Annotated in this window: 193 protein-coding genes, 4 tRNA genes and 2 pseudogenes (1 of these 199 running past the window's edge); 102 read left to right on the top strand and 97 right to left on the bottom strand. The window is 59.2% G+C overall.

The window, feature by feature from the left end; translation table 11 throughout:
* From ICA15_RS24140 to ICA15_RS24160, 5 genes are all read left to right on the top strand, one after another.
* Positions 1-254: the 3' portion of a CidA/LrgA family protein gene (locus tag ICA15_RS24140; RefSeq protein ID WP_150602106.1), read on the top strand. The gene continues 109 nt to the left of window position 1, outside the view; the window shows 254 of its 363 coding nt (coding positions 110-363); its start codon lies beyond the left edge, outside the window; it ends in the stop codon at positions 252-254.
* Positions 254-970, top strand: coding sequence for an LrgB family protein (locus tag ICA15_RS24145; protein ID WP_210554848.1), 717 nt, complete (start codon positions 254-256; stop codon positions 968-970). The genes ICA15_RS24140 and ICA15_RS24145 overlap by 1 nt, the downstream gene beginning before the upstream one ends.
* 10 nt (positions 971-980) lie before the next feature.
* On the top strand, positions 981-1,571 hold the full coding sequence (locus tag ICA15_RS24150; RefSeq protein ID WP_150617296.1) for an LON peptidase substrate-binding domain-containing protein: 591 nt from the start codon (positions 981-983) through the stop codon (positions 1,569-1,571).
* A 114-nt stretch (positions 1,572-1,685) separates the two neighbouring features.
* Entirely contained in the window at positions 1,686-1,916 is a 231-nt protein-coding gene (locus tag ICA15_RS24155) for a hypothetical protein (protein ID WP_150602109.1), read from the top strand.
* Between the two features lie 74 nt (positions 1,917-1,990).
* Complete coding sequence (locus ICA15_RS24160) at positions 1,991-2,569, top strand: hypothetical protein (protein ID WP_210554849.1); 579 nt, start codon at positions 1,991-1,993, stop codon at positions 2,567-2,569.
* 55 nt (positions 2,570-2,624) lie between these two features.
* Here the strand turns inward: ICA15_RS24160 and ICA15_RS24165 are convergent, their stop codons facing one another.
* From ICA15_RS24165 to ICA15_RS24185, 5 genes are all read right to left on the bottom strand, one after another.
* Positions 2,625-4,598, bottom strand: a complete 1,974-nt coding sequence (locus tag ICA15_RS24165; protein ID WP_210554850.1) for a hypothetical protein — start codon at positions 4,596-4,598, stop codon at positions 2,625-2,627.
* A 118-nt stretch (positions 4,599-4,716) separates the two neighbouring features.
* On the bottom strand, positions 4,717-8,199 hold the full coding sequence (locus ICA15_RS24170; RefSeq protein WP_210554851.1) for a calcium-binding protein: 3,483 nt from the start codon (positions 8,197-8,199) through the stop codon (positions 4,717-4,719).
* A 110-nt stretch (positions 8,200-8,309) separates the two neighbouring features.
* Positions 8,310-10,322: a hypothetical protein gene (locus ICA15_RS24175; RefSeq protein ID WP_210554852.1), complete on the bottom strand. Its 2,013-nt coding sequence runs from the start codon at positions 10,320-10,322 to the stop codon at positions 8,310-8,312.
* A 358-nt stretch (positions 10,323-10,680) separates the two neighbouring features.
* Positions 10,681-11,997 carry a bifunctional DedA family/phosphatase PAP2 family protein gene (locus ICA15_RS24180; protein WP_210554853.1) on the bottom strand — a complete coding sequence of 439 codons (1,317 nt, stop codon included), beginning with the start codon at positions 11,995-11,997 and terminating at the stop codon, positions 10,681-10,683.
* A gap of 113 nt (positions 11,998-12,110) precedes the next feature.
* Positions 12,111-12,806, bottom strand: coding sequence for a DNA-3-methyladenine glycosylase (locus ICA15_RS24185; RefSeq protein ID WP_150617301.1), 696 nt, complete (start codon positions 12,804-12,806; stop codon positions 12,111-12,113).
* A gap of 177 nt (positions 12,807-12,983) precedes the next feature.
* Between ICA15_RS24185 and ICA15_RS24190 the strand changes: the two genes are divergently transcribed.
* From ICA15_RS24190 to ICA15_RS24250, 13 genes are all read left to right on the top strand, one after another.
* Positions 12,984-14,255 (top strand): glutamate-5-semialdehyde dehydrogenase, encoded by a 1,272-nt coding sequence (locus ICA15_RS24190; RefSeq protein ID WP_210554854.1) that lies wholly within the window; start codon positions 12,984-12,986, stop codon positions 14,253-14,255.
* Positions 14,224-14,946: a nicotinate-nucleotide adenylyltransferase gene (gene nadD, locus ICA15_RS24195; RefSeq protein ID WP_224450915.1), complete on the top strand. Its 723-nt coding sequence runs from the start codon at positions 14,224-14,226 to the stop codon at positions 14,944-14,946. The genes ICA15_RS24190 and nadD overlap by 32 nt, the downstream gene beginning before the upstream one ends.
* Positions 14,947-15,018: 72 nt before the next feature.
* Entirely contained in the window at positions 15,019-15,513 is a 495-nt protein-coding gene (gene rsfS / locus ICA15_RS24200) for a ribosome silencing factor (RefSeq protein WP_042561254.1), read from the top strand.
* Positions 15,514-15,522: 9 nt separating this feature from the next.
* Positions 15,523-15,990: a 23S rRNA (pseudouridine(1915)-N(3))-methyltransferase RlmH gene (rlmH, locus tag ICA15_RS24205; RefSeq protein WP_007937439.1), complete on the top strand. Its 468-nt coding sequence runs from the start codon at positions 15,523-15,525 to the stop codon at positions 15,988-15,990.
* Positions 15,991-16,000: 10 nt separating this feature from the next.
* A complete protein-coding gene (mrdA, locus tag ICA15_RS24210) occupies positions 16,001-17,896 on the top strand; it encodes a penicillin-binding protein 2 (protein WP_150602118.1) in 1,896 nt (631 codons plus the stop codon).
* 31 nt (positions 17,897-17,927) lie between these two features.
* Complete coding sequence (gene rodA / locus ICA15_RS24215; protein WP_191627703.1) at positions 17,928-19,031, top strand: rod shape-determining protein RodA; 1,104 nt, start codon at positions 17,928-17,930, stop codon at positions 19,029-19,031.
* 17 nt (positions 19,032-19,048) lie between these two features.
* A complete protein-coding gene (mltB, locus tag ICA15_RS24220) occupies positions 19,049-20,059 on the top strand; it encodes a lytic murein transglycosylase B (protein WP_150602119.1) in 1,011 nt (336 codons plus the stop codon).
* Entirely contained in the window at positions 20,059-21,069 is a 1,011-nt protein-coding gene (locus tag ICA15_RS24225; protein WP_150602120.1) for a septal ring lytic transglycosylase RlpA family protein, read from the top strand. The genes mltB and ICA15_RS24225 overlap by 1 nt, the downstream gene beginning before the upstream one ends.
* 170 nt (positions 21,070-21,239) lie before the next feature.
* Positions 21,240-22,397: a D-alanyl-D-alanine carboxypeptidase family protein gene (locus ICA15_RS24230; RefSeq protein WP_042561250.1), complete on the top strand. Its 1,158-nt coding sequence runs from the start codon at positions 21,240-21,242 to the stop codon at positions 22,395-22,397.
* A gap of 85 nt (positions 22,398-22,482) precedes the next feature.
* Positions 22,483-22,758, top strand: coding sequence for a DUF493 domain-containing protein (locus ICA15_RS24235; protein WP_042561249.1), 276 nt, complete (start codon positions 22,483-22,485; stop codon positions 22,756-22,758).
* A complete protein-coding gene (gene lipB / locus ICA15_RS24240) occupies positions 22,758-23,405 on the top strand; it encodes a lipoyl(octanoyl) transferase LipB (RefSeq protein ID WP_150602122.1) in 648 nt (215 codons plus the stop codon). The genes ICA15_RS24235 and lipB overlap by 1 nt, the downstream gene beginning before the upstream one ends.
* A 25-nt stretch (positions 23,406-23,430) precedes the next feature.
* Positions 23,431-24,429 carry a lipoyl synthase gene (lipA, locus tag ICA15_RS24245; RefSeq protein WP_161806657.1) on the top strand — a complete coding sequence of 333 codons (999 nt, stop codon included), beginning with the start codon at positions 23,431-23,433 and terminating at the stop codon, positions 24,427-24,429.
* 172 nt (positions 24,430-24,601) lie between these two features.
* The gene (locus tag ICA15_RS24250) at positions 24,602-25,552 is read left to right on the top strand and encodes an LD-carboxypeptidase (RefSeq protein ID WP_210554855.1); all 951 of its coding nucleotides are present in this window, start codon (positions 24,602-24,604) and stop codon (positions 25,550-25,552) included.
* Positions 25,553-25,652: 100 nt separating this feature from the next.
* On the opposite strand, the gene ICA15_RS24255 is transcribed toward ICA15_RS24250, so the two are convergent.
* From ICA15_RS24255 to leuS, 5 genes are all read right to left on the bottom strand, one after another.
* The gene (locus ICA15_RS24255) at positions 25,653-26,975 is read right to left on the bottom strand and encodes a lytic murein transglycosylase (RefSeq protein ID WP_210554856.1); all 1,323 of its coding nucleotides are present in this window, start codon (positions 26,973-26,975) and stop codon (positions 25,653-25,655) included.
* Between the two features lie 61 nt (positions 26,976-27,036).
* Positions 27,037-27,201 carry an alternative ribosome rescue factor ArfA gene (gene arfA, locus ICA15_RS24260; RefSeq protein WP_007960579.1) on the bottom strand — a complete coding sequence of 55 codons (165 nt, stop codon included), beginning with the start codon at positions 27,199-27,201 and terminating at the stop codon, positions 27,037-27,039.
* A gap of 175 nt (positions 27,202-27,376) precedes the next feature.
* Positions 27,377-28,414, bottom strand: coding sequence for a DNA polymerase III subunit delta (gene holA / locus ICA15_RS24265; protein ID WP_150602125.1), 1,038 nt, complete (start codon positions 28,412-28,414; stop codon positions 27,377-27,379).
* Between the two features lie 39 nt (positions 28,415-28,453).
* Entirely contained in the window at positions 28,454-29,059 is a 606-nt protein-coding gene (gene lptE, locus ICA15_RS24270; protein WP_210554857.1) for an LPS assembly lipoprotein LptE, read from the bottom strand.
* Between the two features lie 88 nt (positions 29,060-29,147).
* Positions 29,148-31,754 (bottom strand): leucine--tRNA ligase, encoded by a 2,607-nt coding sequence (gene leuS / locus ICA15_RS24275; protein ID WP_210554858.1) that lies wholly within the window; start codon positions 31,752-31,754, stop codon positions 29,148-29,150.
* A gap of 254 nt (positions 31,755-32,008) precedes the next feature.
* Between leuS and ICA15_RS24280 the strand changes: the two genes are divergently transcribed.
* A complete protein-coding gene (locus ICA15_RS24280; protein WP_150602128.1) occupies positions 32,009-32,332 on the top strand; it encodes a hypothetical protein in 324 nt (107 codons plus the stop codon).
* A gap of 105 nt (positions 32,333-32,437) precedes the next feature.
* Positions 32,438-33,199: a YdcF family protein gene (locus tag ICA15_RS24285; RefSeq protein ID WP_150617309.1), complete on the top strand. Its 762-nt coding sequence runs from the start codon at positions 32,438-32,440 to the stop codon at positions 33,197-33,199.
* A gap of 86 nt (positions 33,200-33,285) precedes the next feature.
* Here ICA15_RS24285 and lnt read toward each other — a convergent pair whose 3' ends face one another.
* The 5 genes from lnt to miaB form a co-directional block, all read right to left on the bottom strand.
* Positions 33,286-34,809, bottom strand: coding sequence for an apolipoprotein N-acyltransferase (lnt, locus tag ICA15_RS24290; RefSeq protein WP_042561238.1), 1,524 nt, complete (start codon positions 34,807-34,809; stop codon positions 33,286-33,288).
* A 14-nt stretch (positions 34,810-34,823) separates the two neighbouring features.
* Positions 34,824-35,663 carry an HlyC/CorC family transporter gene (locus tag ICA15_RS24295; RefSeq protein ID WP_150602131.1) on the bottom strand — a complete coding sequence of 280 codons (840 nt, stop codon included), beginning with the start codon at positions 35,661-35,663 and terminating at the stop codon, positions 34,824-34,826.
* A 5-nt stretch (positions 35,664-35,668) separates the two neighbouring features.
* Entirely contained in the window at positions 35,669-36,163 is a 495-nt protein-coding gene (gene ybeY, locus ICA15_RS24300) for an rRNA maturation RNase YbeY (protein ID WP_210554859.1), read from the bottom strand.
* Positions 36,156-37,154 (bottom strand): PhoH family protein, encoded by a 999-nt coding sequence (locus ICA15_RS24305; protein ID WP_150617312.1) that lies wholly within the window; start codon positions 37,152-37,154, stop codon positions 36,156-36,158. Before ICA15_RS24305 ends, ybeY begins: the two co-directional genes overlap by 8 nt.
* 289 nt (positions 37,155-37,443) lie before the next feature.
* Positions 37,444-38,772: a tRNA (N6-isopentenyl adenosine(37)-C2)-methylthiotransferase MiaB gene (gene miaB / locus ICA15_RS24310; RefSeq protein ID WP_150602134.1), complete on the bottom strand. Its 1,329-nt coding sequence runs from the start codon at positions 38,770-38,772 to the stop codon at positions 37,444-37,446.
* A gap of 133 nt (positions 38,773-38,905) precedes the next feature.
* On the opposite strand from miaB, the gene ICA15_RS24315 reads away from it, so the two are divergent.
* Positions 38,906-39,235 carry a DUF1820 family protein gene (locus ICA15_RS24315; RefSeq protein WP_042561234.1) on the top strand — a complete coding sequence of 110 codons (330 nt, stop codon included), beginning with the start codon at positions 38,906-38,908 and terminating at the stop codon, positions 39,233-39,235.
* A gap of 262 nt (positions 39,236-39,497) precedes the next feature.
* Here the strand turns inward: ICA15_RS24315 and ICA15_RS24320 are convergent, their stop codons facing one another.
* The 4 genes from ICA15_RS24320 to ICA15_RS24335 form a co-directional block, all read right to left on the bottom strand.
* Positions 39,498-40,052: a tetratricopeptide repeat protein gene (locus tag ICA15_RS24320; protein ID WP_042561233.1), complete on the bottom strand. Its 555-nt coding sequence runs from the start codon at positions 40,050-40,052 to the stop codon at positions 39,498-39,500.
* A gap of 224 nt (positions 40,053-40,276) precedes the next feature.
* Entirely contained in the window at positions 40,277-41,560 is a 1,284-nt protein-coding gene (hemL, locus tag ICA15_RS24325; protein ID WP_210554860.1) for a glutamate-1-semialdehyde 2,1-aminomutase, read from the bottom strand.
* A gap of 17 nt (positions 41,561-41,577) precedes the next feature.
* Positions 41,578-42,201: a thiamine phosphate synthase gene (gene thiE / locus ICA15_RS24330; RefSeq protein WP_150617314.1), complete on the bottom strand. Its 624-nt coding sequence runs from the start codon at positions 42,199-42,201 to the stop codon at positions 41,578-41,580.
* 18 nt (positions 42,202-42,219) lie between these two features.
* Entirely contained in the window at positions 42,220-43,017 is a 798-nt protein-coding gene (locus ICA15_RS24335; protein ID WP_047303578.1) for a hydroxymethylpyrimidine/phosphomethylpyrimidine kinase, read from the bottom strand.
* 361 nt (positions 43,018-43,378) lie between these two features.
* On the opposite strand from ICA15_RS24335, the gene ICA15_RS24340 reads away from it, so the two are divergent.
* The 4 genes from ICA15_RS24340 (at position 43,379) to ICA15_RS24355 (ending at position 49,850) form a co-directional block, all read left to right on the top strand.
* On the top strand, positions 43,379-45,733 hold the full coding sequence (locus ICA15_RS24340; RefSeq protein WP_210554861.1) for a hybrid sensor histidine kinase/response regulator: 2,355 nt from the start codon (positions 43,379-43,381) through the stop codon (positions 45,731-45,733).
* 94 nt (positions 45,734-45,827) lie between these two features.
* Positions 45,828-47,477, top strand: a complete 1,650-nt coding sequence (locus ICA15_RS24345) for an acyl-CoA dehydrogenase family protein (RefSeq protein WP_210554862.1) — start codon at positions 45,828-45,830, stop codon at positions 47,475-47,477.
* 167 nt (positions 47,478-47,644) lie between these two features.
* On the top strand, positions 47,645-49,144 hold the full coding sequence (gene amn, locus ICA15_RS24350; protein ID WP_191626408.1) for an AMP nucleosidase: 1,500 nt from the start codon (positions 47,645-47,647) through the stop codon (positions 49,142-49,144).
* A gap of 70 nt (positions 49,145-49,214) precedes the next feature.
* Positions 49,215-49,850 (top strand): pseudouridine synthase, encoded by a 636-nt coding sequence (locus ICA15_RS24355; RefSeq protein WP_224450916.1) that lies wholly within the window; start codon positions 49,215-49,217, stop codon positions 49,848-49,850.
* Here the strand turns inward: ICA15_RS24355 and ICA15_RS24360 are convergent.
* A complete protein-coding gene (locus ICA15_RS24360) occupies positions 49,845-50,054 on the bottom strand; it encodes a DUF2788 domain-containing protein (RefSeq protein ID WP_042561226.1) in 210 nt (69 codons plus the stop codon). The genes ICA15_RS24355 and ICA15_RS24360 overlap by 6 nt on opposite strands.
* 224 nt (positions 50,055-50,278) lie before the next feature.
* Entirely contained in the window at positions 50,279-50,758 is a 480-nt protein-coding gene (locus tag ICA15_RS24365) for an Lrp/AsnC family transcriptional regulator (protein ID WP_042561225.1), read from the bottom strand.
* A gap of 454 nt (positions 50,759-51,212) precedes the next feature.
* Between ICA15_RS24365 and ICA15_RS24370 the strand changes: the two genes are divergently transcribed.
* The gene (locus tag ICA15_RS24370; protein ID WP_210554863.1) at positions 51,213-52,247 is read left to right on the top strand and encodes a DUF6515 family protein; all 1,035 of its coding nucleotides are present in this window, start codon (positions 51,213-51,215) and stop codon (positions 52,245-52,247) included.
* Here ICA15_RS24370 and ICA15_RS24375 read toward each other — a convergent pair.
* Entirely contained in the window at positions 52,241-53,137 is an 897-nt protein-coding gene (locus ICA15_RS24375) for a cation diffusion facilitator family transporter (RefSeq protein ID WP_150617321.1), read from the bottom strand. The genes ICA15_RS24370 and ICA15_RS24375 overlap by 7 nt on opposite strands.
* A gap of 15 nt (positions 53,138-53,152) precedes the next feature.
* Complete coding sequence (locus tag ICA15_RS24380) at positions 53,153-53,572, bottom strand: polyribonucleotide nucleotidyltransferase (protein WP_150602142.1); 420 nt, start codon at positions 53,570-53,572, stop codon at positions 53,153-53,155.
* A gap of 365 nt (positions 53,573-53,937) precedes the next feature.
* Between ICA15_RS24380 and hrpB the strand changes: the two genes are divergently transcribed.
* Positions 53,938-56,457: an ATP-dependent helicase HrpB gene (hrpB, locus tag ICA15_RS24385; protein ID WP_210554864.1), complete on the top strand. Its 2,520-nt coding sequence runs from the start codon at positions 53,938-53,940 to the stop codon at positions 56,455-56,457.
* 156 nt (positions 56,458-56,613) lie between these two features.
* Here hrpB and ICA15_RS24390 read toward each other — a convergent pair whose 3' ends face one another.
* From ICA15_RS24390 to ICA15_RS24400, 3 genes are all read right to left on the bottom strand, one after another.
* The gene (locus ICA15_RS24390) at positions 56,614-57,534 is read right to left on the bottom strand and encodes a hypothetical protein (RefSeq protein WP_210554865.1); all 921 of its coding nucleotides are present in this window, start codon (positions 57,532-57,534) and stop codon (positions 56,614-56,616) included.
* A 47-nt stretch (positions 57,535-57,581) separates the two neighbouring features.
* Positions 57,582-58,661 (bottom strand): endonuclease/exonuclease/phosphatase family protein, encoded by a 1,080-nt coding sequence (locus ICA15_RS24395; RefSeq protein ID WP_210554866.1) that lies wholly within the window; start codon positions 58,659-58,661, stop codon positions 57,582-57,584.
* Between the two features lie 75 nt (positions 58,662-58,736).
* Positions 58,737-59,411: a YciC family protein gene (locus ICA15_RS24400; RefSeq protein ID WP_150617325.1), complete on the bottom strand. Its 675-nt coding sequence runs from the start codon at positions 59,409-59,411 to the stop codon at positions 58,737-58,739.
* A gap of 178 nt (positions 59,412-59,589) precedes the next feature.
* Between ICA15_RS24400 and ICA15_RS24405 the strand changes: the two genes are divergently transcribed.
* From ICA15_RS24405 to ICA15_RS24415, 3 genes are all read left to right on the top strand, one after another.
* Entirely contained in the window at positions 59,590-60,333 is a 744-nt protein-coding gene (locus tag ICA15_RS24405) for a DUF2076 domain-containing protein (RefSeq protein WP_150602250.1), read from the top strand.
* 262 nt (positions 60,334-60,595) lie between these two features.
* Positions 60,596-61,075 carry an NYN domain-containing protein gene (locus ICA15_RS24410; protein ID WP_042561201.1) on the top strand — a complete coding sequence of 160 codons (480 nt, stop codon included), beginning with the start codon at positions 60,596-60,598 and terminating at the stop codon, positions 61,073-61,075.
* A gap of 41 nt (positions 61,076-61,116) precedes the next feature.
* The gene (locus ICA15_RS24415; RefSeq protein ID WP_210554867.1) at positions 61,117-61,722 is read left to right on the top strand and encodes a PolC-type DNA polymerase III; all 606 of its coding nucleotides are present in this window, start codon (positions 61,117-61,119) and stop codon (positions 61,720-61,722) included.
* A gap of 123 nt (positions 61,723-61,845) precedes the next feature.
* On the opposite strand, the pseudogene ICA15_RS24420 reads toward ICA15_RS24415, so the two are convergent.
* Positions 61,846-61,941, bottom strand: a pseudogene (locus ICA15_RS24420) (Lrp/AsnC family transcriptional regulator); the annotation flags it as partial.
* 128 nt (positions 61,942-62,069) lie between these two features.
* Here ICA15_RS24420 and yedA point away from each other — a divergent pair.
* Positions 62,070-63,005, top strand: coding sequence for a drug/metabolite exporter YedA (gene yedA, locus ICA15_RS24425; protein ID WP_150602148.1), 936 nt, complete (start codon positions 62,070-62,072; stop codon positions 63,003-63,005).
* Between the two features lie 65 nt (positions 63,006-63,070).
* On the top strand, positions 63,071-64,408 hold the full coding sequence (locus ICA15_RS24430; protein ID WP_150602149.1) for a DEAD/DEAH box helicase: 1,338 nt from the start codon (positions 63,071-63,073) through the stop codon (positions 64,406-64,408).
* Positions 64,409-64,566: 158 nt separating this feature from the next.
* Here the strand turns inward: ICA15_RS24430 and ICA15_RS24435 are convergent, their stop codons facing one another.
* Positions 64,567-65,808, bottom strand: coding sequence for a TIGR03862 family flavoprotein (locus ICA15_RS24435; protein ID WP_210554868.1), 1,242 nt, complete (start codon positions 65,806-65,808; stop codon positions 64,567-64,569).
* 257 nt (positions 65,809-66,065) lie between these two features.
* Positions 66,066-66,986, bottom strand: coding sequence for a histone deacetylase (locus ICA15_RS24440; RefSeq protein ID WP_210554869.1), 921 nt, complete (start codon positions 66,984-66,986; stop codon positions 66,066-66,068).
* Between the two features lie 82 nt (positions 66,987-67,068).
* On the opposite strand from ICA15_RS24440, the gene ICA15_RS24445 reads away from it, so the two are divergent.
* The 3 genes from ICA15_RS24445 (at position 67,069) to ICA15_RS24455 (ending at position 69,207) form a co-directional block, all read left to right on the top strand.
* Positions 67,069-67,638: a GNAT family N-acetyltransferase gene (locus ICA15_RS24445; protein ID WP_210554870.1), complete on the top strand. Its 570-nt coding sequence runs from the start codon at positions 67,069-67,071 to the stop codon at positions 67,636-67,638.
* A gap of 109 nt (positions 67,639-67,747) precedes the next feature.
* Entirely contained in the window at positions 67,748-68,617 is an 870-nt protein-coding gene (gene tesB, locus ICA15_RS24450; RefSeq protein ID WP_150602153.1) for an acyl-CoA thioesterase II, read from the top strand.
* Positions 68,614-69,207 (top strand): HAD family hydrolase, encoded by a 594-nt coding sequence (locus ICA15_RS24455; RefSeq protein WP_210554871.1) that lies wholly within the window; start codon positions 68,614-68,616, stop codon positions 69,205-69,207. Before tesB ends, ICA15_RS24455 begins: the two co-directional genes overlap by 4 nt.
* Positions 69,208-69,348: 141 nt before the next feature.
* Here ICA15_RS24455 and ICA15_RS24460 read toward each other — a convergent pair whose 3' ends face one another.
* The 3 genes from ICA15_RS24460 to ICA15_RS24470 all read right to left on the bottom strand — a co-directional run bounded on the left by ICA15_RS24460 (position 69,349) and on the right by ICA15_RS24470 (position 72,164).
* On the bottom strand, positions 69,349-70,299 hold the full coding sequence (locus ICA15_RS24460) for an alpha/beta fold hydrolase (RefSeq protein WP_210554872.1): 951 nt from the start codon (positions 70,297-70,299) through the stop codon (positions 69,349-69,351).
* A complete protein-coding gene (locus ICA15_RS24465; protein WP_210554873.1) occupies positions 70,300-71,187 on the bottom strand; it encodes a neutral zinc metallopeptidase in 888 nt (295 codons plus the stop codon).
* Between the two features lie 134 nt (positions 71,188-71,321).
* Positions 71,322-72,164: a neutral zinc metallopeptidase gene (locus ICA15_RS24470; protein WP_210554874.1), complete on the bottom strand. Its 843-nt coding sequence runs from the start codon at positions 72,162-72,164 to the stop codon at positions 71,322-71,324.
* Between the two features lie 320 nt (positions 72,165-72,484).
* Here ICA15_RS24470 and ICA15_RS24475 point away from each other — a divergent pair, with 320 nt between their 5' ends.
* On the top strand, positions 72,485-73,363 hold the full coding sequence (locus ICA15_RS24475) for a DMT family transporter (protein ID WP_150617335.1): 879 nt from the start codon (positions 72,485-72,487) through the stop codon (positions 73,361-73,363).
* Between the two features lie 108 nt (positions 73,364-73,471).
* Here ICA15_RS24475 and ICA15_RS24480 read toward each other — a convergent pair whose 3' ends face one another.
* Positions 73,472-74,809 carry an MFS transporter gene (locus tag ICA15_RS24480; RefSeq protein WP_210554875.1) on the bottom strand — a complete coding sequence of 446 codons (1,338 nt, stop codon included), beginning with the start codon at positions 74,807-74,809 and terminating at the stop codon, positions 73,472-73,474.
* Positions 74,810-75,169: 360 nt separating this feature from the next.
* Here ICA15_RS24480 and quiC point away from each other — a divergent pair, with 360 nt between their 5' ends.
* Entirely contained in the window at positions 75,170-77,071 is a 1,902-nt protein-coding gene (gene quiC / locus ICA15_RS24485) for a 3-dehydroshikimate dehydratase QuiC (protein WP_210554876.1), read from the top strand.
* A gap of 102 nt (positions 77,072-77,173) precedes the next feature.
* The gene (locus ICA15_RS24490) at positions 77,174-77,851 is read left to right on the top strand and encodes a TetR family transcriptional regulator (RefSeq protein ID WP_150602161.1); all 678 of its coding nucleotides are present in this window, start codon (positions 77,174-77,176) and stop codon (positions 77,849-77,851) included.
* A 79-nt stretch (positions 77,852-77,930) separates the two neighbouring features.
* On the opposite strand, the gene ICA15_RS24495 is transcribed toward ICA15_RS24490, so the two are convergent.
* The 4 genes from ICA15_RS24495 to ICA15_RS24510 form a co-directional block, all read right to left on the bottom strand.
* A complete protein-coding gene (locus ICA15_RS24495; protein ID WP_210554877.1) occupies positions 77,931-78,785 on the bottom strand; it encodes a shikimate dehydrogenase in 855 nt (284 codons plus the stop codon).
* Positions 78,782-79,231 (bottom strand): type II 3-dehydroquinate dehydratase, encoded by a 450-nt coding sequence (gene aroQ, locus ICA15_RS24500; protein ID WP_042561186.1) that lies wholly within the window; start codon positions 79,229-79,231, stop codon positions 78,782-78,784. The genes ICA15_RS24495 and aroQ overlap by 4 nt, the downstream gene beginning before the upstream one ends.
* A gap of 270 nt (positions 79,232-79,501) precedes the next feature.
* The gene (gene trmA, locus ICA15_RS24505; protein WP_210554878.1) at positions 79,502-80,581 is read right to left on the bottom strand and encodes a tRNA (uridine(54)-C5)-methyltransferase TrmA; all 1,080 of its coding nucleotides are present in this window, start codon (positions 80,579-80,581) and stop codon (positions 79,502-79,504) included.
* Positions 80,578-81,873, bottom strand: a complete 1,296-nt coding sequence (locus ICA15_RS24510; RefSeq protein WP_150602166.1) for an NCS2 family permease — start codon at positions 81,871-81,873, stop codon at positions 80,578-80,580. The genes trmA and ICA15_RS24510 overlap by 4 nt, the downstream gene beginning before the upstream one ends.
* 266 nt (positions 81,874-82,139) lie before the next feature.
* On the opposite strand from ICA15_RS24510, the gene ICA15_RS24515 reads away from it, so the two are divergent.
* The gene (locus ICA15_RS24515; RefSeq protein WP_224450917.1) at positions 82,140-82,544 is read left to right on the top strand and encodes a DUF4879 domain-containing protein; all 405 of its coding nucleotides are present in this window, start codon (positions 82,140-82,142) and stop codon (positions 82,542-82,544) included.
* Positions 82,545-82,610: 66 nt separating this feature from the next.
* Positions 82,611-83,162 (top strand): DJ-1 family glyoxalase III, encoded by a 552-nt coding sequence (locus ICA15_RS24520; protein WP_210554880.1) that lies wholly within the window; start codon positions 82,611-82,613, stop codon positions 83,160-83,162.
* Positions 83,163-83,168: 6 nt separating this feature from the next.
* Here the strand turns inward: ICA15_RS24520 and ICA15_RS24525 are convergent, their stop codons facing one another.
* Positions 83,169-84,407 (bottom strand): MFS transporter, encoded by a 1,239-nt coding sequence (locus ICA15_RS24525; protein WP_150617344.1) that lies wholly within the window; start codon positions 84,405-84,407, stop codon positions 83,169-83,171.
* Between the two features lie 560 nt (positions 84,408-84,967).
* On the opposite strand from ICA15_RS24525, the gene ICA15_RS24530 reads away from it, so the two are divergent.
* The 3 genes from ICA15_RS24530 (at position 84,968) to ICA15_RS24540 (ending at position 87,676) form a co-directional block, all read left to right on the top strand.
* Positions 84,968-86,413: a cytochrome ubiquinol oxidase subunit I gene (locus ICA15_RS24530; protein WP_150617345.1), complete on the top strand. Its 1,446-nt coding sequence runs from the start codon at positions 84,968-84,970 to the stop codon at positions 86,411-86,413.
* A 3-nt stretch (positions 86,414-86,416) separates the two neighbouring features.
* Entirely contained in the window at positions 86,417-87,424 is a 1,008-nt protein-coding gene (gene cydB, locus ICA15_RS24535; RefSeq protein WP_150602171.1) for a cytochrome d ubiquinol oxidase subunit II, read from the top strand.
* Between the two features lie 84 nt (positions 87,425-87,508).
* Entirely contained in the window at positions 87,509-87,676 is a 168-nt protein-coding gene (locus tag ICA15_RS24540) for a DUF2474 domain-containing protein (protein ID WP_150595284.1), read from the top strand.
* A gap of 68 nt (positions 87,677-87,744) precedes the next feature.
* Here ICA15_RS24540 and ICA15_RS24545 read toward each other — a convergent pair whose 3' ends face one another.
* A complete protein-coding gene (locus tag ICA15_RS24545) occupies positions 87,745-88,869 on the bottom strand; it encodes a methyltransferase (RefSeq protein ID WP_210554881.1) in 1,125 nt (374 codons plus the stop codon).
* A gap of 174 nt (positions 88,870-89,043) precedes the next feature.
* Entirely contained in the window at positions 89,044-89,757 is a 714-nt protein-coding gene (locus tag ICA15_RS24550; protein ID WP_210554882.1) for an autoinducer binding domain-containing protein, read from the bottom strand.
* A gap of 319 nt (positions 89,758-90,076) precedes the next feature.
* Between ICA15_RS24550 and ICA15_RS24555 the strand changes: the two genes are divergently transcribed.
* Positions 90,077-90,853, top strand: a complete 777-nt coding sequence (locus tag ICA15_RS24555; RefSeq protein ID WP_210554883.1) for a ferredoxin--NADP reductase — start codon at positions 90,077-90,079, stop codon at positions 90,851-90,853.
* Positions 90,854-90,898: 45 nt separating this feature from the next.
* Here the strand turns inward: ICA15_RS24555 and mscL are convergent, their stop codons facing one another.
* Positions 90,899-91,312, bottom strand: coding sequence for a large-conductance mechanosensitive channel protein MscL (gene mscL, locus ICA15_RS24560; RefSeq protein ID WP_150602175.1), 414 nt, complete (start codon positions 91,310-91,312; stop codon positions 90,899-90,901).
* Between the two features lie 287 nt (positions 91,313-91,599).
* Here mscL and ICA15_RS24565 point away from each other — a divergent pair, with 287 nt between their 5' ends.
* Genes ICA15_RS24565 through radA form a run of 3 tightly spaced genes read left to right on the top strand, consistent with a single transcriptional unit; the run spans position 91,600 to position 95,159 of the window.
* A complete protein-coding gene (locus ICA15_RS24565) occupies positions 91,600-93,141 on the top strand; it encodes a catalase (RefSeq protein ID WP_150617347.1) in 1,542 nt (513 codons plus the stop codon).
* Positions 93,142-93,200: 59 nt separating this feature from the next.
* Positions 93,201-93,746, top strand: a complete 546-nt coding sequence (locus ICA15_RS24570) for an ankyrin repeat domain-containing protein (protein ID WP_210554884.1) — start codon at positions 93,201-93,203, stop codon at positions 93,744-93,746.
* Positions 93,747-93,791: 45 nt separating this feature from the next.
* Entirely contained in the window at positions 93,792-95,159 is a 1,368-nt protein-coding gene (radA, locus tag ICA15_RS24575) for a DNA repair protein RadA (protein WP_008084632.1), read from the top strand.
* A gap of 113 nt (positions 95,160-95,272) precedes the next feature.
* Here radA and ICA15_RS24580 read toward each other — a convergent pair whose 3' ends face one another.
* Complete coding sequence (locus ICA15_RS24580; RefSeq protein ID WP_210554885.1) at positions 95,273-95,641, bottom strand: PilZ domain-containing protein; 369 nt, start codon at positions 95,639-95,641, stop codon at positions 95,273-95,275.
* Between the two features lie 159 nt (positions 95,642-95,800).
* Here ICA15_RS24580 and ICA15_RS24585 point away from each other — a divergent pair, with 159 nt between their 5' ends.
* From ICA15_RS24585 to yjiA, 3 genes are all read left to right on the top strand, one after another.
* Positions 95,801-97,867 (top strand): carbon starvation CstA family protein, encoded by a 2,067-nt coding sequence (locus tag ICA15_RS24585; protein ID WP_150617350.1) that lies wholly within the window; start codon positions 95,801-95,803, stop codon positions 97,865-97,867.
* Positions 97,868-97,882: 15 nt separating this feature from the next.
* Positions 97,883-98,080 carry a YbdD/YjiX family protein gene (locus ICA15_RS24590; protein ID WP_042561171.1) on the top strand — a complete coding sequence of 66 codons (198 nt, stop codon included), beginning with the start codon at positions 97,883-97,885 and terminating at the stop codon, positions 98,078-98,080.
* A gap of 162 nt (positions 98,081-98,242) precedes the next feature.
* The gene (yjiA, locus tag ICA15_RS24595; RefSeq protein ID WP_210554886.1) at positions 98,243-99,214 is read left to right on the top strand and encodes a GTPase; all 972 of its coding nucleotides are present in this window, start codon (positions 98,243-98,245) and stop codon (positions 99,212-99,214) included.
* A 98-nt stretch (positions 99,215-99,312) separates the two neighbouring features.
* On the opposite strand, the gene ICA15_RS24600 is transcribed toward yjiA, so the two are convergent.
* The 5 genes from ICA15_RS24600 to morA form a co-directional block, all read right to left on the bottom strand.
* On the bottom strand, positions 99,313-100,023 hold the full coding sequence (locus tag ICA15_RS24600; RefSeq protein ID WP_210554887.1) for a GntR family transcriptional regulator: 711 nt from the start codon (positions 100,021-100,023) through the stop codon (positions 99,313-99,315).
* A gap of 24 nt (positions 100,024-100,047) precedes the next feature.
* Complete coding sequence (locus ICA15_RS24605; RefSeq protein ID WP_150602182.1) at positions 100,048-100,752, bottom strand: FadR/GntR family transcriptional regulator; 705 nt, start codon at positions 100,750-100,752, stop codon at positions 100,048-100,050.
* Positions 100,753-100,836: 84 nt separating this feature from the next.
* Positions 100,837-102,150, bottom strand: coding sequence for a C4-dicarboxylate transporter DctA (locus ICA15_RS24610; RefSeq protein ID WP_210554888.1), 1,314 nt, complete (start codon positions 102,148-102,150; stop codon positions 100,837-100,839).
* A gap of 329 nt (positions 102,151-102,479) precedes the next feature.
* Positions 102,480-103,733, bottom strand: a complete 1,254-nt coding sequence (gene glyA, locus ICA15_RS24615) for a serine hydroxymethyltransferase (protein ID WP_150597084.1) — start codon at positions 103,731-103,733, stop codon at positions 102,480-102,482.
* 253 nt (positions 103,734-103,986) lie between these two features.
* Complete coding sequence (morA, locus tag ICA15_RS24620) at positions 103,987-107,835, bottom strand: bifunctional diguanylate cyclase/phosphodiesterase (protein WP_210554889.1); 3,849 nt, start codon at positions 107,833-107,835, stop codon at positions 103,987-103,989.
* A gap of 286 nt (positions 107,836-108,121) precedes the next feature.
* Between morA and ettA the strand changes: the two genes are divergently transcribed.
* Positions 108,122-109,786: an energy-dependent translational throttle protein EttA gene (ettA, locus tag ICA15_RS24625; RefSeq protein ID WP_042561164.1), complete on the top strand. Its 1,665-nt coding sequence runs from the start codon at positions 108,122-108,124 to the stop codon at positions 109,784-109,786.
* A gap of 372 nt (positions 109,787-110,158) precedes the next feature.
* A complete protein-coding gene (gene gdhA / locus ICA15_RS24630; protein WP_210554890.1) occupies positions 110,159-111,496 on the top strand; it encodes an NADP-specific glutamate dehydrogenase in 1,338 nt (445 codons plus the stop codon).
* Here the strand turns inward: gdhA and ICA15_RS24635 are convergent.
* The 4 genes from ICA15_RS24635 to ICA15_RS24650 form a co-directional block, all read right to left on the bottom strand.
* Positions 111,481-111,987, bottom strand: coding sequence for a GreA/GreB family elongation factor (locus tag ICA15_RS24635; protein ID WP_047303327.1), 507 nt, complete (start codon positions 111,985-111,987; stop codon positions 111,481-111,483). The genes gdhA and ICA15_RS24635 overlap by 16 nt on opposite strands.
* A gap of 70 nt (positions 111,988-112,057) precedes the next feature.
* Positions 112,058-112,414 (bottom strand): hypothetical protein, encoded by a 357-nt coding sequence (locus ICA15_RS24640; protein ID WP_210554891.1) that lies wholly within the window; start codon positions 112,412-112,414, stop codon positions 112,058-112,060.
* A gap of 155 nt (positions 112,415-112,569) precedes the next feature.
* Positions 112,570-114,423 (bottom strand): DUF4105 domain-containing protein, encoded by a 1,854-nt coding sequence (locus ICA15_RS24645; RefSeq protein ID WP_210554892.1) that lies wholly within the window; start codon positions 114,421-114,423, stop codon positions 112,570-112,572.
* A gap of 264 nt (positions 114,424-114,687) precedes the next feature.
* Positions 114,688-115,176 carry a DUF3015 domain-containing protein gene (locus ICA15_RS24650; RefSeq protein WP_150595302.1) on the bottom strand — a complete coding sequence of 163 codons (489 nt, stop codon included), beginning with the start codon at positions 115,174-115,176 and terminating at the stop codon, positions 114,688-114,690.
* A gap of 277 nt (positions 115,177-115,453) precedes the next feature.
* Here ICA15_RS24650 and ICA15_RS24655 point away from each other — a divergent pair, with 277 nt between their 5' ends.
* Together ICA15_RS24655 and ICA15_RS24660 are read left to right on the top strand one after the other, a co-directional pair.
* Positions 115,454-117,892, top strand: a complete 2,439-nt coding sequence (locus ICA15_RS24655) for a Lon protease family protein (protein ID WP_210554893.1) — start codon at positions 115,454-115,456, stop codon at positions 117,890-117,892.
* A gap of 310 nt (positions 117,893-118,202) precedes the next feature.
* A complete protein-coding gene (locus ICA15_RS24660; protein ID WP_150602189.1) occupies positions 118,203-118,520 on the top strand; it encodes a hypothetical protein in 318 nt (105 codons plus the stop codon).
* A gap of 51 nt (positions 118,521-118,571) precedes the next feature.
* Here the strand turns inward: ICA15_RS24660 and ICA15_RS24665 are convergent, their stop codons facing one another.
* The gene (locus ICA15_RS24665) at positions 118,572-120,401 is read right to left on the bottom strand and encodes a hypothetical protein (protein ID WP_210554894.1); all 1,830 of its coding nucleotides are present in this window, start codon (positions 120,399-120,401) and stop codon (positions 118,572-118,574) included.
* Between the two features lie 163 nt (positions 120,402-120,564).
* Between ICA15_RS24665 and ICA15_RS24670 the strand changes: the two genes are divergently transcribed.
* From ICA15_RS24670 to ICA15_RS24680, 3 genes are all read left to right on the top strand, one after another.
* A complete protein-coding gene (locus tag ICA15_RS24670) occupies positions 120,565-121,053 on the top strand; it encodes a TIGR00645 family protein (RefSeq protein WP_042561155.1) in 489 nt (162 codons plus the stop codon).
* Between the two features lie 132 nt (positions 121,054-121,185).
* Positions 121,186-121,491, top strand: a complete 306-nt coding sequence (locus tag ICA15_RS24675) for a DUF6482 family protein (RefSeq protein WP_150602191.1) — start codon at positions 121,186-121,188, stop codon at positions 121,489-121,491.
* A 123-nt stretch (positions 121,492-121,614) separates the two neighbouring features.
* Positions 121,615-122,232: an FKBP-type peptidyl-prolyl cis-trans isomerase gene (locus tag ICA15_RS24680; protein WP_042561153.1), complete on the top strand. Its 618-nt coding sequence runs from the start codon at positions 121,615-121,617 to the stop codon at positions 122,230-122,232.
* A 132-nt stretch (positions 122,233-122,364) separates the two neighbouring features.
* On the opposite strand, the gene ICA15_RS24685 is transcribed toward ICA15_RS24680, so the two are convergent.
* The 3 genes from ICA15_RS24685 to ICA15_RS24695 form a co-directional block, all read right to left on the bottom strand.
* Positions 122,365-122,622 carry a hypothetical protein gene (locus ICA15_RS24685; protein WP_003228365.1) on the bottom strand — a complete coding sequence of 86 codons (258 nt, stop codon included), beginning with the start codon at positions 122,620-122,622 and terminating at the stop codon, positions 122,365-122,367.
* A 207-nt stretch (positions 122,623-122,829) separates the two neighbouring features.
* Positions 122,830-123,171 carry a zinc ribbon domain-containing protein YjdM gene (locus tag ICA15_RS24690; RefSeq protein ID WP_042561151.1) on the bottom strand — a complete coding sequence of 114 codons (342 nt, stop codon included), beginning with the start codon at positions 123,169-123,171 and terminating at the stop codon, positions 122,830-122,832.
* Positions 123,172-123,315: 144 nt separating this feature from the next.
* Positions 123,316-124,284 carry a polyprenyl synthetase family protein gene (locus ICA15_RS24695; RefSeq protein ID WP_007909817.1) on the bottom strand — a complete coding sequence of 323 codons (969 nt, stop codon included), beginning with the start codon at positions 124,282-124,284 and terminating at the stop codon, positions 123,316-123,318.
* Between the two features lie 240 nt (positions 124,285-124,524).
* Between ICA15_RS24695 and rplU the strand changes: the two genes are divergently transcribed.
* From rplU to ICA15_RS24725, 6 genes are all read left to right on the top strand, one after another.
* Positions 124,525-124,839: a 50S ribosomal protein L21 gene (gene rplU, locus ICA15_RS24700; RefSeq protein WP_003230856.1), complete on the top strand. Its 315-nt coding sequence runs from the start codon at positions 124,525-124,527 to the stop codon at positions 124,837-124,839.
* Between the two features lie 35 nt (positions 124,840-124,874).
* The gene (gene rpmA / locus ICA15_RS24705) at positions 124,875-125,132 is read left to right on the top strand and encodes a 50S ribosomal protein L27 (protein ID WP_003176049.1); all 258 of its coding nucleotides are present in this window, start codon (positions 124,875-124,877) and stop codon (positions 125,130-125,132) included.
* A 193-nt stretch (positions 125,133-125,325) separates the two neighbouring features.
* Positions 125,326-126,549, top strand: coding sequence for an Obg family GTPase CgtA (cgtA, locus tag ICA15_RS24710; RefSeq protein WP_150602194.1), 1,224 nt, complete (start codon positions 125,326-125,328; stop codon positions 126,547-126,549).
* 123 nt (positions 126,550-126,672) lie between these two features.
* Positions 126,673-127,791, top strand: coding sequence for a glutamate 5-kinase (gene proB, locus ICA15_RS24715; RefSeq protein WP_042561149.1), 1,119 nt, complete (start codon positions 126,673-126,675; stop codon positions 127,789-127,791).
* Between the two features lie 10 nt (positions 127,792-127,801).
* Positions 127,802-128,269, top strand: a complete 468-nt coding sequence (locus ICA15_RS24720) for a CreA family protein (RefSeq protein ID WP_210554895.1) — start codon at positions 127,802-127,804, stop codon at positions 128,267-128,269.
* 144 nt (positions 128,270-128,413) lie between these two features.
* Positions 128,414-130,438 (top strand): toxin-antitoxin system YwqK family antitoxin, encoded by a 2,025-nt coding sequence (locus tag ICA15_RS24725; protein ID WP_210554896.1) that lies wholly within the window; start codon positions 128,414-128,416, stop codon positions 130,436-130,438.
* Positions 130,439-130,563: 125 nt separating this feature from the next.
* On the opposite strand, the gene rpsT is transcribed toward ICA15_RS24725, so the two are convergent.
* Entirely contained in the window at positions 130,564-130,836 is a 273-nt protein-coding gene (gene rpsT / locus ICA15_RS24730; protein WP_003228351.1) for a 30S ribosomal protein S20, read from the bottom strand.
* A 252-nt stretch (positions 130,837-131,088) separates the two neighbouring features.
* On the opposite strand from rpsT, the gene murJ reads away from it, so the two are divergent.
* The 6 genes from murJ to ispH all read left to right on the top strand — a co-directional run bounded on the left by murJ (position 131,089) and on the right by ispH (position 138,639).
* Complete coding sequence (gene murJ, locus ICA15_RS24735) at positions 131,089-132,627, top strand: murein biosynthesis integral membrane protein MurJ (protein WP_150602196.1); 1,539 nt, start codon at positions 131,089-131,091, stop codon at positions 132,625-132,627.
* A gap of 129 nt (positions 132,628-132,756) precedes the next feature.
* A complete protein-coding gene (gene ribF, locus ICA15_RS24740) occupies positions 132,757-133,695 on the top strand; it encodes a bifunctional riboflavin kinase/FAD synthetase (RefSeq protein WP_210554897.1) in 939 nt (312 codons plus the stop codon).
* 13 nt (positions 133,696-133,708) lie between these two features.
* Positions 133,709-136,540 (top strand): isoleucine--tRNA ligase, encoded by a 2,832-nt coding sequence (gene ileS, locus ICA15_RS24745; RefSeq protein ID WP_210554898.1) that lies wholly within the window; start codon positions 133,709-133,711, stop codon positions 136,538-136,540.
* Positions 136,533-137,045 carry a signal peptidase II gene (gene lspA, locus ICA15_RS24750; protein ID WP_150617359.1) on the top strand — a complete coding sequence of 171 codons (513 nt, stop codon included), beginning with the start codon at positions 136,533-136,535 and terminating at the stop codon, positions 137,043-137,045. Before ileS ends, lspA begins: the two co-directional genes overlap by 8 nt.
* Before the next feature lie 7 nt (positions 137,046-137,052).
* Positions 137,053-137,490: an FKBP-type peptidyl-prolyl cis-trans isomerase gene (gene fkpB / locus ICA15_RS24755; RefSeq protein ID WP_191624081.1), complete on the top strand. Its 438-nt coding sequence runs from the start codon at positions 137,053-137,055 to the stop codon at positions 137,488-137,490.
* 204 nt (positions 137,491-137,694) lie between these two features.
* Positions 137,695-138,639 (top strand): 4-hydroxy-3-methylbut-2-enyl diphosphate reductase, encoded by a 945-nt coding sequence (gene ispH / locus ICA15_RS24760; protein ID WP_210554899.1) that lies wholly within the window; start codon positions 137,695-137,697, stop codon positions 138,637-138,639.
* Here ispH and ICA15_RS24765 read toward each other — a convergent pair.
* Complete coding sequence (locus ICA15_RS24765) at positions 138,596-139,165, bottom strand: GspH/FimT family pseudopilin (protein WP_210554900.1); 570 nt, start codon at positions 139,163-139,165, stop codon at positions 138,596-138,598. The genes ispH and ICA15_RS24765 overlap by 44 nt on opposite strands.
* A gap of 130 nt (positions 139,166-139,295) precedes the next feature.
* On the opposite strand from ICA15_RS24765, the gene ICA15_RS24770 reads away from it, so the two are divergent.
* Genes ICA15_RS24770 through thiO form a run of 7 tightly spaced genes read left to right on the top strand, consistent with a single transcriptional unit; the run spans position 139,296 to position 146,067 of the window.
* Positions 139,296-139,769 (top strand): GspH/FimT family pseudopilin, encoded by a 474-nt coding sequence (locus tag ICA15_RS24770; RefSeq protein ID WP_150617362.1) that lies wholly within the window; start codon positions 139,296-139,298, stop codon positions 139,767-139,769.
* A complete protein-coding gene (gene pilV / locus ICA15_RS24775; RefSeq protein WP_210554901.1) occupies positions 139,766-140,215 on the top strand; it encodes a type IV pilus modification protein PilV in 450 nt (149 codons plus the stop codon). Before ICA15_RS24770 ends, pilV begins: the two co-directional genes overlap by 4 nt.
* Positions 140,212-140,925, top strand: coding sequence for a PilW family protein (locus tag ICA15_RS24780; protein WP_150602203.1), 714 nt, complete (start codon positions 140,212-140,214; stop codon positions 140,923-140,925). The genes pilV and ICA15_RS24780 overlap by 4 nt, the downstream gene beginning before the upstream one ends.
* An 11-nt stretch (positions 140,926-140,936) precedes the next feature.
* On the top strand, positions 140,937-141,416 hold the full coding sequence (locus tag ICA15_RS24785; RefSeq protein WP_150617365.1) for a PilX N-terminal domain-containing pilus assembly protein: 480 nt from the start codon (positions 140,937-140,939) through the stop codon (positions 141,414-141,416).
* Positions 141,403-144,492, top strand: a complete 3,090-nt coding sequence (locus ICA15_RS24790; RefSeq protein ID WP_210554902.1) for a pilus assembly protein — start codon at positions 141,403-141,405, stop codon at positions 144,490-144,492. The genes ICA15_RS24785 and ICA15_RS24790 overlap by 14 nt, the downstream gene beginning before the upstream one ends.
* Positions 144,493-144,507: 15 nt before the next feature.
* A complete protein-coding gene (locus ICA15_RS24795) occupies positions 144,508-144,909 on the top strand; it encodes a type IV pilin protein (protein WP_047303296.1) in 402 nt (133 codons plus the stop codon).
* A 57-nt stretch (positions 144,910-144,966) separates the two neighbouring features.
* Positions 144,967-146,067 (top strand): glycine oxidase ThiO, encoded by a 1,101-nt coding sequence (gene thiO, locus ICA15_RS24800; protein ID WP_210554903.1) that lies wholly within the window; start codon positions 144,967-144,969, stop codon positions 146,065-146,067.
* Positions 146,068-146,158: 91 nt separating this feature from the next.
* On the opposite strand, the gene ICA15_RS24805 is transcribed toward thiO, so the two are convergent.
* The 4 genes from ICA15_RS24805 to ICA15_RS24820 all read right to left on the bottom strand — a co-directional run bounded on the left by ICA15_RS24805 (position 146,159) and on the right by ICA15_RS24820 (position 150,458).
* Entirely contained in the window at positions 146,159-147,505 is a 1,347-nt protein-coding gene (locus tag ICA15_RS24805) for a sigma-54-dependent transcriptional regulator (protein WP_210554904.1), read from the bottom strand.
* A complete protein-coding gene (locus ICA15_RS24810; protein ID WP_210554905.1) occupies positions 147,502-149,091 on the bottom strand; it encodes a two-component system sensor histidine kinase NtrB in 1,590 nt (529 codons plus the stop codon). Before ICA15_RS24810 ends, ICA15_RS24805 begins: the two co-directional genes overlap by 4 nt.
* Positions 149,081-149,314: a PP0621 family protein gene (locus ICA15_RS24815; protein ID WP_042561130.1), complete on the bottom strand. Its 234-nt coding sequence runs from the start codon at positions 149,312-149,314 to the stop codon at positions 149,081-149,083. The genes ICA15_RS24810 and ICA15_RS24815 overlap by 11 nt, the downstream gene beginning before the upstream one ends.
* A 127-nt stretch (positions 149,315-149,441) precedes the next feature.
* Positions 149,442-150,458, bottom strand: coding sequence for an outer membrane protein assembly factor BamD (locus tag ICA15_RS24820; RefSeq protein ID WP_150617369.1), 1,017 nt, complete (start codon positions 150,456-150,458; stop codon positions 149,442-149,444).
* A gap of 151 nt (positions 150,459-150,609) precedes the next feature.
* Between ICA15_RS24820 and rluD the strand changes: the two genes are divergently transcribed.
* The 7 genes from rluD (at position 150,610) to ICA15_RS24855 (ending at position 155,696) form a co-directional block, all read left to right on the top strand.
* The gene (rluD, locus tag ICA15_RS24825; protein ID WP_042561128.1) at positions 150,610-151,572 is read left to right on the top strand and encodes a 23S rRNA pseudouridine(1911/1915/1917) synthase RluD; all 963 of its coding nucleotides are present in this window, start codon (positions 150,610-150,612) and stop codon (positions 151,570-151,572) included.
* Entirely contained in the window at positions 151,569-152,291 is a 723-nt protein-coding gene (gene pgeF, locus ICA15_RS24830) for a peptidoglycan editing factor PgeF (RefSeq protein WP_210554906.1), read from the top strand. Before rluD ends, pgeF begins: the two co-directional genes overlap by 4 nt.
* A gap of 130 nt (positions 152,292-152,421) precedes the next feature.
* Positions 152,422-154,986 (top strand): ATP-dependent chaperone ClpB, encoded by a 2,565-nt coding sequence (clpB, locus tag ICA15_RS24835; RefSeq protein ID WP_150602211.1) that lies wholly within the window; start codon positions 152,422-152,424, stop codon positions 154,984-154,986.
* 296 nt (positions 154,987-155,282) lie between these two features.
* Positions 155,283-155,358: transfer RNA gene (locus ICA15_RS24840), tRNA-Asn, on the top strand.
* A gap of 9 nt (positions 155,359-155,367) precedes the next feature.
* Positions 155,368-155,444: transfer RNA gene (locus ICA15_RS24845), tRNA-Pro, on the top strand.
* Positions 155,445-155,449: 5 nt separating this feature from the next.
* Positions 155,450-155,525: transfer RNA gene (locus ICA15_RS24850), tRNA-Lys, on the top strand.
* 94 nt (positions 155,526-155,619) lie between these two features.
* Positions 155,620-155,696, top strand: a tRNA-Pro gene (locus ICA15_RS24855).
* 135 nt (positions 155,697-155,831) lie between these two features.
* On the opposite strand, the gene ICA15_RS24860 is transcribed toward ICA15_RS24855, so the two are convergent.
* The 9 genes from ICA15_RS24860 to ICA15_RS24900 form a co-directional block, all read right to left on the bottom strand.
* Positions 155,832-156,239: an EF-hand domain-containing protein gene (locus ICA15_RS24860; protein WP_150595326.1), complete on the bottom strand. Its 408-nt coding sequence runs from the start codon at positions 156,237-156,239 to the stop codon at positions 155,832-155,834.
* A gap of 294 nt (positions 156,240-156,533) precedes the next feature.
* Positions 156,534-157,832: an NAD(P)/FAD-dependent oxidoreductase gene (locus tag ICA15_RS24865; RefSeq protein WP_150617371.1), complete on the bottom strand. Its 1,299-nt coding sequence runs from the start codon at positions 157,830-157,832 to the stop codon at positions 156,534-156,536.
* A 63-nt stretch (positions 157,833-157,895) separates the two neighbouring features.
* Positions 157,896-158,069 (bottom strand): DUF3094 family protein, encoded by a 174-nt coding sequence (locus tag ICA15_RS24870; RefSeq protein WP_042561123.1) that lies wholly within the window; start codon positions 158,067-158,069, stop codon positions 157,896-157,898.
* Between the two features lie 51 nt (positions 158,070-158,120).
* Positions 158,121-158,648, bottom strand: a complete 528-nt coding sequence (locus ICA15_RS24875) for an MOSC domain-containing protein (protein ID WP_210554907.1) — start codon at positions 158,646-158,648, stop codon at positions 158,121-158,123.
* Positions 158,645-159,271 (bottom strand): DUF1780 domain-containing protein, encoded by a 627-nt coding sequence (locus tag ICA15_RS24880; RefSeq protein WP_007909887.1) that lies wholly within the window; start codon positions 159,269-159,271, stop codon positions 158,645-158,647. The genes ICA15_RS24875 and ICA15_RS24880 overlap by 4 nt, the downstream gene beginning before the upstream one ends.
* A 58-nt stretch (positions 159,272-159,329) precedes the next feature.
* A complete protein-coding gene (dctM, locus tag ICA15_RS24885; protein WP_210554908.1) occupies positions 159,330-160,613 on the bottom strand; it encodes a TRAP transporter large permease in 1,284 nt (427 codons plus the stop codon).
* The gene (locus ICA15_RS24890) at positions 160,610-161,242 is read right to left on the bottom strand and encodes a TRAP transporter small permease (protein ID WP_210554909.1); all 633 of its coding nucleotides are present in this window, start codon (positions 161,240-161,242) and stop codon (positions 160,610-160,612) included. Before ICA15_RS24890 ends, dctM begins: the two co-directional genes overlap by 4 nt.
* A 73-nt stretch (positions 161,243-161,315) precedes the next feature.
* Positions 161,316-162,311 carry a TRAP transporter substrate-binding protein gene (locus ICA15_RS24895; protein WP_150597108.1) on the bottom strand — a complete coding sequence of 332 codons (996 nt, stop codon included), beginning with the start codon at positions 162,309-162,311 and terminating at the stop codon, positions 161,316-161,318.
* A gap of 104 nt (positions 162,312-162,415) precedes the next feature.
* Entirely contained in the window at positions 162,416-163,870 is a 1,455-nt protein-coding gene (locus ICA15_RS24900; RefSeq protein WP_210554910.1) for a TrkH family potassium uptake protein, read from the bottom strand.
* 246 nt (positions 163,871-164,116) lie between these two features.
* On the opposite strand from ICA15_RS24900, the gene ICA15_RS24905 reads away from it, so the two are divergent.
* Entirely contained in the window at positions 164,117-164,806 is a 690-nt protein-coding gene (locus tag ICA15_RS24905) for an energy-coupling factor ABC transporter permease (protein ID WP_210554911.1), read from the top strand.
* A 65-nt stretch (positions 164,807-164,871) separates the two neighbouring features.
* Positions 164,872-165,087 carry a hypothetical protein gene (locus ICA15_RS24910; protein ID WP_150602218.1) on the top strand — a complete coding sequence of 72 codons (216 nt, stop codon included), beginning with the start codon at positions 164,872-164,874 and terminating at the stop codon, positions 165,085-165,087.
* A gap of 5 nt (positions 165,088-165,092) precedes the next feature.
* Here ICA15_RS24910 and yacG read toward each other — a convergent pair whose 3' ends face one another.
* From yacG to pilB, 5 genes are read right to left on the bottom strand one after another with little or no spacing between them, the layout of a single operon-like run.
* A complete protein-coding gene (gene yacG, locus ICA15_RS24915) occupies positions 165,093-165,293 on the bottom strand; it encodes a DNA gyrase inhibitor YacG (RefSeq protein WP_042561115.1) in 201 nt (66 codons plus the stop codon).
* Positions 165,290-165,913 carry a dephospho-CoA kinase gene (coaE, locus tag ICA15_RS24920; RefSeq protein WP_150617376.1) on the bottom strand — a complete coding sequence of 208 codons (624 nt, stop codon included), beginning with the start codon at positions 165,911-165,913 and terminating at the stop codon, positions 165,290-165,292. Before coaE ends, yacG begins: the two co-directional genes overlap by 4 nt.
* Positions 165,910-166,782, bottom strand: a complete 873-nt coding sequence (locus ICA15_RS24925) for a prepilin peptidase (RefSeq protein WP_210554912.1) — start codon at positions 166,780-166,782, stop codon at positions 165,910-165,912. Before ICA15_RS24925 ends, coaE begins: the two co-directional genes overlap by 4 nt.
* Before the next feature lies 1 nt (position 166,783).
* Positions 166,784-168,001 carry a type II secretion system F family protein gene (locus ICA15_RS24930; RefSeq protein WP_210554913.1) on the bottom strand — a complete coding sequence of 406 codons (1,218 nt, stop codon included), beginning with the start codon at positions 167,999-168,001 and terminating at the stop codon, positions 166,784-166,786.
* A gap of 2 nt (positions 168,002-168,003) precedes the next feature.
* Entirely contained in the window at positions 168,004-169,704 is a 1,701-nt protein-coding gene (gene pilB, locus ICA15_RS24935) for a type IV-A pilus assembly ATPase PilB (protein ID WP_150602222.1), read from the bottom strand.
* A gap of 224 nt (positions 169,705-169,928) precedes the next feature.
* On the opposite strand from pilB, the gene ICA15_RS24940 reads away from it, so the two are divergent.
* Both ICA15_RS24940 and ICA15_RS24945 read left to right on the top strand, forming a co-directional pair.
* Positions 169,929-170,369 (top strand): pilin, encoded by a 441-nt coding sequence (locus tag ICA15_RS24940; protein WP_210554914.1) that lies wholly within the window; start codon positions 169,929-169,931, stop codon positions 170,367-170,369.
* A gap of 298 nt (positions 170,370-170,667) precedes the next feature.
* A complete protein-coding gene (locus ICA15_RS24945) occupies positions 170,668-171,024 on the top strand; it encodes a BON domain-containing protein (protein WP_150617380.1) in 357 nt (118 codons plus the stop codon).
* Between the two features lie 238 nt (positions 171,025-171,262).
* Here the strand turns inward: ICA15_RS24945 and ICA15_RS24950 are convergent, their stop codons facing one another.
* The 15 genes from ICA15_RS24950 to dksA all read right to left on the bottom strand — a co-directional run bounded on the left by ICA15_RS24950 (position 171,263) and on the right by dksA (position 191,848).
* Positions 171,263-171,562: a DUF2845 domain-containing protein gene (locus tag ICA15_RS24950; protein WP_150602225.1), complete on the bottom strand. Its 300-nt coding sequence runs from the start codon at positions 171,560-171,562 to the stop codon at positions 171,263-171,265.
* Positions 171,559-174,510, bottom strand: a complete 2,952-nt coding sequence (locus ICA15_RS24955) for a DUF748 domain-containing protein (protein WP_210554915.1) — start codon at positions 174,508-174,510, stop codon at positions 171,559-171,561. Before ICA15_RS24955 ends, ICA15_RS24950 begins: the two co-directional genes overlap by 4 nt.
* Before the next feature lie 216 nt (positions 174,511-174,726).
* Complete coding sequence (locus ICA15_RS24960; RefSeq protein ID WP_150602227.1) at positions 174,727-175,743, bottom strand: class I SAM-dependent rRNA methyltransferase; 1,017 nt, start codon at positions 175,741-175,743, stop codon at positions 174,727-174,729.
* Between the two features lie 94 nt (positions 175,744-175,837).
* Positions 175,838-176,710, bottom strand: coding sequence for an oxygenase MpaB family protein (locus ICA15_RS24965; RefSeq protein WP_210554916.1), 873 nt, complete (start codon positions 176,708-176,710; stop codon positions 175,838-175,840).
* A gap of 52 nt (positions 176,711-176,762) precedes the next feature.
* Entirely contained in the window at positions 176,763-178,700 is a 1,938-nt protein-coding gene (gene acs / locus ICA15_RS24970; RefSeq protein ID WP_210554917.1) for an acetate--CoA ligase, read from the bottom strand.
* A gap of 228 nt (positions 178,701-178,928) precedes the next feature.
* A complete protein-coding gene (gene pgi, locus ICA15_RS24975; RefSeq protein ID WP_150617385.1) occupies positions 178,929-180,593 on the bottom strand; it encodes a glucose-6-phosphate isomerase in 1,665 nt (554 codons plus the stop codon).
* A 388-nt stretch (positions 180,594-180,981) separates the two neighbouring features.
* The gene (panC, locus tag ICA15_RS24980) at positions 180,982-181,842 is read right to left on the bottom strand and encodes a pantoate--beta-alanine ligase (RefSeq protein ID WP_210554918.1); all 861 of its coding nucleotides are present in this window, start codon (positions 181,840-181,842) and stop codon (positions 180,982-180,984) included.
* Positions 181,839-182,639 (bottom strand): 3-methyl-2-oxobutanoate hydroxymethyltransferase, encoded by an 801-nt coding sequence (panB, locus tag ICA15_RS24985; RefSeq protein ID WP_150602232.1) that lies wholly within the window; start codon positions 182,637-182,639, stop codon positions 181,839-181,841. Before panB ends, panC begins: the two co-directional genes overlap by 4 nt.
* A gap of 402 nt (positions 182,640-183,041) precedes the next feature.
* Positions 183,042-183,527: a 2-amino-4-hydroxy-6-hydroxymethyldihydropteridine diphosphokinase gene (gene folK, locus ICA15_RS24990; RefSeq protein ID WP_210554919.1), complete on the bottom strand. Its 486-nt coding sequence runs from the start codon at positions 183,525-183,527 to the stop codon at positions 183,042-183,044.
* A 3-nt stretch (positions 183,528-183,530) separates the two neighbouring features.
* Positions 183,531-184,931 carry a polynucleotide adenylyltransferase PcnB gene (locus tag ICA15_RS24995; RefSeq protein WP_042561099.1) on the bottom strand — a complete coding sequence of 467 codons (1,401 nt, stop codon included), beginning with the start codon at positions 184,929-184,931 and terminating at the stop codon, positions 183,531-183,533.
* A gap of 734 nt (positions 184,932-185,665) precedes the next feature.
* Positions 185,666-187,102 carry a sigma-54-dependent transcriptional regulator gene (locus ICA15_RS25000; RefSeq protein WP_150688187.1) on the bottom strand — a complete coding sequence of 479 codons (1,437 nt, stop codon included), beginning with the start codon at positions 187,100-187,102 and terminating at the stop codon, positions 185,666-185,668.
* A gap of 22 nt (positions 187,103-187,124) precedes the next feature.
* A complete protein-coding gene (locus tag ICA15_RS25005) occupies positions 187,125-190,079 on the bottom strand; it encodes a sensor histidine kinase (RefSeq protein ID WP_162184591.1) in 2,955 nt (984 codons plus the stop codon).
* Entirely contained in the window at positions 190,063-190,239 is a 177-nt protein-coding gene (locus ICA15_RS25010; protein ID WP_003176118.1) for a hypothetical protein, read from the bottom strand. The genes ICA15_RS25005 and ICA15_RS25010 overlap by 17 nt, the downstream gene beginning before the upstream one ends.
* Positions 190,240-190,316: 77 nt before the next feature.
* Positions 190,317-191,213, bottom strand: a complete 897-nt coding sequence (gene gluQRS, locus ICA15_RS25015) for a tRNA glutamyl-Q(34) synthetase GluQRS (RefSeq protein WP_210554933.1) — start codon at positions 191,211-191,213, stop codon at positions 190,317-190,319.
* A gap of 191 nt (positions 191,214-191,404) precedes the next feature.
* Complete coding sequence (gene dksA, locus ICA15_RS25020; RefSeq protein WP_042561095.1) at positions 191,405-191,848, bottom strand: RNA polymerase-binding protein DksA; 444 nt, start codon at positions 191,846-191,848, stop codon at positions 191,405-191,407.
* Positions 191,849-192,182: 334 nt separating this feature from the next.
* Here dksA and ICA15_RS25025 point away from each other — a divergent pair, with 334 nt between their 5' ends.
* Both ICA15_RS25025 and sfsA read left to right on the top strand, forming a co-directional pair.
* A complete protein-coding gene (locus ICA15_RS25025; RefSeq protein ID WP_210554920.1) occupies positions 192,183-193,355 on the top strand; it encodes a pyridoxal phosphate-dependent aminotransferase in 1,173 nt (390 codons plus the stop codon).
* On the top strand, positions 193,355-194,068 hold the full coding sequence (gene sfsA, locus ICA15_RS25030) for a DNA/RNA nuclease SfsA (RefSeq protein WP_210554921.1): 714 nt from the start codon (positions 193,355-193,357) through the stop codon (positions 194,066-194,068). The genes ICA15_RS25025 and sfsA overlap by 1 nt, the downstream gene beginning before the upstream one ends.
* On the opposite strand, the gene ICA15_RS25035 is transcribed toward sfsA, so the two are convergent.
* On the bottom strand, positions 194,065-194,382 hold the full coding sequence (locus tag ICA15_RS25035) for a Rieske (2Fe-2S) protein (protein WP_150602237.1): 318 nt from the start codon (positions 194,380-194,382) through the stop codon (positions 194,065-194,067). The genes sfsA and ICA15_RS25035 overlap by 4 nt on opposite strands.
* Positions 194,383-194,541: 159 nt before the next feature.
* On the opposite strand from ICA15_RS25035, the gene ICA15_RS25040 reads away from it, so the two are divergent.
* From ICA15_RS25040 to ICA15_RS25055, 4 genes are read left to right on the top strand one after another with little or no spacing between them, the layout of a single operon-like run.
* Positions 194,542-195,414 (top strand): hemin ABC transporter substrate-binding protein, encoded by an 873-nt coding sequence (locus tag ICA15_RS25040; RefSeq protein ID WP_210554922.1) that lies wholly within the window; start codon positions 194,542-194,544, stop codon positions 195,412-195,414.
* Positions 195,415-195,464: 50 nt separating this feature from the next.
* Positions 195,465-196,448, top strand: a complete 984-nt coding sequence (locus ICA15_RS25045; protein ID WP_191627705.1) for a FecCD family ABC transporter permease — start codon at positions 195,465-195,467, stop codon at positions 196,446-196,448.
* On the top strand, positions 196,448-197,215 hold the full coding sequence (locus ICA15_RS25050; RefSeq protein WP_210554923.1) for a heme ABC transporter ATP-binding protein: 768 nt from the start codon (positions 196,448-196,450) through the stop codon (positions 197,213-197,215). The genes ICA15_RS25045 and ICA15_RS25050 overlap by 1 nt, the downstream gene beginning before the upstream one ends.
* Before the next feature lie 21 nt (positions 197,216-197,236).
* A complete protein-coding gene (locus ICA15_RS25055) occupies positions 197,237-198,088 on the top strand; it encodes a ChaN family lipoprotein (protein ID WP_210554924.1) in 852 nt (283 codons plus the stop codon).
* A 231-nt stretch (positions 198,089-198,319) separates the two neighbouring features.
* On the opposite strand, the gene ICA15_RS25060 is transcribed toward ICA15_RS25055, so the two are convergent.
* The 4 genes from ICA15_RS25060 to ICA15_RS25075 all read right to left on the bottom strand — a co-directional run bounded on the left by ICA15_RS25060 (position 198,320) and on the right by ICA15_RS25075 (position 201,682).
* On the bottom strand, positions 198,320-199,114 hold the full coding sequence (locus ICA15_RS25060; protein ID WP_210554925.1) for a Crp/Fnr family transcriptional regulator: 795 nt from the start codon (positions 199,112-199,114) through the stop codon (positions 198,320-198,322).
* 16 nt (positions 199,115-199,130) lie between these two features.
* The gene (locus tag ICA15_RS25065) at positions 199,131-199,403 is read right to left on the bottom strand and encodes a TfoX/Sxy family protein (RefSeq protein WP_042561087.1); all 273 of its coding nucleotides are present in this window, start codon (positions 199,401-199,403) and stop codon (positions 199,131-199,133) included.
* 286 nt (positions 199,404-199,689) lie between these two features.
* Entirely contained in the window at positions 199,690-200,034 is a 345-nt protein-coding gene (locus ICA15_RS25070; RefSeq protein WP_077574553.1) for a pentapeptide repeat-containing protein, read from the bottom strand.
* A 91-nt stretch (positions 200,035-200,125) separates the two neighbouring features.
* The gene (locus ICA15_RS25075) at positions 200,126-201,682 is read right to left on the bottom strand and encodes an AAA family ATPase (RefSeq protein WP_210554926.1); all 1,557 of its coding nucleotides are present in this window, start codon (positions 201,680-201,682) and stop codon (positions 200,126-200,128) included.
* Positions 201,683-201,800: 118 nt separating this feature from the next.
* On the opposite strand from ICA15_RS25075, the gene mrcB reads away from it, so the two are divergent.
* The 3 genes from mrcB to ICA15_RS25090 are packed head-to-tail and all read left to right on the top strand — an operon-like array spanning position 201,801 to position 205,226.
* Positions 201,801-204,125, top strand: coding sequence for a penicillin-binding protein 1B (gene mrcB, locus ICA15_RS25080; protein ID WP_150602244.1), 2,325 nt, complete (start codon positions 201,801-201,803; stop codon positions 204,123-204,125).
* Between the two features lie 16 nt (positions 204,126-204,141).
* Positions 204,142-204,891: a hypothetical protein gene (locus tag ICA15_RS25085; protein ID WP_210554927.1), complete on the top strand. Its 750-nt coding sequence runs from the start codon at positions 204,142-204,144 to the stop codon at positions 204,889-204,891.
* Positions 204,891-205,226, top strand: a complete 336-nt coding sequence (locus ICA15_RS25090; RefSeq protein ID WP_150595353.1) for a YqcC family protein — start codon at positions 204,891-204,893, stop codon at positions 205,224-205,226. Before ICA15_RS25085 ends, ICA15_RS25090 begins: the two co-directional genes overlap by 1 nt.
* A gap of 150 nt (positions 205,227-205,376) precedes the next feature.
* Here the strand turns inward: ICA15_RS25090 and ICA15_RS25095 are convergent, their stop codons facing one another.
* Entirely contained in the window at positions 205,377-205,793 is a 417-nt protein-coding gene (locus tag ICA15_RS25095) for a DUF4124 domain-containing protein (protein WP_150617399.1), read from the bottom strand.
* Positions 205,794-206,193: 400 nt separating this feature from the next.
* Between ICA15_RS25095 and ICA15_RS25100 the strand changes: the two genes are divergently transcribed.
* From ICA15_RS25100 to msrQ, 6 genes are all read left to right on the top strand, one after another.
* Positions 206,194-207,918 (top strand): acetolactate synthase 3 large subunit, encoded by a 1,725-nt coding sequence (locus ICA15_RS25100; protein WP_210554928.1) that lies wholly within the window; start codon positions 206,194-206,196, stop codon positions 207,916-207,918.
* Positions 207,919-207,920: 2 nt separating this feature from the next.
* On the top strand, positions 207,921-208,412 hold the full coding sequence (ilvN, locus tag ICA15_RS25105; protein WP_003176102.1) for an acetolactate synthase small subunit: 492 nt from the start codon (positions 207,921-207,923) through the stop codon (positions 208,410-208,412).
* A 48-nt stretch (positions 208,413-208,460) separates the two neighbouring features.
* Positions 208,461-209,477, top strand: coding sequence for a ketol-acid reductoisomerase (gene ilvC, locus ICA15_RS25110; protein ID WP_007948647.1), 1,017 nt, complete (start codon positions 208,461-208,463; stop codon positions 209,475-209,477).
* Between the two features lie 147 nt (positions 209,478-209,624).
* Positions 209,625-210,482 carry a CDP-diacylglycerol--serine O-phosphatidyltransferase gene (gene pssA, locus ICA15_RS25115; protein ID WP_042561080.1) on the top strand — a complete coding sequence of 286 codons (858 nt, stop codon included), beginning with the start codon at positions 209,625-209,627 and terminating at the stop codon, positions 210,480-210,482.
* 63 nt (positions 210,483-210,545) lie between these two features.
* Complete coding sequence (gene msrP, locus ICA15_RS25120; RefSeq protein ID WP_210554929.1) at positions 210,546-211,559, top strand: protein-methionine-sulfoxide reductase catalytic subunit MsrP; 1,014 nt, start codon at positions 210,546-210,548, stop codon at positions 211,557-211,559.
* On the top strand, positions 211,559-212,176 hold the full coding sequence (gene msrQ, locus ICA15_RS25125) for a protein-methionine-sulfoxide reductase heme-binding subunit MsrQ (protein ID WP_210554930.1): 618 nt from the start codon (positions 211,559-211,561) through the stop codon (positions 212,174-212,176). The genes msrP and msrQ overlap by 1 nt, the downstream gene beginning before the upstream one ends.
* Positions 212,177-212,292: 116 nt before the next feature.
* Here msrQ and ICA15_RS25130 read toward each other — a convergent pair.
* A pseudogene (locus ICA15_RS25130) lies at positions 212,293-212,523 on the bottom strand (hypothetical protein); the annotation flags it as partial.

The raw sequence follows: 212,523 nt of genomic DNA on the forward strand, positions 1-212,523 counted from the left end.
TGCTGGTGTTCCTGATTATTCGCGGTGAAGTCGGCGAGCCGCTGAATCTGGCGGCCGGCAGCCTGCTGCGTTATCTGCCGTTATTGCTGGTGCCGCCGGCAGTGGGCGTAATGGTTTACGCCTCGGCGATTGCTGCAGATTTCTGGGCGATTGTGGGCGCGTTGGTGGTGTCGCTGATTCTGTCGATGGCCTTTGCCGGTGTGCTGATGCAGCGCTTGGTCAAGCGTCACGCGCCGCCGTCGGAGGAGTCCTGATGTTCTTCGATTGGCACGGCGCCTGGACGTCGGTGATTCACCATCCACTGTTCGGCATCGGTATCACCCTCGGTGCCTATCAACTGGTGCTGGCGGCGTTCGAGAAAACCAAGTGGATCTTTCTGCAACCGGTGCTGGTCTCCATGCTGTTGGTGATCGGCGTGTTGGTCGGCTGCGGCCTGACGTACGCCGAGTATCGCAAGAGCACCGAGATCCTCAGCATTCTGCTCGGGCCGGCGACGGTGGCGCTGGCGGTGCCGCTGTATCTGAATCTGCGGCGCATTCGCCAATTGTTCTGGCCGATTTTTACTACGCTGGTGATAGGCGGGGTGGTCGCCACGGGCATGGGCGTCTTGCTGGGATGGTGGTTCGGCGCTGATCACATGATCCTGATGACCATGGCGCCGAAATCGGTGACCTCGCCGATTGCCATGCTGGTGGCCGAGCAGATCGGTGGCGTCGCGGCGCTGGCGGCGGTGTTCGTGCTGATCACCGGGGTCATCGGCGCGATCTTCGGCCCGACACTGTTGACCCGCCTCGGGGTGCACAGCCCCGAAGCACGCGGTATGGCGCTGGGCATGACCGCGCATGCCGTCGGCACGGCGGTGGCGATGCAGGAAAGTGATGAGACCGGTGCCTTCGCGGCGTTGGCGATGAGTCTGATGGGCGTGGCCACGGCGGTGTTCCTGCCGTTGGCGGTGTCGATGGTGGTGTAAGGAAATGTCTATGAGTCTGGCGCTTTTTCCGTTGAACACAGTGCTGTTTCCCGGCTGCAACCTCGACTTGCAGATCTTCGAGGCGCGCTACCTGGACATGATTGGCCGCTGCATGAAGCAGGGCGGTGGCTTTGGCGTGGTGTGCATTCTTGAAGGCCATGAAGTCGGCGTCGCCCCCGCAGGTTATGCGCTGGTGGGCTGTGAAGCGCGGATCACCGATTTCCAGCAGCAGGACAACGGCCTGCTGGGCATTCGCGTGCAAGGCGGGCGGCGCTTCCATGTATTGCGCACCGAAGTGCAGCGCGACCAGCTGATCCTCGCCGACGTCGAGTGGCTGGACGACGAACCCGAGCAACCGTTGCAGGACGAAGACGCCGATCTGGTGGCGCTGCTCAAGGCGCTGGCCGAGCACCCGATGGTCGAAGCGTTGAACATGGGCACCGAAGCCGCTGGTCAGCAGTCATTGGCCAATCAGTTGGCCTACCTGTTGCCGTTCGCCGAAGAGGACAAGATCGACTTGCTGCAACTCGACGATCCCCAGCAGCGCCTCGATGCCATTCAGGCCTTGCTCGATGAGTTGCAGGGTGAGTTATTTGCGTAGTTGTTATTTGAATTAAATACTGGCACTTGCCAGCATTGTCGTGAAGCGTTCTTTGACTTAACTTCAAGTTGCCCGCAGGACGCGGGTGACTTGAATGATAATAAGGAATAAATCATGACTGTTTACGAAGATGAATGGGGCTTCTGGGACGACATTGCCGGTAAATATATTCTCAAGAATGCCGGGATGGATCATAACGCCAAATATATTGTTGATGCCGCTGCGACTTACTCCGACATGATGGTGCTCGCACGGCGCAAACGTAAAGCCGCCAAAATTCCTGCTGGCGATATCCCCCGAGTGACCGCGACCGCCGAATCTGTGGTTGCAGCCCCAATGGCCTGAATTATTTTGTGATGTGCGCCACGGTCTGCCGTGCAAAGTTTATTGACGGCGGGCGCCCGCACAGAGGTGGTTACATGTCTACGAATAAAAAAGAAAACAAGTCCTTTACCGCAAATCTATATGTCGATGGTCTGCCGGTGGTGCTCAATCTGCAACGTTTGCGCCTGCGCCTGCGCGATCCGCGCATCACCCGGCGTGAAAAGCTGGACGTGGAGGCGGCACTGGCGGACAACCGCGAGACCAGCTTTCTCACTCTCGCCGATCACGAAGACGACAAGCCATTGTTGCTGACCTTTACGCCCCACGGTGACAGCTTCGCGATCACTATTGCATTGCGCGGTGTTCACGACGGTGCGCGGCTGGTCATTGAAAGTTCCACGCGCAATGTGCTGGCGGGTCAGGAAGAGCGCGGCGAGTTGTTTTCGATCAGCAAGGCGGGTTTGCTACGTGCAGTGTCCAGCGATCTTGAGCCTGGGCCGCTTTATATCGGAATTGAAAGCGAATCAAACAAGAAGCCGTTGTATCGAAGTACAGCCGATAGAATGAATATCTTTAAAAGCGTTGATCCCAATATCACGGGGCATAATGCTTTTAATAATAAACCGGTGACCTTTGTACTCAAGATCATTGATCAACTTCCCCTCGTCGCATGATAAGACGCGCTATTCATCGCGGTGATGAATAGCGCGTTTTCAAGGGTTTACTGCATCAAGGGCGGTAGTGCTCGGGAACAGGCCAAATGATGTCGTTGGCGAAAGTTTCCGTACCCTTCGGCAAGTCCAGAATAACTCCGCCTGAGCTGGCGACTTTCTCTATCAGATCGTCGTAGGGAGAAGGGTGACGAGAGACAGTTCCATCCCACGTTGCTTGCTCGATAGCCTCAGCATTCTCTCCGGCTGCTCGAAAGATATCCTCAACCCGCGCAGCCCGGCGTTTGTCCGAGTGCACCAGCCAGATTCTCTCGGCGCTGATTCCTCGTGAGGGCATTGATATCTGGCCTTCCATTGGGTCTGCCCAAAAAGTCAAGTTGCTCAGATGCGCGTTTTCCGCTTGGGGGACCACCTCGATGCCACGGGTGTCGATGACATAAAGAAAGCTCAGGTCCTGGTTGCGCCGGCGCAATGGATAGTCACGCGAATAATCCATTTCAAACGAATTATCAGATTCGTTCCCTGTACCGTAGCGCCCTCCATCCGACGAATCGCTGTCGGAGCTGGCATGTCCCGGATACCGATTGGCCTGGCTGTTGTACCGCCGAGGTTGGGAATAGTATTCGAAGTCCGTGTAATTGGAGGCGTCGTCGAGACCGAATGTCGTGCTAAAAGGTAGTTTGGTCGTCGACTCGGGGCCGTTGCCCTTCAGTCTGAACAGGCGTTTGTCGCGCGCCAGTTCAAAGGGCGTGCGCAGATCGGCGCGGAACATGCCGGGGATGTCGGTTCGGTATAACAGTCCGCGCATATTTCGCTTATAGCCGGCGTGCATCAGATAGCTTTCCAGAAACTCGCTTTCGTAACGCAGCTCAGCATCGGGTAGCTTGTTCTCCAGATACTGGCCTTCATTTCGCAACCTGAGAATATACGGGTCCAGCTCTGCGGCAATCTGGCTGAGACGCTGATCGTCATTACTCTGCGTCAGTTGCTTGTGTTGCTCGGCCCATTCCGGAAACACACCGTGTTCCATGTCCTTTCGCAGTCTGCTCTGTTGGGCGATGGTCAAATTGTAGGAGCGCAGGATATCTGCGTGTTCGTCCGGGGATTTGTGCGGATGAGACCAGCGCAAGGAATGGATCAGGTACTGGTAGGTGTCCGGGTCTTCGAAGCGGGTTGCCCAAGTGGGCGGGCGTCCCTGAGCTTCTGCCTCGCTGCGGAAAACCAAAGCCTCTGACTCCCGCAAGCGGTACGCACTCCAGATATCGCCATCGGTCCAATGCGCAAGCTTCAATGGCACTGACGGATCTCCCCGGGCCTCAAGTGGGTCGACCCGGACCAGTTTGGAGTGGGCATCCTTGAGGGCGAAACCGATGTCTCTGTTTGTCACCTGGTATTCGATATGGTCGAAGGGTGCACTGTGCTTACGAGTGAGTTGTTCGTGGACGGCATAGTAGCCTTGGGCATCGACAGTATTAGACGTGGTATACACGCGATCCATGCTGTTTTCGTAGTACGCGATCGGCTTTTGCGAACTCCAGGTGTTGGTGTCGGCAATGCGATATAGCGGGGGGGCGGAAGGGGCCCGCTCTGTGGGCAATTTCGCCCGATAGGCTTTCATTGCATCGTGGAACACTACCATCACCGTTTCGATGCCGGTTTGGGCATCATCGCTGGCAACGTCGGCGAAGAATCTGCCTTTGTACGAACGCAGTCCGTCGGCATCGTGCAAGGACAACTTGCTCGAGGGCGTCTGAACGTAGGGCCGCAGCGGTGATTGGCCTACTACCGGGCGCGTCGTGGCGGAAGCGTCCATGGGCGTGACTGACACACTGGCTTTGCCGTGCGAGGTGCCTGGTGTGAGGTTGTCGCTCGTCACGCCTGATGAAATTTCAGCAGCGTCGGCCCGGACGCGGCCGGGCAGGGTGAAGTCCAGATCGCTTCGTCCATCGTCGGGCGAATGTGGTCGAGAGGTCGAAGGGCCGGGGGTAGCGGGCTCCGGTGAGAGCCGAGGGTTTTTAGGCTTGTTACGCATAAGTTGTGTCCTTTCGGTTTTGTGTGAATCAGCCGGTCCGTTGGCTGAATGAAACAGGTTCGGGATGCAGGTAAACGTCATCCCGAACTGTTCTGGTGCTCGTTCTGCTCAATTGCGGTCAGGTGGCCTTACTGGGCTTTATGGTCAGGTTTTCAGTTGCGATGCGTAGGGTCGGGTTCGTGTCGACACCCCAATAATCCTGCGCTGAGTGGTAATGCACGGTGCCATTGATCGCAGGTGTGACGTCCAGGTGTTTGACCACGACGGTGGTGGACAACTCGTTACGATCGCGGTGGGCGCGGATATCTGCCAGCAGTTCAGCCAGGTTCGCGTAACCCCGGGCATCGATGACGGTCAGCTGCAGCAGGTCGAACAACAGTTCGACGGCGTAGATGTTACCGGCAGACGTCGCCACGCTGATGGATTCCACCGGGCCTTCGTGTTCCATATTCGGCAGTAGCATCGTGACGCTGCCGATGTACAGATTTTTCGCGTCCAGGCGGATGTCGTTGCGGGTGACCTTTTCGTGCATTTTTGTCGTGAATATCGTCCATGTCGAGGCATTGGACGTTTGCGCAATAGCGCCCGGCGTTACAAGGCTGAACGTGCTGTTGCTGATGGGATAGACATCGTAAGTCGAGGCCTGGCCATGAAGGACGTAAGTGCCATTGTGCGGCAGAGCAGGGAAATTGATTTCATGGGGAGTGGCCTTCAACAAGAACGGCTTGAGCAGCCCCGGTCTTACGAACTTGTACTTGCCGTGCCTGAGTTTCAGGCACTCGCGAGCGGTAAGGGTTTTGGCGCCTGGGGTGTCGGCGTCCTCGCGGTAAGGCACGCGAGGTGCCGCGACGTTGTATGAGGTTCCATCGCGCATGATCAGGACAACCGGGTGCCTGACTTGCACGATGGTGGTCTTGATGCCGTTGATACCGGTTGAGCCGCGTGGATCGCTTGTGGCTTTTATGACGCCGGTGAAGTTAAGCGTTTTCGATGGCAGAAAAATCCAGAGGTTGATCTGTTCGTAGCGCAGATAGCGCACGCCGGCGTCATTGCGCGTGACCGTCACGTCGTAGCTGACCCTGACGTCATGGATCTCCCATGCGTCGTAATCCAGATAAAGGGTTTTCGCGGCGGCAGGGCTGTTGGCGGGGGCGAAAAAGTTGATCCGCTGGCCGGAGCGGGGAGCGAAATGGTGCACGGCCGGGTGCGTGAAAATGGCCGCGGAATCACTGTTGGCTATGTATGGCGCGGGAGGTGCATCACCGATGACGATCACTCTGCACTCGAAGTCGTGATCAGCGGGGTCATTGAGTTCCAGCGGCAAGAGGGCTTCCAGCTCATAACGATCCTGGGTTTTGAACAGCAACCGGCTATTTTTCAGCACGCGCTTGCTGTCGACTTGCTGATACACCGCTTCAATCGTCAGCTCATGATCGAGATCTTCGCCGTCTGGTCCATGCAATGAAGTGATCACCATCGAGGTGCCGATGATCTGCCAGCGCTGAATCCGCTCCAGCGCCCAGGTGAACTCGATGACACTGACTTCCTCACCGTCGTCGATTATCACCGGTCGGGTAGACGTAGCCGGGATGATGTAGCGATCCATTCCGGATCCACCGTCAACCCGGCAATCCGCGCCGCGAATGGCGATCACATCGTTTCCGCTGCCCGCCATGACCTGGTCGCTGCCATTGGCCGAGATTTGATTGTCGCCGTCGCTGCCAGTGATTCGGTTCGAGCCATTGCGCAGGGTCAAAACGTTTTCCACGGATTTGACCTGTGCGACGTCAACCGGATCGACCGTGGCATCGTGGCTGCGCAGGGCAACTTTGCCGGTCTGCAGATTCACGTCGTAACCCACGTAGCGGGTATCGCCGGGAGGGCGGGCGCCTTCGAAGGTCAGTGTGTCACTTCCTTCACCGCCGTCGATCATGCTCAGCGTCGCCGGTGGCGTACCTCGGTCGAGCTCACTGGCGGCCGATTCAAAGTAGAAGGTATCGTCCTTGTCGCCACCGGTCAGAAGCTTGGTACCTTTCTTGTAAGTGAAGAGGTTGGGTCTGGCCTTGACGCCTGTGACCTGATCATCACCCGCGCCCAGGTTCCACAACACGGCCTTGTCCGCGTCGGCGGTGCCGGTGACCACGCCCTGAAGGTCAGCGGGCAGCCCGTCGCGAGCGTCGATGATGTCGTTGCCCTCGACAACGATGGTTTCCTTGTCCATTTTGTATGGCTTCTCGCCTTTCGCCGCGTCCCATTGGTAGCGCCAGACTTTCACCGGTTCTAGCTCGACGTTGAAGCTGCCGTTGACCACATGTGCCACGTAATGCTTGTAGGCGCCATCGAGCAATGCCTGGGCCGAGGTCTGCAGCAGCCTGTTGTAGTCGGCGGTGTATTTGGAGATTTTGAAGCGATCCATGACGTCTTCGTCGAGCTCCTGCCGGGTAAAGGCAAACCAGCCGGAGCGCAGACGCTCAAGGGCGGTCAGCTCGATGTAGTCATCGATGTCGTCGACGACCCTTGCCGCCCGATAGATTTCGGAGCCAAGGATCAGCACGGCAGCAGCCACGAGCCCGGCCGGGCCGGCGACGCTGCCAAAACCTGCCAGAGCGGCGATGCCCAAGGTAATGCTGACGGTCGCACCGGCCACGGCCGTAGCGCCGGCGACGTAATGGTCCTGCTGTTCCTTGCCGGTGGTGGTGGCCGCTGCGTTGAACGATTTGACGGCGCTGATGATGTCGAACGGCAAGGTGATTGCGCTGGCGAACAGGCCGGCGCCGCGGGACAGGAATTTACCGGCAGAGGTGGCGGGAAAGCGGTTGAATACCATGCCACCGCTTCTGAGCATCTTTTCACCCGTAATGCTCAAGCCGCGCTCGATAATCAACGATTCGACTTCAGCCACAACGGAACCACCGTTGAATGCTGCCTCGCCCCAGTCGCGAACCTTGACGGCGTCCACTATCCCCATGAGCCCGCTGTAGATTCCGTAAGCTTGCAGGCCAACGCCGGCGCCGCTGGTGAGGTAGCTTTTGCTCCTGTTGATCCAGCCCGGCAAGTGGTCGAGTGAATCGACGCGGTGGATATCGATCTGCTGCGCCGCACGGGTCAGTTTGTCCAGGCGTTCCATCGAACTGCCGGGAGTGATCGGATCCGCGCTGACCATCAGCGGCGGTGCCTCTACCGAACGCAAGGTGGCGATCTCGAACATCAGGGTGCCGACGAGGCTGGCGTCGGCTATCTCGGCTGAGGCCATGCGGGCCAGGACTTTGGCCGGGTGGAAGCTCATGGAATCGAGAAACGCCTGGTCAGCCACCTTGATATTGACGTTCTGCGGGCTGACATTTTGCCCGCCGATCCTGGCGCCCATGGCTTCCAGCTCAACCCGGGAAATCGTGAATTTGCCAAGGGTTAGCGGGCCATGGCGCTTGTCGAGGGATTCGAGCGTGGGCGGGTTGGATTTATCGACTTTGCCCGGCGTTACCACTGCAGCGCTGGGGGGCTCGATTCGGGGTGCATGGCTGTTGGCCGAACTGGTAATAGGCGTTACTTGAAGGTGGCGGTAAGCGAGTAGTTCAATAGCGGGCTGGATAAGTTTTGACACGGTTTCAATCCTTGAAAAATACGCCGGTTTCCGTACCGGTGGATGAACAAAAAAGTAATCAATCGTATTGCGTGGCGCGTATCAACTAGTGTGTCAGTTGACGTTTTGATTCAAGGCCAATGGATGTCATCGCCCCACTCGGTTTTGTTGCCGGACAGTGAAAGTATCGGCCGTCCCGCTGCCTCGGCTTCATCGATCAGTCGATCGTATTCAAGCTGGGTGGCATGCCCCGCATGCGTTTTTCGCTCGATGTATCCGGCGCTATCGCCGGCCATATCTGCAATGTCCTGAACTGCTGCGCCTTTTGTCAGTGACGAGTTCAGCAACCAGATCCGGTCGCTGTCCAGACCCGAGCGGGTTACTGAAATCAAACCTTCAAAGTCATCGTCGGGAAACCTGGCACCGGTGTCCTGTGCCGACCAGTTGAACAAGCGGTTTTCCTGGTTTGGCACGACTTCAAGGGTTCGCGTATCCAGCGCGTAGATGAACATTTCAGACTGTCGTTCGCGAACCGTTTCATAGTTGCGCTCTTTATCGAGGGAGACCGGATTATCTGCATCCGACCAGTCGGAAGATGCGCTACTGTCACTGTCGCTTGAGTGGTTGTCCGAGTCTGTTACAGCGGCGCTTTTGCCGGGATATTTGTTCTTTTGAGTGTTGTACAGCAGGTATTCCGGATCCGGAGCGCTGCCATACATCAGGGCCTCATTGAGGCTGAAGGTTGCGCTCAGCGGTTTGTGGGTGGTGCCTCCTCGCTGGTGGTGATAACGAGGGAGCATCGCATCGTCGTTCGCGAGTTCGAACGGAGTGCGATCATCACCTCTGAACAACGCGGGCACGTCAGTGCGGTACAGGCAGTTGTTGAGGTTGCGCCGATAACCCATTTTCATTAGAAGCGCTTCGCGAAACGCGCGGGTCATGCATGTTTCCGGGTCGTACCAGTGATACCCGTTGCCACGTTTGAGACTCAATTCATTGATCAAAGCCTCACTCCATTTCGTCAGGCTCTGGGGATCGCTCAGGTCTTCGCTTCGCTGTTTGTGCGCGAGCACCCATTGCGGAATGCTCAGATCTGTTTTCAAGTGCAACTGCAATTGAAGCAACTGGCTCGGCAACAAGTTGTAGGATTGCAACTGTGCCGCGCGTGCCTTCGCGTCGAGGGTTGGACTCAGCCAGCGAAAGGCATTGCGCAGCAGGTCGGTCGTGGCGTTGCGCGCTACATCGGCTTCGACCCATTGCGGCGGCTTGCCGAGTGTCTGCGCTTCGCTGCGAAAGTGTCTGATTTCCTCGCCGTGAATGCCGTACAGCTCCCAGATTTCCATGTCGGTCCAGCGTTGCAGATGAGTGGGCTGTGCGCCGAATCCGCCCTGCGGTGCATCCACCAGAATCCAGTCGCCACCGCTTGCCTTGAATGCAAATGTTGTCGGGTGTTGATCCCATGTATTCCTGGGCGAGAGTTCGAAATAACCTTGAGCGTCGGGAGATCGTCTGGAGGCGTCGTAAAGAAATTGCCGAACCCTGGTCCCGCTCCCGGAACCGCGTGGTCGTTTGGGCGCAAGGCCAGGCTGAACGTCATCCGTCGCGGCCGGGCGCTTGGGTGGCGAAACCTGTGCCAGCGCTTCGGCGGCCGGTGTGGCGAGGCGCCAGGTTGGGCGTTCGGCATTTTTCAGCAGATGCGGCCCGGAAGCTACTCGTTCAGTCAGCAGTTTCGCCTGACAGGTGCCCAGGGTTTCATCGAACTGGACATGTGCAGTCAACACTGCGCCGTCATGTTCGATGTCGACGAATCGGCGCCCGACAATGAAGCGGAAACCGTCCGCATTGGCGGCTTGCAGGCCCCGCAGGAATTCAGTGGACAGGCCGTACCGGCTGATCGAGTTGTCTGTCCTTGCATTGGCAATTCTGCTGCCAGGTATTTCTCTGACGACTATGTCGGGTTGGCGTAATGCATGGCTGTGGACGTGCGCCGCCGTGAAGTGATCTGGCTCATTGGAGATGTTCGCTGTAAATGGCCATCTTGAGGTGGATGGCGAGAGCAACTGGGCATCTATGGACGGTCGAGCGGCGGGGTTGGCAATGTCCGTTGTGGATGCTGACGGCTTTCTGGGTATTTTCGGGCTCATTGAATATTCCGTGGGGACTAAACTTGTTTAAAGTTTTTATAGTGTCCGAGGCGGGGGTGATGTTTTTGTATTAACTATGGGTGTAATACAAGTTTGTATTGGTTGAATGCACTGAAGTTAAAGTTTCAGGCGGATTTGCTCGCCCAATCTAAATGAAATCGTCGGGGTTGGAAGGTGTGTGAGGGGATATATTCAGTTGGATATGTAACTTGAAATTGATTGTGGGTGATGCGAGGCGGTGTGGGTTAAGTTGTGCAGGAAAACAGGTAAGTTTAAATAAGAAGTTGGCTGCACTCTCGTCGGAAGAATCCTCGGAGAGTGAGTGGGGGGAGAGGGTATGTCGAATTAAGCAGCGAGCTTAATAGGCGTAACGCAACAGCGTATGCGGCAAATGGCGCAGGACGAAAAAGCCAAACAGCGCCACCATCGCCGGCAGTATCAGCCACCAGACCTTGAACGGCATCGCCTGGAGCGGTGACTGGCGTTGGTTCAGCCACAGGCTCGCCGCGCATACGCCGGCGGCCAGCATCGCGCCCGCGATAATGTCCGTTGGCCAATGTGCGCCGAGGTAAACCCGCGACAGCGCAATCGACAGGGCCGGAATGCAGCCGATCAACAGCCATGTCAGACGCATGCGTGGCGGCTGCCCGCGTCCGGCGAGGACGGCCAGGGTCAGGAACAGCGCGAACGCGCCCGAGGCGTGGCCGCTGGGCATGCTGTAACTGGTGATCGGATCGGTCAGCACTTCCGGGCGTACCCGGGCAAAAAACATTTTGGTTCCGGTATTGGCCAGTGCCGTGACGAGGAGGGTGCTGCCGGCGAAGATCGCCTGACGCCACTGCCGGCACAGCAGCAGCAAAACGGTGAGCAGGATGCTGAACAGCAACATGTTGCGGAATTCACCGATCAGCGTGAGGGTGACCGCGATTTCATCCAGCAGCGGTTGGCGATGTTCCTGCACCAGAGTCATCACGCCTTGATCAAGCGCGCTCAGATACGGATAACCAATAAACAGACCAATAAGAATCAACAGGCTCATGCTGCTGATCCACACCGTTGCCCGGCGGTGGCGGCGCAAACTGCTGTTTACGCTGAGGCCGACCATGGCCGCGATGGCGCCAGCAACGATCCCGGCCTCAAGCCAGAAACCTTCGGGCAGCGGCAGACGGAATGCCGCACCAGTGGCCCAGCCCGGCAGCAGGTAGGCCAGGCTCCAGCCAGCGGCGGCCAACAGGCTGACGGCGGCGAAACGCGGAAAGGGCATGTCGCACATCCCGGCGACCATGGGCAGCATTGGCCGCAATGGGCCGATGAAGCGTCCGACCAACAGACTGGCGATGCCGTAGCGCTGGAAATAACTTTCGGCGCCGCTCATCCATTCAGGATGATGGCGCAGCCCCGGCAGTCTGCGGATGTTCTGGTGGAAATGTCGACCGACGAAGTACGAAATCACATCGCCGAGAATGCCGCCAAGAAAACCCAGCAGCAGGGTTTCGCTCAACGACAGTGCGCCGCTGCCGGCCAGTGCAGCGACGGCAAACAGCAACACCGTGCCGGGCACAATCAAACCGGCAATCGCCAGGCATTCGACAAACGCCACAATGAATACCGCAACGGCCAGCCACTCTGGATTGGCCGCCAGCCACCCGGTCACGCTATCGAGCCATGGGCCCATACCAAAAACTCCATTTCAATGATTGCCACCTGTAGGCGCTGCCGCAGCCTGCGATCTTTTGATCTTCAAAGCGAAAGATCGCAGCCTTCGGCAGCTCCTACAGGGGTTTTTAGTTACAGCAGGAAATAGTCGCGACCTTCGACCTGACCCCGACGCAGCGGGTTCCGCGTACACCACTGCGCATACGCGGCGTCGACGAAGCGGTACATCAGGTGTTCGTCACGGCCATGGGGAATACCCAGACGCGTCGTTTGAATAATGTGCGTGGGCGCCGGCCCGGTATCTTCCACCAACAGCAGTTCATGATCAAAACGCTTGGCGTCCCACATCGGCACCTTCAAACCCAGCGCCTTGCACAACAAAGTCTGCCCGGCGCAGAGCTTCTGCGATGGCCGCGGCCGACCTTGCGCATCAGGATTGTTCAACAGCATCTGCGCCAGACTCGCCGGGCCGCTGATTTCATCGACCCACGGATAAGCCGATTTGATCAGTACGGCATTGCCCGGCCCCTGCGCGCTGAAGTTCAGCGAATCGCCGCCACGTGCGTAATACATATAGATGTGGCCGCCATCCAGAAACAAAGCCTTACGCTTTTCTGTGTAGCCGAGGGAGGCGTGGCTGCCTTTTTCTTCGAAGTAATAGGCTTCGGTTTCGATGATTCGCGCACTCAGCCACAGATCGCCGACCCGATGGCGGATGACTTTGCCGAGCAGATCCCGCGCCAGTGTTTGCGCGTCACGGTCGAAAAAACTGTCCGCAAGTCCCTGTGGCAGGCGTTCGGCTTGGGTGGGAGTGGTCAGGTTGGACATGGCAGGCAACGTTTATCCAGGCTGAAGAGGTCGCGATGATAACAATTTGAGTCTTAATCACCGCTGAACGTTGGCAATTTGTAGTCCATTTCGACCATCCGCCCGTCACCGCTGTTAGTCCCGGGACGCGACAGCTATAATCTGCCGCTTTCCTCTTTGCCAAGACCCCAGCAGACCATGACTGAGTCCGTTCTTGACTACATGACCCGATTGGGTCGCGCCGCCCGCGAAGCTTCCCGGCTCATCGGCCGTGCCAGCACCGCGCAGAAAAACCGCGCCTTGCAGGCTGCTGCCAATGCTCTGGATGCGGCTCGCGCCGAGCTTGCGGCAGCCAATGAACAGGATCTGGCTGCCGGTCGCGCCAGTGGTCTGGAGCCTGCATTGCTGGAGCGTCTGGAACTGACCCCGGCGCGCATCGACGGCATGATCGTCGGTTTGCGTCAGGTGGCTGCGCTGCCGGATCCGGTCGGCGCGATCCGTGACATGAGCTTCCGACCGTCGGGGATTCAGGTCGGCAAGATGCGCGTGCCGCTGGGTGTGATCGGGATCATCTACGAATCCCGGCCCAACGTGACCATCGATGCCGCCAGCCTGTGCCTGAAGTCCGGCAATGCGACCATCCTGCGTGGCGGCTCCGAGGCGATTCATTCCAATCGTGCGATTGCTGCGTGCATCCAGCGCGGTCTGGCCGAAGCCGAACTGCCTGCCGCCGTGGTGCAAGTGGTTGAAACTACCGACCGTGCCGCCGTTGGCGCCATGATCACCATGCCCGAGTACGTCGATGTGATCGTGCCGCGCGGTGGTCGTGGCCTGATCGAGCGCATCAGTCGCGATGCCCGCGTGCCGGTGATCAAACATCTGGACGGCATCTGCCACGTTTACGTCAGTGCCCACGCCGATCTGCCGAAAGCCCAGAGCATCGCGTTCAATGCCAAGACTTATCGTTATGGCATCTGCGGTGCGATGGAGACCCTGCTGGTCGATCAAGCGGTCGCCCAGGATTTCCTGCCGTCGATGGCGGCGCAGTTCCGCGATAAAGGCGTCGAACTGCGTGGCTGCGAGCGCACCCGGGCGATCATCGATGCCGTGGCTGCCAGCGAAGAAGACTGGAGCACCGAGTATCTGGCGCCGATTCTATCGATTCGCGTCGTTGATGGTCTGGACCAGGCGATCGAACACATCAACCATTACGGCTCGCACCATACCGACTCGATCGTCAGCGAAAGCCTCGCTGACACCCGGCGGTTTGTGGCTGAAGTCGACTCGGCGTCGGTGATGATCAACACCCCGACCTGCTTCGCCGATGGATTTGAATACGGATTGGGTGCCGAGATCGGCATTTCTACTGATAAGCTGCACGCCCGCGGCCCGGTGGGTCTCGAAGGACTGACCTGCGAGAAGTACATCGTGGTCGGTGATGGCCAGTTGCGCGGCCAGGCGACGGTCTGACTTGACCAACCTCGACCTGACAACGCCGGCGCCCGGCAGCGAACCCCGTCCTCGGCGCATTGGCGTACTGGGCGGCACGTTCGATCCGGTGCACATCGGCCATTTGCGCGGTGGGCTGGAAGTCGCCGAAGCGCTGGGGCTGGATGAGTTGCGTTTGACGCCGAGCGCGCGCCCGCCGCATCGCGGTACGCCGCAGGTGTCGGCGCAGGACCGGTTGGCGATGGTCGAGTGTGCGGTGGCCGGAGTGCCGCCGCTGGTGGTGGACGCCCGCGAATTGCAGCGGGACAAACCGTCCTACACCATTGATACCCTGGAGTTGATGCGTGCCGAAATGGCCGCCGAGACCCAGGTTTTTCTGCTTTTGGGCTGGGACGCATTTTGCGGCCTGCCCACTTGGCATCGCTGGGAAGAGTTGCTCCAGCATTGCCACATCCTGGTGCTACAGCGCCCGGACGCCGACAGCGAACCGCCGGATGCCTTGCGCAACCTGCTGGCAGCGCGTTCGGTGAGCGACCCGCTGGCCCTGAAAGGGCCGAGCGGACAGATTGCATTCGTCTGGCAGACACCGCTCGCGGTCTCTGCCACCCAGATCCGTCAACTGCTGGCCAGCGGTAAGTCGGTACGTTTCCTGGTGCCCGACGCGGTCCTGGCCTACATCGATGCGCACGGTCTGTATCGTGCGTCGAACTGAACAAGGCGTGCTTAACTGATACGAATCCACGTGTCGCCAAGCCGCCGAATATATGAGCAAAACGAGTTTTATATGACTGACAAAGACCTACCTAAAGTAAAACGTAAAGGCACATTCAAAAGCGCGCCGTTGCCGGAAGTGGCCAACACCAACGAGCCGCTCAAAGGCGACGAACTGGTCAAGCTTGCTGTTGCCGCTCTTGAAGACGTCAAGGCGCAAGACATCCAGATCATTGATGTTCGCGACAAGCAGAGCATCACTGACTACATGATCATCGCCACCGGTACTTCCAATCGCCAGATCAACGCGATGCTGGACAAGGTTCGCGAAGAAGTCAAAAAGCAGGGCGCCAAGCCGCTGGGCGAAGAAGGCAAGGGCGACAGCGACTGGGTGCTGCTCGACCTCGACCTGGTGATCGTGCACATGATGACCGCCTCGGCGCGTCAGTTCTACGACCTGGAGCGCCTGTGGGCCGGTGCCGAGCAAAGCCGTGCGGCAGACGCCAAGCACCACAGCCCGGAAAACACCCACGAGCATTTCACCAAGCTCAACAAAGACCAGCTGTAAGGGATTGCTGTGCGACTGCGACTGATCGCCGTCGGTTCACGCATGCCCAAGTGGGTGGAAGAAGGCTGGCATGAATATGCCAAGCGTCTTCCGTCCGAGCTGGCGCTGGAACTGGTGGAAATACCGCTCAATACCCGTGGCAAGAATGCCGACGTGGCCCGTTTCATCCGCCAGGAAGGCGAAGCCATGCTGGCCAAGGTCGGGCCGAACGAGCGGGTGGTCACGCTGGAAGTCCACGGCAAACCCTGGAGCACCGAGCAGCTTGCGGTCGAACTCGACCGTTGGCGGCTGGATTCGCGCACGGTCAACTTCATGGTTGGCGGCCCAGAGGGGCTGGCGCCGGAAGTCTGTGCCCGCGCTGATCAGCGCTGGTCGTTGTCGCCGCTGACCTTGCCGCATCCGCTGGTGCGGATCCTCATCGGCGAACAGCTGTACCGTGCCTGGACCGTGCTGTCCGGTCACCCTTACCACAAGTAATCCTGCCCTCATGTCTCAGCCGATCCGCATCAAGGACCACGAAAAGGACGCACGCCTGGTGCGTAGCCGCGTCGTGTTCGGGGCCATTGCAGTCGTGCTGTTGATCTGCGTGTTGATTGCGCGGCTGTATTACTTGCAGGTGATCCAGTACGAGTACCACTCGACGCTTTCGGAAAACAACCGTGTTCACGTGCAGCCGATTCCGCCGACCCGTGGGTTGATTTTCGACCGCAACGGCGTGGTGGTGGCGGACAACCGGCCGAGCTTCAGCCTGAGCATGACCCGCGAGCGTTCCGGCGACTGGCAGCAAGTGCTCGACGTGATCGTCGAGGTGCTGGAGCTGACGCCAGAAGACCGGGTGATCTTCGAGAAGCGCATGCGCCAGGGGCGCCGGCCGTTCGAGCCGGTGCCGATCCTGTTCGAACTCAGCGAAGAACAGATCGCCCGGATTGCGGTGAACCAGTTCCGTCTGCCGGGCGTGGAAGTCGTTGCGCAACTGGTCCGTCACTATCCGCAGGGTGCGCATTTTGCGCACTCGGTGGGTTACATGGGGCGGATCAACGAGAAAGAGCTGAAAACCCTCGACCCAGTCAACTACAGCGGCACCCACCACATCGGCAAGACCGGCATCGAGCGTTTCTACGAGCCGGAACTGCACGGGCAGGTGGGTTACGAAGAAGTCGAGACCAACGCTCGGGGCCGCGTTCTGCGTGTACTCAAGCGTACCGATCCGATTCCCGGCAAGGACATCGTCCTGAGCCTGGACATCAAATTGCAGGAAGCCGCCGAACTTGCGCTGGGCGGTCGTCGTGGCGCGGTGGTTGCCCTCGATCCGAAGACCGGCGAAGTGCTGGCGATGGTCAGCCAGCCGAGCTTCGACCCCAACCTGTTCGTCACCGGCATCGGCTTCAAGGCGTACGCCGAGTTGCGCGATTCCATCGACCGGCCACTGTTCAACCGCGTGCTGCGCGGCCTGTATCCGCCGGGTTCGACGATCAAGCCAGCCGTGGCAATCGCCGGCCTCGACTCGGGTGTGGTGACAGCGTCGAGCCGGGTGTTCGACCCGGGTTATTACATGCTGCCCAACTACGATCACAAATACCGTAACTGGAACCGTACGGGCGACGGCTTTGTCGACCTCGACACGGCGATCATGCGGTCCAACGACACCTACTTCTATGACCTGGCCCACAAGCTCGGCATTGACCGGTTGTCGGCCTACATGAACAAGTTTGGCATCGGCCAGAAGGTCTCGCTGGACATGTTCGAAGAATCTCCCGGCCTGATGCCGTCCCGCGAGTGGAAGCGCGCGACTCGCAAACAGGCGTGGTACCCGGGCGAAACGCTGATTCTCGGGATCGGCCAGGGCTACATGCAATCGACCCCGCTGCAGTTGGCTCAGGCCACGGCGCTGGTGGCGAACAAAGGCGTGTGGAACCGGCCGCACCTGGCTAAATCCCTCGAAGGGGTGAAGCCGGTGGACGAAAATCCGATACCGGACATTATCCTGCGCGATCCGTCTGACTGGGCCAAGGTCAACCACGGCATGCAGCAAGTGATGCACGGCGCCCGGGGTACCGCGCGTAAAGCGGCCATTGGCGCGCAATATCGTATTGCTGGCAAGTCGGGTACGGCCCAGGTCGTGGCAATCAAGCAGGGCGAAAAGTACGACCGCTCCAAGGTTCAGGAACGCCATCGTGACCACGCCTTGTTCGTCGGTTTCGCTCCGGCCGATGACCCGAAAATTGTTGTTTCGGTGATGGTCGAGAACGGTGAGTCCGGTTCCGGCGTCGCCGCTCCCGTGGTGCGCCAGATCATGGACGCCTGGCTTCTGGGTCAGGACGGACGTTTGAAGGCCGAATACGCCAGCCCAACCAGTGCGGAGGCTACGGCCCGTGATGAATAACTTTGATCGCATGCTCTCCAGTGAGGATGTGATGCGCCGCCGCGCGACGCTGCTGCAAAGACTGCATATCGATGGGCCGCTGCTGATCCTGTTGTTGATCCTGGCTGCCGGCAGCCTGTTCGTGCTGTATTCGGCCAGTGGCAAGAGCTGGGATCTGCTCGGCAAACAGGCCACTTCGTTCGGTATCGGTCTGGTGTCGATGATCATCATCGCCCAGTTCGAACCGCGTTTCATGGCGCGCTGGGTGCCGCTCGGCTACGTGATCGGCGTGCTGCTGCTTTTGGTGGTGGACATCATGGGTCACAACGCCATGGGCGCCACACGCTGGATCAACATTCCCGGTGTGATCCGTTTCCAGCCCTCGGAATTCATGAAAATCCTGATGCCAGCGACCATTGCCTGGTATCTGTCCAAGCGGACATTGCCCCCACAGCTCAAGCATGTTGGCATCAGCCTGATGTTAATCGGCGTGCCATTTGCGCTGATCGTCCGTCAACCGGATCTCGGCACTTCGCTGCTGATTCTGGCCGGCGGGGCGTTCGTGCTGTTCATGGGCGGTTTGCGCTGGCGCTGGATCGTCAGCGTGCTGGCCGCGGCCATTCCGGTGTCGGTTGCGATGTGGTTCTTCGTGATGCACGACTACCAGAAGCAGCGCGTATTGACGTTCCTCGACCCGGAAAGCGACCCGCTCGGCACTGGCTGGAACATCATTCAGTCGAAAGCAGCGATCGGTTCCGGCGGCGTATTCGGCAAGGGCTGGTTGCTCGGTACCCAGTCGCACCTGGACTTCCTCCCGGAAAGCCACACCGACTTCATCATTGCCGTGCTCGGCGAAGAGTTCGGCCTGGTGGGCATCTGCGCGTTGTTGCTGATTTATTTGCTGTTGATTGGTCGGGGTCTGGTCATCACCGCTCAGGCGCAGACGTTGTTCGGCAAATTGCTCGCCGGCGCGTTGACCATGACGTTTTTTGTTTATGTTTTCGTCAACATCGGTATGGTCAGTGGCCTGTTGCCGGTTGTAGGGGTTCCATTGCCGTTCATTAGCTACGGAGGAACTTCGCTGGTGACACTGCTGTCAGCGTTTGGGGTTTTGATGTCGATCCATACCCATCGCAAGTGGATCGCACAGGTTTGAATAAGGTGAAGAGTTCAATGCAAGTAATGCGTGGCTGGGCGACTCGATGCGCGCCATGGGTTGGCCTGGTTGGCCTCCTTGGCAGCGTGCAGGAAGCGCTGGCCGGCGAATACGAAGGCTCACCCCAGGTGGCCGAATTCGTCGGTGAAATGACCCGCGACTATGGTTTCGCCGGTGAGCAACTGATGGGGGTGTTTCGCGAGGCTCAGCGTAAACAGGCGATTCTCGACGCCATCTCCCGACCTGCCGAGCGGGTCAAGCAATGGAAAGAATACCGCCCGATGTTCATCACTGACGCGCGCATTGCGCGAGGTGTGGATTTCTGGCGTCAGCACGAGGCCACGCTGGCCCGTGCCGAGCAGGAATACGGCGTGCCGGCACAAGTCATCGTGTCGATCATCGGCGTTGAGACCTTTTTCGGACGTAATACCGGCAATTATCGGGTGATCGATGCCTTGTCGACGCTCGGTTTCGACTATCCTCCCCGTGCCGAATTTTTCCGCAAGGAGCTGCGTGAGTTTCTCCTGTTGGCGCGCGAAGAACAGGTCGATCCATTGACGCTCAAGGGTTCATACGCCGGGGCGATGGGTCTGCCGCAGTTCATGCCGAGCAGCTTTCGCGCTTATGCAGTGGATTTCGACGGTGACGGCCACATCAATATCTGGAACAACCCGGATGATGCGATTGGCAGCGTCGCCAGTTATTTCAAGCGTCACGGCTGGGTCGCCGGCGAACCGGTGGTCAGCCGCGCCGATGTCCGTGGCGAGCAGGCCGATGAAGGCCTGACCACTGGTATCGAGCCGACAAAGACTGTCGCGCAGTTGCGGGCGCTGGGCTGGTCAAGTCATGATGCGCTGCGCGATGATATGCCGGTTACGGCATTTCGCCTTGAAGGCGAGAACGGCCCCGAATACTGGATGGGCCTGAAGAATTTCTACGCGATCACGCGTTATAACCGCAGCGTGATGTACGCCATGGCCGTACATCAACTGTCTGAACAGCTTGTACAAGCACGGGGCGTCAAGTAATGCGGGCATTGCCTAACAATAAACCCCTGAAGTTGGTGGCATTTGCTGCGTTGGCGGTACTGGTTGCCAGTTGTTCGACCAGCCGTACCCCGACTCAGAAGGCGCCCACAACCGCTGTGCGCAAGCAGCCGGTTCTTGATATCAACCGCGCGCACAAAGATGGAGCACCGTGGTGGGATGTCGATGTTTCGCGTATCCCCGATGCCACCCCAACCCTGCATACCGGTGCGTACAAGGCCAACCCGTACACTGTGCTGGGCAAGACCTATTTCCCGATTCAGGAATCCAAAACCTACGTCGCTTCCGGCACGGCGTCCTGGTACGGCACCAAGTTTCACGGGCAGAACACCGCCAATGGCGAGGTTTATGACCTGTACGGCATGAGCGCCGCCCACAAGACTTTGCCACTGCCAAGTTATGTTCGGGTGACCAACCTGGACAACAACCGCACAGTGATTCTGCGGGTCAACGACCGCGGGCCGTTCTATTCCGACCGGATCATCGACTTGTCCTACGCAGCGGCAAAAAAACTCGGTTATGCCGAAACCGGCACTGCGCGGGTCAAGGTCGAGGGCATCGATCCGCAGCAATGGTGGGCCGCCAAGGGCCGTCCGGCGCCGTTGATGCTCAATGAGCCGCAAGTTGCGCAGAACAGCGCCCCGGTGATCACAGCGTCGGCCGGCACCGTCGAGCAATGGACCCCACCGCCGCAACAACACGCCGCGGCCGTTGTGCCAGTGCAGATCGATGCAAAAAAAAACGCTTCTGCAACAGCGTCTGGCCAGTATCTGCAGGTGGGCGCCTTCGCCAACCCGGACGCTGCAGAGCTGCTGAGGTCGAAGCTCAGCGGGATGGTGAGCGCTCCGGTGTTCATCAGCTCGATCGTGCGCAATCAGCAGACTCTGCACCGGGTACGCCTGGGGCCGATCGGCTCGCCGGGTGAAATCACCCAGGTGCAGAACAGCGTGCGCCTGGCCAACCTTGGTTCGCCAAGTGTGGTCACCGAGTAAAACGTAGAACTTGATTGACGGTTCACCTGCGGTATTGGGGGGTGCACCAGGTTGTTGGCTCGTCGAAGAACAAAAGCCCGGCAAGGGTGACTGGAGTGAGCAGCTGAACACGCGATGACTCGTCAGAAAGTCATCTGATTAAATTTTGCATTAGCGATTTCGAGAGACGGATGAACATCACCACCTTTGCCAAACGCCTTTTCCTGCTAGTCCCGCTGCTCCTCTCGCCAGCCGCGTTCGCGGTCGAGATGATGCCTTCGCCACCACAACTGGCCGCCAAGTCCTATGTGCTCATGGATGCCAGCAGCGGCAACGTGCTGGTTGAAAACAATGGCGATCAGCGTCTGCCACCGGCCAGCCTGACCAAGCTGATGACCGCGTATATCGCGACCCTGGAAATCCGTCGTGGCCAGATCGGTGAAAACGATCCGGTGACCGTCAGCGAAAACGCCTGGCGTACCGGCGGTTCGCGGATGTTCATCAAAGTCGGTTCGCAAGTCACTGTCAGCGACCTGCTGCACGGCATCATCATCCAGTCCGGTAACGACGCCAGCGTGGCACTGTCCGAGCACATCGCCGGTAGCGAAGACGCTTTCGCCGACGTGATGAACAAGACGGCCACCGAACTGGGCCTGACCAACTCCCACTTCATGAACCCGACCGGTCTGCCAAACCCTGACCATTACTCGTCGGCTCATGACATGGCGATCCTGGCTCGCGCGATCATCCACGAAGACCCGGCTCACTACGCGATCTACTCGCAGAAAGAGTTTTTCTGGAATGGCATCAAACAACCTAACCGCAACCTGTTGCTGTGGCGCGACAAGACCGTTGACGGTCTGAAAACCGGCCACACTGACGAAGCCGGTTATTGCATGGTGTCCTCGGCTGTCCGTGATGGCCAGCGTCTGATCGCCGTCGTGTTCGGCACCAACAGCGATGTGGCTCGCGCCGCTGAAACCCAGAAGCTCCTGACCTACGGCTTCCGCTTCTTCGAAACCCAGACCTTCTATCAGAAGGGCACCGAACTGGCTCAGGCCCCGGTGTGGAAAGGCACCACCAGTCAAGTCAAGGCCGGCCTCGCGCAAGACCTGACCATGACCCTGCCAAAAGGCCAGTTGAAGAAGCTCGCTGCCAGCATGACCATGAACCCGCAACTGACCGCGCCAATCGCCAAGGGCGACGTAATCGGTAAAGTCGAAGTCAAACTGGAAGACAAGGTTGTGCACAGCGCTGACCTGATCGCTCTGGACGGCGTCGAGGAGGGTGGTATCTTCCGCCGCATGTGGGATAGCATCCGTCTATTCTTCTACGGCTTGTTCAACTGATTTGTGTTGACCTGCATGGCCCCGCCCCGATCCGGTGCGGGGCCATGTGCGTTACCACGGCTTGCGCTATAGAGGCCGTTACGCCATGACCGATACCGAAGTAAAGGCGCCAAAGATCGAATTCCCTGCCAACGATTACCCGGTTAAGGTGATCAGCGACACGGGCGTCGGCAACAAAGACAAGATCATCGAAATCGTCAAGAAGCACGCGACCATCAACGATGATCGTATTGACGAGCGTTCGAGCAGCAACGGTAAATACACCACGATCCAGTTGCACATCGTCGCCACCGGTCAAGACCAGCTGTACGACATCAACAGCGAACTGCGGGCGACCGGTTTCGTGCACATGGTGCTGTGATGCCAGGCACGCTGGGCTTTCGCGAACTCGGCCAGATGGCTTACGAGCCGGTCTGGCATGCCATGCAACGTTTTACCAACGAACGCGGCAGCGATGCCGCCGACGAAATCTGGCTCGTCGAGCACCCACCGGTGTTCACGCAGGGTCAAGCCGGCAAGGCCGAACACTTGCTCCTGCCGGGTGAAATTCCGGTGGTGCAGGTCGATCGCGGCGGGCAGGTGACTTACCATGGCCCCGGCCAACTGGTGGCTTATCTGTTGCTGGATGTACGCAAGCTGGGTTTTGGCGTGCGTGATCTGGTCAGTCGCATGGAGCTATGCCTGATCGAACTTCTGGCCAGCTACGGTGTGACCGCAGCGGCCAAGCCAGACGCTCCCGGCGTGTACGTCGATGGCGCGAAAATCGCTTCTCTGGGTTTACGGATTCGCCACGGTTGCTCCTTTCATGGGCTGGCCCTGAATGTGGATATGAACCTGGAACCGTTTCGACGGATTAATCCCTGCGGCTACGCCGGGCTGGCGATGACCCAGCTGAGTGATCACGCAGGATCGATTGAATTTGCCGAGGTAAGTGCCCGGCTGCGCGCGCAGCTCGTCAAACACCTCGACTATGCTGAGCAGACGACCCTGACGGGCGGAATCGACTGATATGACTACTGATGCAGTGCAAACCATGATCCCGACGCTCGACGTGACCGAGCGCCCGGCCCCGCGTCCCAAGGTTGAAGCCGGCGTCAAGCTGCGCGGTGCCGAGAAGGTTGCACGCATCCCGGTAAAGATCATTCCGACCACCGAACTGCCGAAGAAACCCGACTGGATTCGTGTGCGTATCCCGGTTTCCCCGGAAGTCGACCGTATCAAGAGCCTGCTGCGCAAACACAAGCTGCACAGCGTTTGCGAAGAAGCGTCCTGCCCGAACCTGGGTGAGTGCTTCTCCGGCGGCACCGCGACCTTCATGATCATGGGCGACATCTGCACCCGTCGCTGCCCGTTCTGCGACGTGGGCCACGGTCGTCCGAAGCCGCTGGACGTCAACGAGCCGGAGAGCCTGGCCATCGCCATCGCCGACCTCAAGCTCAAGTACGTGGTGATCACCTCGGTTGACCGCGACGACCTGCGTGACGGTGGTGCCCAGCACTTCGCCGACTGCATCCGCGAAATCCGCAAGTTGTCGCCGAACGTGCAGCTGGAGACCCTGGTTCCGGACTACCGTGGCCGCATGGACGTCGCCCTGGAAATCACCGCCGCCGAGCCGCCAGATGTCTTCAACCACAACCTGGAAACCGTGCCGCGTCTGTACAAGGCTGCGCGTCCGGGTTCGGATTACCAGTGGTCGCTGACTCTGCTGCAACGTTTCAAGCAGATGATGCCGCACATTCCGACCAAATCCGGCCTGATGCTGGGTCTGGGCGAGACTGACGAAGAAGTCATCGAAGTCATGAAGCGCATGCGCGAACACGACATCGACATGCTGACTCTTGGCCAGTACCTGCAACCGTCGCGCAGCCACTTGCCGGTGCAGCGTTTCGTGCACCCGGACACCTTCGCCTGGTTCGCCGAGGAAGGTTACAAGATGGGCTTCAAGAACGTTGCGTCCGGGCCGTTGGTGCGTTCCTCGTACCATGCCGATGAGCAGGCGAAGCTGGTCAAGGCTGAGCTGATGGGTTCCTGATTCAGCGCTGATATAAAAAATGCCCGCCGAGGCTTTAACGCCCGGCGGGCATTTTTTTGCCTGTCTTACATTCAATGCTGATTTTTCCTGCAACCTGCGGCGTGGCCGAGCCTCTTCTGTTTACCGCCGTTCCTGACTACTGTGTGTGCATGACTCACAGGGAGATCCAAGGATGACCGTTCGACCAACCCACACACTTTGCCCGCACAAAGCCGTGCCCGCGTTGCCCTCAGAAGGGCTGATCGGCGTCATTGCACCAGCCGGCCCGGGTGTATTGGACACCGATAAGGCGGTGCAATGGATTCGCGCGCGGGGTTATGGGCTTAAGGTGTTCCCCGGCGTTTATGAAAAGGATGGCTATCTGGCCGGCAGCGACGACGTGCGCTTGCGCGATCTTCATGCGGCGTTCGCTGATCCCGAAGTCGATGCAATTATTTGCCTGCGTGGCGGCTACGGCACGCCACGGCTGCTTGACCGGATCGATTACGACCTGCTGAGCCGCCATGCCAAGCCATTCGTTGGCTACAGCGACATCACCGCGCTGCACCTGGCCATCAGCCGATACGCAGGCTTCGTGACCTTTCACGGGCCGCTGCTCAACGCTGACCTGTTGGGCGACAAGGAGCCGCCAACCGTCACTTCGTTCTTCGCCATGCTGCGTGGCCAACTGAAGAGCGGCAGTGTGCTGAGCCACCCGGCGGCTTATCCGTTGACGACGGTCGAGCCCGGCATCGCCCACGGGCGTTTGCTCGGCGGCAATCTGGCGATGATCGCTGCGACTCTGGGGACGCCTTACGAAATCGATGTGGAGGGGGTGATTCTGCTCATCGAGGATATCAACGAGCCCCTGTATCGGATCGACCGACTGCTGACCCAGATGCGCCTGGCCGGCAAACTGGCCAAATTGCGCGGAGTTCTGGTTGGGGATGTCGCGGGGGTGGACGTCGAAGCTTTGAACCGGCTGCTCAAGCAGACGTTTGAGCCGTTACGGATTCCGGTGCTTTCAGGATGGCGCAGCGGGCATTGCGATCCGAACCTGACATTGCCGATGGGGGCATTGGTTCGACTGGATGCGGGGAAGCAGGAACTGATGCTGGAGCAGGATGTGGTCACCCGCCGATAATTGCGGGTGATGCAAAAGATCGCAGCCTGCGGCAGCTCCTACACGGGATTAACGTAAACCCTGTAGGAGCCGCCGCAGGCTGCGATCTTTTGATTTTGCTTTATTGGTTACGCAGGGTTTCCAGCAGCTTATGCGTGGGATACCCATCCGCCGGCCAGCCAAACGACTGCTGTGCACTGCGAATCGCCTTGCGTGTATTGGCGCCGATGATCCCGTCTGCCGTGCCGGCATCGTAGTTGCGTGCACTCAGTAAGGTCTGCAACTCGATTCGCTCGGTGCGGCTCAGCGGCAGATCATCTTTAGGCCAAGAGCCATTGATCAAGCCAGCGCCGCCAAAGCGCTCGGACAGCAGGCTCACCGCCAGCGCGTACGACGAAGAATTGTTGTACTTGAGGATCGCCCGGAAATTGTCGAGGACCAGGAACGCCGGGCCACGATAACCGGCCGGCAGTAACAGGGCGGCGGACAATTGTTCGGTTCCGGCGGGCGCCTGGGCCCCAGTGGGCAGCATCACGCCCAGTTGACGCCATTCGGCGACGCTCTTGCGCAGGGTGCCATCCGCCAGCGTGTAGTCGAAGTTGCCGGGCAATTGCACTTCAAAGCCCCACGGCTGGCCGCGCTGCCAGCCGGAGCTTTGCAGATAGTGTGCGGTCGAGGCCAGCGCGTCGGCCGGGCTGCCCCAGATGTCGCGGCGCCCGTCACCGTCGAAATCTACGGCATGGGTGTTGTAGGTGGTCGGGATGAACTGCGTCTGGCCCATGGCGCCAGCCCAGGAACCGAGCATCTTCTCCGGCGTGATGTCGCCCTGTTGCAGAATCTGCAGGGCGGCGATCAGTTGCGCGTGGGCAAAGCCTGGGCGACGACCTTCGTAGGCGAGGGTGGCCAGCGAGTTGATCACCGACTTGCTGCCCTGGAACTGCCCGAAGTTGCTTTCCATGCCCCACACCGATACCAACGCCTGACGATCAACGCCATAACGCTGCTCGATGCTTTGCAGGATATCGGCGTATTGAATGATCAACGCCTGGCCCTTGCGCGCGCGCAGCGGCGACAGTGCGCCGTCGAGGTATTCCCACACCGGGCGGGAGAACTCCGGTTGGCTGCGGTCGGCGCGAATCACGCTGGCGTCGAAACTGATATTGGCGAACGCACGGTCGAACAGCTCGGCGCGAATACCAGCGGCCAAGGCATCCTTGCGAAAACCTGCCTGCCATTCGGCAAAGGTCTGGGTCGGCTGAAGATCAAGTGGGTCGGCGGACGGCACTACCGGCGGAATAATCGCTGGGGCCGTGGCGACAGGGGCGGCTTGAAGAGGTTGCGCATCGGCGGCGGTAGGTTTTTCCGCACAGGCGACAAGCAGAATGAAGCTGGAGGCAGCGATCAATTGGCGAACAGGCCAACGACGGGAAAGACTAAAGGGCATGCACAGTTCCAGAGGATACGAATCAGGTGCAGACCTTAACATGACCGGGGGGTGCTGCGCTTTAAGCTGCCAGAAAGTAAGAAGCCTCCCAGCTATTAGACTGGAAGGCTTCGCGGCGGTAGCTGCCTTTACCCTTGGCTGGTTGTTCCTGGCGGCTGCGGAACAGGGGTTGGGCGATGATGGATTTGGCCTTGTTCGGGCCATGTTTCGATGGCTTTTTGCTCATGAGGGTTCTCTCGAGTCAGTGGGTTTTGCGGGGGAAATAATCTGCCGATGTCGGGCGTCTGTCTATAGGGCAAATGCAGGTCGTTTTGTAGGAAAGCAAGATCAAAAGATCGCAGCCTTCGGCAGCTCCTACAGGGATTGGTGTAGGAGCTGCAGAAGGCTGCGATCTTTTGATTTTATTCGGCAGGCAATGACAAACGTTGGCCAGCCATTAACAGTGCCAAGCGGCTCAGGCTCATCCACGGTGATCCGGCTGCCTGACCTTTGATTTGTGCATCAATACGCTGAGCTTCGAGCAGCAACTGCGCCCAGCGTTGCGCCGAGTAACGTTGCAGGGCTTTGCTCATCAAAGGTTTGCGCTTGTCCCACACCGGCGGTTTCGCTGAACTGAAGCACTTGTCCAGCGGTGTGCCCTGGCTGTACTGCAGCGCGATATTGGCCAGTTGGCGCAACTCCCGCGCCAGCGCCCAGAGGATCACTGGCGGTTCGACACCCTCACCACGCAACCCTTCGAGCATGCGCAGGGCGTGGGCCGGTTCACCGTTAAGGACCGCGTCGGTCAAGCCAAACACGTCGAATCGTGCACTGTCCGCCACAGCGGCCTGCACGGTTTCGACAGTGATCTGCCCACCTTCGGCCATCAGCTTGAGCTTCTCGATTTCCTGCGCGGCGGCGAGCAGGTTGCCCTCCACACGTGCAGCAATCAGTTCGACGGCGTCCTGGCTGGCCGACAACCCGGCCTGCGACAGACGCTGACGAATCCAGCTCGGCAGCTGATTGGCATCCACTGGCCAGATCTGTATGAACTGGGTCTGCTGACCTTCAACCAGCGCCTTGCCCCACTTGGTCTTCTGCGCGCTGCCGTCAAGCTTGGGCAGGCTGATCAGCAGCACCGTGTCTTCAGCGGGACGCGAGCAGTACTCGATGAATGCGGCAGCCCCCTTGTCACCGGGTTTGCCCGATGGCAAACGCAGTTCCAGCAGACGCTTTTCAGCAAACAACGACATGCTGGCGCCGGCCTGCAACAACGTACCCCAATCGAAATTGGCGTCGGCGGCAAACACCTGGCGTTCGTCGAAACCTTGCTGGCGGGCAGCACTGCGGATGGCGTCGGCGGCTTCCTGACACAGCAGCGGGTCATCACCGCTGATGATATAGACGGGCGCGAGGGCGCCTTGCAGGTGTTTGCCGAGTTGCGCGGGAGCTAGCTTCATAAGAGAGGTCGAACGGGGCGCCTGAGCGCCCCGAACTTCTTACTGCTGCGGGATTTCGAGCGGCGACTGACGCGGGGTTTCCGCCTCAATCTTTTGCGCCGCTTCCAGCGCATCGGCTTCTGCCTTGGCGCGGTCGTTGGCGGCCTGCTGCAGTTGCTCCAGTTGACCCGGGGTCAGCTGTTGCAGACGCAGCATCATGCGCTGAACCAGATCGCGACGGATATCGCGACGGGCGTCGTTGGCTTCCTGATCGGAGCCGACGAGGTTGTTGCCGTCGTGGATGAAGACTTTCTGCACTTCAAGCTTGTCGCTGAGCAGGGACAGGTTTTTTTCACCGCGGATGTCGTAGCTCAGGACAGTGCTGAGCTGATACTCGCCCGTGCGACCGGCACCTGCATAGCTGAGGATACGCTGGCTTTCCTGTTCGTCAGCCAGGTACAGCTTGTAAGGCGCGCCGCTGTAAACCTTGACGCCGCTGGACTCCAGCACCTGACGCATTTGAGTGACGGTCTCGCCGTAGGCGTTACGGGCGCTCAGATCGAGTTCCTTGATCGTCAGTTCGTTGCTGCCAGTGCCACGCAGCTGGAAACCGCAGGCGCTCAGCAGAACAGCGAGGCCCATCACCAGCAGATTGCGTTTGATCATTGTGTTGCTCCCCTTGAAACCATGTGGGCCGACCTGGCGGCCCGAAAGGTTTTACAGTGCGTCAGGCAAACCTGACGCCCAATCCAATTTAGCTGGCGACGATGTTGACCAGTTTTCCTGGCACAACGATCACTTTGCGAATGGTCAGACCGTCGACGAAACGCAGCACGTTTTCGTTGACGCGAGCGGCGGCTTCGACTTCTTCGCGCGTCGCGCTCGCCGGCATTTCGATCTGGCCACGCAGCTTGCCGTTGACCTGGATGACCAGGGTCAGGCTGTCCTGCACCAGTGCGCTTTCGTCCACAGCAGGCCAGCCGGCATCGATCACGGCATCGGCGTGGCCCAGTTGATTCCACAGCTCATGGCTGATGTGCGGTGTGATCGGAGCCAGCAGCAAAGTCACGGCTTCCAGGCCTTCGTGCACCAGCGCACGATCTTGCTCGGTGCCTTGCGCGGCTTTTTCCAGCACGTTCATCAGCGTCATGACCTGAGCGATGGCGGTGTTGAATTTGTGGTTCTGGCCGACGTCGTGGCTGGCCTGCTTGATGGCCAGGTGGATCGAGCGGCGAACGGCTTTCTGCTCGTCGTTCAGGCTGGCAACGTCGAGCTTGCCCGGCAGGCCCTGGGTAACGTGGGCTTGCGCCAGACGCCAGACGCGCTTGAGGAAGCGATGCGAGCCTTCCACGCCGGAGTCGGACCATTCGGCGCTCATGTCAGGTGGCGAGGCGAACATCATGAACAGGCGGCAGGTGTCTGCGCCGAACTGATCAATCATCGACTGTGGGTCGACGCCGTTGTTCTTCGACTTGGCCATTTTCTCGGTACCGCCGATTTCCACCGGCAGACCGTCGGCGATCAGCTTGGCGCTGATGACCTTGGCTTTGCTGTCGCGCTCAAGTTCTACGTCCGCCGGGTTGAACCAGGTGTAGGCACCGTTGGCTTCGCGACGGTAGTAGGTTTCGGCGATTACCATGCCTTGGGTCAGCAGGTTCTTGAACGGCTCGTTGGAGCTCACCAGACCTTCGTCACGCATCAGCTTGTGGAAGAAACGTGCGTACAGCAGGTGCAGAATCGCGTGTTCGATACCGCCGATGTACTGATCCACCGGCAGCCAGTGGTCAGCCGCGGATTTCTCGACCAGGCCACCTTCAAAGTGCGGCGAGGCGTAACGGGCGTAGTACCACGAAGACTCGACGAAGGTGTCCATGGTGTCGGTTTCACGCTTGGCAGGCTGGCCGCATTTCGGGCAGCTGCACTCGTAAAACTCTGGCATGCGTGCCAGCGGCGAACCGGCGCCATCCGGCACCACGTCTTCCGGCAGTACGACGGGCAGTTGATCTTCCGGTACCGGCACGTCACCGCAAGCATCGCAGTGGATGATCGGGATCGGGCAGCCCCAGTAGCGCTGGCGGCTGATGCCCCAGTCGCGCAGGCGGAACTGGGTGCGCGAGGCGCCCAGTTCTTTTTTGATCAGCGCCACTTCGATTGCATCGAACGCGCCAGCGAAATCCAGACCATCGAACTCGCCGGAGTTGATCAGCGTGCCGTGCTCGCCATAGGCGTCTTGCCATGGTGCCGGGTTGGTCTCGCCGGAGCTGGTGCGTACCACCGACTTGATCGGCAGGTCGTACTTGTGGGCGAATTCGAAATCACGCTCGTCGTGCGCTGGCACAGCCATGACCGCGCCGTCGCCGTAATGCATAAGCACATAGTTGGCGACCCACACCGGGAGTTTTTCACCGGTCAGCGGGTGCTCGACGAACAGGCCGGTCGGCAGGCCTTTTTTCTCTTGAGTGGCGATGTCGGCTTCAGCGACGCTGCCGCCCTTGCACTCAGCGATGAACGCTTGCAGCTCAGGGTTGTTCTGCGCGGCCTGGGTGGCCAGCGGGTGTTCAGCGGCGACGGCAACGTAGGTCGCGCCCATCAGGGTGTCCGGACGGGTGGTGAAGACTTTCAGGGTGCCAGCTGCGCCGATCGAGTCGACGTTGTACGGGAACTGCACTTCCATGCCGCGGGATTTGCCGATCCAGTTGCGCTGCATGGTCTTGACCTGTTCAGGCCAGCCAGTCAGTTCGTCGAGGCTCTCCAGCAGTTCATCCGCATAAGCGGTGATCTTGAAGTAGTACATCGGAATTTCGCGCTTTTCGATCAGCGCGCCGGAACGCCAGCCGCGACCGTCGATCACCTGCTCGTTGGCCAGAACGGTCTGATCGATCGGGTCCCAGTTGACGGTGCCGCTTTTTTTGTAAATCACGCCTTTTTCGAACAGGCGAGTGAACAGCCATTGTTCCCAGCGGTAGTAATCAGGTTTGCAGGTGGTGACTTCACGCGACCAGTCCACCGCCAGGCCCAGGCTGCGCAGCTGGGTTTTCATGTAGGCGATGTTTTCGTAGGTCCACTTGGCGGGCGCTACGTTGTTCTTCATCGCGGCGTTTTCCGCCGGCATGCCGAAGGCGTCCCAACCCATTGGTTGCAGGACATTCTTGCCTTGCATGCGCTGGTAGCGGGAGATCACGTCGCCGATGGTGTAGTTGCGCACGTGCCCCATGTGTAGCTTGCCGCTGGGGTAAGGGAACATCGACAGGCAGTAGAAAGTCTCCTTGCCTGGCTGTTCACTGACTTCAAAGGACTTTTGCTCATCCCAGAACGACTGGGCGGCGGCTTCGATTTCACGGGGCTGATATTGTTCGTGCATGGCTACTTTTGTACTGGATAGGGGTGGCCTAATCCTCTTCAACGCGGCATTCGGGACGGCCCGGACGAGCTGGAAGTGGAATGACAGGAAGCGCCGTAGCATACATGACCGTGCTTGGCCTAGGGAAACCCTGATTACAGCTGTTTGACCCACGCAGTGGGTGGCGAGGGCCGTTGGTCGCGGCATCCAGCCGGTTTGTGCAGCGAAGCTAAGCTCTAACTGGGGAGTGAGTCTTATCTTCAATGAGGTGAGGGATGGTGGAGCAACAGCAAAGAAACATCACGAAACCTGAGTTGTACGAGCGGTTGATGGACCGTCTGGGTATGGCCCTGGACGCTGCAAAAACCGCAGACCGGCTGCGCGACGAGCGCCCCCTGGAACTGGAATTGCGTGGCTTGAGCCCCGCCGAGTTCAAACTGGTCAAGGCCTATCTGGATCGCAGTGAACGTGAAACGCACGGATGCTTGTCGCAAGCAGTGAAGCAGCTCGATGCAACACATTCGGCCAAGGTCATCTGGCTCAAGGACAAGGCGCCCCGCAAAGACACCGTCAAGGTGCGTGCTTTACGGGCCAAGTAAGCGCATGGCAGGTCAAGAAACGGATCTTTTTCAACAGGATCCCACCCTATCGGTTGTCGCGTTGTATTAACCCACTTAGGCTTCGGGCATCTTTGGAGATGCCCGATGCCTTTTCGTTATTTCATCAAACAACTTCTATTGCCGCCCGGCATTCTTTTGCTGCTGTTGCTGGCCGCGTGGTGGCTGCGCCGCTCACGGCCGCGACTGGCTGGATTGTGTTTTGCCCTCGGTTTTGGCGGATTCTGGCTGATGAGCCTGCCGGTGGTGGTGCAATGGGGCGCCAAAGCCCTCGAACGCGAGCCCCCGCTGGCCCGCGAAGAGTGGGCGACACTGGCGCAACGTGCCGATGCGATTGTGGTGCTGGGTTCCGGGCGTGAGCGGGGTGATCTGGCCTGGGGCGACGATCAGCCGACCGGCGTGGGGCTTGAGCGTCAACGCTATGCGGCGCGGTTGGCGAAGGCGTCGGGACTGCCGATTCTGACCAGTGGCGGGTTGCATTACGGCACGCCGCCGACCGAAGCGAAGTTGATGGCCGATTCATTGCTGGACGATTTCGGTGTGAGCGTGCGTTGGCAGGAAGGGGCAAGCCGCACCACCTGGGAAAACGCCAAATTCAGCGCCGATATGCTGTTGCCGCAGGGGATCAAACGCGTAGTTGTGGTGACGCAGGCCTGGCACATGCCGCGATCGGTGTGGAGTTTTGAACAGGCAGGATTTGAAGTGGTGCCAGCGCCAGTGGGCTTCCTGGGTACAGACAACGCTCGGCCGTTTGGTGGCTGGCTGCCGGAGTTCAAGTCGATCTGGCAGAGCGGGCAGTTGCTGAATGAAGCGGTGGGGCAGGTGGGGTATTCGCTTTTCTATCGCTGAAGATCAAAAGATCGCAGCCTGCGGCAGCTCCTACAGGGGGAATACAAATCCCATGTAGGAGCTGCCGCAGGCTGCGATCTTTTTGCTTAGAGGGTTTTGGACATCCGGCTAGCCATCAACGCCCAACCGAACAGCCCCAGACACAGGACGATCAGCGGCCACGAACGCCATTGCAGATACGGCGTCAGGTTGTGCATCGGCACGACTTCTCCATACAAAATGCCCTGTTCGAACTGCGGAATCTGCTCGGTGATCTGCCCGAACGGGTTGATCAGGCCGGTCACGCCATTGTTGGTGGCGCGGATCATCCAGCGTCCGGCTTCCAGCGCGCGCATCTGCGCCATCTGCAAATGTTGCAGCGGGCCGATCGAGGTGCCGAACCACGTGTCGTTGCTGATCGTCAGCAGCAGGTCGCTGCGCGCCGACAAGCTGGCGGCGAACTCCGGATACACCACTTCGTAGCAGATGAACGGCGCGATCTGATAGCCCTTGGCTTGCAGCATCGGCTGATCAGCGGGGCCGCGGGCGAAGTCCGACATCGGCAGGTCGAAGAATGCGATCAGTCCGCGCAGCACATCCTGCAACGGCACGTATTCACCGAACGGCACCAGTTTCTGCTTCAGGTAAGTGCCATCGCCTTCGCCCACCACAGTGATGCCGTTGTAAAAGCGTCTTTCGTGATGCACCGTCTCGCGGATCGGCACGCCGGTGATCAGCGCCGATTTACGCTCGGCGGCGAAGTTACCCATCATGCTCAGGTAGCCCTCGGCGGACTCCTTGAGTACCGGTACCGCTGTTTCCGGCCAGATCAGCAGATCCACGGGTTTGGAGCGAAAACTCAGATCGCGGTACAGCGCCAGTTGCGCGTTGAGCTGCGCCGGGTCCCACTTCATGCTTTGTTCGACGTTACCCTGAATGGCAGCAACGGTCAGCGGCTCGCCTGACGGGCTGGTCCAGGCGTGGCCCTTGAGTGCAATCCCCGCCACCCAAGGCCCGACCAGCAATAGCAGGCCAACCGCAACAAAAGCCTTGCGACCGGATTGCAGCAGACGCGGCGCGTTGTAGATCAGCGCAGCCGTCAATGCCAGAACGAACGACACCAGCCACATCCCGCCCACTGGCGCGAGACCGGCCAATGGACCGTCAAGCTGGCTGTAACCGGAATAAAGCCACGGGAAGCCAGTGAGGAACCAGCCACGAAAAGCTTCCTGACCGACCCACAACGCAGCAAATGCCAAGGCATCGGCCAGCGGTGCCTCGTTACGGCGCAGCCAGCGTGCCCAGAGCCAAGCGGGCAGGGCGAAGAAAAACGCAATCGCCGCGGTGAACAGCAGCATCAGAAATCCGGCCAACAGCACCGAAGCGCCGCCGAAATGATGAATGCTGTAATAGATCCAACTGGTACCGGCGCCGAACAGGCCGAAACCGAAGCACCAGCCCCGGCCCAGCGCCTGGCGCGGGCTCAGCTCGCGCAGACCGGCATAGAACAAACCGACCGCCAGCAGAGCCAGCGGCCAGATATCGAAGGGTGCCAGAGCGAACGTGGTGATTGCACCGGCCGCCACGGCCAGCAGGTTACCGGGCCAGCCGGGGCGGGTTGTCCAGCGCATTTCAGTCCTTAGAATTAACGAGCGATCGGCGACAGTCGCAGCAAGTGAATCCGACGGCTGTCGGCGTTCAGGATGCGGAAACGATAGGCGCCGATTTCAGTGGTTTCGTTGCGTTTTGGCAAGTGCCCGAACGCGCTCATCACCAGGCCGCCGACGGTGTCGAACTCGTCGTCGGAGAACTCGCTGTCGAAGAACTCGTTGAAGTTCTCGATCGGCGTCAGTGCCTTGATCAGGAAGTCACCGCTGGGCAGCGGCTTGATGTAGCTGTCTTCTTCGACGTCGTGTTCGTCTTCGATGTCGCCGACGATTTGTTCCAGCACGTCTTCGATGGTCACCAGACCGGCCACGCCGCCGTATTCGTCGATGACGATGGCCATGTGGTTGTGGTTGGCGCGAAACTCACGTAACAACACGTTCAGACGCTTGGACTCCGGCACGAAGGTGGCCGGGCGCAGCAGATCCTTGATGTTGAAGCTGTCGCCGTTTTCCTTGAGGATCAGCGGCAGCAGATCCTTGGCCAGCAGCACGCCCATCACGTCGTCATGGCTTTCGCCGATGACCGGATAGCGCGAGTGGGCGGAATCGACCACGGCCGGGAGGAATTCACGCGGTGTCTGGGTCGCCTTGATACTGATCATCTGCGAACGCGGCACCATGATGTCGCGAACTTGCAGGTCAGCCACCTGAATGGCGCCTTCGACGATGGCCAGCGCTTCGCTGTCCAGCAGTTTGTTCTGATGTGCATCGCGCAGCAGCTCAAGGAGCTCCTGGCGGTTCTTCGGCTCGTGGGCAAAAGCCTGGGTCAGTTTACCCAGCCATGACTTCTGCCCGTTGCTCGATCGATCTTCGCTCATAGCGATTACTCTGAATCCTTTGTTGTAACGATAGGGGATGGTTCGGTTTCGTCGTCCGCGTACGGATCGGGATAGCCCAGTTCAGCAAGCAACTCGCGTTCCAGTGCTTCCATTTCTTCGGCTTCTTCGTCATCTATATGGTCGTAACCAAGCAGATGCAAGCAGCCGTGAATGACCAGATGTGCCCAATGGGCCTTTAGTTCCTTGCCTTGTTCAGCAGCTTCGCGCTCAACCACGGCCACGCAGATCACCAGATCGCCGAGCAGCGGGATGTCGAGAAACTCGTCGGGCACGTCAGCCGGGAACGACAGGACGTTGGTCGCGTAATCCTTCTGGCGCCAGGTGTGATTGAGCTCACGACCTTCTTCCTCGTCGACCAGACGAATGGTCATTTCCGAGTCAGCGGTGCGCTGGCGCAGGGCCAGTTCGCACCATTGACGGAAGTCGGCTTCACTCGGGGCGCTCGCTTCGGTAGCGATTTGCAGGTCTAGCTCAAGCATTTCGCGAAGTGTCCTTGGGCGCGTCGTCACGGTTTTCGAAGCGCTCGTAGGCTTCAACGATCCGCTGCACCAGCGGATGGCGCACAACGTCTTTAGGCATGAAGTGCGTGAAGCTGATGCCTGGCACGTCTTTGAGCACTTCGATCACGTGGTGCAGACCCGACTTGGTGCCTTTCGGCAGATCGACCTGGGTGATGTCACCGGTGATAACTGCGGTAGAGCCGAAACCGATACGCGTCAGGAACATCTTCATCTGTTCGACGGTGGTGTTCTGGCTTTCGTCGAGAATGATGAAGCTGTTGTTCAGCGTGCGACCGCGCATGTAGGCCAGCGGCGCGACTTCGATCACCTGACGTTCGATCAGCTTGGCCACGTATTCGAAGCCAAGCATTTCGTAGAGTGCGTCATAGAGCGGGCGCAGGTACGGGTCGATCTTCTGCGACAGATCGCCGGGCAGAAAACCGAGCTTTTCACCTGCCTCAACCGCCGGACGCACCAGCAGGATGCGCCGGATCTGCTCGCGCTCCAGTGCATCGACAGCGCAGGCCACGGCCAGATAGGTCTTGCCGGTACCGGCCGGGCCTATGCCGAAGTTGATGTCGTTACCGAGAATTTCCTTCACGTAGCGCAACTGATTCAAACCGCGAGGGCGAATCATGCCTTTTTTGGTGCGCAGGGCGACGGAGGCTTCCGCGGGGGCGTGGTTGTCCAGCTCGACGACGGCTGATTCCTGCAGGAACAGGTGAACCATATCTGGCGACAACTCCGTACCCTTGGTTTCGCGGTACAGGCGGCGAATCAGATTTTCCGCAGACGTGGTGTGCTTGGGGTCGCCGATCAGCTCGAACTGGTTTCCGCGGTTACGGATCTCGATGCTCAGGCGCTGTTCGATCAAGCGCAAATGCTCGTCGAATTGCCCGCACAGATTGGCGAAGCGATGAGCCTCAAAGGGCTCGAGAATAAAACGATGTGGTTCTATGGGAGCGTTCAAGGTCGTATTTAGCCGCCCTGGGGCAATTAAGATGAAATCAAGGATAACGCCAGTGGCCTGGGTGCGAAAGCTCTTAAATATCGCTGCGGCTCTCGAGCGCTTTCTCTATGGCTGAAGAATTCATCTGTGGCGAGGGGATTTATCCCCGATCAGCGGCGCAGCCGTCGTAAAACCATCCAGTGCGGCATATCAGATGCACGGCAGTTGCAGGTTTTGGGGGGCGCTTCGCACCCCATCGGGGATAAATCCCCTCGCCACAAAAACCTTCTCCCACAGAGGAGATATGTTGTTACTGGATCAGCGAGCCGCGCAATGAGTGCGGTTGCGCCGCGTCGATGTGCACATCTGCGAACTGGCCGATCAGGGTTGGATTGTCGCAGCGGAAGTTGACGATCCGATTATTCTCGGTGCGCCCTTGCAGTTCGCCCGGGTCTTTCTTCGAGTAATCGGTCACCAGAATGCGCTGGGTCGAGCCGACCATTTGTCGGCTGATTTCGAAACCTTGCTGATTCAGGCGGTGCTGAAGCGCGTTCAGGCGTTCTTTCTTCAGCGCTTCCGGCGTGTCGTCGGTCAAATCGGCGGCCGGTGTGCCCGGGCGCTGGCTGTAAACGAACGAGTAAGAAAAGTCGAAACCGACGTCTTCGATCAGCTTCATGGTCTGTTCGAAGTCTTTTTCGGTTTCGCCCGGGAAGCCGACGATGAAGTCCGAGCTGATGCAAATCCCCGGCACCGCCGCGCGCAGTTTGCGCAATTTGGATTTGTACTCCAGCGCCGTGTGGTTGCGTTTCATCGCCGCCAGAATCCGGTCGGACCCCGATTGCACTGGCAAGTGCAGGTGCTTCACCAGTTCCGGTACTTCGGCGTGGGCCTGGATCAGGCTGTCGGAGAACTCCAGCGGATGCGAGGTGGTGTAGCGAATGCGATCGATGCCATCGACGGCGGCGACTACGCGGATCAATTCGGCAAGATCGGCCAGACGACCGTCATGGGTGGTGCCGCGATAGCCGTTGACGTTTTGCCCCAGCAAAGTCACTTCACGCACGCCGTTTTCGGCCAGATGAATGATCTCGGCGAGCACGTCGTCGAACGGTCGGCTGACCTCTTCGCCGCGGGTGTAAGGCACCACGCAGAACGTGCAGTACTTGCTGCAACCTTCCATCACCGACACGTAAGCACTCGGGCCGTCGATGCGCGGCTCGGGCAAGTGGTCGAACTTTTCGATTTCCGGGAACGAGACGTCGACTTGCGGCAATTTGGTGATGCGTGCGGCGTCGATCATTTCCGGCAGGCGGTGCAGGGTCTGCGGGCCGAACACCACGTCGACGTACGGTGCGCGATCACGGATCGCCGCGCCTTCCTGGCTGGCCACGCAACCGCCGACGGCAATCACCATGTCCGGGTTGGCCAGTTTCAGTTCGCGCCAGCGGCCCAGTTGCGAGTAAACCCGGTCCTGGGCGCGCTCGCGGATCGAGCAGGTATTGAGCAGAATCACGTCGGCATCTTCGGCGCGAGCAGTGACTTCCAGGGCCTGATGTTCACCCAGCAGATCGACCATGCGCGAGCTGTCGTACTCGTTCATCTGGCAACCGTGGGTTTCGATGTAAAGCTTCTTGGCCATGGATTAGGATCGTCACGTGATTCAAAGAACCGCGCATTATAGGGAACATGTCTCCATGTTCCTACCGTTGTGCGTCCGGTGGCTATGCTATAGTTCGCGCCCTCATTTTTATCCCCGATGTTATCCGCCCGCCATGACCAAACGCGAAGCTCCAATCTACAAGGTGATTTTCCTCAACCAGGGCCAGGTGTTCGAAATGTACGCCAAGCAGATCTATCAAAGTGATCTGTGGGGCTTCCTGGAAGTGGAAGAGTTCGTCTTTGGCGAGCGCACGCAGATGGTCGTCGATCCGAGCGAAGAAAAGCTCAAGGCACAATTCGAAGGCGTGGTGCGCAGCTTTGTGCCGATGCATTCGATCGTGCGCATCGACGAGGTCGAACGTCTGGGTACACCGAAAATCAGCGAAGCCCGTGGCACGGTCGGCAATGTGATGCCGTTTCCGATGCCGATGCCTGAGAAGTAAAACCCTTTTCTGTGGCTGAAGAAGATTTAGTGGCTGAACAGGATTCAGTGGCTGAATAGGATTTAGTTGAGTGGCTGAACAGGTTTTATTTGTGGCGAGGGGATTTATCCCCGATGGGCTGCGAAGCGGCCCCAAAACCTGCAATCAAACTCTTTCTGACACACCGCATCGAATGGTTTGCGACTGCTGCGCAGCCGATCGGGGATAAATCCCCTCGCCACAAAATCCCATCAGCCATATCACCCCTAGAGGTCAGCAGAACTCAGGGCAGTGGCGAAAACGGCGTACGCCCATCGGCGCTCTGCAATTCCATCAGGTATTTACGGAAAATTTGCCCGAGCACCTGCGTGGCAGTTTCGAGGTCTTCGCGGGACATTTTTTCAGAGACTTCGTCGGCAGTGTCCAGCGCCTCTTCGGCGCCGTTGACCGCAGCCATCTTCAGCACGATGTACGCCTGAATGTTATTGGCCTGAACGCCTTCACCGTGGAAAAACATGGTGCCGAGCTTGAATTGCGCCTGGGCGTGGCCTTGCAGCGAGGCCTTTTCAAAATAGCTCAGGGCTTGATTGAGGTCGCGCGGCGCATTCTTGCCGTCGTAGTAGAACTCACCCAACTCATATTGCGCTTGCGCATCCCCTTCATCCGCAGCCTTTTGGCAGGCAGCCAGTGCCTGCGTGACGTCTTGCGGCTGAGTATTGAGGGTGCAACGACCCATCGCCGGGATCAACAACGAGTTGCCGCCTGCTTGTGCATGCGCGAGCAGGGGCTGAAGGAGCAACAGGCAGCCCAAGGCAAGGGTGCGGCCGGTGCGGTTCATGGGAATCGACTTACCTCTGAAGGGCACGCGGACCCATCGAGGGATCCAATAAGCGCGCATTATGAAATAAGCAGGGCCAACCTTACAAAGTCTTTACTCGTTTTTCTGCTGCGCGGGGAATATATCGCCCACTTTAGGCGGATATTTAGCAGAGGCGTCGGAAAAACAGCTCGGGTGTAGGTGAAAGCTGACGCTGGCAATGGCCAACGTCAGCGGTTCGGCGATTATTTCAGTTTGGCGAAGGCGCGCTCGGCTGCATCCAGCGTCAACTTCAACTCGGCTTCGCCGTGGGCGATAGAGGTGAAACCGGCTTCGAATGCACTCGGCGCCAGGTACACGCCGCCTTCCAGCATCAGGTGGAAGAAGCGACCGAACAGGGCAGCGTCGCTGGCCATCACGTCTTCAAAGGTGACGATGTCGTCGGCACCGCTGAAGTACAGGCCGAACATGCCGCCGGCCTGAGTGGTCACGAACGGAATCCCTGCTGCATCGGCGCGTTGTTGCAGGCCGTCGAGCAGGCGAGTGGTGTAATCGGTCAGTTCGTCGTGGAAACCCGGACGGCTGATCAAGCGCAGAGTGGTCAAACCGGCAGCCATGGCCAGCGGGTTACCCGACAGTGTGCCGGCCTGGTAAACCGGGCCCAGCGGCGCGATGCGCTCCATGATTTCACGCTTGCCGCCGAAACAGCCGACCGGCATACCGCCACCGATGATTTTGCCGAAGGTGGTCAGGTCTGGCTTCACGCCGTAGTAAGCCTGTGCGCCACCGAGGGCCACGCGGAAACCGGTCATCACTTCGTCGAAAATCAACACCACGCCGTGTTTGTCACACAGCGAGCGCAGACCTTCGAGGAAGCCCGACGCTGGCGGCACGCAATTCATGTTGCCGGCCACTGGCTCAACGATAATGCACGCGACTTCCTGGCCGACTTCGCCAAGCATTTTTTCTACCGCGTCGATGTCGTTGAACGGCAGGGTCAGCGTGTGTTTGGCGAACGCCGCCGGTACACCCGCCGAGCTCGGAACGCCTTGGGTCAGCGCGCCGGAACCGGCCTTGACCAGCAGGCTGTCGGAGTGACCGTGGTAGCAGCCTTCGAATTTGATGATGCTGTCGCGGCCGGTGAAACCACGGGCCAGACGGATCGCACTCATGGTCGCTTCGGTGCCGGAGCTGACCATTCGCACCATGTCCATCGACGGCACCAGCGAGCAGACCAGGTCGGCCATCTCGGTTTCCATTGCGGTCGGCGCACCGTACGACAAGCCGTGCTGCAGTTGATTGCGCACCGCGTCCAGCACGTCCGGGTGGCTGTGGCCAAGAATCATCGGGCCCCACGAGCCAACGTAATCGACATAACGCTTGTCGTCTTCGTCAGTGACGTAGGCGCCTTCGGCGTGTTTGAAGAACAGCGGCGTGCCACCCACGCTCTTGAACGCGCGAACCGGCGAGTTCACGCCACCGGGAATGTGTTTCTGGGCATTGGCAAACAGGGTTTCGGAACGAGACATGATCGGGCTCTCAAAAATCAGGATTTGAACAATTCATTGAATGCGCGGGCGCGGCGGGTCACTTCGGCGGTGCTGTCGGCACCGAACAAACCGTGGACCACAGCAAGCAAGTCGACGCCGTGGGCCACCAGCGGCGCCGCGTTGTCGAGGGTGATGCCGCCAATCGCGCAGATCGGTAGATGCAGCGCACGTTTGGCTTCGTCGAGCAGATCGAGGCTGCAAGTCGGCGCGCCGGGTTTGGTGTTGGAATTGAAGAAACGACCGAAGGCGACGTAACTCGCACCTTCCTTGGCAGCCTGTTGGGCCAGTTCGATTTGCGCGTGGCAAGTCGAGCCGATGATCGCTTTCGAGCCGAGCAGGGCGCGGGTCGGTGACAGCGGGCCGTCGGTCTGGCCCAGATGCACACCGACGTTCAGGCGCGCGGCCAGTTCGGCGTCGTCGTTGATGATCAACTGCGTCTTGTAGCGTTCGCACAAATTGCGCAGCGCCTCGGCCTCGCGCAGACGGCGGGCCTCGTCGCTGCTCTTGTCGCGGTATTGCAGCAGGGTGACGCCGCCTTCCAGCGCCGCCTCCACATACGACAGGAACTTGCCGGCCAGCAACTGGCTGTCGGTAATGGCGTACAGGCCACGTAGTTTCATCAGGCAGACCTCACGACGTTACGAGCAGAAATCCAGCGGCAGGCGACGCGGGACGAACTGGCCTTTGCCCAGTTGTTCGGCATCGCGCAGGGTGCGCCAGGTGTAATCCAGTGCACTGCGCACGGCGCTGGCGAGGTTTTCACCTTGCGCCAGGCGACCGGCCAAGGCACTGGCGAGGGTGCAGCCAGAACCGTGATAACTGCCCGGCAAACGCTGGCAGTAAAAGGTTTCACGCAGGCCGTCGCGGCTGTACAGGCGATTGTGGATTTCAGTTTCGTCGCCGTGGCCACCGGTAATCAGCAGGTTCTTGACGAATGGCAGAAGTTTTTCAGCGCACTCGTCCGCGGTGCCTTCGGGCAGTTCGGCGAGGATGCGTGCTTCGGGAAGGTTGGGGGTGGCAATGATCGACAGTGGCAGCAGACGCTCGCGCATCGCATAGCCGACTTCGTCCTTGCCCAGACGTCCGCCGCCGCCGGCGCGCAGCACCGGGTCGCAGACCACCGGCAAGTGCGGGTGCGCGGACAGCAGTTCGACAACGGTGTCGACCATTTCCAGCGAACCGAGCATGCCCAGTTTGACCGCAGCGACTTCGGAGTCGTTGAGCACGGCATTGGCCTGGGCCAACACCCACTCACGGTCGAGGACGCGGAAGTCAGTGACGTTGACGGTGTCTTGCACGGTCAGGGCGGTGACGGCCGGAGCCGCATGGCAACCCTGCGCGAGCAGGGCTTCGATATCTGCCTGCAAGCCGGCGCCACCACTGGGGTCGTGGCCGGAGAGACAGAGGACAACGGGGCGGGAGCTGTAGATATTCATGGTGCGCGAGCTTACCACCAAAGCTGATTTTCGGGTGTGGCTGGCGTAGCAAGATCAAAAGATCGCAGCCTTGGGCAGCTCCTACAGGGAACGCATTCCAGTGTAGGGGCTGCCCAAGGCTCGGGCCGCGTTCGGACGATCTTTTGATCTACCTGACCAACCCAACAGCTCTAGCGCGGTGCTTTGCTCTAGAACGCCCGTTCTAGAGCCTTTGTAGGAAAAATTCCGATGGTGCTCAATGGCCATCAACGGCTATGCTAGTCTGGATCCAAACCAATAACAGGTAATACCGGTTTTACGTCTACTCAAAAGGAATGGGGGGGCTTCCTGACACAACCGGACGAGCCACGCTGGGGCTTCAATGCGCTATCTGCTGATGTTGCTGTTCTGCTTGCCCCTCATGGCGAGCGCTGTCGAGTTCGACGAATTCACCCAGAGCCTCCCTCTGGGCCGGTCACTGCAAGTGTTCGAAGACCCGAGCGGTCAGGCGAGCATTGCCGATGTCCGTGCGCAGGCCGCTGCCGGCAATTTCATAGCTCACGACAAAGCCACGCTCAATGCCGGGTACTCCCGCTCGGCGTTCTGGCTGAAGATCGACCTGCATTACCGCCCGAGCAATCCGGCCGCCCAGCGCACCTGGCTGCTGGAGTTGGCGTATCCGCCGCTCGACCATCTCGACCTGTATCTGCCCGACGCCCATGGCGACTTTCGCCTGATCAGGCAAACCGGCGATGCCTTGCCGTTCGCCAGTCGTGAGATCCGCCAGAACAACTATCTGTTCGACCTGACGTTCGCGCCCGATCAACAGCAGACCGTGTACCTGCGACTCGCCAGCGAAGGTTCGATCCAGGCGCCGGTGACATTGTGGTCGAGCACTGCGTACCTCGAAGATCAGCCGGTGCGTCTGTACGTGCTGGGCATCATTTATGGCGTGCTGCTGGGGATGGTGGTCTACAACCTGTTCATTTACCTGAGCGTGCGAGACACCAGTTACCTCTATTACATCTTCTATATTGCCTCGTTCGGTCTCTATCAACTGTCGGTGAATGGCGCGGCGGTCGAGTATTTCTGGCCGAACAATCCGTGGTGGGCCAACGCCGCCACACCGTTCTTCATCGGTTGCGCGGGGCTGTTCGGCAGCCAGTTCGCCCGCAGCTTTTTGCAGACCAAGATGCACAGCCGCTGGCTCGACCGCTTGCTGATCGCCTTGATCGCATTCGGTGCGCTGGTGGTCGGTCTGTCGTTGATGGCCAGTTACGCCTTGGCCTTGCGCCTGGCAACAACGTTGGCGCTGACCTTCACCGTGGTGATTTTCGCCGCCGGGATTCTGGCCTGGTGCCGCGGCCTGCGGGTGGCGCGCTACTTCATCATCGCCTGGTCGGCATTCTTGCTCGGCGGCATCGTCAACACGCTGATGGTGCTCGGTTTGCTGCCGAACGTATTCCTGACCATGTACGCCAGCCAGATCGGCTCGGCCATCGAGGTGGCGCTTTTGTCGCTGGCGCTGGCCGACCGCATCAACGCGATGCGCGAGCAACAGGCGCAGACTCTGTTCGATGCCGGGCAGAAACTCGAAGTCCTCAACCAGCAACTCGCCCACAGCAACAAGCTCAAGGATGAATTCCTCGCAACCCTGACCCACGAACTGCGCACGCCGATGAACGGTGTCATCGGCTCGCTGGAACTGATGCAGACCGTCGACCTGGACCCGGAACTTGAGCAATACCAGCAAACTGCCGCCAGTTCTGCCCGGGACATGATGCGCATGGTCAACGGCATCCTCACCCTCACCGAGTTGCAGGCCGGCAAGCTCAAGGCGACACCGGGCACTTTCAGCCTGCGCGGCGTGGTCGAGGCATTACGCCTGCAATTTGAAAGTAATGCGGCGAGCAAGTCGCTGGACTTCAAGGTCGACGTGCTGCCGACCCTGCCGGATCGCCTGAACGGCGACAGCACGAAACTGGCGCAATGTCTGGAATGCTTGCTGGATAACGCGATCAAGTTCACCCGCGTGGGCGGTCTGGCGCTGCGCGTTACCGGCAAACCGTCGACGGACAATCGTATGGCACTGTCGTTTGCGGTGATCGACACCGGCATCGGCTTCACCGATCTGGGCGAGGCGACGATGTATCAGCGCTTCTTCCAGCTCGACGGCTCAATGACCCGTGAGTACGGCGGGCTGGGCGTCGGGCTGGCGATTTGCCGACAATTGGTGGAGTTGCTCGGCGGCAAGCTCACCCACCGTTCCGAGCCGGGAAGTGGCAGCCGCTTTCAACTGGACGTGGAGTTCGAACTGCCGGTGGTCGAACCTGCGCCAATAGCGACGCCTGCCCGCGATTGCATACGCGCACCACAGGACTGCACGGTGCTGCTGGTCGATAACAACAGCGTCAATCAACTGGTGATGCGCGGCATGCTGCTCAAGCTCGGTTTCCGCGTGCGCACCGCCGACAATGCTTCGGCAGCGCTCGATTACCTGCGGCGCGAAAGCTTCGACGCGGTGCTGATCGATTGCCAGTTGCCTGCTCATGACGGCGCGGCATTGTGCTGCCAGATCCACGCGTTGCCGGGTTGCGCGCATTTGCCGGTGTTCATGCTGGCGCTGAGTGCCGACCGCGAGATGTGCAGCCCTGGCGCGGTGATCGATTACCTGAACAAACCAGTGAAATTCGAAGATTTGCAGGCGGCGCTGGAGCGGCGCGTGCTCTGCTGTTGATAGGGTAAAAGCGCCGCAAAAACGGCGGATATGACACTTTGTTCGGCGTGGGGGCGGTGCTTAACTGACCTTCTCGCTGAAGAAGGAACCCGTCATGAACCTGCATCAGTTCGCCGAAACCCACGAAGTCACCAACCAGCCGCCGTCGCTGGACGGCAGCAACCTGTACCGCATTGATCTGCCGTTGCAGGAGTGGTCGCGCCGGTTTGGCGCCGGTTGGGCCGAATCGCGAATTGATGCCTACGGTGCTCTCGCGGGCGGGCCGCTGATGGAAGCCGGGTTCCTCGCCAATCAAAACAAACCGGTATTCGCGAGCCATGACCGCTACGGTCATCGCATCGATCTGGTTGAATTCCATCCCGCTTATCACGAGCTGATGCGCACGGCCATCGAGCATGGCCTGACGTCCTTGCCATGGGCGCACCCGCAGGACGGCGCTCACGTTGCCCGGGCCTCCATGAGTTACCTGCACAGCCAGGCCGAGGCCGGCAGTGGCTGCCCGTTGACCATGACGTTCGCCAGCGTTCCGGCCCTGCGTTTGCAGCCGAACCTGGCCGAGCAATGGCTGCCGAAAATCCTCGCCACCGAATACGACCCGCGCAATGTCGGCATGGCGCACAAGGCCGGGGTCACCATCGGCATGGCGATGACCGAGAAACAGGGCGGCACCGACGTGCGCGCCAATACCACCAAAGCCTATCCGGTCGGTGCCAGCGGGCCGGGCGAGGCCTATGAACTGGTCGGGCACAAGTGGTTCTGCTCGGCGCCGATGTGCGATGCGTTTCTCACGCTGGCGCAGACCGACAAAGGCCTGACCTGTTTTCTGCTGCCGCGCCATCGTCCCGATGACACGCGCAATCAGTTCTACATCCAGCGCCTGAAAAACAAACTCGGCAACCAGTCCAATGCCTCCAGCGAAGTGGAATTTCGCGGGGCGCTGGCGTGGATGGTCGGCGAAGAGGGGCGCGGCGTGCCGACCATCATCGAGATGGTGGCCATGACCCGTTTCGATTGCATGGTCGGCTCCAGCGCGCTGATGCGTCAGGCGCTGACCCAGGCCAGCCATCACTGCGCGCACCGCATGGTCGGCGGCAAACTGCTCAGCGAACAGCCGTTGATGCAGAACGTGCTGGCCGATCTGGCGCTGGAAAGCGAAGCCGCGCTGGCCCTGAGCCTGCGCATGGGCAAAGCGCTCGATCATCTGGATGATCGCCACGAAGCGCAATTCGCCCGGTTGGTGACGGCGGTGGGCAAATACTGGATCTGCAAACGTGCGCCGGCCATGATCAACGAAGCCGCCGAATGCATGGGCGGTGCGGGTTATGTCGAAGACAGCATCCTGCCACGGCTGTATCGCGAGGCGCCGGTCAACTCGACGTGGGAAGGTTCGGGCAACGTGCAGTGCCTCGACGTGTTGCGTGCCTTGTCGAAAGAGCCGGGCGTGCTGGATGTGTTGTTCAGCGAACTCGGTGACGGCCATGGCGATAAACGTCTGGCCGCGCATATTCAGCAGTTGCAGGCGCAGTTCAAGGACACGAGTGACATTCAATACCGGGCGCGGCAGTTGACTGAGGATATTGCGCTGGGGCTTCAGGCCAAACTGTTGCTGGAGGCGGGGAATTCGACGGTCAGTGATGCATTTATTGCCAGTCGTCTGAGTGGTGGTGGGCGAGTTTACGGCGCGCTGCCGCGTGGGCTGGACGTCGAAGCCATCGTCGCCCGCTCGACCCCCCGGATTTTCTAATTACATAAATCTCCTGTAGGAGCTGCCGAAGGCTGCGATCTTTTGATCTTTAGAGGCAAGATCAAAAGATCGCAGCCTTCGGCAGCTCCTACAGGGGGCGTGGGAGTCGCACATATTGTGCGGTTGCCAACATGCCACTGTTCCCGTCGCGCCACGATGCAGGCAAGATGAAGCTCTGCAAGTCAGAACACAGGAAGCTGATCGTGACCGAAGCGTTTATTGTCGTTCAAACCGCCGAACAAGCCGTGGATCGTCTGGCCGAGCTGCATGAGCGGGCCACCTCTGCGCTGAATTCGGCGCTCAAGCGGTACCTCAAGGATCGCGTCGAGCCCGACGCCGAGCAGCGTGCCCAGTTTCGTTATCCCGAACTGCGTCTGACCTATCACTGCCAGGGCGAAGTCCCGCAGACCACCCGCGCCTACGCCAAGGTGCAACTGCCGGGCACCTACAGCGTCACCGTCACCCACCCGGCGGCCTTTCGCAAATACCTGCTCGAACAACTTGTGCCGTTGATGCATGACTTCACCGTGACCGTGGAAGTCGGCGTCAGCCAGCAAAACATTCCGTATCCGTACGTGGTCGAGCAGGGCGACGAACTGGCCGGCTCCGGCGTGACGGCAGCGGTGCTGGCGCGCGTGTTCCCGAGTACCGATTTGTCTGCCGCCACCGATGGCATCGCCGACGGCCTCTACGATTGGGAAAACACCGATCCGCTGCCATTGGCGCTGTTTGATGCGGCGCGTGTGGATTTCTCGCTGCGCCGTCTGGTGCATTACACCGGCAGCGACTGGCGTCATGTGCAGCCGTGGATCCTGCTGACCAACTATCACCGTTACGTCGACCAGTTCATCGTCCATGGTCTGGAGCAATTGCGCAGCGACCCGCGTTTCGTGCGCATGGTGCTGCCGGGCAACGTGATTATCGAAAAGAGCATGGATCACGGCGAAGCCTCGGCAATTGCTGCCGGTGTGGTCTGGCACCGCTACCAGATGCCGGCCTATCACCTGATCGCCAGCGATGGCCACGGCGTGACCCTGGTCAATATCGGTGTCGGCCCGTCCAATGCCAAGAACATCACTGACCATTTGGCGGTGCTGCGTCCGCATTGCTGGCTGATGATCGGTCACTGCGGCGGCCTGCGTCAGTCGCAGACCATCGGCGATTACGTGCTGGCCCACGCTTATATGCGTCGCGACGGTATTCTCGATCGCGTGGTGCCGCCGAACATCCCGATCCCGGCACTGGCCGAAGTGCAAATGGCGCTGCAACAAGCGGCAGCCAATGTCACGGGCGAGAAGGGCGATGATCTGAAGAAACGCCTGCGCACCGGTACCGTATTGACTTACGACGACCGTAACTGGGAGCTGCGTTGGGCTCAGGAGCGACCGTTGATCAACCTGTCCCGCGCGGTGGCAGTGGACATGGAAAGCGGCACGATTGCTGCGCAGGGTTATCGCTTGCGAGTGCCGTACGGCACGTTGCTGTGCGTTTCGGACAAACCGCTGCACAGTGAAATCAAGCTGCCGGGTTCGGCCAACGCCTTCTACGAACGCGCGGTCAGCCAGCACTTGAAGATCGGCATCGAAGCGGTCGATCTGCTGCGCACCGAACTCAATTCGCTGCACTCGCGCAAACTGCGCAGCTTCGACGAACCGCCATTCCGCTGATTTGTTGATGGTCATTTAACGGTCAGGCTACTAGCATTGGCAGCCCTGACCGTTAGATGTTCTTTTCGCTATGTCCCGTCCCCCGCGTCCACCTTCCCGCCGCCCCGGCGTGAAGCCTCCGTCTTCTGCTCCTCGCCGTGTCGCCAAGGCGCCGCCGGCCGAGCCGAAGCTGATCCTGTTCAACAAACCGTTCGATGTGCTGACACAATTCAGCGACGGTGAAGGGCGGGCGACGCTCAAGGATTACATCGACGTGCCGGGCATCTACCCGGCCGGGCGTCTGGACCGTGACAGCGAAGGTTTGCTGCTGCTGACCAATGACGGCCAGTTACAGGCGCGGATCGCAGACCCGAAACACAAACTGGCGAAAACCTATTGGGTGCAGGTCGAAGGCGAGCCAACGGACGAGCAGTTGCAGCGTCTGCGTGATGGCGTCGAGTTGAATGACGGCATGACCTTGCCCGCCGAGGCGCGGCAATTGGACGAGCCTGAGCTGTGGCCACGCAACCCGCCCGTGCGCTTTCGCAAAAGCGTGCCGACGAGTTGGCTGGAATTGGTGATTCGCGAGGGGCGCAACCGTCAGGTACGGCGCATGACTGCCGCGGTTGGGCTGCCGACGCTGCGGTTGGTGCGGGTCAGGATTGGTGACTGGACGATCGACGGTCTCGATCAGGGCCAGTGGACGGAGGTGCCGGCGCGCTTATAAAGCGCCGGATTCGATCAGGCCGATCACCACGCTCTTGATGATGAACGCGGCCACACCCAGGCCCAGCACGAAGAACAGAATGAGCGAGCCGAAGCGACCGGCCTTGGACTTCTTCGCCAGATCCCAGACGATGAAACCCATGAAAATGATCAGGATGCTGACCAGACCGGTCATCATCCACTCTTCGAGTAGTGCAGGATCCATCGGACATCTCCGGCGCGGGGCGGGGGTAAAGGGCGGCGGCGATTATACGCCATGGGCGATTGGTGAAGTATTGACCTGCGTCTGTGTGCCACCCCTCTTCAACCACCGCTCCCCCCTGTAGGAGCTGCCGAAGGCTGCGATCTTTTGATTCTGTTTTTAAGATCAAGATCAAAAGATCGTCCGAACGCGGCCCGAACCTTCGGCAGCTCCTACAGGGAGAGATTTCAGCTACGCAGATGAGTCAGCGGCAGTTCGGTGCTGTTCAACACCTGATTCAGCACAAAGCTTGAGCGAACGCTTGTTACGCCATCGATGCGGGTGAGGTGACCGAGCAACAGCTTCTGATAGTGGTCCATATCCGGTACCACCACTTTCAACTGGTAATCAGCATCCACCCCCGTCACCAGGCTGCACTCCAACACCTGCGGCAATGTGCGAATCGCCGCTTCGAAATTCTCGAAACGCTCTGGCGTGTGCCGGTCCATGCCGATCAGCACGTAAGCCGTCAGGCTCAGGCCGAGCATCTTGCGGTCCAGTAGCGCCACCTGACGCGAGATGTAGCCGTCGTCTTCCAGCTGTTTGACCCGGCGCGAGCAAGGGGAGGGTGACAGACCGATGCGCTCGGCCAACTCCTGGTTGGAGATGCGGGCGTCGCGTTGCAATTCCGCCAAAATGCTCAGGTCGTAACGGTCGAGTTTGCTCATCAATCTGTCCTTGGTTGTAACTATTGCGGAGGATTATCTATCCAGGGTGAAAAATTGCGCAAGTGATGTTTATTTGAGCAATCTTCGCAATCCTCTGTCGCAGCCTCCGGCTTATTCTTATCACCAGAATCACTGCTCGGTAACACAGTCCACGCGGCCCGCCCAATCAGGCCTGCCGCGGCCGCCACCCCCACCGGGGTTGGGCCGGCCCCCGAGCTACGCACTGTCCACAAGACGGCGTGAGGTGAGCCGACGTCAAAAGCGTCGAGCCAGGACGAAGTTCTCTAAAGGGAGGCCGACGGGTCTCCCTTTTTTCTTGTGCGCGATTTACTGCTGCGCCGCTCAATAAATAAGTTGCGTGACTGATAACCTGTTGCAGAACCCGGTGTGTGTTTCCCCGGTCTTAGCTACAGGCCACTCCAATTCAGGGCTCTGAGCCGCAGTGAGGAATTTCATGAAGTCGCGCATCTGGCAGCTGGCCGGTGTTGGTTTGCTGTGTATGAATATCAGTGCGCAGGCACTGGCCGATGAGCCGCAAAATCGTGGCCCGGATGGCGGCGGCCGCGGGCCGGAGCATCAGGGCAATAATCAGGGCCATGGCGGCGACCATCAGCCGCGTGGGCAGAACAATCCGCAGCAGCAGAATCAGCCGCGCCCGCAGAACAACGAGATCATTCGTGGCGACAACAGCCGCCAGTTCGAGCACAACAGTCAGCAAAACAACGGCCAGAACCGCCCGGCCTACAACCCCAATCCGGTGCGCCAGCCTCCTCCACCGCCGCAGTTACCGGCCAACAGCCTGCCGATCCAGCCGCGCCCCGACGCCGTGCGCCAGACCCAGGAACCGCGTCAGGGTTACTACCGCGATGAGCGTCCGCAAAACGGCTACAACAACCAGCATTGGCAGACCGGCAATCGGCCCGACGACCACCGCTGGCCCGGACGTCCGGACGGTCACGGCAATGGTTGGGGTCCCGGCCCGCAATATCGGCCGGGGCATGTGATCGATCGCTTCCCGGATCGTGACTATCGCGTGCCGTATCGCGGTCAGGACTACTTCTATTCCGGCGGCTACTGGTATCGCCCGCAAGGCCCGCGCTACATCGTCGTGCAACCGCCGCGCGGGATTCGCACGCAGTACTTACCGGACTACGCCCGTGAAGTGTGGGTCGGTGGGTCGCTGCTGTTTCTCGCTGCCGGTTCGTACTACGCGTATCAGGAGGCCACGCAGGATTACATCGTGGTCGCGCCGCCCGTGCAGCAGCAACAGCCGCAATCCCAAGGCTACGACGTCGAGGCCTATCCGGCCAATGGACAGTCGCCGCAGCAGGTGCAGCAGGACGGATACCAGTGTTATCAGTTCGCGGTGCAGCAAAGCGGTTTCGATCCGCGCACCGCGACGTATCAACCGGCGCCCGAGGTGGTTCAGGCCTACCGTCAGGCTCAGGGTAATTGCCTGAGCAGTCGCGGTTATCAGGTCAGCTACTGAGCCCTGGCGGCCAGCACTACTTCCTGCGGGTCGGCGTGCACCAGCACTTCGGCTCGCGGGTAGGCTTTGTGAATGGCATCGGCGGCCTGATCGCTGATGCCGTGCGCGACGGACAACGTCAGCTCCCCCGGCAATTCCAGATGCAACTGCACAAACCAGTGGTTGCCCGAGATTCGCGTGCGCAAGTCATGCGCGCCCAGCACTCCCGGCACACTGCACGCCAGTTCGAGCATGTGCTGGCTGACGTCGGTCGGCAGTTCCTCGTCCATCAACACTGAGAAACTTTCTCGGGCGATCTGCACCGCGCTCCACAGGATGTAGGCAGCAATCCCCAGGCCGAACCACGCATCCAGTTGCTCAAAACCAAACCCGGCCAGCACCAGCGCAATCAGAATGCTGCCGTTTAGCAGCATGTCCGAGCGGTAGTGCAGCGAGTCGGCGCGCACGGCGTTGGAGCCGGTCGCCTTGATCACCCGATGTTGCAACACCAGCAACGCCAGCGTCAGCAGCAGGGAAAACACGATCACGCCAATGCTCAGCCATGGCGCGCCAAGCGGCTGCGGATTGGTCAACCGCTCATAAGCCTGAAATGCGATCAACACCGCACTGCCACCAATGAACAGCGCCTGCGCCATGCCGGCCAGCGACTCAGCCTTGCCGTGGCCATAGCGGTGATCGTCATCCGCTGGTCGCAACGCGTAATGCACCGCAAGCAGATTGAGCAACGAAGTGATGCCATCCAGCGTCGAGTCGGTGAGACCGGCGAGCATGCTCACCGAACCGCTCAGCCACCAAGCGATGGCTTTGGCGACGATCAGCGTACAGGCCACCGCCACCGACGCGCGGGTGGCCAGCCGCAGCAGGCGGGCGTGTTCGGGGCTGGAGGTCATGGGCAGGGTGATTCCTTATGCGGCAGGTTGCAGGCCGAACATCGCCAGTTGCTGAGTGCTGCCCTTGTGCTGGATCAGGCGTGGATCGTCCAGCGGGAAGTTGCGCCCCAGTTCCGTTTCGAGAATAGCCTGCAACTTTTGATTATCGACCTGACCGTCCGGGCCGACGGCTTGCTTGAGCTTGGCCGGATCGATCTGTGCGGTATGGCCCGGTTCGAAATAGATCGCGCCAGTGGCGAAGTCGACAGCAAATGCGATCAGCCCGGGGATCACGTAGAACAGCAGCCCGACGGCATCGAGCACGGCAATCGCCGGATCAATCTTGCCGTCGATCTGGCCGCGACGATCCGGATAGAAAATCGAGCCGCACGCGGTGATTTGAGTGAGCAGGGTGGCGACCAGCACGCCGCCGATCAGGCGAAAAGGTAAACGCATGGGAAATATCTCCTGAGTCATCTAATAACGAAGCGTCGTCGTGTGAAGTTAAGACCCTGACGAACGCCAAGCAGTTCGCCGTTATACTCGCCGCTGGCAGGGCGTGCCCACAGTAAATTGCGGCCTCGTCTCACCCCTACCGAAATATGTTGAGGATTGAAGTTGTTTTCTCCAGATCGACACCGCGTGAAGGCTAATGAATCCTGTCGGGGTTCGGCCCTCCGGGCTAAAGCTGTGAGCGCACCATGCTGCGTTGCGGGACTTGGCAAGGAAACGACCCTTACCTGCGTCCCGCGCCTTGACTGGCACGCTCACAGCTTTAACGCGACTCGCAATTTACTGTGGGCACGCCCTGGGGAGCCAGCATGATTTCTTTGCCGATCGATGAAGTTTTACCCGCCCTGCGTGAAGCGTTGGCGACACGCCACGAAGCCGTGCTCGAAGCACCGCCGGGCGCCGGTAAAACCACCCGCGTGCCCTTGGCCTTGCTTAATGAGGCCTGGCTCAATGGCCAAACCATCCTCATGCTTGAGCCGCGTCGTCTGGCGGCGCGTGCCGCAGCGGAACGACTGGCCAGCGAGTTGGGCGAGAAGGTCGGCGAAACCGTCGGATATCGCATCCGCCTCGACAGCAAGGTTGGCCCCAATACCCGCATCGAAGTGGTCACCGAAGGCATTCTCACCCGCCGCTTGCAGGACGACCCGGCGCTGGAAGGCGTGGGTCTGCTGATCTTCGACGAATTCCACGAACGCAGCCTCGACGCCGATCTGGCGCTGGCATTAAGTCTGAACGGTCGAGAGCTGTTTCGCGCTGAACAGCCGCTGAAGATTTTGCTGATGTCCGCAACGCTGGAAGGCGAGCGCCTGGCCGGTTTGCTCGACGACGCGCCGATCCTGCGCAGCGAAGGCCGCATGTACCCGGTGACAATGCGCTGGGGCCGGCCGTTTCAGCCCGGCGAATACATTGATCAACGCGTGACGCAGACGGTGCTCGAAGCAATCAATGATGAAACCGGCAGCGTGTTGGTGTTTCTGCCGGGGCAGGCGGAAATCCGTCGAGTCCATCAGCAACTGAGCGACGCCATCGGCGCGCGCAGCGACGTGTTGCTCTGTCCGTTACACGGTGAGCTTGATCTGAACGCACAAAGAGCCGCCATCGATCCGGCTCCGCCCGGTCAGCGCAAAGTGGTACTGGCGACCAACATCGCCGAAACCAGTTTGACCATCAACGGCGTGCGCGTGGTGATCGATGCCGGGCTGGCGCGGGTACCGCGTTTCGATCCGGGCAGCGGCATGACCCGACTCGACACCCAACGCATCTCCAAGGCCAGCGCCACCCAGCGCGCGGGCCGGGCAGGGCGACTGGAGCCGGGCGTTTGTTATCGCTTGTGGTCGCAGGATCAACACGAGCAATTGGCGGCATACGGCAGTGCGGAAATACTTTCGGCAGATCTGGCCAGCCTTGCGTTGCAACTGGGGCGCTGGGGCGTGACGCCGGGCGAACTGGTCTGGCTCGACGTGCCGCCGGCAGCGGCTTATGCACAGGCGCAGGATTTGTTGCAGCGTCTGGGTGCGCTGGACGGCGAGGCGCTGACTGCGCACGGTCAGGCCATGGCCGAATTGCCGGCGCATCCGCGTATCGGCCACTTATTGCTGCGCGGTCAGGCGTTGGGGCTGGCGACGATGGCTTGCGATGTCGCCGCGCTGCTGGGCGAGCGCGATATCTTGCGCGGCGCCGGGGCCGACCTGCACAGCCGACTGGTTCTGCTTTCGGGCGAAGAGCGCGCAACCCGTGGGGCGCAGGGCGGCGTGCAGCGTGCGCGGCAACTGGCGCGGCAATATCGCGGTTACCTGCGCGGTAAGGCGAGTGAACCGGTCGACGATCCGGATCATCCGCGCTGGCTTGGCGCTTTGCTGGCGCTGGCCTATCCAGACCGTGTCGCCCAACAGCGCCGCGCTGGTGGCGCCGAATATCGTTTGGCCAATGGTCGCGCCGCGCTGTTCGCCGAAGCCGACAGCCTGATGAAAGAGCCGTGGATCGTCATCGCCGACCTCGGCAGCCGTCAGGGCCAGCGCGAAGAACGGATTTATCTGGCGGCGGATTTTGATCCGGCGCTGTTCGAATCGGTGCTGGCCGAGCAGGTACAGTGCGTCGATCAACTGGACTGGGACGAGTGCGAAGGTGTATTGCGCGCCGAGCGTCAGCGCAAGGTCGGTGAGCTGATTCTCAGCCGCGAACCGTTGACCGGTCTCGATGAAAGCGCGCGCAGTCAGGCTCTGGTCAATCTGGTGCGGCGCAAGGGGCTTGAGTTGCTGCCGTGGACTCCGGAACTGCGCCAGTGGCAGGCGCGTGTCGCCCTGCTGCGGCAGCTGGATCTGCAGACTCAAGACGCAAGCCAATGGCCGGACGTCAGCGATGCCGCGCTGATGAAATCCCTTGAACACTGGCTTATGCCGTATCTGGGCAAAGTCTCGCGGCTCAGTCATTTCGCCAATCTGGATCTGTCGAGCATCGTCCGCAATCTGCTGCCGTGGCCGCTGCCGCAACGGCTGGATGAGCTGGCGCCGCATCATCTGAGCGTGCCGTCGGGTTCGTCGATTCGTTTGGATTACAGCGAGTTTCCGCCGATTCTGGCGGTGCGTCTGCAGGAGTTGTTCGGGCTGGCCGAAACCCCGCGAATCGCTGGCGGCAGGCAAGTGGTCAAGCTGCATCTGCTGTCACCCGCGCGGCGTCCGGTGCAGGTGACGCAGGATCTGGCCAACTTCTGGCGCAGCACTTATGCCGAAGTGAAGAAGGATTTGAAGGGACGGTATCCCAAGCATTATTGGCCGGATGATCCGTTGGTGGCCGAGGCCACTGCCCGGGCCAAACCTCGTGGCACCTGAAGAACAAAAGATTGCAGCCCGTAATTCATCGCTCGAACAGCGCTGTACCCCGTCCGTGTAGGAGCTGCCGCAGGCTGCGATCTTTTGATGTTGTCTTTCAAGATCAAAAGATCGCAGCCTGCGGCAGCTCCTACAGGATGTGAGTTGGCCACACATTCATTGCTGCGAGAAAACCGTCTTCACCCAACCCTGCAGCGTGTATTTCTCATAGATGGGTGCAGGGATGTCCACGTACGGGGTTGTGATGAAATGCTCCGGAATCACCGGGCTGTTTTCGTCGATGACCAGAATGTTCGCCGGATTGTAGAAGTCGTAATCGACAACGCTTTTGTTGGTCGTGATGACCTTTTTTCGCGAGGCCATGGCTTCGAAAAAGCGAAAGCTCAAACCGGTCTGACCCGGCTTGGAAATGTCCAGAATGATCCGCGAGCGTTTTACCAACTCGCCCACCGATTCCAGCGACATTCGCTGCTCGAAAAACGTAATGCCCGGATGAGCCCCCGGGATCGGTTTGCACTGCACCAGAAACCTGTAATCGGTAATACCGAGGCGATCGAACGCCTTCGCCAGACCTTCAAGTGCCGGCACCCGGTCCTTGCCGGCCATCACCACAAACGCCGAATAATCCCCGGGCGCACCGTCGGCAACATAATCGTCGTAAATGAAATTGTGCAGTTTTTTCAGACCGTGACTTTTGGCATTCTCCGGGTCGAATGAAAACACCTCGTCATAACTGGCCAGCTCTTCGCGAGTCATCGGCCAGCGGCTGAAGCTGTCGTAAAGGTAGGCAATTTTGCGGTCGCTGGCACTGAATCCCGCCGCTAACTGCTTCGGATCGATTTGCGCCGGGTTGATGATGAGGGCAACGTCGAATCGACCGCCTGCACCTATGGCGCGTTTGACCTGGCGCAACTGGGCCCAACGCTTGAGCGGGCGACGGATGATCTTGGGGGCTCGATCGAACGTGTTGGCCATCGCCGACGTATCAATGAAGCACACGTCGTTATCCTTCCTCAGATGGTCAGCCAATTTACGGGCATAACCGCCGATGTCCTTGCACATCAACAAGATTTTCATGCGTCTTCCATGTTGTAAATTCGAGGGCCGCTGGAGCAATGCCGTTGCTATGGGGTGGACGGGAGCAGGAAGCGGGCGATCACTGGCAAGTGATCGGAAATGCGCAAGGTATCGTCCTGGCGCACCATCGCTTCGACCCGTTTGATCTTCGGGCTGTAGAACAGATAGTCGACCGTGCGATCCGGGCCGTTGAGGCCGGGATCGTTGGGGTAGTGCGTCAGCCACTGGGCGCGATTGATGCCGCTGGCTTCGTTGTTGTTCGGGATCATCGGGTATTTGTCCCACAGCAGATGTAACTCGCTGTCGGCGGCGTAGGGCGTGCGCTGCTCGGCGGGCAAACGGCGATATTGGCCGAGGGGCAGCAGGTTGAAGTCGCCGCCGATCAGCCACGGCAAGCCTTGGCTTTCATACTTGTCGAGTACCTTGGCCACGGCCGTCACCTGCGCCTGCAAGGTGTCATTCGGTTGGCCGGGTCGTTCCAGATGCGTATTGAATACGGTCAGTTGCCCGCCATCGCTGAGCGGCAGACGGGTCGCAAGCAGGGCGTTTTTGGGCTGAAACTGGCGGCTGATGAAATTGCTCGAAGCCACCGGCAATTGCAGGCGTTCGGCATGTTCGATGCGGTAGCGGCTCAGGGTCGCCAGTTGCCGGCCGACGCTGCCAAAGATGTGGGGTTCGGGGACGAAGTCGGCTTTCCAGTCGAAAGTGCTGACGCTGCACGGATACAGATCGGCGACCCGCTCCTGCAACAGCTTGAGCTGATCCTGATAGTCGCTGGCCTTGGCGCCGTCATCCAGTTCCTGCAACAGCACCACATCGGGTTGCTCGTCGCGGATCACCCGCGCCACTTCATCGAGACTGAAGGCCATGTCTTCCAGGGTCGGCGCTTCGTCGTTGCCCTGGGCCAGATCATTCCAGAATACGTAACGCTTGCCGGCCAGGTACTGCACGTTCCAGGTCATGACTTTCAGCGCTTGCCCGGGCACCAGTGTCGGCGGGGTGCCGGTGCAACTGATCGGCAGGTTTTCCCGGGTGTCGGGGCGCCAGGTCAGGCTGAACAACAGCACGCCGATCAGCGCGATGGCGAGCACAACAAGCAACAGGGTGTAGCGCAGCAGACGGGTCATGGCTCGGCTTATAGCGTTACAGAAAGTGGCCCCGAGCATACCCGAGTGCGCGCCCGTCGCCCAAGGCCAAAGCAGTCAGACCGCGCCGCTACGTTTGTCAGGCGATTCGCTGATCAGCATGAACAGGCGAAACAGCACCACGCTGGTGAACAGTTGCAGGAAGCTGTGGGCACTGTCGATCAGGACGGCGATCACCGGGTTTTGCGGCTCTGGATAAACCGCCAGGCTCGCCCCTTTGAGCAGCCACAGCGGTGTCATCACACAGAGAATGCACAGCAGGATTCGCCAGAAATGCCCACGGGTCAGGCGCAGGCTTTCTTTCATGGCGTGCAATGGATTGAGGCCGCGCAGGACCAGCAGGTATTCGCCGAACGCCAGCATCACCATGAGGATCAGACCCGGCAGGAAGTACAGCGAAATGCCCAACAGGATCAGCAAGGTATTCAGCGCCGTGAGCAAGGCGAAGCGTGGCCACAGGGTGGCTGCCATCGCCAGCAGGTCGCGGTTGCGCGGCGACTCGCCACGGCTGCGGGCATCGAGAAACAGAATCAGCGCGGCGGTATACAACGGATAAATCACCAGGCCGACGATGATGCTGCTCGCCGCAAAGCTCTCCGGCCCGGTGGCGCGATCGACCACCTGTTGCAAAATGGCTTCGACGATCACCAGCGGCAGGCACAGCTGCACGATGCTGACCAAATGGCGTTTGAAAAAATACAGAGAGTCGCGCAGCACTTCGAAGGCATTCATCAGTCGGTATCGCAGGTCGAAAACAGTGGCTCACTTTAACCGATGATGTGCGGCGCGGCACAAACGTAAACATTCGGTAAAGGTCGTTGAAACATCCTGTCACCGTCGCCATTACAGGTGAGCACCCCGTCCAGTGTGGACGAGGGCAATGTTTTCCCCGGCAATCTACGAGGTCGCCATGAACAGCGAAGAGCAAACCCTGATCGATGGATTGTTTTCCCGGCTGCAACAGGCCGAAACGGAAGCAGCCCCGCGCGACGCCCAGGCCGAGACGCGGATCAAGGAACACCTGACACGCCAACCGGCGGCAGGTTATTTCATGACCCAGGCGATTCTGGTGCAAGAGGCAGCGCTCAAGAGCCTCGACGAACAGAACAAGCAACTGACCCGGCAAGTCCAGCAGTTGCAGGCCGAACTGCAATCGGCCAAGGCCCAAGGTGCGGCGCCGACGCCGAGCGGTGGCGGTGGTTTTCTATCGAGCATCTTTGGCGGCGGCAATTCGCGTCCGGCACCGGCCCAGAGCACCCCGGCATCCACCGGTGGCTGGCGTGAACCGGCACCGCAGCAGAACTTCAATGCGCCCGCGCCGCAACAGGGCTTCGGCGCACAGTCGCCTAACTACGCGCAACAAGCGGCTCCGGCGGCAGGCAACAGCTTTCTCGGTGGCGCATTGAAAACCGCCGCTGGCGTGGCCGGTGGCGTGATGCTGGCGCAGGGCATCAGCAGCCTGTTTCATCACAATCAGCAGCCGGAAGAAATTGTTGAAGTGATCAAGGAAGAGCCAGCGCAGGTTGCAGATCAGAGCAACAGCGGTTGGGGCGATGACCAGCGCATGGCCGGTAACGACCAGAGTGGCGTTTCCGATGCCGACTACAGCGATGACAATTCATCGTTCTTCGATGACGACGATTCCTTTGTCTAATCCACCCTTTCGAATGTGACACCGACCCTGTGGCGAGGGGATTTATCCCCGTTGGGCTGCGAAGCAGCCCCGTTTTTCAGGGGGCCGCTGCGCGCCCCAACGGGGATAAATCCCCTCGCCACAGGTCACCACTCGTCAGTGCTACCTTGGCGCCTGCCGGTGATTATTCGCTGAACCTTCCTCTTGGCTGGCATACTGAGCGCCATTTTCGGGCCTGGCGCCTGATCCCGCTTCGTGCGCTTGTGCGCTCACAGGAACTCCGGTGAAAAAAATCGCAGTGTTCGCCGACGTGCAGAACCTCTACTACACCGTGCGTCAGGCCTATGGTTGCCACTTCAACTACGCGGCGCTGTGGGCAGACATCAGCAAGGACGGGCAGATCGTCGAGGCCTACGCCTACGCGATCGACCGTGGCGACAGCAAGCAGCAGCAGTTCCAGCAGATCCTGCGCAACCTCGGCTTCATCGTGAAGCTCAAGCCGTACATCCAGCGCAGCGACGGCTCGGCCAAGGGCGACTGGGACGTGGGCATCACCCTCGACATCATGGACGCCGCCGACCACGTCGACGAAGTTGTGCTGGCGTCCGGTGATGGCGATTTCGACATGCTGCTGGAGCGCATCATCAGCAAACACGGGGTGCAAGCGGTCGCTTACGGTGTTCCCGGCCTCACCGCCAACTCGCTGATCCGCGCCGCCAGCCGTTACGTGCCGATCGAAGGCGCACTGCTACTGAAGAATTGAGCGGTTACTGAAGAATTGATTTGTACGGAGTTGAACCCGGTTTGGAACGCATTGCAGTCATCGACTTTGAAACCACTGGCCTCTCGCCAAACAGCAGCTGTCGCGCCACGGAAATCGCCGTGGTCATGCTGGAAAACGGCCGCATAGTCGAGCGTTACCAGAGCCTGATGAACGCCGGTGTGCGCGTCCCCGCGTTCATCGAACAACTGACCGGCATCAGCAACGCCATGCTGCGCACCGCGCCACCGGCAGAGCAGGTGATGAACGAGGTCAACGAGTTTGTCGGCTGCACGCCACTGGTCGCGCACAACGCTTCGTTCGACCAGAAGTTCTGGGACTTTGAGTTGGGGCGGATCAAGCGCACGCGCCTGCAAAACTTCGCCTGTTCGCTACTGTTGGCTCGCCGCTTGATGCCGGCCGCGCCGAATCACAAACTCGGCACCCTCACCACGTTCGCCCGCCTGCCACACACCGGTCAGGCTCACCGGGCGATGGCTGATGCGGAGATGGCGGCGAACTTGATGGCGCATCTGGCTGGAGAGTTGCGCCACAAGCATGGGGTCAGAGAGCTTTCTCATGATCTGCTGTGCAAATTGCAGAAAGTCCCCGCCGCGAAAGTCGGTGAGCACCTGCAACGCTATCGCTGATCCCTCAATCGCAGTAGCTTCCCTGTAGGAGCTGTCGAGTGAAACGAGGCTGCGATCTTTTGATCTTGTTTTTAAAAGCAAGATCAAAAGATCGCAGCCTGCGGCAGCTCCTACAGGAGAACTCTACTTGCCGTTGCCTTCGATGTGCCCCAGCGGCACGCGCTTTTCGATGGCGCTCGACAACACAATCGATGTCTCGCTAACCCAGAACTTCGCCACTGTCGAATCGCGGTCGATCTCCGTGATTTCCAAAGTGTACCGGCGCGATAAACAGGTTTTGTAGCTTATTTTTGCCTGCTGGCCTTTCTAGAATATCCAGTCTCCTGACTCTGACTGTCGAGTTGCTCATGTCTGCCCTGCGCCGTTTTTCCTTGCCGCTGATCGCCGCGTTTTTTGCGTTGTACGTGATTTGGGGATCGACCTATCTGGTGATCCGCATTGGCGTCGAATACTGGCCGCCGCTGATGCTCGGCGGCGTGCGCTTCGTGATTGCCGGCGCGTTGATGTACGGGTTCCTGCGCTGGCGCGGTGCGCCGGCGCCGACGTGGGCGCAGTGGAAAGCGGCGGGGATCATCGGGATTTTGCTGCTCAGCTTCGGTAACGGTGCGGTGAGTGTGGCCGAGCACTCGGGGGTGGCTTCGGGCGTGGCGGCGTTGGCGGTGGCGACGGTGCCGTTGTTCACCTTGCTCTTCGGCTATTTCTGGGGCGCACGTAATACTCGTCTCGAGTGGGCCGGGGTGGGTTTAGGCATTGTCGGCATCGCCATGCTCAACATGGGCTCGAACCTGCAATCGAGTCCGCTGGGTGCCGCGTTGCTGATTTTTGCTGCGGCGGCCTGGGCTTTCGGTTCGGTGTGGAGCCGGCATCTGCCGCTGCCGCAGGGGGCGATGGCCAGTGCCGTGGAAATGCTGGTTGGCGGTGTGGTGCTGCTGATCGGCAGTGCGCTGAGCGGCGAACGCCTGCAAGCGCTGCCGCCGATTGAAGGATGGCTGGCGCTGGCGTATCTGATTTTCTTCGGCTCGATCATCGCCTTCAATTCCTACATGTACCTGCTCAAGCACGTGCGCCCGGCGGCGGCGACCAGTTATGCCTACGTCAACCCGGCGGTAGCGGTGTTGCTCGGGATCGTGTTTGTTGGCGAGACTATTGGTATCGAAGAGGCGCTGGCGATGCTGGTGATCATCAGCGCTGTGGTGTTGATTGGCTTGCCGCAGTGGCGCCGGCCAGTACTGCCGCCAGTCGCAGCGCCGACAGCCGTTCCCGCGGAACAGCGTACGAATTAGGGTAAACTGCGCGGCATTGCACATTCGTTTTGCACAATCGCGCTGAATTTTCCTACGGTACTTCCATGACTTTCGCCTCTCTTGGCCTGATCGAACCCTTGCTGCGCTCCCTCGAGACGCTCGGCTACCAGACCCCGACGCCGGTTCAGGCGCAAGCCATTCCGGCCGTGCTGGCCGGTCGTGACCTGATGGCTGCCGCCCAGACCGGCACCGGCAAGACTGCCGGTTTCGCCTTGCCGCTGCTGCAGTTGCTGGCCATGGAAGGGCCGAAAGTCGCTGCCAATTCGGCGCGTGCGCTGATTCTGGTGCCGACCCGCGAGCTGGCCGAGCAGGTTCACGAAGCCGTGCGTCAGTACGCCGAGAACCTGCCGTTGCGCACTTACGCGGTGTACGGCGGTGTCAGCATCAATCCGCAGATGATGAAGCTGCGCGGCGGCGTTGATGTGCTGGTCGCCACGCCCGGTCGCCTGATCGACCTGTTCCGCCAGAACGCGCTGAAACTCGATCAGTTGCAGACTCTGGTGCTGGATGAAGCCGATCGTATGCTCGACCTGGGCTTCTCCGAAGAACTGGCGAACATTTACCGCATGCTGCCGAAAAAGCGCCAGACCCTGCTGTTCTCCGCGACCTTCTCTGATGACATCCGCCTGCTGGCCGGGCAGATGCTCAACGATCCGCTGAGCGTTGAAGTCAGCCCGCGCAACGTTGCGGCCAACACCGTCAAGCAGTGGGTGGTAACGGTCGACAAGAAGCGCAAGGCTGAACTGTTCGTGCACTTGATGCGCAAGAACAAGTGGAAGCAAGTGCTGGTATTCGCCAAGACCCGCAACGGCGTCGATGCACTGGTGGAAAAACTGCAGGGGCTGGGCGTCAACGCGGACGGTATCCACGGTGATAAACCGCAAGCGACCCGTCAGCGTGCGCTGGATCGTTTCAAACTCAGCGAAGTGCAGATTCTGGTGGCCACCGATGTCGCGGCCCGTGGTCTGGATATCGAAGATCTGCCGCTGGTGATCAACTTCGACCTGCCGATTGTCGCCGAGGATTACATTCACCGGATCGGCCGTACTGGCCGTGCGGGTGCGACCGGCGAGGCGATTTCGCTGGTGTGCGCGGACGAAGTGAACATGTTGTCGGCGATTGAAATGCTGACGCGTCAGACGTTGAAACGTCAGAACGAGCCGGATTTCGAGCCTGAGCACCGCGTGCCGGATACCGATGCCAGCGGTCAGGTGATCAAGAAGCCGAAGAAACCGAAAAAGCCGAAAACCTCCGGCGGTGGCGGCAAGCGCAATCTCGGTAAGTGGGTCGATAGCGGCGAGACTCAGGCGCCGGAGCCTTCGATCAAGCCTGTGCGCAAGGTGCCGGTGTTTAACACTGGGCCGCGTAAGCGTAAGCCTTAAAAGTCGCGGAGCCTGTCAGGCAGGCCCAATCACTTCGACGCAGCGCGATACCCCTGTAGGAGCTGCGGCACGCTGCGATCTTTTGATCTTGCTTCAAGAAAGATCAAAAGATCGCAGCCTCGTTTCACTCGACAGCTCCTACAGGTTTTGTGCTGTCTTCAGTCCTGACGCTGTAACCACTCCACCATCCCCAACCCCGCAGCCCGCCCACTGGCAAAACACCCCGTCAGCAAATAACCGCCCGTCGGCGCTTCCCAATCCAGCATCTCGCCCGCGCAGAAAACTCCCGGCAATGCCTTGAGCATCAGTCGCTCATCCATCGCCTCGAACGTCACGCCACCCGCACTGCTGATCGCTTCATCCAGCGGACGGGTTTTCACCACGGTCAGTGGCAATGCCTTGATCGCCCGGGCCAACAACGCCGGATCAGCGAATGCTGCAGCGTCAGTCAATTCACGCAGCAGCGCCGCTTTCACCCCATCAATCCCGACCTGACTGTGCAAGTGCTTGGACATCGAGCGCGAGCCACGCGGTTTGCTCAACGCAGCCTGGATTTTATCCACAGGCCGGCCCGGCAGCAGGTCAATGTGAATGGTCGCTGAGCCGTGCGCGTTGATCGCCTCACGCATCGGTGCCGACAACGCGTAGATCAAACTTCCTTCAATGCCGGTCGCGGTGATCACGCATTCGCCCAAGCGGGGAATGTCGTCGTTCAAGCCGATGGCGATATTTTTCAGCGGCGCGCCGGCGAATTTGCTTACAAGCAATTCGCTCCATGCCTGCACCTCGAAGCCGCAGTTACTTGGCTGCAATGGCGCCAGTCCTACACCGCGCTGTTCCAGCGCCAGCATCCAGGCACCGTCGGAACCGAGTCGCGACCAACTGCCGCCGCCGAGGGCGAGCAGGGTGGCGTCGGGTTTGAGGGTTTTCTCGCCTTCCGGGCTGTCGATGCGCAACGCGCCTTGTTCATCCCAACCGAGCCAGCGATGGCGGGTGTGGATAACTACGCCGCTGTCGCGCAGACGCTTGAGCCAGGCGCGCAGCAACGGGGCGGCTTTCATGTCGGTGGGGAATACACGGCCGGAGCTGCCGATGAAGGTTTCGATGCCCAGATCGTGAATCCAGCGGCACAACGCATCGGCATCGAAGCTGCGCAGCAACGGGGCGATTTGCGGTGCACGTTCGGCGTAGCGCGAAAGGAACGCCGGGTAGGCTTCGGAATGGGTGATGTTCATGCCGCCGACGCCTGCCAGCAGAAACTTGCGGCCCACCGAGGGCATGCCGTCGTACAAATCGACGCGTACTCCGGCCTGGCTCAGCACTTCGGCGGCCATCAGGCCGGCAGGTCCACCGCCGATGATGGCGACGTGAGCGGGGGAGGAGGCGGTGTTCTGAGTCATGGCGTGCGCTGCGGTATGGCGGGATAAGGCGCGCATTCTAACAGCCGGGATCTTTGTAGGAGCTGCCGAAGGCTGCGATCTTTTGCTGTTGATTTTTAGGGCCAAGTGCAAAAGATCGCAGCCTTCGGCAGCTCCTACAGGGTTGTGGTTAAAAAGTGATCAGCGCGCTGTACGCTATGTTCGCTGTGGCCTGTAGTCCCTTTCACTCAGGTTATCCACAGGCAGTTCCACAGCGATTGTGGGTAACGCAGCACAGCTCAATGACAACCGTGTGACGTCCAGACCCGCTGCGCGCTGTGATGAAGAATGCCGTGGCGGCGGGCGAGGGCGTGGCGATCCTTGCTGTAGCCGCCGCCGATCACGCCGACCACCGGGATGTCGCGGCCCAGACAATGGCGCATCACGCGTTCATCGCGGGCGGCGACACCTTCGTCGGTCAGTTGCAAATAACCGAGGGCGTCGTCTTTGTGCACATCGACGCCGGCGTCATACAGCACCAGATCCGGTTGATAAAGCGGCAGCAGATAGTTGAGCGTGTCGTCGACGACTTTCAAATAGTCGCCATCGCCCATGCCTTTGGGCAGCGGAATGTCCCAGTCACTTTCGGCTTTGCGTGCAGGAAAATTCTTCTCGCAGTGCAGCGAAACGGTAATCGCCTCCGGGGTGTCATGCAGGATGCGCGCGGTGCCGTCACCCTGATGCACGTCGCAATCGAAGATCAGCACGCGATTGACCCGGCCGCTTTGCAGCAGGTATTGGCTGATGATCGCCAGGTCATTGAAGATGCAGAACCCGGCCGGGTAGTCGTAATGCGCGTGATGGGTGCCACCCGCCAGATGACAAGCCAAGCCATGTTCCAGGGCTTTTTCCGCCGCCAGAATCGAACCGCCGACCGCCCGCACCGTGCGCCGCGCCAGTGCTTCGTTCCACGGCAGGCCGAGGCGCCGCTGGTCCTCGCGAGACAACTCGCCGCTCATGTAGCGTTCGATATAGCTACGGTCATGCGCCAGCGCGAGGATGTCGTTGGGACAGATCTCGGGGCGCAGCAGATCGGCGTCACGGGTCAGGCCGCTGTCGACCAGGTGATCGCGCAATAGACGAAACTTGTCCATGGGAAAGCGGTGATCCGCTGGGAACTCGGGGCTGTAGTCTTCGTGGTAGATCAGCGGCAATGGCATGGCTTTTTCGCGTGGGAACGTTGGAAAGAGTGAAGGATCCTACCAGCGATGTAGACTTGCGGCATGGAAACGGAGGGGCACGATGGAGCCGATACTGCAACTGGAAAGCGCACGCCTGCTGATGCGTCAGTGGCAGGACGAGGATTTGCCGGCATTTGCGGCGATGTGTGCCGATCCTCAGGTCATGCGCTACTTTCCGGCACCCTTGAGCCGACTGGAAAGTGCCGCGCTGATCGGCCGGGTACGCGGACATTTTGCCGAGCATGGCTACGGTTTGTGGGCGCTGGAGCGCAAGGACAGCGGCGAGTTCATCGGTTTCACCGGGCTGGGTGTCGTCGGTTTCGACGCGTCATTCACGCCGGCAGTGGAAATCGGCTGGCGTCTGGCCAAGGAACATTGGGGCCTGGGTTACGCCAGTGAAGCGGCGTGGACCGCTCTGCGCTGCGGCTTTGATCGATTGGCCTTGAAAGAGATCGTGTCTTTCACCGCACAAAGCAATCTGCCATCGGAGAAAGTCATGCAGGCGATCGGCATGCATCACGCGCCGGCCGATGACTTTGATCATCCGAAACTCCCCGTCGATCACCCGTTAAAAAGGCATGTGCTGTATCGCATCACCCGGGAACAATGGCTGCAAACCTTGCATGGATAAGCCGACACGGACGTTTACAATGGCCGCCAAATCATTGGCCTGCGCCAGAATCTGAATCGACCGCCGTAGCCAAGACTGCGCGGTATAGCTTTGTGTGAGGAGAGCCTGAATGAGCCAAGTGTTGGAAGATCTGGTCGATTTGCTGACCCTGGAACCGATCGAAGAAAACCTCTTCCGTGGCCGCAGCCAGGACCTGGGTTTCCGTCAGTTGTTCGGTGGTCAGGTGCTCGGCCAGTCGCTGTCGGCGGCCAGTCAGACCGTTGAAGAAACCCGCCATGTGCATTCGATGCACGGCTATTTTCTGCGTCCGGGCGATGCCAAGTTGCCGGTGGTCTATTCGGTTGATCGCGTGCGCGATGGCGGCAGCTTCAGCACTCGTCGTGTGACGGCAATCCAGAAGGGCCATCCGATCTTCACGTGCAGTGCTTCCTTTCAGTACGACGAAGAAGGCTTCGAGCACCAGACCCAGATGCCAGTCGTGGTCGGCCCGGAAAACCTGCCGTCGGAGCTGGAGCTGACTCAGCAGCGTGCGCACCTGATCCCCGAGCACATGCGCGAAAAACTGCTGTGTCCGAAGCCGATCGAAGTGCGCCCGGTCACCGAAAAAGACCCGTATAACCCGCAGCCGGCGGATCCGGTGAAATACGTGTGGTTTCGCGCCGACGGTGCGTTGGCCGACATTCCGGCGCTGCACAAATACCTGCTGGCCTACGCCTCGGACTTCGGTCTGCTGACCACCTCGATGCTGCCTCACGGCAAATCGGTCTGGCAGAAAGACATGCAGGTCGCCAGCCTTGATCACGCGCTGTGGTTCCACAATGACCTGCGTGCCGATGACTGGTTGCTCTATGCGATGGACAGTCCGTGGGCCGGCAACTCGCGCGGATTCTCCCGTGGCAGCGTGTTCAACCGTGCCGGGCAACTGGTTGCTTCGGTGACCCAGGAAGGCCTGATTCGGCATCGCAAGGATTGGGCATGAGCCTGGCCGAAGTCCGTCACTGGGTGTTCGACATGGACGGCACCCTGACCGTCGCGGTGCATGACTTCGCAGCGATTCGCGTGGCGCTGGCGATTCCGCCCGAGGACGACATTCTCACCCATCTCGCCGCATTGCCGGCCGATGAAGCGGCGGCAAAGCATGCGTGGCTGCTTGAACACGAGCGCGATCTGGCCTTGGGTTCGACCCCGGCGACGGGCGCGGTGGAGCTGGTGCGTGATCTGCATTCGCGCGGTTATCGCCTCGGCATTCTGACCCGTAACGCGCGCGAACTGGCGCATGTGACGCTGGAGGCAATCGGCCTGGCTGACTGCTTTGCCGTCGACGATGTGCTGGGCCGTGATGAAGCACCACCGAAGCCGCACCCGGGTGGTTTGCTGAAACTGGCCGAGGCGTGGAATGTGCCGGCCAGTGAGATGGTGATGGTCGGCGACTACCGCTTTGATCTGGATTGCGGCCGTGCGGCGGGCGCACGCACGGTGCTGGTCAATCTGCCGGATAACCCGTGGCCGGAACTGACGGATTGGCATGCGCAGGATTGTGTCGAGTTGCGGCGGATGTTGCTCACCTGATATCCCGGTTGTTTGATCTGGCCTCATCGCTGGCAAGCCAGCTCCCACAGGGATTTTCAGCGGATGCAAAATGTGTGTCCGACACAACCCACTGTGGGAGCTGGCTTGCCAGCGATGGCGCCAGATCATTCAATACAGGACTTACTCGAACAACGCTTTCTGCCCCTCCGGCGACGTCAGCATCTCATCGCCGTTATGCCCAACCCCCGGCACCTCAACCAGGCGCTGATTCACCCCTTCCGGATGGCGGCGCAGCAAGTAGCCGAAAAACAGCTTGCCCCGCTCCAGGCGAAAAGCCCCCTGCGCTTTTGCCGAGCAACTCTTGTCCAGCGCCGGATGCTGTGGGTCGATGTCCTGCTGGCCGAGCAGATAAATTACCTCGCGTTTGATGTAACTGCTTTCAAGCTGCAGCGGCGTTTGCCCACCGGCATACACCGGCATGTCTGACAGACCGTACTTCCAGCGATTGAAGCCCGGACATTGCGCGTGATCGAATGCCACGGGCCGCTGTTCATTGAAATAGGCGTACGAGGAAGGATTCGCCACCACGTAACGCAGGCGAATGCCGTTGGCCTTGAGCGCAGGCTGATCCTTGGCGAGCAGGGCATAACGCTGCACCACCTGGCCTCCGCCGGAATGGCCAAAAATCACGATCTGCTTGACGTCCGGAAACTGTTTGCGATCGGTGATACGGGCGACGATTTCGTCCAGCGCCGCATAGGAACTCAAAGGATTCGGACCTGTGGATAAACCGCCGCCCATCCACTCGTTGCCTTTCCAGCGCAACACTGTCGCGGGCAAAGAGTACAAGGGCACGTCACTTTCATTGAGAAACTGCGGGGCGATCACCAGCGTGTGCGCGGTTTGCCCCGCCAGTTCAGCTGCGCTTTCGGCGCTCTTGCGATAGGTCTCGGCGTTGCGCAGGCGACCGTGAATGACGATCAGCACACGCTCGATTTTCTCCGGCGCAGGGCCGATACCCACCGCCATTTCCCCGGCCTTGAGTTGCAATCGCCCGGGGCTGATAGCGTCGACGCCAGCCGCTTGCGCGGTGCTGCCGACGATCAGTAAAGCCAAAAGCCATTTATGCATTTACAGGTTTTTCGCCGCAAAGGTGTCGCACTGGCTGACCTGGCCCTGCGCGAATCCGGTTTTGAACCAGCGCACCCTTTGCGCCGACGTACCGTGAGTGAACGAGTCCGGCACCACACGGCCCTGACCCTGTTGTTGCAAGCGATCATCACCGATGGCGTTGGCCGCGTTCATGGCTTCTTCAATGTCACCCGGTTCCAGCCAGTTCAGGCGCTTCTGCGCGCTGTAGGCCCAGACGCCGGCCAGACAATCGGCCTGCAGTTCCTGACGCACCAGCAAGCCACCGTCACCTTCCATCTGCCGACCTTGCTGACGGGCTGTCTGAATTTTCGCCGAGACACCGAGAAGCGTCTGCACGTGATGTCCGACTTCGTGAGCGATCACGTAGGCCTGGGCGAAGTCGCCGGCGGCCTTGAAGCGTTGCGACATTTCCTGGAAGAACGACATGTCCAGATAGACTTTCTGGTCGGCCGGGCAGTAGAACGGGCCGGTGGCCGAGGTGGCCAGGCCGCACGCGGAGTTGACCCGATTGCTGAACAGCACCAGGGTCGGATCCTTATATTGCCGGCCAGCCTGCTGGAAAATCGTGCCCCAGGTGTCTTCGGTATCACCGAGGATCGAGCGCACGAACTCTGCCTGTTCATCATTGGCCGGCGGTGCCTGGCGGGTCTGCGAAGTGGCTGCCGGTTGTTCGGACATTTGCCCGGTGAGCTGGCCGAGGATCTGCAGCGGGTCTTGCCCGGTGATCCAGCCGATGCCGACGATCAGCAGAATCGCCCCGATGCTCAGGCCCTTGCCGCCGCCAAAGCGCATGCCACCGCCACCGCCGGCATCATCACCACGGGCATCGACGACGTTGTCACTGCGTCGGCCTTTTTTCCATAGCATGTGGGAATCCTCTATTGAACGTGATGATGAGTGTTGCTGGTGCGTGAGTATGGCGCCAGTCCGGTCGTCAGACACCCGGGTTGGCCCGGCGGTTCTATCGTCGTGTAAATCCGGACTCATGTACGGAATTGGCACTATAACGTCGCGCTATCAATAGTTGCGCATTCTCCATTCCTGTCAAAGCCGGTTTTAAACCATTTGACTCGTTGTTCGGATGTGCCATGGGTGTAGTGCTTCGGGGCGACTCCGTATCTGTCGTCACCTAACGCGCGCGCAACCGTCAAGGCTTCCTCGATATCTCCCGGTTCCAGCCAGTTGAACTTCTCTTGTGCAGCGCGAGCCCAGGCCCCCGCCAGGCAGTCTGCCTGCAACTCCGCGCGGACACTGAGACCGTTTTCTCCGGCGATGGATTCGCCTCTGTCATCGGCGTCCTGAATTTTCTTCAAGTGTCCTGATAGGCTCTGGACGTGGTGCGCGACCTCATGGGCGATGACGTACGCCTGGGCGAAATCGCTGACGGTCGAAGAGATGGCCGCCTGTCGCGCGAGGGAGTCGAGGTTGATAAAGATTTTTTGATCGGGTGGGCAATACATCGGGCCGTCCACACCTGTGCGCAATACACCGCAGGTCGTCGAAGTATTTACGTCATACAGAACCAGAGTTGGCGGCGAATATAGTTTCCCGTGATTTGCCAAAAGCTCACTCCATATCTCTTCGGTACTTCCCAGCACCGCCTCCACGAAAGAGCGATGCGGATCGTCTTTGGCATAAGGTAAGAACACCGCATCAATCTCGCCCTTCGTCGAGGCGACCGGTGCTGGGTCTTTTGCCGACTCCCCCATCCAGTAAACGCCAGAGCCGGCTCCAATGGAGGCGAGCAGGCCTGCAGTCAGCAGAGCCCCCGTTTTGCTATGGACCCGGTTGTCCTTCCTTTGGTCGTCCACGTTTTGGCTGGGTTTTGGTTTATTCCATAACATTGTGCGTATCTCTCATAGGTTGATCAGGCGGAAATCGCCAGGCCTATGAATAACCGCGGTGGTCAATTGCTTGCAGGGCAAATCTGTAAAAGCGCGTAAGACGATTCCAGCCAAAAAGACCAAAGTGCTTTTTTTCCGTATTAACTTGTCGAAGTTGCCTATGTCATAAAAGACTCGGCTAGCAGGCAGCACCGGTTTTGCGCTCGTGTTCTAAGGTTTCCCGGCGATGCCGTGCGCTGTTCGCCCACTATTTCGAATGTTGTCTGTGAGAGTCTGACGCCCGGCTCTAGATTGTTTCGCAGTATTTACAAGGAGTGCTCATGACCGTCAGTACACCGTTATCCGGCGTCAACCAACCCTTCAAAGGGATCATGCTGATCGTCGTGGCGACCTTCCTGTTCTCCAGTCATGACGCGCTGTCGAAGTACCTCTCCGGGTTTTATCCGATCGTGATGGTGGTGTGGGCGCGCTATGTGGTGCACACCCTGCTGATGGCGGGAATTTTTCTGCCGCAATCCGGGTTGCGCGTCCTGCGCACCAAGAAGCCTTTGTGGCAGTTGATCCGCGCACTTTGCCTGCTCGGCACCAGTCTGTTCTTCACCACGGCGCTGATGTACATCCCGCTGGCGGAAGCCACGGCGGTGAACTTTCTGGCGCCGGTGCTGGTGACAGCGTTGTCGGTGCCACTGCTCAAGGAGCGAGTGACCCGTGGTCAATGGATCGCGGTGATTTGCGGTTTTATCGGCGTACTGATCATCGTCCATCCCGGTGGCGAACTGTTTACACCGGCTGTTTTGCTGCCGCTGTGCTCGGCACTGTTTTTTTGCTTCTACCAGTTGCTCACTCGCAAGCTCGCCGAAGTCGACAGCCCGACCACCAGCAACTTCTTCGCCGGGTTGTGCAACACGTTGGTGATGAGTGCGCTGGTGCCGTTCTTCTGGCAGGTGCCGACGTTGACCCATGCCGGGCTGATGCTGGCGCTGGGCAGTTGCGGGATGACCGCGCACCTGTTCCTGACCCAGGCATTCCGCCATGCCGCGCCGGCGTTGCTGGCGCCGTTCGGGTATTGCCAGATTGTGTTTGCGGGGCTGTTGGGCTGGCTGCTGTTCAATCACACGCCGAGTGGGTTGACGGTGATCGGTATTGCAGTGATCTGTTGCAGCGGTTTGGCGGCAGCGTGGCAGCAGAGCCGCCGCTGAAAGTAGCGACACAAAACCCCTGTAGGAGCTGCGGCACGCTGCGATCTTTTGATCTTGTTGTTAAAGATCAAAAGATCGCAGTGTGCCGCAGCTCCTACAGGGGTTGGATCACTCGGTGATGGTTGGAATCTTGCGCGGCGCCATGAAGTACATCCAGATCAGCGCGAGGAAATACATCGCCGGAATCAGGGTGAACAGCACGGTGTAGTTGTTATTCGTCACGGTGAGGATATGGCCGACGATCTGGGTCATGAACATCCCGCCGATCGCCGCGCACATCCCGCCGAAACCGAACACCGTACTCATCATGTGCTTGGGCGTGTAGTCCATCACCAGGCTCCAGATGTTCGCGGTCCAGGCCTGATGCGCGCCGATCGCCAGGGAGATGGCAGCCACCGCAACCCACAGATTGGCGGTACCAGCGGCCATGACCACACCGATGATGCAGCAGGCGAACAGGAACATAGACAGCAACCGCGCCTTGATCGAGTTCATCCCGCGACCGATCAGGAACGAAGACAGAATGCCGCCACCGACACTGCCGAAATCGGCGGTGACGTAGATGATGATCAACGGGATACCCATCTGGGTCACGTTGATGCCCAGGTTGTATTGCTGATTGAGAAACGGCGGCAGCCAGTACAGGTAGAACCAGAACACCGGCGCGGTCAGCGAGTAGGCGAGGGCGAAGGCCCAGGTGCCACGCATGCGCAGGATTTTCGAGAACGGCACGCGTGCCTGTTCCGGTTCGACTTCCTGCTGGATGTAGTCGAGTTCGGACTGTTTCACGCTCGGGTGGTCTTCCGGGTTGAAGTACTTCAAACACCAGAACACCAGCCAGATGCCGCCCAGCGCCGCCATGCACAGAAACGCTGCCTGCCAGCCCCACACATGCAGAACCAGTGGTAACAGCATTGGCGTGAACATGGCGCCGACATTGGTGCCGGCGTTGAAGATGCCGGTGGCGACGGCGCGTTCACCAGCGGGGAACCACAGGCGCGTGGTTTTCACGCAGGCCGGGTAATTCGCCGCCTCGGTCAGACCGAGAATAAACCGGCAGACCATGAAACCCACCGCCGAAGTGGCCAGGCCGTGCGCGCCGGTGGCCAGGCTCCAGAGCAGCACGGCGCAGAAGAACACGCGCTTGACGCCGACCCGATCGATCAGCCGCCCTTGCAGGACAAAACCGATGGCGTAGCCGACCTGAAACCAGAAGTTGATGTTGGCGTAATCCATCGCCGTCCAGCTCATTTCCTTGGCGAGGATCGGTTGCATGACGCCGAGGGCGGCGCGGTCGATGTAGTTCAGGGTGGTGGCGAAAAACACCAGCGCCAGCATGCCCCAACGGGTTTTGCCGACCGCCATGGCGCCGCGGATCTTGTCGCCGATGCCACCATTGGCAGTGCTCATGGCCGGGGCCATGCGGGAAGTCTGTGAAGGAATCATGTGTTCCACCCGTTTTTGGATTTGTTATTTGGTGTTCTTTTGTTGTCGAACACTGCGACCGGTGGTTCATGTCCGGACTCAATGTGCAGTCGATGTTGGGCAGTGGACGAAAAATCGTCAATTCGTCAAACCGCCATTGTGTTCGATAATCGCCCGCAAAACTAACCGGGTAGTACACTTTAAATTGCTGCGCGAGGTGATGCAGCCAATAATTTCCCCACGATAAAAAACCATCTCGTGTAGGAGCTGCCGAAGGCTGCGATCTTTTGATTTTGCTATTTTGGGAATCAAGATCAAACGATCGCAGCCTTCGGCAGCTCCTACAGTAAAGATAAAGCGGCGCAGTCCGGGAGTAGAAGCATGCAGCGTTCCATTGCCACGGTTTCCTTGAGCGGCACCCTGCCGGAAAAACTCGAAGCCATCGCCGCCGCCGGGTTCGACGGGGTGGAGATTTTCGAAAACGACCTCCTGTACTACGACGGCAGCCCGCGGGAAATTAAACAGATGTGCGCCGATCTCGGCATCGCCATCACCCTGTTCCAGCCGTTCCGGGATTTCGAAGGCTGCCGCCGCGATCGGCTGGCGCGCAATCTGGAGCGGGCGGAACGCAAGTTCGATCTGATGCAGGAACTGGGTACCGACCTGGTGCTGGTGTGCAGTAACGCATCGGCCGACAGTGTTGGCGATCAGCAGATTCTGATAGATGACTTGCGGCTTCTGGCGGAGCGCGCCGGGGCACGCGGTTTACGCATCGGTTATGAAGCGCTGGCGTGGGGCCGACACGTAAACACTTATCAACAGGTCTGGGATATCGTGCGTCAGGCCGACCACCCAAGCCTTGGCGTGTTGCTCGACAGCTTCCATACCCTGTCGTTGAAAGGCGATCCGTCTGCCATCGCCAACATACCCGGCGACAAGATCTTTTTCGTGCAAATGGCTGATGCGCCGATTCTGGCAATGGATGTGCTGGAGTGGAGCCGACATTTCCGCTGCTTCCCCGGGCAGGGCGAATTCGATCTGCCAGGGTTTCTTGCGCCGATCATCCAGAGCGGTTACACCGGGCCGCTGTCGCTGGAAATCTTCAACGATGGTTTCCGTGCCGCGCCGCCACGGGCTAACGCGGCCGATGGTTTGCGTTCGTTGCTGTATCTGGAAGAGAAGACCCGTCAACGGCTGGAGCAAGATGCAGCGCCGGTGGCCAATCGCGAAATCCTCTTCGAAACGCCCAAGGCCAGCGAGTACAACGGCGTCGAGTTTCTTGAGTTCGCCGTTGATGAAAGCCTCGGTGCCAAGCTCTCGAACTGGCTGGAACGCCTGGGTTTCGTCAAGGCCGGGCAGCACCGCTCCAAAAGCGTGAGCCTGCTGCGTCAAGGTGATATCAACCTGATCCTCAATTCTGAGCCGTACTCGTTTGCGCACAGTTTTTTCGAGGCCCACGGTCCATCGCTGTGCGCCACCGCCGTGCGGGTCAAGGACAGCGCCAGTGCGCTGGCCCGTGCCGTTGCTTATAAAGGTCAGCCCTATCGCGGGTTGGTCGGGCCGAACGAGCTGGAATTGGCGGCGGTACGTGCGCCGGACGGCAGCCTGATTTATCTGGTGGATGAGCAGGCAGATGTCTACGGCACCGACTTCAATCTGCTGCCCGACACACCGGGACGTGGCGGCCTCAAGCGCATCGATCACATGGCCATGGCACTGCCGGCGGACAGCCTCGACAGTTGGGTACTGTTCTATAAAAGCCTGCTGGATTTCGAGGCCGACGACGAGGTGGTCCTGCCCGACCCGTATGGTCTGGTGAAAAGCCGCGCGTTGCGCAGTCGCGACAGCTCGATCCGATTGCCGTTGAATATTTCCGAGAACCGCAACACGGCGATTTCCCACGCACTGTCGAGCTATCGCGGTTCCGGTGTGCATCACATCGCCTTCGATTGTGATGACATCTTCGCCGAAGTCAGTCGTGCCAAGGAGGCGGGTGTCCCGTTGCTGGATATCCCGCTCAACTATTACGACGATCTCGCCGCGCGTTTTGATTTCGACGACGAATTCCTCAGTGAGCTGGCGTATTACAACGTGCTGTATGACCGCGATGCGCAGGGTGGCGAGCTGTTTCACGTCTACACCGAGCCGTTTGAGGGGCGCTTCTTCTTCGAGATCATCCAGCGTAAAAATGGCTATGCCGGGTATGGTGCGGCGAACGTTGCGGTGCGTTTGGCCGCAATGGCCAAATCACGCAGTGGCGCGGTGCGTCAGGCGAAGTTGTAGGTAATTCGTAAACGCGGGATTAAACACGGGTCGCGCGGCTTCCTTCACTGTGCGGCTCGGCCCATAATCGCCAGCCTGTGCAGTGATGGCCGTGAGCCCGCAATGACAATAAATTCAGAACTTTCCGCAGCCCCCGTCGAGTCCGCCGCAGAGCCGCGCAAAAGTCGCAAGAACAACCCGGAAAAGACCCGTGAGAACATCTTGCAGGAGGCGATCGTCGAGTTCGTCCAGCAGGGATTGTCCGGTGCCCGCGTCGACGCGATTGCCGAGCGCATCCACACCTCCAAACGCATGATCTATTACTACTTCGGCAGCAAAGAGCAGTTGTACGTCGAGGTGCTGGAAAAGCTTTACGGCGACATCCGTAACACGGAAAACCGTCTGCACCTGGCTGAATTGTCGCCAGTGGTGGCGATTCGGCGGCTGGTCGAGTTCACCTTCGATCATCACGACCGCAACGTCGATTTCGTGCGTATCGTGTGCATCGAAAACATCCACAACGCCGAGTTCGTGAAGCGATCCGACGCGATCAAGGCGATGAACAACACCATCCTCGATTCACTCGGCGAGATTCTGCGCCGGGGTGCCGAGGAGGGTGTATTCCGCGCCGGGCTCGATGCGCTGGATGTGCATTTGTTGATCAGTTCGTTCTGCTTTTATCGCGTGTCGAACCGCCACACGTTCAGTGAGATTTTTCAGATTGATCTGCCGGACGAAAGCATCAAGCAGCGTCATCGCGAGATGATTTGCGATTCGGTGTTGCGCTATCTGCAGGCCTGACAAATCAAAAGATCGCAGCCTTCGGCAGCTCCTACAGGTTTTTTTGCAGGAGCTGCCGAAGGCTGCGATCTTTTGATCTTTAAATGTTCATGCTTTGAAAATGCGCCAGCATCCGCTGCGCATCCGGCACCACGCCGCTGAACAACTCAAACGCCTTCACCGCTTGAAACACCGCCATATTGCCGCCATCCAGTGTCCGACAGCCCAATGCGCGGGCGTTGCGCAGCAGCTCGGTTTCCAGCGGGAAATAGACGATTTCCGCCACCCACAATTCCTTGCGCAACAGCTCCACAGGCACCGGCATGCCCGGCAGTTTGGCCATGCCCATTGGCGTGGTATTCACCAGGCCGTCAGCCTGATTCAGTGTGCTTGGCAAGTCGTGACCAGCTACCGCGCGACCCGGACCAAAATGCTGATTCAGGTTATTTGCCAGACTCTCGGCACGGTCACGATCTACGTCGAAAATACTCAGTTGCTGTACGCCTTCGCTCAACAGCGCATGGGCCACTGCCGCGCCAGCGCCACCGGCACCCATCTGAACGACGCGCTCGCGGGCAGCGTCCTTCAAACCACGGCGAAAACCCTCGGCAAACCCGAGGCAATCGGTGTTGTGGCCGACACGTTTGCCATCCTTCAGCACCACGGTATTCACCGCGCCGATGCCGCGCGCTTCGTCAGACAGTTCGTCGAGCAGCGGGATGATCGCTTGCTTGCACGGAAAGGTAATGTTCAACCCGGTGTAGTTCATCCGTTCGGCGGCCAGTAACAAGTCGGGCAGGGCGCTGCTGTCCATGTGCAGTTGGTCGAGGTCGATCAACCGGTACAGATAACGCAGACCCTGTGCATCGCCTTCGTGCTCATGCAGCGCAGGCGTGCGCGAGGCTTGAATGCCGGCGCCGATCAGTCCGGCCAGTATTACGTTTTTGCGAATCATGCCGCGCATCCCTTCAGCCGCTGGCTGAAATGTTCCAGGGCCAGACGATAGCCGTGGCTGCCAAACCCGCACATCACTGCCGTGGCGATGGCGGAAACGAAGGAGTGGTGACGGAACGCCTCGCGTGCGTGGACATTGGACAGGTGCACTTCGATCACCGGCAATTCACTGGCCACCAATGCATCACGAATCGCCACTGAGGTGTGCGTCCAGGCCGCCGGATTGATCACGATCCCGGCGCAACGGCCACGGGCGGCGTGAATCCAGTCGAGCAATTCGCCTTCGTGATTGGTCTGGCGAAACTCCACGGTCAGGCCGAACTCCTCACCGGCACGACCGCACAGGGCAGAGATGTCAGCGAGGGTTTCGTGGCCGTAAGTTGCTGGCTCACGGGTGCCGAGCAGATTCAGGTTCGGGCCGTTGAGCACCAGAACGATAGGGGGCATGAGAGGAAACTCCACTTATTGTTTTTGGCTTTGGCCGAGGGTTTCAGCCTGTGGAGATAAAATGTACTAGATGGTTACATGGGTCAATTGAACGCTTGGTTGCTTTGGGTTTTTTGTTCGGTGATCGCACAGATCAAAAGATCGCAGCCTGCGGCAGCTCCTACATTTTGAACGCACTCCCCCTGTAGGAGCTGCCGCAGGCTGCGATCTTTTAAGGCACCCACAAAAAAGCCGTCATCACGACGGCTTTCTTGTATCCAGCATCTGTAATCAGCGCCGGGTCAGCAGCACACCCGATTCCATGTGATGCGTCCACGGGAACTGGTCGAACAACGCGCACTGGGTGATGCGGTGCGTGTCGTGCAACTGGGCGATGTTGGCCGCCAGGGTTTCCGGGTTGCAGGAGATGTACAGGATGTTGTCGAAACGCCGGGTCAGTTCGCAGGTGTCCGGGTCCATGCCGGCGCGCGGTGGATCGACGAATACGCTACCGAACTCGTAGCTTTTCAGGTCGATACCGTGCAGGCGACGGAACGGACGGACTTCGTTGAGCGCTTCGGTCAGCTCTTCGGCGGACAAACGTACCAGCGTGACGTTATCCACAGCGTTTTCGCTGAGGTTGCTCAACGCGGCGTTGACCGACGTCTTGCTGATTTCGGTGGCCAGTACTTTACGCACGCGGGTCGCCAGCGGCAGGGTGAAGTTGCCGTTGCCGCAATACAGCTCCAGCAGATCGTCAGGGCGATCGCCCAGCGCTTCGTAAGCCCAGTTCAACATCTTCTGGTTCACCGTGCCGTTAGGCTGGGTGAACGCGCCTTCCGGCTGGCGGTAGCTGAAGGTGCGGCCGCCGACTTCAAGTTGCTCGACCACATAATCCTGGCCGATGACTTCGCGTTTGCCCTTGGAGCGACCAATGATGCTGACGCCCAGATCCGCCGACAACCGGGTCGCCGCCGCGTGCCAATGCTCGTCCAGCGGACGGTGGTAGCACAGGGTGATCATTGCGTCGCCGGCCAGTGTGGTCAGGAACTCCACCTGGAACAGCTTATGACTCAACGCCGAACTCGCCTGCCACGCAGCCTTCAATTGCGGCATCAACTGGTTGATGCGCAGGCTGGCAATCGGGAACTCTTCAATGAGGATCGGCGTGCGCTTGTCGTCTTGGGAGAACATTGCGTAATGCCGCTCACCGCCCTCGCGCCACAGACGGAATTCGGCACGCAGGCGGAAGTTCGCAAGCGGCGAGTCGAACACGGTCGGCTCGGGTGCATCGAACGGCGCCAGCAGATCACGCAGGCGCGTGACCTTGGCTTCCAGTTGTTCGGCGTAAGCTTTGGAATCGAAAGTCATGCGTTGAACCAACCCAACTTGATCACGAACAGAATCGACAGAATCACCAGCGCCGGGTTCAGCTCACGAGCGCGGCCCGACAGCAGCTTGATCGCGGTCCAGGAGATGAAGCCAAACGCGATGCCGTTGGCGATCGAGTAAGTGAATGGCATGGCCAGCGCAGTCACGACGACCGGCGCGGCGACGGTGATGTCATCCCAGTCTATTTCCGCCAGGCCCGAAGTCATCAACACGGCGACGAACAGCAGCGCCGGTGCCGTGGCGAACGCCGGAACGCTGGCCGCCAGTGGCGAGAAGAACAACGCCAGCAGAAACAGAATCGCCACGACGATGGCCGTCAGGCCGGTACGGCCGCCAGCACTTACGCCAGCAGCGGATTCGATGTAACTGGTGGTGGTCGAAGTGCCCAGCAGCGAACCGGCCATGGCCGCGGTGCTGTCGGCGATCAGTGCGCGCCCCATTTTCGGCATGTGGCCGTCCTTGCCCATCAGGCCGGCACGCTTGGCAACGCCGATCAGGGTGCCGGAGTTGTCGAACAGGTCGACGAACAGGAAAGCGAAGATCACGCTGACCAGACCGATGTCCAACGCGCCTTTGATGTCCAGTTGCAGGAAGGTCGGCGCCAGCGAAGGTGGCAACGAGGTCACGCCGCCGAACGGGGTGAAGCCCATGGCGATCGAGGTAATGGTCACTGCCAGAATGCCGATCAGCACCGCGCCGCGCACTTTCAGCGCTTCGAGAGCAACAATCAGGGCGAAGCCGAGGGTGGCGAGGATTGGTGCAGGTTGCTTCAGGTCACCGAGGCCGACCATGGTCGCCGGATTGCTAACCACGATGCCGGCGTTGTGCAGGGCGATCAGCGCCAGGAAGAGGCCGATACCGGCAGCAATTGCCGAACGCAGCGGCAGCGGGATGCTGTTGATGATCCATTCGCGGATGCGGAAGATCGACAACAGGAAGAACAGCACCGCGGAAATGAACACCGCACCCAGCGCGACTTGCCAGGTGTGGCCCATGTGCAGGACGACGGTATAGGTGAAGAAGGCGTTCAGACCCATGCCCGGTGCGAGGGCGATCGGGTAGTTGGCGATCAGGCCCATGACCGTCGAGCCAATGGCCGCGGCCAGGCACGTGGCGACGAACACCGCGCCCTTGTCCATGCCGGTCTCGCCGAGAATGCTCGGGTTGACGAACAGAATGTAGGCCATGGCCAGGAAAGTCGTGATGCCCGCCAGAATCTCGGTCCGCACGTTGGTGTTGTGTGCCTTGAGTTGAAACAGCCTTTCCAGCATGTCCGCTCCCCGTGGCGCGCGTGGCGCCGTGAATGTATCGACCTCAACAGCAAAGCACAGACCGTAGCAAGCGCCTGGGAAATTATGGTGGGCCGGAAAAAGCCGCGCATCATACCAGCAGCGTGAGGAATATGGCGGATGTTGGTGTCGATCGTCGGCGAAGTTTTGCGCTGTGGTCAACTGCGCCATACTGCGCGCAGTTTTTTGGTGATGGGGGAAGCATGAGCAAGTGCCGGTTTACAGCGTTTGGATTGATCGCAGGCCTGATGGCCGGGACGTCGGCAGTGTGGGCCGCCTCGGCGCCGCCCTTGTCGCAAGTCAAAGTCATCAAGGTGCAATCTTCGGCCTGCGGCCTTGAAGACATCGCCGATGGTCAGGCGCAAACCCAGTGCAATCACAACGGCGCGAGTATCAAGGTCTACGTGCTGGAAGTCGGTTATGGCCAGAACCAGCCGCAGGCCACGCTCGACGGTTTTGAAGTGAATGGCACCCGGGCCCCGGTCTGTGCCTTTGATACCGGCAATCTGACTGAATGTACGCCCGGCAGCAAAACCGTCGGCTCTCTTTATACCTTCGATCTGGCGGGCAAGCAGGAAGGCACCTTCACCTTCAGCAACACCTCGATCAACGCTCCGCGCAATACGATGTCGACGCAGCTTTACATCAAGTAACGGCTGTTGCTGCGCGATCCGGGCGAAGCTGACTACGCTTTGAAGATCACCCAGCGGAAAGCGCCCATGACCTTTAGAGCCCTGATTACCCTCGCCGAGGGCATCGATGATCTGCACAGCGTGACCCTGATCGACGTACTGCGCCGCGCCGGCATCGAAGTGCTGGCGGCCAGCATCGAAGGCCGGCGCATGTTGACCTGCGCCCGCGGCACACGCCTGACCGCTGACGGCATGTTGGTCGATGTGCTGGCGCAGACCTTTGACCTGATCGTCCTGCCCGGCGGTGCCGTCGGTTCGCAACACCTGGCGGCGCATCAACCGCTGCAACAACTGCTCAAGGATCAGGCCAGCGCCGGACGCCTGTTCGCCGCCATCGCCGAAGCCCCGGCCGTCGCCCTGCAAGCCTTCGGTGTTTTACGCCAGCGACGCATGACCTGCCTGCCGAGCGCCAGCCATCAATTGTCGGGTTGTACGTTTGTTGATCAACCCGTTGTCGTCGACGGCAACTGCATCACCGCCCAGGGCTCCGGCGCCGCGCTGGAGTTTGCACTGACGCTGGTCGAGCAACTGGGCGGCAAGGCGCTACGGGTGAAAGTGGCGGGGGAGTTGGTGGTTTGAATAGCTTCAAACCTTCACCTCTTCCACCGGCACATGCATCCGGTCGCGGTTAGCCAGCGTCGGGAACAGTTTGATCCACGTCCCCGTCACCACCAGCGTGCCAATCCCGCCCATGACCACCGCCGGCACGGTGCCGAACCAGTGGGCGGTGACGCCGGATTCGAATTCGCCCAACTGGTTCGAGGCGCCAATGAACAGGCCGTTGACCGCGCTGACCCGGCCGCGCATTTCGTCCGGGGTTTCCAGTTGCACGAAGGAGGCGCGGATGACCATGCTGATCATGTCTGCCGCGCCGAGCACCACCAGCACCGCCAGCGAGAACCAGAACGAAGTCGACAGGCCGAAGGCAATGGTCGCGACACCGAAGATACCGACAGCGGTGAACATCACCCGGCCGACGTTACGCTCTACGGCAAAGCGCGCGAGGAACAGCGACATCCCCAGCGCGCCGACTGCCGGCGCCGAGCGCAGCAAACCAAGACCCCACGGCCCGGTCAGCAAAATGTCTTTGGCGAATACCGGCAGCAGCGCAGTGGCGCCACCGAGCAGCACCGCGAACAGATCCAGCGAAATCGCCCCGAGGATGTCCGGGCGGCTGCGGATGAAGCGAATCCCTGCCAGCAGTGAGTCCAGCGTGGCTTTGCCTTTGTTCAACGGTGTCTGACGGGCCGGCAGGTTGAGCATCAACGTGCAGGCAATCACATACAGCAGCACGGTCGGGCCATAGACCCAGACGCTGCCGAACGCATAGAGCAGACCGCCGAGCGCCGGGGCAACGATGGTTGCCGATTGTTGCGCCGATTGCGCCGCCGCGACGGCCCGCGGGAACAGCGCACTGGGCACGATGCTCGGCAACAGCGCCTGAGTGGTCGGCATCTCGAACGAGCGCGCTGCGCCGAGCAGGAAGGCGAGGATGAAGATCATCTCCCGGGTTACGTGATCGGTGGCGCTGCCAATGGCCAGCGCCAGAGCGATCAACGCCTGCAAGGACTGGCAGATGGCAGCGACCTTGCGCCGGTCGTAGCGGTCGGCGACGTGCCCGGTGTGCAGCATGAACAGCAGGCGCGGGGCGAATTCGACCAGCCCGACCAGTCCCAGATCGAGGACGTTGCCGGTCAGTTGATAGAGGTTCCAGCCGATGGCCACGGTGAGCATCTGAAAGCCGCTGGCCGTGAAAATCCGTGCAAACCAGAACGCAAGGAAGGGGCGATGATGACGTAACAGCAGGGGCTCTTGGCTGGGCATCTGAAGGCAGGTCTGGCTCGGAGGGAATTGCGAGATTATCACCAGTCTGTAACAGGAAGTTGCTATGACAAAAAAATTAGTTAGGCAGACATCGATTTTCCTATGAGCGCGAATCAACCCTGTGGCGAGGGGATTTAGCGAAACGTCGCACCGCCCCGTTCGGCTGCGCAGCAGTCGCAAATTCGGCGACGCGATTCGATTGAAGGACGCGTTGAATGGATTCGGGGCCGCTTCGCAGCCCAACGGGGATAAATCCCCTCGCCACAGGGAACTGCACTCATCAAAAAAACCGGTTCAGGTGTTCGATCAGGCAATGAGGCAACTTGTCACGCGGCAAACGGCCACGCGGTTGTTCGTCGCAAATGGGACTACTCTTTCAACGTTGCTTGATCCAGATCAAGACCTCAAACGGAATTGATCCGGTGGCCAGTTGGCCAGACTCCCTGCGTCGCGATGTGTTTAAAAAGAACGAATCAGAATTCGCCGCACTCCATATCCGTGGGGGCAGTGGGTGCAGGCCTCCGGGTCCGCAGCCGGTATTACCTGACAGAGGAAGCCATATGTTCGGTTTAGAGGCACTCGATCTCGCCCGAATTCAATTCGCGTTCACCATCTCGTTCCACATCCTGTTCCCGGCCATCACCATCGGTCTGGCGAGTTACCTCGCGGTGCTCGAAGGCCTGTGGCTGAAAACCCATAACGATACCTACCGTGACCTCTACCATTTCTGGTCGAAGATCTTTGCCGTCAACTTCGGCATGGGCGTGGTTTCCGGGCTGGTCATGGCCTATCAGTTCGGTACCAACTGGAGCCGTTTTTCGGACTTCGCCGGCGCCGTCACCGGGCCTTTGCTGACGTATGAAGTGCTCACGGCATTCTTCCTTGAAGCCGGTTTCCTTGGCGTGATGCTGTTCGGCTGGAACAAGGTCGGCCGCGGCTTGCACTTCTTCTCCACGGTGATGGTGGCGATCGGTACGTTGATTTCGACCTTCTGGATTCTGGCCTCCAACAGCTGGATGCAGACGCCGCAAGGCTTCGAAATCATCAACGGTCAGGTGATTCCAACCGACTGGTTTGCAATCATCTTCAACCCGTCTTTCCCTTACCGCCTGATGCACATGGCGACTGCGGCGTTTGTTGCGACGGCATTTTTCGTCGGCTCGTCAGCGGCCTGGCACTTGCTGCGCGGCAAGGACAACCCGGCGATCCGCACCATGCTGTCGATGGCGATGTGGATGGCACTGATTGTTGCGCCGATCCAGGCTGTCATCGGTGATTTCCACGGTCTCAATACCCTCAAGCATCAACCGGCAAAAATCGCCGCGATCGAAGGCCACTGGGAAAACAAGGGTGACGAAGCGACACCACTGATCCTGTTCGGCTGGCCGGACATGAAGGAAGAGAGAACCAAATTTGCCGTGGAGATTCCGTATCTCGGCAGCCTGATTCTCACGCACTCGCTGGATAAGCAAGTACCTGCGCTCAAGGACTTCCCGCCCGAAGACCGGCCGAATTCGACCATCGTGTTCTGGTCGTTCCGGATCATGGTCGGCCTTGGATTCCTGATGATTTTCACCGGCCTGTGGAGCCTGTGGCTGCGTAAGCGCGACACGCTCTACACCTCGCGTCCGTTTCTTTATCTGGCGCTGTGGATGGGGCCGTCCGGTCTGATTGCGATCCTTGCAGGCTGGTTTACCACTGAAATCGGCCGCCAGCCGTGGGTGGTTTACGGGTTGATGCGCACGGCGGATGCATCTTCCAATCACAGCTTTGCGCAGATGAGCATCACGCTGATCATGTTTGTGGTGGTGTATTTCGCGCTGTTTGGTGCCGGTCTCGGCTACATGATGCGCCTGGTGCGCAAGGGGCCGAAAATCAGCGAGGGCGAAGAAACACCGGAAGGTGGGCCTGGCAAGAAACGCACACCGGCCCGTCCGTTGTCCGCAGCCGACGATTCGTCCGATGCCGACCACGGCGACGACGTCACCCTGAACAAGGAGATTTGACTCATGGGTATTGATCTTCCGCTGATCTGGGCCGTGATCATCATCTTCGGCATCATGATGTACGTGGTCATGGACGGCTTCGACCTCGGGATCGGGATCCTCTTCCCGTTCATTCCGGGCAAGGTCGACCGTGACGTAATGATGAACACCGTCGCCCCGGTCTGGGACGGCAACGAAACCTGGCTGGTGCTCGGCGGCGCGGCGCTGTTTGGCGCTTTCCCGCTGGCGTACTCGGTGGTGTTATCGGCGTTGTACCTGCCGCTGATCTTCATGCTGATCGGTTTGATTTTCCGCGGCGTCGCGTTCGAGTTTCGTTTCAAGGCCAAGGACGACAAGCGTCACCTGTGGGACAAGGCATTCATCGGTGGCTCGGTGGCCGCGACGTTCTTTCAGGGGGTGGCGCTTGGGGCGTTCATCGATGGGTTGCCGGTGGTCAATCGGCAATTTGCCGGCGGATCGCTGGATTGGTTGACGCCGTTCACGATGTTCTGCGGCGCGGCACTGGTGGTGGCTTACGCGTTGCTCGGCTGTACGTGGCTGATCATGAAGACCGAAGGCAAGCTCCAGGAGCAGATGCATAACCTCGCTCGACCACTGGCCTTCGTGCTGTTGGCGGTGATCGGTATTGTCAGTATCTGGACGCCGCTGGCCCATCCGGACATCGCGACGCGCTGGTTCAGCATGCCTAACCTGTTCTGGTTCATGCCGGTGCCGATTCTGGTGCTGGTGACGATGTATGGCTTGATCCGCGCCGTGGCGCGTAACGCCAACTACATGCCGTTCCTGCTGACGCTGGTGCTGATCTTCCTCGGCTACAGTGGTCTGGGCATCAGCCTGTGGCCGAATATCGTGCCGCCGTCGATCTCGATCTGGGACGCCGCCGCACCGCCGCAAAGTCAGGGCTTCATGCTGGTCGGCACGCTGTTCATCATCCCGTTCATCCTGGGTTACACCTTCTGGAGCTACTACGTGTTCCGCGGCAAGGTTACCCATGAAGACGGTTATCACTAAAGCTGTGGGAGCGGACTAGTTCCGGGCGGTGTTCCGGCGATGGCGTCGGCTGCGGCGCCATCGTTCTAACTGAGGATCGATGCAATGACTGGCAAACATTCCCTGCACGACATTAAAGAAGCCGAAAAAAAGCCGCTGTGGCAGCGGCTCGGCTGGTTGGCCATGATCTGGGTCGGTAGCGTCGGCGCACTGTTTATCGTCGCAAGCCTGATGCGCATGTTCATGAACGCTGCAGGTCTGACCACTCATTGAAACGTCTGGTCGCCTTCGAGGCGTGGATTTGAAACCCTCCGAACGGAGGGTTTTTTTTGCCTGCCGTTTTACTTGCGGGCTTTGAGAATCACGAATTTCGGTGTGTTTGCCACTTGCTCGACGCCGCGGAACAGCCGCGCCAGTTTGCTGTGATAGCCCAGATGGCGGTTGCCGACGATGTACAACGCACCGCCCACCACCAACGCTTCGCGCGCTTGCTGAAACATGCGCCAGGCCAGGAAATCACCGACCACTTGCTGCTGATGGAACGGCGGATTGCACAGCACCACGTCAAGCGATTGCGCTTCCTGACCGGCCAGACCGTCGCCGGCACGCACGATCACGTCGCGATCACCGAGCGCTGCGCGCCAGTTCTCGGCAGCCGACTGCACCGCCATGAACGATTCGTCGACCAGCGTGTAATGCGCGTCGGGGTTTTGCAGGGCGCTGGCAATTGCCAGCACACCGTTGCCGCAGCCAAGGTCGGCGACACGTGCAGTGCCAAGGTTCTTCGGCAGATGCGGGAGAAAGGCACGGGTGCCGATGTCCAGGCCTTCTCGGCAGAATACGTTGGCGTGGTTGAGCAGTTCGATGGCCGGAGTGTCGAGACGATAACGCGAAGGGTAGGGCGACACCGCCGCTTCTTTCGCTTCAGGGGTGGCAACCAACAGTCGTGCCTTTTTCACTGCCAGTGAAGCCTGCACCGGGCCGATGTAGCGTTCCAGCAAATCGCCAGCAGCGCGCGGCAGGTGTTTAACCATGGCGGCGGCGACCACTTCTGCGCCGGGCGCCAGTTGCCCTTGCAGGCGAATCAGTTGTTCTTCCAGCAAGGCCAGGGTTTTCGGTACGCGAATCAGTACTCGGTCGAATGGACCGACCAAAGGCTCGCTCGCCGGGATCCCCTGGATCGCATCAAAGGCCTGGCCGTTGCGCAGCAGATTTTTCTCCAGGCCCTGAAAGCCGAGAAATGAGTCGCCGCTGCTGCTGACTTCAACCTTGCCCAACAGACTGGCGGCCAACGCGCCGAAACTGTCGTTGAGGACCAGTACCCGTGTGCTGGCCACCGGTTGCTGCGCCGCCAGATGATTGAGCAGGTATTCATCGGCTGCGTCGAAAGCTTGCAGCGGTTCATTTTGCTGTTCGGGCTGGCGGATCAGGTCAAGTTGGGCGAAGGGCGTGTCAAGCAAGGGCATGGGGCGGGGACTCAGGGTGATCAAGATGTGTTCCGCGGCCGGGTCTCTTGCGGCGGAACCCGACCAAGTGGACTGCGACGCTGGCAGTTGGCGTCATCACTCGGGAAGGGCACAAATGGTACGTTTTTTTCCAGTGGAATACCCGTAAGTTTTGAAGGGCGCCAAGCGGCAGGTTCAGATAATGCCAGCTCTGGCCGCGGCGATAACCGCAGAAATCTTGTTGCAGACGTTGAGTTTCTCAATCACGTTTTGTACGTGATAGTTGACGGTACGCTCGCTCAGGCTGAGAATTTTTGAAATCTCATACGCTGTCTTTCCGCCGGCGGACAATTGCAGAACCTCTAGTTCTCGTGGCGAAAGGTGCGGCTGGTCGGGCTTGGTCGACTGCTTTGGCAACGTACGAGCAAACAATTCGCTCAAATGACTGGCTGCGTAAAAGATGTAGCCGAAATGTTCATACAGTTCGAGTGGGCTGATCGGGCAGTGCTTGCGCGCCAGGCTGAGGATACTGCACAAGCCGCTTTCCTTGTGATGGAAGGATTGCGACCAGCCATGTTGCAGGCCTTGTTGCTGCAAGGCTTGCCACACATGCGGAGCCTTCGCATACAGCGTTTCATTCCAGACAATCGGCATCATTGAGTGATTGCAGTGTGCTACTACTGGATCTATTGAACTGAATTTTTTTTGTTCATACTGCGTGTTCCATTCTTCGGGGTAGTTATTGATTTGCAAGGTGTTTGGCGATGTAACTTGTTTCGGCAACGCAACAGTTACGGCACAAAAGTTGAAACCAAGATTTTCGGCAAATCTGAGCAATATCGGATACGCAGTATCGATGCCCTTGGCGAAAGTCAGCTGCTTCAACTGCGACTCCTTCCACGTTTCCATTAAAAAATGCTCCGTGCAATTTCTGGGGTGCCTCTTGGATCCAATCCGATCCGCACGAAAACGAGTGTAGGACGTTTCCCACTTGGCGTTCTGATTATTTTGCTCTTGGATCAAGTGATTATTTGAATGACTGGTTATTAAGTACAGAGTGTTTTATATGTGACTTATCATTGTTACAGAATTTTACTTGTGAACAAGAAATGGAAAAGTGCACTCACCTTATCCATAGGACAGTCATCCTGATATCACTACAAATCAGTGGTTTTTAAGCGCACGACTTTGCGCGAGACTGTTGGTCAACCGTTGAATGGAGTGCCCAATGACTGCCAGCACAGAAAAATTCACCCATCAGACCTTGCTCGACGTGCAGCCGTTGACGCCCAGCCTGTTCACCTTGCGTACCACCCGGGATCCCGGGTTTCGCTTCCGAGCCGGTCAGTTCGCCCGACTCGGCGTGATCAAGGCCGATGGCAGCACGGTTTGGCGCGCCTACTCCATGGTGTCCTCACCGTTTGACGAGTTTCTTGAGTTTTTTTCTATCTTAGTACCCGGAGGCGAGTTCACCAGTGAACTGAGTCGACTGGAGGTCGGCGATACCTTGATGGTTGAACGTCAGGCCTATGGCTATCTGACCCTTGATCGTTTCGTCGACGGGCGGGATTTGTGGTTGTTGTCCACGGGTACGGGAGTCGCGCCTTTCCTTTCTATCCTGCAGGATTTCGAAGTCTGGGAAAAATTCGAACGGATCATCCTCGTATACAGCGTCAGGGAAGCGCGCGAATTGGCTTATCAGTCGTTGATCGCTGAACTGGCACAGCGTGATTATCTGGCGGAGCACATCCACAAGCTGCAGTACATTGCGACCGTCACTCGCCAGACGCACCCCGGCGCGCTGAACGGGCGGATCACGACACTGATTGAGAACGGTGAGCTTGAGCGAGCCGCCGGTGTGGAAATGTCTGCTGAACACTCGCGCGTCATGCTGTGTGGCAATCCGCAGATGATCGACGACACGCGCGCCTTGCTCAAACAGCGGCACATGAGCCTGAGCCTTACTCGGAGGCCTGGCCAGGTGGCGGTTGAAAACTACTGGTGAACAAACGGCGCCTCGCAGGCGCCGTTTTTTTTTGGTGTGGCTGATTCAGGGCTGATTGTTCTGAGCCTTGAGCAAATCTCGGATCTCGCCCAGCAATTCCTCTTCTTTGGTCGGAACCGGCGGCAGGGTAGGCGCCACGGCTTCTTCGCGCTTCAGACGGTTGATGGCTTTGACACCCATGAAAATCGCGAAAGCGACGATCACGAAGTCCAAAACGGTCTGGAGGAACTTGCCGTACGCGAGCATCACCGCAGGTGCATCGCCCTGAGCGGCTTTTAGCGTAATGGCCAGATCACTGAAGTCCACTCCACCGATCAACAGGCCGATTGGCGGCATGATCACGTCACCGACAAAGGATGAAACGATTTTGCCGAAGGCGGCACCGATGATGATACCGACGGCCATGTCGACCACATTGCCTTTGACCGCGAAGGCCTTGAACTCGTTAAGCACGCCCATAGGTTATTTCCTTGTTACAGATGAGTTTTGGTGTGCGCAGTGTAAATCAGCAAAACGCGTCCTGCGCGAAACACCTTCTTACAATGCACGTTTTTATCGACACATGATCAGGCGATTAGTTTGCAAAGTGCCACTAATCGCGCGCGGATTACGCCATAAGCACATGACTTGGAAGGCATTTTTTTCAATCATTGCGTTACGTTCTTTCTATTTATGTTCAACGCCGCAGGCCTCTAGCCTTGGGTTGGCGCACCTGGATGCGCCCAAAAAAAACAGAGGATCCTGATATGAATTCCGCTATTGGACTGGGGGCTTTTCCCCATCGCCGCACGCTTGGGGTAATCACCGCCAGCCTGTTGAGCTTTTCCGTGCATGCCGCTCCCTTGACCCGCGACAATGGTGCGGCGGTGGGTGACAACCAGAACTCGCAGACGGCAGGGGCCAATGGCCCGGTGCTGTTGCAGGACGTGCAACTGATCCAGAAGCTGCAGCGCTTTGACCGCGAGCGCATTCCCGAGCGCGTGGTACATGCTCGCGGCACCGGTGCCCACGGCAATTTCACGGTAACCAACGACCTTAGCGACTTGAGCAAGGCCAAGGTGTTCGCCGCCGGCCAGAGCACTCCGGTATTCGTGCGTTTCTCCGCCGTGGTTCACGGTAACCACTCTCCGGAAACCCTGCGTGATCCGCGCGGTTTCGCCACCAAGTTCTACACGGCCGACGGTAACTGGGACCTGGTTGGCAACAACTTCCCGACCTTCTTCATTCGCGATGCAATCAAATTCCCGGACATGGTGCACGCGTTCAAGCCTGACCCACGTACCAACCTTGATGACGATTCGCGCCGGTTCGATTTCTTCTCCCATGTGCCCGAGGCTACGCGCACGCTGACCGAGTTGTATTCCAACTCGGGTACTCCGGCCAGTTATCGAGAGATGGATGGCAATGGTGTGCATGCTTATAAGTTGGTAAATGCCAAAGGCGAGGTGCATTACGTCAAGTTTCACTGGAAGAGCTTGCAGGGCATCAACAATCTGACGCCCAAGCAAGTCGGCAAAGTCCAGGGTCAAGACTACAGTCACATGACTAACGATTTGGTTACTAATATAAACAAGGGCAACTTCCCGAAGTGGGACTTGTACATCCAGGTGCTAAAACCACAAGATTTGTCCAAGTTTGATTTCGATCCATTGGATGCAACAAAGATCTGGCCGGGTATCCCGGAGCGAAAAGTTGGACAAATGGTTCTAAACCGTAATCCGGCAAATGTGTTCCAGGAAACCGAACAAGTTGCCATGGCGCCGGCTAACGTAGTTCCTGGTATCGAGCCTTCGGAAGACCGTTTATTGCAAGGTCGAGTGTTCTCTTATGCCGATACACAAATGTACCGCCTCGGTGCCAATGCCCTGCAATTGCCGATCAACGCACCGAAAGTTGCGGTGAACAATGGCAATCAGGATGGTGCGATGAACTTCGGTGCCAGCGCTTCCGGCGTGAACTATCAACCGAGCCGTCTGCAACCGCGTGAAGAAACGCAAACCGCGCGCTACAGCCAGATGGCGCTGTCGGGCAGCACGCAGCAGGCGAAGATCCAGCGTGAGCAGAACTTCAAGCAGGCAGGCGATCTGTACCGCTCGTTCAGCAAGAAAGAGCGTCGCGATCTGATCGACAGCTTTGGCGGCTCGCTGGCCACCACCGATGACGAGAGCAAGCACATCATCCTGTCCTTCCTTTATAAGGCTGATCCCGAGTACGGCACCGGTGTCACTGAGGTGGCCAAGGGTGATCTGAACCGGGTCAAGGCACTGGCAGCCAAACTGGTCGACTGATTCCACGCAACGTAACGCGGGGCCTGAGTCAGGCCCCGTTTCGCTGAGGGAGATTGCTGATGCGTGTTTATCTTTTGCTGTTGTTCGGGGTCATGTCCTGTGGTGCGCTGGCAGCACCGGCCGTGCAAAGTCCTGACGCGATCAAGGCACAGCTACAGGATTACTATTTCGACGCCGCCCGGCGCGGTGATGTGCCGATGCTCGATATCTTTATCGAGTCCGGTTATTCACTCGATACGCGCGACGACAAGGGCTACACCGCGCTGATTCTGGCGGCTTATCACGGTCAGGCACCCGCAGTGGAGCGCTTGCTCGCCGCCGGTGCGGATGCCTGTGCTCAGGACCAGCGCGGTAATACGGCGCTGATGGGCGCGATTTTCAAGGGTGAGTTACAGATTGCCCGCCGACTGATGGCCACCGATTGCAGCCCCGATCAACGCAACGGTGCCGGTCAGACGGCGGCGATGTACGCGGGTTTGTTCAAGCGCCTTGAATTGCTCGACGCGCTGCAAGCCAAAGGCGCCGACCTGAATGCTGAGGATCCGCTGGGTAACAGTGCCGCGCGTCTGGCCAGCGGCGAGATCCGTACCGCAGCGCCGCGCTGATCGGCGGCGCGTGCGTTATCATCGCGGTTTTTGTCGGGGGTTCTGATGGCCAAGGCCAAGCGCATGTACGGCTGCACCGAGTGCGGCGCAACCTTTCCCAAGTGGGCCGGCCAGTGTGGCGAGTGCGGTGCCTGGAATACGCTGACCGAAACCATGATCGAGAGCGGCGGCGCGACAGCCCCCTCCGGACGCACCGGTTGGACCGGGCAGCAGGCGCAGATCAAAACCCTGGCCGAAGTCAGCGTCGAAGAGATTCCACGGTTTTCCACTGCCTCCAGTGAGCTTGATCGTGTGCTGGGCGGCGGCTTGGTCGATGGCTCGGTGGTGTTGATCGGCGGCGACCCGGGTATCGGCAAGTCGACGATTCTGTTGCAGACCCTGTGCAACCTCGCCAAGAGCATGCCGGCGCTGTACGTCACCGGCGAGGAATCCCAACAGCAAGTGGCCATGCGCGCCCGCCGCCTAGGTTTGCCTCAGGATCAGCTACGGGTGATGACCGAAACCTGCATCGAGACCATCATCGCCACGGCACGTCAGGAAAAGCCCAAGGTGATGGTGATCGACTCCATTCAGACGATCTTCACCGAACAACTGCAATCGGCGCCCGGTGGCGTATCTCAGGTACGCGAGAGTGCGGCGTTGCTGGTGCGCTATGCCAAGCAGAGCGGCACGGCGATTTTCCTCGTCGGCCACGTGACCAAGGAAGGCGCGCTTGCCGGCCCGCGCGTGCTTGAGCACATGGTCGACACCGTGCTGTATTTCGAAGGCGAATCCGATGGCCGTTTGCGTTTGCTGCGGGCGGTGAAAAACCGCTTCGGCGCCGTCAACGAGTTGGGCGTGTTCGGCATGACCGACAAGGGTTTGAAAGAAGTCTCCAACCCTTCGGCGATTTTTCTCACCCGTGCCCAGGAAGAAGTCCCAGGCAGCGTGGTGATGGCGACGTGGGAAGGCACCCGGCCGATGCTGGTGGAAGTGCAGGCGCTGGTCGATGACAGTCATCTGGCCAACCCGCGCCGAGTTACGCTGGGTCTGGATCAGAACAGATTGGCGATGTTACTGGCGGTTTTGCATCGCCATGGCGGCATACCGACTCACGATCAGGATGTGTTCCTCAACGTGGTGGGTGGGGTGAAGGTGCTGGAAACCGCATCTGACCTGGCGCTGATGGCGGCCGTGATGTCGAGCCTGCGCAATCGACCGTTGCCCCATGACCTGCTGGTGTTCGGCGAAGTCGGGTTGTCCGGCGAAGTGCGTCCGGTGCCCAGCGGTCAGGAGCGCTTGAAGGAAGCGGCCAAGCATGGCTTCAAACGCGCCATTGTGCCGAAGGGCAATGCGCCAAAAGAGTCGCCGCCGGGCTTGCAGATCATCGCCGTGACCCGCCTGGAACAGGCCCTCGACGCCCTCTTCGAATAACCACAATCCCCTGTAGGAGCTGCCGAAGGCTGCGATCTTTTGATCCTGATCTTTTAAAAAGCAAGATCAAAAGATCGCAGCCTTCGGCAGCTCCTACAGGGGGCCGTTTTTGATCAGATTTCGATCAGCGCACCCAATTCCCGCTCCAGCTCCTGCGGATCACCGAGGTTGAACTCGATCAAGCGCCGCAGCCGTTCGATCGACTCAAGGCTGATGTGCTTGCAGACAAAGCCCAACTGGCCGTGGTCATCGTGGGTCAGTTGCACATCCATCTTGATGCCGACCTCATCATTGAGATGAATATCGACCAGAAAGTGCCACTGCGGATTGCCCAGCCACGGCTCGGGTTTTTCGATCAACAGTCCCTTGAGCGACAGATCGATCAACTTGACCGGCCAGATGTACTCGCCCTGACTCAATTCAGTTCTGGCATCGAACGCGATACGTTTGAATCGGCGACGCTCTGCTGGGTGCTCGCTCATGGCGCAATCCTCTCGAAGGTTTGCTGACTATAGACCCGACCAACCGGGTGCAGCCAACGATCAGGGCGTCTAGACCTATGTCGGGGTATGGCCTTTGTCGCCGTAAGCGCTAAACTCGGGGTGGCTGTCTTTCTTGTCCACCCTGGCTGGAATAATAAAATGAAAAACAATAATAGCCTGCTACGCCACTTACCCTGGCTAGTGCTGGCAATCGTAGGAGCGTGCGCCCTGGGCGTAGTGGCATTGCGCCGAGGCGAGGCGATTAACGCCTTGTGGATTGTGGTCGCTGCCGTGGCCATTTATCTGGTTGCGTACCGTTACTACAGCCTGTTCATCGCAACCCATGTGATGCAACTCGATCCGCGTCGGGCCACCCCCGCCGTGCTCAACAACGACGGTCTGGATTACGTTCCAACCAACAAACACATTCTTTTCGGTCACCACTTCGCGGCGATTGCTGGCGCGGGGCCTCTGGTCGGTCCGGTTCTGGCGGCGCAGATGGGGTATCTGCCCGGCACGCTGTGGCTGATTGCCGGTGTGGTGCTGGCGGGCGCGGTGCAGGACTTCATGGTTCTGTTCATGTCGACCCGTCGCAACGGCCGTTCCCTGGGCGACATGGTGCGTGAAGAAATGGGCCGTGTTCCCGGCACCATTGCACTGTTCGGCTGCTTCCTGATCATGATCATCATCCTCGCGGTGCTGGCGCTGATCGTGGTGAAAGCACTGGCCGAAAGCCCGTGGGGCATTTTCACCGTGATGGCGACTATCCCGATCGCGATGTTCATGGGCATTTACATGCGCTACATCCGCCCGGGCCGCATTGGTGAAATCTCCGTGGTCGGCGTTTTGCTGCTGCTGGGTTCGATCTGGCTCGGTGGGCAGATTGCCGCCGATCCGGTGTGGGCCAAGGCGTTCACCTTCACGGGTGTGCAGATTACCTGGATGCTGGTCGGCTACGGTTTTGTCGCTGCTTCGCTACCGGTCTGGCTGATTCTGGCGCCGCGTGACTACCTCTCCACGTTCCTCAAGATCGGTACCATCGTCGCGTTGGCGATTGGCATTCTGGTGACCATGCCCGAGCTGAAAATGCCGGCGCTGACCCAGTTCGTCGACGGCACCGGCCCGGTGTGGAAGGGCGGTCTGTTCCCGTTCCTGTTCATCACCATTGCTTGCGGTGCGGTCTCCGGTTTCCACGCGCTGATTTCTTCGGGCACCACGCCCAAGCTGCTGGATAACGAAACCAACGCCCGTTACATCGGTTACGGCGGCATGTTGATGGAGTCGTTCGTGGCGATCATGGCCATGGTCGCTGCATCGGTGATCGAGCCTGGCGTGTACTTCGCCATGAACAGCCCGGCTGCAGTTGTCGGCAGTGACGTGGTATCGGTTGCGCAAGTGGTCACCAGTTGGGGTTTTGCGATTACGCCTGAGGCGCTGCAAGCCGTGGCGAATGACATCGGCGAAACCACCATCCTCGCCCGTGCCGGCGGTGCACCGACCCTGGCGGTGGGTATTGCGCAGATCCTGCACAGTGTCCTGCCGGGTGAGAACACCATGGCGTTCTGGTACCACTTCGCGATCCTGTTTGAAGCGCTGTTCATCCTGACCGCAGTCGACGCCGGTACTCGTGCCGGACGTTTCATGCTGCAGGATCTGCTCGGCTCCTTCGTTCCGGCGCTCAAGCGTACTGAATCCTGGACCGCCAACCTGATCGCCACCGCCGGTTGTGTGGCGATGTGGGGCTGGTTGCTGTACCAGGGCGTGATCGATCCACTGGGCGGCATCAACACCTTGTGGCCGCTGTTCGGTATCTCCAACCAGATGCTGGCCGGTATCGCGCTGATGCTCGGCACCGTGGTCCTGATCAAGATGAAGCGCCAGCGCTACATCTGGGTCACGCTGCTGCCGGCAACCTGGCTGTTGATCTGCACCACGACCGCAGGCTTCATCAAGCTGTTCGACGCCAACCCGGCGATCGGCTTCCTGTCGTTGGCCAAGAAGTACAGCGATGCGCTGGCCAATGGTCAGGTGCTGGCTCCAGCGAAAAGCGTCGAGCAGATGCAGCATGTGATCTTCAACGCTTACACCAACGCCACGCTGACTGCGCTGTTCCTGTTCGTGGTATTCAGCATCCTGTTCTATGCGCTCAAGGTCGGCATCGCTGCCTGGGGCAAAAAAGAGCGTACGGATAAAGAATCGCCATTCCAGGCTCTGCCGGATGCGTAACCAGAGGATTGCAGCATGTTCAATGACCTGAGTCGCCTCGGTAAATACCTCGGTCAGGCCGCGCGCCTGATGGTCGGCATGCCCGACTACGACACCTACGTCGAGCACATGCAAAACAAACACCCGGACAAACCGGTGATGAGCTACGAGATGTTCTTTCGCGAACGTCAGGAGGCCCGTTACGGTGGCAAGGGTGGGCCGAAGTGCTGTTGATCTGACAGCCTGAGGTTGATGCAATCCCCCCTGTGGGAGCTAGCCTGCTAGCGATGAGGGCGTGTCAGTCGACATCCATGTCGAATGACACACCGCAATCGCCAGCAGGCTGGCTCCCACATTTGTTTTGTGTTGTTCATTCATTTTGTGAAGGGGATCGATTTGTCTTCTCCAATACCCGTAACAGTGCTCAGCGGTTTCCTCGGTGCCGGCAAGACCACGTTGCTGCGCCATATCCTGAAAGCCGAGCACGGCCTGAAAATCGCCGTCATCGAGAACGAATTCAGCGATGCCGGTATCGACACCCAGTTGCTGGGCGACGAGCCGGTGCAGGTCATGACCCTGGCCAACGGCTGCGTCTGCTGCACCATTCACACGGATTTGACCAAAGCCCTGTACCTGCTCCTTGAGCGTCTGGACAGCGGCGAGATCGCCTTCGATCGTCTGGTCATCGAGTGCACCGGTCTGGCCGATCCGGCACCGGTCGCGCAGACCTTTTTCATCGACGAAGAACTGCGCGAGCGTTACCTGCTCGACGGCATCATCACTCTGGTCGACGCAGCTCACGCCGACGTGCACCTGACCCAGACCATCGCTCAGGCGCAGATTGGTTTCGCCGACCGTTTGCTGGTGAGCAAGACCGATCTGGTGGACGAAGCAACGTTCACCGCGCTGAGCGAACGTCTGACCCGAATCAACCGCCGTGCGCCGATCCGCGTGGTCGAGCATGGCAACATCGATCTGGCCGAACTGCTGGATGTGCGCGGCTTCAACCTGAATGCCGATCTCGGCGGCGGTCTGAGTCTGCGCCCGGTGAGCAAAACCCCCTCGATCGACCGCATCTCAAGCCTGGTCCTGCGCACCGATCAGCCGCTGGATATCGACCAGCTCAGCGAGTTCATGAATGAATTGCTGGAAGAACACGGCAAGCAATTGTTGCGTTACAAAGGCGTGCTGAACATTGCCGGGGAAGATCGGCGCCTGGTGTTTCAGGGCGTGCTGAAACTTTACGGTTTCGACTGGGACACCGAATGGGCCGAGGGTGAGAAACGCGAGAGTGTGATTGTGTTTATTGCCGATGATTTGCCGGAAGAGAAGATCCGGGCGGGGTTTGCCAAGGTGGTGGCTGGCTGATGGTTTTTCGGCGTTAGAAATGAAGCCATCGCGAGCAGGCTCACTCCTACATTTGAAATGCGTTCCCCTGTAGGAGTGAGCCTGCTCGCGATAGCGATCTAACCAGCAACACAATGCTCAGGGTCTGAACCCAGCAGCGTCTGCTCAAGATGATCCAGATGCCGATTCATCAGCAACTCAGCCCTGCCACCATCCCCACACTCAACCGCCTCAACAATCGCCAAATGCTCCCGCCACGCGCAACAACTGCGGGTCGATCCAGCACACCGCGCAATCGCCAATGAAGTCAGCGGCACCAGACTGCCCAGAAAATGCGCCAGCGGTGCATTCCCCGCCATGCGCGCCAATTGCAGATGAAACTCCCCGGACAAGCGAATCGCCGCGCCCCGCCGATCCTGTTCCACGGCCTGCCGTTCACGCTCTATCAAGGCTCGCAGACGTTTCAAACCGTCAGCCTGTGGGCGCTGACACGCCAGGCGCACCAGCGTGCTTTCTGTCAGCCGTCGTGCCTGCAAAGTCTGCCGCGTTTGCTCTGCATCCGGCGCGGCCACCCGTGGCCGATGATTGGCGCGCAACACGATGACGTGCTCGTTGCCAAGCTGCGTCAGCGCCCGGCGCACGTCCGCGCGGCTGGCGCCGAACATCTGCTTGAGGCTGTCTTCCGTGAAGCGGCTGCTCGGATCGATGCGCTGCTCCAGAATCGCGTCGAACAGGCGCGGGTACAGATCATCCACCGGCGCGCGCAGGCGGGAGAAGGGCAGGGCGGCTGACATCTGGCGAGGGTGCGACGGCGTGGCAAGGCTGTTCATGGCCGGTCTCCAGTGTGAAATATTTCAATTGCTCAAGTGGTCGTCCGGAATGTTCATCTCGATGCCCATGCGCTGCGCCTCACGCAGAATGTGCCGGCGCATTTCAGCGCTGGCCTGGGCGCTGTTCTTGCTGCGAATCGCACGGACCACGGCTTCGTTTTCTTCCAGCCGTTCGGCCAGATGTTCCGGGGAGTTGCGCAGCACTTCGGCGCTTTGCTTGAGGGCGTTGCTGGTCTGTTGCACCACACTTTGAAAGATCGGGTTTGAAGTCAGGGTGAACAGCTCTTCATGGAACGCGATGTAGGCGCTGACCCCGGCTTCACTGTCGCCGGCTTCAAGCGCTTCGCGCATGTCCATCAGGGTCAGACGCAACTGGCCGACTTCCTTGCTGCTGATCGACTGCGCCACCAGGCCGACAATGAACGGTTCAAGGGTGTAGCGCAGTTGCAGCACGTCTTCGAGACTGGCGCCGGCCACCGCGCTGTCGTGGCTCTGGCTGTCGCTGAGTTGCGCGTCGAGCACCACCACGCCTTTGCCCGGCATCGAGCGGACGAGGCCGAGGGTTTCCAGGACGATCACCGCTTCGCGCAGGCTTGGGCGGCTGATGCCCAGTTGTTCGGCCAGTTCGCGCTGGCCCGGCAACATGTCGCCGGTGCGCCACTGACCCCGGGCCAGTGCGGCGCGGAGTTTTTCTACGACTGAGTTGACGACGGTTGATGTGGTAATCACTTGTCTTGCTCCATGTGCCTGCGGGAGCTGCCGCAGGCCAGATCGAAAGATCGCAGCCCAGCGGCAATCCCGGCAGGGTTGAAATCAGAACTCCTGCTGGTGCGCCGGAGTTACTGTTTTACGCGGCTGAAAGGTGTAGCCCTGCTGACCGCTAAGTACTTTGTTCGCGCGTTGTACATCGATGTCTTTTTCCCAGCGGGCGATGGCCACGGTGGCGACGCAGTTGCCGATCAGGTTAGTCAGCGCGCGGCCGATGCCCATGAACCAGTCCACCGCCAGCACCAACACCAGACCGACCACCGGGATCGCCGGAATTGCCGTCAATGTCGCCGCGAGAATCACCAAGGCCGAACCGGGGATACCGTGGGCGCCTTTCGAGGTGATCAACGACACCAGCAGAATCGTCAGCAAATCAGTCATGGCCAAAGGCGTGCCGGTGGCGTTGGCGATGAAGACGATGGCCAGCGTCAGGTAGATCGAGAAACCGTCGAGGTTGAACGAATAGCCGGTGGGAATCACCAGCCCGACGGTCGAGCTGCCGATGCCGAGGTGTTCCAGTTTGCGCATGATCTGCGGCAACACCGCATCGGACGATGCCGTGCCCATGACGATCAGCAGTTCTTCGCGCAGGTACTTGAGCAGCGGCCACATGCGCAGGCCGGACGCACGCATCACCAGGCCCAGAATCACGCTGACGAACGCGATGCAGGTCAGGTAGAACAAGCCCACCAGACTGCCCAGATGTTGCAGCGAATCGATGCCGTATTTGCTGGTGGTGAAGGCGATGGCGCCGAACACTCCAATTGGAGCCAGACGCACGATCATGCCCATGATCCGGAAGATCACGTGGCTCAGTTCGTTGATCAGCCGCGAGATCCCGGATGCCGCTTCGCCAACCAGGTTCAACGCGCTGCCGAACAGTACCGAGAACAGCAGCACTTGCAGAATGTTGTTCTCGGCAAAGGCGCCGATCACCGACGTCGGGATCAGGTCCATCAGGAACTGCGTGGTGGTGTGCATGTGCTGGCCGCGCTCGGCCAGATCGCCCATGTCGGCCGTGGACAATTGCTCCAAGTGGATATTCGCGCCACTGCCGATGCCAGTGCTGAAGGCGAATACCAGGCCGATCACCAGGGCAATGGTGGTAAGCACTTCAAAATAGATAACCGACTTGAGGCCTATCCGGCCGACCTTCTTCAGATCGCCCGCGCCACTGATGCCGCTGACCACCACGCAGAACACGATCAGGCCGATAAGCATCTTGATCAGTTTGATGAAGCCGTCGCCGAGCGGTTTGAGCTGGGCGGAGTATTCCGGAAGGGTCAGCCCGCAGACGATGCCGAGCACCAGTCCGAGAACCACTTGGAGGAAGATTGAACGCGAGCACCATCTGAGCATGGGAGGAATCCTGGTCGGTGTCCTGGCTGCCGTACGCGGGGCGTATCAGATTCAGGACTTAATTATTGTGGTCTTACCGGTATGTCCAGTGCGGGTGCAGTCTACGCTCGGTTTTTTTGGAATGACAAGTGAAAATAGTGAAATTGGCATGACCGGTCTGACCAGTGGCCAAAGATCAAAAGATCGCAGCCTTCGGCAGCTCCTACACGGAAACGTGAATCCCAATGTAGGAGCTGCCGAAGGCTGCGATCTTTTGATCTTTCTTCAGGCGAAAAAAAAACCGGCCAATTACTTGGCCGGTTTTTCATGCTGCGGTTTTAGCGTCGCAATTAAGCGCCGTATACCGGCAGTTTCTTGCAGATGGCTTTGACTTTCTCACGAACGGCATCGATCACCGCCTCGTTATTCAGGTCAGCCAGGATGTCGCAGATCCAGCCGGCCAGCTCTTTGCACTCTGCTTCCTTGAAGCCACGAGTGGTCACAGCCGGAGTACCGAAGCGCAGGCCGGAAGTCACGAACGGCGAGCGTGGATCGTTAGGCACGGAGTTCTTGTTCACGGTGATGAACGCTTTGCCCAGAGCAGCGTCGGCGTCTTTACCGGAGATTTCCTGCTTGATCAGCGACAGCAGGAACAGGTGGTTTTCAGTACCGCCGGAAACCACGTCGAAACCGCGCTCGATGAACACGCTGGCCATGGCCTGGGCGTTCTTCACCACTTGTTGCTGGTAAGTCTTGAACTCAGGCTGCAGCGCTTCCTTGAAGCAGATCGCTTTGGCGGCGATCACGTGCTCCAGCGGGCCACCCTGGGCGCCCGGGAATACGGCGGAGTTGAGCTTCTTCTCGATGTCGGCGTTGGCGCGAGCCAGGATCAGGCCGCCACGTGGACCGCGCAGGGTCTTGTGCGTGGTGGTGGTCACGACGTCAGCGAAAGGCACCGGGTTCGGGTAAACGCCCGCGGCAACCAGACCGGCCACGTGAGCCATGTCGACGAACAGGTAAGCGCCAACCTTGTCAGCGATTTCGCGGAAACGCGGGAAGTCCAGGATCTGCGAGTAGGCAGAGAAACCGGCCACGATCATTTTCGGCTTGTGCTCAACCGCCAGACGCTCGACTTCGTCGTAGTCGATCAGGCCGTTGGCGTCGATGCCGTACTGGATGGCGTTGTACAGCTTGCCCGAGGAGGAAACGCTGGCGCCGTGGGTCAGGTGACCACCGTGGGCCAGGCTCATGCCCAGAATGGTGTCACCGGCCGACAGCAATGCCAGGTAAACGGCGCTGTTGGCTTGCGAACCGGCGTGCGGCTGAACGTTGGCGTAGTCGGCACCGAACAGTTCTTTGGCGCGGTCGATGGCCAGTTGCTCAACGATATCGACGTACTCGCAACCACCGTAGTAGCGCTTGCCCGGATAACCTTCGGCGTATTTGTTGGTCAATACCGAGCCTTGAGCTTCCATCACCGCTGGGCTGGTGTAGTTTTCCGAAGCGATCAGCTCAATGTGCTCTTCCTGGCGCACGGCTTCTTGCTCCATGGCGGCAAAGAGATCGGCGTCGTACTTGGCAATAGTCAAATCACGGCTGAACATGGCGGTCCTCAAGGATCGGGGGCAGAAAAGGGGGGCATTCTAACCCAATGGGTTTTGGATGGCATATGAAACGACATCATGTCGCAGACAAGTGGCGTTCATGCGCAGATCGATGGTAATTGTGCCGGCCTCAAAAGATCGCAGCCTTCGGCAGCTCCTACAGTAATCGGAGCCAATCCCGAATACTGTGATCGACATCAATCCCTGTAGGAGCTGCCGCAGGCTGCGATCTTTTTTGCAACACCAAAAATTCTCAGTCGAACATGAACAGCGCATCATTGCTGAACTGCGCCTCAAACCGTCCCGCCGGCATCGGCCGCCCGAACAGATACCCCTGAACCTCATCGCAGCCATGCTCACGCAGGAAGTCCAGTTGTTCGTGGGTTTCCACGCCCTCGGCAATCACTGCCAGATTAAGGCTGTGAGCCATGGCGATGATCGCCCGGGCGATCTGTGCGTCCTGCTCGCCGGACGGCAGGCCATCAACGAACGTACGGTCGATTTTCAGCACGTCGATCGGGAACTGCTTGAGGTAGTTCAGCGATGAGTAACCGGTGCCGAAGTCATCGACCGCGATGCTCAGGCCGAGGTTTTTCAGGCCGGCGAGGATCTGCATCGCCTCGCTGACTTCACGCATCAGGATGCTTTCGGTCAGTTCCAGCTCCAGACATGCCGGCGGCAGACCGGTTTCGCGCAGGATCGTGGCGATCCGCGTACCGAGCTGGCCGTCGGAGAACTGCCGCGCCGAGATGTTTACCGACACCTTCGGCACGCGCACACGGTTCTGGTGCCAGGTCTTGAGCTGGCGGCATGCCTCGCTGATTACCCAGTCGCCGACATCGACCACCAGCCCGAGCTCTTCCAGTACCGGAATGAAATCTCCCGGCGGCACCAGTCCGCGCCGCGGATGACGCCAGCGCAGCAGGGCTTCGGCGCCGGTCAGGCGTTTGCCGTCGCCGCTGAATTGCGGTTGGTAATACAGGACGAATTCGTCTTGTTCCAAGGCATGGCGCAGGTCGCTTTCCAGCTCCAGACGCTCCAGCGCACTGGCGTTCATGTCGGCCTGATAGAACTGGAAGTTGTTTTTGCCGCGCTCCTTGGCGTGGTACATCGCGGTGTCGGCGTTCTTCATCAACTGGCTGAGCTCGTTGCCGTCCTGCGGGGAGAGGGCGATGCCGATACTTGCCGTCACAAAGAACTCGCGACCTTCGAGCACGAACGGCCGCACCAGACTGGCGAGAATCTGCTCGGCGACATGAATCGCCCGGTTCAGCGCCAGTTCACGGTTGGAGCGATGTTGCAGCAACAGGGTGAATTCATCGCCGCCCATGCGCGCCACGGTGTCGTCATCGTCGACGCAGGCCAGCAGGCGTGTGGCCATGTCTTTCAACATGCGGTCGCCGGCCGCGTGGCCGAGGGAGTCGTTGATCGGTTTGAAACGGTCGAGGTCGAGGAACATCAGCACCACCCACGACTTCTGCCGCTCGGCCGATTGCAGCGCGGTGTGCAGACGATCCTGGAACAGCGTGCGGTTCGGCAGATGAGTCAGGGCGTCGTAGTAGGCGAGGCGGTGAATCCGCTGTTCGCTGGCCTTGCGCTCGCTGATGTCACTGAAGAAGCACACGTAACTGGCCAGATCGCCCTCGTCATCGAGCACCGCCGTGATGCCGACCCACGCCGGGTAATGCTCGCCGTTACGGCGCTTGAGCCAGACTTCGCCTTCCCACGTGCTGTGCTGATGCAATTGCTTAAGCACGTAACGCAGGTGTGCGTCCTGTTGTTCGTCGACGGTGAGCATGTTCGGCAACTGGTCGAGGACTTCGGCCACCGCGTAACCGCTGACCCGGCTGAAGGCTTCGTTGGCCTGGACGATGTAACCGGCCGGGTCGGTGATCAGGATTGCCGAGGTCGAATGTTCGAAAACCGTGGCGGCCATGCGCAGGTCTTTTTCGGCGCGGCGCTGCTGGCTGATGTCGCGCCCCACGCCAAGCACGCCTTCGAACGCACCGTGCTCGTCCCACACCAGCACCAGGCGCAACTCGATCGGGATCTTGCGGCCGTCGGCGCGCAAGCAATCGAACAGGAACAACTGGGTCTGCACCTGGTTGCGCAACAGCGCCAGTTGCTCGGGGTTGTCCAAAGCCTTGCTGACCCGATCCATCAGGGCGTGGATGCCATTCAGTTGCTGCGGGTTGGCGATGGTCGATTGCCAGCCGTTCTGAAAAATCCAATCGACGTCGTAGCCCAGCACCGCCTGCACCGAAGGGCTGACGTAGTTCAGCGACAGCTTGCTGTCGGTGGAGAAGATCACGTCGCTGATGCTTTCGGCGAGCATGCGGTAGCGCTGCTCGCTGTCGCGCAGGGATTCGCTGGCCTCGATCTGCTCGGTGATGTCCTTGGCCACGCCGATGATCCGCGTGACCTGATCGTGCTTGTCGCGGGCCAGTGCCTGTTCACGGATATCGAAGCGCCGCCATTCGCCGTCGCGATGGCGGAAGCGCAACTGACATTGCAACAACTGGCTGTAACCGGCGTGGCGCTGCATCTGGCGCGAGCGATGGTAGTAGTCGGCGTCTTCGGGGTGCAGCAGGATTTCCCAGAAGTACTCGCCCATCTGATGCAGTTCGCTGCGGTTGTAACCGAGTGTCTGGCCGAGGTGGTGGTTGCTGAAAATCATCCGCTGGCTGATTACGTCCTGCACGTACAGATGATCCGGCACGGTACGCACCACGTCCGACCAGAAACCTTCACGTTCCAGCAGTGACAGCTCGATCAGTTTGCGGCTGGTGATGTCGTTGATGCTGAGGATCACCGCTTTGTAGTCATGCTGCTCGGTCGGCAGGCGCAGCACCATCCACAGATGCTGGTCGCGACCATTGATGTCGGGCAGTTTGATTTCCAGTTCCAGCTGTTTTTGCTGTTGCAGCACGGCATCCAGAATCTGATTGCCGATCGCGCAGTGACGGTGCGGATGGCCATCGATCAGCAGTTGCCAGGCGTCGTCACAGGAATTGACGTTGAGCAGTTGCAGCGCCACCTGATTGACCTCGGTGACGCGCAGTTCCTGGAGCAGTTGCTGGCGCTGTTGCGGCTGATCGAGCCAGGCCTTGAGTTGATCGCTGGTCTGGATCTGCACCTTGTCGAAAAATTGCTTGAGACCGGACAGGTCGAGTACGCAGAGGGCCACGCCGGTGCCCTCGAAAATATCCTGATAACGACGGCGACCCTCATGCAGCTGGCGCTGACGGCGGCGCATGTTCAGCAGAGCAATCACCGGCAGCATCGAGAAGGCCAGGCCCAGCAGGCATTTGCCGATGAACGCCGGCAGCAACTCTTCAAGCACACGTTGACGGTCGAACAGGCCGCGCAACTGCCAGTCGCTGCTGCTCAGCGGCACCGTGAGCACGGTGTTGGCCAGATCATCCGGGCTCAGTACGCCGGGCTTGGCCGACGACAGTGCCTCATCGCGGCTGATGATCTGATGGTTGAGACGGTTTTCCACCAGCCACAGTGGACGCAGGCCGGTGTCACTTTGTTTGGTCAGCGAGTCGAAGAAGGTCGGCGTCAGGCGCAAGACCCAGTAGCCGCGCGTGTTGCCGCTGGCCTGATGCAGCAGCAAATGCACCAGAGACCCGTCGTCCGCGTTGCTGAAGTAATGCGCCTGGGAGCGGCTTCGGCGCACCAGTTCAGTCAGGTAGACAGCGTCGGAACTGTCCGCTGCGCTGTCATTGATAATTCTGCCGGAAGGGCTGAGCAGAGCCATGCTGCGCAGATCGGGCAACGATTGCTGGAGCTTGCGCAGCAACGCCTGCTGTTCGTCGGCTGACTGCGGCTGTTCGACGATCGGTAGCAGATTGAGCGCGATCTGCGCATTCAGCGCCATGTTCAGGCTGACCTGCGAAGCGAGGTCGGCGGTGTAATCGATGGTGTACTGGCGCTGGTTTTTCTGGGTTTCGCGCAATTGGTCGAGCAGTTGCCAGAACAGCAACGCCAACAGCAAAAGCACGAGTGTCGCCAGTGCACCCTTTAATGTTCCACGCAGGGGCGAGCCTGGCGCCGGTTGGGTGCTGCTCACAGAGGCTGGCGGAGTGACATTGGACAAGCTGAAATCCTGCGGTCTGGCTGGACTGGCGCGACGTGCACTATAAGCCGGACGCCCAGAGGGGGGCTAGCATGCCTTGAGTCGTGGCGAAGTGCCAGCCCCGCGCGGCTGGACTGCCTTCTATCATTAAGGTAGCTTTGCCGGTTACGCGGGAGCGTTCCAGCTCCTACAATCAGACTTTTTCTGCGCGCACGCATTGATGACTATCAAGTGAACGACGCGCATCGGTCTGGCCGGGCATCGCCTGCGCTCCAATCATTCATCTGTCACTGACCCAAGGTTCTCCATGGCTCAATACGTCTTCACCATGCATCGGCTGGGCAAGGTTGTTCCGCCGAAGCGGGAAATCCTCAAAAACATTTCGCTGTCCTTCTTCCCCGGCGCCAAGATCGGCGTGCTCGGCCTCAACGGTTCGGGTAAGTCCACGCTGCTGAAAATCATGGCCGGCGTCGACACCGAGTTCGAGGGCGAAGCCCGTCCGATGCCGGACCTGAACATCGGTTATCTGCCGCAAGAGCCGCAACTTGATCCGACCAAGACCGTGCGTGAAGTGGTCGAGGAAGCGGTCAGCGTGATCAAGAACGCCCAGGCACGCCTGGACGAGGTCTACGCGGCTTATGCTGAAGAAGATGCCGACTTCGACAAACTGGCTGCCGAACAGGCCAAGCTCGAAGCGATCCTGCAAGCCAGCGACGGCCACAACCTGGACCGTCAACTGGAAGTCGCCGCCGACGCGCTGCGTCTGCCGGCCTGGGACGCCAAGGTCGAATTCCTCTCCGGTGGTGAAAAGCGTCGTGTGGCCCTGTGCCGTCTGCTGCTGTCCGCCCCGGACATGCTGCTGCTCGACGAACCGACCAACCACCTGGACGCTGACTCCGTGGCGTGGCTGGAGCACTTCCTGCACGACTTCCCGGGTACCGTGGTTGCGATCACGCACGACCGTTACTTCCTGGACAACGTTGCTGGCTGGATTCTGGAACTCGACCGCGGCGCGGGCATTCCATACGAAGGCAACTATTCGGGTTGGCTTGAAGCCAAGTCCGATCGTCTGGCTGCCGAATCCAAGCAGCAGTCGGCTCACGAAAAAGCCATGAAAGAAGAACTGGAGTGGGTGCGCAAAGGCGCCAAGGCCCGCCAGTCGAAATCCAAGGCTCGTCTGCAACGCTTCGAAGAAATGCAATCGCAGGAATTCCAGAAGCGTTCGGAAACCAACGAAATCTACATCCCGGCCGGTCCGCGTCTGGGCGACAAGGTCATCGAATTCAAGAACGTTTCCAAGGGCTACGGCGATCGCGTGTTGATCGATAACCTGTCGTTCTCGATGCCGAAGGGCGCCATTGTCGGCGTAATCGGCGGTAACGGTGCCGGTAAATCGACCCTGTTCCGCATGCTGATGGGCAAGGAAACACCGGATTCGGGCAGCATCGAAGTCGGCGAAACCGTGCAACTGGCGTGCGTCGATCAGAGCCGCGAAGACCTCGACGGCAGCAAGACCGTGTTCCAGCAGATCTCCGACGGTTCCGACCAGATCCGCATCGGCAACTACGAGATCCCGTCGCGTACCTACGTCGGTCGCTTCAACTTCAAGGGTGGCGATCAGCAGAAGTTCGTCAAGGACCTGTCCGGCGGTGAGCGCGGTCGTTTGCACCTGGCGCTGACTCTGAAAGAGGGCGGCAACGTCCTGCTGCTCGACGAACCGTCCAACGACCTCGACGTTGAAACCCTGCGTTCTCTGGAAGAAGCCCTGCTGGACTTCCCGGGCGCCGCCATTGTGATCTCTCACGATCGGTGGTTCCTTGACCGCGTCGCGACCCACATCCTGGCGTACGAAGACGACTCGCAAGCGATCTTCTTCGAAGGTAACTACACCGAGTACGAAGCCGACCGCAAAAAGCGCCTCGGCGAAGCGGCGGCCCAGCCACACCGGGTACGCCACAAAAAACTGGCCTGATTCGGGTTGGTTGCATGAAAAAGCGGAGCCTTCGGGCTCCGTTTTTTTTGCCAGCGTTTTTTCGGGGTACCGAGGTGGATTCATCGCTGGCAAGCCAGCTCCCACAGGATTTGTGATGTGCCCGGAATAGGTGAACACCGCTGAAACTGTGGGAGCTGGCTTGCCAGCGATGGCGGGTATAACTGTTGGTGCATAACTTGAACCTGATCTCACCATTCGGGTGCGTAACAGGCCAAAAAACAGTCTGATTTATATCCTGTGCACCATTTAATTTCATATCTGCGACATTTTGCGCTGTTCCTGTGCGCAATTCGTTTGCTACAGTCCGGCCCAATCTCTTCCAACGACAATAAATTTGCCGAGACTTTTCCCATGATCGAATCCGTCGAATCCTTCCTCGCACGCCTGAAACAACGCGACCCGGATCAACCCGAATTCCACCAGGCTGTCGAAGAAGTCCTGCGCAGTCTGTGGCCGTTTCTTGAGGCCAATCCGCATTACCTGACCTCGGGGATTCTGGAGCGCATCTGTGAGCCGGAGCGGGCGGTGGTGTTTCGCGTGTCGTGGGTCGACGATCAGGGCAAGGTCCAGGTCAATCGTGGTTTCCGCATCCAGATGAACAGCGCGATCGGCCCCTACAAGGGCGGCTTGCGTTTCCATCCTTCGGTGAACATGGGCGTGCTGAAATTCCTCGCCTTCGAGCAGGCTTTCAAAAACTCGCTCACCTCGTTGCCAATGGGCGGCGGCAAGGGCGGCTCGGACTTCGATCCGAAGGGCAAGAGCGACGCCGAAGTCATGCGGTTCTGCCAGGCGTTCATGAGCGAGTTGTATCGCCATATCGGCGCCGACGTTGACGTGCCGGCCGGCGACATCGGCGTCGGTGCGCGGGAGATCGGATTCCTGTTCGGTCAGTACAAGCGCCTGAGCAACCAGTTCACCAGCGTGCTGACCGGTAAGGGCATGACGTACGGCGGCAGCCTGATTCGCCCGGAAGCCACCGGTTTTGGCTGCGTGTATTTCGCTGAAGAGATGCTCAAGCGTCGCGAGCAGACCGTTGAAGGCAAACGCGTGGCGATCTCCGGTTCCGGCAACGTTGCGCAATACGCCGCGCGCAAGGTCATGGATCTGGGCGGCAAGGTGATTTCCCTGTCCGACTCCGAAGGCACGTTGTATTGCGAAGCCGGGTTGAGTGAAGAACAGTGGCTGGCGCTGCTGGAACTGAAAAACGTGAAACGCGGGCGGATCAGTGAACTGGCAGCGGTCTACAACCTGGAGTTCCGCGCCGGTCAGTTGCCTTGGTCGCTGGCCTGCGACATAGCGCTACCGTGCGCCACGCAAAACGAACTCGACGCCGAATCCGCCCGCCTGCTGCTGCGCAACGGCTGCGTGTGCGTGGCCGAAGGCGCAAACATGCCGACCACACTGGAGGCTGTGGATATCTTCATCGAGGCGGGGGTTCTGTTCGCGCCGGGCAAGGCATCCAATGCGGGCGGCGTGGCCGTCAGCGGTCTGGAAATGTCGCAGAACGCCATGCGCTTGTTGTGGACGGCGGGCGAGGTGGACAGCAAGTTGCACGCGATCATGCAGTCGATCCACCACGCCTGTGTGCATTACGGCGAAGAGAACGGGCGGATCAACTACGTCAAAGGCGCGAACATCGCCGGCTTCGTCAAAGTCGCGGATGCGATGCTGGCTCAGGGCGTCGTCTGATTCGGCTCGATGCGAATCACTTCAATCATTTGATCGCCGGCGGGGCGCTGCCATAGCACCTCGTCGTTGAGTCGGGCGCCAAGCAGGGCCCGGCCCAGCGGTGAGCCCCAATTGATCAGGCCTTTGGCTGCGTCGGCCTGATCTTCACCGACCAGTTGCACGCGGCGTTCGGTGTCGTGTTCGTCGGCGTAGGTCACCCAACTGCCGATTTGCACTTTGTCGGTAGACGTCGCGGCGACGGCGACTTGTGCGCTGCCGAGGCGCTGATTGAAGTAACGCAAATCTCGTTCGAGATCGGCCTGGCGTTGCTTGTCAGCCTGTTCACCTTTTGCCGTTTGCTCGGCGTGCAAGGCTTGCAGCTCGGCGACTTTCGCCTGCAACTGTTGCAGACCTTGCTGTGTGACGTAATTGGGCTGCGCGCTGACCTGCCGTTCGACTGGCTGATCGGCTTGCGCGGCGGCGTTGTCTTCGTTGACGAAAGCACGGCTCATGGTGTCCTCCCCGTTAATGGGTTGGGCCATGCTCGCAGGCATTTGGTTTCATCGGATGTCTGCCAACGACCTATTGCGAGCGATAGGCCCGCGCGGCGCCCTGATCCTTCTGCTGCTGCCAGGCACGCTCGCGCTCGTCCCAGTGCTCGTTGCGATAGTCGTTGCGATCCTTGTTTTCCAGCATCGCCTGACACTGGCGAAAGCCGTCGGTCCAGCCCTCGGCGTATTGCTTGTCCTTGAGATAGCGCGGCACATTCTTGCGAAACTCGCCGCTGATCGATCCGGCGGCCTGTCGGCCGCTGACACAACCGTCATCAAAACCGTCGGCAAAGGCCGGTGGATAACCCTTGGCGATCAGATCTTCGTGAGTGGTCTGGCAACCGCTCAGCAATAGCAAAACACCCAGCGAAACCGCACACCGCCACATCGCACTCTCCCGAGCCGTCACACCGCTTATGGGGAAAGTCTAGAAGGGGATTCGTTGATGGGGTGTGAAAGAAAGATCAAAAGATCGCAGCCTGCGGCAGCTCCTACAGGGGAAACGCATTCCAAGTGTAGGAGCTGCCGAAGGCTGCGATCTTTTCAGTAGTGATACCACTTCACCTCAAGCATCACTTCAGTTTCAGGCGTCGCCACATGACTGAACTCGCGCTGCGCACTCAGGCGTAAACCCAGGTTACGCGACAGCTCCCACTGCTGATTCAGGCTCAGGCTACGGCGCACTTCGCCATTGAAGAAATAATCACCCTTGGCTTCGAGGCTGAGATTGCCCAGCGGGTTTTTCCACAGCACGCCGGTATTGAAACCGCCAGCAGGAGAAACGAACTCGGCGAAGTCATTGTTGTGTTCGACACGCACCGTGCCAAGGGCAAAACCGAGCACGTCTTCACCCAATTGCCACGTACCTCCACCGCCGCCATTGACGTGGCTGACCAGGGTTTCGTCATCGTGCTTGCCCGGCACGCGTTCAAGTCCGCCCGTCACTTGCCACGACAATGGCTGCAGCAACTCGTTACGCGGTGTCAGAGAGCGGATGGTCGCCAGATCCAGTTGCTGGAACTGCCAGTGATTGCCTTCGTACTGGCGCAGCTTCATCTGCAGGATTTCGATTTGCGCACCGAGCGGGAAGCTCTCGGCGTTGTCGTTGAGGTCGTGATACGCCATGCGCAAGCCGTACTCGGCGAACGCACGGTCGCCGCGAGTACCGAGACCGGCCTGCCAGGTGCGCGATTCGTGGCCATCCTCCGGCAAGCCAGGACGAGGGATCTCCAGCTCCGGCGCCGGGTTTTTGTTGATCGCCCGCAGCAGTTCAAAGCTGCGCTGCGCCCGTTGCGGATCACGTTCCTGGCCGTTGGCGCGGTAGCGCTCCAGCCGATACGCGGCGTCGATGATCAGCGCTTGCCGGGCGCGGGGCAGGGCCTTGAAAGTGGGCGCTTGCAACACCTGTTGAGCGGCGCTGACTTTCAGCACCCATTGCTGTTCTTCGTCAGTCAACGGTTCGGCGCGGCTGAGCAATTCGCGTTCACGGGACGGGCGGTATTCGATGCTTTCTACCAGACCCGCTTCTTTAACGGCTTTGACCGTGTCGGTGGGGATTGCGGTCAGCGGGAATTGTTCGGTCAGGCGCAGACTCGGACGGGCCACTTGCAGCAGTTCGAGCAGACGGTAGGAGCAGTTTTCGTCGAAGAAGAAGTAGTCGAACTGGATCTGCTTCAACTCCCACACATGCTCGACCATGCGCGCGGTTTCTTCTTGCGTCAGATTGAGCCGGTACTCCCACAGATCGCGGTTTTCCAGGCTGCGGTATTCGGAGAGTTTTTCCTGATACGGCACCAGCGCAAACAGCCCCGGATAGCCGCCCATCAAACCTTTCCAGGCGTAGAGAATGCTGTTGTCCGAACCTTCGATGTAGGCGCCGAAGTTGATCGCGTAACTGAGCAGCGAGGTCTTGTCGCTTTGCACGTCCGCCTGATCGATGCGCAGCAAGGTGTGGCCGAACATCGACGACGGGCTGTTGAGATACGCCGCCGGGAAGATCATCACCGCGCTGTGCGGCGAAACGTCCTTGAACCACTTTTTGTATTCGGCGCACGCCGGCGTCGGCAGATCGGTCAGGTTGAGCTGTGCTTTCAACCAGCGGGTGCGGGCCGGATAGACGCATTGTGCGTGCTGCTCACCAAGACTGGCCGGGGCGTACAACGCCTGCACGGTGGCGGCCAGCTCACGGTCGGGGTGTTCATTGCCATCGGGCGCGAGAAAGAATTTCCTGTCGCTGACATAGCTGCGCCAGCCACCGAGTTTGGCGGTTTCGTAATGACCGAGGGAAATCCAGAAGCGGTCGTTGGCCAGTTGCTGCAAACGTTGAGGATCGATGTTTGGCGCGGCGGACAGCGGGGCGCAGACACAGAGCGCCAGCCAGGCAAGGCGTTTGAGCATAAGTGGCAACTTAAGTCGAAAGAAAATAAAACCCGGATCGGGGTGTGATCACTCACCCTGTGGCGAGGGGATTTATCCCCGTTGGGCTGCGAAGCGGCCCCAGAACCTGTATCCCCAATGCATCAGATACACCGCATGCACAGGTTCCACGACTGCTTCGCAGCCGAACGGGGATAAATCCCCTCGCCACAGGTTCAGCGTCACAATTGACTGACGGCACTCAAAATAAAACCCGCTCCCCGAAGGAAGCGGGCGGGGTCGAGCTTAAGCCTGCGTTGCGTACTTGGCCAGACGTGCGTCTGATTTCAGCACGGACAGGGTGTTGGTATGCACGTCTTCAGCGGTCACGTCAGCCTTGCTGAAGATCTGCTGGAAGTGCTCGTGAGTCACAGCAGCGAAGTGCGCACGGTCTTCCGGCGCCACGCCCAGTACCACGGCATAGGTCGTCAGCGCTTCGCCGTTGCCCTTGGCCATGTCTTCAGACAGCTCGTTCATCATGCCATTCATGGCAAACCAGGATTTGCCGCCATAGGTCAGCGACGCGTTGGTCGAGCAACCGTTGGTGCCGGAGGTCATACCAAACGTGGCGTTACCGGAAGTGCCGTTGGTGGTGGATGCCAGGAAGTGAGCCGGGGTGCCACGCTGACCTTCGAACAGCATGTTGCCCCAACCGCAATCCGGGCCGCCTGGAGCTTGCGCCATTGCGTTGATGGATACAGCGGTGAAGAGAGTACCGAGAAGAATCCGTTTCATAGCTTTTATCTCTTTATGTGCATACCAATGGACAGGGTTCTGGCGCCTTACGGTGCCAGTGGGCCGGTATTAGTTCCAGCCGCGCAGTTTGGAGTTTAGGCACGTTCCTGGGGTTCCGTGAGTTTTTGCAAAATATTTGGAATAAACCCCGGTTTCAAGGGCGCGGGTCACGGGCCGGGCGTTTGTCTATGCTTTGTCACATGGCGCGCCTTGCCAGTGGGGTACGGGCAGCGCCAGAATGCCGCTATCTGCCCCGCCTGATTGTTAAGGAAGCCCGATGCCTGATCCTGTTGCTGCCAGCTTGCGTCTAGCGCCCGAAGCGCTGACCCGTCCGTTTTCCGCTGAACAGTTCAGCTTCACTACCACCAATGATCTGGAGCCCTTTCGCGGTGTGCTCGGCCAGGAACGTGCGGTCGAAGCCTTGCAGTTCGGTGTGGCCATGCCACGCCCCGGTTACAACGTTTTTGTCATGGGCGAGCCCGGCACCGGTCGCTTCTCGTTCGTCAAACGCTACCTGAAAGCCGAAGGCAAACGCCTGCAGACCCCGGCAGACTGGGTCTACGTGAATAATTTCGATGAACCGCGCGAACCGCGCGCACTGGAGTTGCCATCGGGCACGGCCGGCGCGTTCATCGGTGACATCAACGGCTTGATCGATAATCTGCTGGCGACTTTTCCGGCGGTCTTCGAACACCCGTCCTACCAGCAAAAGAAAAGCGCCATCGACCGCGCCTTCAACCAGCGCTACGACAAGGCCCTCGACATCATCGAGCGCCTGGCCCTGGAAAAAGACGTTGCCCTGTATCGCGACAGCAGCAACATCGCGTTCACGCCGATGCTCGACGGCAAGGCGCTGGATGAAGCTGAATTCGCCCAGTTGCCGGAAGCCGATCGCGAGCGTTTTCACGAAGACATTTCCGGTCTCGAAGAACGCCTGAACGAAGAACTCGCCAGCCTGCCGCAGTGGAAGCGTGAGTCGAACAATCAACTGCGTTCGCTCAATGAAGAAACCATCACCCTGGCCTTGCAGCCATTGCTGTCGCCGTTGTCCGAGAAGTATGCGGAGAACGCAGTGGTCTGCGGTTACCTGCAAGCGATGCAGGTGTACCTGCTGAAAACCGTGGTCGAGCAACTGGTCGACGACAGCAAGACCGACGCCGTCGCCCGCAAACTGCTGGAAGAGCAATACGCGCCGAGTCTGGTGGTCGGTCATCCGTCCAGCGGTGGCGCGCCCGTGGTTTTCGAGCCGCACCCGACGTACGAAAATCTGTTCGGTCGCATTGAATACACCACCGATCAGGGCGCGCTTTACACCACCTATCGCCAGTTGCGTCCGGGTGCCTTGCACCGCGCCAACGGTGGTTTCCTGATTCTTGAAGCGGAAAAAATGCTCAGCGAGCCGTTCGTATGGGATGCGCTCAAGCGCGCCCTGCAATCGCGCAAGCTGAAAATGGAATCGCCGCTGGGCGAGATGGGCCGCTTCGCCACCGTGACCCTCAACCCGCAGCACATTCCGTTGCAGGTCAAAGTCATCATCATCGGCGCGCGGTCGCTGTACTACACGTTGCAGGACCTCGATCCGGACTTCCAGGAGATGTTCCGCGTTCTGGTCGACTTCGACGAAGACATCCCGATGGTCGACGAAAGCCTGGAGCAATTTGCCCAGCTCCTGAAAACCCGGACTTCGGAAGAAGGCATGGCTCCGCTGACGGCCGATGCGGTCGCGCGTCTGGCGACTTACAGCGCACGTCTGGCCGAACACCAAGGACGTTTGTCGGCGCGCATCGGTGATCTTTTCCAGTTGGTCAGCGAGGCGGATTTCATCCGGCATCTGGCCGGCGATGAGATGACCGATGCCGGTCACATCGAGCGTGCCCTGAAAGCCAAGGCCACCCGCACCGGGCGCGTGTCGGCGCGGATTCTCGATGACATGCTCGCCGGGATCATCCTGATCGACACCGATGGCGCGGCGGTGGGCAAGTGCAACGGGCTGACCGTGCTTGAAGTCGGTGACTCGGCGTTCGGTGTGCCGGCGCGGATTTCCGCCACGGTGTACCCGGGCGGCAGCGGTATCGTCGACATCGAGCGTGAGGTCAATCTTGGCCAGCCGATCCACTCCAAAGGCGTGATGATCCTCACCGGGTATCTGGGCAGCCGTTACGCCCAGGAATTCCCGCTGGCGATTTCCGCGAGCATCGCACTGGAGCAATCCTACGGTTACGTCGACGGCGACAGTGCGTCGCTGGGCGAGGCGTGCACGCTGATTTCGGCGTTGTCGAAAACCCCGCTCAAGCAATGCTTCGCGATCACCGGTTCGATCAACCAGTTCGGTGAAGTGCAGGCGGTGGGCGGGGTCAACGAGAAGATCGAAGGCTTCTTCCGCCTCTGCGAAGCACGCGGCCTGACCGGCGAGCAAGGCGCGATCATCCCGCAGGCCAACGTCGCTACGTTGATGCTCGATGAGAAAGTGCTGGCGGCAGTGCGCGCGGGGCAATTCCACGTGTACGCGGTGCGTCAGGCCGACGAAGCGCTGAGCCTGCTGGCCGGTGAGCCGGCCGGTGAGCCGAATGCCGATGGTGAATTCCCGGAGGGCAGCATCAATGCGCGAGTGGTAGAACGCCTGCGCGATATTGCCGAAATGATCAGCGAAGAAGATCTCAAAGAAGCCGAGAAGGAGCTGGCGCAGGAGGCGTTGGTAGAAGCCAAACCGGCTTAACGCCCAACGCGGTCAAACTGTAGGAGTGAGCCTGCTCGCGATAGCGGTGTGTCAGTCGACAAAAATGTTGCCTGACACACCGCCATCGCGAGCAGGCTCACTCCTACATTTGTTTTGTGTCGATCTTCAGGGAAATCGCCACAACTCTGACGCCAATATTCACACAATGACCATTCGGCGCATTCTGGTTTCATAAAGCTTGCCCGGCGGACTTTTCTTCTATTCTCAGCTCAAGGATATCGACAGTATCACTGGATCGAGCCAGTCCTCCCGAGAGGGCTGAATACCGGCTTTACCGAGGGTCGCCGCCATGTCGCGCAACCTCTGCCTCACCCGTCAATGTCTGGGTCTCGTGACCCGTATCGAATGCGCCATCAAACCGTTGGCCGGCGATAACGGCATGTGGACACTGCTCTTCGCTGCCGGCATGGCCGGCGAACAACCTTCCGCCATCAAAGCCCAGGGTCCGTTCCACGGCCCGATTGCCGCTGAGTCGATTCTCGACACCATCGTTGAAAGTCTGACGTTGCACGGCTATGAGCTGGCCGACGACCCACAGATCTGGAGCCTGCACCTGCAAGCCCAGCTTCGGCAGATCAACGGCGGGCGTGGCCGCAGCCTCAACTGACACGCGCCCCTGTAGGAGCTACCGAAGGCTGCGATCTTTTGACTTTGCTTTTCAAGGAGCAGTCTCAGCTACTTGCGCCTTGTCGAGCTTGACCTCAAAGCCGTATTGCACGGTGGCGAGGTTGGTTCGCTGATAGGTTTCCACGTGGGTTGGACGGCCATAGAAGTAGTGCACGCCAGACAGCGCCGGGCCTTCTGCGCTCGCATCGTGGCTGACCGAGAGAATCTGCTTGAGGTATTTGCCGCTGTCGTCCTTGACGAAGAATCGCCATTCATCGGCGGGGAACAGCTTCAAGTCGACCACCAGCGTGTTGTTCCTGATCTCCAGACCTTTGGGCAAAGACTTGGCGTCATAGGTTTTTTTCTCGACCGATGCGAGAAACAGCGGCATTGAGCCGACGGCAATCGCCGGCGTATCCGGAAACAGGTTCAAATCGTAGGTGATCGTCGCGTTCAGTGGATCGACCTGATAAGCCTCGGGCGGTAGCTCGATCGGTTCATCGAGTTTGCCGCTGCGCTTTTCGGTGAAGAACGTCACCGGGCTGACCCCGGGGTTGAAGTCGTCCCCGAGCAGTTCGTCGTTGAAGGTGCGGCGGTGAGAAAACTCGATGCGCGCAGCGCTCGAGTCCTCCACCGATTGTTGAATACGGATGCCAGCCTTCAACTGATCCTCGGTCAGGCTCGCGCCTTTGAGCCAGTTCGCGGCCAGATCGTCATACACCACAATCGGCAAGTCCAATGGCTGGACAGTTTTTTCCACGGTGTGCGGGTTGAAGGTGCGAATCGGCAGATCCAGTGCCTTGCGTGTCACGGTTGCCGAGGAAAAATCCAGCAGGCTGACTTCCAGCGTCTCGATCGGGCCGTTGAAGTAGACCTTGTTGTAGCGGCGCGGGTGTTGTTGCTCGAACGCCAGTTGGTCGTCACTGAGCTGCTTTTCCAGCGCGTCGCTCCAGGTTTTCTGCTGTTGCAGGTGCGTCAGTTGTTTTTCGTAGAAGGTAACCTGCTCCGGACTTTCGTTGATCGAACCGGCACGCACCAGGTATTGGCCACTGCCGTCGCGCGCCTGAACGATCAGCGGATTGAGCTGGGCGTCAGCGACTTCCGGGGCCAGCGGCAGGTTGTTGCTGAATTCGACTTCGGCGTAGTTCTTTTCAAGCTTGAGCAGTTTGACGCTGAGATTGTCGTTGGTACGGGTCTGGCCGACATCTTTCTGCGTCAGGTCAAAACTGTACAAGCGGCGCGGCGCGATGACTTCGACCTGGCCTTGCAGGCTCACCGGTTGCGGCAGGTTTTTCTTGTCGACGTCCAGGCCATCGATGAACGGGTAGGTCACGGTCAGGTCATCGGGGTTGGTGACGTTGGAGCTGGATGGGCTGAGCTGAATGCCCGGATCGGTTTCCGACCACTCCGGCTGATAAGCAATGACGCGCTTGTTGCTTAGCGTCACCGATTGCCACTCCACGCCATGCGGGAACAGGAAGCCGCCGGGAATGTTCAGGTTAAACGGGAAAACCGGTTGCAAGTCGATGAGGTAATCGGAGCTGGCATCCTTGTGCAGCACAAACAGACCATTGATGAAGGTATCGACCAGCGCCTGCGGGGTAGGGTAGTGCTTGAGCACGCCAAGGGCGTCTTCGCCGTATTCGGTTTTTGCCGGATTGCTGTCGAGCTTGAGCTGTGCGCGTTCGAGCAACAGCAGTGAACCGCCGAGTTCGGTGACGGCGTCCTTGAGCTTCGGATCGGTGATGGCGTCCAGTGATTGTTCGAATTTTACGGTTTTTTCTTCAAGGCTGACCGTGTGCTTTTCGTCACCTTGCGAGCAACCGCCAAGGAGCAGGGTGAAGCAAATTCCGGCAATCGTTATCGGCAATCGCACATCCATTTCCACTTTTCCTGTCCGCTTTCGCTGGGCCGTCAATGGTTTGGACACTAGCAGAAAAAAATGCCGCACACGTGCGCCGGTAGCGGATTTTCAGGCGGTTTCTGGCTGTCACAGCGGGCTGGTATACTCGCCCCCCATTACAACCCCCCTTGTGTGAGATTCAATGGAACGCTTTATCGAAAATGCAATGTATGCCACGCGCTGGCTGCTGGCGCCGATCTACATCGGGCTGTCCCTCGGGCTCCTGGCGTTGGCACTGAAATTTTTCCAGGAAGTTTTCCACATCCTCCCCAACGTCTTCTCGATGGCCGAGTCGGATCTGATTCTGGTCCTGCTGTCGCTGATCGACATGGCGCTGGTCGGTGGCCTGCTGGTGATGGTGATGATTTCCGGCTACGAGAATTTCGTCTCGCAACTGGACATCGATGAGGGCAAAGAGAAGCTCAGCTGGCTGGGCACCATGGACTCCTCGTCGCTGAAGATGAAAGTGGCGGCTTCGATCGTGGCGATTTCTTCGATCCACTTGCTGCGCATTTTCATGGACGCCAAGAACGTCGATCCCGAGCACCTGATGTGGTACGTGATCATCCACATGACGTTTGTGATTTCGGCATTTGCCATGGGTTACCTGGATAAGCTCACCAAGCACTGATCATTCTTTGATCGCTGCAAAACCGCCCGTCTGTTGCGAAACAGACGGGCGGTGTCGTTTTTGGCTTGTGCTTTTTTGCCCGCAGGCATATCCCTGTAGACCTACTGGCTCGCCACTGCGTGAGGTGTGTTCATGAACCTGCAAGAGTTGAACGCGTACGCCATCGCCGGCAAGGTCGATGAGCTGAACCTGATCTCCATGGAAGGCGGCATTTACCTGCTCGAAGCGCGTATGCGTGGGGCGGCGTATCCGCTCAGCAACGCTCAAGGGCAGATGTTGACGCTACGCTCGGTCGAACATGCCCGTGATGTGTTGCATACCTTTCCGGTATTGCCGTTCAACCTCGTACACACCTCGGTACATGATGAAATGTGTGGCCTCGGCGCCAGTGGCGAGGAAAGTCTGAAAGTGCCGCTCGCCTGGCGTTCCGCGCTGTAGCCCCGTCGCCCCAAACGGCAGGGCATCTGTGCTAGTCTGCTCGCCCTTTTGGTTCCGGGCGCGCCGGGACGCGCTGTGTACGCACGGCACGTCTGTTGGCCGTCCGCACAGCGGAGCAGTGTCATGTCCGAAGTAAATCTGTCCACCGACGAAACTCGCGTCAGCTACGGTATCGGCCGTCAGCTGGGTGACCAGCTGCGCGACAACCCGCCACCGGGTGTCAGCCTTGACGCCATTCTGGCCGGTCTGACCGACGCTTTCGCCGGTAAGGAAAGCCGTGTAGGTCAGGAAGAAATGTCCGCCAGCTTCAAAGTGATCCGCGAGATCATGCAAGCCGAAGCGGCTGCCAAGGCTGAAGCTGCAGCAGGCGAAGGCCTGGCATTCCTGGCTGAAAACGCCAAGCGTGACGGCATCACCACTCTGGCTTCCGGCCTGCAATTCGAAGTGCTGACTCAGGGCGAAGGCGCCAAGCCAAGCCGTGAAGATCAAGTGCGTACTCACTACCACGGCACCCTGATCGACGGCACTGTGTTCGACAGCTCGTACGAGCGTGGCCAGCCAGCAGAATTCCCGGTTGGCGGCGTCATCGCCGGCTGGACCGAAGCCCTGCAACTGATGAATGCCGGCAGCAAATGGCGCCTGTACGTGCCGAGCGAACTGGCTTACGGCGCTCAAGGCGTCGGCAGCATCCCGCCGCACAGCGTTCTGGTATTCGACGTCGAGCTGCTGGACGTTCTGTAACACCTGGCCTGTCTGAATGACAGGCTAATGTGGGAGCCAGCCTGCTGGCGATAGGGTCGACACCGGTTTTTGTTCAAGACCGCGTTGATGCCGTCACCAGCAGGCTGGCTCCCACAGTTTTTTCCGTGACTCTCATATTTCAATCTTGTGATGCAGTTCATTGGTCGGGCGCAAGGCCCGGGCGTAGCAGAACAGGAACAGATTGCGCACCAGCTCCTTGAGCACCAGCGGCTCGCTGGAATTCAGGCTGCTGACATCCAGATCACCCTGATCCTGCAGCTCATGCAAGGCTTCTTCTTCAAGCACCGCACAGACTTCCCCGGTTTCCCGATGCAGGATTCTGAGGTAAGGGTGTGGGCGATCCAGCCAGGCGTCGATCAAATAAGTCATGGTTCTCATCTCCATTGAAAGGGTTTCAATGAGAATAATTCTTATTCATCAAATAGCAAGCGCCTATTGGCGGATTGCAGATTTTTCAGGGTAAAGATTGCGTAAGGTCAAAACGGCTGGCGCTTGGCTATTGCGTGGATGTGCTGAGGGAAACAGGGGAGGGCGGAGCTCCATCCCACGGCGGGCGCGGGATGGATGACAGCAGGATCAGACTTTTCTGACGAACTCGGATTTGAGCTTCATCGGGCCGATGCCGTCGATCTTGCAGTCGATGTCGTGGTCGCCATCGCACAAACGGATGTTCTTGACCTTGGTGCCGACCTTGACCACCAGCGACGTACCTTTGACCTTGAGGTCCTTGATCACGGTGATGGTGTCGCCGTCCTGCAGGACGTTGCCGACCGAATCTTTCTTCACGGCGTCATCGGAGGCTGCTTCGGCTTCGCCATTGGCAGACCACTCGTGGGCGCACTCCGGGCACACCAGTTGAGTGCCGTCTTCGTAGCTGTATTCGGAATTGCATTTCGGGCAGGGTGGCAACGTGCTCACTAGGGCTCCTTGAGAGGGGATCGCTAAAAGTCGCACATTGTATAGGGTTTCTCGGCTGCTGGCGCCAAAAGCAAAAAATCGCAGCCTCAACAGCTCTGTAGGAGCTGCCGAAGGCTGCGATCTTTCGATCTGTTTTCAGCGATTTCAGTGTGTACGGGCGACCGCAAACTCACTCAATTCAACCAGTGCATCACGGTATTCGCTGGCCGGCAGCGCTTCGAGGCACTTGATCGCGCGGGCCACGTAATCGCGGGCCAGTTGCGCGGTGTACTCAAGCGAACCGGAAGCTTCCACGGCGATGCGGATGCTTTCAAGGTCTTCGATCCCGCCTTTCTGGATCGCCTGGCGCACCAGTGCAGCCTGTTCAGGCGTGCCTTCGCGCATGGTGTAGATCAGCGGCAGGGTCGGCTTGCCTTCGGCCAGATCGTCACCGACGTTCTTGCCCAGGGTTTCTGCGTCGCCCTTGTAGTCGAGCAGATCGTCGACCAACTGGAATGCCACGCCCAGGTGATCGCCAAAGGTGCGCAGGGCTTCGCTCTGCTCGGCGGTCGCACCGGCCAGCGCGGCGGCGCTGTGGGTGGAGGCTTCGAAAAGCATCGCGGTCTTGCCGCGGATGACTTCCATGTAGGTTTCTTCGGTGGTGCTGGCGTCGCGGACCTTGGACAGTTGCAGCACTTCGCCTTCAGCGATGATGCGCGTGGCCTGCGAGAGGATCTTCATCACCGGCATCGAGCCCAGTTCGACCATCATTTCGAACGAGCGCGAGTACAGGAAATCGCCCACCAGCACACTTGGCGCGTTGCCCCACATGGCGTTGGCAGTCGAACGGCCACGGCGCATGCCGGACATGTCGACTACGTCGTCATGCAGCAAAGTCGCGGTGTGCAGGAATTCGATGGTGGCAGCGAGCAGGCGCATGTCATCGCCTTCGCGACCCAGGGCCTTGCCACACAGCAACACTAATAAAGGACGCAGGCGTTTGCCGCCGGCCGAGGTGATGTAATCGCCGATTTTCGATACCAGCGGCACTCGGGAAGTCAGCTGCTTCTTGATGATGCCGTCGACGGCGCTAAAATCGTCCGCCACCGCGCGGTAGAAAGCTTGGGGTTGCATCAGCGAGAGTCGCTCCAGAAGGGTTGCGCGGCATGCTAGGACCCCCGTCCAGACCTGTCAAGGCGCGATGGACGGCTACTTGCAAGCCTGCGATAGCTTGCGTACAATCGCGCACCCTGAACTTCCTGGGCAGCACCTGCCTTACGCAATTGCTAGCGGGCCTTCCAGCCCCATGCAGCCATGCCAGCCAATACCTCTTCTTATAAAGAGCTGGGTGAGCAGGATTATCGGAGAAACACCATGTCTTATGCAGTAATCGTTACTGGCGGCAAGCAGTACAAAGTCGCCCCAGGTGAATACCTGAAGATCGAAAAACTGGAAATCGCTACCGGCGAATCCGTTACCTTTGATCGCGTTCTGTTGGTTGCCAATGGCGACGACGTAAACATCGGCGCCCCAGTTGTTGCTGGCGCTACTGTTGTGGCTGAAGTGATCTCCCAAGGTCGTCACGATAAAATCCGCATCATCAAGTTCCGTCGTCGTAAGCACCACATGAAGCGTATGGGCCACCGCCAGTGGTACACCGAGATCAAAATCACCGGTATTCAGGCTTAATTTCAGCCTAATTCCTCACTAGGAGAATTGAACTCATGGCACACAAAAAAGCTGGTGGTAGTACCCGTAACGGTCGCGACTCAGAAGCCAAACGCCTTGGCGTGAAGATGTATGGCGGCCAGAAGATCATTCCGGGCAACATCATCGTGCGTCAGCGCGGCACCCAATTCCACGCTGGTTACGGCGTTGGCATGGGTAAAGATCACACCCTCTTCGCGAAAATCGAAGGCGTGATCAAGTTTGAAGTAAAAGGCGCGTTCAACCGCCGTTACGTGAGCGTTGTCGCGGCTTAATCGCGAGATCGCTGGAAGAGCCCTGTCTTGCGACGGGGCTTTTTCGTTTGTGGGGTGAGTCTCTTGCAAAACTGTTTGTATGGGCTGTCGGCGTGCGATACAGGTCGTGTTTTGGGGTCGCTGCGCTCATTTTTGCAAGAGTCTTATGTCTTGATTGTTTTTCGGCTCGTCCGTATGGCGAGAGGCGTTGGTTATGAAGTTTGTTGATGAAGTATCGATTCGAGTAAAGGCTGGTGATGGCGGCAATGGCGCCATGAGTTTCCGTCGGGAAAAATTCATCGAGAACGGTGGCCCGAACGGTGGTGATGGCGGTGACGGCGGTTCCATCTACATGATGGCCGACGAAAACCTCAACACCCTGGTTGATTACCGTTACACCCGGCACTTCGATGCCGAGCGTGGTTCCAACGGCGGCAGCACCGACTGCACCGGTAAAAAAGGTGAAGACCTGATTCTGCGCGTTCCGGTCGGCACGACCGTGATCGACTCCGCTACTCAGGAAGTCATCGGTGACCTGACCAAGGCTGGTCAGAAACTGATGGTGGTGCAGGGCGGCTGGCACGGTCTGGGTAACACCCGTTTCAAATCCAGTACCAACCGTGCGCCGCGCCAGACCACTCCGGGTAAACCGGGTGAGCAGCGCGACCTGAAACTGGAAATGAAAGTGCTCGCCGACGTAGGTCTGCTGGGCTTGCCGAACGCTGGTAAAAGTACCTTTATCCGTTCGGTCTCGGCGGCCAAGCCGAAAGTTGCCGATTATCCGTTCACCACGCTGGTGCCAAACCTGGGTGTGGTCAGCGTCGATCGCTGGAAGAGCTTCGTCGTTGCCGATATTCCAGGCCTGATCGAAGGTGCTTCCGATGGCGCCGGCCTGGGTATCCGCTTCCTCAAGCACTTGGCGCGCACGCGTCTGCTGCTGCACCTCGTCGACATGGCGCCGCTGGATGATGCCAGCGCTCCGGATGCTGCAGAAGTGATCACCAATGAACTCATCAAGTTCAGCCCGTCCCTGGCTGAGCGTGATCGTTGGCTGGTGCTGAACAAGTGCGACCAGATCCTTGAAGAAGATCATGAAGAGCGCGTCAAGGAGATCGTTGATCGCCTGGAATGGACTGGTCCGGTTTACGTGATCTCGGCCATTTCCAAGCTGGGTACCGAGCGTCTGTGCCACGACATCATGCGTTACATGGAAGATCGTGCCGATCGCCTGGCCAACGACCCTGTCTACAAGGAAGAGCTGGCTGATCTCGATCAGCGCATCGAAGACGAGGCGCGCGCGCAACTGCAGGCGCTGGATGACAAGCGTGCCCTGCGTCGCAGTGGCGTGAAGTCTGTCCACGACATCGGCGACGATGATTGGGACGAAGAAGATGTGGATGACGAAGACGGTCCGGAAATCATTTACGTGCGTGACTGATCCGTTGCGATAAACTTGAACGCCGCTCAATCGAGCGGCGTTTTAGTATCTGGAAATCGCAAGTCACAAATAACGTCATGGGCGGCGCTGGGTCGCGCTGCCCTCAAGCTAAGGTTGAAGATGATGCGGAGCAAGGTGACAGGTGCGCAGCGTTGGGTCGTGAAGATCGGCAGCGCTTTGCTGACAGCTGATGGCAAAGGGCTGGATCGCGCGGCAATGAGTGTCTGGGTCGAGCAGATGGTGGCCTTGCATGAGGCTGGCGTCGAGTTGGTGCTGGTGTCCTCCGGGGCGGTAGCGGCCGGCATGAGCCGCTTGGGCTGGACCGCACGACCCAGTGCGATGCACGAGCTCCAGGCGGCCGCTGCAATTGGTCAGATGGGTCTGGTGCAAGCTTGGGAATCAAGCTTCGCCGAGCATGGCCGGCACACCGCGCAGATTCTTCTGACTCACGATGACCTGTCCGATCGCAAACGCTACCTGAACGCCCGCAGCACCCTGCGGGCGCTGGTCGAGCTGAAAGTCATCCCGGTGATCAACGAAAACGACACGGTGGTGACCGACGAAATCCGTTTCGGCGACAACGACACGCTGGCGGCGTTGGTGGCCAACCTGGTGGAGGCTGATCTGCTGGTGATCCTGACGGATCGCGACGGCATGTTCGATGCTGATCCGCGCAACAATCCAGAAGCCCAACTGATCTATGAAGCGCGCGCCGATGATCCGAGCCTGGATGCGGTGGCGGGTGGCACCGGTGGGGCGCTGGGGCGCGGCGGCATGCAGACCAAACTGCGCGCAGCACGGTTGGCGGCGCGTTCCGGTGCGCACACCATCATTGTGGGTGGTCGGCTTGAGCGTGTGCTGGATCGCCTGAAAGCGGGCGAGCGCATCGGCACCTTGCTGTCGCCTGAGCGCGGCATGCTGGCGGCGCGCAAGCAATGGCTGGCCGGGCATCTGCAGACTCGCGGCACCTTGGTGCTGGATGATGGTGCCGTGTCGGCGCTGTCTCAAGGTAACAAGAGCCTGCTGCCGGTGGGCGTCAAGCTGGTGCAGGGCAGTTTTCGTCGCGGTGAAATGGTGGTTTGCGTTGCGCCGGATGGTCGTGAGATCGCTCGTGGCCTGGCCAACTACAGTGCGCTGGAAGCTCAAAAAATCATCGGTCAGTCGTCGGATGCGATTGTCGGTTTGCTGGGTTACATGGCTGAACCGGAACTGGTTCACCGTGACAACCTGATTCTGGTTTAAGGAAAATTAGATGCGCGTAGCAAAAGGATTGTTGGGTCTGTTGATGGCGCTGCCATTGCTGGCCTCGGCCGAGGAAATCGGTCAGGTGTCGACGGTGTTCAAATTTGTCGGTCCAAACGACCGGATCGTGGTCGAGGCGTTCGACGACCCCAAAGTCGAAGGTGTGACCTGCTACCTGTCGCGCGCCAAAACGGGCGGCGTAAAGGGCAGTCTGGGTCTGGCGGAAGATCGCGCCGAAGCCTCGATTGCCTGCCGTCAGGTCGGTCCGATCAAGTTCAAGGGCGAGCTGAAGGATGGCGATGAGGTGTTCAAGGAGCGCACATCGTTGGTGTTCAAGACCATGCAGGTGGTGCGTTTCCTCGACAAGAAACGCAATACGCTGGTGTATCTGGTCTATAGCGATCGCGTGATCGAGGGCAGTCCACAGAATGCGGTGACGGCCATTCCGATTTTGCCGTGGGTGCCGGTTCAGCCATAAGGCTGAAAACCATTACAGGGTCGAGTTGTTTTTCCAGGCCCATGGGTTGTGTGATTGAGGGCGAGCCGTTCGGCTCGCCTTTTTGTTTCTCATTGTTGAATTGATGTGCTTCAGGCGCGAAGGGATTCGTATGCGTTTTTTTTTATGTCGCTGATGGTGTGTTGCTCGCTGTCCATGCAAGTGCAGGCCGAACCGTTTTATGCCGGCAAGTCATTGGCGCACCCGGTGATTCAGTCTCAGGAGAGTGGCGCGACGTTGGCGTTTATTCGCGAGCCGGCGGGTGTTGTGGGGTATGCGTGCATGTGTGATGCGCCGACAGCCGTGCCGCAGATGCTCGACAATTTCGGTGATTCGAGCATTGAGTCAGTGTTCTACGCCAGTCTCGATAGCGATATGCAGACCTTGATTGTCCTGTCCCGAGCGGGTGGGCGAAATGGGCTCCATGGCTATCGATTCAGTGAGCGATCGGGCAAATATCGCAAGCTGAACAGTCTGCAGCCGGTTCTTGATCGCATTGCGAGCAATCAGAAGAAGCTCAATGCCGCACGGGTAGTGAGCGAGCTGAACAAGTTGCTGCCCTATGACTACGGTTATGAGGTGGCGACAACCGGCATCCCTGAATTCGATGCGCTCGATCCCACGGCTGGCACGCTGGTGGGCGAATTCGGTGTTGGTGGCGTTCCGGCCTCGGAGGGCGGCGAGCCATCAGAAGATGGTGTCTATGACGCCTACAAGAAAACCTTTCTGCAGCGTGAAGGGCGTTGGTTGACGCTGACCTACGAACGCACGCCGATGGCGGAGGGTGAGCTCGCTCCGGCCTTTCGTGTAACGCAAATGGCGTGGGAGTCTGACCCGAAACGTTATGTGGGCTCGGAGGACGGACCTCTCGTTAAGTTGTGGGGTGATCGTGTGCTGGAGCGAGGCGTGATGGTTCAGGGCAGGAAGACGGGTGACTGGATCGAGTTTGATGCAGCGGTCTCCGAGGCCTCGGGAGCTTATGCGAATGGTTTGAGGCAGGGCGCCTGGGTGATCGATGAGCGCCATAGTGTTTCAGAAGGTTTGTTCGTCGACGGTTTGCGTGAGGGGCGCTGGACGATCACTGCGTACGGTAAAGATGAAGATATTTCTGGTTTCGACACGTACAAGCAAGATGTTCTGGATGGCCCGGCAGAGCGAGTCAGGGGGAGTGAGATTATCTCTCGTGGCGAGTATCTGAATGGTCGGCAGAATGGTCGTTGGGTCAGTGGCGAAGGAGAGGGTGCTTATGTCTCAGGTGTCAGGGAGGGCGCCTGGACTCTGAGGCTGGACGGCGACCGTGTTCAAACCTTGTCATTTGTCGCGGGTAAAAAGGAAGGAGAGTTGCGCGAGGTTGATGGGGCGGGGGTGTTGCGATTGCTTGAGCACTACCGGGCCGGTGCGCTTGATGGCTTGAGAGAAACTTACGCTGCGAACGGCAAGCTGACCTATTCGGCGACCTACGTGGCGGGGCAGATCAAGGGGCGTGCGCTGACCTATACCGATGATGGTTCGGTACTGCTGTCTGACATCACCTGGCTTCATGGAAATAGAGAGGGACCCTTTCGTACCTATCACTCAAATGGTCGGTTAGACCGAGTGGCCATTTATGAGGCGGATGAGCCCATCGGCAACGATCAGTCATTTAATGAGGCTGGGGCGTTGGTTTCAGAAAGAAATTACTGCCATGTGGTCGATGGCAAGTACACAAGAATCAAGCCGTGTGGCCTGCAGCGTAGCTTTCGCGGCGATGGGGTTGCCTACTTCGAGGCCGATTACCTGTTCGGAGTCAGGCAAAGTGTGCGTCACGAGTCTTACGAGGGGCGAAAGGTCGAGGAAGTGCTACTGGGTGCGGATGATCGTGTGGTGCACAACGATTACTACCCCAATGGGCAATTGAAGTGCTCCGAGCCCATGCAGGGGTATCGTCTGATCACCGTTGAAGGTCGGGAATACAAAGACTATTCGTATGCGAAGCGTGAAGGTGAAATGGTCTGCTACTACTCGACTGGCGTCGTTGAGCGTCGCTTCAACTTCAAGGGCGGCGAGCTGGTAGGCTGTTACACCGGGTACGATGAGTCGGGCGTGCAGAACTTTCCGCCGCCAGAGGGGTGTCCTCCACCGAAGCCGGTCATGTTCAATTTTGGTGAGTAAGCCCGGTGAGTCGGGTGCGTACCCTTGACCGGGTGCGTGCCTGTTTGGGGTTGTGATGGAAGGAGCGCTAAATCGCAGGCAATAAAAAACCGACCCGAGGGTCGGTTTTTTAATGACTACGTCGCTTAGGCAGCTTCTTTCAGTGCCTTGACGTGGCCATTCAGACGGCTCTTATGACGAGCAGCCTTGTTCTTGTGGATGATGCCTTTATCGGCCATACGGTCGATAACTGGCACAGCCAGAACGTATGCAGCTTGAGCTTTTTCAGCGTCTTTTGCGTCGATGGCCTTAACTACATTCTTGATGTAGGTACGAACCATGGAACGCAGGCTGGCGTTGTGGCTGCGACGCTTCTCAGCCTGTTTTGCACGTTTTTTGGCGGAAGGTGAGTTGGCCACCGTCGAGCTCCTCGAAAGACTTTTTAGGAAATAGCAAACAAAATAGGCCGCGAATCATGCCGATGAAGAGAAGTCTTGTCAAGGGCACTTGAATCGTTCCGCTAAGTGGTAGGTATAAAGAGGCGGGATATTTATTTCCGGCGCTTGACCTGTAAACTCGCGAGCTTTGGCTCTGTGCTGCTGCGGCGCGGAGTATCGCACAAGTGGGCGCTTTATTCGCCTGCTGTTTATCGACAGGCACAAACTCCTTCAATGAATCTGCTCAAATCGTTGGCCGCCGTCAGCTCTATCACGATGATTTCCCGGGTTCTCGGGTTTGTTCGCGATACGCTGATTGCTCGAATATTCGGCGCCGGAATGGCGACAGATGCCTTCTTTATCGCCTTCAAATTGCCCAATCTGCTGCGGCGGATCTTCGCCGAAGGGGCTTTTTCCCAAGCGTTCGTGCCCATTCTTGCGGAATATAAAAGCCAGCAGGGCGAAGAAGCGACCCGCACCTTTATCGCCTATGTGTCGGGTTTGCTGACGCTGGTGCTGGCGCTGGTTACGGCGCTGGGCATGATCGCCGCGCCTTGGGTCATCTGGGCCACCGCCCCGGGGTTCACCGATACCCCGGAAAAATTCCAGCTCACCTCTGACCTCTTGCGGGTGACGTTCCCCTATATATTGCTGATCTCGCTGTCCTCGCTGGCCGGTGCGATCCTCAATACCTGGAACCGCTTCTCGGTGCCTGCGTTCGTGCCGACCTTGCTCAACGTCAGCATGATCGTGTTTTCGCTGTTCCTCACGCCCTACTTCGATCCGCCGGTCATGGCGCTCGGCTGGGCGGTATTGGTCGGTGGTCTGGCGCAGTTGCTGTTTCAACTGCCGCACCTGAAAAAGATTGGCATGCTGGTGCTGCCGCGCCTGAATCTGCGTGATACCGGCGTGTGGCGGGTGATGAAACAGATGCTGCCGGCGATCCTTGGCGTATCGGTCAGCCAAATTTCGCTGATCATCAACACCATATTCGCCTCGTTTCTGGTCGCCGGCTCAGTGTCCTGGATGTATTACGCCGACCGTTTGATGGAGTTGCCATCCGGTGTGCTGGGTGTGGCATTGGGCACGATTCTGCTGCCGACGTTGGCCAAAACCTACGCCAGCAAGGATCGCCACGAATACTCGCGGATTCTCGACTGGGGCCTGCGTCTGTGTTTTGTGCTGGTGCTGCCGTGCTCGCTGGCGCTAGGGATCCTCGCCGAACCGTTGACCGTCTCGCTGTTCCAGTACGGTCAATTCAGTGGCTTTGATGCTGAAATGACTCAGCGCGCATTGGTTGCCTATTCTGTCGGTCTGCTCGGGATTATCGTGATCAAAGTGCTCGCGCCGGGCTTTTATGCGCAACAGAACATCCGTACGCCGGTAAAAATCGCAATCTTCACGCTGGTCTGCACTCAGTTGTTCAACCTGGTATTGATTGGGCCGCTGGCCCACGCCGGGCTGGCTTTGGCGATCAGTGCCGGTGCGTGCCTCAACGCCGGGCTGCTGTTCTATCAGTTGCGCAAACAGCAGATGTACCAGCCGCAACCGGGTTGGGCCAAGTTCGGTTTCAAACTGATCGTGGCAGTGGCGGTGATGTCGGTTGTGTTGCTGATCGGCATGCATTTCATGCCGGCGTGGGATCAAGGCCACATGCTTGAGCGCTTCCTGCGTCTGGGCGCATTGGTGGCGGCGGGCGTGGTTGCGTATTTCGGTATGTTGCTGCTGCTCGGTTTCCGTCTGCGCGACTTCAATCGCAAGGCCTTGAGCTGAGGTTTTACCCTTTATGAATGGGCGCGGGCCGACAGTTTTGTCGGCTCGATCACTTTGCGTTACGGTGTTGCCTGTCGTCGACCGTCGGGTGTGGTTATAATCGACCACTTTATGAGCAAGAAGCGCGTTATGCAGCTGGTTCGAGGCCTCCACAACTTGCGCCCCCAGCATCGGGGCTGCGTCGCCACTATTGGCAACTTTGACGGTGTTCACCGTGGTCACCAGGCTATCCTGGCCCGACTGCGTGAGCGTGCGCTCGAGTTGGGCGTACCCAGCTGCGTGGTGATTTTCGAGCCGCAGCCGCGGGAGTTTTTCGCCCCCGACTCCGCCCCGGCGCGTTTGGCCCGGTTACGCGACAAGCTGCAGCTGCTGGCCGCCGAAGGTGTCGACCGGGTCTTGTGCCTGGCCTTCAACCAGCGTCTGAGCAAACTCAGCGCCAGTGAGTTCGTCGACACCATTCTGGTGGACGGGCTCGGCGTGCAGCATCTGGAGGTCGGTGACGATTTCCGTTTTGGCTGCGACCGCCTCGGCGATTTTGATTTCCTGTTGCAGTCCGGGCAGGTTCACGGTTTTACCGTCGAAGCCGCGCAAACCGTCGAGCTGGATGGCATTCGTGTCAGCAGCACCCAAGTGCGTAACGCCTTGGCCGCGGCCGATTTTGCCTTGGCCGAACGTTTGCTCGGTCGCCCATACCGCATCGCCGGTCGTGTGCTGCATGGCCAGAAGCTGGCCCGGCAATTGGGTACGCCCACTGCCAATATTCAACTCAAGCGTCGTCGTGTGCCGTTCACCGGGGTGTATCTGGTGGATGTCGACATCGACGGCAAGACCTGGCCCGGCGTCGCCAATATTGGCGTACGGCCCACGGTGCAAGGTGATGGCAAGGCCCACCTTGAAGTCCATCTTTTAGATTTTGCCGGCGATCTGTATGACCGGCGTTTGACGGTGGTTTTCCACCAGAAGCTGCGTGAAGAGCAGCGATTTGCCTCTCTGGAGGCGCTGAAAACGGCGATCAATGCGGATGTCGCCACCGCCCGTGCACTAGCCGCACCTAGCGCCCATCGCTAATGAAGAGCCTTAAATGACCGACTATAAAGCCACGCTAAACCTTCCGGACACCGCCTTCCCAATGAAGGCCGGCCTGCCACAGCGCGAACCGCAGATTCTGCAGCGCTGGGACAGTATTGGCCTGTACGGAAAGTTGCGCGAGATTGGCAAGGATCGTCCGAAGTTCGTCCTGCACGACGGCCCTCCGTACGCCAACGGCACGATCCACATCGGTCACGCTCTGAACAAGATTCTCAAGGACATGATCATCCGCTCGAAAACCCTTTCGGGTTTCGACGCGCCGTACGTGCCCGGCTGGGACTGCCACGGCCTGCCGATTGAGCACAAGGTTGAAGTGACCCACGGCAAGAACCTGGGCGCGGACAAGACCCGCGAACTGTGCCGCGCCTACGCCACCGAGCAGATCGAAGGGCAGAAGTCCGAATTCATCCGCCTCGGCGTGCTGGGCGACTTCGCCAACCCGTACAAGACCATGAATTTCCAGAACGAGGCCGGTGAAATCCGCGCTCTCGCTGAAATCGTCAAGGGCGGTTTCGTGTTCAAGGGCCTCAAGCCTGTGAACTGGTGCTTTGATTGCGGTTCGGCTTTGGCCGAGGCGGAAGTCGAGTACGAAAACAAGAAGTCGTCGACCATCGACGTGGCATTCCCGATCGCTGACGAAGCCAAACTGGCTGCCGCGTTCGGCTTGCCGTCGCTGGCCAAGCCTGCCTCGATCGTGATCTGGACCACCACCCCGTGGACCATCCCGGCCAACCAGGCGCTGAACGTTCACCCGGAATTCAACTACGCGCTGGTTGATGTCGGCGACAAGTTGCTGGTGCTGGCTGAAGAGCTGGTCGAAGCCTGTCTGGCTCGCTACAGCCTGGAAGGCTCGGTGGTTGCGACCACCACTGGTAAAGAACTGGAGCTGATCAACTTCCGTCACCCGTTCTATGACCGTCTGTCGCCGGTGTACCTGGCCGACTACGTCGAACTGGGCGCCGGCACCGGTGTGGTTCACTCCGCCCCGGCTTATGGCGTAGACGACTTCGTGACCTGCAAGAAGTACGGCATGGTCAACGATGACATCCTCAATCCAGTTCAGAGCAACGGTGTTTACGTGCCGACGCTGGAATTCTTCGGCGGCCAGTTCATCTGGAAGGCCAACCCGGCCATCGTTGAAAAACTGACCGAAGTGGGTGCGCTGATGCACACCACCGTCATCGAACACAGCTACATGCACTGCTGGCGTCACAAGACTCCGCTGATCTACCGCGCCACCGCGCAGTGGTTCATTGGCATGGACAAAGAGCCGGTCAGCGGCGACACCCTGCGTATACGCTCGCTCAAAGCCATCGAAGAAACCAAGTTCGTTCCGGCCTGGGGCCAGGCGCGCCTGCATTCGATGATCGCTAACCGTCCCGACTGGTGCATCTCGCGTCAGCGCAACTGGGGCGTGCCGATCCCGTTCTTCCTCAACAAGGAAAGCGGCGAGCTGCACCCACGCACCGTTGAGCTGATGGAAGAAGTCGCCAAGCGCGTTGAAGTCGAAGGCATCGAAGCCTGGTTCAAGATGGACGCCGCCGAACTGCTGGGCGATGAAGCGCCGCAGTACGACAAGATCAGCGACACCCTCGACGTCTGGTTCGATTCGGGCACCACGCACTGGCACGTCCTGCGCGGTTCGCACCCGATGGGCCACGAGACCGGTCCGCGTGCCGATCTGTACCTGGAAGGTTCCGACCAACACCGTGGCTGGTTCCACTCCTCCTTGCTGACCGGTTGCGCCATCGACAACCACGCGCCGTACCGCGAACTGCTGACCCACGGCTTCACCGTCGATGAGTCCGGCCGCAAGATGTCCAAATCCCTGGGCAACGTGATCGCGCCGCAGAAAGTCAACGACACCCTGGGCGCCGACATCATGCGTCTGTGGGTGGCTTCGACCGACTACTCCGGCGAAATCGCCGTGTCCGAGCAGATCCTGGCTCGCAGTGCCGATGCCTACCGCCGGATCCGTAATACCGCGCGCTTCCTGCTTTCCAACCTGACCGGTTTCAACCCGGCTACCGACATCCTGCCGGCTGAAGAAATGCTCGCGCTGGATCGTTGGGCGGTGGATCGCACCTTGCTGCTGCAACGCGAGCTGCAAGAGAACTACGGTGAATACCGTTTCTGGAACGTCTACTCCAAGATCCACAACTTCTGCGTGCAGGAGCTGGGTGGTTTCTACCTCGACATCATCAAGGATCGCCAGTACACCACCGGCGCCGACAGCAAGGCACGTCGCTCGTGCCAGACTGCGCTGTTCCACATCTCTGAAGCGCTGGTGCGCTGGATCGCGCCGATCCTCGCCTTCACTGCCGACGAACTGTGGCAATACCTGCCGGGCGAGCGTAACGAATCCGTCATGCTCAACACCTGGTACGAAGGTCTGACCGAACTGCCGGAAGGCTTCGAGCTGGGCCGTGAGTACTGGGATCGCATCATGGAAGTGAAAGTCGCGGTCAACAAAGAGATGGAAATCCAGCGCGCAGCCAAGGCTGTCGGTGGCAACCTGCAAGCCGAAGTGACGCTGTTTGCCGAAGAGGCTCTGACTGCCGACCTGGCCAAGCTGAGCAACGAACTGCGCTTTGTATTGATCACTTCGACCGCCAGCGTTGCGCCATTCGTGCAGGCTCCGGCCGACGCGGTGGCTACCGAAGTCAGCGGCCTGAAGCTGAAGATCGTCAAATCGGCTTTCCCGAAATGCGCTCGCTGCTGGCACTGCCGCGAAGACGTCGGCGTGAACCCGGAGCATCCGGAAATCTGCGGTCGTTGCGTCGACAACATCAGCGGCGCTGGCGAGGTTCGTCACTATGCCTAACGCCATTGGCCGTTTCGGACGGTTGGGCTGGCTCTGGTTGAGCTTGCTGGTGCTGGTCATCGACCAGGCCAGCAAGTTCTACTTTGAAAACAAGCTCGAAATGTTCCAGCAGATCGTGGTGATCCCCGATTTGTTCAGCTGGACCCTGGCTTACAACACCGGCGCTGCTTTCAGCTTTCTGGCTGACAGTTCCGGCTGGCAGCGCTGGCTATTCGCCCTGATCGCGATTGTGGTCAGCGCGGTGCTGGTGGTCTGGCTCAAGCGTCTGGGTCGCAACGAAACCTGGCTGGCCATCGCCTTGGCGCTGGTGCTGGGTGGTGCGTTGGGCAATCTGTATGACCGCGTGGCCCTGGGCCATGTGATCGATTTCATTCTGGTGCACTGGCAGAATCGCTGGTACTTCCCGGCGTTCAACATCGCCGACAGCGCTATCAGCGTTGGCGCGGTAATGCTGGCACTGGATATGTTCAAATCCAAGAAAACCGAAGAGGCCGCTCATGACTGAACAAGTATTGGCTGAGCAACGCATTGGCCAGAACACGGAAGTCACTTTGCACTTTGCATTGCGCCTGGAGAACGGCGACACCGTCGACAGCACGTTCGACAAGGCCCCGGCGACCTTCAAGGTCGGCGACGGCAACCTGCTGCCGGGTTTTGAAGCGGCGCTGTTCGGCTTCAAGGCCGGCGACAAGCGCACGCTGACCGTCGAGCCGGAAAACGCTTTCGGTCAACCGAACCCGCAGAACGTGCAGATCATCCCGCGCTCGCAGTTTGCCGACATGGAACTGTCACCCGGTTTGCTGGTGATCTTCAACGACGCGGCCAATACTGAGCTGCCGGGCGTGGTAAAAGAGTTCGATGATGCGCAAGTGACCATCGACTTCAACCACCCGCTGGCTGGCAAGACGCTGACCTTTGACGTGGAAATTTTCTCCGTCAAAGCGTTGTAAAAAGTACAAGGAGCCTCTGTGGCGAGGGGATTTATCCCCGATGGGGTGCGAAGCGCCCCCAAGGCCTGACACCGCGGTTCCATTGAGAATTGTGGTGGCTGGATAGGGGGCGCTTCGCACCCCATCGGGGATAAATCCCCTCGCCACAGAGCAAGTTCCCACAGTGTTTTTAACTGTTTTCGCGCGCAAGACACGAGGCACAGCATGCAAATCAAACTCGCCAATCCCCGTGGCTTCTGCGCCGGTGTGGACCGGGCGATCGAAATCGTCAACCGCGCCCTGGAAGTCTTCGGGCCACCGATCTACGTGCGTCATGAAGTGGTGCACAACAAGTTCGTCGTCGAAGACCTGCGCAGTCGCGGGGCGATTTTCGTCGAAGAACTGGATCAGGTGCCGGACGACGTCATCGTGATCTTCAGTGCTCACGGCGTATCGCAAGCCGTGCGTACCGAAGCCGCTGGTCGTGGCCTGAAGGTGTTCGACGCTACTTGCCCGCTGGTCACCAAGGTGCACATCGAAGTCGCGAAATACAGCCGCGACGGTCGTGAATGCATCCTGATCGGCCATTCCGGTCACCCTGAAGTCGAAGGCACCATGGGTCAGTACGACGCCAGTAATGGCGGCGCGATCTACCTCGTCGAAGACGAGAAAGACGTCGCCGAACTGCAGGTGCACAACCCGGAGAAACTGGCCTTCGTCACCCAGACCACGCTGTCGATGGACGACACCAGCCGTGTCATCGATGCGCTGCGTACGCGTTTCCCGGCCATTGGTGGCCCGCGCAAGGACGACATCTGCTACGCCACACAAAACCGCCAGGACGCCGTCAAGCAACTGGCCGACGAGTGCGACGTGGTGTTGGTGGTCGGTAGCCCGAACAGCTCTAACTCCAACCGCTTGCGTGAACTGGCCGAACGCATGGCCACGCCGGCCTACCTGATCGACGGCGCCGAAGACCTGCAACAGAGCTGGTTCGATGGCGTCGAGCGTATCGGCATCACTGCCGGTGCTTCGGCGCCGGAAGTGCTGGTGCGCGGCGTTATTCAGCAGTTGCACGCGTGGGGCGCTACGGGTGCCGATGAGCTGGCCGGGCGCGAAGAGAACATCACGTTTTCGATGCCGAAAGAGCTGCGCGTCCGTTCGATCTAACGCTTTTTGCTTTTTGACACAGCGCCTGTTCAGTCTTTTCGCTGCTCAGGCGCACGCGACCGGTCGCCGCCAGCACTATCTGGCGCTGGCTGACCGGCTCGCGAGTCGAGCAGATATGTAACGTCCCCGCCTGAAACTTGCGCCCGGGCATCAGCGGTTGCCCCAGACTGCTGAACCGCACATAACGATTCACCAGCCAATTGCCGACGATCGGTACCTTCGCGTCACTCGCATGCTCCAGCAGCAGCGGGTTGCTGCTGTCCTCCGGCCCCTTGCCGCTGATATCCAGAATGATCCGCCAACCCTGACTCCAATCGCCGTTGATGCCGTGAATCATCGTAGTCTGATTACGCGTGATGGCCGTTGTGCGAGCGTTACGGATGCCCTCGATCAATGACTGTGCAGCCTGGTCGCGCTGGTTCGATTCGGTGAGCGTGGCAAACGCCGGACTGACCAGCAGCAGAACAATTGCGCCAATCGCCAGTCCCATAAGCAGTTCGATCAGGCTGAAGCCTTGTTGCGACATGAAAACGCCCTCCTTGGAGTGTGATCAGCGACGCGTTCCGTGCGCCGCTGCGAGTAAATCAACCGACATGTATTGATTGAATGTTCTAGCGTGTAGAAGCAGGTATAGCCGACGGCAACGGAGGGCATCGATGGATCATCGTACAAAAGGTTTCACGCTGATCGAGTTGCTGGTCGCCATCGCGATTTTTTTGGTCCTGATCACACTGGCGGTGCCCGCTTTCACCCGATCGATACAAAGCAGCAAGGCCGATACCGAAATGGGCGATCTGCAGCGGGCGATCAATTTCGCCAGGCTCGAAGCGATTGACCGCGGCACGACGCTGCGCCTGCGTCCGACCGCCGGGGGCAGCGTCTGGACCGGTGAATTGGCTGTCTACGACAGTACTGGCACTGCGGCCAATGTGTTGCGGGTTGTTCCGGCGATGAGCAGCGGCGCCACTCTGACGCTAACCTCAGGAGTGACCGCGCTGGATTTCAACAACCTCGGCGGTCTGGCCGCACCCTCAACGGCAGTGGTCATCAGTTACACGCTGGGAACGCAGAGCAGGACGCTTAACGTGTGTTTGAACGGACGAATTCAACTGGGTGGAAGTTGCGGATGAGGGCAGGGAGCAAAGGCGTACAGCAGGGTATGACGCTGATCGAAGTGCTGGTTGCGTTGCTGATTCTGACGGTCGGGCTGCTCGGTGCGGCGGCGGTGCAACTGAATGCACTGAAATACACCGACAGTTCACGCATGACCAGTCAGGCCAGTTTCATCGCCTACGACATGATGGACCGCATCCGCGCCAACTCCGGCGCGAATTACACCATTACGCCACCGATCTCGGCCAACCTGGGCAACGCCCGCGATCAGGATCTCTACGATTTCACCACCAGTATCGTCAACTTCGGCGGGCCGACTGCGACTGGCAGCATCACCCTCAACCAGCGGGTTTACACCATCACCATCACCTGGAGTGACGCGCGCGCGGCCAACACGGCCAATGCTCAACGCAGTTTTGTCCTGAGCAGTCGAGCCGCCGTTGATCCGGTGGTCACGCCATGAAGCGCCAAAACCACGGTTTCGGTCTTATCGAATTACTGATCGCTTTGGCGCTGGGGCTGATCGTAGTGTTGGGCGTGGTGCAGATTTTCATTGCCGCAAAAAACACCTACGTCAGCCAGAACAGCGCTGCTGCCATGCAGGAAGACGCGCGCTTCGTATTGAGCAAAATGATCCAGGAAATCCGCATGGTCGGAATGTTCGGCTGCCTTGGCGTCATCACCGATTCAAGCAATGCCGGGGACTTCAATGCGGCGCAGATCACGCCGATCAATTGGGATAACGCCAATCTCAAGCTGACGCTGGTCACGGCGGATATTGGTGGTAGCGGCGGCACACCCACCTGGACAGTGCTGTCTGATTGCCGCAACAGCGCGACGGCTTACACCGGGTTGCGAAGCCCGGCAACCGGGCAGATCGCCTTCCCGATACGACGTCTGATCTACAGCTTCAGCAACAACCAGATACTGATGGGTACTGGCAGCGGCAACCCGGCGCAACAGGTGCTGGTGAACAACGTCAGTGCTTTCAACGTGACATTCGGTCTGGCGAGTTCCGCGACGGATGTCGCAGCCTCGACCTACAGCACCAATCCGGGCGATCCGGCACGTATTCGCAGCGTGCGCCTGAGCCTGACCCTCGCCGACCCCAACAACCGGGTGCGCAATCAAACCTTCAACGTGGTTGCCGCTTTGCGCAACCGCTTGCAGTGAGGGGCAGGGTGATGAGGATTTCTCTCCATCAGCGTCAGGCACAGAAGGGCATGGTGCTGCTGGTCAGCCTGGTGTTTCTGTTGCTGATGACGATGATCGGCCTTTCATCGATGCAGAGTGCCAACCTGCAGGAAAAAATGGCCGGCAGCGTAGGCCTGCGCAATCAATCATTTCAGACCGCCGAAGCGGCGTTGCGTGTGGGCGAGAGCGCGGTGCAACTGGACAGTTTTGCTTTGGCAGTGTGCAGCGGCACCACGCAATGTGCGCCGCCAGCCGAGTCGTCGGTGGTGAGTGCGGCGGGGCTCAATTCGACCTCGGGGGTACTCTGGATCGCCGCAGGCAACGGCTTCTATGGCGTACAGAACATCGGTACGACGCTGACCGCCGTGAATGTACCGAGCAACACGTCGGCGACCCTTTATCGGGTGACCGCTGTCGGCATCGCCGGTACTTCGCGTAGCGTTGTGGAGAGTGTCTATGCGAAGTTTTGAACGCTGCGCATCTCTGCTGACCGGCATGCTGCTGACTTTCTATCTGGCCGCACCGGCTTATGCGTTCACGCCGTCTGACTCGCCATTGCTGAGTGCGGCGGCGGTGCCACCGAACGTTATGTTGCTGATCGACGATTCGGGGAGCATGAACAGCATCATCTATGCGGCGGGATTCGATCCGACGCTCAACCGCACGCCCGCCCGGGAGTGCAATGCGTTCCTGGGGTTGTGCTCAGGCCTGAATGCGCCAGCGATTACGGGCGATACCGTGTTCTTGTCGAGTCTGCCGACCTCAGGTTGCTCTGGCGGTGCCTATGCGTTTTACAACAACAGCCTTGCGCCGCTTTGCCTGAAGCTGCCGGACCCGGTGGGTGGCGGTAATACACGCTATTCAGGGGATTACATTTCTTACGTGGTCAGTCTTGCGATCAACAATGGCACCCGCGACTTCACCACCGGGGCGATCCCCAACGATTACCGAATCAACGTCGCACGCAACGTTTCCACGGCACTGGTCAGCAGCAACCGGACTTTGCGCATGGGCCTGTCGACGTTCAACCCGGCGACCAGCACCAACTCTGGCAATGGTGGCTACATTGCCCGCTCAATTGCTGATCTGTCAGCGGTCGCCGGTAGCGTGACCCAGGCCCAGGCTGACTCCAATTACAACGTGCTGATCTCCTCGATCAACAACTTGAGCGCCGTGGCCAACACGCCATTGGCGGAAACCTATTACGAAGTCACTCGCTACATGCGCGGCATGGCGCCGTTCTACAACAGTACACCGAGCACCTACACCAGCCCGATCCAGTACCGCTGCCAGAAAAATTACGGCGTGGTGATCACTGACGGGTTGCCGACGTTCGACCGTACCTTCCCGACCAATGATCCGTTGGGCACGAACCGTTTGCCGAACTGGGACGGCGTCAACAATGACGGCGACAACCTTAACGGCGACGGTGAGGGTGACACGTTGTATCTGGATGACATCGCCAAATTTGCTTACGACATCGACATGCGCTCCACCGGCACCGACGCAGCAGGCAAGAGCTGGAACGCAGTGGATTTCCCCAAGCAGAACATGAACACCTACACCGTGGGCTTCGCCGCTGACAACGACATGCTCTCCGACGCGGCGAGTTACGGGCAGGGTCGTTACTATCAGGCGACCGACAGCGCTGGCCTCAATGCGGCGTTGTCATCGGCGCTGAGCGACATCACCTCCAAGGCCGGTTCCGGTGGTGCCGGTGTTGTCAGCGGGACCACCCTCAGCAGTAGCAGCAGTTTCTATCAGACCACCTATGACCCCAAGGACTGGCGCGGCACGATCAAGGCATTCGGCTTCACATCGGCCGGAACCGTTAATACATCGACGGCACTCTGGAACACCGACACCACAGTTGTTCCGGGGGCCACCGCGCCGACCTACCAATCCTGGAACACCTCAAGCAACGCTGCCGTCACCCTGGCCTACGGTAATTTTTCCGCGGCGCAACAGACGACGCTAAGTGGAGGTCTGCCAACCGGCATTACCGGTATTGATCTGGTGGAGTGGAGCAAGGGCACCAACAAGAGCGGACTCAGGGCTCGCAGTGTATTGCTCGGCGACATCATCAATTCGCCACTGGTGCTGGCCGCGCCCACGGACAAAACCGCCTCCGACCTGTCGAACGACACCACTTACAGCACTTACCTGACGACCAAAGCGGCGAACATGAGCGCCAGCCTGGTGGTGAATGCCAACGATGGTTTCGTCAACGTCATCAACTCGGCCAATGGTACCCGGCGTTACGCCTACATGCCGTCCAGTGTGTTGCCGTCGTTGCGCTTGATCGCCGACCCGAATTACATCAATGGCGTCAGCCACAAGTTTCTGGTCGACGGCCAGGTCGGCGTGTATGACGCGCAACTCAACAACGCCTGGAAAACCCTCGCCATTGGCGGCACCGGTGCGGGTGGCAAAACCTTCTACGCGCTGCAACTGTTCGATGCCTCCGCAGGCAACGTCATGCGTGCGTTGTGGGAAGTCAGCGCGCCGGCCATCGCCAACACCGGCAACGTTTTTAATGATCTGGGTTATGCCTATGCGCGACCGGAAGTGGCACGCTTGGCCGATGGTCGCTGGGCCGCGTTTATCTCTAACGGTTATGGCAGCAATTCGGGGCTGGCAGCGCTGTATGTGCTGGATATACGCGACGGTTCGCTGATCAAAAAGATCGTTGTCGACAGTACGGACACCAGCAACGGTTTGTCCTCGGTGAAGCTCAAGGTCAACTCGCAAAACGTGGTGCAGGCTGCCTATGGCGGTGACTTGAAGGGGCGGTTGTGGAAATTCGACCTCAGCGCCACAGCACCCGACAGCTGGGGCGTGGCGTTTTCCGGCAAGCCGCTGTTCACCACGGCGGGCGGGGCGACGCAGCCGATCACGGCGCAACCTTTGCTGGCGGACAACGCAGCGGGCGGCAAACAGATCTTCGTCGGTACCGGTAAATTCAACGAAACCGCCGACAAGACCAACAAGGATTTGCAGGCGTTCTATTCAGTGTGGGATGCCGATGGCGGGGCCGGGCAGTTGACCGTCAGCAGTTTGCAGCCGCAGGCAATTACTGGCTCATTCTCCGGTAGCACCGGGCAATTCCTGACCACAACGCAGAACGAGACGACGTATCCGGGGGAGAAGGGCTGGTACTTGCCGCTGGTGTATAACAACGTGCTGACCGGCGAGCGGGTGATCAATCAAGCGAGTATCGTGCTGGGCCGCATCGTCTTCACCACGGCCAGCGTCGACACCACCGATCCCTGTGCGAGTTTCGGTACCGGCAAACTGGTCGAACTCGATGCGTTCAGCGGTAAGATGCTCAACTATGCCGTGCTCGACACCAATTCCGACAGCCTGGTCGACAGCAATGACACGATCTCCAGTGGCGTGATATTCACTGGCGGCATTCCGACGCTGAACTTCATCTCCAGTGACGGCAAACGCAAAGGCATGACCGACACCAGCGGCACCATCACCATCATTGTAGAAAAGGGCGGCGGCGGCAGTCGTCGTATCATGTGGCGACAAATACAGTAAGTGAGAGTTTGAGGCATGCGCAGATCCAACCGAGGTTTCACCCTGATCGAAATCATGATCGTGATTGCGATCATCGGGATTGTGCTCACCATCAGCATTCCAAGTTACAACGAATACGTGAAGAAAGGCCGCCGCGCCGAAGTGGTGTCGCTGCTCTCGGAACAGGCACAGAGCCTCGAACGCTTCTACACCAAGAACAATGTCTATACCGGCATCACCGGCCTGAGCGCGGGTAATGATTTCTACACCCTCACGCCGACGATCACTGATCAGACCTTCCTGCTGACTGCCGCCCGTAAAACGGGCACGGCCATGGCCACCGACAAGTGCGGGGATTTCACCCTGACCAACACCGGCGTCAGAAGCATGAACAACGCGACCACCGGGCTGACCACCAAGGATTGCTGGGGCCGCTGAGGCGCTTATCTTCGGGCGCCTTTTGCGCCCACTGTCTTTTTTACGGTTGGATCAAACATGACCAGGCAACAGCAAGTGGTGATTGTCGGTGGCGGGGTGATTGGCCTGCTGACGGCCTACAATCTCGCCTCCGAAGTGCGCAGCGTGGTGCTGCTGGACCGCTCGAATGTCGGCCAGGAATCGTCCTGGGCGGGCGGCGGTATCGTTTCTCCGCTGTATCCGTGGCGCTATAGCCCGGCAGTCACCGCCCTGGCGCATTGGTCGCAGGATTTTTATCCACAGCTCGGCGAGCGTTTGTTTGCCGACACCGGCGTTGATCCTGAAGTCCATACCACGGGTTTGTACTGGCTGGATCTGGACGACGAAGCCGACGCGCTGGCGTGGGCGGAACGGGAAAACCGTCCGTTGCGGGCCGTGGATATCTCGGCTGCGCACGATGCAGTGCCGGTGCTCGGTGCTGGATTCTCGCGGGCTATCTACATGGCCGATGTGGCCAACGTAAGAAATCCTCGCCTGGTGAAATCCCTGAAAGCAGCCTTGCTGGCGCTGCCGAACGTGACGATTCATGAGCAGTGCGAAGTCAGCGGTTTTGTTCGCGAGGGCGAGCGGGTTGTTGGCGTGCAGACTTCCACTGGCGTGATCACTGGCGATCAGGTCGTGCTAACGGCTGGCGCGTGGAGCGGTGATCTGCTCAAGACGCTGGATCTGACGCTGCCCGTAGAGCCGGTCAAAGGCCAGATGATCCTCTACAAGTGTGCGGCTGACTTTCTGCCGAGCATGGTGCTCGCGAAGGGGCGCTATGCGATTCCGCGTCGCGACGGGCACACACTGATTGGCAGCACGCTGGAACATGAAGGCTTCGACAAGACCCCGACCGATGTGGCACTGCAAAGCCTCAAGGCCTCGGCAGTTGAATTGTTGCCGGCACTGGCCGATGCCGAAGTGGTGGGGCATTGGGCAGGGTTGCGTCCGGGTTCGCCGGAGGGGATTCCCTACATTGGCCGGGTGCCAGGGTTTGAAGGTTTGTGGCTCAATTGCGGGCATTACCGCAACGGGTTGGTGTTGGCGCCGGCGTCGTGTCAGTTGTTTGCCGATGTGATGCTGGGGCGAGCGCCGATTATTGATCCAGCGCCGTATGCACCGGCCGGGCGGATTTAAAACCAGGGTCAAAAGATCGCAGCCTTCGGCAGCTCCTACAGGAAACGCATTCCAATGTAGGAGCTGCCGAAGGCTGCGATCTTGTAAAGGATCAGTCCAGACCGAGTTTCTTCAGGCGATAACGCATCGACCTGAATGAGAGACTCAACCGCTGCGCCGCCGCAGTCCTGTTCCAGCGGGTCTCCTCCAGCGCCTGCAAAATCAGTTTACGTTCGACGTTCTCCAGATAATCTTCCAGATTGTCGATCTGCGTCAGATCGGCAATCCCGCTATCCGCCGCACAGTTGCCCTCGCTCAAGCGCAAATCTTCAGCCTCAATCGTACGGTTCTCGCACAAGGTATGCGCGCGTTCGAGCACGTTCTCCAGTTCCCGCACATTCCCCGGAAACCGGTAGTTCTTTAGCGCTTCCAAGGCCTGCGGATGCAGGGCCGCCACCGGTTGCAAAGTGTCCTTGGCCAAGCGCGCGAGCATGTGCGCCGCCAGCACTTCAATGTCATCCCGTCGCTCGCGCAGGGGCGGCACACGCAATTCGATCACGTTTAGCCGGTAATAAAGATCCTGACGAAAGCGCTCGGCGGCGACTTCTGCGTCGAGGTCCTTGTGCGTCGCGCAGAGAATGCGCACATCGACCACGGTTTCCTGCTGACCGCCGACACTGCGTACGGCTTTTTCCTGAATCGCCCGCAGCAGCTTTACCTGCATCGACAGTGGCAAGTCCGCCACTTCATCGAGAAACAATGTCCCGCCCTGTGCAGCCTGGAACAGGCCCGGTTTGTCCTCGACTGCGCCGGTAAAACTGCCTTTGCGATGGCCGAAAAACTCGCTCTCCATCAGTTCCGAGGGTATTGCCCCGCAGTTCACCGGCACGAACGGCTTGCCGGCGCGGGGCCCTTGTTCGTGGATGAGTCGTGCGACGAGCTCTTTGCCGCTGCCGGATTCACCGCTGATGTAGACCGGTGCCTGGCTGCGAGCAAGTTTGTCGATTTGTTTGCGCAGGTTGCGCATCGGCGGCGAATCACCCAGCAAACGTCGATCAATTGAGGTGCTTGCGTCGCCAACGGCGGGCATGCGCAGTGCTGTGGCGACCAATTCCCGCAGTCGGGTGAGATCTACCGGTTTGGTCAGAAAGTCGAAAGCCCCGGCCTTCAACGCATTGATTGCCGTTTCCAGGCTGCCGTACGCGGTAATCATCGCCACCGGCAGTTGTGGATAACGTTGCTGAATGTGCTGCACCAGTTCCAGCCCCGTGCCATCAGGCAGGCGCATGTCGGTCAGGCACAGGTCGAAGGTCTCGCGCTGTAACAGCGCCTGGGCCTCAGCCAGATTGCGTGCGCTGTAGCTGTTGAGTTTCATCCGTCCCAGGGTGATTTCCAGGAGTTCGCGGATATCCGGTTCGTCGTCGACGATGAGGATTTTTTGCCGTGGGCTCGTGTTCAACTTTGTTTCCGTCCGTGAGCAAAGGTGATGCGAAAGCAGCCGCCGCCTTGGCGTGGATTGAAGTCTAGGCGCGCTTGGTTGCTTTCGCACAGCTCACGGGACAGATAAAGCCCCAGGCCAGTGCCTTGGCTGCTGGTGGTGAAGAACGGTTCGAACAGATGCGGCTGCTGATCAAGCGGCACGCCGGGACCGTTGTCTTGCACTTCGAGCACCGCCAGTTGGCTGTCGGGGTCAATGAACAGGGCCAGCCAGACCTCGGCCGGATCATGCAGCAAGGCGCTGTGACGCCAGCCGTTGCGTAAAAGATTGTCGAGAATTTGTGTGAGCTGGTCGGGATCCATCAGGGTCGCAAAGTCGCCCGAGTTGATCCGCAGATGAATCTTCTGCCGCTCGGTAGCCTGCATGCGGCTCTCAGTGACGAAGTTTTCCAGCCACGGCTTGAGGTCCAGCCGTTGTGGAGCGCTCTGTTGACGGCGGGACAGTTGCAGGACGTTTTCGATAACTCGGTTCATGCGCTGGGAGTGGTCTTGAATAATCTGCGTCAGACGCCGATCCGCGCTATCGAGTTCCTCGGACTCGCCCAACAACTGCGCCGCATGACTGATGGCACCCAACGGATTGCGAATCTCGTGGGAAATGCCGGCGGTCAAACGCCCGAGCGCGGCAAGTTTCAGTTGCTGGGCTTGTTGAGCGATCTGCGCGAGGTCTTCGAGAAACACCAGGGTTTGTTGATTGGGGCTTTGTTCGAGGGCGATGAAGCTTGGCTGCAATTCCAGACCGTTGCCGGGGATTTTCAGGCTCTGTGGACGCAGTGTCGGGTTGTTCAGCCACAGTTGCAGGCGTTCGACCAGCGCGGTCGAGTAATCGTCGATCAAATGGCCCTGAAGGTGCGATTGCGCTAGCAGGGTCTGCGCGCTGTGATTGGCCAGTTGTACACGGCGTTGTTCGTCGAGCACCAGGATCCCGGTGCGCATGCGTTGCAGGATCAGCGCATTGAGAGCCTCCAGGCCGACCACTTTGCTGGCGGTTTGCTCGGCCAGGGTTTCGCTGACCTCCAGCCGCCGGACCAGCCCTTGCACCAGCAACGATGCGGCAAAACACAGCGCGCCGAGGGTGCCGGCCTGCAGGTATTCGTTGGCGCTCAGGGGATGTCTGAAACTCAGAAGAAAGCTTAAACCGACAATGCCGAGGGCGCCGATGGCAGCGATCAGCAGACCGATGCGTCGGCGTAGCAAGGTGTTGCTGATCGCCACTGAAACGATCAGCAAGTTGCCGAGCGCACTGGCCACGCCGCCAGCCGCGTAGAACAAGCCGCACAGCAGCAGTACGTCGACCAGCGCCAGGCTGAATAATTGCGCCGGGCGTCGGACGTTCTCCAGGAACACCACCAGCAAAATGTTCAGCACCAGATACAGCCAGCTGCCGTTGCGCAGTAGATCGTCGTTGGCCGACGTCAGCAGGCGGTTGTCCATGTTGCTGGAGATCAGCAGCACCAAGGTGATGCCGACACTTAAGCGGTAAAGATGATAAAGGCGCAGCAGTCGCTGAGCCTGTTTGCTGTCGGCGTGGGCGGCCTCAGCGATCACTGGAGCCTGGGCCTTGCTCGAGGTGAGCCTGGCTGCAATACCACTGTTGTTGAAGGCTCAGCGCGCGGTCGCGGGGCAGATGCACGCCGCAATGGGCGCAGCGCACCATCGGCGCAGCATCTTGCTCGCGAGGGGATTGGGCGGACGAAGCAGGGGCCTTGAACTTGCGCCACAGCCATATCGCGGCAAATATCAGGGCAATCCAGAACAATAAACGAAGCATGATGAGCGGCTTTTCGACGGATGATTCGGCAGTTTAGCCAAGGTCCTGACAAGCGCACAGCGCTATTAAAGCGCGGTAATGAAAAAGGGAGATCCGAAGATCTCCCTTTTCTGTACATCCGGTGTGATCAGTCGAACACGCCGAAAGTCATGTAGCTGAACCACGAGCGGTCGGTGTCGGTAGATTCCGGCTCCGGCTCTTCGATCACGTCGCCGTTCTCGTCTTTAGGCTTGAGCTCGTTCGGGATCGAATCTTTCGCGTCCTGATACTGCTTCTGCACGTCCTGGTTGGCGCGGGTCTCTCCCGGCGGCAGCGGCGGACGCGACTCGATCAGACCGAGGGTCGCCTTGCTCAGGAACGAACGGTTGTCGGCTTCTGCAACCCTTGGCACGAACTGGCCGTCTTGCAGGGTCGGGTGATCCGGGTAGTTGAGCTTCAGGGTTTCCAGGCTGGTGTTGGCCAGTTCGTCCAGGTGCAGACGCTGGTAAGCCTCGGTCATCACCGCCAGGCCGTCGCCGACCGATGGGGTTTCCTGGAAGTTTTCCACTACATAACGGCCACGGTTGGCGGCGGCGACGTAGGCCTGACGGGTCAGGTAATAGTCGGCTACGTGGATTTCGTAGGCGGCCAGCAGGTTGCGCAGGTAGATCATGCGCTGCTTGGCGTCCGGCGCGTAGCGGCTGTTCGGGTAGCGGCTGGTCAGCTGGGCGAACTCGTTGTAGGAGTCGCGGGCAGCGCCCGGGTCACGCTTGGTCATGTCCAGCGGCAGGAAGCGCGCCAGCAGGCCGACGTCCTGGTCAAAGGAAGTCAGACCCTTGAGGTAATACGCGTAATCCACGTTCGGGTGCTGCGGGTGCAAACGAATGAAACGCTCGGCGGCAGACTTTGCAGCTTCCGGCTCGGCGTTCTTGTAGTTCGCATAGATCAGTTCGAGTTGTGCCTGATCGGCGTAGCGACCGAATGGATAACGCGACTCCAGAGCCTTCAGCTTGGCTGTGGCGCTGGTGTAGCTATTGTTGTCCAGGTCCTGCTGAGCCTGCTGATACAGCTCGGCTTCACTCAGGTTTTCGTCTACGACTTCCTTCGATGAGCAAGCAGCGGTCAATGCGAGGATGGCGATCAGCAGCAGGTGTTTCACTTGCATGGCGGCTTGCGTCCCTATGACGGCCGCTGTCTTGGGCGGGGCCGTCCTGTTATGATGAGCGCCCCGTTGAAAAGCCTCGGGGCAAAAGACGCCGTATTTAACCACAAGCGCGCAGCCGAAACCAAAAGCTGTGCCGACGCACAGTCAGAGCATGTCCGATAAAATTGAACTTCGCGCAGAGGTGCCGTCCGAATTGGGCGGCCAACGCCTCGATCAAGTCGCTGCCCAACTCTTCGCTGAGCACTCTCGCTCGCGCCTTTCCGCCTGGATCAAAGAAGGTCGCCTGACTGTGGACGGGGCGGTCATCCGCCCGCGCGACATCGTTCATGGCGGTGCCATCCTTGAACTGACTGCCGAGCAGGAAGCTCAGGGTGAGTGGATCGCCCAGGACATCGAACTCGATATCGTCTACGAAGATGACGACATCCTGGTGATCAACAAGCCTGCGGGCCTGGTGGTGCACCCGGCCGCCGGTCACGCCGATGGCACCTTGCTCAACGCCTTGCTGCACCACGTGCCGGACATCATCAATGTCCCGCGCGCCGGTATCGTGCATCGTCTGGACAAGGACACCACCGGTCTGATGGTGGTGGCCAAGACCATTCAGGCGCAGACAAAGCTTGTTACTCAATTGCAGAGTCGCAGCGTCAGCCGGATCTACGAGTGCATCGTGATTGGCGTGGTCACCGCCGGGGGCAAGATCAACGCCCCGATCGGTCGTCACGGCCAGCAGCGCCAGCGCATGGCGGTGATGGAGGGCGGCAAGCCTGCCGTCAGCCACTATCGCGTGCTGGAGCGTTTCCGTTCCCACACTCACGTGCGGGTAAAACTGGAAACCGGTCGTACTCACCAGATTCGCGTGCACATGGCGCACATCAACTTCCCGTTGGTCGGCGATCCGGCGTACGGCGGTCGCTTCCGCATTCCGCCAGCTGCAAACGTGAACATGGTCGAAACCCTCAAGCAATTCCCGCGTCAGGCACTGCACGCGCGTTTCCTTGAGCTGGATCATCCGACGACCGGTCAGCGCATGAGCTGGGAATCGCCGTTGCCGGAAGATTTCGTCTGGCTGCTGACCCTGCTCAAACAGGATCGCGAGGCCTTCATCGGATGAACTGGCTGACGCCGGACTGGCCTGCGCCGGCCAGCGTCAAGGCCTGTGTCACCACCCGCGAGGGAGGTGTCAGCGAGCCGCCGTTCGACAGCCTCAATCTGGGCGATCATGTTGATGATCGTCCCGAGGCCGTTGCCGAGAATCGTCGGCGTCTGACCGATCACTTCTCTATAAAGCCTGCCTGGTTGCAGCAAGTTCACGGGATTGCCGTGGCGCATGCTGATCCGAGTATCGTCGCGACCGCTGATGCGAGCTGGACGGCAACGCCGGGCATTGCCTGCGCGGCGATGACGGCCGATTGCCTACCGGCATTGTTCTGCGATCGTGCCGGCACGCGTGTCGCGGCCGCTCATGCCGGTTGGCGTGGTCTGGCGGCGGGCGTGCTTGAGGCAACTCTCGACAGCCTCGATGTTCCGGCGGCAGAGGTGCTGGTCTGGCTCGGTCCAGCCATTGGCCCGAAAGCCTTTGAAGTCGGCCCGGAAGTTCGGGAAGTCTTCATCAATCAACTGCCTGAAGCAGCAGAAGCGTTCGTACCGAGCGACAATGCAGGCAAGTTCATGGCTGACATCTACATGCTGGCGCGCCTGCGTCTGGCAGCCCGTGGTGTCACTGCTGTTTATGGTGGCGGTTTCTGCACCGTGACCGACCCGCGCTTCTTTTCTTACCGCCGTGCATCTCGCACTGGTCGGTTCGCCTCCCTTATCTGGCTCACCCGCTAGACTTGCCTGACCTGCATCAACTCTCCGCCGCTTGAATCTCGCAGAATCGACCGCATCTACAGTGGTATCTGGCAGGTTTCTTTATTCAGGATGGTTTTTAGGTCCGGCCTGCTCAAAAGGAAGGTGACCCATGCGTATAGACCGTTTAACCAGCAAATTACAGTTGGCATTGTCCGACGCCCAGTCGTTGGCTGTCGGCCACGATCATCCGGCCATCGAGCCGGCGCACTTGATGCAGGCCATGCTTGAACAGCAGGGTGGTTCGATCAAACCTCTGTTGATGCAAGTAGGCTTCGACGTCAACAGCCTGCGAAAAGAGCTGACCAAAGAACTCGATCAATTACCAAAAATCCAGAACCCGACTGGCGACGTGAATATGTCGCAGGATCTGGCGCGCCTGCTCAATCAGGCTGATCGTCTGGCCCAGCAGAAGGGCGATCAGTTCATTTCCAGCGAACTGGTGTTGCTCGCTGCGATGGACGAAAACAGCAAGCTCGGCAAGCTGTTGCTCGGCCAGGGCGTGAGCAAGAAAGCCCTGGAAAACGCGATCAACAACCTGCGCGGTGGCGAAGCCGTTAACGACGCCAACCACGAAGAGTCGCGTCAGGCGCTGGATAAATACACCGTCGACCTCACCAAGCGCGCCGAAGACGGCAAGCTCGATCCGGTGATCGGCCGTGACGACGAAATCCGTCGCACCATTCAGGTTCTGCAGCGTCGCACCAAGAACAACCCGGTGCTGATCGGTGAGCCTGGCGTGGGTAAAACCGCGATTGCCGAAGGTCTGGCCCAGCGCATCATCAATGGCGAAGTGCCGGATGGCCTCAAGGGCAAGCGTCTGCTGTCCCTCGATATGGGCGCGCTGATTGCCGGTGCCAAGTATCGCGGTGAGTTCGAAGAGCGCCTGAAATCGCTGCTCAATGAGCTGTCGAAGCAGGAAGGGCAGATCATTCTGTTCATTGACGAACTGCACACCATGGTCGGAGCCGGTAAGGGCGAAGGTTCCATGGATGCGGGCAACATGCTCAAGCCAGCGCTGGCTCGCGGCGAGTTGCATTGTGTTGGCGCAACCACGCTCAACGAGTACCGCCAATATATAGAGAAGGACGCGGCCCTCGAGCGACGCTTCCAGAAAGTCTTGGTTGAAGAGCCGAGCGAAGAAGACACCATCGCGATCCTGCGTGGCCTCAAAGAGCGTTACGAGGTTCACCACAAAGTCGCGATCACCGACGGCGCGATCATTGCGGCGGCCAAGCTCAGCCACCGTTACATCACTGATCGGCAGTTGCCGGACAAGGCCATCGACCTGATCGACGAGGCCGCCAGCCGCATCCGCATGGAGATCGATTCCAAGCCGGAAGTGCTGGATCGTCTGGAGCGCCGTTTGATTCAGCTGAAAGTTGAATCTCAGGCACTGAAGAAAGAAAGCGATGAAGCGGCGATGAAGCGCCTGGAAAAACTTCAGGAAGAAATCGTCCGTCTCGAGCGCGAATACTCGGATCTGGAAGAAATCTGGAACTCGGAAAAAGCCGAGGTGCAGGGTTCTGCACAGATTCAGCAGAAGATCGAACAGTCCCGTCAGGAACTGGAAGCCGCGCGCCGCAAAGGCGATCTGAACCGCATGGCGGAATTGCAGTACGGGGTCATCCCGGATCTGGAACGCAGCCTGCAAATGGTCGACCAGCACGGCAAGAGCGAAAACCAGTTGCTGCGCAGCAAGGTGACTGAGGAAGAAATCGCGGAAGTCGTGTCGAAGTGGACCGGCATCCCTGTCTCGAAAATGCTCGAAGGCGAGCGCGACAAGCTGATGAAGATGGAAAGCCTGTTGCACAAGCGCGTGATCGGTCAGGAAGAAGCGGTCGTGGCGGTTTCCAATGCGGTGCGCCGTTCGCGTGCCGGGTTGTCCGACCCGAATCGTCCGAGCGGCTCGTTCATGTTCCTCGGCCCGACCGGTGTCGGTAAAACCGAGCTGTGCAAGGCACTCGCCGAGTTCCTCTTTGATACTGAAGAGGCGATGGTGCGGATCGACATGTCCGAGTTCATGGAGAAACATTCCGTGGCACGGCTGATCGGTGCGCCACCGGGATACGTGGGTTACGAAGAGGGCGGTTACCTGACCGAAGCGGTGCGGCGCAAGCCTTACTCGGTGATCCTCTTGGACGAAGTCGAGAAGGCGCATCCGGATGTGTTCAACATTCTGCTGCAAGTGCTTGAGGATGGGCGCCTGACCGACAGTCATGGCCGTACGGTCGATTTCCGCAATACCGTGATTGTCATGACCTCTAACCTCGGCTCGTCGCAGATCCAGGAGCTGGTCGGTGATCGTGAGGCACAACGTGCGGCAGTCATGGATGCGCTGACTTCGCACTTCCGTCCGGAGTTCATCAACCGGGTCGACGAGGTGGTGATCTTCGAGCCTTTGGCGCGGGATCAGATCGCGGGTATTACCGAGATCCAGTTGGGCCGCCTGCGCAGCCGTCTGGCCGAGCGCGAGCTGAAGCTGGAACTGAGCCCGGAAGCGATGGACAAGCTGATAGCCGTCGGCTACGACCCGGTCTATGGCGCACGTCCTCTGAAGCGGGCGATCCAGCGCTGGATCGAAAACCCGTTGGCGCAACTGATCCTGTCGGGGCATTTCCTGCCTGGCGCGACAGCAACAGGCGCAGTGGAGAACGATGAAATCGTTTTCAACTGATCCGCAGCGTCAATGAAATAAGGAAGGCCTCGCATTGCGAGGCCTTTTTTTCGCCAGGCTGTTGAACTGAAAGGAAAAGGCTTGTAAAGTGCGCCCCGCAGTCAGTCACCCACAAGGGTTTCAGCTCACTGAGCGGAAATCTGAAATAAGTTGCAAATCATTAACTTGAAAGCGATTTAGGGGGTTGACAGAGGTGTTCTAGGTTGTAGAATAGCGCGCCTCAGACACACGAACGCAGCGATGCGAACGGAGTCTGAAAGCTTCAAGTTTCACCGTTGTAAATTGAAATATGTAGTTCCGTGATAGCTCAGTCGGTAGAGCAAATGACTGTTAATCATTGGGTCCCAGGTTCGAGTCCTGGTCACGGAGCCAATTTCAAACCGGGGTATAGCGCAGTCCGGTAGCGCGCCTGCTTTGGGAGCAGGATGTCAGGAGTTCGAATCCCCTTACCCCGACCATTTTTGGGTCGTTAGCTCAGTTGGTAGAGCAGTTGGCTTTTAACCAATTGGTCGTAGGTTCGAATCCCACACGACCCACCATTTTTGAAACCAGTTAGCGCTGGGATCGAATCTTAAGATCAGAGGCCAAAAGCGCTGATCGAAGAAGGCGACTGAAAGGTCGCCTTTTTTTTACCGGGGTATAGCGCAGTCCGGTAGCGCGCCTGCTTTGGGAGCAGGATGTCAGGAGTTCGAATCCCCTTACCCCGACCATATTAAAAATCCTCGTATCGAAAGATACGGGGATTTTTTTTGTCCGAAATTTATAAGCGCAACAGCAACAGTGGTTGTTTGAGGCGTAAAAAAGCCGCGTTTCCAAAGGAATTCGCGGCTTTGTCCAAGGCCGACTCAGGCGCCGTCTTGATCTTTCAGGTGTTCGAACAGGCCCTTGGGCATTTTCTTGCCGTTGGCTTCGAAGTTGGCTTTCACGTTGTTGTAGGCCTCTTGCTCATCGATGAAGCCGTCATGGTTGGTGTCGATCTTGTCGAAATCTGACTTCGGCGCGACTTTGATGAATTCAGCGCGTGAGACTTTGCCGTCGCCATCGCTGTCAGTCTTGGCCATCGAGGCATCGCCGCATTTGCCTTCACCGCATTTGCCTTCCGGGGTTTTTACCGAGGTTTCTGCTGAAGCGACCATATAGCCCTGAGCCAGCGGCTGCGCGGCGAATACCGAGCCGGACAGCATCAGACCTCCTGCCAGCGCTGCGCCGAACAGGCCAATGGATTTTTTGCCGAGAGTCGAGTGATGGGACATTGCATTCTCCTACGGTTGCACAGCGCAACCACACGTTAAGGACGATCCGCCGGAGCAGGTATGCTCGGGTGGGGCCATTAGGCGGTGGCGGTGTATCGCGTCTGTGTCGTGGAGCGGGGAGTTTGTAAGCGAAGGTGGGGATGGCGGGGGAGGATACAGTCAGACACATCTCTCCAGATCACCCTTAAACCCTGTAGGAGCATTCGAGTAAAACGAGGCTGCGATCTTTTGATCCTGATCTTTAAAAGCCAGATCAAAAGATCGCAGCGTGCCGCAGCTCCTACAGGTACTGCATCAATGCAGCTTCAGGCGCGGCTCGGTCCCGCGACCAATCTTGCTGCCCAGCATCAGCATTGCCGTGCGAAACGGCCCGTACAGCGCCACCTGGTGCATGCGATACAGCGACACGTAAAACATCCGCGCCAGCCAGCCTTCAAGCATCACGCTGCCAGTCAGGTTACCCATCAAGTTACCCACCGCCGAAAAACGCGACAGCGAAATCAGCGAGCCGTAGTCGGTGTATTTGTATTCCGGCAGGGTCTTGCCTTCGATACGCAGCTTCAGCGACTTGGCCAGCAGCGACGCCTGTTGGTGCGCGGCTTGTGCACGCGGCGGCACGTTGCGGTCGGAGCCAGGTTGCGGGCATGCGGCGCAATCGCCGAACGCGAAGATGTTTTCGTCGCGGGTGGTCTGCAAAGTTGGCAGCACTTGCAGTTGATTGATGCGGTTGGTTTCCAGGCCATCGATATCCTTGAGGAAACCCGGTGCACGAATGCCCGCCGCCCAGACTTTCAGGCTGGCCTTGATTTCGTTGCCATCGGCGGTAATCAGGCTGTCGGCCGTCACTTCGCTGACCGACGCGTTGGTCATCACGTTGACCCCGAGTTTCTCCAGAGTCTTGTGCACAGGCCCGCTGATGCGCTCCGGCAGGGCTGGCAGCACCCGTGGCCCGGCTTCGATCAGGGTGATGTGCATGTTTTCCGGTTTGATGCGGTCGAGGCCGTAAGCCGCCAGTTCATGCGCCGCGTTGTGCAATTCTGCCGCCAGTTCGACGCCGGTAGCGCCAGCGCCGACGATGGCCACGCTGATCTGCTGGACCACATCGGTTTGCCCGGCATGCGCGCGCAGGTAGTGGTTGAGCAGTTGCTGGTGGAAACGCTCGGCCTGTTTGCGGGTGTCGAGGAACAGGCAGTGCTGCGCCGCGCCCTGAGTGCCGAAATCGTTGGTGGTACTGCCGACTGCGATCACCAGCGAGTCATACGCCACTTCGCGGGCTGGCACCAGTTCGACGCCGTTTTCGTCGTAGGTGGCGGCCAGCTGGATTTTCTTCGCGGCGCGATCAAGCCCGCTCATGCGCCCCAGCTGGAACTCGAAGTGGTTCCATTTGGCCTGGGCAACATAGTTGAGTTCGTCTTCGGAGGAGTTCAGCGATCCAGCCGCTACTTCGTGCAACAGCGGTTTCCAGATGTGCGTCAGGTTCGCGTCGACCAGCATCACGCTGGCCGTGCCGCGCTTGCCCAGAGTCTTACCCAGACGGGTAGCCAACTCCAGACCGCCGGCGCCGCCGCCGACAATAACAATACGATGGGACATGGGGATAACTCGCAAGGTTTTTAAAGGAAATCGGTGCGGTTACCCGAGCGAGCGCGATGCTGCTCATAGCGTCAGGTAACTGATAAATCGGCTCAACAGGCCCAGACCAATGGTCACTGCCAGCACCAGCACCAGGAGCATCCACGGCCTGAAAGGCCGGCGCTCGACACGGTGTTGGGACAGTTGCAGGTATTCTTCGACATGCTTTTGGTCTTCGGGTTTCAGGCGGCTGGTCATAAAGGCCTCGTCAGGTAGACGTTGCTGAATGTGCAGAAGCTACAGCGGTTTTCAACCGGGGTTGAACGCAGCATAGCCGCTGTCCGGTACCGGTTCGACAGACAGGCTATCGTCGAGGCGAATGATCCCGCTTTGTAACACCCGCGCGGTGATTCCGCCATGCCCGCGCACCGCTTGAAAGGTGCCGGGGCCGAGGTTGTTCTGCAGGCGTGCGCAGGGTTGGCACCAGCCGGTTGTTTCAAAAATCGCCTGACCGATACGAAAGCGCCGGCCCTTGAGGCTGAACAGGTTGATCCCGCTTATAACGAGATTGCGCCGCAGATCTTCAGGTTTTACCGGTTGATCGTGTGGTCGCCCCATCAATGCGCTGATCACCGCCAGATGTTCCCACTGAATCAGCGTCACTTGCCGCGCATTGCGCACCCCGGGGCGGGCGTGGTCGCCGGTCAGTCCGGCTTCAAGGCGTGCTTCAACGGCATCGAGTTCGAGCATTGGTCCGCGGGATTCGGGGCGCACGCCGATCCAGCGCACCGTGCCGGTTTGCGGGACATCGGCGATCAATTGCTGCAGCGGCGTCACAGACTGATCCCTACATCGAAGACAATGCTGCGCCCCAGGTTACTGCGCAGAAAGTCCGGTGCATCGGGGTGCGCAAACAGCACGCGGGCGAACGTCGGGCCAACGAGGGATAGCGAGCGCCAGCCCTGACGCAAATATTCGGTGGGCGGTGGAAAGTGGCTGTTGAGGTCCAGCACTTCGCGCTTGAGGCTGGCGAACGCGATGATGTCCAGCTCGCCCAGATCCATGCCGCGTTCCTTGTAGTTGTGGGCTTTTTTGCGCAGCGTCGGGGCGAGGCGCAAGAGGAATTCATTGGCCGGAATCCGCTTCGGCTTGGCTTCGCGGCGCACCAGTTGACTGAGGGAAAACGCGCTGCGCCGACGTTGCAGTTCATCGCGCCATTCGTCGTTAAGCCTGCGCCCTTCGTCGAGGACGAAGAATACTTCGAAGTTGGCGTCGCGAAACAGCACGTCCGGCGGCTCGCCGGCAGGCGCGAACTCGTCGGCGCGATAGGGAATGTTCAGGCCTTGCAGCAGGCGCTGGCAGACCCAACGCTCACGCTCCCATTTGCGGGCATTGGACAGGAACGCGTTGGCCTGCTCGGCCGCGATGGTCAGCAGGCGTAAGTAATCTGAGTCATCCATAGGCCAAGCTTAGCGTTCAAATGTGATCGAAGTAGTGGCCAGGAACAACTCTTCCCGGTTACGTCATCCCCAGCCAGTTTGGCAGGGCCAGCGAAATCCACGGTACATAGGTTATCAAGATCAGGAACAGTAACAGGATAATCAGCCAAGGCATCGCCGCACGGATGGTGGCACCCAGCGACATGCCTGTCACCGCCGACGTAACGAACAGGTTCAGCCCCACGGGCGGGGTAATCAGCCCGATCTCCAGGTTCACCACCATGATGATGCCCAGGTGGATCGGGTCGATCCCCAACTGCACGGCAATCGGAAACAGGATCGGCGCCAGGATCAGGATGATTGCCGAGGGCTCCATGAACGCTCCCGCCACCAGTAACACGATGTTCACCACCAGCAGGAAAGTCACCGGCGTCAGCCCCGCGGCGATGACCCAGGCGGTGATCTGTTGCGGAATTTGCTCGGTGGTCAACACATGAGCGAACAGCATGGCATTGGCGATGATGAACATCAGCATGATGCTTAGCTTGGCGGATTCCAGCAGCACTTTCGGCGTTTCACGGAAGGTCATGTCCTTGTAGACGAACAGTGCAATGAATGCCGAGTAGACCGCCGCGACTGCCGCCGCCTCGGTCGGGGTGAACATCCCTGAGTAAATGCCACCCAGGATGATGACCATGAGCAACAGGCCCCAGATGGCTTTGCGTGCTGCCGTAAACCATTCACGAACGGTGGCACGAGGCATGGCGGGCAGGTTTTTCCTGACGGCGACGATGTAGATGGCAATCATCAAGAAAGTACCCAGCAACAAACCCGGTACGACACCGGCCATGAACAGCTTGCCGACCGAGGTCTCCGTCGCAGCGGCATACACCACCATGACGATGGAGGGCGGAATGAGAATGCCCAGCGTGCCGGCATTGCACACGATGCCGGCACCGAACGCCTGTGGATAACCGGAGCGGACCATGCCCGCAATTGCGATGGAACCCACGGCCGCGACCGTTGCAGGGCTTGAGCCGGACAGCGCGGCGAACAACATGCACGCGAGGACGGCTGCGATGGCCAGGCCGCCGCGAATATGACCGACACACGCATTGGCAAAGTCGATCAGGCGCCGCGCCACGCCGCCCGTGGTCATGAACGCGCCAGCCAGCAAAAAGAACGGGATCGCCAGTAAGGTGTAGTGCTCGGACGTCTCGAATAACTTGATGGCCAGTGAGCGCACGGAGTCGGGGCTGAAAAGAATGATCGTCATCGAGCCGGCCAAACCCAGGGAAATGGCGATCGGTACACCGATGAACATCAGCACGAACAGGGCGACGAAGAGGAACAGAATGGTCATTTCTTGTCATCCTCATGGTCGGTCAGTTTCAGCGCATCTGCGGCTTCATCGGCCAGGCCCAGGCCGGTTTGACGGTTCTGCACGATGCGCACGAGGATTTCGGCAAAGCGAATGAACACCAGAGCGAAACCGGCAGGCACGATCAGCCCGATGTGCCACTGCATGATGCCGTAGTGACCGAGATCCTCGGCGCCGATACCGGCGATGAACAACGTTTGAATCCATTCGAAACTGCTGACACTGAGCAGCCCCGCATAGCCGAGACAGCACAGGCAGGCAATGATGCCGATGATGCGCTGAGCCGGTTTGCTGGCCAGTTTCACCAAGGCATCGACACCGATATGCCCGGCAGTGCGCACGCCATAGGACAAGCCAAAAAAGATCAGCCAGGCAAACAGGGCTTTGGTCAACGCGATGCTCCACGTCATGGCCTGGGCCATTCCCATGATGCTGTCGCCAATTGCGAATAACGATTCACTGGCGCCTTGCCATTGCTCGGCGAAGCTGTAGAAAACGCTATAGAGGTTGTTCAGGATGACGTAAACGAACGTCACCAGCGTCATTGCCGCCAACAGGAAAACAATGAAGCCTTCCTCGAAGTGGTCCCAGATGCGCCGCAAGGCATTCATGAATGGCTGCTCCCGATCGAGTGACGACAATGAAACAGGTGCCGCCCCTTTGAGGCGGCACACGCGGGCAGATTTACTGAGCCTGGTTCGAGGCGTCGGCGGCCTTGATCAGGTCGGCGCCAATAGCACCTTCGAACTTCGCCCAGACCGGCTTCATTTTTTCACGCCACTCGCCGCGTTGTTCCGGAGTCAGCAGGATGATTTCAGTGGTTTTGGCGTCGACGATATGCTGTTTGGCGTCCTGGTTGAGCTTCTCGGCGTCTTTGTTTACCTGGGCGGTAACCTCGACGATTATTTTGTCCAGTTCGGTTCTCACATCTGGCGGCAGGCCATTCCAGAACTTGGTGTTGGTGATCAGCATGTAGTCGAGCAAGCCATGGTCGGATTCAGTGATGAACTTCTGCACCTCGTGCATTTTCTGACTGAAGATGTTCGAGTAAGGGTTTTCCGCGCCATTCACCACACCGGTCTGCAAGCTCTGATACACCTCGGCGAAGCTCAACTTGCGCGGGTTGGCTTTCACTGCTTTGAATTGCTCATCCAGTACCGCCGACGCCTGTACACGGAATTTCAGACCCCGGGCATCGCCCGGTACAACCAGCTTCTTGTTGGCGGACAGCTGCTTCATGCCGTTGTGCCAATAAGCCAGCCCTGTGATGTTCTTGCTTTCCATCGACTTGAGCAGTTCCTGGCCTTGGGGGCTGCGCTGGAAACGGTCGACGGCCGAGATGTCGTTGAACAGGAACGGCAAGTCGAATAGCTGCAATTTCGGTGTGTATTGTTCGAACTTTGCCAGCGACGGTGCAATGAGCTGCACATCGCCCAACAGCAGTGCCTCCATTTCCTTGCCGTCGCCAAACAGCGAAGAGTTCGGGTAGACCTCAACCTTGACCTTGTCCTTCAGGCGTTCTTCGACGAGTTTCTTGAACAGCAGCGCGCCCTGGCCTTTGGGCGTTTGCTCGGCGACGACATGGGAAAACTTGATAACGATTGGATCGGCCGCCAGCGCCAGGCCCGATACGCCCAGCGCGAGGGCGCAGACGACCGCGTTGCGCAATGATTTAAGCATTGAGATGTTCCTCTTGTTTTAGTTCTCGTGCGGTTCAGGGCTGAAAAGCGTTTGCACGGTGGACAAGAGGAGTCTAGGCAATAAATCTCAAAGGGTTGTCGAGACTAGTATTTCCAGAAAACCGGTGTGAGCAGCACCAGGACGGTTAGGATCTCCAGTCTTCCCAAAAGCATGCCGATAGTCAGCAGCCATTTGGCAGCATCGGGCAGTGTGGAAAAGTTTCCCGCCGGGCCAATGATCGAGCCAACGCCAGGCCCGACGTTGCAGACGGCGGTAGCCGCGCCACTCAATGCAGTTGTCCAGTCCAGGCCGATGAGTGCCAACCCCATGGCGATCGCCCCGATAGTGATGGTGAAAAAGAATGAAAACGTCAGCAGCGAACGGGCGATGTCCTCGTCGATGGGGTGTTTGTTGTATTTTTTTCGGATCACGGCGCGAGGGTGGATCAATTGATTCAGACTGCCCATCAGCAGTGTGCCGGCCACTTGAAAGCGGAATATTTTAAGACCGCCAGCGGTGGAGCCGGAGCAACCTCCGACAAAGGTCAGATAGAAGAACAGCAATACGGCAAAACTGCCCCATAACGTGTAATCCCCCAGCGCTACGCCGGTCGTCGTGACCACCGATGTCACGTTGACCGCCACGATCCGGAACGCTTCCCACCAGCCGTACTCGCTGTGCAAGCACAACCAGGTACCGACCAGCACCCAGGTAATGAGCAAAAAGCCAATGAACCCGCGTACCTGATGATCTTTGAACAAGGCCCGTTTGTTGCCGCGAAGCATGCTCACATACAGCGTGAAAGGGAGGCTGCCCAGAATCATGATAGCGACCGCCACCCAATGAATGGACGGTTGCGTCCAATGTGCGAGCGAGGCATCGGAGGTCGAAAATCCTCCTGTGGAAATCAATGACATTGAATGGTTGATGGCTTCGAACGGCGTCATCCCTGCTATCCACAGGGCCAGCGTGGCAAGACCGGTAAGCCCGATATAAAGCCCCAGAATATATTTGGCGGCGACATGGGAGCGCGGCGTGACCTTTTCCGACCAGTCAGACGATTCGGTCTTGAATAGCCGCATGCCCCCGACCCGCAGTAATGGCAGGATAGCCACCGCCATGCCGATGAAGCCGATCCCGCCCAGCCAATGCAGCATCGATCGCCAGATCAGCAATCCTGGAGATGCCGTGTCCAGCCCGGTGAGGATGGTCGATCCAGTCGTGGTGATGCCTGACATCGTTTCAAAAAACGCATCGGTGTAGCTGATGTGCTGGATAAGCACCATGGGCAATGCGGCGAATATGCACACAACCACCCAACTGGCGGTCGTCAGCATATACATATCGCGAGGACGCAAATGAACGTTCTCGGGGCGACCCTTGTTGATCATCAGCAGCCCGCATAGCGCTGTGATCAAGCTCGACCACAGGAAGGCCGCCATATCATCTTTGCGATCATGGATCACCAGCGTCAGCATCGGTATCAGCATGCTCACCGCCAGCGTGATCAGAATAATTCCCAGAATGAAGCTGATGAGCCGTACTACCGCAATGGACATAGATAACGCCTGTTTTGTTAGCGCCGCGCAGTATCGGCGGGCCTGTTGTCTCGTCCCGTAAAGTTTTCGTAACTTTTTCTTTCCTCCGTATTTACTGCACGCCATGCGCAGAAGCGTGACACGGCGAGTCGCAAACGGCGGTATAGACTGAGATCTGTCTCGACGGGAGATCCGCGTGAAAAATATATCAGTGTTGCTGCTCGATCTTCGGCTGGCGTGGCCCCAGGCGTCAGCGAAGGCTCACCTATGATCGGCGCCGAACTGCTGTCATCTACAAGCCTGACGCTCGGCTGGCTGATTTATCTGCCGGTGCTGCTCTGGGCGATTGTTCGTGCTCCCTGGGTCGAATTGTTCAGTGACAGCCGTCGCCAGCATCTGTTGTTCGGCACGGTGTTCGCGTTGTTTCTGTTGTGGCTGGTGCGCCGAGATTTCGACACCGGAGTGTCTTATCACTTCATTGGCATGACGGCGGTGACGTTGCTACTGGACTGGCCGCTGGCGATTGTCGGCGGGTTGGTGGCGCAGGTCGGTCTGTTGCTGCTCGGGCGCCAGGATCTCGCGGCGCTGGGGGGCAACGGTGCGTTGTTCATTCTGCTGCCGGTGCTGATTACCGAGTGCGTGGCGATCCTCGTCGAGCGCGCCCAGCCACGCAATCCTTTTGTGTACATCTTCTGCTCCGGGTTTCTCGCCGCCGCGCTGTCGGCGTTGCTGTGTCTGCTGCTGAGCCTGACATTGCTCTGGTACGACGGCCTGTTTGCCATGCCCGAATGGCTGGAAGACTTTATCGGCTACCTGTGGCTGATCATATTCCCCGAGGCTTTCATCAACGGCATGGTGGTCAGCGCACTGGTGGTGTTCAGCCCGGAATGGCTGGAGACGTTCAATCGCACGCGCTACCTTTCGGCACCCTGGAAGGACGACGACCCCAAGTCTTGATCCATATCAAACCCGCCACGCGCGCGGCATTTCATGCTCGGCCAAATCCCTTCAGGAGTGGCAGCATGAGTGTTTACGAGTGGGCGCGGCAGCAAACCCGGCAGAGTCTGGAGATGGCGCAAGAAGTAGGTTTTGACCCGGGTTTGAGCTTGCGCGCCTTGCTCAGTGCGGTGGTGCAACAGAGCAAGACCGTGCGCAACGCCGAAGACTTGGCCGACGAGTTGCGCTTTCTGGCGGAAAACCTCGACGACGATCAGGACTACGGCTTCATGCGACCCTGACGGGATCAGTGGCGCGGATCGAAATCGCCGGAAAACAGTTCATCCTCGGCATCCGGTGCGACCGGGATCTTGTGCTCTTCGGAGGCCCAGGCGCCGAGGTCGATCAGTTTGCAGCGATCGGAGCAGAACGGCCGGAATTTGTTATCCGGCGTGAATTCCACGGGGGCGCCACACGTTGGGCATTCTACGGTTGGGATCTGGCTCATGATTGGCCTCCACTTAAAGTCAGGTAAAAGTCATGCAGGCGCTCGACCTCGCTGTGCAGCCAGGCGAGGTCGCGGTCGTTGACCACCACGTCGTCGGCACGGCTCACGCGGTCTTCACGGCTCGACTGGGCCTTGAGGATCGCCTGAACCTGCTGTTCGCTGGTCTGGTCACGCTGCAAGGTGCGTTCGATCTGCAGTTGTTGCGGAGCGTCGATCACCAGGATTCGCTGGGTCATCGCGTACTGCCCGGATTCGATCAACAGCGGCGAAACCAGAATCGCATAGGGCGATTTTGCCTGCGCCAGATGATGGGCGATTTCCTCGGCGATCAACGGATGCAGCAGGGCTTCGAGCCAGCGGCGCTGCTCCGGGACTTCGAAGATCAGCTTGCGCAGGGCGGCGCGATCCAGCGTGCCGTCAGCCTGCAACACGCCAGCGCCGAAGTGCTCGGCAATCCTGGCCAGCGCCGGGCGCCCCGGCTCGACCACCCAACGTGCTGCGTGATCAGCGTCGACCACATGGATGCCAAGGTCGATGAAGTGCTGGGCCGCGGCGCTTTTGCCGCTGCCGATGCCGCCGGTCAGGCCGAGAATCCAGGGTTTTTCCACAGGGGTATTCATTTCAAACCGACAAACTGCCAATAGAAGTCGGTTATTTGACCACCCCAGAGCAAGGCAATCCAGCCGGCAATTGCCAGATAAGGTCCGAAGGGGATCGGCGTCGAGGTTTTCTGCTCGCGCACACGCAGCAAAATCACCCCGATAATCGCTCCCACCAGCGACGACAGCAGGATCGTCAGCGGCAGAATCTGCCAGCCACCCCAGGCGCCGAGCAGCGCCAGCAGCTTGAAATCACCGTGACCGATGCCGTCCTTGCCGGTCAGCAGTTTGAACAGCCAGAACACCGACCACAGCGCCATATAACCGGCCACCGCGCCCCACATGGCATCGTGCAGCGGCACGAACAGCCCGAAACTGTTGACGATCAGCCCCAGCCACAACAATGGCAGCACCAGCACATCGGGCAACAATTGATGCTCGGTGTCGATCAGGCTCATCGCCAGCAAGCCCCAGGTGAGGAAGATCAACAGACAGGCCGCCCAGCCAAAACCCACATGCCAGGCGATAAACGCTGAAAGCAGTCCACAACTCAGTTCGGCCAGCGGATAGCGTTTGCTGATGGGCGCTGCGCACGCGGAGCAGCGCCCGCGCAGCCACAGATAACTGAGCAGCGGAATGTTTTCCCACGCACGAATTCGATGTGCGCAGTGCGGACACTCGGAGTGCGGCAGCATCAGGTTGTAAGTGGGCTGCGGCGTTTCGCCGGGTAGACCGAGTACGTCCTGCGCCTGCTGGCGCCAATCGCGTTCGAGCATTTTCGGCAAGCGCCAGACCAGCACATTGAGAAAGCTGCCGACGATAAGACCGAGCAGCAACGCGGTGAAGACAAAGGCCAGTGGGTACAGGGCAAACAGTTCGTCGATAGGCATGTCAGATCGCTGAGCCGAGTTGGAAGATCGGCAGGTACATCGCCACCACCAGACCGCCGACAATCACCCCCAGGACGACCATGATGAACGGCTCCATGAGGCTGGTGAGGTTGTCGACCATGTTATCCACTTCGTCCTCGTAAAACCCGGCGACCTTGGCGAGCATCTCGTCCAGCGCGCCGGACTCTTCGCCGATGGCAGTCATCTGCACCGCCATGTTGGGGAAAACCCCGGTGGTGCGCATGGAGAAATTCAACTGCATGCCCGTGGAAACGTCTTGGCGGATGCGCAATACCGCACGCTTGAACACCACGTTACCCGTGGCGCCGGCCACCGAGTCGAGCGCTTCCACCAACGGTACGCCGGCAGCAAACGTGGTCGACAAGGTCCGGGCGAAGCGTGCAACGGCGGATTTGTACATCAGCGTGCCTACCAACGGCAGCTTCAATAGCCAGGTGTCTTTGCGATCGCGCATCGCCTGGGATTTTTTCAGCGCATGGCGGGTGCCGAAAAAAGCGGCCACCAGAGCAACGAGTATCGCCCACCACCATTGCTGCATGAATTCCGAGAGGCTGATGACCATCAGGGTGAACCCAGGCAACTCTGCACCGAAACCGGAAAAAACCGACTCGAACTGCGGCACCACTTTCACCAGCAGAATCCCGGTTACCACGGCTGCAACCAGCACCACGGCGGTGGGGTAGGTCATGGCTTTCTTGATCTTGGCCTTGAGGGCTTCGCTTTTTTCCTTATAGGTCGCGACCCGTTCCAGCAACGTGTCGAGAGCGCCGGACTGTTCGCCGGCATCCACGAGGTTGCAATACAACTCATCGAAATACTGCGGCTTCTTGCGCAGGGCGTTGGCGAAACTGTTGCCGGCGGCGACCTCCTGTTTCACCTCGTCGACCAGTTTGCGCATGGCCGGGTTTTCGAAGCCCTCACCGATGATGTCGAACGACTGCAGCAGCGGCACGCCAGCCTTCATCATGGTCGCCATCTGCCGAGTGAACAGGGCGATGTCGCGGGGCCTGATGCGTTTGCCGAAGCTGAAAAACGAGGCGGTTTTTTTGCGCACCTTCCCCGGATTGATCCCTTGTTTGCGTAGTTGAGCCTTGATCAGTGCCGGGTTCTGCCCGCTTAATTCACCGCTGAGTTTGCTGCCTTTCTTGTCCGTGCCTTCCCAGGCGTAGACGCTGATTTTCGCTGCCTTGACTGCCATGTTCAGTCCTTGGTGACCCGGTTGATTTCTTCCAGGCTGGTAATGCCTTGCATGGCCTTGCGCAGACCTGAGGTACGCAAGTCGTCGTAGCCGTCGCGGCGCATCTGAATGTCGATTTCCAGCGAGTTGCCCTCGGCCATGATCAGTCGTTGCAGGTCTGCTGTGTTCTTCACCACTTCATAAATCCCCACGCGTCCCTTGTAACCGCCATTGCAGTGATCGCAACCGACTGGCTCGTAGATCGTGAAACTGCCGATGCGTTCCTCGGGGAAGCCTTCCTTGATCAGGGTTTCGCGCGGAATCTCGATGGCTCTCTTGCAGTGGCTGCACAACTTGCGCGCCAGCCGCTGGGCGATGATCAGGCTGACAGAGGTGGCGATGTTGAAACCGGGGATGCCCATGTTGTGCAGTCGCGTCAGGGTTTCTGCCGCGCTGTTGGTGTGCAGCGTGGACAACACGAGGTGACCGGTCTGCGCAGCCTTGATCGCAATCTCGGCGGTTTCCAGATCGCGGATCTCGCCGACCATGATCACGTCCGGATCCTGACGCAGAAACGAGCGCAAGGCCTGGGCAAAGTCGAGCCCCTGCCTGGGGTTGACGTTGACCTGGTTGATGCCTTCCATGTTGATCTCCACCGGGTCTTCGGCGGTGGATATGTTGATGTCGACCGTGTTGAGAATATTCAGCCCGGTGTACAGCGACACGGTTTTGCCCGAGCCAGTGGGGCCGGTGACCAGAATCATCCCTTGTGGCTGCTTCAGTGCTGCCAAATACAGCTCTTTCTGCTCAGGCTCATAGCCGAGGGCGTCGATGCCCATCTGCGCGCTGGAGGGGTCGAGGATCCGGATCACCACTTTCTCGCCCCACAGGGTCGGCAGGGTATTGACCCGGAAGTCGATCGACTTGCTTTTGGACAGGCGCATCTTGATCCGTCCGTCCTGCGGTTTGCGCCGTTCCGAGATGTCGAGGCTGGCCATGACTTTCAAACGTGCGGCGATGCGCCCGGCCAGTTGGATCGGCGGCCTGGCCACCTCGCGCAAAATGCCGTCGGTGCGCACCCGTACCCGGTAGTTCTTTTCGTAAGGCTCGAAATGCAGGTCGGAGGAGCCGCTCTTGATCGCATCGAGCAGCATCTTGTGGACGAAACGCACCACCGGCGCATCGTCGGCGTCTTGCCCGCCGATGGCGTCCTGCTTGTTGTCGTCGATCGATTCGACATCGAGGCCGTCGAGATCGACGTCGGCCATGTCTTCGAGACCGCTGGCGTGGGTATCGAAGAACTTTTCGATGGCGTCGCTGAGCTTGTCGTCCTCCACCAGGATGGCTTCGGTGCTCAATCCGGTGCTGAACTGGATGTCGTTGATCGCTTGATGATTGCTGGGGTCGGAAATCCCCACGAACAGCTTGTTGCCGCGTCGCCACAAGGGCAGGGCGTGATGCTGGCGTATCAGTTTTTCACTGACCAGGCCTTTGGGCTGGGTTTCCTTGTCCAGGCAATTAAGGTCGAGGAACGCCATGCCAAAGTGCTCGGAGGCGATCTCGGCCACCTGCGCGCTCTTTACCAGTTTGTTCTGCACCAGATAACTGACCAGCGACAGCCGATTGCGCTGGGCCTGTTGCCAGGCCTGCTGGGCGCTTTTTTCCGTCAGCAGTTCGGCCTGCACCAATTGTTTGGCCAGACCGCTCAGAGCGATGTCATTCATGGGGATTCCGCACGCTTGCCGTTCATGACTTATAGCCTAGTCAAGTGAGAGCGCCTAACACGGTCGGTGCAGGTGACAAAAAGTGTCAGATAGTGCGGTTGCGGGTTGTAGGAAACTGCGTAGGGCGACGCTGGCGCTTTGTGTGCAGGGCTCAGGCGCTTGGCATGGGCTATGCTCGGTTCATCTCAGATCATGAGATTTCGACTCATGCATGGAGCGTTTCTATGAAAAAACAACAAGGTTTTACGCTGATCGAGCTGCTGATCGTTGTGGCGATCATCGGGATTCTGGCGACTATCGCCCTGCCGCAGTATTCGAAATATCAGGCGCGATCCAAGGTAACGGCGGGGCTGGCAGAGATCAGCGCTCTGAAAGTGCCGTTTGAAGACACCATCAATCAGGGCACCGATCCGACGCTGACACTGGTGGCCGGTGGTGCTGCGGCGACGACATCCAACTGTACATTGGCGGCTACGGGCACAGCCTCGTCGGGTGCCGGTTCAATCACTTGCACACTGGTCAATGCGCCAGGTCCGGTGCTGGGCAAAACCATCACACTCAGTCGCTCAGGCGCAACCACGGGTGCCACATCGGGCGTGTGGACGTGTGCAACGACGGTTAATGCCGAATATTCCCCTAAAGGCTGCACGGCCAGCGGTGCGTAATTCGTCAGGCTACATTCAATAGATGCCCCGCAATGCGGGGCATTTTTCATTGCGCAGCGCTTCACAAAAGCTTCAATAATTTCAGCGCCTTAGGAACTTTTCAAAAAGCCGCAACTTGCATGTGAATATTCAACAAGTCATGCATTTTGCATGAATCCGGAATTTTGCATTATTTGTAAGCTATTGATTTATAACGATTTTATGTCTTCCAAAAAGTTGGCACAGCGTTCGCAATATCTACGGTAACCCTGCTGACAAGACATCCAGCAGACTTTCCAGAAAAACAGGAGTTACTCGTATGAAGAAGTTCGCTATCACTGCCGCTGCTGCTACCGCGCTGACCCTGACCATGGCTTCCGGTGCATTCGCACAATCGGCTCAGGCTACCCAGGCTCCAATGACTCTGGCTGCCGGTGAAGTCACCGAGATGAAACAAGATACTTCCGATACCTGGATCACCACCAAGGTCAAAGCTGACCTGGTAACCGAAAAAGGCATTCCAGGTACCGACATTAAAGTTGAAACCAACCAAGGCGTTGTATCGCTGTCGTCGACTACTGCCGTAACCGATTCGCAGAAAACTACTGCAGTAGCCATCGCCAAGAAAATCAAAGGCGTTAAAGCGGTCTCCGCTGACGGCCTGAAAGCCGAGTAAGGCATGACTTCTCGCCTGGACCGGGAGAAGGGGCGACAGACGGGCCGAGCAATACGTCTGCCGCAACTTTAGAGTTCATGCGACCGGTCACACGGATGTGACCATTACAGGCCCCGGCACTTTGTGTCGGGGCCTGTTTTATTTTGTAGAAGCAAAAAGATCGCAGCCTTCGGCAGCTCCTACACAGGAATGTGGTTCCCCTGTAGGAGCTGCCGAAGGCTGCGATCTTTTGATCTGTTCAGTTACCGCGTTTGCTATTGATCTGCTTCAGGCGATTGCCTTCGAAACGCAGGTATTGATACATGCCGTTGCTCGGGCCGTAGGTCCATTCCTCGACCTGAAACTCTTCCCGGCGATTGGCGCTGCGTTTGTAACCCAGCACATCGCGGCTCACCGGCTCGCCGCACTTCTGTAGCACCTCGCTTGCGCGGTCGCCGAGGCTGATCAGTTGGCTGCCGCAACGCAGCGTATCGGAGGCCAACGCCTGGCCAGCAACGAATGTCAGTGCCATTGCCGCCAGCCATTTGCGTTTGCTCATTCGGCATCCAGATGCATTTGCGTCACTACCCGACCGTCGCTTTCAGCCTCGCCCAGATTGGTGTCGATGAAGTACACGCGGTCGTCAGCCAGTTGGCCCTTGTCCACCAGAAAATCCTTGATGCTGCTGGCACGGTCCTGACCCAACTGACGCAGCAGCACATCGCTGGTACTCCAGAACTGGATCACGCCTGCGCGCATTTTCGCTGTGCGTTCTTCCTTGCCCAGATCCTTCCATTCGGCCGGCGGCTGAGTCTTCAGACGGGTGCGATAAATGCCTTCGAGCAGTGGGCCTTTCTCGCTGTCCGGCACGTCAATCAAGGACGCCTGAGCCGGGACTTTATCGCCGCGGCGCTGGAGCATCTTGTAGTAGTTGTATTGGTATTCACGTTCCAGGCGCTGTTCGGCGAGCAATGGGCCGTCGCTGCTTTTGGCGGCGACACCCTCGATTTCCAGGCGCAGGGCCGGACGCTCCTTGAGTGCCTGGGACAGCTTGATCAGCGCACCCTCGGCATCCTTGTTCAGCTCGCTGGAGCCTGGCGCGAACGACACCGTGCCGAGGTCCTGGGAACCGCCACCACTGACCAATCCACCAATCATCTTGAATGGCGCCGCAGCGGCTTTGACGATCAGATTGCGCAGGGTCTGCCAGACAATCGGCATCACGCTGAATTGCGGATTGTTCAAGTCGCCCGTTACGGGTAATTCGATGGAGATTTTGCCGTCGACGTCTTTGAGCAACGCGATCGCCAGTTTCAGCGGCAGACTTGTCGCGTCCGGGCTGTCGACTCTCTCACCCAGTTGCAATTGCTCGACCACCACTTTGTTCTCGGCCTTCAGTTGGCCCTTGGTGATCAGGTAATGCAGGTCGAGGTTGAGCCGGCCCTTGCGGATGCGGTATCCGGCGAATTTGCCGGAGTAGGGCGTCAGGGTGGTCAGCTCGACCCGTTTGAAACTGGTGGTGATGTCGAGGCTGGCCATCGGGTCGAATGGATTGACCGCGCCCTTGATGGTCACTGGCGCATAGCGATCAACCTTGCCTTTGATATCGACAGTGGCCGGTTTCGACTGTCGACTGTCGATGGTGCCGATCTGGCCGTTGAGTTGCTGGACAGCGGTGGCGAAATTCGGCGTCAGGCTGAAATCGGCGAAGTTGGCCGAGCCGTCGTTGATGGCGATACCACCGATGCGAATGCCCAGTGGTTTGTCTTTGCTGGCCGGTTTGGCGGCGGCGGTTTTTGCGCCGCTGTCGGCAGGCTGCGGAATCAGCAGATCATCGATGTTGGTGGTGCGGTCATCGTTGATCATGAAGCGCACGTACGGCTGGAACAGGTTGACCTTGTCGATCGACAGGCTGTCGCCGTGCTGGTAGTTCAGGCCTTCCACGACCACTTGCTGCCACTTGAGGAAGTCGCGGGTTTTCAGGGTGTCGAGGGTGTGCAGTTGATCGATCTGCGCGCGGCCGGTCACGCTGAGCGCCAGCGGTTCGGTGCTCTTGAGGTTGACCTTGAGGTCACTGCCGAGCATGCCGCTGCGCAATTCGAGACGAATGAACGGATTGATGTAGGACTGCGCGACACGCAGGTCGATGTCCTGGGTTTTAACGTTGAGCTGGGCGTTGACCGGCGCCAGATTGACCGTGCCATCGGCGAGGATCTTGCCCTGCTTGCCCAGCCCGGTATCGAGCTTGAGCTTGAAGGGTGAGCCATTGAGGCTGTCAAAATCCTGCAGATCGACGTTCAGCGGGGTGACATCCAGTGTCACCGGTGGATTGGCCGACCGGTCGGCCAGATGGACGGTGTAGTTGCGCAGTTGCACATCTTTGAGCAGTACTTGCCATGGCTTGTCTGGCGCGCTCGGTTCAGGTTTCGGCGAATCGGCGGTTGCGGGTGTGCTGGCCGGTTCGGCGGCGGCTTTGGCGGCAGGTTTCGACGGCTGGCTGGCGAACAGTTTCTGCCAGTCCAGTTGCCCGTCGGCCTCCAGAGCGGCCCAGGTTTCGAGTTTCTGGCTGCGAATCTTGCCGACTACCACTTGCTGTTTCGCCAGGTCCACCGAGGTCTCGCTGATGTCGAGGCGTTCGAGTTTTGCCAGTGGGCGTCCATCGGGTGCCTTGATCGCGAACGGCGCGATGCTCACCGCAACGTTGTTCAACTGCAGCTCGGTTTGTTTCGACAGATTGAGTTTGTATTCGGTGCTGAGGTTCATCACGCCGTTTTCAAGAACCAAGGGCACTGCGTCTCGCACGTAAGGCCAAAACGCTTTCATATTGCCGTCGGTAATTTTCAGCGTGCCTTCGGAGGCGATCGGGATCAGGCTGAAATTGCCGCTCCAGTCGATTCGGCCACCGTTGGGGCCAATCGCGACCAGAGTCATGTCGGCGCTGTCTTCGGGCAGGGTGCTGAGATTTTTCAGCTCGAAGTTGAGATCGTCGTAGAGGAATTCGATGGGTTCGCTCGGGCGCACATCCTGAAAGTGCACGACACCGTTGGCGAGTTTGATCTGGTCGATGCGCAGAGGAAACGGCTTGGCTTCGGGATCGACGGGTGTCGGTTCGCTGGCGGGTATGTTGAACAGACCGAGCAGGTTGAGCTTGCCGTCTTTGGCGAAGAGGATTTCGGTCTTCGGTTTGTCCAGTTCGATGTTGGACAGATGGACTGCTTTCGTCCACAGGCTGTCGAGCTCTAGGTCGGCGTACAGGCGTTCAAAACCGACCTGTTCTTTGCCGGGCTCACCGATGACCAGGCCCCACAAGGTGACTTCAAGGCTGAACGGATTGAGTTCGATGCGCTGGATATGCGCAGGCACCGCCGCGTAGTTGGCCAGTTGCTGGTTGGCAACACGCAAGGCGATGCCCGGTAAAATCAGAAACCCCAGCAAGCTGTAAAGGGCCAGAACGGTCAACAGTGCGCCAATCGCGCGAATCAATCCTTTGGGCATGTGCGGCTTCATCTGTCGTAATCGGAGTGCCTTGGAGTATGGCACGCGATTCTGGTTCCGAAGTACCTGGTGTGGAGCAGGATTGTTCAGATTCTTCGGAAAACATAAAACACTGTGGGAGCTGGCTTGCCAGCGATGACGGCCGATCATTCGACATAGATGTCGCCTGATCCACCGCAATCGCTGGCAAGCCAGCTCCCACAGGTTGTTCGCCGCAAAGCAATGTGATCAGAGTTGAAGGATCAGGGTTTTCAGTGGCGGCTGTTGGTCCAGCGACGGGAAATCCGCGCCCGGGGTCATCACGCTCCACTCACGCACCGGGCGCCCGGCCTTCTCGGCGCAACGCAGGACCTGTTCGCGCCAGTCGTCCATGCTGACTTTCGCCAGGTTGTTGCAGCAGATCAGTACACCGTTGTCGGCGGTGGTCAGCAGGGCTGGTTTGAGCAGACTTTGATAGTCGCGCAGCAGGTCGACGGTGCCGAACGCGCTCTTGGCCCAGGCCGGCGGATCGAGCAGCACCAGATCGTATTGGCGCTGTTCCAGGCGCTGATAGCTCGGCAGTTTCTGCCCGCGTCGCTGACTGATGGGCAGACCGGCCAGTTGGCGGATGGCCGGAAAGTAGTCGGACTGGACGAACTCCATTTCCGGCAACTGCGGATTGAGCAAACCGTTTTCGCGACCGACCGCGAGGTTGCCCTCGGCAAAATCCAGGTTGCACACTTCACGGGCGCCACCGGCCGCGGCACTCAAGCCAACGCCGCAGGTGTAGGCGAACAGGTTGAGCACGCTTTTGCCTCTGGCGTGATCCTTGACCCAGCCGCGGGTGTTGCGCAGGTCGAGGAACAGCAGCGGATCCTGCCCGGCATGGCGTCCGCGTACTCGGTAATTCAGGCCCCATTCGTGACCGACCAGATCCGCCAGTGCAGCGTCGTCGGCGCGGTAGACGTGGTCTTCACGGTCGATACGCGAGTTGCCACGAGAACGGTCGTTGTAGACCAGCAAAGTCTCCAGGCCCAGGGTCTGGTTGACGATGGCGTGCAGTTGCAGCAACTCGTCACGCTCCAGCGTCTGGTGAAAGCTTTGCACCAGCAACTGCGGGCCGTAACGGTCGATGGTCAGGCCGCCGGCGCCTTCCTGGCTGCCATGGAACAGGCGATAGCAGTCGGTGCCCTGGCTGTGCAGTACAGAGAGCAAGTCCTGACGTTGATCGAGGGCGGCGCGCAGCGCCTGATTCAAGGAAGACATGCGGGCGCCTTGCTGGAGGGAATTGGGGCGCGGGAGTTTAGCAGCTTGGCGGGCGACCGAGGTGCTGCCTTCGCGAGCAAGCCTTTGGTTCCGGTCAGGTCAACAGCCCCATCCGCCGCTTTGCCCGTTGCACCGAGCCATTGCGCATCGCCCAGCGCAGCATCGGCGCGCTGCGCTTGACGCTGGCGCGGATCAGTTGGCGTTGCAGCGGATTCTGCCGGGCGTCGAGCATGTCGCTGGCCCAGTCTGGCAACAGGTCGATGCCGGCCTTCATCATCAGATCGCCAAATGGCCGCGCCATCAGGCTGGGGGCCGGGGCTTCGAGCAGCAGGCGCAGAACTTCGCGGCTGCGCTCATCGCAGAGCAATTGCGGGCGCATGCGTTGCAGATAATCCGCCACGGCCTGCCGCGATTTCGGCACATCCCGGGCGCCGAGACGCTCGGCGACCACGGCGATTTCCGCGTAATAACGGTCCTGGTCGGTCAATGACAACTGCGGATTGCGATAACGCAGATGCGCAGCGAGAAAGTTACTGACTTCCGCCACATGCACCCATGTCAGCAAATCCGGATCGCTGGCCGCATAAGGCCGGCCATCTGGCGCCGTGCCGACCACTTGCAGGTGAATGGTGCGGACTTTCTCGATCAACCAGTCGGCGTCGCGGCGTGAACCGAAAGTGGTGCCGGAGACAAACTGACTGGTGCGGCGCAAACGTCCGATCATGTCTTCACGAAAGTTCGAGTGGTCCCAGACCCCGGCCAGCGCCAGCGGATGCAGCGCCTGCAGCAATAGCGCACTGATACCGCCGATCAACATGCTGCTGAAGTCACCGTGCACCTGCCAACTGACCGAGTCGGGACCAAACAGCCCCGGGTCGCCCTTGGGGTTTTCCAGATCAAGCTGACCGAGGGACAGACCGGTCAGGCTCATGAGTTGGTTTTCGATACGGCTGCGGATGAATTCCATGAGCACTCAGTGGGAGAGGAGGGGCGCGCTCGGTTGGCCGCGCCCGCCAGGGTTACTGATTGAGGCGCGTGTCGATCAGGCCTTGCACCACGCTCGGATCGGCCAGGGTCGATGTGTCACCGAGGCTGTCGAGTTCGTTGCAGGCGATCTTGCGCAATATGCGCCGCATGATCTTGCCTGAGCGGGTTTTCGGCAAGGCCGGCGCCCACTGGATCAGATCCGGTTTGGCGAAGCTGCCGATCTCCTTGCTGACGTGGGCCAGCAGTTCTTTTTTCAGCTCATCGCTGGGCTCGGTGCCGTTCATCGGTGTGACGAAGGCGTAAATGCCCTGGCCTTTGACGTCATGTGGATAACCGACCACCGCGGCCTCGGCGATGCTGTTGTGCAGCACCAGCGCGCTTTCCACTTCTGCGGTGCCGATACGATGGCCGGAGACGTTGATCACATCGTCGATACGTCCGGTGATCCAGTAATCGCCGTCCTCGTCGCGGCGGGCGCCGTCGCCGGTGAAGTAGTAGCCGGGGTAGGGCTTGAAGTAGGTATCGACCATCCTTTGCGGGTCGCCGTAGACACTGCGGATCTGCCCCGGCCAGCTTGATTTTATGGCGAGCACGCCGCTGCCGGCGCCTTTGATCTCTTTGCCGTGCTCATCGAGCAGCACCGGCTGCACGCCGAACATCGGTTGCGTGGCGCAGCCTGGCTTGATCCGCTGCGCGCTGACCAAGGGGCTGAGCATGATGCCGCCAGTCTCGGTCTGCCACCAGGTATCGACGATGGGGCAGCGTTGTTCGCCGACTACGTTGAAATACCATTCCCACGCTTCCGGGTTGATCGGCTCACCGACGCTGCCGAGTAATCTGAGGCTTTGTCGGGAAGTTTCCTTCAACGGTTCGGCACCTTCGCGCATCAACGCGCGCAGTGCCGTCGGTGCGGTGTAGAAGATATTGACCTTGTGCTTGTCGATGACCTGCCAGAAGCGCGAGCTGCTCGGATAGCTCGGCACGCCTTCGAACATCAGCGTGGTCGCGCCATTGGCCAGTGGTCCGTAGACAATGTAGCTGTGGCCGGTCACCCAGCCGACGTCGGCCGTGCACCAGAACACTTCGCCGTCGCGGTAATCGAGCACATATTTGAAGGTCATCGCCGCTTGCAGCAGATAGCCGCCAGTGGTGTGCAGCACCCCTTTGGGTTTGCCGGTGCTACCGGAGGTATAGAGGATGAACAGCGGGTCTTCGGCGTCCATTGGTTCCGGTGGGCAATCGTCGCTGACGTCGCGCACGGCCTGGTGATACCAAAGGTCTCGGCCCTCGACCCAATCGACTTTGCCTTGGGTGCGCTCGACCACGATGACAGTGCTGACATCCGGGCAATTTTGCAGGGCTTTGTCGACGTTGCTTTTCAGCGGCACGAATTTGCCCCCGCGCACGCCTTCGTCGGCGGTGATCACGGTGCGGCAATCGGCATCAAGGATACGGTCGCGCATGGAGTCAGGGGAAAAGCCGCCAAACACCACCGAGTGAACGGCGCCGATTCGGGTGCAGGCGAGCATGGCGTAAGCGGCCTCGGGAATCATCGGCATGTAGATGCACACCCGATCGCCTTTCTTCACGCCACGGCTTTTCAGCACGTTGGCCAGTCGGCAGACGTGATGATGGAGTTTTTTGTAAGTGATTTGCGCCGATTCGGCAGGGTCGTCGCCTTCCCAGAGCAACGCGGTCTGATCGCCGCGCTGTGCAAGGTGACGGTCGATGCAGTTGTAACTGACATTCAGCTTACCGCCGGCAAACCAGGCGGCTTCACCGGTTTTCAGGTCGTAGCGCTGAACGGTCTGCCACGGCGTGCTCCAGTCGAGGAAGCGCGTGGCCTGTTCGGCCCAGAAGGTGCTGGGGTGTTCAATGGATTCGCGGTACAGGCGCTGATAGTCGTCCTGACTCAACTGAGCAGCCCGGCGGACGGCATCGGCTTGGGGGAACGTGCTGATATCGAACATGACGGTTCCTTATTCTTGTTGTGCGACAAGAGGGGAGCTGTACGACTCGTGCAGGAGCTGCCGAAGGCTGCGATCTTTTGATCTTGTTTTTAAGATCAGATCAAAAGACCGCAGCCTTCGGCAGCTCCTACACAGATCGTGTACGCCACCGATTCTGCGATTAGCCCGGTGCCGTGGAACTGTCGATGTTGCAAGCTGTAGGGGCAGGCAAACCGCCCCTTCAGCCTATCACCCGCGGTGACGACCGCGGAAGTAGTTGATCAAGCCCTGGGTAGACGGATCGTCAGCGTTGGTTTCGTCGCTGCCGACCAGGCGGTTGTAAACGCCCTTACCCAATTCCTTGCCCAGTTCCACGCCCCACTGGTCAAAGGCGTTGATGCCCCAGACCACGCTTTGCACAAACACTTTGTGCTCATACATGGCCACCAGCGCGCCGAGACGACGCGGGCTGATGCGTTCGACCACAAGGGTGTTGCTCGGACGGTTGCCCGGGATCACCTTGTGCGGAGCAATTTGGTGCACCTGCTCCTCGCTCATGCCCTTGTCGCGCAATTCGGCTTCGGCTTCCGGCAGGGTCTTGCCGAGCATCAGCGCCTGGCTCTGCGACAGGCAGTTGGCGTACAGCCACTGATGGTGGTCGGACACCGGGTTGAAGCTGACGATTGGCACGATGAAGTCGGCCGGGATCAGTTGGCTGCCTTGGTGCAACAGCTGGTGGTAGGCGTGCTGACCGTTGCAGCCGACGCCGCCCCAGATCACCGGGCCGGTATCAGTCGAGACCGGAGTACCGTCCTGACGCACGCTCTTGCCGTTGGACTCCATGTCCAGTTGCTGCAAGTGCTTGGTGATGTTGCGCAGGTAGTGGTCGTACGGCAGAATCGCGTGGCTTTGCGCGCCCCAGAAGTTGCCGTACCACACGCCGAGCAGCGCCAGCAGCACTGGCATGTTCTGTTCGAACGGCGCGGTCTGGAAATGCTGGTCCATGGTGTAGGCACCGGACAGCAGTTCCTTGAAGTTGGACATGCCGATGGCCAGGGCAATCGGCAAACCGATGGCCGACCACAGCGAGTAACGGCCGCCAACCCAGTCCCACATCGGGAAGATGTTTTCTTCACGAATGCCGAACGCCACGGCAGCGGCGTTGTTGCTCGAGACAGCGATGAAGTGACGATACAGCTCGGCTTCCGAACCACCCTGAGCCAGATACCAGGCGCGTGCGGCCTGAGCGTTTTTCAGGGTTTCGAGGGTGTTGAACGACTTCGACGAAACGATGAACAGCGTGGTTTCGGCGCGCAGCTTTTGCGTCAGTTCATGGAACTCGCTGCCGTCGATGTTCGCCAGATAGTGGCAACGCACGCCTTTTTGCGCGTAGGACAGCAAGGCTTCGGACACCAGCTCTGGGCCGAGGAACGAGCCACCGATGCCGATGTTGACCACGTCAGTGATCGGCTTCTCGGTGTAACCACGCCACAGACCGTCGTGGATGCGGCCGACCAGATCGGTGATCTGGTTCAGCACCTTGTGCACTTCCGGCATCACGTTGACGCCGTTGACCGACAGCTTGTCGCCGACCGGACGGCGCAGGGCGGTGTGCAGCGCAGGGCGCTGTTCGGACGTATTGACGATTTCGCCGTCGAACAGCGCTTTGATCGCGCCCTTCAGATCGACTTCATTGGCCAGGCTCACCAGCAGATCGCGGGTCTGGGCGTTGATCAAATTCTTCGAATAATCGAGAAACAGCCCGCAGCTGCTGAGGGTGAACTGATTGAAGCGCTGCGGATCGGCGTTAAAGGCTTCGCGCATGCTGAAATCCTGCATGGCTTGGCGGTGATCTTTCAACGCTTGCCAGGCGGGCAGAGCGGTAACGTCTTGAGGATTGAGGTAATACGCCATCGCTGCGGTTTTCCTTTTTACTTGAACGGCCTTTTGAACACTGAACAGGCCTGCACGCCATGTTTGGGCGTGGGCCAACTGCGTTGTCACGGTTTCTGGACACAGGGCGAATACAGTAAACCTCGCGCTGCAATCTGTCTTGACTTTGTCTGACCCGATCCCTGTACTTTTTTAACATCAGTAATGGGATTTGGCCGACAAAAGGGGAGGGAGGGGTATACCCGAAGTCTTCAAGAGCGGCAACAAACCTTGAAATGCAATCTTCACAACGCCGAATAACACTGTAGGAGTGAGCCTGCTCGCGATAGCGCACTGACGTTCAACAATGATGCTGAATGTCAGGTACTCATCGCGAGCAGGCTCACTCCTACAGGGGGGGGCGGTGTTTTCAGACAGGACTATCGAGATTCAGGTGCAGGTTATCGATCAATCGCGTAGTACCGAGGAACGCCGCCACCAGAATCACCAGATCACGGTCTTCAGCCGCGGCCGGACGCAAGGTCACGGCGTGGCGGATTTCCAGATAGTCCGGGCGCAGGCCAGCGGCTTCGAGCTGCTGCAGTTGCGCGCTGATCAGTGCCGGGAAATCCCGTTCACCTTGCTGAATCGACTCGGCAATCGTGCTCAGGGTGCGATAGACCACTGGAGCTACGGCGCGTTGTTCTTCGCTGAGGAAACCGTTGCGCGACGACAGTGCCAGGCCATCGTCAGCGCGGACTGTCGGTTCGCCGATGATCTGGATTGGCATGTTCAGGTCATGCACCAGCGCGCGGATCACCGCCAGTTGCTGGAAGTCCTTCTGACCGAAAATCGCCAGATCCGGCTGGACCATGTTGAACAGTTTGCTGACCACCGTCGCCACACCTTCGAAATGCCCCGGACGGCTGGCGCCGCACAGACCTTCGGAAAGTTGCGGCACGCTGACCCGGGTTTGCCCGGCCATACCATCGGGATACATCTCTTCGACGGTCGGCGCGAACAGCAGCGAGCAACCGGCTTCCAGCAGTTTTTCCTGATCCGCCGCGAGGGTACGCGGGTATTTGTCGAGGTCTTCGCCGGCGCCGAATTGCAGCGGGTTGACGAAAATGCTCGCGACCACGAAATCCACGCGTTGCGTGGCTTTGGTCACCAGCGCAACGTGGCCGCTGTGCAGGTTGCCCATGGTCGGCACGAAGCCGATGCGCTTGCCTTCGCTACGGGCGCGGGCTACAGCAGCGCGCAGTTCGCGTACGGTTTTGACGGTGTTCATGCAGAGAATCCGTGTTCGATGCCAGGGAACGTGACGGCTTTGACTTCGCTGACGTAGGCCTTGAGGGCCGAATCGATACTGTCCTGACCGTGCATGAAGTTTTTCACGAACTTGGGTACGCGGCCGGAGATCGACAGACCGAGCATGTCGTGCAGCACCAGGACCTGACCATCGGTAGCGCTGCCAGCGCCGATTCCGATGACCGGAATCTTCACTGCCTGACTGATTTCGGCAGCCAGTTCGCTTGGTACGCATTCGAGCAGCAGCATCGCCGCACCAGCCTGTTCCAGCGAGATTGCGTCCGCACGCATCTGCCGCGCCTGGTTTTCATTGCGGCCCTGCACTTTATAGCCACCGAGAATGTTCACCGCTTGCGGCGTCAGGCCCATGTGCGCGCAGACCGGGATACCGCGTTCGGCAAGCAGACGGATCGACTCGGCCAGCCACAGCGCACCTTCGACCTTGATCATGTGCGCGCCGGCCTGCATCAGCATGGCGGCGTTGGTCATGGTTTGCTCAAGCGTGGCGTAGGCCATGAACGGCAGGTCGGCCATGATCAGGGCATCGCGATTGCCGCGTTTGACGCAGGCAGTGTGATAGGCCATTTCTGCGGTGGTCACCGGCAGGGTGCTGTCGTGACCTTGCAGAACCATGCCGAGTGAGTCGCCCACCAGCAACACTTCGACACCGGCCTCGTTGCAGGCGTGGGCGAAAGTCGCGTCATAGCAGGTCAGCATGGTGATCTTTTCACCTTTCTGCTTGAGGCTCTGGAGCGTGGTCAGGGTGATGGCTGGCATGTAAAAAATCCTCGTTCAGGCGCTCTGGAAACTACTGCGAGTAACGCGCGTGATTCTTTATCTACTCAGGCGCACGGTCTTTTGTCGTGCTTATAAGGCCTGGATTGCGCCCGTATGTGCCGGGTTGGCGGCAGCGGGACGCCTATAGTCGTGAGGAGCCAAGCGGAAGTCAATTGCGTGTGTTACCGCGTTGTTACGTGGGGAGTGTTACCGGCGTTACTGATGCGATTCAGCGGCGCGGCGGGGCTGAATCAGAGAATTTTTGTCGGACAAAAATAGCGATGCCGCACGCTATCCATGTAGGAGCTGCCGAAGGCTGCGATCTTTTGATCCTTGGGGTTTTAAAACAAGAGCAAGATCAAAAGATCGCAGCCTGCGGCAGCTCCTACAGGGGGATTTGCTTCAGGCTTGGGGGAGGCGTTCGAGGCCGACGAAGGGGCAGGCTGCCAGCAGATCGGCGAGGCTGCGGCCATCGGCAAGGCGCAAATCGGCAGGAGCCAGCTCGGCCATCGGATACAGGACGAACGCGCGTTCCTGAATCTGGTAGTGCGGTACTTTCAGTCTTGGTTCGTCGATCAGTCGATCACCGAACAGCAGAATATCCAGATCCAGCGTGCGCGGCCCCCAACGCTCAAGGCGTTCGCGGCCCTGATCGTTTTCGATGGCTTGCAGGGCGTCGAGCAGATCCAGCGGAGCTAACGTGCTGTCGAGCGCGGCGACCGCGTTGGTGTAACGCGGTTGGCCCCGCAGCAGCGAGTCGCTTTGATAGAACGCGGAAACGCCGACGAGTGCGGTCTGCGGCAACTGCCCCAGCGCGTCGACCGCGCTGCGCAATTGTTCGGCAGGGTCAGCGAGGTTGCTGCCCATGCCGATGTAGATGCGTTCCATGCCTTACTCGCCCGTGGCGCTCGGCGCACCGGCGCGCTTGCGCTTGGAACCGCCGCTGCGACGACGTTTGCGCGGCGCACCGCTGGCGTCATCACCTTTGCCACTGAGGTCGCGGATCATGTCGCGACGTTCGCTGTCGTTGGCGTCCTGATAGTCAGTCCACCATTCGCCCAGGCCATCGGTCTGCTCACCGGCGCTTTCACGCAACAACAGGAAGTCGTAACCGGCGCGGAAGCGTGGGTTGTCGAGCAACAAATCGGCACGCTTGCCGCTACGCCGTGGCAGGCGTTCCTGCATGTCCCAGATTTCGCGGATCGGCATGGTGAAGCGCTTTGGAATCGCAATGCGCTGGCACTGTTCGGCGATCAGCTCGTGCGCGGCTTCCTGCATCGCCGGAATCGGCGGCATGCCACGCTCTTGCAGACGCAAAACGCGGGCCGGCAGGGCGGGCCACAGCATCGCGGCAAACAGGAACGCCGGGGTCACCGGTTTGTTCTGCTTGATGCGCAGGTCGGTATTGGTCAGCGCTTCGCTGATCAATGTGTGGGTGTAATCCGGGTTGTGATCCAGCGCGTCGGCACTGGCCGGGAACAGCGGGGCGAACAGTTGCAGATCGACCAGCATCTCGAAGGTGATCGCACCGTGCCCGGAGAGGAACAGCTTGAGTACTTCTTCGAACAGGCGCGCCGAAGGAATCTCGCGCAGCATCGGCGCCAGTTCGCGGATCGGCTGAACGGTGTGTTTTTCGATGCCGAAATTGAGCTTGGCGGCGAAACGCACGGCCCGCAGCATGCGTACCGGGTCTTCCTGGTAACGCTGCTTTGGATCGCCAATCAGGCGGATCAGGTGATTGCGAATGTCGTGCACGCCGTTGGCGTAATCGAGAATGCGCTCGCTGACCGGATCGTAATACAGGGCATTGATGGTGAAGTCGCGGCGTTGCGCGTCTTCTTCCAGGGTGCCGTAGACGTTGTCGCGCAGAATCCGCCCGCTTTCGTTACGCGAAGACTGGTTACTGTCTTCGTCGTCTTCGTTTACGGGGTGATTGGCGCGGAAGGTCGCGACTTCAATGATTTCGCGACCGAAATGGATATGCACCAGTTTGAAGCGACGGCCGATGATCCGCGCATTGCGGAATTCGGCACGGACTTGCTCGGGCGTGGCGCTGGTGGCGACGTCGAAATCCTTGGGTGTGATACCCAAAAGCATGTCACGCACGCAACCGCCGACCAGATAGGCCTGGTAACCGGCGCCCTGCAAGCGTTCGACAATGTTGACCGCGTAGCGGCTGAATTGCGTTTTCTGCAGCGAATGTTGACCGCTGTTGAGCACTTCAGGGGTGCTACGGATGTGTTGCGTACGACGCACGGGAGTTCGGAATGACTGGAACAACTTCTTCAGCATGGGATGCACTGTTTGAAGGAATGTTCGGCCATACCAAAGAATGACCGCATGATGGGCGCAGATTCTAGCATTTAGTCAGGGGATGGTGTAGGAGACAGCCGATTTGCCGTGCAAGTCGCGGGCTACAGGCTTCTGATGCTATGAAAACGGGGATTTTTACCGGAGGGAGAAACTACAAGGGGAGCCGAAGCTCCCCAAGAAAGTAGTTGCGTGCTCTTTTTATTGTTGATTCGGGCTTCTTGTTTTTGTTGAGTGCCCTCGCCATGAAGCTTTTCCTTCATGACCCTCCCAATCGGGAGCCAAGAGCAAACGGATTGCTTTGGTCGCTGAATTGCAGTGATCTCTCGATCCAACCAGTACAGGCTCTGTCTTAGGACAGTTTTTGTTGTTCTCGGCCTGGTCGTGGGGCAAGCCCCAAATACAACGCCTCTCCAAAAGAATCAGTTAGCTGCGCCTCTCGCCGTCTTGTTTTTATTGTGCGTGAGTCGATTCGTCTTATTTTTATTGTCTTGTGCATTGCTTGTTATTGTTCTTGTACCAAACATATAGCAGGGTGCGTGCCAACTTTTGCGAGGCCTAATAAAACAAGGGGTTAGGTCGATATAACCGTTTTGTCGGGACGAAAAAAAGCCGGGGTTTCGTTACCGATAACCCCGGCTTCTGTTACGTGAATGGACTGAGGTAACAGTTTTTTCACATCTTTAAACGTTACCCGCACACTCGACAGGTAACGTTCAGCTCTCGCTGGCGACCCCGGTCTTGCGCCGTGGAATGCCCAGACGCTGACGGCGTTCCCACAGGCATTTGCGGCTGACGCCCAGTTTGCGCGCCAGTTCGGTCTCGGTCATGTGGTCTTGATGCTCGAGGACGAAGTGCTGGAAGTAGTCCTCCAGCGACAGGTCTTCGGTCGGTTCGTGGCTGCTGTTGCTGGCGTTACCGCCCGTTTGCGGTGGCAGGCCGATGAACTCGTCGTCTTCCAGATCGCTCAGCTCGATGTCGATGCCCAGCAGCTCCGCGGAAATTTCCGGGCTCTCGCTGAGAATCACCGCGCGCTCGACAGCATTTTCCAACTCACGCACGTTACCCGGCCAGGAATAGTGACGGATGGCCTGTTCGGCATCCGCGGCGAATGTCAGGTCAGTGCGGTTGATGCGCGCACTCTGGCGGGCGAGGAAGGCGCTGGCGATCTCGTTGACGTCAGCACCGCGCTCGCGCAAGGCCGGCAGTTTCAACGCGATCACGTGGAGGCGGTAATAAAGGTCTTCGCGGAACTGGCCGATTTTCGCCAGGCTCTTGAGGTCCCGGTGAGTGGCCGCGATCAGGCGCACATCGACCTTCTGCGACTGCACCGAACCCACCCGGCGAATTTCGCCTTCCTGCAACACACGCAGCAAGCGGGCCTGGGCTTCGAGTGGCAATTCACCGATCTCGTCGAGGAACAGCGTGCCACCGTCCGCCGCTTCGACCAGCCCGGCGCGCCCGGCGCTGGCGCCAGTGAACGCACCTTTTTCGTGGCCGAACAGTTCGGACTCGATCAGGCTTTCCGGGATGGCCGCACAGTTCACCGAGATCATCGGCGCCTTGGCGCGTTTCGACAGATTGTGCAGCGCACGCGCCACCAGCTCTTTGCCGGTGCCGGACTCGCCCTGGATCAACACATTGGAGTCGGTCGGGGCGACTTTGCGGATCTTGCTGTACAGGTCCTGCATCGGCGGGCACGAACCGATGATGCCGATTTCGCCATTGCTGTTGTCGACGGCGGATTTGCCGCTGCCATTGGCGGTTTTGGCGGTAACGGTCTCCCCGGCGGCAGGCGCCGATTGACGGTCACGCAAAATTCGCGCGACAGCCTGAAGCATTTCATCGTGGTCGAAAGGCTTGGCGATGTAGTCCACCGCGCCCATCTTCATCGAATCCACTGCCGAGCGCAGGCTGGCGTAACTGGTCATGATCAGCACCGGCGTGCCTTGGCCAAGCTTGATCAGTTCGGTGCCAGGGGCGCCCGGCAAGCGCAGATCGCTGACGATCAGATCGAACGTAGGAATGGTGAAGCGTTCTTGTGCTTCCTGCACTGAACCGGCTTCGCTCACCTGGTACTGGTTACGTTCCAGCAGGCGGCGCAAGGCGGAGCGGATAATTGTTTCGTCTTCGACGATCAAAATGTGCGGCATTGATTCGATACTCTCGACGGTCTCAGTTCACAGCGGACGTCGCTTCGACATGACGCGGTAAGGTCACCCGGATACGGGTGCCGCGTTGGCTTTGTACATCAGCCGGGCTGTCGATGGTGATTTGTCCATAATGCTCTTCAACGATGGAATAGACCAGTGCAAGGCCCAGACCGGTGCCTTCGCCAGGGTCCTTGGTGGTGAAGAAGGGTTCGAACAATCGGTCCATGATGTTCTTCGGAATACCGCTGCCTTCGTCCTCCACGATCAGATCGACCGTGTGTTCGCCGGCTTCACTCTTGACCCGCACCGCGCTGTGCGGCGGCGATGCGTCGCGGGCGTTGGAGAGCAGATTGATCAGTACCTGGGCAAGCCGCTGCGGATCGCCTTCGACCCAATGATCGGGATCGCACAGGTTGTAGAACTGCACTTCAAAATTGCGTCGGTTCAACGCCAGCAGCCCGATGGCATCCTGCGCGACTTCGGCCAGACAGACGGGCTCGTCACTGTGCTGATGGCTGCCAGCGTGGGCGAAGCTCATCAGCGACTGGACGATGCGTGACACGCGTTTGGTCTGTTCGAGAATCTGCCCGCTGATTTCGGTCAGTTCGCTATCGTCTTCGCGTTCTTCGCGCAGGTTCTGCGCCAGACAGGCGATGCCGGTGATCGGATTGCCGATTTCATGGGCCACCCCCGCAGCAAGGCGACCGATGCTGGCCAGGCGCTCGGAGTGCACCAGTTTGTCTTCGAGCATCTGGGTTTCGGTGAGGTCTTCGACCAGCAGCACCAGACCGCTGTTACCGGGGGCCAGCGGCTCGTCAATCGCTGCCTTGTGCAGATTGAGCCAGCGCGTCTGGCCGTCGAGGGCCAGGTGTTGTTTGTGCAAGTGCTCATCGGGCAGGTTGATAAAGCCTTGCAACAATTCTTTCCACGGATCGCCGATGGTGCTCAGGCGCGAGCCGACCACGCGTTGCGCAGCAATCCCGGTGAGTTCTTCCATGGCCTTGTTCCACATCAGGATCTCCTGATCCTTGGCCAGCGAGCAGACGCCCATCGGCAGTTCCTGCAAGGTCTGGCGGTGGTAGCGGCGCAGGGCATCGAGTTCAGCGGCAAGACCTGTGAGGCGCGAGTGGTAATCCTCGAGACGGCTTTCGATGAAGTGAATGTCTTCGGTGACGTAGTTTTCGCCGCCGGCCTTGTACGGCAGGAAGGTTTCGACCATATCCTGAGCGACGCTTGGGCCCATCAGACCGGAAAGGTTGGCTTCGATACGGTCGCGCAAACGGCGCAAGGCATACGGGCGGCGTTCATCGAACGGCAGATAAAGATCACGCAGCGCCTGTTCGACTTCTTTCTGCGCAGCCTTGGCGCCCAGCGGTTTAGCCAGTTGTGTGGCGAATTCCTGTGGCGAGGCGGCGTGCAGTTCGCGGCGTTGCGGGCGACGCACATTGTCCACCGCGCAAGCTTCGGCAGCGGACGCCTCTTCCGGGCTGGCGTTGGTGAACAGCGAAATCAGAGTGAACATCAGCACGTTGGCGGCCAGCGAGGCGATCGCCGCCATGTGCCAACTGGTGTCGTCCAGCACGTAAATCATGTTCAGCAGCGGGATGTAGAAACCTTGCAGATTGCCGACCAGCGGCAGGAGCATGGTCACCACCCACACCAGAATCCCCGCCAACAGCCCGGCGATAAAGCCGCGACGGTTGGCGGTCGGCCAGTACAGCACCGACAACACGCCCGGCAGGAATTGCAACGTGGCTACAAAAGCGACGATGCCCAGATTAGCCAGATCCTGCCCGGCGCCGAGCATCAGATAAAAGCCGAAACCGGCCATGATGATCGCGACGATCAGCGCCCGGCGAGTCCACTTCAGCCAGCGATAGATGTTGCCTTCGGCGGGCGGCTGATAAAGCGGCAGCACCAGGTGGTTCAGCGCCATGCCCGACAGTGCCAGGGTGGTGACGATGATCAGGCCACTGGCCGCCGACAAACCACCCACGTAGGCGAGCAATGCCAGCGGCTTGCTGTTGGCGGCGATGCCGATGCCGAGGGTGAAATATTCCGGGTCGGTAGTGGCGCCGAGCTTGAGGCCGGCCCACAAAATCAGCGGCACTGCCAGGCTCATCAGCAGCAGGAACAGCGGTAAACCCCAGCTTGCGCTGACCAATGAGCGCGGATTGAGGTTTTCGGTGAAGGTCATGTGATACATGTGCGGCATCACGATCGCCGAAGCGAAAAACACCAGCAGCAGCGTGCGCCACGGGCCTTCCTGCAACGGCGTGTGCAATGCGGCGAGGGCGGTCTGGTTTTGCAGCAGCCACAGCTCAAGTTGTTGCGGGCCGTCGAATACGCCGTACAGCGCATACAGGCCAACGCCGCCGAGGGCGATCAGTTTGATCACCGATTCAAAGGCAATCGCGAACACCAGCCCTTCGTGCTTCTCGCGCGTCGCGATATGTCGGGAGCCGAAGAAAATCGTGAACAGAATGATCAGCGCACAGAACGCCAGCGCCACGCGGCTCTGAATCGGCTCGCCGGTGAGGATACCAATGGAATCGGCCACCGCTTGAATCTGCAACGCCAACAGCGGCAGCACGCCGATCAGCATGAAAATCGTGGTCAGCGCCCCGGCCCAGGTGCTGCGAAAGCGGAAGGCAAACAGATCCGCCAGCGACGACAGTTGATAAGTGCGGGTGATTTTCAGAATCGGATAGAGCAGCACCGGCGCCAGCAGAAATGCGCCGGACACCCCGAGATAACTGGACAGAAAGCCGTAGCCGTACTGATAGGCCAGGCCCACCGTGCCGTAGAACGCCCAGGCACTGGCGTAAACCCCCAGCGACAAGGTGTAAGTCAGCGGATGGCGAATGATCGCCCGTGGAATCATTCCACGCTCACTGATCCAGGCCACGCCAAACAGTGCGGCCAGGTAGGCGGCGCTGATCAGCAGCATCTGGGTCAGGCTAAAGCTCATCGGCATCTTTTTGGCTCTGCAGGATGAAGGTCACGACAATCAGGATCAGCCAAAGCAGATAGGGGCGATACCAGGCGCCCGTAGCGTCGATCCACCAATCCATGATGGCGGGCGAAAACAGATATATCCCCACGACCAAAAGCAGGACCAAGCGATAGATGTACATCCCGGCCTCTCTTTTTTATGCGCGTGCCCGAAAACGTGCGGCGATGGTAACGGATGGCTGCGCGACTGCAAGTGTCGTCATAGCAGTTGCGCTTCGGGCAGGGTCAGTGTGCGCGGGATCCTGGTGGCATCCCAGTGCGCGCTGCCCCACTTCAGCAGTTCCTGCGGCGTGGCGTGTTCGAGTTCTGCGCCGGGATTTTGCCCCAATGCACGCAGGGCCCGCAGCAACAACGGCGTAGCTTGATCCGCCTCAAGCGGCGGCGAGCGGTAGGACTTGCCGAGTTTGTTGCCGTCCGGTTGAGTGATCAACGGCAGGTGCAGGTAACGCGGTTGACGCAAGCCCAGCAGTTCTTGCAGGTAGAGCTGGCGCGGCGTGGAGTCGAGCAGATCGGCGCCACGGACGATATCGGTGATGCCTTGCCAGGCATCGTCGAGCACCACGGCCAGTTGGTAGGCATAGAGGCCGTCGCGACGGCGAATCACAAAGTCGCCGACATCGCGGCCCAGATGCTGGCGATATTCGCCCTGCACCCGATCAATGAAGTGATATTCCAGCTCCGGCACGCGCAGGCGGATCGCCGCGTCTTGCTGGTCGTGGCCCGCGTTGCGGCACAACCCCGGATAAATCCCGTGATAAGGCTCCAGTTGTTTGCGCGAGCAAGTGCAGGCGTAGGCCAGGCCATGATTGAACAGGCTGTTGAGCACTTGGGCGTAAGCGTCATGTCGATCGCTCTGGCGCACCATGTCGCCATCCCATTCAAAGCCATAGCTTTCCAGGGCATTGAGAATCGCTACCTGCGCGCCGGGCTCTTCGCGCGGCGGGTCGAGATCCTCCATGCGTACCAGCCAGCGGCCGCCGACCGAACGCGCGTCGAGATACGAGGCGAGGGCAGCGACCAGCGAGCCGAAGTGCAAGTGGCCACTGGGTGTCGGGGCGAAGCGGCCGATGTAGGCGGGGGATGTCTTGGCAGTCATGGCGGCGATGTTACTTTCCGGGGGTGTACACAACACCTTGTAGGAGTGAGCCTGCTCGCGATCGCGGTCTGGCATTCAACATCGTAATTGACTGACCCACCGCTATCGCGAGCAGGCTCACTCTTACAAGGGGCAAACGGCAGAAACAAAAACGGAGCGTTCGCACGCTCCGTTTTTCGTTCAGGTCGATATTACTTGCCGACCTGCTTTTCCTTGATTTCAGCCAGGTTCTTACAGTCGACGCACATGTCGGCGGTAGGACGGGCCTCGAGGCGCTTGACGCCGATCTCGATGCCGCAGGATTCGCACCAGCCGTAATCTTCGTTCTGGATCAGATCAAGCGTCTTGTCGATCTTCTTGATCAGCTTGCGCTCGCGATCGCGGGCGCGCAGCTCCAGGGCGAATTCTTCTTCCTGGCTGGCACGGTCGGCCGGGTCAGGGAAGTTGGCCGCTTCGTCTTTCATATGGTCGACGGTACGGTCGACTTCCTGCATCAAGTCCTGTTTCCACTTGTTCAGGATCTTGGTGAAGTGGGCACGCATTGGAGCGCCCATATACTCTTCGTCTTTGGCCTGAACATAAGGTTCGAAACCGCTGACGGTCGGATTAGCCTGTTGCTTTGCTTGGGTGGGCATGAAATGGACCGCCTCTACTCTTGTAATCCATTGCGCAGGATTGCTCCATCACCGACACCTGCCGGCCCTGCGGCTGCAAGCGGGCGAACTTACCAGATCAATTCGGCCCGCGCTACTCCCGGATGTCGAGGCTGCGGCCGACGGTGCCTGGAAATGTTTGCCAAGCCATGTCTGGCGGTGTTGAAGACCTGTTCAATCACTGATTTTAGTCAATCCTGGAGCGTACGTTCGTATCGTTACAGTCCAGCGTTCTTGTGGCTGTGACCGCTACGGGTTCTCGCTCGTTCCGGCAGATGGGTAGAATCGTTTCTTTTCCCCCGTCGAAGGAAGGCCAATGGCTCAGCCCTACAGTGCGCGCAGTCGTGCGATCGAACCGTTCCATGTGATGGCGCTGCTGGCGCGGGCCAATGAATTGCAGGCCGCGGGCCACGACGTGATCCACCTGGAAATCGGCGAGCCGGACTTCACCACGGCCGAGCCGATCATCCAGGCGGGGCACGCGGCACTGACGGCGGGCAAGACGCGCTACACCGCCGCGCGCGGTATTCCCGAGCTGCGCGAAGCGATTTCCGGTTTTTATCAATCGCGTTACGGCTTGAACATTGACCCGCGCCGCATCCTGATCACGCCGGGAGGCTCCGGGGCCCTCCTGCTGGCCAGTGCCCTGCTGGTCGATCCCGGTAAACACTGGTTGCTGGCGGACCCGGGTTACCCGTGCAATCGGCACTTCCTGCGCTTGGTCGAAGGCGCGGCGCAGCTTGTTCCGGTAGCGCCGGAGGTGCGTTACCAACTGACTCCGGATCTGGTCGAGCGGCACTGGGATCACGACAGTGTCGGCGCACTGGTCGCGTCGCCCGCCAACCCGACCGGGACGATCCTGACCCGCGATGAACTCGCCGGGTTATCCACAGCCATCAAGGCGCGGCACGGGCATCTGGTGGTGGATGAGATCTATCACGGGCTGACTTACGGCACCGACGCGGCCAGTGTTCTGGAAGTTGATGACAGCGCTTTTGTGCTCAACAGTTTCTCCAAATATTTCGGCATGACCGGATGGCGTCTCGGCTGGCTGGTCGCACCGGATGCAGCGGTCAGTGAATTGGAAAAACTCGCGCAGAACCTCTACATCAGCGCACCGAGCATGGCCCAGTATGCGGCGCTGGCGTGTTTCGAGCCGGATACCATCGCGATTCTTGAGGAGCGCCGAGCCGAATTCGGCCGACGTCGAGATTTCCTGCTGCCAGCATTACGCGAACTGGGTTTCAATATCGCGGTAGAACCTGAAGGCGCGTTTTATCTTTATGCGGATATCAGCAAGTTCGGCGGCGATGCCTTCGCGTTCTGCCGTCATTTCCTCGAAACCGAGCACGTTGCGTTCACGCCGGGTCTCGACTTTGGCCGTTATCAGGCCAGTCACCATGTGCGATTTGCCTACACGCAAAACCTCCCTCGCTTACAGGAAGCGGTGGAGCGGATTGCCCGTGGCTTGAAGAGCTGGCAAGCCTGATGCGTTTTTATCCTCCTCTGGAAGAGGCGCGACTGATCCGTCGATATAAGCGTTTTCTCACCGATATCGAGACCGTTAGCGGCGAGTTGCTGACTATTCACTGCCCGAACACAGGTTCGATGCTCAATTGTCAGGTCGAGGGTGGGCAGGTCTGGTTTAGCCGCTCCAACGACCCGAAACGCAAACTGCCCGGCACTTGGGAAATCGGTGAGACCCCGCAGGGACGGTTGTTCTGCGTGAATACCGGGCGCGCTAACGGTTTGGTTGAAGAGGCGTTGCAGGCCGGCGTCATTACCGAGTTGAACGGCTTTACCGTGTTGAAGCGCGAAGTGGCTTACGGACAGGAAAAAAGCCGCATTGATTTCCGCCTCGAATACCCGAGCGGCCCGGCTTATGTCGAAGTGAAAAGCGTCACGCTGGGTTTCGATGGCACGAACGTGGCGGCGTTTCCAGATGCCGTGACTCAGCGTGGCGCCAAGCATTTGCGTGAGTTGGCGCACCTGGCGCGGGACGGGATTCGTGCAGTGCAGCTGTATTGCGTGAATCTCAGCGGGATTGAAGCGGTGCGTCCGGCCGAAGAAATCGATTCGGCCTACGCCGAGGCGTTGCGTGAAGCGGTCGCCTGCGGTGTTGAGGTTTTGGCTTACGGCGTTCGCTTGAGCCATGAAGAAATGGTGATCGACCGCCGCCTCGACGTGCTGCTCAACGGTTAAACATCTATCCACAGGCCTTGCGCATCTTCGCGGCAGGGTATGGCCGTCAGCGATTGCCCGGCACACGGTCCGGAAACGCATTCACCGTCCTCGATCAGAAACAGTGCACCGTGGGTGGCGCACTGGATCAGGCTGTTGCTCTGATCGAGAAACTGATCGGGGTGCCATTCCAGCCCGACACCGCGGTGCGGGCAGCGGTTGAGGTAGACATACGCCTGACCGTTGCGGCGCACGGCAAACAGTTTTTGCCCATCGACATCAAAACCGCGACTGCCGGCCTCGGCCAGATCGGTGCCGGCGCAGAGAAACTTCATGGCTATCCTCTAGTGTCGTGTCGGGATATGTCCGAGCTTGACGTTTAAATGCAAACAATTATCAAATGGCGGCCTTCACCCGAAGGCGCCGGCCAGATGCCGAGGATACTTGGCCTGACATCCTGACGCCCGGGAAAACCTTGTTCAAGGAAGCTGTGTATGCGCCTGAGTACCCGCGTTGCTGTGCTGTGTGTCGGACTTCTGGTCAGTCACCAGGCTGCAGCGGCTGATTTGCCGCAACGTTGGGTCAGTGCCGGCGGTGCGCTGTCGGAGTGGGTCAGTGCGCTGGGCGGCGAGTCGAAACTGGTCGGCGTCGATACCACCAGTCAGCATCCGCAAGCCTTGAAGGCCCTGCCGAGCATCGGCTATCAGCGCAGTCTGTCTGCGGAAGGCATCCTCAGCTTGCGTCCGGACATTCTGATCGGTACCGAGGAAATGGGCCCGCCACCAGTGCTGGCGCAGGTGAAAGCGGCCAACGTTCGGGTGGAATTGTTCTCGGCTCAACCGGATCTGCCGACACTGGAGAAAAACGTCACCCATCTGGGCCGGCTACTCGGAGCGGAAAAACAGGCCGCGCAACTGCTGCAGAGTTATCAACAGCAACTCGACGCGCAAAAAACGCGGGTGACTGACGCGCAATCCAGACAAAAGGCGCCGGGCGTGCTGCTGTTGCTCGGGCATGCCGGTGGCAAGCCGCTGATTGCTGGCAAGGACACCGCCGCTGACTGGCTGCTGGAACAGGCAGGCGGGCATAATCTCGCCACCCACACCGGGTACAAGCCGTTTTCTGTGGAATCCCTCGCCAGCCTCGATCCAGAAGTGTTGGTGTTTTCCGACCGAGCGTTAACCGGTGAAGCGGCCAAGGTTGCGTTGTTCAAGGAAAATCCGATTCTCAACGCCAGCCGCGCGGCCAAGGCCGGACGGGTGCTGGAGCTCGATCCGACCTTGTTGGTCGGTGGGCTCGGACCACGGTTGCCAGCAGCGCTGAAAACCCTGTCTGACGGTTTTTACCCGGCCAAGAGCGGCCAATGACCACACTGGTAAAACCTCGCAGCCTGTTCATTGGCCTGACACTTCTGTGTTTGCTGGCGATCTGGTTGTCGTTGGCGTTGGGGCCGGTCAGCTTGCCGCTCTTCGATACCCTGCGTGCGGCGTTGCGCATGATCGGCGTACCGCTGGCACCGGAAGGTCTGGAGCAGGCTGAGCTGATTCTCGGGCAGATTCGGCTGCCGCGAACCTTGCTCGGGCTGGCGGTCGGCGGCGTGCTGGCGTTGTCGGGTGTGGCAATGCAAGGGTTGTTTCGCAACCCGTTGGCGGATCCGGGGCTGGTTGGCGTTTCCAGTGGCGCGGCGCTGGGGGCGGCGGTTGCGATTGTCGGTGGCTCGTTTTTTGGCGGCTTGCCGGAATGGTTCGGGCCTTATCTGTTGTCGGCGTGCGCGTTTCTTGGTGGGCTCGGTGTTACGGCACTGGTTTATCGGCTCGGTAGGCGCAATGGGCAAACCAATGTCGCGACCATGTTGCTGGCGGGGATCGCTCTGACGGCACTCGCCGGTTCGGCGGTTGGCCTGTTCACTTATCTGGCGGACGACGCGACCCTGCGCACACTGACGTTCTGGAATCTCGGTAGCCTCAATGGCGCCAGTTATGCGCGGCTGTGGCCATTGCTGATCATCAGTGCCGGTGTGGCGTTGTGGTTACCGCGTCGGGCGAAAGCACTGAACGCCTTGTTACTGGGTGAATCCGAAGCCGGGCATTTGGGCATCGATGTCGAACGGCTCAAGCGGGAATTGGTGTTCTGTACGGCGCTGGGTGTCGGCGCTGCGGTGGCGGCGGCGGGGATGATCGGGTTTGTCGGGCTGGTGGTGCCACATCTGGTGCGATTGCTGGCAGGGCCGGATCACCGGGTCTTGCTGCCGGCCTCGGTGTTGGCCGGGGCGAGCCTGTTGTTGCTGGCTGATCTGGTGGCTCGACTGGCCCTGGCGCCGGCGGAATTGCCGATCGGTATCGTCACGGCGTTTATCGGTGCACCGTTCTTTCTATATCTGCTGCTGCGAGGGCGTGCCTGATGTTGCGTGCGCACAATCTGCACATCCTCCGTGGTCGTAAAACCGTGCTCAGCGGTATCACCCTTGAGCTTGAACCGGGTGAAGTACTCGGTGTGCTCGGCCCGAATGGCGCCGGTAAAAGCACCTTGCTCGGCGCTTTGTGCGGTGAATTGACGGCCAGAGAGGGAGAAGTCTCGCTTGACGCGCACGTGTTGAGCCATTGGACCGGCACCCAGCGCGCGCAACGCCTGGCCGTGTTACCGCAGGTGTCGACGCTGGATTTTGCCTTTCGCGTCGAAGAAGTGGTCGGCATGGGGCGTTTGCCTTATCAAAGTGGCCGGGTGCGCGATGACGAGATTGTCGCCGCGGCACTGGCGGCCGCAGACGCCGGGCATCTGAGCGGTCGCAGTTATCTGGCGTTGTCCGGTGGCGAACGGCAGCGCGTGCATCTGGCGCGGGTGCTCGCGCAACTCTGGCCGGGGCAGGCGGGGCAAACGCTATTGCTGGATGAGCCGACCTCGATGCTCGACCCGCTGCATCAACACACCACACTGCAAGCGGTGCGCGAGTTTGCCGATCGTGGCGCCGCCGTGCTGGTGATCCTGCATGATCTGAATCTGGCAGCACGTTATTGTGATCGCGTGTTGCTGCTTGAAGGCGGGCGTCCGGTAGCACTGGATACGCCGCAACAGGTATTGCAACCGGATACGCTCAAAGCCGTGTTCGGCCTTGAGGTATTGGTGCAGCCGCACCCGGAGCGTGGGCATCCGCTGATCATCGCCCGCTGACTTTCTTATCAAGGTGATCGCATGCGTGGGATGTGGCTGTTGGCTGTGTTGTTGCTCGCCGGGTGTCAGCATGTTGCTGCGCCGCCGCCTATCGGTGGTCAGATTCGTGATCTGCACAGCGGTCAGGCGCTGACCGCGCAGCAATTGCTGGCACGCCTCGCTGAACCTGATCGGGTGATCGTCGGTGAGCAGCATGACAACGCCGACCATCACGCTGCGCAGTTATGGCTTTTACAGTCGCTTGGCGAACTACGGCCGCAGGGCAGCCTGCTGCTGGAAATGCTCACGCCGGATCAACAGGCCAAAGTTACTGCGGTTCGCCAGTCCGCGTCGCCTCCCTCTGACCTTCCCGGCGCATTGGCCTGGCAGGAGGGTTGGGACTGGAATCTCTACGGACCAATTGTCCGCTTCGCCCTCACGCAACCGTACCCGCTGCTGGCCGCCAACCTGGATAACGGCGAAATCCGTGCCTTCTATCGCAATGCGCCCGTTTTGAGCGGCGAACGCAGCAATGCTGAAGCAGTGAAAACAACTTTGCTGGGGCAGATCGGCGATTCTCACTGTGGTCTGCTGCCAGATTCACAGATGCCGGCGATGCTGGCGGTTCAGCAGCAACGGGATCGACGCATGGCAGAGCGTTTGCTCTCGGCGCCGACTCCGTCCTTGCTGTTGGCCGGCGGCTGGCATGTGCGCAAGGATGTCGGGGTGCCGCTGCACGTCGTGGATGTGGGCGAGCCCCGAGCACCGACGGTGCTGATGCTGGCAGAGCAGGGCGATGAGGTAACTCAGGCGATGGCCGATTACGTCTGGTACACCCCCGCCACGCCGAAGCGCGATTATTGTGAAGAGATGCGTAAACAGTTCGGCAAATGACTTTTCCACAGGCAAAAAAAGACCCGGTAAAAACCGGGTCAAATAACCGTGATTAGCCTGATGAGGAGATAATCTGAGAGTCCGAACCAAGGGCTTTTCAGAATATCGACTGATCTCGCGACCAGTTGTGATAATCATAGCGATTCTCATTACCAAGTCAATCGCTGATTCTGCATTTATTTGATTTAGTCTCTGCAATGGCCGGAATGCCCCGTAAATAAAGGGTTGGAGCTACCCTTTGTCAGTCGTCAGTTGGGCGATCTGTTTGTTCAGTTGGCCGATGCGCCGCGCCATGCTCTCGATCAGGCTGTGGGCGATCTTCGGATTGCTGCGAGTCATGCTCAAAAATTGATCACCGGGAATCAGCATGACTGTGCAAGGTTCTCGGGTTACCACCGTAGCGTTGCGCGGCTCCCCGGTGAACAGCGCCATGGCGCCGAAGATCTCGTCCTTGGGAACCTCACCGACCTTGTGTCCATCGACAAAGGCTTCGGCATGCCCGTCGATGATCACGAACACGTGATCGGCGGGGTCGCCCTGGTGAATCAGGGTTTCCCCGGCCTCGACCCGTTTGAAACCGTTGGTACTGCGAAACTCCCGCGGTTTCAGTTCGGCCACGGCGTGGGCGAGGAGGGCCATTTGTCCCAGCAGATACTCGAGAAATTGCTCCGCACGGCTGGCGTCCGCCAATAAATGCTGGAAAACGTCACTGCGCCGATAAGGCAGCAAACGTAACGGCCCGTCACTGCGCAAGCGGCAATCGGCCCAGGCGTCACTCTGCTGGAGGCCGATCAAGTCGCCTTCCTGCCAATAGAACAGCGCGCGCGAACCGATGAAACCGTTGACCACCCCTTCTGCCAGTAGAAACACTTGATCGCCGGGCAACTGCGCCGACAGGTCATCAGTCGCTTCCAGCTCAATTGCCGGCCCGCACGATAAAAGGCCTTCCAGCCACTGTGCAGGCAGACTCTGCAAACGGTTGATCAATGCGTCGGCCAATGCCGATTGTTCCCCAAGCAGGTACATGGCAGTCAGCGCCCGTTCAGTTTTTGTGGCGTGTGGAAATGGCTTCGAGCTGCTTGTTCAGGGCGTCCTTGCGTTCGGCGGGGATGTCGTTCCAGTGCACATCCATCAACGCTCCTTCGATCGCATACAGCAACACCTTCGATGCGCGAAACCCGCGGGTTCGCACGGCCCGGTAGGCGTCCACTGCGCCCAGGCGACGCAAGTCCGAGGCGCTGTGGATGCCCACGGCATGCAGCCATTGCGCCGACGTCTTGCCAAGATTCTTCAGGTGTTGCAGTTCATCATTCATCAAGCCTCCTTGCGACGGCCGAATGGTGCGTGGGCGAGCTTCTCAGGAGTGTAGCCATCAGTAGGAAAAGCGTGGTTGTTTGGTTGGATTCAACGCAAACGCTTCTAAGAAAGGGGACTGGAACGGCCTGCGAGCGCAGAAAAGAGGGGGGAACACACATATCAATGTAGGAGTGAGCCTGCTCGCGATAGCGGACTGGCAGGCACACATGTGTTGAAAGTTAAACCGCTATCGCGAGCAGGCTCACTCCTACAAGAAAGGTATCGCGTCAGAAGGGGGGCGAATATCAGCGAGTGCGATAACGCAGGCGTGTGCCGAAATTCATCGACATCAGTATCTCGTCAGCGCTCAGTTCCGGCGGGAAGTACGCCCCGGAAATTTGCGCGTGGGCCAGGCTGGCGCCTTCAAGCGACGCTTTGCGGAAATCAATGCCACGCAGATCGGCAGAACGGAAGTACGCGTCCCGGAAATCCACGCCATCGGCGTTCAATTCGCGCAAATCGAGACCACGGAAGTCGCCACCGACCATGTCGATCGGGCCGTCTTGTGGGCGCTCCTTGTTGAAACCTGTGATGTCATCTTTGTGCAGCAAGGCGTACAGCGGGGTGTCGAGAAGTTTCGGCTGGCTCATGTCACATCACCTGTTGGTTTTATGACGCCAGTATAGTGCCACTATTTGGCGGCCGTGAAGCGAGCGAGGGCTTCACGGCCGAAATAGTTTCTTACAGGCCTGGCAGGCGTTGACGGATCTGCGCGACGACGGTGTCCAGCGTCCCGGACTCATTGGTCTGCACGCGTTTGCTGCGCAGAATCTCTTCCGGCGTCAGCGCTTCGCGATTGGCCTGTTGCGCTTCGATCACAGCCAACGTGGCGTCGGACGGATCCTGTTTATCGGCCTGACGAATCGACAGCCAGCTCTCGATCACTGCTTGCGGCGCGTTGCAGTCGAGGATCAGGAACGGTGTGCCAGTGGCTTCAGCGATTTTCGCGGCGTTGTCGCGCTGCTCACGCTTGAGGTAAGTCGCGTCGATCACCACCGGGAAACCGGCGTGCAGGATCACTTCAGCAATTTCATGCAGACGCGCGTAGGTCTTGGTGCTGGCGTCGGCACTATAAATGCCGGCCTGTACATCATTGGCGACGGTTTGTTCGCCGAACAAACGCTTGCGTTCAACGTCCGAGCGCAGGCGAATGGCACCCAGTGCTTCGACCAGGCGCATGGCCACGTGGCTCTTGCCGACAGCGGAAACGCCGTGGGTAATGGCCATGAAGCGCGAAGGAATGGTGCTGTAGCTTTCCGCCAGGTTGGCGTAGTTGCGGTACTGGCGCAGGGTGGTGGCGCGCTGCACCGGAGTCGCGTCTGCCGGCATGCTGAACAGGGCCACTTTGGCGCGAACCAGTGCGCGGTAGGCTTTATAGAAGTTCAGCACTTCCAGGCCTTGATAGTCGCCGGTCAGTTCCAGGTATTGGCTGATGAAGCGGCGAGCCAGCGACTTCAGGCCGCGGTCTTCCAGGTCCATCGCAAGGAAACCGGTGTCGGCGTAAACGTCGGTGAAGCGGAACGGCTCGTTGAATTCGATGCAGTCGAAGATCACCACTTTGCCGTCGATGACGGTGGCGTTGCCCAAGTGGATGTCACCGTGGCATTCGCGGGTGAAACCGTCGGCCTTGCGCTGAGCCAGCAGAGGCTTGAGGCGTTCGAAGCTGCTTTCGGCCCACGCTTGCAGAGCGTCGAGTTGCAGCAGGTCGTTCTTGTCACTGAGGAACGGCAGAATCTGTTCGAAGTTCTGGCGGACCGGAGCCATCACGCTGTCCGGGGTGCCGGCGTCGTGTTCGGCCGGGACTTTCGGCGCGGTGAGATGGAAGTGCGCGATCTGCTCGGCCATTTCATCGATGTGTTGGGTGGTCAGCTCGCCGTTGGCTTGCAGGGTGCTGAGCAAACCGGTCTGCGGGAACTGACGCATTTTCAGCACATACTCGATTGCCGGGCCGTCGCCGCCCAGTTGCGGGGTGTCGACGCTGCCCGTCACCGGCAACACTTCCAGATACAAATCGTCGGTCAAACGCTGGTTCAGACGCAGTTCTTCAGCGCAAAAGTGTTCGCGTTGATCGAGGCCGGTGAAGTCGAGGAAGCCGAAATTCACCGGCTTCTTCACTTTATAAGCAAAGGGACCGGTGAGGATCACCCACGAAATATGGGTTTCGATGACCTGGAACCCTTCGACGGGGTGCGGATACAGGGCCGGGTTTTGCAGGGCAGCGATCAGAGACTGGCTCACGGGCGATCCTTCAGAGACTGGGGGAAATTCGAGGTCGCCATTATGGCCGCTCGCCCGCCTGACGCAAACCTCGGAGCGCGCCTGTTGAGTCTGAATAAAGTGCGTATAATCCGCCGCCATGACTCGAACTCGATCTCCCCGTACCAAGAAAAAACCACCTTCCAAGGGCCTGCGCCCATGGATGGGTTGGGCCATTAAACTCAGTCTGGTCGGCCTTGTAGTGCTGGCCGGCTTTGCCGTTTACCTCGATGCCGTGGTGCAGGAGAAGTTCTCCGGCAAGCGCTGGACCATCCCGGCCAAGGTATACGCGCGCCCGCTTGAGCTGTTCGTCGGACAGAAGCTCAGCAAGGAAGATTTCCTCACCGAACTCGACGCACTCGGCTATCGCCGCGAAGCCGTGAGCAATGGCCCCGGCGCTGCCGCAGTTTCCGGAAACACCGTCGACCTGAATACCCGTGGCTTCCAGTTCTATGAAGGGCTTGAGAAGGCACAACCTGTGCGTGTGCGCTTCTCGGGCGATTACGTGGCCGAGTTGTCGGCGACCAACGGTTCGAAACTGTCCGTGGTACGTCTGGAGCCGGTTCTGATCGGCGGGATTTATCCGAAGAACCTCGAAGACCGCATCCTGATCAAACTGGATCAGGTGCCGCCGTATCTGCTGGAAACCTTGGTCGCCGTCGAAGACCGGGACTTCTACAGCCACTGGGGCGTGTCGCCGAAGTCGATTGCCCGGGCGATCTGGGTCAACACCTCTGGCGGCAAGATGACTCAGGGCGGCAGTACGCTGACCCAGCAGTTGGTGAAAAACTTCTACCTGACCAACGAACGCAGCCTGAGCCGCAAGCTCACTGAAGCAATGATGGCGATGTTGCTGGAACTGCATTACGACAAGAAGGAAATCCTTGAGGCGTACCTCAACGAAGTCTTTGTCGGTCAGGATGGTCAGCGCGCCGTGCACGGTTTTGGTCTGGCCAGTCAGTTCTTCTTCGGTCAGCCATTGTCCGAGCTGAAACTGCATCAGGTCGCGATGCTGGTCGGCATGGTCAAAGGCCCGTCCTATTACAACCCGCGTCGCAATCCTGAGCGTGCGCTGGAACGTCGCAATCTGGTGCTCGACGTGCTTGAGCAGCAAGGCGTAGCGACTGCCGAGCAAGTTGCCGCGGCGAAGAACATGCCTCTGGGTGTAACCACTCGCGGCAAACTGGCCGATAGCTCCTTCCCGGGCTTTATCGACCTGGTCAAACGTCAACTGCGCGAAGACTATCGCGACGAAGACTTGACTGAAGAAGGCCTGCGGATCTTCACAAGTTTTGACCCCATCCTGCAGATGAAGGCCGAGGCGTCGGTCAACGACACCTTCAAGCGTCTGGCCGGTCGCAAGGGCTCCGATGACGTCGAAGCGGCGATGGTCGTGACCAATCCGGAGACCGGCGAAGTCCAGGCCATGATCGGCAGTCGCCAGGCCAGTTATGCCGGTTTCAACCGGGCACTGGATGCCGTGCGGCCGATCGGCTCGTTGATCAAACCGGCGGTTTATCTGACCGCGCTGGAGAAACCGAGCCAGTACACACTGACCAGTTGGCTGTCGGATGATCCGTTGTCGGTCAAAGGCGCGAACGGTCAAGTCTGGAAGCCGCAGAACTATGATCGTCGTTCCCACGGCACCGTGTTCCTGTATCAGGGGCTGGCGCATTCCTACAACCTCTCGACCTCGCGCCTGGGTCTGGAAGTGGGCGTGCCGAATGTCCTCAAGACGCTGGCCCGTCTGGGTGTGACCCGCGAGTTCCCGGCGTTCCCGTCGATGTTGCTGGGGGCGGGCGCGATGACGCCGATGGAAGTGGCGACCATGTACCAGACGCTGGCCAACGGTGGCTTCAATACGCCGATGCGCGGTATTCGCAGCGTACTGACTGCCGAAGGCGAGCCGCTCAAGCGCTATCCGTTCCAGATCGAGCAGCGGTTTGATCCGGCGTCGATCTATCTGATCCAGAACGCCATGCAGCGGGTGATGCGCGAAGGTACAGGCAGCTCGGTTTATAACGTGTTGCCGAAGACTCTGACGCTGGCCGGCAAGACCGGTACCAGTAACGATTCGCGCGACAGCTGGTTCGCAGGTTTCAGTCAGGACTTGCTGGCAGTGGTCTGGCTGGGCCGTGATGACAACGGCAAGACGCCGTTCACCGGTGCGACCGGTGCGTTGCAGGTCTGGAGCAGTTTCATGCGCAAGGCCGATCCGCTGCCGTTGGACATGCCGCAGCCGGACAACGTCGTGCAGGCATGGGTTGATTCGCGTACCGGGCAAGGTTCTGACGCCAACTGCCCGGGTGCGGTGCAGATGCCGTATATTCGCGGCAGCGAACCACCACCCGGCGCTGCGTGTGCAAGCGAGACGCCTGCATCTGGCGAGTCGGTGATGGATTGGGTCAAGGGCTGGATGAATTAAGCAAAGAGGGTTTCAAGTGAACAAGTGGTTGATTCCAGCGGTGACCGCCGTGGCTTTGCTCAGCGGCTGCTCTACCGTTCAGCGTGGTTCGATCCCAGTGGTGGATTCGGGCTCAGCCGTGTCCAACAGCGAACGCATTTCCGCCAATGGCGGTTTCCGTCAGACGACGGTCAAGCGTCCTGTGCAGGGCCAGCCTCAAGCCATCCCGCAAGGCGATACCGGCGTCGTAGTAATGGTGCCGGGCGGTGGCGCGACAACGTCGGCACCGATCAGCGCTGCGCCAATTGTGCCGGGCCCGGCATCCGGCGGCATTACGTCGGGGCCATACAACCCGTCGCCAGTAGAGTCGGCGCCGATCAACTCCGGCAGCTACAGCATGCCTTCGACACCGAGCGGCATTCCTTCGGCCAGCAGTGGCGGTGGTTTGTCGGCGGACGAGCAACTGGATGGTCCGGTACTCGCCTTGCTGACGACGGCTCAACAGCAACAGGCCGGTGGCGACCTCAACGGTGCGTCGTCGAGCCTTGAGCGCGCGCAGCGTGTTGCGCCGCGTGAGCCGCAAGTGCTCTATCGTCTGGCTCAGGTGCGCATGGCTCAAGGCGATGCGCCGCAGGCCGAGCAGTTCGCCCGTCGTGCGTTGACCATGGCCAATGGTCGTCCGGATTTGCAGGCCAATCTGTGGGAAATCATCGCTCAGTCCCGTGAGAAACAAGGTGATTCCGCTGGCGCTGCCCTGGCCCGTCAAAAGGCCAAGGTAACGCTGTGATGGATGCACGTTTCCCGAAAATCGCCGATCAGTTATTGCTGATCGAGCGTGAGCTGCGTACGCAGGGCTGGTGGGATGAGGTTTCGCCGTCGGCCGAAGCATTGAGCAGTGTCGAGCCGTTTTCGGTCGACACGCTCGATTTCGAGCAGTGGCTGCAATGGATCTTCCTGCCCCGCATGAAGATGATCCTTGAACAGGATCTGCCGCTGCCGAACGCCTCGGGTATTCAGGAAATGGCGGAAATGGTCTTCGCCCAGCGCAACGTTCAGGGACGGGATCGTCAACTGCAGGTGCTGCTCAAAGAGTTTGACCTGCTGATCACCGCTTCCCGCTGAAGAACGCTTACGCTGTCCTTTGCTGGAACGGTGCTCTTGAACGCTGACACCGGCTCCCTGCAGGAGCTGCCGCAGGCTGCGATCCTTTGATCTTTAAACTCAAGATCAAAAGATCGCAGCCTCGTTTCACTCGAATGCTCCTACAGTTTTCTACTGGCAGTTCTCCGCAATTTGTTTCTGCGCTTCGACAATGCGCTCCTGCCGTTGTGCATCATCCAGCCGCCGCAATTTCCCCCCGACTTCCTCTCGCAAACGCGGATTGTTCTGTAATTGCGCAAGGTTCGTCCTCGCCTGCTCACAAAATGCCTTGAGCTGCGCCTGTTGGTCGTCGACCTGCTTTTTAACCTTGTCGTCGATGGCTTTCTGATCGCCCAGCACACCGCTGCCCGGCATTGCTGCAGGTTTTGCCGGTGGTGACGAGTGCGTCTGTACGGTGGTGGATGGTTGGCCCGGCGGAGGTTGCGCATCGAAGTGCGTAACACCTTGGGCATCGACCCATTTGTAGATCTGAGCGGCTGTGCACCATGGGCTGAGGCCGATCAGCAGGGTTAACAGAAGCATTCGCATGCTGATTCCTTGGCAAAATTGCGCAATTGACGCTAACAGAGTAGCCGTTTTCAGGTTTTTTCTTGCGTTCTCATGTGCTTACCCACAATTAACCACACAGACGACTTGACTTGGAGAGGGCGAAACAGAAGAATCCAAAGTCCGCTGTAGAGGGACTGCCAGAAGCAGACCCACTCGGTAGATCATGAGGCGCACACCCGCGCCGACCTGTTACACCCGCAACGCGTTACCTCGCGCTGGGTGGGAAAGGCCCGCAACACTTGGGACGATCCCAATACTTGCTCAGTCAGTGCTGACGTAGTCGGCGACCACCGTCGCTCATGCTCTGCCGAGAAGTAAACCTATTAAGACCCGTCCCATTTTTCGTGGGCGGTATTCTGGCGTTTTAGAGGTGAACAACGTGGAGCTTTTATCTGGCGGTGAGATGCTCGTCCGCTTCTTGCGTGACGAAGGCGTCAAATATATCTACGGGTACCCGGGTGGTGCTCTCCTGCATGTTTACGATGCCCTGTTCAAAGAACCGGAAGTGACTCACATCCTGGTTCGTCACGAACAAGCGGCAACCCATATGGCTGACGGCTACGCCCGTGCCACCGGTAAAGCCGGCGTGGTATTGGTGACTTCCGGTCCAGGCGCCACAAACGCCATCACCGGTATTGCCACTGCCTATATGGACTCGGTTCCAATGGTGATCATTTCCGGTCAGGTGCCAAGCACCATGGTCGGCACCGACGCGTTCCAGGAAACCGACATGATCGGTATCTCCCGGCCGATCGTGAAGCACAGCTTCATGATCAAGCACGCTTCGGAAATCCCGGAAGTCATGAAGAAGGCCTTCTACCTGGCGCAATCCGGTCGTCCGGGCCCGGTCGTGGTCGATATCCCGAAAGACATGACCAACCCGGCCGAGAAGTTCGAATACATCTTCCCGAAAAAAGCCAAGCTGCGTTCCTACAGCCCGGCCGTTCGTGGCCACTCCGGGCAAATCCGCAAGGCAGCAGAAATGCTTCTGGCGGCCAAGCGCCCGGTGTTGTACTCCGGCGGCGGCGTCATTTTGGGCAACGGTTCTGCTCCGCTGACCGAACTGGCGAAAATGCTCAACCTGCCGGTGACCAACACGTTGATGGGCCTGGGCGGTTTCCCAGGCACCGATCGTCAGTTCATCGGCATGCTCGGCATGCACGGCAGTTACACCGCCAACCTGGCGATGCACCATGCCGACGTGATCCTGGCGGTTGGCGCACGTTTCGATGACCGAGTGATCAATGGCCCGGCGAAGTTCTGCCCGAATGCCAAGATCATTCACATCGACATCGACCCGGCTTCGATTTCCAAGACCATCAAGGCCGACGTGCCTATCGTTGGTCCGGTCGAGAGCGTCCTGACCGAAATGGTCGCGATCCTCAAGGAAATCGGCGAGACCCCGAACAAGGAGTCCGTGGCCAGCTGGTGGAAGCAGGTTGATGAATGGCGCGGTGATCGCGGTCTGTTCCCTTACGACAAGGGCGACGGCAGCCAAATCAAGCCGCAGACCGTTATCGAAACCCTGTGTGAAGTGACCAAGGGCGATGCCTATATCACCTCCGATGTGGGTCAGCACCAGATGTTCGCTGCGCAGTACTACACGTTCAACAAGCCGAATCGCTGGATCAACTCCGGTGGTCTGGGCACCATGGGCTTCGGCTTCCCCGCAGCCATGGGCATCAAGTTGAGCTTCCCGGACGACGACGTTGCCTGCGTCACCGGCGAAGGCAGTATCCAGATGAACATCCAGGAACTGTCGACCTGCCTGCAATATGGCTTGCCAGTGAAAATCGTCATCCTGAACAACGGTGTTCTGGGGATGGTTCGTCAGTGGCAGGACATGAGCTATGGCAGCCGTCACTCGCATTCCTACATGGAATCGCTGCCTGACTTCGTCAAGCTGGCTGAAGCTTATGGCCACGTCGGCGTACGCATCACCGAATCGAAAGATCTGAAGTCGAAGATGGCAGAAGCGTTCGCCATGAAAGATCGTCTGGTGATCATCGATGTTTCGGTTGATACCAGCGAGCACGTCTACCCGATGCAGATCAAAGACGGCTCCATGCGCGATATGTGGCTGAGCAAGACGGAGCGTACTTAATCATGCGGCACATTATTTCCTTGCTTCTGGAAAACGAACCCGGCGCTTTGTCTCGCGTAGTCGGCCTGTTCTCGCAGCGCAACTACAACATCGAAAGCCTGACCGTGGCCCCGACCGAAGACCCGACCCTGTCGCGTCTGACGCTGACCACTGTGGGTCATGATGAAGTCATCGAGCAGATCACCAAAAACCTGAACAAGCTGATCGAAGTGGTCAAGCTGGTGGACCTGTCGGAAAGTGCTCACATCGAGCGCGAACTGATGCTGGTCAAGGTCAAGGCCACTGGCGCCCAGCGCGCCGAGATCAAACGCACCACCGATATTTACCGTGGACAGATCGTCGATGTCAGCGCGAGCGTGTATACCGTTCAATTGACCGGTACCAGCGACAAGCTCGACAGCTTCATTCAGTCCATCGGCACCGCATCGATTCTGGAGACCGTCCGTAGTGGCGTAACCGGTATTGCCCGCGGCGACAAAGTACTCAGCATCTAAACCAAATTAGTGAATGGCCTGAACGGCCTGGATATATAGGGGAATTTCATGAAAGTTTATTACGAAAAAGACTGCGACCTGTCGATCATCCAGGGCAAGAAAGTTGCCATCATCGGTTACGGTTCCCAGGGCCACGCCCAGGCGTGCAACCTGAAAGACTCCGGTGTCGACGTTACCGTCGGTCTGCGTAAAGGTTCGGCCACCGTTGCCAAAGCCGAAGCTCACGGCCTGAAAGTGACCGACGTTGCTTCCGCTGTTGCTGCTGCCGACCTGGTCATGATTCTGACCCCGGACGAGTTCCAGTCTGCTCTGTACAAGAACGAAATCGAGCCGAACATCAAGAAAGGCGCCACCCTGGCCTTCTCCCACGGCTTCGCGATCCACTACAACCAGGTTGTTCCGCGCGCCGACCTCGACGTGATCATGATCGCGCCGAAGGCCCCGGGCCACACCGTACGTTCCGAGTTCGTGAAAGGCGGCGGTATTCCTGACCTGATCGCGATCTACCAGGACGCTTCCGGCAACGCCAAAAACGTTGCACTGTCCTACGCTGCAGGCGTTGGTGGCGGTCGTACCGGCATCATCGAAACTACCTTCAAGGACGAGACTGAAACCGACCTGTTCGGCGAGCAAGCCGTTCTGTGTGGCGGTACCGTTGAACTGGTAAAAGCCGGTTTCGAAACTCTGGTTGAAGCTGGCTACGCGCCGGAAATGGCCTACTTCGAGTGCCTGCACGAACTGAAACTGATCGTTGACCTCATGTACGAAGGCGGTATCGCCAACATGAACTACTCGATCTCCAACAACGCCGAATACGGCGAGTACGTGACCGGCCCGGAAGTGATCAACGCCGAATCCCGTCAGGCCATGCGCAACGCCCTGAAACGTATTCAGGACGGCGAATACGCCAAAATGTTCATCAGCGAAGGCGCAACCGGCTACCCTTCGATGACCGCCAAGCGTCGTAACAACGCCGCTCACGGTATCGAAATCATCGGCGAGCAATTGCGCTCCATGATGCCGTGGATCGGTGCCAACAAGATCGTCGACAAAGCCAAAAACTAAGTCGTCGTCCCTTGTACGAAAAACGCGGCCTCGGCCGCGTTTTTTCGTTTGGGTCGGTGGTTCTGGTATAAAGCTGCATCGTTTGTGGCCGAACCGTCGTCCACAGGCAGCTGTCGAATTTTTCCAAACCGTTGCAAGGTAATGTCCATGAGCGAACGTCCCGAAGAGCCGAACAAGGCTTCAGACGCCGAAAGCCTGCTGCCCATCGATGAGCACATCGAAGAAGGGCATGACGCAGAAGGTCGTAAAGTCCGGCATCGTGGTATCTATCTGCTGCCGAATCTGTTCACCACCGCAAACCTGTTTGCCGGGTTTTACTCCATCATCAACTCGATGAGCGCTCAGGCGGCCTTAAGCGCTGGTGATTCCGTCAACGCGAGCAAGTATTTCGCGTTCGCCGCAATCGCGATTTTTGTCGCGATGGTGCTGGACGGCCTCGATGGTCGTGTCGCGCGCATGACCAACACGCAAAGTGCCTTCGGCGCCGAGTATGACTCGCTGTCCGACATGGTCGCCTTCGGTGTTGCCCCTGCATTGCTGGCCTTCGGCTGGGCGCTAGGTGACATGGGCAAGGTCGGCTGGATGGTCGCCTTCATCTATGTAGCGGGCGCAGCGTTGCGTTTGGCGCGTTTCAATACTCAGGTGGGGACAGCGGACAAACGCTACTTCATCGGTCTGGCCAGTCCGGCAGCTGCCGGTGTGGTGGCAGGCATTGTCTGGGCGTTCAGCGATTACGGCATCCAGGGTTCGAAGATGTCGTTCCTGGTCGCACTGATGGTAGCGGCTGCCGGCATGCTGATGGTCAGCAACATCAAGTACAACAGCTTCAAGGAGCTGGATTTGAAAGGTCGCGTGCCTTTCGTGGCGATCCTCGCGGTAGTGCTGGTGTTCGCTGTCGTATTCAGCGATCCACCGCGCATTCTGCTGCTGGTGTTCCTCGCTTATGCGGCTTCCGGCCCAATCCAGTATCTGTTGCATCTTCGTCGTCACAAAAACGCCGAGTGATGTAATTTCCAGCATACTCCGCAGTCTATGGGTGCATCTGTCCTCCAAAGCTGCGGAGTTGCCATGCTCATCAAAATCCCCAAAGCGTCTGACTGCCATGAGTCGGACGTCACGTCTGAATCCATCTATCTGTCTCGCCGCCAGCTGCTCGGAGCCACCGCGGCCGGCATCGCCGTGAGCAGTCTTCCGCGCTGGGCCAGTGCTGACGATGCGGCGCGATATGCCGATGTCGAACCTGGCAAGGCGCCCGCCTGGTTTACCGAAAAACTCCCCTCTACTAAATGGGGGGCGGTAAACGTCAAGGATGAGGCGATCACGCCTTTTAAGGACGCGACTCACTACAACAACTTCTATGAGTTCGGCACCGACAAGGGTGATCCGGCCGCTAATGCCGGTTCGCTGAAAACCGAGCCGTGGAGTGTGGTGGTGGACGGGGAGGTGGGTAAGCCGGGGCGTTATGCGCTGGAAGACTTCATGAAACCGTACCAGTTGGAGGAGCGTATCTATCGTCTGCGCTGTGTCGAGGCCTGGTCGATGGTCATTCCGTGGATCGGGTTTCCCATCGCGGCGCTGCTCAAGCAGGTCGAGCCGACCTCCAATGCCAAGTACATTCGGTTTGAAACCCTGCAGGATCCGAAAAGCATGCCCGGGCAGCGCTCCGGCTTCGCACTGATCGACTGGCCTTATATAGAAGGCTTGCGTCTGGATGAGGCGATGAATCCGTTGGCGATCCTCGCGGTGGGCATGTATGGGCGCGAGCTACCGAATCAGAACGGAGCACCTCTGCGGCTGGTGGTGCCATGGAAGTATGGCTTCAAAAGCGTCAAATCCATCGTGCGTATCAGTCTGGTCAGTGAGCAGCCGAAAACGACGTGGCAAAGCATTGCGGCGGACGAATACGGCTTCTATGCAAATGTGAACCCGACAGTCGATCATCCGCGCTGGACGCAAGCGCGCGAGCGGAGGCTGCCGAACAGTCTGTTCAAGCCGAATGTGCGCGATACACAGATGTTCAACGGCTACTCGGATGAAGTCGCTTCTTTATATACAGGGCTCGATCTACGGAAGAACTACTGATGCGATATCCGGTCTGGCGGGTGGGTGTTTTCATTGCCGCAGCGATCTGGCCATTGCTGTGGTTTTATCAGGCTTTCGCAGATCTGCTTGGGCCGGATCCTGGCAAGGTGCTGGTTGATAGGCTGGGCCTTGGCACGTTGGTGTTGCTGTTGATCACCTTGAGCATGACGCCTTTGCAGAAACTGACCGGTTGGGCGGGGTGGATTGCTGTTCGGCGACAGTTGGGCCTTTGGTGTTTTGTCTATGTGGTTTTGCACCTTTGCAGCTATATGGCTTTCATCCTGGGGTTCGACTGGTCTCAACTGGGTGTCGAGTTGCGCAAGCGGCCTTACATTATTGTCGGTGCGCTGGGGTTCCTCGGATTGTTGGCGTTAGCGGTGACCTCCAATCGCTACAGTCAGCGCCGTTTAGGTGTTCGCTGGAAGAAGCTGCATCGGCTGGTCTATGTGATTCTTGGGTTGGGTCTTCTGCATATGCTGTGGATCGCGCGTGCTGATCTTAAGGAATGGGCGATCTATGCCTTTATAGGTGGGCTGCTTCTATTGCTGCGTGTCCCTCCGGTGGCTCGTCGAATCCCGCGTTTAGTGCCCAAAAAGCAGGTTCTGCAACAAAAGTGAAATTAACGGTTGACGGCAGATTCCAGACGTCTATAATTCGCCCCACTTCCGGCGCAGTCGAAACGGAAAACTCCTTGAGATTCAATGAGTTAAGTAGGTTTCGAGAGCGGGGCGCTTCAGTTCATCGAAGCCTGGAAGGAGCTGAAAGAGCGGTGATGTTTGGCTCTTTTAACGGTTCGATCTTCTCGGTCGAAAGCGGAGAAAAAGAGGTGTTGACAATAGCGAGTAACGCTGTAGAATTCGCCTCCCGCTAACGAGAGATCGGAAGCGCAAGTGGTTGAAGTTGTTGAAGAATTCTTCGAAAACTTCTGAAAATAATCACTTGACAGCAAATGAGGCTGCTGTAG

It is taken from the genome of Pseudomonas sp. P116 (genome assembly GCF_020149425.1).
GTDB classification, from domain to species: domain Bacteria; phylum Pseudomonadota; class Gammaproteobacteria; order Pseudomonadales; family Pseudomonadaceae; genus Aquipseudomonas; species Aquipseudomonas anatoliensis.

Excerpts from the sequence above, each read along its gene's own strand:
- ICA15_RS24145 (WP_210554848.1), top strand. The coding sequence starts at position 254 with ATGTTCTTCGATTGGCACGGCGCCTGGACGTCGGTGATTCACCATCCA.
- ICA15_RS24150 (WP_150617296.1), top strand. The coding sequence starts at position 981 with ATGAGTCTGGCGCTTTTTCCGTTGAACACAGTGCTGTTTCCCGGCTGC.
- ICA15_RS24155 (WP_150602109.1), top strand. The coding sequence starts at position 1,686 with ATGACTGTTTACGAAGATGAATGGGGCTTCTGGGACGACATTGCCGGT.
- ICA15_RS24160 (WP_210554849.1), top strand. The coding sequence starts at position 1,991 with ATGTCTACGAATAAAAAAGAAAACAAGTCCTTTACCGCAAATCTATAT.
- ICA15_RS24165 (WP_210554850.1), bottom strand. The coding sequence starts at position 4,598 with ATGCGTAACAAGCCTAAAAACCCTCGGCTCTCACCGGAGCCCGCTACC.
- ICA15_RS24175 (WP_210554852.1), bottom strand. The coding sequence starts at position 10,322 with ATGAGCCCGAAAATACCCAGAAAGCCGTCAGCATCCACAACGGACATT.
- ICA15_RS24180 (WP_210554853.1), bottom strand. The coding sequence starts at position 11,997 with ATGGGCCCATGGCTCGATAGCGTGACCGGGTGGCTGGCGGCCAATCCA.
- ICA15_RS24185 (WP_150617301.1), bottom strand. The coding sequence starts at position 12,806 with ATGTCCAACCTGACCACTCCCACCCAAGCCGAACGCCTGCCACAGGGA.
- ICA15_RS24190 (WP_210554854.1), top strand. The coding sequence starts at position 12,984 with ATGACTGAGTCCGTTCTTGACTACATGACCCGATTGGGTCGCGCCGCC.
- nadD (WP_224450915.1), top strand. The coding sequence starts at position 14,224 with ATGGCCAGTTGCGCGGCCAGGCGACGGTCTGACTTGACCAACCTCGAC.
- rsfS (WP_042561254.1), top strand. The coding sequence starts at position 15,019 with ATGACTGACAAAGACCTACCTAAAGTAAAACGTAAAGGCACATTCAAA.
- mrdA (WP_150602118.1), top strand. The coding sequence starts at position 16,001 with ATGTCTCAGCCGATCCGCATCAAGGACCACGAAAAGGACGCACGCCTG.
- rodA (WP_191627703.1), top strand. The coding sequence starts at position 17,928 with ATGCGCCGCCGCGCGACGCTGCTGCAAAGACTGCATATCGATGGGCCG.
- mltB (WP_150602119.1), top strand. The coding sequence starts at position 19,049 with ATGCAAGTAATGCGTGGCTGGGCGACTCGATGCGCGCCATGGGTTGGC.
- ICA15_RS24225 (WP_150602120.1), top strand. The coding sequence starts at position 20,059 with ATGCGGGCATTGCCTAACAATAAACCCCTGAAGTTGGTGGCATTTGCT.
- ICA15_RS24230 (WP_042561250.1), top strand. The coding sequence starts at position 21,240 with ATGAACATCACCACCTTTGCCAAACGCCTTTTCCTGCTAGTCCCGCTG.
- ICA15_RS24235 (WP_042561249.1), top strand. The coding sequence starts at position 22,483 with ATGACCGATACCGAAGTAAAGGCGCCAAAGATCGAATTCCCTGCCAAC.
- lipB (WP_150602122.1), top strand. The coding sequence starts at position 22,758 with ATGCCAGGCACGCTGGGCTTTCGCGAACTCGGCCAGATGGCTTACGAG.
- lipA (WP_161806657.1), top strand. The coding sequence starts at position 23,431 with ATGATCCCGACGCTCGACGTGACCGAGCGCCCGGCCCCGCGTCCCAAG.
- ICA15_RS24250 (WP_210554855.1), top strand. The coding sequence starts at position 24,602 with ATGACCGTTCGACCAACCCACACACTTTGCCCGCACAAAGCCGTGCCC.
- ICA15_RS24255 (WP_210554856.1), bottom strand. The coding sequence starts at position 26,975 with ATGCCCTTTAGTCTTTCCCGTCGTTGGCCTGTTCGCCAATTGATCGCT.
- arfA (WP_007960579.1), bottom strand. The coding sequence starts at position 27,201 with ATGAGCAAAAAGCCATCGAAACATGGCCCGAACAAGGCCAAATCCATC.
- holA (WP_150602125.1), bottom strand. The coding sequence starts at position 28,414 with ATGAAGCTAGCTCCCGCGCAACTCGGCAAACACCTGCAAGGCGCCCTC.
- lptE (WP_210554857.1), bottom strand. The coding sequence starts at position 29,059 with ATGATCAAACGCAATCTGCTGGTGATGGGCCTCGCTGTTCTGCTGAGC.
- leuS (WP_210554858.1), bottom strand. The coding sequence starts at position 31,754 with ATGCACGAACAATATCAGCCCCGTGAAATCGAAGCCGCCGCCCAGTCG.
- ICA15_RS24280 (WP_150602128.1), top strand. The coding sequence starts at position 32,009 with ATGGTGGAGCAACAGCAAAGAAACATCACGAAACCTGAGTTGTACGAG.
- ICA15_RS24285 (WP_150617309.1), top strand. The coding sequence starts at position 32,438 with ATGCCTTTTCGTTATTTCATCAAACAACTTCTATTGCCGCCCGGCATT.
- lnt (WP_042561238.1), bottom strand. The coding sequence starts at position 34,809 with ATGCGCTGGACAACCCGCCCCGGCTGGCCCGGTAACCTGCTGGCCGTG.
- ICA15_RS24295 (WP_150602131.1), bottom strand. The coding sequence starts at position 35,663 with ATGAGCGAAGATCGATCGAGCAACGGGCAGAAGTCATGGCTGGGTAAA.
- ybeY (WP_210554859.1), bottom strand. The coding sequence starts at position 36,163 with ATGCTTGAGCTAGACCTGCAAATCGCTACCGAAGCGAGCGCCCCGAGT.
- miaB (WP_150602134.1), bottom strand. The coding sequence starts at position 38,772 with ATGGCCAAGAAGCTTTACATCGAAACCCACGGTTGCCAGATGAACGAG.
- ICA15_RS24315 (WP_042561234.1), top strand. The coding sequence starts at position 38,906 with ATGACCAAACGCGAAGCTCCAATCTACAAGGTGATTTTCCTCAACCAG.
- ICA15_RS24320 (WP_042561233.1), bottom strand. The coding sequence starts at position 40,052 with ATGAACCGCACCGGCCGCACCCTTGCCTTGGGCTGCCTGTTGCTCCTT.
- hemL (WP_210554860.1), bottom strand. The coding sequence starts at position 41,560 with ATGTCTCGTTCCGAAACCCTGTTTGCCAATGCCCAGAAACACATTCCC.
- thiE (WP_150617314.1), bottom strand. The coding sequence starts at position 42,201 with ATGAAACTACGTGGCCTGTACGCCATTACCGACAGCCAGTTGCTGGCC.
- ICA15_RS24335 (WP_047303578.1), bottom strand. The coding sequence starts at position 43,017 with ATGAATATCTACAGCTCCCGCCCCGTTGTCCTCTGTCTCTCCGGCCAC.
- ICA15_RS24340 (WP_210554861.1), top strand. The coding sequence starts at position 43,379 with ATGCGCTATCTGCTGATGTTGCTGTTCTGCTTGCCCCTCATGGCGAGC.
- ICA15_RS24345 (WP_210554862.1), top strand. The coding sequence starts at position 45,828 with ATGAACCTGCATCAGTTCGCCGAAACCCACGAAGTCACCAACCAGCCG.
- amn (WP_191626408.1), top strand. The coding sequence starts at position 47,645 with ATGAAGCTCTGCAAGTCAGAACACAGGAAGCTGATCGTGACCGAAGCG.
- ICA15_RS24355 (WP_224450916.1), top strand. The coding sequence starts at position 49,215 with ATGTCCCGTCCCCCGCGTCCACCTTCCCGCCGCCCCGGCGTGAAGCCT.
- ICA15_RS24360 (WP_042561226.1), bottom strand. The coding sequence starts at position 50,054 with ATGGATCCTGCACTACTCGAAGAGTGGATGATGACCGGTCTGGTCAGC.
- ICA15_RS24365 (WP_042561225.1), bottom strand. The coding sequence starts at position 50,758 with ATGAGCAAACTCGACCGTTACGACCTGAGCATTTTGGCGGAATTGCAA.
- ICA15_RS24370 (WP_210554863.1), top strand. The coding sequence starts at position 51,213 with ATGAAGTCGCGCATCTGGCAGCTGGCCGGTGTTGGTTTGCTGTGTATG.
- ICA15_RS24375 (WP_150617321.1), bottom strand. The coding sequence starts at position 53,137 with ATGACCTCCAGCCCCGAACACGCCCGCCTGCTGCGGCTGGCCACCCGC.
- ICA15_RS24380 (WP_150602142.1), bottom strand. The coding sequence starts at position 53,572 with ATGCGTTTACCTTTTCGCCTGATCGGCGGCGTGCTGGTCGCCACCCTG.
- hrpB (WP_210554864.1), top strand. The coding sequence starts at position 53,938 with ATGATTTCTTTGCCGATCGATGAAGTTTTACCCGCCCTGCGTGAAGCG.
- ICA15_RS24390 (WP_210554865.1), bottom strand. The coding sequence starts at position 57,534 with ATGAAAATCTTGTTGATGTGCAAGGACATCGGCGGTTATGCCCGTAAA.
- ICA15_RS24395 (WP_210554866.1), bottom strand. The coding sequence starts at position 58,661 with ATGACCCGTCTGCTGCGCTACACCCTGTTGCTTGTTGTGCTCGCCATC.
- ICA15_RS24400 (WP_150617325.1), bottom strand. The coding sequence starts at position 59,411 with ATGAATGCCTTCGAAGTGCTGCGCGACTCTCTGTATTTTTTCAAACGC.
- ICA15_RS24405 (WP_150602250.1), top strand. The coding sequence starts at position 59,590 with ATGAACAGCGAAGAGCAAACCCTGATCGATGGATTGTTTTCCCGGCTG.
- yedA (WP_150602148.1), top strand. The coding sequence starts at position 62,070 with ATGTCTGCCCTGCGCCGTTTTTCCTTGCCGCTGATCGCCGCGTTTTTT.
- ICA15_RS24430 (WP_150602149.1), top strand. The coding sequence starts at position 63,071 with ATGACTTTCGCCTCTCTTGGCCTGATCGAACCCTTGCTGCGCTCCCTC.
- ICA15_RS24435 (WP_210554868.1), bottom strand. The coding sequence starts at position 65,808 with ATGACTCAGAACACCGCCTCCTCCCCCGCTCACGTCGCCATCATCGGC.
- ICA15_RS24440 (WP_210554869.1), bottom strand. The coding sequence starts at position 66,986 with ATGCCATTGCCGCTGATCTACCACGAAGACTACAGCCCCGAGTTCCCA.
- ICA15_RS24445 (WP_210554870.1), top strand. The coding sequence starts at position 67,069 with ATGGAGCCGATACTGCAACTGGAAAGCGCACGCCTGCTGATGCGTCAG.
- tesB (WP_150602153.1), top strand. The coding sequence starts at position 67,748 with ATGAGCCAAGTGTTGGAAGATCTGGTCGATTTGCTGACCCTGGAACCG.
- ICA15_RS24455 (WP_210554871.1), top strand. The coding sequence starts at position 68,614 with ATGAGCCTGGCCGAAGTCCGTCACTGGGTGTTCGACATGGACGGCACC.
- ICA15_RS24460 (WP_210554872.1), bottom strand. The coding sequence starts at position 70,299 with ATGCATAAATGGCTTTTGGCTTTACTGATCGTCGGCAGCACCGCGCAA.
- ICA15_RS24465 (WP_210554873.1), bottom strand. The coding sequence starts at position 71,187 with ATGCTATGGAAAAAAGGCCGACGCAGTGACAACGTCGTCGATGCCCGT.
- ICA15_RS24470 (WP_210554874.1), bottom strand. The coding sequence starts at position 72,164 with ATGTTATGGAATAAACCAAAACCCAGCCAAAACGTGGACGACCAAAGG.
- ICA15_RS24475 (WP_150617335.1), top strand. The coding sequence starts at position 72,485 with ATGACCGTCAGTACACCGTTATCCGGCGTCAACCAACCCTTCAAAGGG.
- ICA15_RS24480 (WP_210554875.1), bottom strand. The coding sequence starts at position 74,809 with ATGATTCCTTCACAGACTTCCCGCATGGCCCCGGCCATGAGCACTGCC.
- quiC (WP_210554876.1), top strand. The coding sequence starts at position 75,170 with ATGCAGCGTTCCATTGCCACGGTTTCCTTGAGCGGCACCCTGCCGGAA.
- ICA15_RS24490 (WP_150602161.1), top strand. The coding sequence starts at position 77,174 with ATGACAATAAATTCAGAACTTTCCGCAGCCCCCGTCGAGTCCGCCGCA.
- ICA15_RS24495 (WP_210554877.1), bottom strand. The coding sequence starts at position 78,785 with ATGATTCGCAAAAACGTAATACTGGCCGGACTGATCGGCGCCGGCATT.
- aroQ (WP_042561186.1), bottom strand. The coding sequence starts at position 79,231 with ATGCCCCCTATCGTTCTGGTGCTCAACGGCCCGAACCTGAATCTGCTC.
- trmA (WP_210554878.1), bottom strand. The coding sequence starts at position 80,581 with ATGACTTTCGATTCCAAAGCTTACGCCGAACAACTGGAAGCCAAGGTC.
- ICA15_RS24510 (WP_150602166.1), bottom strand. The coding sequence starts at position 81,873 with ATGCTGGAAAGGCTGTTTCAACTCAAGGCACACAACACCAACGTGCGG.
- ICA15_RS24515 (WP_224450917.1), top strand. The coding sequence starts at position 82,140 with ATGGCCGGGACGTCGGCAGTGTGGGCCGCCTCGGCGCCGCCCTTGTCG.
- ICA15_RS24520 (WP_210554880.1), top strand. The coding sequence starts at position 82,611 with ATGACCTTTAGAGCCCTGATTACCCTCGCCGAGGGCATCGATGATCTG.
- ICA15_RS24525 (WP_150617344.1), bottom strand. The coding sequence starts at position 84,407 with ATGCCCAGCCAAGAGCCCCTGCTGTTACGTCATCATCGCCCCTTCCTT.
- ICA15_RS24530 (WP_150617345.1), top strand. The coding sequence starts at position 84,968 with ATGTTCGGTTTAGAGGCACTCGATCTCGCCCGAATTCAATTCGCGTTC.
- cydB (WP_150602171.1), top strand. The coding sequence starts at position 86,417 with ATGGGTATTGATCTTCCGCTGATCTGGGCCGTGATCATCATCTTCGGC.
- ICA15_RS24540 (WP_150595284.1), top strand. The coding sequence starts at position 87,509 with ATGACTGGCAAACATTCCCTGCACGACATTAAAGAAGCCGAAAAAAAG.
- ICA15_RS24545 (WP_210554881.1), bottom strand. The coding sequence starts at position 88,869 with ATGCCCTTGCTTGACACGCCCTTCGCCCAACTTGACCTGATCCGCCAG.
- ICA15_RS24550 (WP_210554882.1), bottom strand. The coding sequence starts at position 89,757 with ATGGAAACGTGGAAGGAGTCGCAGTTGAAGCAGCTGACTTTCGCCAAG.
- ICA15_RS24555 (WP_210554883.1), top strand. The coding sequence starts at position 90,077 with ATGACTGCCAGCACAGAAAAATTCACCCATCAGACCTTGCTCGACGTG.
- mscL (WP_150602175.1), bottom strand. The coding sequence starts at position 91,312 with ATGGGCGTGCTTAACGAGTTCAAGGCCTTCGCGGTCAAAGGCAATGTG.
- ICA15_RS24565 (WP_150617347.1), top strand. The coding sequence starts at position 91,600 with ATGAATTCCGCTATTGGACTGGGGGCTTTTCCCCATCGCCGCACGCTT.
- ICA15_RS24570 (WP_210554884.1), top strand. The coding sequence starts at position 93,201 with ATGCGTGTTTATCTTTTGCTGTTGTTCGGGGTCATGTCCTGTGGTGCG.
- radA (WP_008084632.1), top strand. The coding sequence starts at position 93,792 with ATGGCCAAGGCCAAGCGCATGTACGGCTGCACCGAGTGCGGCGCAACC.
- ICA15_RS24580 (WP_210554885.1), bottom strand. The coding sequence starts at position 95,641 with ATGAGCGAGCACCCAGCAGAGCGTCGCCGATTCAAACGTATCGCGTTC.
- ICA15_RS24585 (WP_150617350.1), top strand. The coding sequence starts at position 95,801 with ATGAAAAACAATAATAGCCTGCTACGCCACTTACCCTGGCTAGTGCTG.
- ICA15_RS24590 (WP_042561171.1), top strand. The coding sequence starts at position 97,883 with ATGTTCAATGACCTGAGTCGCCTCGGTAAATACCTCGGTCAGGCCGCG.
- ICA15_RS24600 (WP_210554887.1), bottom strand. The coding sequence starts at position 100,023 with ATGAACAGCCTTGCCACGCCGTCGCACCCTCGCCAGATGTCAGCCGCC.
- ICA15_RS24610 (WP_210554888.1), bottom strand. The coding sequence starts at position 102,150 with ATGCTCAGATGGTGCTCGCGTTCAATCTTCCTCCAAGTGGTTCTCGGA.
- glyA (WP_150597084.1), bottom strand. The coding sequence starts at position 103,733 with ATGTTCAGCCGTGATTTGACTATTGCCAAGTACGACGCCGATCTCTTT.
- ettA (WP_042561164.1), top strand. The coding sequence starts at position 108,122 with ATGGCTCAATACGTCTTCACCATGCATCGGCTGGGCAAGGTTGTTCCG.
- gdhA (WP_210554890.1), top strand. The coding sequence starts at position 110,159 with ATGATCGAATCCGTCGAATCCTTCCTCGCACGCCTGAAACAACGCGAC.
- ICA15_RS24635 (WP_047303327.1), bottom strand. The coding sequence starts at position 111,987 with ATGAGCCGTGCTTTCGTCAACGAAGACAACGCCGCCGCGCAAGCCGAT.
- ICA15_RS24640 (WP_210554891.1), bottom strand. The coding sequence starts at position 112,414 with ATGTGGCGGTGTGCGGTTTCGCTGGGTGTTTTGCTATTGCTGAGCGGT.
- ICA15_RS24645 (WP_210554892.1), bottom strand. The coding sequence starts at position 114,423 with ATGCTCAAACGCCTTGCCTGGCTGGCGCTCTGTGTCTGCGCCCCGCTG.
- ICA15_RS24650 (WP_150595302.1), bottom strand. The coding sequence starts at position 115,176 with ATGAAACGGATTCTTCTCGGTACTCTCTTCACCGCTGTATCCATCAAC.
- ICA15_RS24655 (WP_210554893.1), top strand. The coding sequence starts at position 115,454 with ATGCCTGATCCTGTTGCTGCCAGCTTGCGTCTAGCGCCCGAAGCGCTG.
- ICA15_RS24660 (WP_150602189.1), top strand. The coding sequence starts at position 118,203 with ATGTCGCGCAACCTCTGCCTCACCCGTCAATGTCTGGGTCTCGTGACC.
- ICA15_RS24665 (WP_210554894.1), bottom strand. The coding sequence starts at position 120,401 with ATGGATGTGCGATTGCCGATAACGATTGCCGGAATTTGCTTCACCCTG.
- ICA15_RS24670 (WP_042561155.1), top strand. The coding sequence starts at position 120,565 with ATGGAACGCTTTATCGAAAATGCAATGTATGCCACGCGCTGGCTGCTG.
- ICA15_RS24675 (WP_150602191.1), top strand. The coding sequence starts at position 121,186 with ATGAACCTGCAAGAGTTGAACGCGTACGCCATCGCCGGCAAGGTCGAT.
- ICA15_RS24680 (WP_042561153.1), top strand. The coding sequence starts at position 121,615 with ATGTCCGAAGTAAATCTGTCCACCGACGAAACTCGCGTCAGCTACGGT.
- ICA15_RS24685 (WP_003228365.1), bottom strand. The coding sequence starts at position 122,622 with ATGACTTATTTGATCGACGCCTGGCTGGATCGCCCACACCCTTACCTC.
- ICA15_RS24695 (WP_007909817.1), bottom strand. The coding sequence starts at position 124,284 with ATGCAACCCCAAGCTTTCTACCGCGCGGTGGCGGACGATTTTAGCGCC.
- rplU (WP_003230856.1), top strand. The coding sequence starts at position 124,525 with ATGTCTTATGCAGTAATCGTTACTGGCGGCAAGCAGTACAAAGTCGCC.
- rpmA (WP_003176049.1), top strand. The coding sequence starts at position 124,875 with ATGGCACACAAAAAAGCTGGTGGTAGTACCCGTAACGGTCGCGACTCA.
- cgtA (WP_150602194.1), top strand. The coding sequence starts at position 125,326 with ATGAAGTTTGTTGATGAAGTATCGATTCGAGTAAAGGCTGGTGATGGC.
- proB (WP_042561149.1), top strand. The coding sequence starts at position 126,673 with ATGCGGAGCAAGGTGACAGGTGCGCAGCGTTGGGTCGTGAAGATCGGC.
- ICA15_RS24720 (WP_210554895.1), top strand. The coding sequence starts at position 127,802 with ATGCGCGTAGCAAAAGGATTGTTGGGTCTGTTGATGGCGCTGCCATTG.
- ICA15_RS24725 (WP_210554896.1), top strand. The coding sequence starts at position 128,414 with ATGTCGCTGATGGTGTGTTGCTCGCTGTCCATGCAAGTGCAGGCCGAA.
- murJ (WP_150602196.1), top strand. The coding sequence starts at position 131,089 with ATGAATCTGCTCAAATCGTTGGCCGCCGTCAGCTCTATCACGATGATT.
- ribF (WP_210554897.1), top strand. The coding sequence starts at position 132,757 with ATGCAGCTGGTTCGAGGCCTCCACAACTTGCGCCCCCAGCATCGGGGC.
- ileS (WP_210554898.1), top strand. The coding sequence starts at position 133,709 with ATGACCGACTATAAAGCCACGCTAAACCTTCCGGACACCGCCTTCCCA.
- lspA (WP_150617359.1), top strand. The coding sequence starts at position 136,533 with ATGCCTAACGCCATTGGCCGTTTCGGACGGTTGGGCTGGCTCTGGTTG.
- ispH (WP_210554899.1), top strand. The coding sequence starts at position 137,695 with ATGCAAATCAAACTCGCCAATCCCCGTGGCTTCTGCGCCGGTGTGGAC.
- ICA15_RS24765 (WP_210554900.1), bottom strand. The coding sequence starts at position 139,165 with ATGTCGCAACAAGGCTTCAGCCTGATCGAACTGCTTATGGGACTGGCG.
- ICA15_RS24770 (WP_150617362.1), top strand. The coding sequence starts at position 139,296 with ATGGATCATCGTACAAAAGGTTTCACGCTGATCGAGTTGCTGGTCGCC.
- pilV (WP_210554901.1), top strand. The coding sequence starts at position 139,766 with ATGAGGGCAGGGAGCAAAGGCGTACAGCAGGGTATGACGCTGATCGAA.
- ICA15_RS24780 (WP_150602203.1), top strand. The coding sequence starts at position 140,212 with ATGAAGCGCCAAAACCACGGTTTCGGTCTTATCGAATTACTGATCGCT.
- ICA15_RS24785 (WP_150617365.1), top strand. The coding sequence starts at position 140,937 with ATGAGGATTTCTCTCCATCAGCGTCAGGCACAGAAGGGCATGGTGCTG.
- ICA15_RS24790 (WP_210554902.1), top strand. The coding sequence starts at position 141,403 with ATGCGAAGTTTTGAACGCTGCGCATCTCTGCTGACCGGCATGCTGCTG.
- ICA15_RS24795 (WP_047303296.1), top strand. The coding sequence starts at position 144,508 with ATGCGCAGATCCAACCGAGGTTTCACCCTGATCGAAATCATGATCGTG.
- thiO (WP_210554903.1), top strand. The coding sequence starts at position 144,967 with ATGACCAGGCAACAGCAAGTGGTGATTGTCGGTGGCGGGGTGATTGGC.
- ICA15_RS24815 (WP_042561130.1), bottom strand. The coding sequence starts at position 149,314 with ATGCTTCGTTTATTGTTCTGGATTGCCCTGATATTTGCCGCGATATGG.
- ICA15_RS24820 (WP_150617369.1), bottom strand. The coding sequence starts at position 150,458 with ATGCAAGTGAAACACCTGCTGCTGATCGCCATCCTCGCATTGACCGCT.
- rluD (WP_042561128.1), top strand. The coding sequence starts at position 150,610 with ATGTCCGATAAAATTGAACTTCGCGCAGAGGTGCCGTCCGAATTGGGC.
- pgeF (WP_210554906.1), top strand. The coding sequence starts at position 151,569 with ATGAACTGGCTGACGCCGGACTGGCCTGCGCCGGCCAGCGTCAAGGCC.
- clpB (WP_150602211.1), top strand. The coding sequence starts at position 152,422 with ATGCGTATAGACCGTTTAACCAGCAAATTACAGTTGGCATTGTCCGAC.
- ICA15_RS24860 (WP_150595326.1), bottom strand. The coding sequence starts at position 156,239 with ATGTCCCATCACTCGACTCTCGGCAAAAAATCCATTGGCCTGTTCGGC.
- ICA15_RS24865 (WP_150617371.1), bottom strand. The coding sequence starts at position 157,832 with ATGTCCCATCGTATTGTTATTGTCGGCGGCGGCGCCGGCGGTCTGGAG.
- ICA15_RS24870 (WP_042561123.1), bottom strand. The coding sequence starts at position 158,069 with ATGACCAGCCGCCTGAAACCCGAAGACCAAAAGCATGTCGAAGAATAC.
- ICA15_RS24880 (WP_007909887.1), bottom strand. The coding sequence starts at position 159,271 with ATGGATGACTCAGATTACTTACGCCTGCTGACCATCGCGGCCGAGCAG.
- dctM (WP_210554908.1), bottom strand. The coding sequence starts at position 160,613 with ATGACCATTCTGTTCCTCTTCGTCGCCCTGTTCGTGCTGATGTTCATC.
- ICA15_RS24890 (WP_210554909.1), bottom strand. The coding sequence starts at position 161,242 with ATGAATGCCTTGCGGCGCATCTGGGACCACTTCGAGGAAGGCTTCATT.
- ICA15_RS24895 (WP_150597108.1), bottom strand. The coding sequence starts at position 162,311 with ATGCTTAAATCATTGCGCAACGCGGTCGTCTGCGCCCTCGCGCTGGGC.
- ICA15_RS24900 (WP_210554910.1), bottom strand. The coding sequence starts at position 163,870 with ATGTCCATTGCGGTAGTACGGCTCATCAGCTTCATTCTGGGAATTATT.
- ICA15_RS24905 (WP_210554911.1), top strand. The coding sequence starts at position 164,117 with ATGATCGGCGCCGAACTGCTGTCATCTACAAGCCTGACGCTCGGCTGG.
- ICA15_RS24910 (WP_150602218.1), top strand. The coding sequence starts at position 164,872 with ATGAGTGTTTACGAGTGGGCGCGGCAGCAAACCCGGCAGAGTCTGGAG.
- yacG (WP_042561115.1), bottom strand. The coding sequence starts at position 165,293 with ATGAGCCAGATCCCAACCGTAGAATGCCCAACGTGTGGCGCCCCCGTG.
- coaE (WP_150617376.1), bottom strand. The coding sequence starts at position 165,913 with ATGAATACCCCTGTGGAAAAACCCTGGATTCTCGGCCTGACCGGCGGC.
- ICA15_RS24925 (WP_210554912.1), bottom strand. The coding sequence starts at position 166,782 with ATGCCTATCGACGAACTGTTTGCCCTGTACCCACTGGCCTTTGTCTTC.
- ICA15_RS24930 (WP_210554913.1), bottom strand. The coding sequence starts at position 168,001 with ATGGCAGTCAAGGCAGCGAAAATCAGCGTCTACGCCTGGGAAGGCACG.
- pilB (WP_150602222.1), bottom strand. The coding sequence starts at position 169,704 with ATGAATGACATCGCTCTGAGCGGTCTGGCCAAACAATTGGTGCAGGCC.
- ICA15_RS24940 (WP_210554914.1), top strand. The coding sequence starts at position 169,929 with ATGAAAAAACAACAAGGTTTTACGCTGATCGAGCTGCTGATCGTTGTG.
- ICA15_RS24945 (WP_150617380.1), top strand. The coding sequence starts at position 170,668 with ATGAAGAAGTTCGCTATCACTGCCGCTGCTGCTACCGCGCTGACCCTG.
- ICA15_RS24950 (WP_150602225.1), bottom strand. The coding sequence starts at position 171,562 with ATGAGCAAACGCAAATGGCTGGCGGCAATGGCACTGACATTCGTTGCT.
- ICA15_RS24955 (WP_210554915.1), bottom strand. The coding sequence starts at position 174,510 with ATGAAGCCGCACATGCCCAAAGGATTGATTCGCGCGATTGGCGCACTG.
- ICA15_RS24960 (WP_150602227.1), bottom strand. The coding sequence starts at position 175,743 with ATGTCTTCCTTGAATCAGGCGCTGCGCGCCGCCCTCGATCAACGTCAG.
- ICA15_RS24965 (WP_210554916.1), bottom strand. The coding sequence starts at position 176,710 with ATGGAATTCATCCGCAGCCGTATCGAAAACCAACTCATGAGCCTGACC.
- acs (WP_210554917.1), bottom strand. The coding sequence starts at position 178,700 with ATGTTCGATATCAGCACGTTCCCCCAAGCCGATGCCGTCCGCCGGGCT.
- pgi (WP_150617385.1), bottom strand. The coding sequence starts at position 180,593 with ATGGCGTATTACCTCAATCCTCAAGACGTTACCGCTCTGCCCGCCTGG.
- panC (WP_210554918.1), bottom strand. The coding sequence starts at position 181,842 with ATGAACACCGTCAAAACCGTACGCGAACTGCGCGCTGCTGTAGCCCGC.
- panB (WP_150602232.1), bottom strand. The coding sequence starts at position 182,639 with ATGCCAGCCATCACCCTGACCACGCTCCAGAGCCTCAAGCAGAAAGGT.
- folK (WP_210554919.1), bottom strand. The coding sequence starts at position 183,527 with ATGGAACGCATCTACATCGGCATGGGCAGCAACCTCGCTGACCCTGCC.
- ICA15_RS24995 (WP_042561099.1), bottom strand. The coding sequence starts at position 184,931 with ATGCTGAAGAAGTTGTTCCAGTCATTCCGAACTCCCGTGCGTCGTACG.
- ICA15_RS25000 (WP_150688187.1), bottom strand. The coding sequence starts at position 187,102 with ATGCCGCACATTTTGATCGTCGAAGACGAAACAATTATCCGCTCCGCC.
- ICA15_RS25005 (WP_162184591.1), bottom strand. The coding sequence starts at position 190,079 with ATGCCGATGAGCTTTAGCCTGACCCAGATGCTGCTGATCAGCGCCGCC.
- ICA15_RS25010 (WP_003176118.1), bottom strand. The coding sequence starts at position 190,239 with ATGTACATCTATCGCTTGGTCCTGCTTTTGGTCGTGGGGATATATCTG.
- gluQRS (WP_210554933.1), bottom strand. The coding sequence starts at position 191,213 with ATGACTGCCAAGACATCCCCCGCCTACATCGGCCGCTTCGCCCCGACA.
- dksA (WP_042561095.1), bottom strand. The coding sequence starts at position 191,848 with ATGCCCACCCAAGCAAAGCAACAGGCTAATCCGACCGTCAGCGGTTTC.
- ICA15_RS25025 (WP_210554920.1), top strand. The coding sequence starts at position 192,183 with ATGGCTCAGCCCTACAGTGCGCGCAGTCGTGCGATCGAACCGTTCCAT.
- sfsA (WP_210554921.1), top strand. The coding sequence starts at position 193,355 with ATGCGTTTTTATCCTCCTCTGGAAGAGGCGCGACTGATCCGTCGATAT.
- ICA15_RS25035 (WP_150602237.1), bottom strand. The coding sequence starts at position 194,382 with ATGAAGTTTCTCTGCGCCGGCACCGATCTGGCCGAGGCCGGCAGTCGC.
- ICA15_RS25040 (WP_210554922.1), top strand. The coding sequence starts at position 194,542 with ATGCGCCTGAGTACCCGCGTTGCTGTGCTGTGTGTCGGACTTCTGGTC.
- ICA15_RS25050 (WP_210554923.1), top strand. The coding sequence starts at position 196,448 with ATGTTGCGTGCGCACAATCTGCACATCCTCCGTGGTCGTAAAACCGTG.
- ICA15_RS25055 (WP_210554924.1), top strand. The coding sequence starts at position 197,237 with ATGCGTGGGATGTGGCTGTTGGCTGTGTTGTTGCTCGCCGGGTGTCAG.
- ICA15_RS25060 (WP_210554925.1), bottom strand. The coding sequence starts at position 199,114 with ATGTACCTGCTTGGGGAACAATCGGCATTGGCCGACGCATTGATCAAC.
- ICA15_RS25065 (WP_042561087.1), bottom strand. The coding sequence starts at position 199,403 with ATGAATGATGAACTGCAACACCTGAAGAATCTTGGCAAGACGTCGGCG.
- ICA15_RS25070 (WP_077574553.1), bottom strand. The coding sequence starts at position 200,034 with ATGAGCCAGCCGAAACTTCTCGACACCCCGCTGTACGCCTTGCTGCAC.
- mrcB (WP_150602244.1), top strand. The coding sequence starts at position 201,801 with ATGACTCGAACTCGATCTCCCCGTACCAAGAAAAAACCACCTTCCAAG.
- ICA15_RS25090 (WP_150595353.1), top strand. The coding sequence starts at position 204,891 with ATGGATGCACGTTTCCCGAAAATCGCCGATCAGTTATTGCTGATCGAG.
- ICA15_RS25095 (WP_150617399.1), bottom strand. The coding sequence starts at position 205,793 with ATGCGAATGCTTCTGTTAACCCTGCTGATCGGCCTCAGCCCATGGTGC.
- ilvN (WP_003176102.1), top strand. The coding sequence starts at position 207,921 with ATGCGGCACATTATTTCCTTGCTTCTGGAAAACGAACCCGGCGCTTTG.
- ilvC (WP_007948647.1), top strand. The coding sequence starts at position 208,461 with ATGAAAGTTTATTACGAAAAAGACTGCGACCTGTCGATCATCCAGGGC.
- pssA (WP_042561080.1), top strand. The coding sequence starts at position 209,625 with ATGAGCGAACGTCCCGAAGAGCCGAACAAGGCTTCAGACGCCGAAAGC.
- msrP (WP_210554929.1), top strand. The coding sequence starts at position 210,546 with ATGCTCATCAAAATCCCCAAAGCGTCTGACTGCCATGAGTCGGACGTC.
- msrQ (WP_210554930.1), top strand. The coding sequence starts at position 211,559 with ATGCGATATCCGGTCTGGCGGGTGGGTGTTTTCATTGCCGCAGCGATC.